Genomic DNA, 220,252 nt, shown 5'->3' on the forward strand with positions numbered 1-220,252 from the left:
CCGGGGCGGGCCGGCCGGCCGCCGTCGACCTGGCGGGACTGGCCGTGGTGGCGGCTGGCCGCGGGCGTGCTGCTCGGCTGCGCCGGCTCGGTGAAGTGGAGTGCCCTCTACTTCGTGCCCGCCTTCGCGCTGCTGGTGATCCTCTGGGAGGTCGGTGTCCGCCGGTCGGCCGGCGTCCGCCGCCCGTGGCGGGACGCGCTGCTCGACGAGTTGCCCTGGCTGCTGCTGGCCGGCGTGCTGATGCTCGGCACCTACCTGGCCACCTGGTCCGGCTGGCTGCTCAGCGACGACGGCTACTACCGGCTGGCCAGCCGCTACCCGAACACCCCCGGGCTCAGCGACACCCCGGTGGTCGGGGCGCTGATCAACCTGTGGGAATACCACAAGGCGGCGTACGGCTTCCACGCCCAGCTCGACGACCCACACAAGTACCAGTCGTGGCCCTGGCAGTGGCTGCTGCTCGGCCGGCCGGTGGCCTTCTACTGGTCCGGTGACGGCAACTGCGGCGCGGCGCAATGCGCCTCGGAGGTGCTGCTGCTGGGCACCCCGCTGCTGTGGTGGTCGTTCCTGCCGGCGCTGGTGGCGACGGCCTGGCTGGGCCTGGCCCGACGGGACTGGCGGGCCGGCGCGATCCTGCTCACCGTGGCCGCCGGCATGCTGCCCTGGTTCTGGTTCGCCCTGGACGGCCGGACGATGTTCTCCTTCTACCTGGCGCCCGCGGTGCCGTTCCTGGTGCTGGCGGTGGTCTACGTGCTCGGCGCGATCGTGTCGCCGGCGCCGGTCGGCGGCCCCGTCGGCGCACCGCCGCCAACCGAGCAGGACGTCTCCGACCGCCGGCTGGTCGGCGGGATCATCGCGGGCGCGTACGTGCTGCTGGTGGCCCTCTGTTTCGCCTACTTCTATCCGATCTTCGTGGGCCGGCTGCTCACCTACGCGGAGTGGTCCGCGCGGATGTGGCTGGACGGCCGCTGGATCTGACGCCCGGTACGCCCGCTCACCCGCGGCCCGGCGGACCTCCGCCGGGCCGCGGCCGTGGTGGCGACCTGCCCGACCAGGATGTCCCGGCGACGCGCCGCGCCGCGGCGCGGGCGGGCTCCCGGGGGCGGCGCGGCGGATCGCACAGGGCGGGCGCGGCGGGAGGGCGGCGCGGCCGGTCCCGGAGGACGGGGCGCGGCGGGTGGGCGGCGCGGCGGGATGCCGGACGGGCGCACAAACCGGACGGGCGCACAAAGAAGCGCGCCCCGATCGCCTGCCACGGGGGAAGCGGGCGATTGGGGCGCGCATGAAGAGCTTAACCACACTCCCGCACTCGCACAACGGGTGACCGCGGGTCAAGTTTCCGACGATGACCACCAGGGCCGATCCGGTCCCCGGCGGGCGACCGGCCGTCCGTCCCGCCAACCGAGGTTGACGGGTTCCGGACGGCGTCCCGGCCCGCGCCGGAACCTCCGTTGTCCGTCCGCAATCGGGGCGCGGCGGGCCCGGCGGCGGGTCACTGGGTACGCGGGATGCGCGGCACCCAGCCGATGAACCGGTCCTGAAGGGACCGGGTGTGCCGGGCGGGCAGGTCCTGGCTGGCGGCGGCCAGACAGGAGCCGAGATAGATGCTCAACGAGGCGCGATCGGCCTGGTACTCACTCAGCAGCCGGCTGCGTTTGGTGTCGCAGGGCCACTCGTCGCCGCAGGAGGCGCAGTTCCAGTCGGGTGTCACCGGGACGTGCTCGTCCGGTCCTGGTCCCGACGCCTTCGCACCAGGCGTCATCGGCCATTCCTCTCGTCAGTGGACTTCTCGCATGTGGACGATCCCCCCGGTCGCCCCAACAGCGCTCCGCCACGCTCCGCCGTTACATCACTCCGGTACGTTCACCTGCCATGGTCACGCCGCAGCACCGTCCCCGCCCGGGACCCGCCGGCCCGCCCCGACGACCCCCGGGTGCGAGCCGTGCGTGACCTCCTGCCCTCGGCGGTCGCGGTGGCCGTGGCCGGTCCCGGCGACTGGTCGGGCGCGCTGCTCCCCGCCGAGCGGGCGTGCCTCGGCGACCGCGCGGTGCCGGGCCGGCGCCGGGACTTCACCGCCGGCCGGGTCTGCGCCCGCCGCGCGCTGGCCGGGCTCGGGTTGCCGGCCGCGCCGGTCGTGGCGGCGCCCGACCGGTCGCCGGTCTGGCCGCCCGGGGTGGTCGGCACCATCACGCACACCACCGGCTACTGCGCGGCGGCCGCCGCGCACGCCACGCAGGTGCGCTCCGTCGGGATGGACGCGGAACGCCGCCAGGACCTCAGCCCGGGGGTACGCCGCCGGGTCTGCCTGCCCGACGAGGAGGACGCCCTGGCCCGGCTGCCCGCCGGTGCGCCCTGGCCGACCGTGCTGTTCAGCGTCAAGGAGACCGTCTACAAGGTCTGGTACCCGGTGGTCGGTACCTGGCTGGACTTCGCCGACGCCCGGGTGACGCTCGACCCGGCGGCCGGCACGTTCACCGCGCTGATCGCGCCCGCCCGGGTCGCCGCGGCACCGGTGACCGATCCGCCGGTGTCGATCGCCGGACGGTTCGTCATCGACGCCGATCTGGTGCGTACCGCCGCCGTTCTGGTACCCCGATGAGGTCCGCGCGGTCGGCTTGCCCCCGGCTTGTACCGTCGTCCCGACTGAATCTTCGAAGGTGCCAAGGAGTACGGTGAGCCACCCTCAGCCTCCGTTCGGATCGCAGGACCCGAACCAGCAGCCCCAGGAACCGCCCACCCAGCCGTTCCCCACCGCACCGATGCCGCCGGTGCCGAACAATCCGTACGCGCCGCCGCCCAGCTCGGGAGCCCCGTACCCGGCACAGCAGCCGAACGACCCGTTCGCCCCGCTGCCCCCCACCTCCGGCGCGCCGTACCCGCCGCCCCAGCCGGGCGCCTACCCGCCGCCGCCCACCTCCGGGGCGCCGTACCCGCCGCCGGGGCAGTACCCGCCCCCCGGTGAGGCGTACCCGCCGCCCGGGCAGTACCCGTCGGCGCCCGGTGAGGCCTACCCGCCGGCCGGCGGTCCGTACCCGCCCGCCCCGGGCCAGCCGTTCGGCGGGCCGGTGCCGGTGAAGAAGTCCAACAAGGGCCTCTGGATCGGCCTCGGCGTCGGCGCGCTGGTCCTGCTGCTGCTCTGCTGCGGTGGCGGCATCTTCGCCCTCTACAGCGGAGCGAAGAAGACCCAGGACGCGATCGAGAACCTGCCCACCCCGGGGATCACCAGCGGCCCGTTCGACGACACCCCGGCGCCGAGCGCCTCGCAGCCCACCCCGGACGCCGGCAAGACCGACGGCGAGACCTTCAACATGAAGCCCGGCGACACGCTGATCATCAACGACGACGACGGCACCGTCCGGATCACCCTGAGCAACTTCCGCACCAAGACCGGCTCCTGCCAGGAGTTCATGCCCGGGCCGAAGAAGGGCATGTACCTGATCGCCGACGTGACCGCCGAGGTCACCAAGGGCACCGGTTCGATCAACCCGTTCTACTTCCGCTGGAAGGGCGCGGACGGCAGCGACGAGAGCGGCATCTCCGGTGCCTTCTCCGGCTGCGGCAAGCTGCTCAGCGCCGGCAACAACCTGCCGAGCGGCACCAAGCGCACCGGCCAGCTCGTGCTGGACGTGAAGGACAAGAACGGCGTGATCGAGTACCAGCACAAGTTCCGGCCCGCCGGGTCCTGGAAGCCCTGACCCGCGCCGAACCGGACGGACACCGACCGTCCCACGTGCCCCGCAGGGGCTGTCCCCACCCGGGGACGGCCCCTGCGCCGTCCGCCAGCCCGCTCAGGACCGGCGGCGGGCCCGCAGGACGGCGTCCCGCAGCACGGTCTCGTGGCCGTCGTGCCGGACCGGCCGGACCCGCACCTCGGCGACGAGCACGTCCCACTCGGTCGCGTCGACGCCGGCCGCGAGCTGCTCCGCCGTGACGTGCGACCGCGGCGCGTGCGGCGAGGACTCCCCCGGCGCGTGCCCGACGATCAGCAGCGTGCCGCCCGGGGCGACGCCCGCCGCCAGCCGGTCGACCAGTTCCTCCGGCGGCCCCGCCGGGTGCACGTACTGGGCGCTGACCAGGTCGAAGTGCCGCTCCGCCGGCGCCCAGGAGGTCAGGTCGGCCCGCACCCAGTCGACCCGGCCGGTGTGCTCCCGCCGGCTCGCCCGGTCCAGCGCGGTCGGGGAGATGTCCACCGCGGTGACCTGCCAGCCCCGCTCGGCGAGCCAGCGCGCGTCGGCGCCCTCGCCGCAGCCGGCGTCCAGGGCCGTACCGGGCGGCAGGTCGGTCACCTCGGCCACCAGCTGCGGGTTCGGCCCGTGCCCGGACCCGTCCGCGTGCCGGTACCGCTCCTCCCAGTACGCCGCGCCGAACTCCTCGGACACGCTCATCTCCTCACAGTCCGTGGCGACGGTCGCCCGTCACCAGCTCGCTCACCCGCGTCTCGGCCGCGGGCGAGAAGGGCTCCCGCCGGGCGGCCACCGCCTGGCGGGTCTCCTCGTTGACCAGGTCCCCGTTGATCTGCGCGGCGGCCCAGGCGCCCGCCGCCGCGGCGGCGCCGACCTGGGCGGTCGGGTCGGTGACGTTGCCCGCCACCCACACCCCCGGCACCTCGGTACGGCCGCCCGCGTCGGCCGGGACGTGCCCGCCCATCCCCGACGGATGCTCCACGGCACGCAGGCCCAGCGGGGCCAGGAAGTCGGCACGTACCACCATCCGGGCCGCGACGGCCAGCGCCTCCCGGTGCACCAGGGTGCCGTCGGAGAGGCGTACCCCGATCAGGCGGTCCTCGACGACCGCCAGCGACGCCACCTCGCCGGGCACCACCCGGACACCCCGGGCGGCGAGCTGCTCGGCCTGCTCCGCGCCGAGCGGCGGCGCGGTGTGGGCGAAGTACGTGACGTCGTCGCTCCACTGCCGGAACAGCAGCGTCTGGTGCACCGACATCGGCCCGGTGGCCAGCACCCCGATCGCCCGGTCCCGGATCTCCCACCCGTGGCAGTACGGGCAGTGCAGCACGTCCCGGCCCCAGCGCTCGCGCAGCCCGGCCACGTCCGGCAGCTCGTCCACCAGCCCGGTGGTCACCAGCAGCCGGCGGGCCCGGGTGCGCCGGCCGTCGGCCAGGGTCACCAGGAACCCGTCGCCGTCCCGGCGCACCTCGGCCACCTGGCCCGACGCCACCTGGCCGCCGTACCCCCGGACCTCCGCCCGGCCGCGCGCCAGCAGCTCGGCCGGCGGCATTCCCTCGCGGGCCAGCAGCCCGTGCACCCCCTCGGCCGGGGCGTTGCGTGGCGCGCCCGCGTCGATCACCACCACCGACCGCCGGGCCCGCGCCAGCATGAGCGCCCCGCTCAGGCCGGCGGCGCCGCCACCGATCACCACCACGTCGTACCCGTCTCTGATCTGCTCGGTCACGGTGACCACCTCCCGGGGCCAACCATCCGACCAGCACCCCGAAACTGGCAAACGTTGTTGCTGAGATGGCAAACTGGCGGCATGGACGACAACCTGGACCAGACGCTCGATGCGGTCGGCCCCCGGCTGCGGGCCCTCCGCCAGCAGCGCGAGACCACCCTCGCCGAGCTCTCCGCCGCCACCGGCATCTCGGTGAGCACGCTGTCCCGGCTGGAGTCCGGCGCCCGCCGACCCACTCTTGAACTGCTGCTCCCGCTGGCCAAGGCGCACGGGGTCACCCTCGACGAACTCGTCGACGCCCCACCCACCGGCGACCCGCGCGTGCACCTGCGGCCGGTCACCCGGCACGGGATGACCCTGCTGCCGCTGACCCGCCGGGCCGGCGGCATCCAGGCGTACAAGATCGTCATCTCGGCCGGTGCGCGGTCCGAGCCCGAACCGCAGACCCACGAGGGGTACGAGTGGGTCTACGTGCTCAACGGACGGCTGCGCCTCGTCCTCGGCGACCACGATCTGGTGCTCGTCCCGGGCGAGGCCGCCGAGTTCGACACCCGGCTGCCGCACTGGTTCGGCTCCGCGGACGCCGCGGCGGTCGAATTCCTCAGCCTCTTCGGCCGGCAGGGGGAACGCGCCCACCTGCGGGCCCGCCCCAAGGGGTAGCGGCGGGCCGCGGCGGCCTGGTTTCGGCGCGGGCCAGACGGGGACGCGGCAGTGAGCCCACGCGGACACCTCCGCGTCCGCACACCGGCAGGGAGGGACGATGAGCACCGAACGCGCGCGGGACAACCTGGAGGACCTGGCCGGCCCGGCTCGTGCCCGGATGGGCGACATGAACCGGCCCGAGCGGGCCGAGGCGGATCAGGTGATCGAGTTGGACGAGATCCGGGGCGAGCAGCCCGGCGAGCACGTGCAGAAGGACGCCCGGGACGCCCGGGACGACTTCACCAGCTGACGCTTCGGGCCGGACGCGGGGCGGGAACACCGACCCGCCCGGTCCAGCACGCCGCGCCCGCCCTCGGATCGAGGACGGGCGCGGCGGGCCGACGAGACTGAGGCGCCGCTGCCGGCTTCTCCTCGGTCGACCCTGGCGGCCACCCTCCGTTCCGGAGAGACTGAGGTCTCGCTGTCGAACGGGGGCGCGCCATGACCGATCCAGCCGTTCCGCACACCCTCGGTGCGTCCACCGTCCACGCCCTGCGCCGCGCCGTCGGTACGCCGGCCCGCCGGGTCCTTCTCGCGGTCACCCTGCTGCTCGGGGCGCTGGCCGCCGCGGCGCTGGCCCTGGCCGGGCCGCCCGACGATCGCACGTTCGCGACCCTGTCCGATGCGGCGCAGAGCCTGATGTCCGTCGTGGTGCCGGCCTTCGGCATCCTGCTCGTCCACGACGTGGAGCGACGGCCCGGGATCGTCCGCCGCACGCCCACCCTGCTGGCCGCGGCGCTGCTCGCCGCCGTCGTTGCGCTGTTCGGCGTCCTGGTGTGCGCCGCGGCCCTCGCCCTGACCACGTCGAGCGCGCAGGATCCGTGGCGGCACTTCGGAACCGTCGCGGTGGGCAGCGTCCTGGTCCAACTGGTGGCCCAGTTCGTCGGCACCGGGCTCGGCCTGCTGATCCGGCGGCCCGCCATCGCGTTCGTCGCCACCATCGTCCTGCCGCTCGGCCTGTGGTTCCTGCTGGGCGCCGTCGACGTCCTCCGGCCGGTCCAGGCCCTGACTCCCTACTCCTCGGTCCGGCACCTGCTCTCCGGCCAGATGACCGCGCTGAACTGGGTCCAGTGGCTCGGGGTCCTGCTCATCTGGGGGGTGGGTCTGAACGCGTTCGGCGTGGCACGGCGCCGGCAGCGGGCAACTCGCGGTCAGCCGGCCCCGGCTGCCGAGGAGCAGCGCGCGTCACTGAAGCCGTAGGCCAGTCGGCGACCGCGGAGCCGGGCGCTGGTGAGCACGCAGAGATGGGCGACCGAGCGTGGCCACCGGCGGTAACCCGCCGCCGCTACCACTCCTGCGCCGTCCCGGACGCCGGCCGGAACTCCGACTCGTCGAGGTACGCCAACGAGGCGGGACCGAGCACGTCCACGACGCCGCGCTCCCCGCTCCACCGCTCAGCCTCGACGGCCGACGCCGTTCGAACCATCGATGCATCCTCCCCGCCTGTCGTCCCGCCGGCCACCGGCTTCACGCCGCTAGGCTGACGATCATGCATGGGTTCACCGACGTCGACCGCGAGTCGGACCCGAACTCGTGGGTCGGCGTACTGGGCCGGCTCGCCGAGGAGCCCTTCTACCAGGCATACCAGCGGCGGGTCCGTGAGCTGCTCCATCCGGCGCCTGGTCGTCGCTACCTCGAGGTCGGCGCCGGAACCGGGGCAAGCGCGGCCCGGCTGGAGGACGAGCACGGTGTCAGCGTGGCAGCCGTCGACCGTGCACTCACCATGGCTGCCGCCATGCGGGCCCGCGGCCTGACCCGGACCGCCGTCGCGGACGCCCGTCACCTGCCGTTCCTCGACAACTCATTCGACGGGGCCTGGGCCGATCGCACCGTGCAGCACCTGGCCGATCCGCACGCCGCGATCACGGAACTCGTCAGGGTGGTCCGGCCGGCTGGCCGCATCGTCCTCGCGGACCCCGACTACGACACCCAGGTGCTCGACATCGCCGACCAGGGCCTGGCCCGGCGCGTGCTGAGATTTCGCGCCGACGTCCTCCTCCGCAACGGCACCCTGGCGCATCACCATGCTGGCCTCCTCGCCGCGCACGGCCTGGTCGACATCACCGTCGAACCCCGGACGCTCGTGGTCCGGGACCCGACCGCCGTCGACAACGTCCTCGGCCTGCGCAGCTGGGCCGCCACCGCCGCGCAACGCGGCGCCCTCGACCCGGCCGAGGCACGCGCGTTCGAGGAGCAGTTCGACGAGGCCGTCGCCGCCCGCCGGTTCACCTACGCGGTCACGTTCTTCCTCACCGCCGCGACGGTCATCTGATCCGGAAGCGTCGGCCGGTGCCATGCTTCGTCGTCGTGCCCGAAGGTGTCCGGGGGACGGCGTCGGCCTGCGCGTGACTCATCTGGCCATCCGGATCGGCGCGGCCACCAGCACGGCGCAGGCGACGATGGCCAGCAGGAGCCGCAGCTTACGGAGGCCGCGCCAGCAGGTACCCGCCGAGATCACGGCGCCGGTCCAACCAACGGGCGTGAGTCGACTCGGGCAGTAGGGCCTCTGAACGAGAGGCTGTGCTGCTGGGTCTCTGCCCGCCCGCATCGCTCTAGCCATGGCGACGATGGTTCCGTATCTTCGCCGCCATGGGGAACGTTGCTGCGGCGGGCTTCGGCGCCCTCGCCAGCCTCGTCGTGGTAGCTCTGGGCGCCTGGCTTCAGGCCCAGCGCGAGCGTCGGCACTGGCTTCGTGATCAAAAGCTCCGAGGGGCAATCGACTACGTCACCAGCACGCGGTACCTGCTCAGCCAGTATCGAAGGGTGGGTGAGTCGGGCATGGATCAGGACGACCGACGAGAGTGGCGAAACCGGATGCAATCCGCGCGCTCCACTCTCAGCCTGCTGTGCAGCGCTCGGACGGTGTCATTGGCGAATGACGTCGCGAAGACTCTCTACGATCTCGGCCCGGACTCCGACGTGGCCCAGAAGCAAGCTGCGGAGAGCGCCTTCCAGAACCTGGTATGGCAACTGCGGAAGGAACTCGGCTCACCACAGCTCGACGGCTGACAGGTGGTGGGTTCCTGCTCTACCTCTCTGCATACAAGATCAAAAAAGGCCGTCTCCCACGACAGGAAACGGCCTTTGAACTGGGTGGAGCTGAGGGGATTTGAACCCCTGACCCCCTCGATGCGAACGAGGTGCGCTACCGGTCTGCGCCACAGCCCCTCCGCTGGCGTACCAGCGTTGGTCCCACCCGGCTTGCACCGGGCGGGCCGGCGACAAGGCTAACAGGTCCGCGCCCTCCGGTGCGAATCGCCCCACCGGACGAGGAGATCTTGGAAGGAGAAGGCCCCCACCGGGGCCCGAACCTTCCAAGATCTCCCCGCCGGCCCCCGGCCGACATCGCCGGCCAAGAAGTTCCGCTCAAGCTCCCCGGCCGCTCTGGTAGGGCCGTCCCCGGAGGCCACCGGCCCGCCGGTAGGAGACCGAGCCGCCGCTCGCCGCAGGCGGCAGATCCGCCGGCCGGTCCAGACCCATGGCCGTACGCCGGACCGCCTCGCGCTGGGCGGCCAGCCGGCGCTGCGCCTCCCGCCGGGCCGCGGCGCGGCGGGCCTGCTCGCGGCGGACCTCGGCCTGCCGGGCGGCCAGCCAGGCCGCCTCCCGGGCCTCCGCGCGCCGCCGCCGGCGCTCGAGCAGGGCCCGCTGCCGCAGGTGTACGACGTACGCCACGAGCAGGGTGCCGGTCACCGAGACGCTGATCCAGAACCCGGGACTGACCAGCACCACGCCGATCAACTCGACGAAGTTGAGCAGCAGCAGGGCGGCGAGCACCCGGCGACGGCGGTAGACCGTCGGGGTGTGGCGGCGCTTGGGCGGGTGCCGCCGGCGGGACCTGGCCGGGGTGGGCGGGACCGCGCGGAGGCGGCTCGACCGGCGCGGCGCGGGCGGGGCGGAGACCGGCTTGGTCAGACTCCCCGTGGCGACATCCTCACTGAGGGTGACGACGAGGTGCCGCGGCGGGTGCAGCGGTCGCCGCCCGGGCACGGTGCGCCGTCGACGGTGGCGCTGGAGCACCCGCGCCGTCGACTGCGCCCGCTCCGCCACCAGCCGCTCGGTGGCGTCGTACCGGCGGACCAGCGCCGGCGCGAGGGCGAGCAGGCCGGCGGCGGCGAGGACGGCGAGGAGCACCGAGGTCGGCACCCTCACCCCTCCCGTCACCGAATTCGGGGCGAGCGCCACATCGCCGCAACTTGTTCCGTCGCCCGTCGTTTACGACGCAGATCATGCGGTTCCGCAGCGCTTGCCACAGCTTGCAGTTACTTGAGGTTACGGGCCGCCGACCTCGTTCACCGGACGCCGCGCCGGACGTGGCGGGTGGGACGGTTCACCCTCGACTGTCACGTACGCGGTGCCACCGCGCCAGCAGCCCGCCCTCGGCGACCACTTCCTCGCTCGTCATCGCGTATCCGATGTGGTCCCGCCAGGCGCCGTCGATGTGCATGTAGCGGACGTGGTACGCCTCCTCGCGGAAGCCCAACTTCTCCACCACCCGCTTGGACGGCGTGTTCTCCGGCCGGATGTTCACCTCGACCCGGTGCAGCCCGCCGGGGCCGAAGGCGTGGTCGACGGCGAGGGCCACCGCGGTCGGCATCACCCCGCGACCGGCCACCCGGGAGTCCACCCAGTAGCCGATGTAGCCGGAGCAGAACGCCCGGCGCACAATGCTGCCCACGTTGAGATGCCCGACCAGCCGCTCCCGGCCGTCCTCGCGCAGGCAGACGGCGAACGGCATGCCCTCACCGGTCCGCGCGGAGCGGCGCTGGTCGGCGTGTACGAAGCGGAACGCGGCCGCCGAGTTCAGCTCGTCCCAACTGCCGGGGACGTGCGACTCCCAGGGCGACAGCCAGTCCCGGTTGGCGCGCCGGATCTCCGACCAGGCCACCGCGTCCGAGCGCCGGTACGGCCGCAGCACCACCGGACCGTCCATCAGCACCGCGGGCCATCCAGGCGGGCGCCGGAACATCACCGGGCTACCCGTCCGTTCGCGACCGCTGGGCTCGCAAGCTCACTCCTCGCGCTCACCGGCGCCGGTCCAGCAGCAGCACGTCCACCGTGGAGCCCGCTGCGGCGGTGGTCACCCGCTCGCCGAGGACCAGCAGGCCGTTCGCCTCGGACAGGCCGGAGAGGGTGAACGGCCCGCCGGCGAGGGGCTGGACGGTGTACCCGCCGCCGCGCCGCTCGGCCACGTGTGCCGGGCGGAACTCGCGCAACCCCACCGGGGACGAGACCGTCTCCAGCAGGTGCGCCCGGACGCTGGGCCGGAACACCGGCTCGGCGCCGGCCAGCAGCTGGATGGCCGGCCGGGCCAGCACCTCGAAGCCGATCAGCGCCGCGCCGGGCTCACCGGGAAGACACACCACCGGCACCTCCTCGGCGCCGACCGTACCGAATCCGAGGGCCGTCCCGGGATAGAGCGCCACCTCTGTGAAGGTGACCGGCCCGGCCCGGCCGCCCTCCCGCCGGGACAGGATGCGGCGGACCATGTCCCCCGGGCCGGTGCCGGTGCCGCCGGTGGTGATGATCAGGTCGGCGCGCAGGGTCTGGTCCTCCAGCAGGCCGCGCAGCGCCTCCGGGTCGTCGTCGCAGATCCCCACCCGGTACGCGAGCGCGCCGGCCTCGGCCGCGGCGGCGGTCAGGGCGTGCGAGTTGGTGTCCACCACCTGGCCGGGCTGGCTGGCCCGGCCGACGTCGACCAGTTCGTCGCCGGTGGCCACGATGACCACCCGCGGGCTGGGCCGCACCACCACGTGCCCGATGCCGGTGGCCGCGAAGACGGCGACCAGGGCCGGCGAGACGTACGTGCCGGCCCTGGCGAGCAGGGTGCCGGCGGGCAGTTCCTCACCGGCGCGCCGCAGGCCGTACCCGCGCTTGGGGGCGCGGAAGATCTCCACGGCGGCCATGCCCTGGTCGGTCCACTCCACCGGGACCACCACGTCGGCGCCGATCGGCAGCGGGGCGCCCGCGGCCACCGAGAAGCAGGAGCCGGGGGTGAGCCGGACCGGTCGCCAGCTCGCCGCGCCGAGGTCGCCGACCACGTTCAGCCGGATGCTGCGCCCACCGGGGATACCGGAGGGGGCCGGGACGTAGCCCGGCCCCCGACTCCCTCCGGAGATGTCCTCCCAGCGCGCGGCGTACCCGTCCACCGCCGCCTGGTCGAAGGCGGGATACGAGTGCGGCGTGACCACGTCCTCGGCGAGGACGTTGCCGTACGCCTGGGTGAGGTCGAGGTCGAGCGGAGGCAGCGCGCGTAACCTGCGCAGCACACTGCCCAGGTAGTCGGCGAGCGGCGTCAACTCGTTCGCGGCCGCCTCGGCGTCGGCCGTCGCGGTCATGTATTGGGACCGCCCGACGCGTTGCGCACCCCGTTCAGGATCGCGGAGGTGACCGTCTCGTCGCCCTGGTTGACGAACTCCGTCAGCCACTTGCGGAACTCGGCGCCCAGGTCGTCCCGCTCGCAGGCGATCTGCACGACGGTCTGCAGGTAGCCCAGCGGCATGCCGGTGTCGTAGCGGGTGCCCCGGTAGACGATGGCGTGCACCGGCACCCCCTCGTTGCGCAGGATCTCCATCGCGTCGGTCAGCTGGATCTCGCCGCCGCTGCCCGGCTCGGTGCGCCGGATCGCGTCGAAGATCCGCCCCGGGAGCACGTACCGGCCGAGCACCGCGAGGTTGCTGGGCGCCTCCTCCGGCTTGGGCTTCTCCACCATGCCGGTCACCTTGACGACCTCGGCGATGTCGTGGAACTCCGGCTCGGCCGGCGCCACCGAGGCGATGCCGTACCGCTTGGTCTCGGCCGGGTCGACCTCGAAGAACGCCAGGACGATGCCGCCGGTGCGGGCCTGCAGGTCCAGCATCGCCGGCAGCAGCGGCTCGTCCAGCTTGACGAACTCGTCGCCGAGCAGCACCGCGAAGGGCTGGTCGCCGACGTGCGACTCGGCGTACCCGACGGCGTGGCCGAGGCCGAGCTGCTCGGGCTGCCGGCAGGTGTAGATCTCGGCCAGCTCCTCGGGGCGGCGTACCGCCTCCAGCACATCCGGCTTGCTCTCCAGCCGCGCCTCCAGGTCGGGCCGGCGGTCGAAGTGGTCCACCATCGACGTCTTGCCACGCCCGGTGATCAGCAGCACGTCGGTCAGGCCGGCCTGGGCGGCCTCCTCGACGATGTACTGCAGCACCGGCCGGTCCACGACCGGCAGCAGCTCCTTCGGAACCGCCTTGGTGGCCGGCAGGAACCGGGTGGCCAGGCCGGCGGCCGGGATGACGGCCTTGACCGCGCGAGCGCGACCGGTCGCGGCGGTCGCTGAGGGGTTCGATGAGTGCTCCGACATGCCGCGAGACTATCGGCCACGGCTCTGCCGCGGCGGGTGAGGACCGGAAGACGCGCCGCCCTGCCCCGCCGCGGCGGGGTCCGGCGCACCGGCCCGGGGCAGCCCGTCGGGCGGGCTGAGCGCCACCGCCACCACCGGAAGCTCCTCGGTGGGGGCCGGATCCGGCGGGCGCGCCAGCCGGTAGCCGTCCCGGCCGGCGGCCTTGGCCGCGTACAGGGCGTCGTCGGCGGCGTCGAGCACCTGCTGACCGGTGGCCGCGTGGTCCGGGTAGACGGCGATGCCGATGGAGACCGTGACGGCCACCCGGACCGGCTCCCCGCCGTGCCCGTCCACCGGCACCGGCTGGTCCCGGACCACCGCGCCGAGCCGCTCGGCCACGATCGTGGCACCCCGGGCGTCGGTCTCCGGCAGCAGCACCACGAACTCCTCGCCGCCGTGCCGGAACGCCAGGTCGACCTCGCGGATCTCCCCGCGTACCCGGCGGGCGAACTCGACCAGGACGGCGTCGCCGGCGGCGTGCCCCCAGGTGTCGTTGACGTGTTTGAACCGGTCCAGGTCGAGGGCCAGCACGCTGAGCATCCGGCCGAACCGGTTGGCCCGTTCCACCTCGCGCCGGATCGACTCGCGCAGGTAGCGGTAGTTCCACAGCCCGGTGAGCGGGTCGGTGAGGGACAGCCGCTGCGCCTCCTCGTGCACCCGGACGTTCTCCACGGCCACCGCCGCATGGCCGGCGAAGGTGCGCAGGGTGACCAGGTCGTCCTCGTCGAACCCGGCGGCGCCCACCCGGTCGTAGAGGACCAGCACGCCGAGCGCGCCGGAGCCGGGCGGGTCGGGGTCGCCGAACGCCGGCGGGTGTCCCGGCCGCTCGGGCCCGCGCCCGCCCAGCTCGGTCACCCCCGGCGCGGCGAACGGCACCGCCACGTACGTCTCGCAGGCCGGCTCGCCGGTCGGGACGTCGTCCGGCGTCCACCGGCCGCAGAGCGGCTCCCCGGTGGCGGCCACCGTGCCGATCACCCCGGTCCCCACCGGCACCCGCAGCGTCGCCGGGTCGGCCGGGCCGCTCGGGTCGGCTGGATCGGCTGGGTCGGCTGGATCGGCTGGGTCGGCTGGGTCGGCTCGATCGGCTGGGTCGGCTGGATCGGCCCCGCCGAGCCCTTCGACGCAGCGGCCGACCAGCACGCCGTCGCCGTCGAGCAGCAGCACCGCCCCGGACCGGGCACCGGTCGCGGCGATCGCGCTGTGCAGGATCACCCGCAGGATGCGTTGCAGGTCGTGGGTGCTGGCCAGGGTGTCGCCGAGCACCGCCAGGTGCCCGCGCAACTGGTCCCGGCTGGTGGTCAGCGCGGCCACATAGCTCCCGGTCTCCCGGGTCATCCGGTTGAACGCGCCGGCCAGCCGTCCGATCTCGTCCCGGCTGCGCACCGGTACCCGGGCGGTCAGGTCCCCGTCGGTCACCCGGTCCACCGCGCCGGCCAGCTCGACCAGCGGGCGGGTGGTCGCCCGGGCCAGCCGCCAGGCGGCCGCCACGGCGAGCAGGGCGGCCAGCACCACCGCGCCGACCAGCGCCGCGTACAGGCCGGGCGGGCGCTCGCCGGGCACCGAGAGGACCAGCGGCAGGGGTTGCCCCGGGGACGGCCCGACCCGGCGCACGTACCGGCCGTCGCTGGTCGCCGTCACCTGATCCCCGTCGAGGCTGCGGGCGGCGGCCAGCACCGCCTCGCGTACCCCCGGGGTCTCGGTGGGGTGGCCGAGCGGCTCGGCGCGGGCCGCGTCGTCGAGGAGGGTGACCCCCACGCCGGTCACCGCGGCGAGCCGGGCGACGAAGGCCGGGTCGACCGGTTGCGCGGCGGCGACCGTGCCCAGGTCCGCGCCGGCCGGGTCGCGGAGCTGGACCCGGACGGCGAGCGCACGGACCGGCCCACCGACCGGCGCGGCCCCGGCACAGTCCTGCCAGGGGGTGCCCGGGCCGCCGGGGGTGGCGTAGCTGATCCGGCCGGCCGTGTCGGTGATCCGCACGGCCCCGGCCAGCCCTCGGACGACCACCTGGTCGGCCGCGCGGGCCCGGGCGGCCGGGTCGGTGACCAGGGCGACCGCGTCGGCCGCCGCACGCAGCTGCTGGCAGAGAGCATCGACGGAGGTACGCACCGCGGCGGCGGCCAGCCCCAGCCGCTCGGTGGCCCGGCTGCGGTCCAGCGTGGTCATCGTGGAGCCGACGAAGAACGCGCCGAGCAGGACGGGGCCGAGCACCACCGCGAGGAAGGCTGCCGTCAACCGCCCGCGTAGCGTCAAGCTTCCCCCCGGAAGTTCCGCGCCCCTCCTGCGATGCTGGCACAGAGTGACCGGGAGGCAAGCGTTGCGTCAGGAGTGTTGCGTGCCGGAATTTTCTGATGGAGCGGATGTGACGCATGAGGCGAAACGGGATTTGCGTATCGCCGTGCTCGCCCGCCGCCGGTCGCTGACCGCACCGGCCCGCGCGGAGGCGGCGGCGCGCGTCCAGGCCACCCTCATTTCTCTGGTACGCCGGCTCGCCCCGGCCCGGATCACCGCGTACGTGCCGGTCTCCTCGGAGCCGGGCGGGGCGGACCTGCCGGCGGTGCTCCGGGCCGCCCTGCCGCCGACGGCCGAGCTGCTGCTCCCGGTGCTCTGCGACGACCTGGACCTGGACTGGGCCGCCTACACCGACGCGGCGTCGCTGCGGGCGGCCGGTCGGGGCCTGCGCGAGCCGACCGGGCCCCGGCTGGGGCCGGCCGCGATCGGCGGCGCCGACCTCGTCGTGCTGCCCGCCCTCGCCGTGGACCGCCACGGCCGCCGGCTGGGCCGGGGCGGCGGCTCGTACGACCGGGCACTGGCCCGGGTGCCGGGGGCCACCCCGACCGTGGCGCTGCTGCACGACGGCGAGCTGGTGGAGGCGGTACCCGCCGAGCCGCACGACCGGCCGGTCGGCGCCGCCGTCACGCCGGTCGACGGGCTGGTGACATTCCCGGATGTGGGGCGGGGCTCTTCCGCTGGACGAACCCGGGTCCAATGACGCACCATTGGCACTCGGATAAGTCGAGTGCCAACCGGCCGTGCCAGATCCGGAGGAGAACGTGCCCACGTACCAGTACGCCTGCACCGCGTGCGGCCACCAGCTCGAGGCGGTGCAGTCGTTCTCTGACGAGCCGCTGACCGAGTGCCCGGCATGTGAGGGGCGGCTGCGCAAGCTGTTCAACTCCGTCGGCATCGTGTTCAAGGGCTCCGGCTTCTACCGCACGGACTCCCGTTCGTCCGGTTCCGACACGGCGGCGAGCACCACCGCCAAGCCGGCCGCCTCCGAGTCCTCGTCCGGCAACGGCTCGTCCGGTTCGTCCGGCTCGTCGTCGACCGGCGGATCGTCCGGCTCGACCTCGACCAGTGGCTCCTCCGCCAAGGCCCCGGCGTCCAGCGGCTCCAGCAGCTCGTCCTGACCCGAGCCCACCCCGCTGACAGAAGTGGCCGTCCCGCCTGGGACGGCCACTTCTGTTCGCCGTGCTCCGAGCCCACAGCCCTGACCGACGGTGGCCGACCCGCCCGGGGCGGACAGCTCTGTGTACCCGGCGGGGATAGCACGGCGGCACCCCGTGGCGGGCGTTGTCCACAGGGCGCCGGGTTGTCCACAGGCCGTGGACGGTCGCGGGCGCGCTGACCCCGGGCACGCCTAGCCTGCCGGCGTCGGACTCTGGCGGCGGAAGGGGCGCGGGTGGCGGGCGAGGAATCACTGCGGCCGGTGCGCTGGCGCGGCCTGCCCCGCGGCGGCACCCTGCTGCGGGTGGCGCTGGTCGCCGCACTGCTCGGCCTGGCCGCCACCGTGCTCACCACCCCGGCCGGCTGCCCGCCGCCCGGCGCCGCCCCGGCCGGCCCGCCCCCGACACGTCGATCTCCGGAGCCCACGGCCCTCGGCGGCGGGTCGGTTGCCCCCGGTCCCGGGCAGCCGGGTGCGGCGCTGCCGCTGCCCAGCGGCTCGGTCGGCGTACCGGTCCGGCTCGCCGAGCCGGCCGCGCTCGCGGTGCTGCACCCGGGGGCCCGGGTGGACCTGCTGGTCGTGCCGGCCGGCGGGGCGCCGGGCGCGGCCACCCTGCTCGCCCCCCGGGCTCTGGTGCTCGACGTGGTCGGGGCCGCCGGGGCGGCCGACGGCTCCTCCGCTCTCTACCTGGCGCTCCGGCCCGAGCAGGCGCAGCGGGCCGTCGGTGTGCCCGAGGGCAGCCGCTTCGCCGTCGTGGTCCGCGGCTGACGCCAGGGCGGGCCAGCCCCGGCGCCGGCCGATCGCGGCCTCAGCCCGTCGCGCCGGTTGCGGCAAACGGGGGCATCACGGGACGGTGAAGGGCCGGATTGCGGCAGCCCGAGTGGATCTCTGGCCGCCCGCCAATCCGGAGCCCGGCCACAGTCCGAGCCCGGCCACCGTCCGGAGACCGGTCAGTCCCAGTGCGGCGGGCGCTCGGCCAGCAGCCAGTCGTCGTTGCCGCCGGGGCGCTCGCCCCAGCCACGGTCGGTGTCGTCGGTGGTCTGCTCGGGCAGCACCACGAAGTCGTCGCTGAGGTCGACCACGCGGTCGTCGTCGTCACGCATGCCGGGATCGCTCACGAGCGGCAAGGATACCGGCGCGACGCGGCCTGCCCGACGAACCGGCTCGGCTGGGCACTAGGGCCAGGGCGGTGGGTGGGCGTGCGCCGGCCGGCCGGTGTGGCCGGCGTGCCAACGACCCCGCCGGGGCCTGGATCTGGCGGGTCGGCACCGAGACCTTCTCGCACGACGGCCACCGGCGGCCCCGCCACGAGCGACTTGCCCGTCGCGTCCGGCGGGTCGGGTGGCGCGGGCGTTGGTAGCGTCGGTCGGCGTGACGACGCCGAGCGGTGGCAGCCCCGAGGACGAGATCTGGCGACGCCCGGCCCCGGACGAGCCGGCCGGTTTCGCCGACGCCGCAAACCCGGCCCCGGGCCGGCCCGACAACGTGCCCGACCCGACCGTTCGCGGCGACGGCCCCGGCCCGGCCACCGGCCCCGTCCCAGCCGCGCACCCCGGGCCGACCGACGAGCCCGACCCGGGCCAGGTCCCCGCTGGCGGTCCCGACAATCGCTGGTCCCGTCCGGCGGAGGGCGCACCACAGAACGCACCCCGTCCCGCCGACCCGGCCGCGGCGGGTGCCGGAGCCACCGGGCAGCCGGCGCACCAGCCCTGGGTCGGCAGGTCCGGACCGGTGGACGAGGCCTGGGCCCGCGGCGCACCACCGCAGCCGCCCGGCTCCGGTGCGGCACCCGGCGACAGCGGATGGGCCCGGCCCACGGCGAGCACCGGCCCGGCCGGTGCCTGGCCGGGCGGCGGGCAGCCGGGCGGAGGCTGGGCGAACGGCGGGCAGCCGGGCGAAGGCTGGGCTGGCAGCGGACAGCCAGCCGGTGGCTGGGCGAACAGCACGCAGCCGAACGCGGGTTGGGCGAGCAGCGGGCAGCCGGGCGAGGGTTGGGCGAGCAGCGGGCAGCCGGGCGGGGGTTGGGCCGGAGGCGGACAGGGCGGTGGTTACGCGGGGCCGCCGCGCAACGTCCCGCCGCCGCCGGGCTGGCGGCCGCCGCTGTACGTGCAGCCCGCACCGCCCCGGCGGCTACCGCCGCAGGACATGGCCGCCATGGACCACGCCGAGCAGCAGGCGCAACGGGTCACCTACGGCCTCGGCGGGTTCGCCGCGGTCGTGCTGGTGGTCCTGGTCTGCCTGCTCTGCTCGCGGGTGCTGTTCTGACGGCCACCCGACCGGCCGCCGCTCAGACGAAAGACCGGCCGCCGGTCAGACGAAACGGCCGCCCGGTCAGACGATGTTGCTCCACACCATCTGGGCCCCGCTGTCACCGGTCAGGTAGACGTACACCAGGGCGAACACGGACAGCACCAGCACCACCGCGGTGACCAGCCAGGTCAGCCAGGAGGGCAGCCGGGTCATCCGGGGGCTCCGGCTGGTCAGGGCCAGCAGCACCAGGGCCGCCACGGCGAGACCCACGGTGAACCAGAGCAGCGTGTCGCCGTACTCGGAATGCTCGTGGATCTTCTGGAGGCCCTCCGGCGGGTAGCCCCGGCCGCGCAGCACCTCCTCCAGTTCCTCGCCCGACTCGGTGGCCACCCAGGCCACGATCGGGGTCACCACGGACAGGGCCAGCACGGCCCAGCCCAGGCGCGGACGCCACCGCGGCACCAGCCCGTAGCCGGAGGCCAACAGCGCCAGCAGCGGGACGAGCACCACGACGGCGTGGATCACCAGGACGTGACCCGGCAGACCGTTGATCTCCTTGAACACCGACACCCTCCGGCAGTTGATGCGGCTTCCTGGGCAGCCAGCGTACGTCGATGTGATCGACGATCCGCTGACGCCCCATGACACGCACCGCCGGCTCGACCGGTTCACCGGGCGGCCGATCTGACCTGTGGTCGGGGCCACCCCGGGCCGCACACCGCTTGTCGGTCGATCCGCCACGTGCTGTCATTGCTGCATGTCCAGGGGTGAGGAACTGCTCCGGTCGAGGGGCCTGCGGGTCACCCGACCGCGCCTCGCCGTGCTGGACGTGCTCGCCGCCGGTGGTCACCTCGAGGTCGACGAGATCACCCGCCGGGTGCGGGAACGCCTCGACTCGGTCTCCACCCAGGCGGTCTACGACGTGCTCGGCGCGCTGTCCCGGGCCGGGTTGTCCCGCCGCATCGAACCGGCCGGCTCGCCGGCCCGCTACGAGGCCCGGGTCGGCGACAACCACCACCACGTGGTGTGCCGGGGCTGCGGCGTGATCGCCGACGTGGACTGCGCCACCGGCAGCGCCCCCTGCCTCGACCCGAACACCTCGCACGGCTTCGAGGTGGACGAGGCGGAAGTGACCTTCTGGGGCCTCTGCCCCACCTGCCAGGCCCGCCGCTCCGCCGACGACTGACTCCGCCCGGCGGGCGTGGCACGCTTGGGCGGTGGAGTCCTCCGATGACCTCGGCCTGTTCGGTCCGGGATCGGTCACGTGGAAGGTGCACGAGGAACCGATCCTGATCGTGGCCGGCCTTCGCTCGCTCTACCTCCAGGCGCTGCACCCGCTGGCGATGGCCGGTGTCGCCCAGAACAGCAACTACCGCACCGACGCGTGGGGGCGGCTGATCCGGACCGCCACCTACGTGGGGACGACGATCTACGGCACCACCGCCGAGGCGGAGGCGGCCGGCCGCCGGCTGCGGACGCGGCACGCCCGGATGCGGGCCCGTGACCCGATCACCGGCGACGAGTTCCGGATCGACGACCCCGACCTGCTGCGCTGGGTGCACGTCGCCGAGGTGGAATCGTTCGTCAGTACCGCGCGCCGGGCCGGGTTGGCCCTGACCGACGCCGAGGTGGACGGCTACTACACCGAGCAACGGCGGGCCGCGGCCCTGGTCGGGCTGGACCCGGCCGACGTGCCGGGCACCGCCGCCGAGGTGGCCGACTACTACCGGGACATCCAGGGCGAGCTGCGGATGACGAAGGAGGCGGCGGAGACCGCGCTGTTCCTCACCGCCCCGCCGATCCCCTGGAAGCTGAGCCTGCCGGTACGGCTGGGCCTGCACCTCGGGCCGCCGCGCTGGGCGTACCTGGGGATCGCCGCCACCGCCCTCGGTCTGCTGCCGCCCTGGGCCCGCCGGCTGTACGGCGGCCTCGGCCTGCCCACCACGGAACTCTCGGCCGACCTGAGCGTGCGGGCGCTGCGGCTCGCGCTGGCGGCGCTGCCGCGCCGCTACCGGGAGGGCCAGGTGCAGCAGGCCGCGAAGGAGCGCGCCGCCCGTCTCACCGCTGCCTGAACCAGCCGGCACCTCGTCCAGGCCGGGCGGGACCGGCGCTGGCCGGGCCGGTCAGCTCCCGTCGACGCGCGGCTCGGCGGGACGCTCGACGGCCGCCCACGGGTCCTTGCCCGGCGTCTGGGCCCCGGCCGGGCAGGTACGCCGGTAGTCGCACCAGCCGCAGCGCGGGCCGGGCTCGGCCGGGAAGGCGGTGTCGGGGTCGCCGCCGTCGGCCACCGCCCGCTCAGCGGCCATGATGTCCCGGGCGGTCTCCTCGGCCCGGGTGAGCTGCCGTTGCAGCGACTCGGGGCTGTGCTCGTGCGCGGCGACCGTGCCGGTGGGCAGGTGGTGCAGTTCGACCCGGCGGCACGGCCGGCGGAACACCCGCTCGGCCGCGTACGCGTAGAGGGCCAGCGCCTGGGAGCCCCGCGCGTCGTCGGCGTCCAGCCCGGTGCGGCCGGTCTTGTAGTCGACGATCACCAGCTCGGGCCGCCCGTCCGGGCCGGGCCGGGCGTCGATCCGGTCGGTGCGCCCGTTGAAGGCGAGCACCGCGGTCTTGACCGCGACCACCCGCTCCACCCCGACCGGCTCGTCGGCCGGGTCGAGGCCGGCCACGTACGTCTCCAGCCAGGACAGCGCCCGGCGGTAGGCCTCCCGCTCCTGCTCGTCGTCGCGGTAGCCCTCGCGCACCCAGGTGCCCTTGAGCAGCGTGGCCAGCACCTCGGCGCGGCGGCGGTCCGGGGCGAGCGCGTACCAGTTCTTCAGGGCGGTGTGCACGCTGGCGCCGAGCGAGTTGTGTGCCCACGGCGGCCCCTTGGCTGGGGCGGGCCGGTCCACGTACGAGTAGCGGTAGCGGCGGGGACAGTCCGCGTACGCGCCGAGCTTGCTGGGTGTGCAGACGAAGAGCCGCTCCGGCATCCCCTCGAAGCCGAGCTGCTCGGCCTGCTCGGCGCGGGGGCGGGGCGGCCGGCCACCGGTGGGTCGTCCGGTCGGGGAGGGTCGTCGCACGCCTGAGATCCTGCCACCCCGGTACGACAGCGCGTGCCCGGCAGGCCGCCGCCCGGCCCACCATCGCCATGCCGGGCCGCCGCCCGGCCCGTCGATCCACCGGGCGCACCGGCGGGCGTCGCTCAGCGCATGGTGACGTACTGGGTCACGAAGGCGGCCACCGCGTCGGCGATGAGCTGCACCGCGATGGCGGCCAGCAGCAGACCGGCGATCCGGGTCAGCACCTCGATGCCGCCCGGGCGGAGCACCTTGACGATGCCGCCGGAGAAGCGCAGCACCACCCAGACGGCGAGCATCACGGCGACGATCGCGGCGGCGATCGCCAGGTAGTCGGTGAGCCCGCCGGCGCGCTGCACGAAGAGCATGGTGGCCACGATGGCGCCCGGCCCGGCGAGCAGCGGGGTGCCCAGCGGCACCAGGGCGATGTTGGAGGTGGCCTGCTGGTTCGGGTCGTCGGACTTGCCGGTGAGCAGTTCCAGCGCGACGAGGATCAGCAGCAGCCCGCCGGCGGCCTGCAACGCGGGCAGGTCGACGTGCAGGTAGGCCAGGAGGGTCTGGCCGGCCACGGCGAAGACCACGATGACCCCGAGCGCCAGCGCGACAGCCTGCCAGGCGGCCCGGTTCCGGTCGCGCGCGGCCAGCGGCCCGGTGAGCGCGAGGAAGATGGGCATCATGCCGGGCGGGTCGACGATCACCAGCAGGGTCACGAAGACCTCGCCGAAGAGCTTGAGATCCACCCGGACACGGTAGCGGCGGGGGTCGGCGGGTTCAGCCTGAAGCGACCGGGGTCACCCCGGCGGCCACGATCGCCTCGTACGCGGCCGGGTCGGTGGTGAACGCGCCGAGGTGAACGGTCTTGTGCGTGCCGTGGAAGTCCGACGAGCCGGTGACCAGCAGGCCCAGCTCGGCGGCGAGCCGCCGGACGTGGGCCCGCTCGACCGGCGAGTGGTCCTCGTGGTCGGCCTCCAGCCCGGCCAGCCCGGCCGCCGCGAGGTCGACGATCAGCTCGTCCGGCACGATCCGGCCGCGCCGGCTGGCCTTCGGGTGGGCGAAGACCGGCACCCCGCCGGCGGCCCGGACCAGCGCCACCGCCCGGAACACGTCGACGTCCTCCTTGGGCAGCCGGTAGCGCTCGCCCAGCCACCGCGGCCCGAACGCCTCGGTGGTGCTGGCCACCAGCCCGGCCCGGATCAGCGCCTGCGCGATGTGCGGCCGGCCCACCACGCCACCGCCCGCGCCGGCCAGGATCTCCGGCCAGCTCACCTCGACGCCGTCGGCCCGGAGCAGCTCGACGATGCGCTCGGCGCGGACCTCCCGGGCCGCGCGGATCCGGGCCAGCTCGGCGGCCAGCGCCGGCTCGTCCGGGTCGAAGAGGTAGCCGAGCAGGTGCAGCGGAATCGCCGGTTCGACGCCGTACCAGCGGCAGGAGATCTCCGCGCCGCGCACCAGGGTGAGGCCGGGCGGCAGGGCCCGGACCGCGGCGTCCCAGCCGGCGGTGGTGTCGTGGTCGGTGATCGCCACGACGTCCAGCCCGGCGTCGGCGGCGGCCCGGACCAGGTCCGCCGGGCTGAGCGTGCCGTCGCTGGCGGTGGAGTGGGCGTGCAGGTCGATCCGGGCCGGGGCGCTCATCCCGCCGACGCTACCGCCCGGCCCGGGTGGCCGCCGGGGTCACGCCCCGGCATCCGCCACCACGACCGGGCGGTCGCCGGGGGCGACCCCGTTGACGGGTGAGGCGGTGGGTCGCTCGCCGTCCAGCACCCGGTCCGGGCGTACCCGGACCAGCCCGCCGGTGGCGTCGACGTGCATGGCCACCCCGGCCGCGGTCCAGGCCACCCCGGCCACCACCGCCGGCCCGGCCGGGTGGGCGGTCACGGTGGCGCCGAGGGTACGCAGGTCGACCAGGAGCGCCGCCCGGCCGGCCCCGTTGAGCAGCAACCAGCGGTGGTCCCAGGAGATCGCCCCCAGACCGTCGACGGCCAGCTCCGGGCCGCAGCCGGTGCGGACCGGGGCGAGGTCGCGGGCCGGGTCGAGCAGGGCCACGCAGGGCCGCCCCGGCCTGCCGGCGGTGACCAGGCCGACCACCCGCCCGTCCGGCAGCTCCCCGTAGACGGCCAGCACGTCGGGGGCGGTCGGGCCGGGCCGGGCACCCGCGGTCCGCGACCAGGTCGCGAACCCGCTGCGGCCGGGTTGCCGGATCAGCACGGCGTCGCCGGCGAAGCCGACCGGCTCGGCGCCGGCCGGCGCCGGGGTCTGGTTGGCGGCGATGAGCTGGCCGCCGACCAGGCCGGCGGCGTGCAGGTCGGGCCCGTCGCGCCAGGCCACCTGGCGGCCGTTCGCGGCGACCGTGACGGCGTCGGCGCCGGCCAGCAGCACCTGCGGCGGGGTGCCGTTCGGCGGCAGCCACCAGAGGGTACGGCCGGCCGGGGTGGCCGAGGTCATCAGCCAGCCGCCGGCGTCGGGGAGGCGCTGGGCCCGCTCGACCGGGCCGACGTTGGTCAGCTCCTGCTGCTCACCGCCGCTGGTCTCGAGCCGGGACCCGAGGATCAGGTCCAGCTCGGCGCGGACCGGGCCGGGGGACGGGGCGGTGGCCGTGGGCAGCGGTGCGGGCGAGAACCCGCGCGGGTCGCCGAGCACCACGGTGGGGGTGCCGCGGTTGCCGCCGGGCTCGCCGAGCTGGGCCATGCCGGCGGTGACCAGGACGGTGGCGACGCCGGCCAGGGCCAGGCCGGTCAGCGCGCGGCGCCGGCCGCTGCGCCGGGCCCGCCGGAGCGCCACCGCGGCCGGGTCGGCGGCGAGCGGTTGCGGTGCGGCGACGCGACCCGCCAGGGTCTCGCGCAACGCCCGCTCCAGCTCGTCCTCGGTCACGCGGAATGGACGCTGCGGGGTGCCGGTTTGGTTGTCGCCGGGATTCGACCTGCGGTTCATCAGGTCTCCACCGGCACGACGCCGACCGGCCGGGCGGCGGGTCGCGCCGCCGCAGGTCGCGCGGGGCGCGGCGGCGGTGCGGACGACGGCGCGGGCGGCGGCACGGCCGGGGTGCGGGAGGCGGCCGCCGCACCCGAGACGACCGGGCCGCGCGGCGCGGCGGCTGGGGCGGCCGGGGCGGCCGCGCGTGGGGTGGCCGGGGTACGCGGCGCGGGCCGGGCCGGCGCCGCCTGCTCCGCGTCGGCGGGCAGCCCGAGAGCGCTCGCCGAGCCCAACCGGCGGCGCAGGGTGTTCAACGCCCGGGAGGTCTGGCTCTTCACGGTGCCCGGCGAGATCTCCAGCAGGGCCGCCGTCTGCGCCTCGGACATGTCCTCGTAGTAGCGGAGCACCAGCACGGCCCGCTGCCGGGCCGGGAGCGCCTGGAGGTGCCGCCACAGGACGTCCCGGTCGAGCTGCTGCTCGATCTCGTCCACGCCGGCCCGCTCGGGCAGCACCTCGGTCGGGCGCTCACCGTGCCAGCGCCGCCGCCACCAACTCGTGGACGTGTTCACCATGACCCGGCGGGCGTACGGCTCGATCGCCTCGATCCCACCCAGCCGTTTCCAGGCCAGGTAGGTCTTGGTCAGCGCGGTCTGGAGCAGGTCCTCGGCCGTGGCCCAGTCCCCGGCGAGCAGGTACGCGGTGCGCAGCAGAGCACTGGAGCGGGCCGCGACGAACTCACGGAACTCCTCCTCCAGCGGGTCCCTGCCGGCCACCGATCACCTCCACGCCGCCCGTTCTGCCTGGCAGGCTCCCATGCCGGAGCGGGCCGAGTCGACGGCAAGAGGTGCGAGACACATCCGATTTTCGGTCGGAAAGTTTCACGCCCCGTCGTCGGCCTTGGCCTCGTCGGCCTCCTTGCCCAGCCGGGCCTCGACGGCCTGCGGCTCGTACATCTCCTCGACCACGCGCAGGTAGAGCTCGTTCGGGTTGGGCAGATTCTTGATCTCGCGGAGCGCCTGCTCCTGGCCGGCGGACTCCAGCACGAAGGTGCCGTAGTTGAGCGCCCGGCCGGTCGGGGTCTGCTCGTACTTCATGTCGGTGACCCGGACCAGCGGCATCATCGCGACCCGGCGGGTGATGATCCCGTTGACCACCATCACCCGCTTGTTGGTGAGGATGAAGCGGTCGTACCACCAGTCGGCGACCCGCCAGGCGACCCAGCCCATCACGGCGAACCAGAGCAGCACCGCGACGGTGGTCAACGCCCCGACGTCCCGGCCGGCCAGGAAGCCGGAGAGGTAGCCGAGGACGAAGGTCGCCGCGACGCCGACGATGATCGGCGTGGAGAGGTGGATCCAGTGCCGCTTCCACTCGCCCCGGTAACGCTCGGTGGGGAAGAGGTAGCGGGCCACCAGCGAGCTGGGCTCGTCCTCCAGCGGCAGCACCCGGCGCGGGCCGGCGCCGGCCGCGTCGGCGCGCAGCCCGGCCAGCTCGTCCTCGGAGATCTGCGGCGGCTGGTAGCCGGCCTCCGGATCCCGGATCCAGGCGCGCCCGGAGCGACCCTCGCCGGCGTAGCCGGGCCCGTCGCCGAAGGCCGCGTCGTCCGATAGGGACGGCCCGGTGCCGTAGGCCGAGCCCGAACCGAAGCCGGGACCGTCATCGGGGTCGATCCGGGGGATCGGCTCGGTGTCGCGCTCCCGGCGCTCCCGGTCGGGGTCGTCCGGGTCGAAGGGTGGACCGGAGGGGCTGCCCATCGGTGGTTAGGCGACCAGGCTCGTAAAGAAGTCGCCGAAGCCCTGGGCGATGTCCATGATGCCGCCGCCGAGGGACTTGAACACATCGGCGGCGGAGTTCGGCCGGTACGCAACAAAGAAGATCAAGAATGCGATGCCGGCCCAGGTGAGGACCTTCTTGACCATAGCGGGCCATCCTCTCGCGCGGCGCCGGGTCCGTTTACCGCAGCGGCACCCAGAGTATCAGCATGGTGTCGTACAGTGAATATCTGCGTTCGTCTCCGCTCCGCCGGTGCCGGCCGGTCAGGCCCGCCCGTGCAGGTACGGAGATGGTGCGCCGTACACGAGTTCGGGCGGTGTCCACTCGGTGAGGTCGTGCAGCACGACTTCTTCCGCGAGGAGGTGACCCGCACTCGCCGGCCAGGCTATCGCATGCAGCCACATTCCCCGAGCCTCGCCGGCGTACGCGCTTCGATCCGTCGGTGAATTCACCAGCCACAGTGGAGTCGGGTGGCCGCCCACCCTGATCTTGGCGTGCGGCACCCGCTCGGGATGACCAGGGCCGGGATCGGTCAGCGCCTCCGCGACCTGGGGTCCCGGGTCGGGTCCGGGCAGCGCGGCGAAGCGGGAGCCCAGTCCCACCCCCGGGTCCTCGGCGACGAAGAGAAGGTCGGCCGGTCCACCGTCGAGCGGGGCCGGCCCGGCGCAGGCCACCGCGGTGGCGCGGATCCCGCTCCGGTCGTCGCCGGCCCAGGCCACCCCGGTCAGGGTCCAGCCGGTGGGCAGCGGCCACGGGCACCACAGCGGTACGCCCGCCCGTCCGCCGGGGCCGACGCCGGCCGCCACCCGCTCCACCACGCTGGCCATGATCTCGGCGTTGATGTGCTCGGGCACGTGCAGCGGCGGCACCGGCCCGCAGCGCAGGCAGCGTGATTCCCCGTGCATCAGGTCCGGCTCCCGGATCGGGCCCGCGCACCTCGGACAGCTCACCGCGACGCTCACGTTCCCACCGTCGTCCCGGACCGTCGGGCCGTCAAGCGAACCGCGCGGACCGGCTCGGGTATTTCCATCCGTAGGCGGAACCGACACCGGGAATCCCGCAAAGCGCGGCAGCGCGGGGCAGCACCGGCTTCAGGCCGGCGGCGGACCGGCGTACGCGCGGATCCAGGCGTGCATGGCGATCCCGCTGGCCACGCCCGCGTTGATGGACCGGGTCGAGCCGTACTGGGCGATCGAGAAGAGCTGGTCACACGCCGTCCGGGCGGTGTCGGACAGCCCCGGCCCCTCCTGGCCGAAGAGCAGCACGCAGCGGCGGGGCAGGGTGCTCGTCTCCAGCGGCTTCGAGCCGGGCAGGTTGTCGATGCCCACCACCGGGAGCCGCTGCCCCGCGGCCCAGTCGACGAACTCCTCGATCGTCGGGTGGTGCCGGACGTGCTGGTAGCGGTCGGTCACCATGGCGCCCCGGCGGTTCCACCGCCGCCGTCCGACGATGTGCACCTCGGCGGCGAGGAAGGCGTTGGCGTTGCGGACCACCGTGCCGATGTTGAAGTCGTGCTGCCAGTTCTCGATCGCCACGTGGAAGTCGTGCCGGCGCCGGTCCAGGTCGGCCACCACGGCCTCCCGCCGCCAGTAGCGGTAGCGGTCCACCACGTTGCGCCGGTCGCCCTCGGCGAGCAGCTCCGGGTCGTACCGGGGGTCGTCCGGCGGGTCGCCGGGCCAGGGCCCCACCCCCACGTCGAACTGGTCGTCGGTCACGGTCTCCAGAGGGTACGGCCGGGGCCGGCGCCGCCCGCCGCCACCCCGCTCAGGGCAGGTCCAGCGCGCCGCCGAGCCGGTCGAGGAAGCGGCGGTCGGCCGGGCTCGACCCGTCGTCCCCGGTCCGGCAGACCCGGGCCGCCACGGACTGCACCCACTGCCGGTACGCCGCCGAGTCGGCCGGGTCGGCGCGGCGCCGCAGCACCCGTACCGTCGCTCGGCAGGCGGCGAGGAGGTCGACCAGGTCGGTGAGGCGCTCGTCCCGGGCGGCGCTGCCGTCGTGCCGGGCGTAGATGGCGGCGACCACGGCCCGGACCAGATCGCTGTCGAAGGCTCGGCCGGCGGCGACCGCGTCCAGGCCGGCGAGGCCGGCGGCGACCCCGCGCGGCGGCCGTCCCGGGGCGGGCGAGGCGGCGGCCACGAGGACCCGGCCCGGCAGGTCGGTCAGCAGGTCCCACTCCGCCGCGGAGTAGACGGAGGTGGTCAACGGTGCGGCGCGGCGCCCGGCGGAGGGCGGCTCGGCGGCGGAGGATCTCATGCCGCCACTCCGGCTCGCTCCGGGGCGCCGGGCGGCACCGACCCGCCGGACCTGGTGATTCGCGCGCTGCACTCGCTCATCGCGGGACCTCCGGCGTCAGCATATGCCCCGTGCCGGCGGCCGGGCCCGCTCCCGGCGCGGAACGCCGCGGCGGGCCCGGCCGGACCGTCGGGTCAGCGCGGTTCCGGGAAGCTGGGCCGCTCCGGGTCCACGCCGGCGGGCAGCGCGGCGGCCGCGTACTCCCGCTTGGGGACCATCACCTTGCGGCGGAAGACACAGACCAGAGTGCCGTCCTGGTTGTAGCCGCGGGTCTCCACGGCGACCACGCCGCGGTCCGGCTTCGAGGCGGACTCCCGCTTGTCCAGCACGGTGGTCTCGCCGTAGATGGTGTCGCCGTGGAAGGTCGGGGCCACGTGCCGCAGCGACTCGATCTCCAGGTTGGCGATGGCCTTGCCGCTGACGTCGGGTACGGACATGCCGAGCAGCAGGGAGTAGATGTAGTTGCCGACCACCACGTTGCGCTTGAACTGGCTCGCCGACTCGGCGTAGTGGGCGTCCATGTGCAGCGGGTGGTGGTTCATGGTGAGCAGGCAGAAGAGGTGGTCGTCGTACTCGGTGACCGTCTTGCCCGGCCAGTGCCGGTAGACCGCGCCGACCTCGAACTCCTCGTAGTAGCGGCCGAACTGCATCCTTGTCCCCTTCGACGGGCGGCGATGGAGTTCGGCACAGCATGCCTTACCGCTTGTTAAGGCGGTGGCGGGGGCGCGCGCGGCGCGGAAATGTCACACCCGGACCGAACCGGGGGGAGACGCAATGAGCGGCGGGGCCCTCCCCGGCACCCGCCGCCCACGCTCTGATGAAGAAGATTCTGCCGTACGCGGGTACTGCACCAACAGAGACCGGCATCACATTTATCTTTTCGTAACAATACGAAGCGTAACTGTGGATCAATCCCTAAGCGATCTCCATGACCGAATCGTCGCTCGTCAAGCGCCAAGTTACCGATACGTAGCAGGCACGGAACGTGATCTCCCTGGAAACGCTCCCATCACGACGGGTCACGCAAGTGCGACATGCACATGCGATCAGCAGGGCCGGGAAAAACTGAGCCCTCTCGATGCATGCGGAGCGCCACCGCTACGCTCCGCAGCGTTTCGTCACCTGGCTCACGGGAATTCCAGGGCATCCACCCTGGTTCCACCGGACGTAGTCAATCCGCGCCGATCGGAGAGTTGCCATGGCAACCGTTGAGCTGACCACCGCCAACTTTGACGAGGTGACCGCGCAGGACGGCATCGTCCTGCTCGACTTCTGGGCCGACTGGTGCGGTCCGTGCAAGCGGTTCGCCCCGGTTTACGAGCGTTCCTCGGAGAAGCACCCGGACATCGTGTTCGGCAAGGTGGACACCGAGGCGCAGCAGGAACTGGCCGTCAAGTTCAACATCAGTTCCATCCCGACCGTGATGGCGATCAAGGACGGCGTCATCGTGTTCGCCCAGCCCGGCTCGCTGCCCGAGTCCGCTCTGGAGAACCTGATCGAGCAGGTCGAGCAGCTCGACATGGAGCAGGTCCGCAAGCAGCTGGCCGAGCACGGCCACCAGCACTGACCGACCGACCAACGGCCGGGCCCCCGCGACGGGGGCCCGGCCGTCGTCGTGCCCGGGCCCGGGAGGGTCCGGCCGTCGTCATACCGGGCCCAGGAAGGGTCCGGACCAGCGACACGGCCAGCGAGGAATGGACGAGGGACCGACACCTTGCGCCCAGGTCGATCCCGTATCGTCCGGAGCCGATGGAGACCTTGACCACCCGCGGGCGCGCGGTCCGGCTCGGCGCCACCGCGCTCGGGCTGGCCCTGCTCCTCGCCGGCACCCTGCTCGGCGCCGACGACGATTTCCCGTTCGGCCCCTTCCGGATGTACTCCACCTCCGACCCGCCGGACGCACCGGCGCCGGACACCCGGGTCGAGGGCGTCGACGGCACCGGCGCGGTGGTCGCGCTCGGCCAGGACGCCACCGGCATCCGCCGGGCCGAGATCGAGGGCCAGCAGTCCCGGTACGCCGCCGACCCCGCCCTGCTGCGCCGGGTCGCCGACGCGTACGCCGAGCGGCACCCCGCCGCCCCCGGGCTGGTCGAGGTCCGCATCGTGATCCGCTGGTACGACATCCAGGGCGGCCGCCCGACCGGCCGCTGGACGGACCGCACCGCCGTACGCTGGCAGGCCGTCCCGTGACCGGCTGGCTGACCGAGGCGGTCCCCCGCGGCCGGGTGGCCGCCTTCCGCACTCTGGTCTACCTCTTCGTCGCCGCCGATCTGGTGATCTTCACGCCCTGGGTGCGCAGCCGGGTCGACGTGCCCGGGGACCTCTACCGGCCGCTGCTGATCGGCCGGCTGCTGCCGCTGCCCACCCCCACGCCGGTCCTGGTCGGCGTGATCTTCTGGGTGTTGCTGGTGCTCGCGCTGCTCGCCGCGACCGGGCGGGCGCCCCGGCTGCTCGGCTGGGCGGTCTTCGCGCTCTATTTCGAGTGGATGATCGTCGCGATGAGCTACGGCAAGGTCGACCACGACCGGTTCGGGCTCCTGGTGGCGCTCGCCGTCCTGCCCACGGCCGGGCGGGCCCGGCACGGCGACCCCACCCGTACGGAGGCCGGCGGCTGGGCACTGCGGGTCACCCAGATCGCGGTCATCTGCACGTACTTCCTGGCCGCCTGGGCGAAGTTCCGCTTCGGCGGCCTCGACTGGGCCACCGGCTCGGTGCTGGCCCGCGCGATCATCCGGCGCGGCACCGACCTGGCCGACCTGATCGCGCAGGTGCCCCACCTGCTGATCGTCGCCCAGTTCGGCATCCTGGCCTTCGAACTGCTCAGCCCGCTGGTGTTCGTGCTGCCGGCCCGCTGGCGGCTGGCCGCGGTGGGCTTCTTCTACTCGTTCCACCTGGTCACCATCGCGACCATCACCATCTCGTTCGCGCCGCACCTGGTGGCGATGACCAGCTTCCTGCCGCTGGAGCGGATCCGGCCGGTGCTCTGGGCGCGGCGCCGGCTCACCCGCCGGCGCGGCCCCGCCCGGGGCCCCGACGGCGAGACCGCGTCGGCCGCACCGCTGGCCGGCGCGGATCCGAGGCCCGAGCCGGCCACCGGCGGCTGAACCGCCGGCCCGCGCGGAACCGCCGGCCGAACCGGCCACCGGCGGCCGAACCGTCGGCCCGCGCGGAACCGCCGGCCGAACCGGCCACCGGCGGCCGAAGCACCGGCCCGCGCGGAACCGCCGGCCGAACCGGGGACCGGCGGCCGAGCCGGGTCAGGCGCCGGCGGACGGGCGGCCGGTCGGGCCGTACAGGCGCTCCCGGGCCTCCTGCGGCAGCGCGCAGGCGGCCGTGCCGCCGGGCAGCCGGTGCCGGTTGCGGGCCACCCACCGGTACGCCGGCCAGGCGACCGCCCGGACCGGCGGGAAGCGCAGGCCGGCGCCGGCGGCCCGCCAGAGCGGCGCGCTCCCGCCGAGCAGTTTCGCGATGGCGTCGGGGCCGGCGGCGCGGGAGCCGTCGGCACCCACCCACTGCACCGCCTCCTCGCACTCGGCCTCCGTCAGGCCCAGCGCGGCCAGGTCGGCGAACTGCCAGGGCAGCACCCGGGCGCCGGTGGGGATTCGGCGCTCGATGAACTCCGCGCAGCGGGTGCAGAACGCGCAGTCGCCGTCGTAGACGAAGGTCGACGTCTCCATGCCCCCATCCTGCACCCGCCCGCCCCCTCCCGGACCGCCGGTGTCCGGCGCGTCACTTGCACAATCTTCGTACGCATGTTCGAATGAGGGTCATGCGCTGGGACAACCTCTCCGCTCCCCCGGACGAGGGGACTCCCGACGGGGCAGCGCCAGCGACTCCACCCCTGCCGCTGGCGCTCCCCGGCGCCATCGCCCGCACCTTCGACACCCCCGGCTTCGCCGGCATGACGTTCTACGAGGTGCGGGCAAAGTCGATCATCAACCGGGTGCCCGGCCAGTCGCGCGTCCCGTTCGAGTGGACGATCAACCCCTACCGGGGTTGTTCCCATGCCTGTGTCTACTGCCTCTCCGGTGACACAGCGATCCTCATGGCCGACGGGCGCACGCGGCCGATCAGCGAGCTGGTGCCCGGTGACCGGATCTACGGCACCGAACGCCGGGGGGCCTACCGGCGCTACGTGATCACCACGGTCCTCGACACGTGGTCGACGGTGAAGCGGGCGCACCGGGTCACCCTGGCCGACGGCACCACGCTGGTGGCGAGCGGCGACCACCGGTTCCTCACCGAGCGCGGCTGGAAGCACGTGACCGGGGCGATGGGCGGGCCCGGCAAGCGGCCGTACCTGACCACCAGCAACCGCCTGATCGGCACCGGCCGCTTCGCGCCCGCGCCCAAGGACTCCGCCGACTACCGGCGGGGTTGGCTCCGCGGCACGGTCCGCGGCGACGGTAGCCCCGACCGCCCGTTCCGGCTGGCCGTTACCGACGACGAGGCGCTCGGCCGGGCGACGCGGTTCCTCGCCGACGCCGGGATCGACGCGCACCGGGCCCGATTCGTCCCGGTGACCACGGCACGCCGGGCCGGCACCGCCATTCGCACCGCCCGGCAGCGGGACGTCGAGGCGATCGCCGAGCTGGTGGGCTGGCCGGAGGCGCCGACGGACGACTGGCGGCTGGGGCTCCTGGCCGGGGTCTTCGACGCGGAGGGCAGCTGCCACCGCGGCGTCTTCCGGATCGGCATGCGGGACGACGCGGCCCTCGACCGGGTCGCCGACGCCCTCGACCGGTTCGGCTTCCGCTGGGTCCTGGAGGATCCCGGCCATCCCAAGCGGGTCCGCCAGGTCCGGCTGACCGGCGGCCTCCCCACCCGGCTGCGGTTCTTCCACCTCACCGACCCGGCGATCACCGGCAAGCGGTCCATCGCGGGCGCGGCCCTGAAGTGCCAGGCGGAGCTGCGCGTTGCCGGCATTGAGGATCTCGGCCTGGAGCTGCCGCTGTGGGACATCACCACCGGCACCGGCGACTTCATCGCCAACGGGGTGGTCAGCCACAACTGCTTCGCCCGCAACACCCACACCTACCTCGACCTCGACGCCGGGGCGGACTTCGACCGCCGGGTGATCGTCAAGGTCAACGCGGGCGAGCTGGTCCGCCGGGAGCTGGCCGCCCCGCGCTGGCGCGGCGCGCACATCGCCATGGGCACCAACGTGGACTGCTACCAGCGGGCCGAGGGGCGCTACCGGCTCATGCCGGCGATCCTCGAGGCGCTGCGGGATTTCGCCAACCCGTTCTCCATCCTGACCAAGGGCACCCTGCTCCTGCGGGATCTGCCGCTGCTGCGCCGGGCCGGCGAGGTCACCCGGGTCGGGCTGTCGTACTCGGTGGGCTTCGTCGACGAGGCGCTGTGGCGGGCGGTCGAGCCGGGCACGCCGAGCCCGCGCCGCCGGCTGGAGGCGGTACGCCAGCTCACCGACGCCGGCTTCCAGGTCGGGGTGCTGATGGCGCCGATCCTGCCCGGCCTCAGCGACGACGACGAGTCGATCGACGCCACGGTGGCGGCGATCGCCGCCGCGGGGGCCACCAGCGTCACCCCGCTGGCCCTGCACCTGCGCCCCGGCGCCCGCGAGTGGTACGCACACTGGCTGGCCCGGGAGTTCCCCCAGCTGGTCCCCCGCTACCGCCAGCTCTACCGCGCCGGCTCGTACGCCCCGCAGGCCTACCAGCGGGAGCTCACCGCGCGGGTGCGGATCGCGGCCCGCCGGCACGGCCTGCACCGGGGCGAGGCCGGCGACAACCGCCGGCCGCCCGAGCCGCCCCCGCCACCGGTGGCCGAACAGCTCTCCCTGTTGTAGCGGTCGCCGCCTACGATCCGGCTGTGCGAGAGATCATCACCGCAGCGCTGCGCCGCCGCCGTCAGCTCGTCCTCGTCGGGTTGGCGCTGGGCGTGGGCCTCGCACTCGCGGCGATCGGGCTACGGTCCGTCGGCGGGCCGGTGGCGGCCCTGACCTTGCTGCCCATCCTGTTCTTCGTCGGGGTGGCCGTCCGCGAGAGCGTGCGCCAGCCCGGCCGGGAAGGGCTGCGGGTCGACGAGACGGCCGGCGCTTTCTTCGCGCCCCCGCAGCGCGGCGTCCTCTACGGCCCGGCCATCGGCGGATACCTCGTCTACTACGGGATCTACACCCTCGCCGGTTCCGCCGTGGAGGGCTGGGACGTGTTCTTCATGGCTTCGTACCTGCTGGTCGCCGCCGGGCTCGCCATCGGGTCGTGGCGGTTGGTGCCGTTCGTGACGCTGACCCCCGAGGGCGTGGCCTCCGGCGCGCCCCGACCGATGACCGTGGTGCCGTGGGAGGCGATCGGCGCGGGCGCGCCCACCGGGCCGGGCGCGGCCGGGAGGTTCCTGCGGCTGCCGATCGCCCGCCCGGAGTTGGTCCGCCGCAGCCTCGGCTGGCCCCGTCGCGGCGCCTTCGTGGCGGTGCGGGACCTGACCGTCGCGCCGGACTTCCTGGCCGCCGCCATCCAGTACTACGTCGCCCACCCCGAACACCGGGCCGCGATCGGCACCACACAGGAGTACGACCGGCTCCGGCGGGAACTCGCCGGGGTGCCGCTCGCCGGCCAGGTCTGACCCGCAGGACTTGGGACGCTGGCGGAGTTAGGCTCGGCGGATGCGTTCCGCTCAGCAGATCCTCGCCGACTCCGCCGTGATCGCCGTCGTGGGCGCGTCCCGCGACCCGGGCAAGGCCGCGCACCGGGTACCGCTGGAGATGCAGCGCCACGGCTGGCGGATCATCCCGGTCAACCCCACCGTGGACGAGCTCTTCGGCGAGAGGGCGTACCCGACGCTGGCCGACATCCCGCACCCGGTCGACCTGGTCGACGTGTTCCGGCCGGCCGCCGACGCGGTCGAGGTGGTCCGCCAGGCGGTGGCGATCGGCGCGCCGGCGGTGTGGCTGCAGCTCGGGATCTTCTCCGCCGAGGCGCGGCGGATCGCCGAGGAGGCGGGCATCGACTACGTCGAGGACCGCTGCCTGATCATCGAGCGGGCCGCCGGCGGCCTGACCCGGCTGGGCTGAGCCACCGCCGTCGGCGGTACGGCCGCTCGACCGCGCCGCGCTGTCCGGACCGGTTCTGGCCGGCTCCGCGTACCCTGCGGGCGTGTTCTCCTCCGAGCCGCTGGCGGCGGCGCGGCCCGGTCGCGACGGTCTCTGGCCCCGGCGGTTGCTGTCCCTCGTGGTCGGCGGCGCGGTCGCCGTGGTGGCCGCCCGGGTCCTGCTCCCGCTGACCGCGTCCCAACTGGATGATGTCCGGGGCCTGGCGTGGGTGGCGGCGGGGGCGCACCTGGGGCAGCAGCGGTGGCGGCCCCGGCGGACCGGCCGGCTCGTCTGGCGCGCCCGGGTGTTCGGCCGGCAGGGCGTGGAACCGGGCCTCGTCGCCCGCCGGTCGACCGCCGGCTGGGTGGAGCTGATCGCGACGGTGGCCATGGTGACGACCCTGGCGGTCGGCGTGGTCTCGCTCCTGCCGGACGGTGGGTCCTGGGCGGCCGCCCGGCCGGTCCTGCTCGGCGTGGTGGCTCTGGGGCTGGGGGTCTGCGTCTACCAGGAGGTGCGGTTCCCGGACCGGGTGGCGCTGACCGCGAGCGGGTTGCGCGACGGCTGGCACCGGTACGCCTGGCCGGACATCGCCGGGGCCGGCCTGCAGGACGGCGGCGGGGTGCGGCTGCGCCTGGCCGTGCGGCAGATACCGCCACCGGTGGTCGGCGGCCGGGGCCTGGCGGCCTCGGACGAGCGGCTGCTCGCCGCGATCGACGAGGTCCGGTCGCGGCCCCAGGCGCTGGCGGTCGGGCTGCCGATCACCCCGGCCGAGCCCGCCGACTGAGCGGCAGGCCGGCCTCGGCCGGCGTCCGCCGGGCCGGAGCGGGACCGTCCCGTACCGGTCGACGTGCTCCGGCCGGCCGGCGGCGCGCTCGCGGTGGCCCGGCGGGGCGGTGGCGCTGGGCGGGCCACCGGCGGTCCTACTGCCGCGACTCACCGGCTCACAGCACCACGGTCACGACCTGCTCCGGCTGCGCCGACGCGGCCACGACCCGACCGTCCGGGGCGGCCGCGATCAGCCAGGGTTCTCCGGGTAGCCGGCCCACCCGGACGGTCGGCTCGTACGGGAGCGGGACCAGCGGGATGCGCCGCGCCGGCCGCCGGCAGAACGCGTCGGGGCAGCTCCACAGATACAGCCGCGGCGGCGTGGGCGCCGGCGCGCCGAACTGGATTCGGATGCCCTCGGCGGCGGGCCAGCCGGCGGCCAGCCCGTAGACGCCGCCGCCGGGCCGGGCCGTGGTGGGCACCGGCTCGCTGCTACCGCAGCCGCCCGGGCGCAGGCAGTGGAAGATGTCACCGAAATGCAGCAGGGCCAGTGCCTCGGCGGTGGGCATCCCGGCGGGTCGTTCCGGGGCCGATAGCCCGTGCGGGACGACGTGTCCGGAGTCGCATTGGACGGTGGCGCACCAGGCGACCCACGTGCCGGCCTGACCTGCGGGGCGGAAGGCGAGCACCGGCTGGCCGTCCCCGCCGACCCGGACCTTCAGCTCGCCGCTGCCCAGGTCGCCCCCGGGATTGGGCACCCGGCCGAGTACGACGGAGGTCGGCCGCTCGCACCGGGCGTCCGCGCAGCGCAGCAAGCCCAGCTCGATCATCGGCTGTTCGGTGGCGGGCGCGTCGACGGCGAGTCCGGGCTGGACCGTGGCTCCGCCGGCCCGTTGGTCGGCGCGCGGCTGCGGTACGGGGGTCGCCGCGGCGACCAGGACGCCGCCGCCGGGCGCCGGGACGAGGCTCTCCCAGCGGCTGTCCCGCAGCGCCTCCACGATGCCGTCCGACCGCTGGCACGCCCGCGCCGGGTCGCACCGCTCCAGCTGGTGCTGGCTGAGCACCCACACGGTGCCGTCCTCGGCGACGGCCGTGCCGGACGGCTCCAGGGCGAGTCGCGCCAGCTCGGTCGGGTGGGACCGGCCGCACCGGTCATCGAGACAGTCGTGAATGGTGGACTGGCTGACCAGCACCGGCGGGCGGCCCGCCGGCCAGCCGAGTGCGACGAGCCGGCCGGAGGCCGACCAGGGCAGCACGTTGACGTCGGCCAGCGCGCCACCCTCGGCCAGCACGCCGGCCGCGGCCCCGGGCAGCAGCAGCGCGGCGACGCCGAGCGGCATGATGATCCGGGCGGCCGCCCGATGCCAGCGCGCCGGCGACGCCGCGGGCACCGGGTCCGGGGGTGCCGCCGGCGACTCCGCGGGCGTCCGGTCCGGGGGTGCCGCCGTCAGGCCGGGCACGTCGACAGCGAACCGACGGTAGGCGGCCAACATGGTCCAGGCCTGGGTGACCGCGACGGCGACCAGCACGACGTCCCGCAGCACCCAGACCACGGCCCCGCCGAGGTGGCCGGTGACCAGCTCCTCCGGTCGGCGGAACAGCCAGCCGAAGAGCTGGGCCGGCAGCGCCACCCCGAGCAGCAGCAACAGGGCGGCGTGCACCACGTGACGGCCCACCGTCGAGGCGGCCGCGCGGATGGCTGCCGTTCCATGGAGTCCGGTCAGCACCGCGATCGCGGGTACGAGCGCCAGCCGGACCAGGAGCAGGACCACCGGTACTGCGACCAGCGCGGCCACCGCGCCCACCAGGAGCAGGTCCCCGGGGAGAGCCAGGGCGACGAGCGACATCCCGGCGGCCACCGCCACGACGGCGGCAGCGAGGGCGAGGCAGACCGTCGGGAGAGCCCGTCGGGCCCGGCGTAGCGGGTGGTCCAGGCCGGCCAGTGCCGCCACTCCCGCGGTCACCGCCCAGCTCCAGAGCACGGCGACGACCAGCGCCTCCGGCCAGCCCGCCGGCGGCCGCACCAGCACGCCGTTGACGAGCCGCGGCGGGTCGGTCTCCGCGACGGGCAGCAGCCGCCACAGGGGCTGGACCAGCAGGAGCGGGGCGAGGAGCAGCAGGACGGGTCGCAGCGCCGCGCGGCGGGGCGGAAGAGGCACGCCGTACGGTACGACGGGGTGGGCGTGATCCGCCGACCCGTCGAGATCGGCCGGCTCAGGCTGCCGGCGTCTCCGGACCGAAGATCAGATCGAGTTGGGCGTCGAGGGCGGCCAGGGCGGTCTCCGCCGGGTAGTGCCCGCCGAGCAGATAGATGCCGAGCCCTTCCAGCACCGCCAGCAAACCGACGGCGGCGTGGTCCGGGTCGACCCGCGGGTGGGTGCTGCCGGCGCGGATCTGGGCGGCGAGGAAAGCCAGCAGGGCGGCCGTCTCGTCGTGCAGCGCGGCGGCGACGGCCGGGCGCACGGCGGTGTAGGCGAGGAACGCCAGCGCGACCCGGCCGTCGGCCCGCCGCTCCTCGTCGAGGGGGAGCAACTCGGCCAGCATGGTGCGCAGCAGCTCCCGGGGGCGTGGCGTGCCGCCGAGCGCGGCGACGGCCCGAGTCACCCGTGCCTCGTTGCGCTCCCGGATCACCGAGAGCGCGAAGGTCATCATCTCGTCGCGGGTCCGGAAGTAGTGCTGCACCATGCCCGGGCTGACCCCCGCCGCGGCGGCCACGTGGCGGAGGCTGACCGCCTCCAGACCCTGGTCGGCGGCGACCCGCATGAGCGCGTCCGCGATCAGCGCCCGGCGCTCCCGATGGTCGACCCGCTTCGGCATGGCTCCCATGCTTTCACAATGCGACTGCATTGACACGTCAGTTCGCAAGCGTTTACATTGCGACTGCATTGCAAAGAGAGAGGGGGGCGGGAACATGCGGAGGGACGGCTGGGCCGGCGCGGCCAGACTGGTTCGACGCGCCGTCGCGTACGAGTGGGGCCTGTGGCGCAGCCTGGCCCGGTGGATCCTGCGGCGCCCCTACCGGGTCGCGCCCGGCGCACAGACCTTCGGGTACGTGGGCGTGGTCCAGCCGATCCTCGGCGTCTTCATCGCCCTGTCGACGATCGAGATCCCGGTCCTCGATCTGATCCTGCGGCACACGCTCGGCTGGCCGGCGCTCCGGCACGTCGCCATCGCGCTCGGCGTCTGGGGCGTGCTGTGGATGGTCGGGCTGCTCGCCAGCCTCCGGATCCACCCGCACGTCCTCGACGACACCGCCCTGCGGATCCGCAACGGCGTCTCGCTCGACGTCCTGATCCCGTGGCGCGCCGTCGCCCGGGTGGACGCTCGCTACCGGTCCCTGCCGTCCAGCCGGGCCGTCCAGTACGACCCGGACGACCCGGCCGTGCTCAACCTCGGCGCCGGCAGCCAGACCGCCGTGGACGTGGTGCTGCGCGAGCCGCTGTCGGTGCGCCTGCCCAGCGGGCCGAGCCGGCCGGTGCGGGAGATCCGGATCTACGCCGACGACCCGAGGGCACTGGTCGCCCGGGCCCGCCGGCACGTACCCGCCGACACGCCCGGGGCGAACCGGCGTTGAGCGGGGCCGCCTGCCGGCAGGGGCCCCGCTCACCCCTCAGAGCTTGTACTCCTTGAGCAGGCCGCGGGAGATGATGGTCTTCTGGATCTCCGAGGTGCCCTCGCCGATGAGCAGGAACGGGGCCTCCCGCATCAGCCGCTCGATCTCGTACTCCTTGGAGTAGCCGTAGCCGCCGTGGATGCGGAACGCCTCCTGGACCACCTCGGCGCAGTATTCCGAGGCGAGCAGCTTGGCCATGCCGGCCTCGACGTCGTTGCGCTGGCCGGCGTCCTTGAGCCGGGCGGCGTTGACCATGAGGGCGTGCGCCGCCTCGATCTTCGTACCCATCTCGGCGAGCTTGAACGCGACGGCCTGGTGCTTGGCAAGCGGCTGGCCGAAGGTGCGGCGCTGCTGGGCGTACGCGACGGCCAGCTCGAAGGCGCGGATGGAGATGCCGCAGGCGCGGGCGGCCACGTTGACCCGGCCGACCTCGATGCCGTCCATCATCTGGTAGAAGCCGCGGCCGACCTTCTCCTCGCCGCCGAGCACGGCGGAGGCGGGGACGGTGACCCCGTCGAGCACCATCTCGGTGGTCTCGACGCCCTTGTAGCCCATCTTGTCGATCTTGCCGGGGATGGTCAGGCCGGGCGCGGTCTCGCCGAAGCCGGGCTCCTTCTCCAGCAGGAAGGTGCTCATGTTGCCGTAGACCGAGTCGGCGCCGGTGTCGGTCTTGACCAGGGTGGCCACCACGGACGAGTAGGCGCCGTTGGTCAGCCACATCTTCTGGCCGTTGAGCACGTAGTTGTCGCCGTTGCGGACGGCCTTCGACTTGATCGCCGACACGTCCGAGCCGCACTCGGGCTCGGACATGGAGAAGGCGCCGCGCACCTCGCCGGTGGCCATCCGGGGCAGCAGCCGGGCCTTCTGGTCCGCCGAGCCGTGCTGGGAGATCAGGTACGCCACGATGAAGTGGGTGTTGACGATGCCGGAGATCGACATCCAACCCCGGGACAGCTCCTCGACCACCAGGGCGTACGTCAGCAGGGACTCGCCCAGGCCGCCGTACTCCTCGTCGATGGTCAGGCCGAACAGCCCCATCTCCCGCATCCCGTCGAGGATGTCGGTGGGGTACTCGTCGGCGTGCTCCAGCCGCTGGGCGTGCGGAATGATCTCCTTGTCGGCGAACTCCCGGACGGTTTCCAGGATCGACCGCTGCACGTCGGTCAGGCCGGGCGTCTGGGCGAGTCGGGCCATCTCAGCCTCCGGGGGATCGGCGCATTACTCGTGGGTAACTGAACGCTCGGTCAGTATCGGCCCCAGGCCGGGCGAGGCCAAGGTGACCAGTCCACACAACCGCTGTGAAAAGGTTCACCGCTGCGGGTAGCGTCCGCAAGAGAGAAGGCCGTTGGCCTGCGACGGAAGGGGCAAGGAGGCGTGAGTCAACCACCCGGTGAGCCGGAGCAGCCGCCGTCGCCGTACGAGCCGCCGACCTACGGACAGCCGCACGAGCCACCGGCCTACGGACAGCCGCACGAGCCACCGGCCTACGGCCAGCCCTACGGGCACCCGGAGCAGCCACCCTGGGGGCAGCAACCCCCGTACGCCCCGCAGCCCCCGTACGGGCAGTACGGGCCGCCCGGCCCGGGACCGCGACCCGGCGGCGGGCCGAACGTGCTCGCCATCCTGTCGCTGGTCTTCGCCTTCGTCTTCGCCCCCGTCGGGATCGTCCTCGGCCACCTGGCCAAGCGGCAGATCCGGCAGACCGGCGAGGAGGGCAACCAGCTCGCCACCTGGGGGCTGGTGCTCAGCTACGTCTTCACCGCCCTCGGCCTGCTCTTCTGCTGCGGCTGGATCGGCCTCTCGATCTGGGCGAACTCCGACAACGGCGGCTACCGCTGACGCTCAGCGGAACTGCGCCTCGCGCACGCTGTTGCCGCCGTCCACCACCAGCATCTGCCCGGTGATGTACGAGGCCGCCGGTGAGCAGAGGAAGGCGATCGCGGCCGCCACCTCGTCCGGCGTGCCCGGCCGGCCGACCGGCGTGCCCAGCCCCTGCTTGATCTCGGCGGCCGTCGACGCCGCGGTGTAGATGGTGCCGGGCGCGACCGCGTTCACCGTGACCCCGTCGGCGATCATCTCCATCGCCAGTGCCCGGGTCAGCCCGACCACGCCCGCCTTCGCCGCCGCGTACGCGGCCTCGGTGGGCAGCGCGTTGACCGGGCCGGCGGTGGCGGAGAGATTCACGATCCGCCCCCAGCCCCGCTCGGCCATCCCGCCGATGAAGGCCCGGCTGCACAGGAACGCCGTGGTGAGGTTCCGGTCGATCTCGCCGCGCCACTCGTCGTAGCTGAGCTGGGCGACCGGGCGCAGCACCTCCGGGCTGGCCCGGCTGGCCAGGCCCGCGTTGTTGACCAGCACCTCGACGTCGCCGAGCTGCTCGGCCACCGCGTCGGCGAGCGCGCCCACTTCGGACTCGTCGGTGAGGTCGGCGACGAAGCCGGTCACCCCCAGCTCGCCGGCGCGGTCGTGGATCCGCCGGGTGGTGGAGACGATCGCCACCCGGGCGCCCAGGTCGGCGAGGCGGCGCGCGGTGGCGTACCCGATGCCGTCGGCGCTGCCGGCCCCGGTGACCAGCGCGACCCGGCCGTCCAGCCGCATGGTGACCGGCTCGGCCAGCGGCGCCGGCTGGTCCTGGTCGGCTGAACCGGCGGCCGGCCCACCGCGAGAGCGTCGTACCAGGCCGGGTCGGCTCACGTCCCGTCGCGACCGACCGCCGCGCGCGTCAAGTGCCATGCCGCGATCCTGCCCGCTGGGGACGTTCCGGGCAACGCGGCACCCGGAAAGCCGGTCCGCTGTCTTGCCTCCCGCTGGCTACCCTGACGGCACCCGAAGACCTAACGGAGATGACCGATGAGCTATCCCCCACCCTCCGGTGGCTGGCAGGACCCCTCGGCGCCGGGCCCGCAGTCGGCCCCACCCGCCGACCCGACGCTGCCGTTGGCCGGCAGCCCGATCCCGAACCAGCCGCACCCGGCGGACCCCTATGCACCGGCCGACCCGTACGCCGCGCCGGGCTACGCCCCGCCCGGTTACCCGCCCCCGGGTTACCCGGCGGCCGGCGACCCGTACGCGGCGGGCGGCTACCCGCCCGCCGGCTACCCGGCGTACCCGCCGCCGGCGACCAAGACCAACGGTCTGGCCATCGCGGCGCTGGCGCTGGCGCTGCTCGGCTTCACCTCGTGCATCACCGCCCCGATCGGCGCGATCCTCGGGCACGTGGCGCTGAAGCAGATCCGGGAGCGGGGCGAGCAGGGCGAGGGGATGGCGAAGGCCGGCGTCATCATCGGCTGGATCCTCACCGGCCTGATGGTGGTGCTGATCGCCGTCTACGTCGTGGCGATCGTGATCGCCATCAACAACGACAACTCCAGCGGCTCCTGACCGGCCGGGGCCGCCCCGGCCAACCGGGGCGGCCCGGCCGCGCTCACTCCGCGGGCGGGGTGAACGACGAGGTACGGCTCATCCCGGCCGCCCGGCCCTTGGCCGCGATCACCAACGCCATCTTGCGGGACGCCTCGTCGATCATCTCGTCGCCGAGCATCACGGCGCCGAGCTTCCCGCCCGCCTCCGAGGTGTAGTAGTCGTAGGCGTCGAGGATCAACTCGGCGTGGTCGTAGTCGGCCTGCGCCGGCGAGTAGACCTCGTTGGCCGCGTCGATCTGGCCCGGGTGCAGCACCCACTTGCCGTCGAAGCCCAACGCCGCCGAACGCCTGGCCACCTCGCGGAACCCGTCGACGTCGCGGATCTGCAGGAACGGGCCGTCGATGGCCTGCTTGTCGTGCATCCGCGCGGCCATCAGGATGCGCATCAGGATGTAGTGGTAGGGGTCGCCCGGGTAGTCCGCGATCAGCCCGCCCACCACCAGCGACTTCATGTTGATCGACGCCATGAAGTCGGCGGGCCCGAAGATGATGGTCTCGACCCGGGGCGAGGCGGCCGCGATGGCGTCCACGTTGACCAGGCCGGCCGCGTTCTCGATCTGCGCCTCGATGCCGATCCGGCCCACCTCGAGCCCGAGGGTCTTCTCGATCTGGGTGAGCAGCAGGTCCAGCCAGTGCACCTGCTCGGCGTTCTGCACCTTCGGCAGCATGATGCAGTCCAGGTTGGCGCCGGCGCCCTCCACCACCTCGATCACGTCCCGGTAGGTCCAGGGCGTGGTCAGGTCGTTCACCCGTACCACCCGGGCCTTGCCGGACCAGTCGCCCTCGTTCAGCGCGGCGACGATGTTCTTGCGGGCGTCCGGCTTCGCCAGCGGGGCGACCGCGTCCTCCAGGTCCAGGAAGACCTGGTCCGCGGGGAGGCCCTGGGCCTTGCCCAGCATCTTGACGCTGGAACCGGGTACCGCGAGGCAGGACCGGCGGGGGCGACCGACAGCGGCCATGGATGCGCTCCTTCCAGCGTCCGGCGGGCAGGCCGACGCCTCCAGGTGAAAGACGAGAACTTAACGATCCCAAAGGGCCGTTGTGACGCCACGGTAACCTCGTCCCGTGACCGGGGTGAATGGACCTGTGGAAGATCTCACTGAGCGTCGGATCGTGGTGGTGACCGGCGCCAGTTCGGGCATCGGGCTGGCCGCCGCGGTCGACCTGGCCCGCCGCGGCGACCACGTGGTGCTGGTCGGGCGGGACCCGGCCCGGCTCCAGATCGCCGGCGACCGGGTACGCGAGGCCAGCGGGGAGCGCCCCGAACTGTTCCGCGCCGACTTCGCCGTGCTCGACGACGTACGCCGGCTCGCCGAGCAGTTGCGCGCCGGGTACGACCGGATCGACGTGCTGGCCAACAACGCCGGCGCGATCGTGCTCCAGCCGATCACCACGGTCGACGGCTTCGAGCTGAGCATGCAGGCCAACCACCTCGCCCCGTTCCTGCTCAGCACGCTGCTGCGGGACCGGATCGGGCGGCTGGTGGTGACCGCCTCCGACGCGCATCGCAGCGGCATCCTCGACCCCGACGACCTGAACGCGGCGCTGCGCCGGTACCGGCCGTTCCAGGCGTACGGCACCAGCAAGCAGGCGAACATCCTGTTCACCGCCGAGGCGGCCCGGCGCTGGCCGGAGGTGCCGGCGTACGCGTTCCACCCCGGCGTGGTGCGGACCCGGTTCGGCAACGAGAGCCGGGTGGTCGCCCTGGGCATGCGGCTGCTGCCGTTCCGCAGCCCGGATAAGGGCGCGGAAACCCTGGTCTGGCTGGCCAACCAGGACCCGTCCCGGCTGGTCACCGGCGGTTACTACGCCGACCGGAAGGCGCACCGGCCGCGCGCCAAGGCGAGCGACCCGGCGCTGGCCGCCCGGCTCTGGACGGCCAGCGCGCGGGCCGTCGGCGTGCCCGCCTGAGCCGTTTTCCGGTTGCCACCGCGCCGCGGTCCGCTGGGATACTGCGCCGATGACCGAGCACGAGGGAACGACCCTGCACGTCGGTGGCGACGATCCGGAGCTGACCGCCCGGATCGAGCGGGAGCTGACCGCGTTCAACAACGCCGCCACCGGCGCCGACGACGAGGCCGGCCTCTCGGTGCGGGTGGTGGACGCCGACGGCACGCTGGTGGCCGGGCTGACCGGCTGGACCTGGGGCGGGCGCGCCGGGATCAACACCGTCTGGGTACGCGACGACCAGCGGCGCGCCGGCTGGGGCGGGCGGCTGCTGCGGGCCGCCGAGGAGGAGGCCCGGCGGCGCGGCTGCACCGAGATCTCGGTGGCGTCGTTCTCGTTCCAAGCCCCGGACTTCTACCGGCGGCACGGCTACTCCGACACCGGGATCCGGGACGGCATCCCCGGCGGCCACGTCGACCACCAGTTCTGGAAGTCGCTGGTCACGGAGCCGGCCGGGGTGCTGCGGGTGGTCGCGCTGGTCGACCTGGGCGCCGAGGCCGACGCCGGCCGGCGCTACGAGGACGCCGTGCTGGCCCTGCTCGGGCGGCACGGCGGGCGGCTGGAGCGGCGGCTGCGGACCGGGGACGGGGGGACCGAGGTGCACGTGATCCGGTTCGCGGCGCGGGCCGGCTACGACGCGTTCCTGGTCGACCCCGAGCGCGCCGCGCTGCGGGCCGCGCTGGGCGACGCCGCCCCCCGCACCGAGGTGCTGGAGGTCCGGGACGTCTGACCCGCCCGCTCCCCCTCACTTCATCACCCGGCGCGGGAAAGAACAAGACTTGATCTTGGACGGTCGGACGTCCAGGGTCGAGGCATGGACTTCGATCCCCTGGCCACCGCCCGACGGGCACTCTGGATCGGCGGGGCCCAGTGGGCCGGCAAGACCACCCTCGCCGTCACCCTGGCCCTGCGGCACGGCCTGACCGCGTACCTCTACGACCGGCACGACGCCCGGGGCCACGACGACCGGCGGATCGCCGACCGGATCCGGCGCGGCGCACCACCCGGCGGCCCCGACCCGGAGACGGTCTGGGTCGACACCGACCCGCGGCGGATGGCGGCCGAGACGCTGGCCGGCTTCCCCCGCCGTTTCGAGTGGGTGCTCGACGACCTGAACGCGCTGGTCAGCGCCCGCCGGGTGGTCGCCGAGGGCTGGGGGCTGCGGCCGGAACTGGTCGCCCCGGTCGTCGAGTCGACCCGGCAGATGGTGGTGCTGGTGCCGAGCGCCGAGTTCCGGGCGTACCAGCTGGCCCGGCTGCCCCGGGCGAGCGCCCGGCACCCCGGGGTGAGCGACCCCGAGCGGGCGCTGCGCAACCGCGTCGCCCGCGACGAGCTGGTCGCCGCCGACGCCGTGGCCCGGGCCCGGGAGCTGGGCGTACGGGTGGTCGAGGTGGACGGCAGCCGGGACGCCGAGGCGATCGCCGCGCTGGTGACCGAGCATTTCGCGGCGTACCTGTGAGGGTCACTCCGCGATGTGCACCGGGACGCTGGTGACCACCACGCCGGGCAGCGCCCGCAGCGCGGCCCGCAGCCGCTGCTCGGCGCGGCTGTGCAGCGGGCGGTGCCAGGGCCGGCGCAGGACCACCTCCGGCACGATCACCGTCAGGGTCAGCTCCGGCCGGCTGGTGTGCAGCGCCTCCAGGTAGTGCGCGAGCGGCCCGATCACCGCCCGGTACGGCGACACGATGGTCTCCAGCCGCAGGTGGTCGCCCCAGGCCCGCCACTGCTCGCGGAACCGGTCCGCCTCGGCGTCCTCCGGCGCGAGGTGCACGGCCAGCGTCGGTTGGCCCAGCGACGCGGCGTACGCCAGGGCGCGCAGCGAGGCCCGGTTCAGCCGGGCCACCGGGACGACCACCAGGTGGCGTACCTCCTGGGGCAGTTCCTCGCCCTCGGCGGACCCGGCGGGTCCGGCGGGTCCGGGCGGCGCGGGCGGATGCAACGCCAGGGCCCGGTGCAGCGTAGCGTAGTGCCGGTGGATCCGCCGGAAGAGCAGCACCAGCAGCGGCACCGCGAGCACCACCACCCAGGCGCCCTCGGTGAACTTCGACCCGGCGGCGGTCAGCAGCACCAGCCCGGACAGGGTCGCGCCGACCGCGTTGAACAGCAGCTTGCGCCGCCAGCCCGGTCCGCGACGACGTCGCCAGTGCACCACCATCCCGGTCTGCGACAGGGTGAAGGCGAGGAAGACCCCGACCGCGTAGAGCGGGATCAGCGCCTGGGTGTGCCCGCCGAACACGGTGAAGACCAGCGCCGCGGTGACCGCCAGCGCCGCCATCCCGTTGCCGAACGCGAGCCGGTCCCCCATGTGCAGGAACCGGCGCGGCGCGTGGCCGGCCCGGGCCATGAAGAAGAGCAACCGGGGAAACCCGTTGAACGCGGTGTTCGCCGCCAGCAGCAGGATCAGCGTGGTCGCCACCTGGAGCAGCGCGTACCAGGGGCCGGTCGGGAAGGTGACCCGACCGAGTTGGGAGAGCAGCGCCTCGCCGGGCACCGGGACCAGGCCGTCCAGCCGGATCAGCAGGGTCAGCCCGGCGAAGAGCAGCACCAGCAGCGCCACCATCCAGCCGAGCGTGGTCCGGGCGTTGCGCCACTCCGTCGGCCGGAACGCCGGCACCGCGTTCGACACCGCCTCGATGCCGGTCATCGACACCGCGCCGGAGGAGAACGCGCGCAGCACGAGCAGCAGACCCAGCCCTTCGGTGGCCGGCACCGCCGGCGGCGGCACCGGCGCGAAACCCCGGCCCGCGGCCCGCGCGTAGCCGACCAGCAGCACCGCGAGGACCGCGACCAGGAAGGCGTACGTGGGCAGCACGAAGAGGTTGCCGGCGCTGCGCACCCCGCGCAGGTTCCCGGCGAACAGCGCGGCGATCACCAGCAGGCCGAGCGGCACCGTGGCCGGGACCAACCCGGGCAGCGCCGAGGTGACCGCGTGCACGCCCGCCGCCACCGACACCGCGACGGTGAGCACGTAGTCGACCATCAGCCCGGCCGCCGCCGCGAGGCCGGCGAGCGCGCCGAGGTTGTCCCCGGCCACCACGTACGAGCCGGCGCCGTGCGGGTACGCCTGGATGGTCTGCCGGTACGACGCGCCGACCGCCACCATGAGCACCACCAGGCCGGCGGCCAGCGGCAGGGCGAGCCCGAGGGCGGCGGTGCCGGCCAGCACCAGCACGGCCAGCATCGCCTCCGGCCCGTACGCCACCGAGCTGAGCAGATCGGAGGAGAGCACGGGCAGGGCGATCAGCTTGCGCATCCGCTCGTAGAGCACGGCGGCGCTGGACAGCGGGGGTCCGAGGACGATCCGGCGCAGCCGGGTCCGCGCCCGCCCCCAGCGGGACGCGGGCACGCTGGCCGGCTCGGTGGCGACCAGTTCGTCCGGCTGCGCCACGGTGAACAGGTCGAAGGGCGCCAGCCGGCCGAACCGGCTCGGCGCGGGCCGCCGCCCGCTGCGACCGAGGGTCGGGTCGACGGGCAGCGCGCCGTCGGCGTGCGGAGGGCGCCACCGCTCCCCGATCCGGCCCAGCGCCGCCCGCTCCGCCGGGTCGAGCGGCGGGAACTCGGCCGAGGGCGTGACGACGGTCCCCTGCTCGACCTCGTCGTCGCGCCGCTCGCCTCGCGCTCCCACCCCCTGCACTCTCAGCCAAAGCCGCCGGCCGGGAAGCCGAATCGGCACACTCGGGCGGAATGGGGGACCCCGCCGGCTCAGTCGGCGATCGGGGCCGCGTCGGCGGGCACCGGGACCGGCTCGGTCCGGCGGCCGGAGCGGGCCCCGCCGACGACGACGACCGCGACGCCGGCCAGCAGCAGGGCCAGCCCGGGCAGGGCGAGCACGCGGGGCAGTTGGCCGAGCCAGACCCAGGCGAGCAGGGCCGCGCCGGGCGCCTCCAGCAGGATCAGCACGCTGACCGTGGTGGCCGACACCCGGTGCAGGGCGTAGTTGAACATCGAATGGCCGAGCAGTTGGGCGCCGGCGACCAGGCCGAGGACCGCCAGCCAGGTGGTCGGCGGGTAGCCGTGCAGGCGCACCCCGCCGAGCAGGCAGATCACCAGCAGGATCGCCGCGCACACCCCGTAGCAGATGGTGGTGTAGGTGGCGGTGCTGATGGTGGCCCGGGCCCGCTCGCCGAGCGCGGTGTAGACGGCCGCGAACATGCCGCCGGCGACCGCGAGCAGGTCGCCGGCGAAGGCCCGGCCGGAGACGTCGACGTCCGCGCCGGTGGCCAGCGCCGCGCCGGCCACGGCGATCCCGATACCGGCCCACACCGCCACCGGCAGCCGCCGGCCCTGCCAGCGGGCGATCAGCCCCTGCCACACCGGCTGGGTGGCGCCCAGCGCGGTGGCCGCGGCCACCGAGGTGAGCTGCGCGCTCGGCATCCAGGTGGCGAAGTGCGCGGCCAACGCCACGCCGGACAGCACGCAGTACCACCCCTCCCGCCGGCCCGCCCCGACGGTCAGCGCGCGGAACTCCACCCGCCGGCGGGCCAGCGAGAACGGGCCGAGCACGGCCAGCGAGAGCAGGTTGCGCCAGAAGGCGATGGCGAGGGCCGGGGCGGCGGCGAAGGCGACCAGCGGCGCGGACGAGGAGACGGCGGCGACGGCCAGCCCGAGCGCACCCAGAGTCAGCGGGTCGAGCGGCGGGCGGGGCGCGGCGGAGGACACGGAGGAATCTTCACACGACGCCGAAGAGCACGGACCGTCAGCGTTCCGTTACGATCATGCGCGTCCCGGCGGTCTCCCCCTCGGCGCCCGGAGGCACCTTCCCATGCCCAGGTATCAGGCGGTGCTGTTCGACTTCTTCGGCACGCTGACCCGATGCGTGCGGCGCGGCGCCGCCCACCAGGACACCGCCGACCTGCTCGGCTGCCCGGCCGACACGCTGGCCGAGGTGCTCGACCGCACCTACTACCAGCGCGCCAGCGGCGGGCTCGGCAACGCCGAGGCGACCCTGCGCTGGGTCTGCGACCAGGCCGGGGTGCGTCCCTCCGACCGGGCGGTCCGGGCCGCCGTCGCCTCCCGCCACCGGGCGGTACGCGCCGACACCCGGCTGCGGGACGAGGCGGTGCCGGTGCTGGCCGCACTGCGCCAGCGGGGCGTCCGCACCGGGCTGATCAGCGACTGCACGCACGAGTTGCCGGCGTTCCTGCCCCAGCTCGCGGTCGCGCCGCTGCTCGACGTACGGGTCTTCTCGGTGCAGGTGGGGCGCTGCAAGCCGGACCCGGCGCTCTACCTGGCCGCGTGCCGCCGGCTCCACCTCACCCCGGCCGACTGCCTGTACGTGGGCGACGGCGGCAGCCAGGAACTGACCGGCGCGGACCGGGCCGGCATGACGGCGGTCCGGCTCGCCGCCCCGGACCTGGCCGAGCACATGGCGTTCAACGTGGACCGGGGCTGGGACGGCCCGGTGCTGACCTCGCTGGCCCAGGTGCTCGACCTGCTCGATCCCCTTCCCGCCGGCCGGGGGTGAGGACGGGACCCGGTGCGGTCACCGGCCCCTCGGGACGCCAGGTTCCCGCCGGCGGCGCGGACGCCTCAGCGACGACGGACCGTGGACGGCTCAGCGACGACGGACCGTGGACGGCTCAGCGGCGACGGACCTTGTGCAGCCGGAACGGCTTCCGGGTGGCCCGCACCACCGGGGTCGGCCGGGGCGGCTCGGCCTGCGCGTCGGCCGGCAGGTCGGCGCCGGCCACCGGCGGGCCCGCCGGGGACAGCCGGTTGAGCGCGCAGCCCCGCTCGGCCCAGCGGGTCACCAGGTCGGCGGCCGGACCGGAGGCGTTGAGCCGCTTCGCCGCGACCAGCGGCGCGGCGGCCTCCCACTCCTCGGTGCCCGGCCGCAACCGGGTCACCCGGGCCGGCCAGGAGACGATCCGGCCGCCGTGGTCGCCGCGCAGGATCACCTCGGCCGCCGCCGCGTCGGCCAGGCCGGGCGCGGACTGCTCCCCGGGGCCGGTGACCACCAGGAGCGCGCCGTCGAGCGGCAGGCACCACAGCCCGTACGCCGGGCCGCCGTCGACGCTCACCCAGGCCACGGCCGCCTTCTTCACCGCCTCGTCCACCAGGGGCGTGGTGATCCGCTCGTCCACCTCGTCGCTCACGCCGCCATTCTCCCGTACCGCGGCCCGGCGGGGACCCCGGCACCAGGTCCGGGGTTGCGCCGACCCCTCAGCCGACGAACGGCGGGACGGCGATCTCGCCGCGGGCCACCGGCATCACCTGACCGGTGACCGTGGCGCCGACGGCCACCCCGGCGGCGGCGGTCACCGTGCAGGCCAGCGCGGAGGGCCGGTGGATCTCGACGCCCTGGCGGATCGCGTACTCGGAGCGGCCCTCGCCGGGCAGCAGCCCGCTGGCGACCAGCCAGACACCCAGGCCGAGCGCGGCCGAGCCGGTCGCCGGGTCCTCCGGCACGCCGAGCCCGGGCACGAAGACCCGGGCGTGCGCGGTTTGCGTGGCGGCGTCCCAGGAGAAGACGCTGACGTGCTCCACCCCGTACCGCTCCGCCGCCGCCGCGTTCACCCGGGCGCGGGCCACCGCGTCCGGACGCACCGGAAGGTACGGGAACTCCAGCCCGCAGCCGGCCACCCGGGGCGCCGGGCCGGCGAGGTCGGCGGCGGTGAGTCCCGCCATCTCCAGCAGCGGCTCCGGGTCCAGTTCGGGACCGAGGGTGGGGGTGCCGCCGGTGAGGGTGGCCCCGGTGGTGGTGACCTCGATCGGCAGCACCCCGGCGCCGCACTCCTGGGCGACCCGGCCCACCTCGAACATGCCCCGGCGGCTCGCGGTCACCGCGGCGCCGACGCTGGGGTGCCCGGCGAAGGGCAGCTCAGCGGCCGGGGTGAAGATCCGCGCCCGGTACGTCGCGCCGACCTGGGTGGGCGGCAGCACGAACACCGTCTCCGACAGGTTGAACTCGACTGCCAGCGCCTGCATCTGCTCGGTGGCCAGCCCTTCCGCGCCGAACACCACGGCCAGCGGGTTACCGGCGAAGGGGCGATCGGTGAAGACGTCCACGATCTCGTAGGCCAAGGTCGACATGTTGATAAACACTAGGCCCTTAGGCTGGTGCCCGTGAGCACGCCGAACCGGGTCTACATCGCTCGACTCGCCGGAGTCGCCGTCTTCGACCCGAACGGCGACCAGGTGGGCCGGGTCCGGGACGCGGTCGCCCGGATGCGGCCGACCCAGCGCCCGCCCGAGGTGGTGGGGTTGGTCGCCGAGATGCCGATGCGGCGGCGCATCTTCCTCTCCCTCAACCGGATCACCTCGATCGAGGCGGACGCGGTGGTGCTGGGCAGCGGCACCCTCAATCTGCGCCGGTTCGAGAAGCGCCCCAACGAGGTGCTGGTGCTCCAGGAGCTGCTGGACCGACGGGTCCAGCTGGAGACCGGCCAGGCCGGCTCGGTGGTCGACGTGGCGATGGAGTGCAGCCGCAGCGGCGAGTGGTCGCTGACCCGGGTCGCGGTCCGCGAGCAGACCGGCCGGCTCACCCGCCGCGGCCACCTGCACCAGGTCGAATGGGACCGGGTACGCGGCCTGGGCGGCCTCGGCGACGCCCGCGGCACGGCCAACCTGCTCGCCGTGCTGGAGGACATGCGCCCGGCCGACCTGGCCAACGCGTTGCAGGACCTGCCCGACGCCCGGCGCAACGAGGTGGCCGCGGCGCTGGACGACGAACGCCTCGCCGACGTGCTCGGCGAGTTGCCCGAGCGCGACCAGGTGGAGATCCTCGCCGCCCTGGACCGGGAACGCGCCGCGGACGTGCTGGAGGAGATGGACCCGGACGACGCGGCCGACCTGCTCAACGAGCTGCCCCCGCCGGAGCAGGACGTGCTGCTCGACCTGATGGAGCCGGACGAGGCCACCCCGGTCCGTCAGCTGCTGCGGTACGCGTCCGGCACCGCCGGCAGCGTGATGACCTCGGAGCCGGTGATCCTGCCGCCCGACGCCACGGTCGCCGAGGCCCTGGCGCGCATCCGCGAGCCGCAGCTCTCCCCGGCGGTGGCCGCGCAGGTGTTCGTGACCCGCGCCCCGCTGACCACCCCGACCGGGCGCTACCTGGGCATGGTGCACTTCCAGCGGCTGCTCCGCGAGCCACCGGCCGACCTGCTCGGCGGGGTGGTGGTCAACGACATCGACCCGCTCCGGCCGACCACCCCGCTGCCCGAGATCACCCGGCGGATGGCCACCTACGACCTGGTCGCCATGCCGGTGGTGGACCGCAGCATGCGGCTGGTCGGCGCGGTGACCGTGGACGACGTGCTGGACCACTCGCTGCCGCCGGACTGGCGGGACCGGGACGCACCGCTGACCGCGGCCGGCGCCGACCAGGAGCCGCTGGAGGGCACCGATGGCTGACCAGCGACGGGCCGAGCGGCTCGACCAGCCGCGCGCGCCCCGGGGCCTCCGGCTGCCCCGGATCGACGCGGAAACCTTCGGCCGCTGGTCGGAGGGGATCGCCCGGGGCATGGGTACGGCGAACTTCATCGTCTACATGACGCTGGTGATCGCCGCCTGGTTCGGCTGGAACACGCTCGCCCCGGCGAACCTGCGCTTCGACCCGTACACGTTCACCTTCCTCACCCTGGTGCTCTCGCTCCAGGCGTCGTACGCGGCCCCGCTGATCCTGCTCGCCCAGAACCGGCAGGCCGACCGGGACCGGATCGCGCTGGAGGAGGACCGGCGGCGGGCCACCATGCAGAAGGCGGACACCGAGTACCTGGCCCGGGAGATCGCCGCGCTGCGCATCGCGCTGGGCGAGGTGGCCACCCGGGACTTCCTCCGCTCCGAGCTGGCCCGGCTGGCCGAGGAGCTGGACGAGGCGGCGGACCGCCGACGGAAGCTGGAGCGGCGCCAGCAGGAGCGGGAGATCCGGCGGGAGGCCCGCCGGCAGGGCGGCGGCGAGCCGCTCGACGAGCCCCGCGACGACCTGGACGGCGACTACGCCCACGAGGGGCGCGGCGAGGGCTGAACGTATTGAACGCCGCGCGCCTCAAGGGGCCAGGCGAGCGGCGTTCGTCTCGATCGTCCCACTTCGCGGCACGACCCGTCCACCCCTCGGGCGGGGCCATCGATTCGCTCACACCGGCCCCCGCCAGCGGCGGTCACCGATGACCAGCGACGTAGCATGGCGGACATGTCAGCACCCGTCAGCACCGTCTCCGACGCGATCCAGGCCGCGCTGGCCACCGTCAACGACCCGGAGATCCGCCGGCCGATCACCGAGCTGGGCATGGTCCGCTCGGCCGTGGCCGGCGAGGACGGCGTGGTCCGGGTGGAGCTGCTGCTCACCGTGGCCGGCTGCCCGCTGAAGGACAAGCTGCGTACCGACATCACCGCCGCCGTGGCCGCGGTGCCGGGGGTGACCGGCGTCGAGGTCTCCTTCGGCGTGATGAGCCCCGAGCAGCGCCAGGAACTCCAGACCAAGCTGCGTGGCGGCGGCACCGCCGAACCGGTCATCCCGTTCGCCCAGCCCGGTTCCCGCACCCGGGTCTACGCGGTCGCCAGCGGCAAGGGCGGCGTGGGCAAGTCCAGCGTCACGGTCAACCTGGCCGCCGCGCTGGCGGCCCGGGGCCTCGCGGTCGGCGTGGTCGACGCTGACATCTACGGCCACTCGGTGCCCCGGATGCTCGGCGCCGACGGCGCCCCCACCCGGGTCGAGGACATGATCATGCCGCCGCAGGCGCACGGCGTGAAGGTCATCTCGATCGGCATGTTCACCCCGGGCAACGCGGCCGTCGTCTGGCGCGGCCCGATGCTGCACCGGGCGTTGCAGCAGTTCCTCGCCGACGTCTACTGGGGTGACCTGGACGTCCTCCTGCTCGACCTGCCCCCGGGCACCGGCGACATCGCCATCTCGGTGGCCCAGTTGCTGCCGAACGCGGAGATCCTGGTCGTCACCACCCCGCAGGCGGCGGCCGCCGAGGTCGCCGAGCGGGCCGGCGCGATCGCGCTGCAGACCCACCAGCGGGTGGTCGGCGTCATCGAGAACATGTCCTGGCTGGAGCTGCCGGACGGCTCCCGGATGGAGGTGTTCGGCACGGGCGGCGGCGCGGCGGTCGCCGAGTCGCTGACCCGCACCATCGGCGCGCAGGTGCCGGTGCTGGGGCAGATCCCGATGGACACCCGGGTACGCGAGGGCGGCGACGCCGGCACCCCGATCGTGCTGGCCCAGCCGGACGCCCCGGCCGCGAAGGCCCTGGTCCAGGTCGCCGACCGGCTGGCGGTGCGCCGCGAGTCCCTGCTCGGCAAGCCCCTGGGCCTCAAGCCGGCCGGACGCTGACCCCGGCTTTCACCCCGGCGTCCCCCACCCTGCCGACCCCGCACCACCCGCCTTCCCGGTCCGCACCGGGCCTCATGGGGTTCGCTCTGCGGCCTGCCCAGCTCCGGCTTGCCCCGCTCCGGCTTGCCCAGCTCCGGACTGCGGCCCGATCCGGGACCCGGTCCAGGTCCCCGATGCGGGTCCCCGGTCCAGGTCCCCGGTCCAGGTCCCCGGTCCAGGTCCCCGGTCCGGGCCGGCCGGCCCGGTCGGCAGCGCGAGAAGGGACTGCTGCGGCCCGGCGCGCCTTCCTGGACGGCGGCGACAACTTTTGTGCGATATGCCGCTCAGGCATAAATATTCCTCTGCGGCATATCGCTCCCGGGCGGTGTGCCGCCCCGTCCGCGTCACGCCCCGCAACGGCCCATGACCTGCGCTCGCCACTCTCCGCCCGCTCACCGCCGCCGAGCGGCCTGCTCACCCCGCCGAGCACCTGCTCACCGCCCGCCTGAGCACCCTGCTCACCGCCGCCGAGCGGCCCGCTCACCGCCGCCGAGCACCCTGCTCACCGCCGCCGAGCGGCCCGCTCACCGCCGCCGAGCACCCTGCTCACCGCCGCAGGGCAGCCTGCTCACCGCCGCAGAGCGGCCCGCTTACCGCCCGCCGAGCGTGCGGCCGACAGGAGCAGGGGCAGGCCAGCCGCGCCACGGAGAGGGTCCAGCCGGGGATCAGGTGGCGTCGTCGTAGCTGGGGCGCGGGGCCGGGGCGGCAGCACCGCCGGTCGCGGTGGCCGGGCGGGCGCCGTTGGTACGCAGGTCGGCCGCCTTCGCGACGTCCTTGAGCTCGTCGTGCACGCCGCTGACGTCGGAGCGGATGTTGTCGTACATGCTCTGCAACGGCTTCCGGATGGCCTGCTCGTCCTCTTCGCTGAGCAGATGCTTCCGGATGAACGCCTTCGGGTGCAGGTCCTCCAGTTGGATGTCGGTGCCCAGCTCGCGGCTGAGGTCGCCGGTGGCGTTCCGGGCCATGTTGCGCAGGTTCCGGATCATGCGGAGGCCGTCATTGATCACTACGGGCAGCCGGTCGCCGAAGATCAGCAGCGCCAGCATCAGCAGCGCGCCGATCTCCCACCAGTTGAGGTTCTCGAACACACCGGCCTCCTCGTCCGTGTCAGGGCAAGACTACGCACGTCGTGGGGGTGTCCGGGAGGGGGTGAGGGCCGCTCACTTCGCGTCTGCGGCGAGCGTCACCGAGGTGCTCTGCCTGGCCGACCCGCGCCGGTACTCGACCGTCACCACCGAGCCCGGTGCGTACTTGCGGACCAGCGCCACCAGGTCGATGGGCTCGGTGAGCGGGTGCCCGTCCAGCCGCAGCACCACGTCACCGGTCTTCAGCCCGGCCGCGGCCGCCGGGCCGGCGGGTTCCACCGCGTTGAGGCGTACGCCGGCGCCCGGTGCCACGGCGGTGCCGCCCACCTGGGCGCCGATCACCGTACGGCGGGCCTTGCCGGTGCCGATGATGTCCTCGGTCACCCGCTTCGCCTGGTTGATCGGAATGGCGAAGGCCAACCCGATGTTGCCCGCCTCCTGCCCGTCGGCGACCAGCGACTTGATCGTCGAGTTCACCCCGACCACCCGCCCGGCGCCGTCGACCAGCGGGCCGCCGGAGTTGCCGTGGTTGACCGCCGCGTCGGTCTGGATCGCCGCGTAGTAGCGGGTGGGTCCGCCCGGCTCGCCGGCCTGCATGGTCCGGTCCAGGGCGCTGACGATGCCCGCGGTGACCGTGTTGGCCAGGGAGAGCGGGGAGCCGACGGCGAGCACCGGGTCGCCGACCGCCAGCGCGTCCGAATCGCCGAACTCCACCGGCTTCAACCCCGACTTCGCCACCTTGATCACCGCGATGTCCGACTCCGGGTCCTGCCCGACCACGGTGCCCGGCGCGGTGCTCCCGTCGTTGAAGATCACCGTGGCCTTCCCGGGGCCGTCGGCGACCACGTGGTCGTTGGTGATGATGTGCCCGTCGGCGCTGACCACGAAGCCGGAGCCCTCACTGGTGCCGCCGAGGCTGGCCACCCGGACGGTGACGACGCTGGGCAGTACCTTCTCCGCGACCCCGGCCAGGGAGTCCGGCTTGCGCTGCGCGAGCGCCGGGGCCTGGCCCGCCTGCGCGCCGAGGGTGGGCACGCTGCCCCCACCGCGCAGCAGCGCGTACGTCAGGGCGCTGCCCAGCGAGCCGGCGAGCAGGGCGGTGATCAGCGAGATCAGCACCACCTGCCGGATCCCCGGCCGGTGCGGCGCGTCCGGGTCGACCACCGGCTCGGGCTCGCTGCCGGGGTCGGTCGGGGCGGGCGCGGGAACCACCACGGCGGCGGGCGCGTACGGGTCCCGCCACGGGTCGGCCAGCGCATCGGACCACCAGGGCGAGTTTTCGCCCCCGGCGCCCTGTGGCGGACCGCCGGGCGCCGGCCGCCCCGGCCCCCGCGCCGGATCGCCGGGCACCGGGGTCCCGCCGGGCCGGCGCCAGTCCCAGCCGTCGGTCACGTCCGTGCCTCCCACTCCGTCCCGCGTGCCCCGCGCCGGCGCCGTCCGGCCGGGCACAGGGACACGTCCAGGATTGCACGGATGCCCCGGAACCGGTCAGGGTTGCCCGGTCGTGATCGTCTCGAGGGTGACTCGCGGCTGCGCGTCTCGGGGCACGCCTCTAGGCTCATAGCGCCAACCGACCCCTCGCACCACTCCCGCCGCCCGGAGGTGTCCCATCGCCACGGTCGCCAGCTCCGGCAACTCGACGGCCCAGGCGCTCCAGTTCGCCGAGTCGTACGTCACGGAGGATCTCGTGCTGCGCACGGCCCGCAGTCTCGCCCGGGAGGTGGGCCTGGAGGCCGTCACGCCCGGCGCGGGCGCGGCGCTGCGGCTGCTCGCCGCCGCCGGCAACGCCCGGGCGGTGGTGGAGATCGGCACCGGCACCGGCGTCAGCGGCGTCTGGCTGCTGCGCGGGATGCGCCCGGACGGGGTGCTCACCACCATCGACGTGGAGGTGGAGCACCAGCGGATCGCCCGGCGCATCTTCCTGGAGGCCGGCTTCCCCGCGGGGCGTACCCGGATCATCACCGGCCGGGCCCTCGACGTGCTGCCGCGGCTCGCGGACGGCGCCTACGACCTGGTCTTCGTCGACGCCGAGTCGGCGGGCTTCACCGCCTGCGTGGACGCCGCGCTGCGGCTGCTGCGGCCGGGCGGGGTGCTCGCGCTCAACGGCGCGCTGGCCGGCGGCCGGATCGGTGACCCGGCCGCCCGCGACGTGGAGACGGTCACCGTCCGGGAGACGATCAAGGCGATCCGCGAGTCCGAGCACTGGATCGCCGCGTTGCTCCCGGTCGGGCACGGCCTGCTCGCCGCCGTGAAGGGCTGACCCGGGCCGGCGGCCGAGGGGCCCGGCGCGGCCCGACGGCCCGGCCGCCAGCCACCCGGCACCCGGCCGCCAGCCAGCCGGCACTCGGCCGCCCGACGCCCGGCACTCGGCCGCCCGACGCCCGGCACGCGCCGCCCGGCGCACCGGGCGGCGGCGCATCGTCAGCGCAGCGTGTCCAGCCAGCGGAGCAGCCCGCGGACGCCCCAGCCGGTGGCGCCCTTGGTCAGCTCGGCGTGCACGTCGTCGGACCAGGAGGGGGCGGACATGTCCACGTGCACCCAGCGGTCCCGCAGGTCGCCGGTGAACTCGCGGAGGAAGAGCGCGGCCACCACCGAGCCGGCGCCCCGGTCCGGGGAGCTGTGCAGGTCGGCGATGTCGCTGCCGAGGAACTCGACGTAGTCGGCGGGGAGCGGCATCCGCCAGGCCCGCTCGCCGGCCGCCTCGATGGCCGCGAGCAGGTCGGCGGCGAGCTGGTCGTTGTCGCTGTAGAGGGCGCCGTGCCGCTTGCCCAGCGCCACCGCGTTCGCGCCGGTCAGGGTGGCGAGGTCGACCAGCAGGTCGGGCTTCAGCTCGCGCACCGCGTACGCCAGCGCGTCGGCGAGCACCAGCCGGCCCTCGGCGTCGGAGTTGGTGGTCTCGCTGGTCGTGCCGCCGTAGTGGCGTACCACGTCGCCGGGGCGGAAGGCGGCGCCACTGACCATGTTCTCGGCGAGCGGCGCGAGCGTGGTGACCCGGACCGGCAGCCGCAGCGCGGCGGCGCCCAGCGTGGCGGCGATCACGGCGGCCGCCCCGGCCATGTCCTTGCGCATCAGCTTCATGGCCGGCACCGGCTTGATCGAGATGCCGCCGGTGTCGAAGGTGATCCCCTTGCCGACCAGGACCACGTGGGTGCGGGCGTCGGCGGGCCGCCAGTCCAGCTCGACCAGGCGGGGCGCGCTGGCCGAGCCGCCGCCGACCGCAAGGATGCCGCCGAAGCCCTCGGCGGCCAGTTCCTCGGATTCGCGTACCCGCAGGTGCAGGTCGGGGTGGTCGGCCGCGGCGGCCGCGACCTGGCCGGCGAACCACGCCGGGTTCTTCACCGACGACGGGGTGTTGGTGAGATCGCGGGCCAGCCGGGTCATCTCGGCGGTGGTCCGCGCGGTGGCCAGCACGGCGGCGAGCCCGTCCGGGTCGTCCACCACGACGTCCACCTCGGCCAGCGCGGGCGCCCCGCCGGCCTCGGTCATCCGGAACCGGTACGCGCCGAGCAGCAGCCCTTCGACCAGGCCGCGCAGCGCGACCGCGCCACCGGCCGGCAGCGCGACTGTGATCCGTGTCTCATCCTTGCCCGCCCGGGCCAGGGCGGCCCCGGCGCGCCGCCAGTCGGGCTCGTCGCCCGCCCCCACGCCGAGCAGCACCAGCCGCGCCGGCGTGCCCCCGGGACGCAGGTGCTCGCGGACCTCGCCGGCCTCGCCGGTGAGCCGGGCGACCGGAAGCAGCGCGGCCGCCTCGGCGCGTACCTCGTCGTCGGGCGGAGGAGCGGTGGGCACCAGGGTGGCCGGGCGGTCCGGCCCTCCGGGATGAACGGGCAGGACGAGGGTGTCGGGCCGCTCGGGCCCGGACACCAGACGGATGGCCAGCACGCTGGACCGCACCTCCGAGAAATCTTCGCAAAGCGGCATGATTCGCCGCCACTGAGCCGATGAAGGCCCTGAGCCACCGGCAGAGCCGGTGGCTCAGGGAATCACGAACCGTACGCGCGGCGCACGCCACGCGGACCGTTCTCGATCAGCCGGCGGCCGCCTTCAGCGCGTCACCCAGCGCGGTGGCCTCGTCGGGAGTCATCTCGACGACGAGCCGGCCACCACCCTCCAGCGGGACCCGCATGACGATGCCCCGGCCCTCCTTGGTGACCTCCAGCGGACCGTCGCCCGTCCGCGGCTTCATCGCCGCCATGTTGTCTCCCCTCAGACCTACACCAGGGTCGGTGGGTTGCCCCACAGCCACTTCTCCTGACCACCCGCAGCCTTCGCGGGGGTCGCCGCCAACGATTTTCCCTGATGAACACCGCCGGACCCAAACCGAAGCAGCATTGATGTAACAGCATCTAGCTTATCTTGGATAGGCCTGTCACAATGTGCGGTCATGCAGGCACGGTCGGCACTCTTCGACCTGTACGGCGACCACCTACGCGCGAGGGGTGGGCGCGCACCGGTCGCCGCCCTGGTCAAGCTGCTGGCGCCGCTCGGGATCGCCCCTCCGGCGGTACGCACCGCGGTCTCCCGGATGGTCCGCCAGGGCTGGCTCGAACCCCTCCGGCTCGTCTCCGGGCCGGGTTATTCGATCACACCGAAGGCGGCCCGCCGACTCGACGAGGCCGCCTCCCGCATCTACCGCACCGGCCGGCACAGCTGGGACGGCCGCTTCGACCTGCTGGTCCTGGAGGCGCCCGCCTCCCGGCGGGACCGGCAGCGGCTCGCCGCCAACCTGACCTTCCTCGGCTACGGCACGCTCGACGACTGCACCTGGGTGGCCACCCGGCCCGGTGAGGACCTCGACGTCCTGCTGGCCGAGGCGGGCGTGCGCTACGAGCGGTTCACCGCGGCGCACGCCGCCGGCACGCCCGGCGCGATGGGAGTGGTCCGCCGCGCCTGGGACCTGGCCGAGATCGGCCGGGCGTACGAACGGTTCGTGGCCGAGCAGAAGCCGCTGCTCTCCGGGATCACCGTGCGCAGCAGCGACGAGGAGGCGTACGCGGCCCGGTTCCGGCTGGTGCACGCGTGGCGTACCTTCCTCTTCCGGGATCCGCAGCTGCCCCCCGCGCTGCTCCCCGAGCGCTGGCCGGGCACCAGCGCGGCCAGTTTCTTCGACCGGCACGCGGCCCGGCTCCGGCCCGCCGCCGACCGGTACGTCGAGCACTGCCTCGACGCCAGCAACCGCCTCGCCCGACAGAAGGGTCGTTAGACACGTGACCGAGCCGCTGCTCGTCGACCGCACCGACGCCGTCGTCACCCTGACGCTGAACCGCCCGACGGCGATGAACTCGCTCGACGTGGCGCTCAAGGAGGCGCTCCGGGACACCCTGGCCGAGCTGGAGACCGACCGCTCGTGCCGGGCGATCGTGCTGGCCGGCGCGGGCGGCGCGTTCAGCGCCGGGCAGGACCTGCGGGAGCACGTGCAGACGCTGGAATCCGCCGACGCCGACCCGCTCGGCACCGTGCGGGCCCACTACAACCCGATCGCCGCCCGGCTGGCCAACCTGCCCAAGCCGGTGGTCGCCGCGGTCCGGGGGATGGCCGCCGGGGCCGGCGCGTCGCTGGCGTTCCTCGCCGACTTCCGGATCGGCGGGCCGAAGACCCGCTTCCTGATGGCCTTCGCCGGCGTCGGGCTCGCCGCGGACACCGGCGCCTCCTGGACCCTGCCCCGGCTGGTCGGCCACGCCAAGGCGGTCGAGCTGCTGATGCTCGCCGAGCCGGTGAGCGCCGAGGAGGCCTGCCGGCTGGGCCTGCTCACCAGGCTGGTCGAGGACGACGAGCAGGTGCTGCCGACCGCTCAGGAGCTGGCCGCCCGGCTGGCCGCCGGCCCGACCGTCGCGTACGGGGCGATCAAGCGGCAGCTCTCCATCGCCGACGCCGGCACCCTGGCCGACGCCCTCGCGGCCGAGGCGCAGGCCCAGGCGATCTGCGGCGCCACCGCCGACCACAAGGCCGCCACCCTGGCCTTCGTCAACAAGCAGAAGCCGGTCTTCGAGGGCCGCTGACCGCCCGGCGGGGCACCGGTCAGTCGTCCTCCTCGGGATCCTGGTTGGCCTCGACGCCGAGCACGAACGCCTGCATGGCCAGTTCGTCCCCGGACGGCGAGACGAAGGCCGGCAGCTCGCGCGGCCCCAGTTCCTGGACGTACGACCAGAAGAGCCGGACCGCCTCGGCCGGCGACGCCGCCTCGATCGGCAGGTCGAGGCTGACCAGCCAGGTCCGGCGGGCCGGCGGCGGGCCGATCCGGTCGGCCAGCGACCGCCAGACGGCCGGGTCGAGCGCGGTCACCGGCCCGGCCAGGGTCAGGCCGGTGACCGGCACCGGCTCGTCGAGCGTGCGCCGGGTGTACGTCACGACGAGCGCTCCCGGCCCGGCCTCGGACTGCGGGTCGTCCGGGTCCTCCCGGGTCTCGCCCGTCGTCGGGGCGACCCGGCCGAGCGCCACCAGCCGCAGCGGCTCGTCGACCAGCACCGCGACCGGCTCACCGGGGCGTGGCCGGGCCCCGCCGTCCAGCCCGGTCAGCTCCAGCGTGTCGTGGTGGACCAGCCGCTCGGCGTCGTACCGCTCGGCGGGCAGCAGCACCGCCCAGGCGCCGGCGGCCTCCGGCTGCTCCGGCTCGGCGCGCCGCGACCAGCCGTCGGGGCCGCCCTCGATCGTCCCGCTCGTGCGCGGCTCGGTGTCGGTCATGTCCCAATCCCATCACGCCGGGCCCGGGCCGGTACCGGCACGTCCACCGCCTGCCAGCACGCCGGCCCGACGTGCTGGGCGGCCCGGGTCACGCCCTGGGCGCGGGCCGGCTCACGTGGCAGCCGGCGAGGTGGTCGTCCACCATGCCGGTGGCCTGCATCAGCGCGTACGCCGTGGTGGGGCCGACGAAGCGGAAGCCGCGCTTCTTGAGCGCCTTGGCCAACGCGGTGGACTCGGGGCTGATCGCCGGCACCTCGGCGAAGGAGCCGGGCCGGGCCGCCCGGGCCGGCGGGGCGTACGACCAGAGCAGGGCGGAGAGTCCGTCGGGCAGTTCCAGGGCGGCGCGGGCGTTGGCGACGGCCGCCTCGATCTTGGCCCGGTTGCGGACGATCCCGACGTCGGCCAGCAGCCGGGCGACGTCGGCCTCGCCGTAGCCGGCGACCTTCTCGATCCGGAACTCGTCGAAGGCGAGCCGGAACGCGGGGCGCTTGCGCAGGATGGTCAGCCAGGACAGCCCGGACTGGAACGCCTCCAGGGTCAGCCGCTCGTAGAGCGCGTCGTCGCCGCGCAACGGCCGGCCCCACTCCTCGTCGTGGTAGACGGCGTAGTCCGGGGTGCTCGCTCCCCAGGCGCAGCGGGCCAGCCCGTCGGCGCCGGTCACCAGGTCAGTCACGCGGTACACGGTAGGCCGGCCCACCGACAGTCGACGACCGCCGGCGGATCAGCGCCGCCGGCGGGTCAGGGCAGCCGGCCCTGCTCCACCAGCCGGGCGAACTTGCGCAGCGCCTGGGTCAGGCTGAGCTTCGAACCGGGCCAGAGCACCGGCCAGGCCACCCGGCCGGCCGGCCCGCCGGGCAGGTGGAACCACTCGTGCCAGACCACCTGGGTCCGCTCCCGGTCCATCGGGGTGCACCGCAGCACGCCCGGCCCGCGCAGCAGCTTGCCGCAGTGCACCACGCCGACCTCGTACGGGGCGTCCACCCGGACCACCCGCATCTCGTCGCGCAGCGCGGCCGGGCCGAGCGCGGTGACCGCCTCGATCAGGCTTCCCTCGCCGCCGTCGCCCTCGACCACCCGGACGGTGGTGAGCGGGATCCAGTCGGACTGCCGCTCCCAGGCGGTGAGCGCGGCGAAGACCCGCTCGGCCGGCGCCTTCACCACCACGGACGCGGTGACCTCGCCGGCGCCGGGCTGGGCCGCCTCGGCGAGCCCGTCCGACCGGTCGGGGCCGCCGGAGCCGGCCGGGCCTGCGGGGCCGGTCACGCGGACTCCGAGCGGACCACCGGCCCGCGGTCCCGGTCCCCCTCGGTGTCGGCGTCCTCCCCGGTCCCGGCGGCGCGGGCGGTCCCGCTGTCGCCGGCATCGGCCGTCCCGGTCCCGGCATCGCCGGCATCGCCCGCATCGGCAGCTTCGGTCCCAGCCTGGCCGGCATCGCTGTCGGCCTGGTGGGCGGGCTCCGGGTCGACGGCGTGGCCCTGCTCCGGCTCGGCGCCGGCGGGATCGACCGGCGGCCGGAGGCTGACCTCGGCGGCGGCCGGGGCGACCGGAGCCGCGACCGGGGCGACCGGGGCCGGTCGGCCGGCGGCCGGCACCGGACCGGTCGGGCTCGGCCGGGCCGCCACGTCCTCGACGGCGGCGGCGGCCGGCGCCTCCGCCACGCCTGCCTCGGCCGGCAGCACCTCGACGGGGCCCACCGCGGGGCCGGGCTCCGCGGCGGTCGGGGCGTCGTCGGCCGGGCCGGTGACGGCGGCCTCCTCGCGGGCCCGGCGCAGCGCGTCGGCCTCCTCGATCCGCCCCTCGCGCAGCGCGTCGACCTCCGCCTCGAGCACCCCGATCAGCTCGGACTTGTAGCCGATGTCGTACGCGGCCCGGCGCATCGCCTGGTCGACCTGGGCCATCCGGTAGCCCCGCAGCGCGGTGTCGAAGCGCACCTCGGCCACGTCTGTCTCGGCCAGTGGACGGCCGCCGGGCAGGGGCACGGCCCGCCCGTCCGGCTCGGCCGGCGCCAGGCCCGGATCACGCCCGGAGACCAGCATCGTCACCCCGAACACCACCACCGCCACGGTCAGCACCACGGCCAAGAGGAGCAGAACCTCACGCATGGGGAGATCGTGGCACGCGGGACGGCGCGGGGCGAGCCCTCCGTCGCCTCCGGTCCGAAGATCCCGGCGTACCGCCGGGGCCGGCCGTGGGGCGCCGGGATAGCGTCGGGGGCGGACCAGCGGAGATCAGGAGGACGGGATGGCCGGCGCGCTGCGGCTCGGTGGACGGACCTTCTCCCCCGATGAGCTGGTGGTGATGGCGATCGTCAATCGCACGCCCGACTCGTTCTTCGACCGGGGAGCCACCTTCGCTCAGGACAGCGCGCTGCGCGCGGTGGAGCGGGCGGTCGCCGAGGGTGCGGAGATCATCGATATCGGTGGGGTGAAGGCCGGGCCGGGCGACGAGGTCGACGTGGCCGAGGAGATCCGCCGGACGGTGGACACCATCGCGGCGGTCCGGGCCGCCTTCCCGGACGTGGTCATCTCGATCGACACCTGGCGGGCCGAGGTGGCGGTGGAGGCGGTGGCCGCCGGCGCCGACCTGCTCAACGACACCTGGTCGGGGGCCGATCCGGCGCTGGCCCGGGTCGCCGCGACGACCGGCGTCGGGCTGGTCTGCTCGCACGCCGGCGGGCTCGCCCCGCGTACCCGGCCGCACCGGGCCGCCTTCGACGACGTGCTGGCCGACGTGCTGACCACGGTGACCGGGCTCGCCGACCGCGCGGTCTCCCTCGGCGTACGGCCGGACGGGATCCTCATCGACCCGGCGCACGACTTCGGCAAGAACACCCGCCACTCGCTGGAGATCACCCGGCGGCTGGGCGAGCTGACCGCGACCGGCTGGCCGTTGCTGGTCGCGCTCTCGAACAAGGACTTCATCGGCGAGACGCTGGACCTGCCGGTGCCGGAACGCCTGGAGGGGACGCTGGCGGCCACCGCCGTCTCCGCCTGGCTGGGCGCCCGCGTGTTCCGAGCCCATCAGGTACGCCAGACCCGCCGGGTGCTCGACATGGTGGCCTCGATCCGGGGCGACCGCCCGCCCGCGCTGACCCGGCGCGGCCTCGCCTGAGCGGGGCTCAGGTCCAGCGGAGGATGTTCCGGCGCCAGGCGTAGAGGATGCCGAGCGCCACCACGGCCACGAAGACCGCCATCTCCACCACGGTCGTCACGCCGAACCCGGGGCGGTCGAAGACCAGCGCCCAGGGGAAGAGGAAGACCGCCTCGACCGCGAAGAGCACGTAGAGGTACGCGTAGACGTAGTAGCGGATCTGCATCTGCGCCCAGTCGCCGCCCACCGGGTCGAGGCCGCACTCATAGCTGGTCCGCTTGTCCCACGGATCGGCCGGACGGCCAGGACGTAACACCCGGTTGGCTGAAAACGCCGTAACGAAGAAGAGCACGGCAGCGAGCAGCAGGAGACCGAGCGTGGCGTACGAGCCGAGGTATCCGGTCACGGTCGGGAGCCTACCGGGCCACCCGGCCGGGCCGCCCCGGACACGTTACGGATTTGTTTCCTCAGCAGACTAGTGCTGGATGGCAACTGTTGCCGAATAATGACAACTCACTGAGCGTCACGGAGGAGAGATGGCCCGCCCCCGCGTACGCCCCGCCCGGCGGGTCGCGCAGCCCCGGATGTCCGTACTGCTCATGCGCGCCCTGGCCGCCGGCTTGGCGGCCGCGGTCGCGGCCGCGCCCGGCTTCGCGGCGGCCTCGCCGACAGTGACCGGCGCCGTCCGGGCCATGACCGAACCGATGCCCGGCGAGCCGAGCGACCCGGTCGGCGGACCGGGCACCGATCCGACCGACAGCACGCCGACGCCCGACCCCACCGACACCGGGCCGGCGCCCACCACCGCCCCGCCGACCGAGAGCGCCCCACCGGAGACCACCCCACCGGCGCCACCGACCACCGAGCCGGCCCCGGCCACCACCGCCCCGGGCGATCCGGTCCCGACCACCACCGCGCCGAGGACCACCGCGCCCGCCCCGCCCCCGCCCCCGCCCGGCCAGCCCGCGCCCGCGGGGAGCCCGCTCGGGGTGCACGTCACCACCGGGGACGTCGCCCTGCCGCCGGCGTACTGGAACGCGGACAGCACGGTCACCACGCTGCGGGTGACCGTGACGAACACCGGCCGGGTGGTGGAGCGCATCGGACTGGGCTACACCCTGCCGGCCGGCCTCGCCGACGCCGGCACCCCCGGCTGCGCCCCGGCCGGCGGCGGCGCCTACCGCTGCGGCGAGTGGACCGCCGCGCCCGGCAGCCGGTTCAGCAGCCGGATCCGGCTCCGGGTCACCGGTACGGCCTGGCGGTCCATGCCGCTGAGCGGGACGGTCCGGGTGACCGCCGGCGCGGCGGGGGTCACCGGCACGGCCGGCGACGACGAGGGCTTCGCGGTCCTCTTCCCGCCCGGCCCGCCGGTTCCCGGCATCGCGCTCCGCGCCGACGAGGTGGCCTTCGACATCACCGGCGCCCCGACCACCCTCTCCGTACACCTCGGCAACACCGGCCGGGTCGACGCCGCCGGCCGGGTCGAGGTGGTCCTCCCCGACGGGGTGGCCGTCACCGACCCGCCGCCCGGCTGCGCCACGGCGGCCCCCGACCGGACCCGCTGCGAGCTGGGCAGGGTGGCCGCCGGCCGCGAGGTCGACCTGCGGCTGCCGCTGAGCGCCACGGCGGAGGCCCAGCGTCGGGCCCCGCTGGCCGGCGCCGTGATCGGGTGGCTGGACCCGCGCAGCGGCCGGGACCGTCAGGTGCAGATGAGCTTCCGGATCGCCGCCGCCGCGGCGCTGAGCACCCCGCCGGTCACCTCGCCGACGGCGACCGGCTCCCAGGGCGTGCTGGCCGCCGCCGAGCAGGACACCGAGCGGGACCGGACCGGCACGGCGCGGCGGAGCGCGGTCGCCCTGATCGTGGTCTCCGGGCTCCTGGTGATCCTCGCCCTCGCCCTGGCGACCACGTCGCTGCGCCGCCGGCTGAGCGATCCGCCCGCCGGGGACGGCACCCCCCGCTCGCCCGGAACTCGGTGATCTGAATTACGGGTCGCGGTACTAAACGGTCCATAGCCGGGCATACACCGGCCCGATCAGTTCCCATACGTCGGACCTCCACCAAGGTTGCCCTAAGCGGTCGACGTACGCTCTGACGTGAGAATCGGAGCGGGCCGCACCGGCGACGGACGGCCGGCGGCAGCGGCGCGTCGAGGAGGGCACGTGGCGGGGCAAGGCGGGGTCACCAACATGTTCAGCCGCCCCTGCGACGGCGCTGAGCGAAGCGAGGTGCGGGCGTGACCAAGCAGATCCGTCAACTGGACCGGGTGGTGATCCGGTTCGCCGGTGACTCGGGTGATGGCATGCAGCTCACCGGTGACCGGTTCACCTCTGAGACGGCCCAGCTGGGCAACGACATCTCCACGTTGCCCAATTTCCCGGCCGAGATCCGGGCGCCCGCCGGCACCCTGCCGGGCGTGTCGAGCTTCCAGGTGCACTTCGCCGACTACGACATCCTGACCCCCGGTGACGCCCCGAACGTGCTGGTGGCGATGAACCCGGCGGCGCTCAAGGCCAACCTGGCCGAGCTGCCGCGCGGCGCGGACATCATCGTCAACACCGACGAGTTCAACCGGCGCAACCTGGCCAAGGTGGGCTACACCACCAGCCCGCTGGAGGACGGCTCGCTGGCCGGCTACGTGGTGCACCCGGTGGCGCTGACCTCGATGACGGTCGGCGCGCTGGCCGAGCACGACGTGTCCAAGAAGGACGCCGAGCGGGCCAAGAACATGTTCGCGCTCGGCCTGCTGAGCTGGATGTACTCCCGCCCCTACGAGTCGACGCTGCGCTTCCTGGAGCGCAAGTTCGCGGCCCGTCCCGAGCTGGTCGCGGCGAACATCGCGGCCTTCCGGGCCGGCTGGAACTTCGGCGAGACCACCGAGGACTTCTCCGTCCGGTACGAGGTCAAGCCGGCCAAGATGCTGCCGGGCACCTACCGGAACATCACCGGCAACGCGGCGCTCTCGCTCGGCCTGGTCGCCGCCGGCGTCCGCTCCGGGCTGCCGGTCTTCCTCGGCGCGTACCCGATCACCCCGGCCTCGGACATCCTGCACGAGCTGAGCAAGCACAAGAAGCTCGGTGTGGTGACCATGCAGGCCGAGGACGAGATCGCGGCGGTCGGCGCGGCGCTGGGCGCGTCCTACGGCGGCTCGCTCGGGGTGACCACGACCAGCGGCCCCGGGGTGGCGCTGAAGAGCGAGACGATCTCCCTGGCGGTGGCGCTGGAGCTGCCCCTGGTCATCGTCGACGTGCAGCGCGCCGGGCCGTCCACCGGCATGCCGACCAAGACCGAGCAGGCCGACCTCAACATGGCGCTGTACGGCCGGCACGGCGAGGCGCCGGTCGCGGTGATCGCGCCGAAGTCGCCGGCGGACTGCTTCTACGCGGCCCTGGAGGCGGCGCGCATCGCGCTGACCTACCGCACGCCGGTCATCCTGCTCTCCGACAACTACGTGGCCAACGGCTCCGAGCCGTGGCTGCTGCCGGACGTGGCGAGCCTGCCCGACCTGCGGGTCGAGTTCGCCAGCCAACCCAACGGCGAGGACGGCACCACCTTCCTGCCGTACCTGCGGGACCCGGAGACCCTGGCGCGGCCGTGGGCGGTGCCCGGCACGCCGGGCCTGGAGCACCGGATCGGCGGCCTCGAGAAGGCCGACAAGACCGGCGACATCTCGTACGACCCGGCCAACCACGACTTCATGGTGCGTACCCGGGCGGCCCGGATCGAGACCATCCCGGTGCCGGACGTCGAGGTGGAGGACCCGGACGGCGACGCGCGGGTGCTGGTGCTCGGCTGGGGCTCCACGTACGGCCCGATCGGCGCCGCGTGCCGGGGGCTGCGGCAGCGCGGGCTCTCCGTCGCCCAGGCGCACCTGCGCCACCTGGCCCCGATGCCGGCCAATCTCGGTGAGGTGCTCCGCTCCTACCAGCGGGTGGTCATCCCGGAGATGAACCTCGGCCAGCTCGCCCACGTGATCCGGGCGAAGTACCTGGTCGACGCGGTCGGCTACAACCAGGTCCGCGGCCTGCCGTTCACCGCCGCCGAGCTGGAGACGATGCTGGAAGAGGTCGTGAAGAATGTCTGAGCCCATCGCCCTCAAGCTCACCGCCAAGGACTTCAAGTCCGACCAGGAGGTGCGCTGGTGCCCCGGCTGCGGTGACTACGCCATCCTGGCCGCCGTCCAGGGCTTCATGCCGGAGCTGAACATCCCCCGGGAGAACATCGTCTTCATCTCGGGCATCGGCTGCTCCTCGCGCTTCCCGTACTACATGAACACGTACGGGATGCACTCGATCCACGGCCGTGCCCCGGCGATCGCCACCGGCCTCTCCACGACCCGGCCCGACCTGTCGGTCTGGGTGGTCACCGGGGACGGCGACGCGCTCTCCATCGGCGGCAACCACCTGATCCACGCGCTGCGCCGCAACGTCAACCTCAAGATCCTGCTCTTCAACAACCGGATCTACGGGCTGACCAAGGGGCAGTACTCGCCGACCTCCGAGGTCGGCAAGATCACGAAGTCGACGCCGGTCGGCTCGGCGGACGCGCCGTTCAACCCGCTCTCGCTGGCCCTCGGTGCGGAGGCCACCTTCGTGGCCCGGACCATCGACTCCGACCGCAAGCACCTCCAGTCGGTGCTGCGGGCCGCCGCCGCCCACCAGGGTTCCGCGTTCGTGGAGATCTACCAGAACTGCAACATCTTCAACGACGGCGCCTTCGACCCGCTCAAGGAGCCGGCGACCCGGGACGACCACCTGATCCGGCTGGAGCACGGGCAGCCGATCACGTTCGGCAAGGACGGGCAGTTCTGCGTCGTCCACCCGCCGGGCGGTTTCGGGCTGGAGGTACGCGAGACCGCGGCCACCCCGGCCGAGGAGATCGTGGTGCACGACGCGACGGTCAACGACCCCGCGTACGCGTTCGCGCTGTCCCGCCTGCCCGGCCTGGACCTGCGCAACACCCCGATCGGCGTGTTCCGCTCGGTGCAGCGGGCGTCGTACGACAGCGTGGTGCAGGAGCAGGTGGCCAGCGCCCGGGCGGCGGTCAGCGAGACCCCGGAGGAGCAGCTCGCCGGCCTGCTCGCCGGTGGCGACACCTGGACGATTCTCTGACCGGCCGGTACTGACCGCGCAGAGGGTGGCGCTCCGGACGGAGCGCCACCCTCTGCGTCTGTCGGACGGCCCCGGTCAGGCCGCGGCCGAGGCGGGCACCCAGAGCTCGTCGATCTCCCGCTCCGCGGTGGCCAGGCTCGCCTCGTGCAGCGGGATCAGCTCGGCCATGGCCGGGTTCACCGGAGCCAGCGTCAGCTCGGCGGTGATGAAGCGCGGCTGGATCCCGGTCAGCGAGAGGCCGTGCGGCAGCCAGGGCTCGGCGTGGTCCCAGCCCGCACGCGGCGTGCCCGGGCCGTAGCCGCCGCCCCGGCTGGCCAGCACGATGAACTCCCGGTCGCCCAGCAGACCGGCGTTGGTGACCGGGTCGTACGCGATGCCCGGCGCGATGAGGTGGTCCACCCACGTCTTCACGCTGCTGGGCGCCCCGTAGTTGTAGAGCGGCAGCCCGAGCAGGACGGTGTCGGCCCGCTTCACCTCGGCCACCAGTTCCTCGGAGAGCGCCCACGACGCGCGCTGTTCCGGACTGTGCTGCTCGGCCGGCACCATCCGGGCGAGGCCGCCGGCCTCGTCCAGGTGGGGCAGCGGGTTCCGGCCCAGGTCCCGGTAGGTCACGGTGCCGCCGGGATGGGCGGCGCGCCAGGCCGCGGCGGCTCGGGCGGTGAGCCGCCGGCTGGTCGAGTGCTCGCCCCGGATGCTCGAGTCGATGTGCAACAGCTGTGCCATTTGGCTAACCCTCCAAGGATCGTTTGTGAAGCACGAACTATTTATAGCAGGCAGATCTTCCACTGGCTCGGTAAACTGGGTCACATGCCTGCCGTGCCGGTCGACGAGTCGGAGCGCCGCTCCGGGGCGCTCCTGGACCACCTGGCCCGGCGGATGCGGCTGCGGTCGGAGTCGGTGCTCGCGCCGCTCGGCCTGCGGCCCCGGCATCTCGTCGCGCTCACCGTGCTGCGCGACGCCGGGGACATCAGCCAGCAGGGCCTGGCCAGCACGTTGCAGATCGACGGCACGAACGTGGTCGGCCTGCTCAACGACCTGGAGGCGGCAGACCTGGTCGAGCGGCGGCGCTCAGCGGCCGACCGGCGCCGGCACGTGGTACACCTCACCGAAACCGGCGGAAAACGCCTCCGGGAGGCGGAATGCGCCCTCGCCGCCGCCGAGGACGAGGTGCTCGGCGCGCTGGAACCGGCCGAGCGCGACACGCTCTACGAGTTGCTCCGGCGCGCCGCCAGCGGCGCCCCGGTCACCTGCACCGACGCCCTGACGGACGGCGGGGAGCCGGACACCGCCTGCTGAGGCGCGCCGGCGCGATGAGGGCCGGCGGAGGCGCTGACGCCAATGAGGGCGGGCAGCGGCCCTGTCGTGATGAGGGCCCCGGCGGGCGCTGTCCGGGCCCGGTCAGCCGACCGTGGCCGAGTGCGGGCGGTCGTCGCGGACGTGCACCAGCATGTCGCCGGTCTCGATCACCGCGGCCGCCCGATCGTTCAGCGTGACCACCTTGCCCCGGCGGACCAGCGCGATGACCAGCGACTCCAACTCCCGGGGCGACTTGCCCACCTCGCTGCGCTCGGCGGACCGCATGGCCAGCGCCATGCCCTGCCCGGGGGTGAGCAGGTCCTCCACCACGTCGATCAGCGGCGGGGCGGAGGTGGAGAGGCCGAGCAGCCGGCCGGCGGTCGCCGAGGAGACGATCACGTGGTGCGCGCCGCTCTGCTTGAGCAGGGGCGCGTTCTCCGCCTCGCGGGCCGCCGCGATGATCCGCACCTGGCCGGCGGTGAGTTGGCGGACGGTCAGCGCCACCAGCACGGAGGCGTCGTCACTGTCGGTCGCGATGATCACCGACTTGGCGGTCCGGACGTGGGCCTGCTCGAGCACCGACGAGCGGGTGGCCGAGCCCTCGATCGCGACCAGGCCGGCCGAGGTGGCCTGCCGCAGCGCGGGACCGCTCCGCTCCACCACCACGATCTTGGACTTGTCCGCCCCGTTCTCCAGCAGGGCGGAGACCGCGCTGCGACCCTTGGTGCCGTAGCCGCAGATGATCACGTGGTCCTTCACGGTCCTCCTCCAGTGCGACAGGCGACGGCCGGTCCGGTACTGCTCGGTCAGAACTTCCAGCGTGGTGCCGACCAGGATGATCAGGAAGAGCACCCGGGCCGGGGTCACGAAGAGGACGTTGACCAGGCGCGCCGACTGAGCGGACGGGGTGATGTCGCCGTACCCGGTGGTGGAGAGCGACACCACCGCGTAGTAGAAGCAGTCGAGCACGGTGAGCCCGTCCTCGTTGACGTCGCGGTAACCGTCCCGGTCGAGCCAGACCACGAACACCACGGCGAACACCAGGCCCAGGGCGGCGAGCAGGCGCAGACTCAGCGCGCTCAGCGGCCCCCGCCGTTGCGCGGGAAAATGGATCACTGTCGGTCCCGCTCCGCCGCCGTCGCCTGCACTGGCACAAGATAGCCGGTACGCCGCCGCGCGGCCTCCCGGGCCAGGTTCCCCGCGCCCTCCGCACCATCGGTAAGGATCTCGTCACATCGGTGGCCGTGCCGGCCGGCGACACTCGGGGGCGTCGATCGTCGTCACGAGGGGAAGCCGGATGCGCAACCGCAGGTTACTGGCCACGGGTGCCGTGGTCCTCGGAATGGTGCTGACCAGCGCGGCGCCGGCGGTGGCCGGCCGCCCGGGTGCCTCGCCGAAGCCCCGGCCGTCGAAGCCCACCAGCTCACCGTCGCCCACCGGCTCACCCGCGCCGTCGCCGACGGCGGCACCAACGCTGTCGCCGACCGCCACGTCGTCGCCGACCCCCACGGCGCCACCGGCCACCCCTCCGCCGCCGATCCCCACGACGCCCGCGCCGATGCCGACCGCCGCCCGCACCCCGGTCCTGCTGCCGTCGCTCGATGGCCTGAGCGCCGGCGCGAAGGACATCAACGGGCAGGGCGTGGTGGTCGGTGCGGCCCGGCGGGCGACCGGATACTGGCACGCGGTGCGCTGGGTGGACGGGCAGATCGAGGATCTCGGCACCCTCGGCGGCCTGAACAGCCAGGCGGAGGCGGTCGACGAGCGCGGCCGGATCGTCGGCATGAGCCAGGACGTGGACGGGCACACCCACGCCGTCGCCTGGGTGGACGGCCGGATCCAGGACCTCGGCCGGCTCGGCGAGTTCGGTGCCATCGCGTACGACACGGCCGGCGACCGGGTGGTCGGCAACTACAACGTCGTCGACGACCCGTCCGGCCGGCGCGCGTTCGTCCGGTCCGGAGACCGCACCGTCACCCTGGACGTCCCGTCCGGAGCGAGCGCGTACGCCGTCAACGAGGTGGGCCAGGTGGCCGGCACCTACGGCTTCCAGTCCTGGGACGACCCGCGGCCCTACCACTACCAGGCGTTCGTCTGGCAGAACGGCGTGACCCGCACCCTCGGCACCCTGGGCGGGCCGACCAGTAACGCCAACGGACTGAACGACCTGGGCCACGTGGTGGGCACGAGCGTGACCGGGACGGGCCAGTTCAGCTCGTTCTTCTGGGACGGTACGGCCCTGCGTCGCCTGGCCACCAGTGCCGCCTCCCCGTCCGCCCAGGCGGTCAACGACTCCGACCTGGTGGTCGGCACCGACGGGGCTACCGGACTGGCGATGATGTGGCCGGACCCGTCCGCCTCGTCCCAGCTGCTGCCGCTGCCCGACGGCGCGGTCGGCAGCACCGCGATCAACGTCAACGACCAGGGGGCGATCGTCGGCGAGGTCCACTACGTCGCGCCGAGCTGGCATTCCCGAGCGGTCGTCTGGCGCTGACCCCGGCCGGCCCGCCCGGTGGCGTGACCAGCAGGCGCGCGACCGGCCGGGCCGGTGCCGGCGGCCCGGACGGGGCATGATGGGGGCGTCCCCGAACGACGACCGCGAGGAGGCCCGCATGTCGTTGCTGCGCCGGGTGATCGGCGGGGTGCTGCGCCGGGTACGGCTGCGGCAGGGCCGCACGCTGCGCGAGGTCGCCCAGGTGGCCGGGGTCTCGCTGCCGTACCTCTCGGAGGTCGAGCGCGGGCGCAAGGAGGCCTCGTCCGAGGTGCTGGCGGCGATCTGCCGCGCCCTCGGCATCCACCTGTCGGACCTGCTCGAGGAGGCCCGTGACGAGTTGCGCCGGGTGGAGCGGCGGGCGCCGGTGACCTCCGGGTCGGGCCTGGTCCGGCTGGAGCGCGCCCCGGCCGGCCGGGACGGCGTACGCCTCCAGGTCGGGTCGCGGCGCTCCCGGCCGTCGGCGCACGTGGTGTGCCGGCCGGTGGCTCCGGCCGGCGGGCTGGGCACCCCGCTGCTCGGTACCCGGGGCATGCTCGGGGCGTCGTTCGGGCCGGCCTCGGGCGGACCCGGCGGGTACGCCACGCCCACGGTGGGCGCGGGCACCCGGTTCTGGCTGCTCCCGCCACCGCCGCCCCGCCGCCGGCCGCGCCGGTCGGTCATCCGGCGGCGGACCGCGGGGGTCTGACCGCACGGCACGGACCGACCCGGACCGGAGCGCCAAACACGCGGCAGCCCGCGGGGCTCGGCCCGCGGCCTTGCGGTGCCGGCCGGCTCGGCCCGTGGCGTCCCGGTGTCGGCCCGGCTCGGCCGTGGCGTCCCGGTGTCGGCCCGGCTCGGCCGTGGCGTCCCGGTATCGGCTCGGCCCGTGGCGTCCCGGTGCCGGCTCGGTCCCTGGCGTCCCGGTGCCGGCTGGGCCCGTGGCGTCCCGGTGCCGGCCGGTCAGGCGGCCGGCACCGGGCTGCGGCCCCCCGAGGGGACCTGCCCCGGGCGCGCTGGGAGGAAGCCAGCGCGCCCACGCTGCCGCCCTGCCACCCGACGGGGTGACGCTCGGCGCGGGTAGTCACCACCGGCAGTGGTGCCCACTGGGGCAGACGATATACAGCCGCCGATGACCGGTAAAGCCCTGACATCCGTCGATGCCTGTGATTGATCTCCCGTGCCGCTGCCCCGGCAGCTACGGTGGGTGCCATGACCGGCCTGACGCCCCTCGTCGACGCCCTCATCGGGCTGGGTCTCACCCAGTACGCGGCGCGCGCGTACCTCGCCCTGGTGACCCGCGAGCGGTACACCGCCGCCGAGCTCGCCCGCGCCTCCGGCGTACCCCGGCAGCGGATCTACGACGTGCTGAACTCGCTCAGCGAGCGCGGCCTGGTCCGGGTCCGCCCCGGACCGGTGGTGCGCTACGCGGCCGTGGACCCGGAGGCCGCGGTCAACCGGATGATGGCCGTGCACCGCAGCGCGTACGAGCGGCGCGAGCGGACCGGTGCGGAGCTGGTCGACCAGCTCACTCCGCTGTGGACGCGCGGGCGCGCCGAGGACGATCCGCTGGACTATGTGGAGGTCATCCGCGACCGGGAGCTGCTCGCCGAGCGCTTCGCCGAGCTCCAGGCCGGCGCCCGGCACCAACTGCTCACCCTCGCGAAGCTGCCGTATCTGGTGGCGGAGAACCCGACCGGCCTGGAGGTGGCGCGCCGGTTGTCCCGCGCCGGCGGTGACGTGCGCTGCGTCTACGAGCACGCCATGCTCGGCGACCCGGCGAAGGTCGCCCACGTCCGGGGGTTCGTCGGCGCCGGCGAGCGCGCCCGGCTGGTGCCCGAGGTGCCGATGCGGCTCTGCATCGCCGACGGCGCCCGGGTCCTCATGTCGATGCGCGACCCGCGGGCGGACGAGGCGTCGAGCACCTCGCTGCTGATCGAGCACCCGGCGCTGGCCCAACTGCTGATCCAGGCGTACGAGACGATCTGGGCCGGGGGCGTCGACTTCGCGACCGCGACGGCCGGGGCGACCGCGCCGGCCGGCTGAGCCGTTCTGCCGACGGCGGATCTGCCGCCGGCAGAAACGCTGGGCCGCCCACCTCCGCCCGCCGCAGGCTGGAGACCGCCGGTGTCCCGGGCGGTCCCGCCCGGCCGGCGCACGGAGGGGGTCAGGTCATGGGGTACGGCATCTGGATGCTGGACGAGGGACAGCCTGCCCTCGGCGACCGGGTCTTCGAGAAGCTGCTCGCCGAACGCATCATCTTCCTCGGCACCGAGGTCACCGACGCCTCGGCCAACCAGATCTGCGCGCAGATCCTGCTGCTGGCGGCCGAGGACCCGGAGCGGGACATCTTCCTCTACATCAACTCGCCGGGCGGCTCGGTCAGCGCCGGGATGGCGGTCTACGACACCATGCGGTACGTGAAGAACGACGTCGCGACCCTGGCGCTCGGGCTGGCCGGCTCGATGGGTCAGTTCCTGCTCTGCGCGGGCGCGGCCGGGAAACGCTTCGCGCTGCCGCACTCGCGGATCATGATGCACCAGCCCTCCGGCGGGATGGGCGGCACGGCCGCCGACATCACCATCCAGGCGGAGAACATGCTGCACGTGAAGCGGACCATGCAGGAGCTGACGGCCCAGCACAGCGGGCGCACCGTGGACGAGATCCAGCGCGACTGGGACCGGGACCGCTGGTTCACCGCCGAGCAGGCCCGCGAGTACGGCCTGATCGATCAGGTGGTCACCCGGGCCGAGCAGCTTCCCGGTTGAGCCCGGGTGTCCCGGGCCACGGGGGCGGCCCGGCCGTCCCGCGATCGCGGGACGGCCGGGCCGGGTGCCCGGGTCAGGGGTAGCTGACCACCGGGCTGGTGCCGTAGGAGCCGACGACCGGGGTGCCGGCCTCGTTGATGGTGCGCTCGATGCCGCCGTCACCGTCGAGGAAGACGGTGATCGCGTCGTGGAAGCGGACGCCGGCCCGGCGGGGCGCCTCGATCGCCCGGTCGCAGCGGATGTCCACCTGCTGGTTGAAGTACGAGTAGACGCCGAGCCCCCAGGACTCGTGCTCGCGTACGTCACCGGCGACCTTGTAGGAGGCCCAGCCGTTGCCGGTGGGGCTGCGCCAGGCGGCCTGGCTCGGCGGGTCGTAGGGCAGCTCGCTCTGGTAGAAGACGGTCCGGCCGCGCTCGCCGGTCCAGATGGTCTGCCAGCGCTGGTAATGCTCGACGAAGAGCCCGTACGCGGTCACGTCGTCGCCGTTGACCACCACGCCGGTGGCGGCGGTGTTGACGGTCCAGCCGATGGTGCCCGGCTTGCCGTGGTCACCGCGCCACGCCCAGATGTTGTCGATGATGGTGTGCCGGCTGTTCACCACCAGGCTGGTCACCGCCCTGCCGACCTGCGGGCCGCCGATCCGGAAGAAGACGTCCTGGAGGGAGATCGGGTTGGTCGCGTGCGACCGGTGGCTGTGCCGCTTGCCGACCTCGACCAGCACCTCGGACTCGACCGGCCCGGCGTCGACCAGCAGCCCGGCGATCCGTACCCCGTCGACGTCCTCGATCCGCAGGGCCGCGTCGCCGGTGGTCGGGGCGAGGCTGGGCATGCCGAGGCCGAGCACGACGGTGTCCGGGTGCTTCACCCGCAGCGCCCGGTCCAGCCGGTAGACGCCCGGGGTGAGCAGCAGGTGCCGGCCCCGGGAGAGTTCCTGGTTGATCCGCTTCGCGGAGTCGGTGGGCCGGGCGATGAAAAAGTCGGTCAGCGGCAGCGACGGCACCGGTGCCGCGCCGGCGCCCCAGGTGGTGCCGGCGGTGTCGCGGCGCAGCCGGGGCACCGCCACCCGCCACCGGCCCTGCCCGTCGACGAAGAGGTACGGCTTCTCCCGGGTCACCGGGCTGGTCGGCAGGGTGGTGTACGGCGGGTCGGGGAAGCCCTGCGCGGGCGCGCCGACCACCCCGGAGAAGACCTGGTTCCAGACCCCGTTGGTCCAGTCCCCGCCCAGCTCGCTGTCCCGGGTCAGCCACTGCTGCTGGGAGCCGTTGATGGTGATGCCGTCCACCTTGGAGTCGGCGATGTAGCCGCCGCTGGAGTAGCCGCCCTCGCCGGGCTCCAGCCAGAGGATGCCCTTGATGTGGACCCGGCGCATCGGGGAGGCCTGGGAGACGGCCCACTGGTTCGACCAGTCGGTCGGGGTGACGGCCAGGTTCTCCGCCGAGCGCCAGAAGTTGGTCAGCGCTGAGATCCCGGCCTCGGAGTTCGGGTCGGGCTGGCCGATCACCCGCACCGCGCCGTGGATCTCCACGTCGTCGGGGTGCGCGCCGAGTCCGGCCACGGTGGTGTAGTAGCCGAGCCGGGCGTTCACCTCGTACCGGCCGGGCTTGAAGAGCACGGCGTACCGGTCGTCGCCCATCTCGTTGTGCTCCTGGGCGGCGAAGAGCCGGTCCAGGGTGGACTGGATCTCCTCGACCGGGCTGGTGGGGTCGTACACGAAGACGTTGGGACCGAGGTCGGGCTCGGCGTCGTGGCCGTGGTCGTGGCCGGCCGGGGACGCGGCGGCGGCCGGCAGCGCCGGCAGGCCGAGGGCGGTGAACGACGCCGCGGAGGCGGCGGTGACGGTGAGGAAACGGCGGCGGGAGGGGTCCATTGAGCTCATCTGCCTGCCTGTTCGGTGAGGGTACGGGAGAGCGCTCTCAGCGCGTTCCTACCGCATCGACACCGATCCCGCCAGCCTCCGCCGGTTCCGGAACCGCCCGCGGCGCGCGGTGCCGGCGCTCGGCCGGCCCGGCCCGGCCGATCGGCCGCGCCCCCACCGCGCACGCCGAGGCGGTACGCGCCGTCCTCGGGCGCCCGCCGCCGGCCGCCGTCCCCCGGTCCGGGGCGGCGGTCAGGCCGGCTCGGTCCGCAGCTTCACCAGGTCGTCGACGAGGGTCTCCACGTAGTCGGCGGTCTCCTCCCAGCGGGTGACGGCGACGCACCGGATGCCCATGGCCTTGACCGGGTAGTCGTTACCGCCCACGTCGAGCCGGTCACCGACGAAGAGCACGTTGTCGATCTTCAGGTCCAGGCACTCCAGCAGCTTGCGCATGCCGTACGCCTTGTCCACGCCCTTGCGGGTGACGTCGATCGAGGTCGAGCCGCCGCCCCGCACCTCCAGGTCGGGCAGCTTCGCGGCGACCGCGTCCCGCAGCCGCTGCTTCTTGCTGCCGTCCGGGTCCCAGCCGTACTTCGCCGCCGGCGGCGCGGACTGACCCAGCGCCGAGAAGGTGATCTGGCTGCCCCGGTCCTCGATGATGTCGCCCCAGGGCTTCGGCTCCCAGAGGTCCAGCGCCTGCGCCGACTCGGTGAGCGCGGCAACGACCCGGGCCTTGTCGGCCTCGCTGAGGTCCTCGGCGTAGACCTGCCGCCAGTCCCCGTCGAGCCAGCGGTAGTAGCGGGTGCCGCAGGTCGGCATCAGGTGCAGCCGGCCGCGCTGCTCCTCGGTGACGTCGAGGTGGGCCAGCAGCTGCATCACGAACTGCTCGAACCGGCCACCGGAGATGACCAGCACATCCACCTCGGTGAGCAGGTGGCCGAGGAGTTCCGCCATCCGACGATCGACCTGGGACTTGGAAACCGCCAGCGTGTCGTCCAGGTCGAACGCCACCACTCGAAGATCGTTCACGAAGTACCACCATGTCGTCGCGGGCAGGCCAGGACTAGCAGGGTACCGACTCACCCACTGCCACCCCGACGGCCCGGGGCTGGCGCCCGGTCGGGGCCGCCGACCACCCGGCGCAGCCCCTCGCACGCAGATTAACAGCGCGGACCGGGAGACATCGGCCGGTTTCCGGAGGCCCGTCCCGCACGGCCGCGGCCTCGCCCGGACCGGGAAACCCGTTGCACCGGGCCGGCATCGACCGCGATCGTGACACCGTGCATCAGGACGAGATCTGGGACGCCGAGGCGGCCCAACGCTACGACACACCGGGCACCGGGATGTTCGCACCGGAGATCCTCGGGCCGACCGTGGACCGCCTCGCCGCGCTCGCCGGCGGCGGGCGCGCCCTCGAGTTCGCCGTCGGCACCGGCCGGGTGGCCGTCCCGCTGGCGCAACGTGGCGTGCCGGTCACCGGGATCGAGCTGTCCCTGCCGATGATCGAGCAGCTCCGGACGAAGGCCGACGAGGCCACCATCCCGGTCGTCGTCGGCGACATGGCCACCGCCACGGCGCCCGGTGAGTACAGCCTCGTCTACCTGGTCTACAACACCGTCTCCAACCTGCTCGACCAGGCGGAGCAGGTCGCCTGCTTCCGCAACGCGGCCCGTCACCTCCGGCCCGGCGGGCGGTTCGTCATCGAGCTGTGGGTGCCCGAGCTGCGCAAGCTGCCCCCGGGCGTGCAGGCGACGGTGTGGCACACCGAGCCCGGTTACCTCGGCCTGGACACCTACGACGTGCTGCGCCAGCGGGTCGTGTCGCACCATTTCCGGTTCGGCGAGGGCAGCGAGGCGCGGTTGTACCGCAGCCCGCACCGCTACATCTGGCCCGCCGAGCTGGACCTGATGGGGCAGCTGGCCGGCTTCGAACTGGAGTCCCGGCACGCGGACTGGTCCGGGGCCGAGTTCACCGAGGAGTCCCGCTCCCACGTCTCCGTCTACCGCCTGCCCGGCTGACCCGTCCTCGGTCGGATCAGGATGCCGGCACCCGCCCGGACGCCGACCCGGGCGCGGTCCGGCGCGCGCTCACGCCGACCACGGCGAGCAGGAAGACCGTGCACATGGTGAGCATCGGCGGCAGCATCTTGATCGAGTCCTCGAGCTGCCGATACGCGCCGTCGACCAGGCCCGGATCCCACCAGCTCATCGTGGACAGGTACCACAGCGGCGCGTTGTGCCGCGGGGCGCGCTCAGCCGGCAGAGCGGTGAACACGTACACGGCGGTGACCGCGTCGAGCAGCAGCAACGCCCCGATCCCGCCGATGAGCCAGGCAGCGGCGCGGCGGCCCCGGCGCAGCAGGGCGCGCACCGCCCAACCGAGCACGAGGGCGCCGAGCGCCCAGCAGGCCACGGCCGCCAGCGACCCGGCCCGCACCTCGCCAAGCACCTCACCGACGGGTCGTACGGCACTGATGGCCGCGACGCCCAGCGCGAGCGCCGCCGGGACCACGACGGCGGCCGCGACGATCTGCTCCGAGCGGGCCATCCACCGGCCGAACCACCACATCGAGGCCGCGGCGAGCGCCACGGCCAGCGCGTACCCGTAGGGCGCGGCTTCGTACGCCCCGGTCGCGTCGGCCAGCAGACCCGCCGTGGTCAGCAGCAGCAGGAGCAGCACGCCGAACGCGAGCGGCGCGATTACCAGCTTGATCACGGTGAACGCGGCGGTGCGCGCCTGCGCCACGCTGATCGTGCCCGGCCGCCGGGTGAGCCGGTCGTGCACCGCGCACCGGGCGGTGTCGGCCAGGTCCCGGACCGGGGTGTCGCTGGCGGCGAGCAGTTCCGCGATCTCGTCGCCGTAGCGTTCGCGGATCGCGGCCGGATACAGCGCCAGCACGGCGCGGATGATCCTGGCGCGCATCAGGCAACCGCCAGCCGGCGCAGCCCGGTCGCGGCGAGGGACCGCATCCGCTGCAGCTCGGCGCCGAGGGCGGCGCGGCCGGCATCGGTCAACCGGTACGGCTTGCGCCGGTCCTGCTCGGGCAGGGCCTCGATGTACGCGTGCTCCTCCAGGCGGCGGATCGCGCCGTAGAGCGTGCCGGGGCCGGGGCGGGCGCCGGTGAGCTCACCGATGTCGTCCTGCATGGCGTACCCGTGCTTGGGCCCCGCGGCGAGGCTGATCAGGATGTGCAGGGCCGGTTCGGAGAACCGGCCGAGGTCGGCGAGTCCGGCCATGGCGGCCTCCTTACTACGTCCGGCGTAGCATCGCAGTACGTAGCAACATCGTCAACCCGCACCACGCCCCAGCTGTCGAATGTTAGGGTCGCAGGATGCCTTCACCCCTTACCAAGCCACTTCTCGCCGGGCGCACCGCGTTGATCGTCGTGGACCTGATGCCGCGCATCGTCGAGCAGGACATGGGCCCCCACAAGGGGGCCGACGTGGTGGCCCGGGCGAGCCGCCTGGTGACGGCGTTCCGCCGGGCCGGCGGAACCGTGGTGCTGGTCCGCGTGGATCGGCCCGGCGTTGCCGAGCAGCCGCCGGGCAGTGGGTTCGTCCCGGAAATGGAGCCGCAGCCCGGCGACGTCGTTGTGGTGAAGCAGACCATTGGCGCGTTCTACGGAACCGGCCTGGCCGACGAGCTGCGGAAGCGCGGTGTGCACTCAGTGGTCATGACCGGCCTCGCCACGACGATGGGCGTGGAGTCGACCGCGCGCGCCGCGTCCGATCACGGGTTCGAGGTCATCTTCGTAGCCGACGCGATGAGCGGTATGACGGCGGCGGAGCATGACCACGCACTAACGGTGGTCCTGCCGCGGTTCGGCGAGGTCGTCACTACTGACGAGGTGCTGAACCGGCTCGGTTGACACCCGCCCCGCTCACTGATCGGATTGCCCGCCGATCAAGTCTGCGAACTGGTCGGCGCGGTGTTCGACCTGATGGGCGGCGGTCCGGCGGTCATGAACCCTCATCCCGCAACCGGGCTCGTGACTGCTCGACCCTCCCGGCGTACTGCGGGGAGAACGGCTCGACCAGCTCCCGTTCCAGTGGGCAAGTGAGATTCCACAGCGCCCGTTGCTCCGCCTGATCCTCGACCAGGTCGGCGAAGTCGTTGGTCGTCTCGTCGGTGCGATACAGCCACTCGAACAGAACCAGCGCCTCGTCACGACTGAGCCGCAAGACCACCTCGTCCTCTGCCACACCGAGCAGCGTACGGACACCTTCAGTCTGGAAGGACGAAGATCGCGGCCGATAGGGGCCCTGGCGGCCGAGGTCAAGGGAGGTAGGGCGCGACCGTTCGCCCCCTGGTGACCGTCCGGGGTACCGGCTACTGGCGCATGGATGGCACGGTCACTGGAGAATTACGAGATCAAACTGCCCGCCCCGCCGACCTCGTCACCGGGCGATCTGCCAGTGGAAACACCTCTCGACCTCTCACATCACTCCCCCGCCATCCGCCGACCTCTTGCGGACTAGATGCGGACTGGAATTGCCCTCGCTGGAGCCGTCACGGTCATCGAGGCCCGCGGCTGGCATCGCGCCCCGGAAGGTCACTGCTTCTTACGTCGCTCGTTGCTGGCCGACGGCATGAGCCGACCACGAGTAAGGAGACCCCGCCATGCAGGTAGACCCACCGGAGAACCGGGGCGTGGCCGCGCTCATGGTCGCTTCCGGCGTTGGCGGACTGCTACTGCTGCTTGCCGGCAACGGCGAACGTTCCCTGATCCTTGCCCTAGTCGCGTTCGCGTGCTTCATCGTCTGCCTCGCCCTGCTTGGCTTGAGTGGTGTTGCAGGAGCACGAGCGATGGCGCGTGGACCTCAAGCGGCAGCGGCTACGGGAGCAGGCTGAGGGCGAGAACGCGAGGCGATAGATCGCAGACCAGGGCCAGTCGCACCGTCAGTTTGGAAGTGCGTGATCCGCCGCCCGTGATGACCGGAACGCCTGCTCGCGACGGTCGTGGTGCGGACCACTCGTGCCCGCCGCTGACCGCTCAGTCTTCCAGCTACTGCCCTTAGACGGCCCAGGCGTGTGCCTTCCTCTGGGCCGCAGCCTCGGTACGCCCACCTGAACCCTCATGACTGTTCAAGGGCCGCAAGCTAGGCTCCCGGGGTGCACACCCTGCGGGTCATCGGCTACTGGCGCAGTGAAGAACACCCAGAGTTCCCCGACCCTCACGACCTGGTCGACACGAGTTGGGACGACGCCGAGAAGAGACAAGTGTCGTGGTACCTGAGCCAAGGCACACTCGCCCGCCTGTACATGGGTTCCAGCCGCTGCCGCATCTGCGGCCAGATGAACGGCGCTATGGAGTACAGCGACGACACGTACACCTGGCCTGAAGGGCTTGCGCACTACATCAGCGATCACAGCGTGCGGCTGCCGGACGAGGTAGTGCGACATGCGATCGAGCGGAACCGCCAATACCAAGACGCAGGTCGGGACGCGGGTTGGTGGCTCTCCGTCACTCGACCCACACATGAGTTGGGAGCGTCATAGCGCTCCGGTTAGCAAGCGACTACTGCCATTTTTGGCTAGCGGATCAGCTCCGCGCTCGGGTGTTGGCATTGCCATCGGTATGACAGGTCGTTTCCACGGCCGGCCATCAGGCTGTCCCTGTGGTTCGCGCCGGTGTACCAGCCCGGGTTGCTGCCGCCCTGCAGCAGGCGGCTGGAACCGCCGCAATCATCCGGCGGGCATCGCCGCGCACCGTCGTCGGATCACACCCCGACTCTCGGTACTTTGGATCTCGCTACTGGCACTTGCGGCGCCTGGACTCATCCTGTCTTGTCGTGCAGCTGCTCCGTGAGCACTTGGTGACGCTGCCCGAAGGGCCGGACGTGTTCGTCTCCCCGGCCGGCAGGCCCATACCAACCAGCGGCAGCAGAGCTACCACGGCTTCCGATGCCGCTTCAACGCCGTGGTGCGGTCGGCCGGACTGGTGAATGTGACGCCCCACGACCTGCGGGCCACGCACGCGAGCTGGGTCGCGGACTCGCACGGCGTCCTGGTGGCCGCTCGTCGGCTTGGGCACGCCGATGCCAGCGTGACGTCGCGCCACTACGCCCGCGCGGTCGACGGTCGGGACGCGGAAGTCGCTCAGCACTCGGACGCGAGCCGGGCGAAGCTGGCGGGGCGATCGGGCACGCAGCGGGCACGAAAGCCCCGGAAGCCGGACCAGTGATCGTTGATCAAGGCGGTGACCTGGTGCCCCCGGCAGGATTCGAACCTGCGACACACGGTTTAGGAAACCGATGCTCTATCCCCTGAGCTACGAGGGCGCGAGGGCTCAGTCTAGCGACCTGGGCGTTCACCCCGGGTGGCAGGGAGTGGCCCGCCTTCACCCACGTTCCCCGGACCGCCGTTCTCCCAGCCCAGGACCACAGCCCGAGCACACGAACCCCGGTCTACGACCGGCGGTCGGCCGGGGTCACCCGCGTTGGCACCGGTTGACCCGGGTTGGCATCCGCTGGAGAGCACACACCGCGCACATCATCGAACATGATGATGCCGTCTGCCCCCGCTCGGGAGCCGGCAAGCCGGCAGGAGCGCCCGACGGCGGTACCCCCCTCAAGTTTCAGGCGCCGGCTCATACACGAGGCCGACGCAGGCCGGCGTTCGGCTGAGCAGTGGCAGGCAGGTCGCTGCCCGGAGATCTGCGGCTGGGTCGTGCTGGTGCCAGATGAGGCCGTTGCGTAGCGCGTAGGCCACGGCGTGGCAGCGGTGGGTCACCACCAGTGCGAGCGCGGGAACCGCCTTCTGACGGCGCAGCGCACGTAGGGTCCGCAGGGTTGGCTCGTTGACGCTGTCGCCGACGACAAGCGCCACCTCGGCCTGGTCGGCTTCGACGTCGTCGAGTAGCAGCACCTCCGGGCAGGGTCGCAGCCGACGCGGGTGATGGCGTCGGTGGAGATCAGATTGAAGTCAGGCCGCGGAGTTGTCCGCATTCACTCCTGCCAACTTCATGATCGTCGCGTTCGGGTGGGCCGGGTGCAGTGGGTGCGGAAATGAGTTGTTGAGTGCATGGGAGCGCTCCCGTAACATCCCTGACGCGGCTGTTAACGTTCACAAAACGATCGCCCACCGTCAATGTCAGAGCCGCTGCCCCCGCAGGAGGTCACTCTATGTCCAGATCCAGGCCGGCCAATGCCCTATTGGCCTCGGCAGGCGCCGCGCTACTGGTGTCGGGGACCGTCGCCGTGGCGCTGCCCGCCGGGGCCGCCGCCGCGGGATGCTCGGTCAACTACGCGATCTCGTCGGAGTGGCAGGGCGGCTTCGGCGCCAACGTCACCATCACCAACCTGGGCGACCCGGTGTCGAGCTGGACGCTGACGTGGTCGTTCGGCGCGGGGCAGACGGTCACCCAGTCGTGGAACACGAGCCTGACCCAGAGCGGGTCCGCGGTCACCGCGCGCAACGTCGACTACAACGGGTCCATCCCGACCAACGGCACCACATCGTTCGGTTTCAACGGCTCCTGGACCAGCAGCAACCCGGTGCCGAGCAGCTTCGCGCTCAACGGGGTGACCTGCACGGGCGGCACCACCACGCCGACCGGCGGCCCGACCGGCGCACCCACCACCGCGCCACCCACCACGGCGCCGCCGACCACTGCGCCGCCCACCACACCGCCGCCGGGCAATACGTGCAGTCTGCCGTCGTCGTACCGGTGGTCGTCGACCGGTGCGTTGGCGCAGCCGCGGTCGGGGTGGGTGTCGTTGAAGGACTTCACCGTGGTGCCGTACAGCGGCCGGCACCTGGTCTACGCCACCACCCACGACACCGGCACGCGGTGGGGGTCGATGAACTTCGGTCTGTTCACCAACTGGTCGGAGATGGCCTCTGCCAGCCAGAACGCGATGTCCTCCGGCACCGTCGCGCCGACCCTGTTCTACTTCGCGCCGCGCAACATCTGGGTGCTGGCCTACCAGTGGGGACCGACCGCGTTCTCCTACCGCACCTCCACCGACCCCACCAACCCCAACGGGTGGGGCGCGGCGCAGACGCTGTTCACCGGCAGCATCTCCGGTTCCGGCACCGGCCCGATCGACCAGACCCTGATCGCCGACGACCAGAACATGTACCTGTTCTTCGCCGGTGACAACGGCAAGATCTACCGCTCCAGCATGCCCCTGGGCAACTTCCCCGGCAGCTTCGGCTCGAACTACACCACCATCATGTCCGACTCGACGAACAACCTGTTCGAAGCCGTCCAGGTCTACAAACTCCAGGGCCAGACCCGCTACCTGATGCTCGTCGAGGCCATCGGCTCCCAGGGCCGCTACTTCCGGTCCTTCACCGCCACCAGCCTGAACGGCTCCTGGACCCCGCAGGCCGCCACGGAGTCCAACCCGTTCGCCGGCAAAGCCAACAGCGGCGCCACCTGGACCAACGACATCAGCCACGGCGAGTTGATCCGCACCACCGCCGACCAGACCTTCACGGTCGACCCCTGCAATCTCCAACTGCTCTACCAGGGCCGTTCCCCCAGCTCCGGCGGCGACTACGGCCTCCTGCCCTACCGACCCGGACTCCTCACCCTCCAACGCTGAGCCGGCCGATCGAGAAGAGAGAGAGATCCGATGAGAAGGCACCAGACGACCCGTACCGCGGTGTTGTCGGCCGGGGCCGTCCTGCTGGCGTCGACCGCGGTGGCCGCGGCGCTGCCGGCCGGTGCGGCGGCCGCCGGCTGCGCGGTCACCTACGACGTGCCGTCGCAGTGGCAGGGCGGCTTCGGCGCGAACGTCACCGTCACCAACCTCGGTGACCCGGTCAACGGCTGGACGCTCACCTGGTCCTACGCCGCCGGCCAGACCGTCACCCAGGCGTGGAACGCCACCGTGACCCAGAGCGGGGCCGCGGTGACCGCCCGCAACGTCGACTACAACGGGTCCCTCCCCACGAACGGCACCACGTCGTTCGGCTTCAACGGGTCCTGGACCAGCAGCAACCCCGCGCCGACGAGCTTCGCGCTCAACGGGGTGACCTGCACCGGCGGCACCACGACGCCGACCACGTCGCCGACCACGTCGCCGTCGACCTCCCCGACGAGTTCGCCGACCACCTCACCCAGCACCCCGCCGCCCACCGGGCCGGCGGACATCACCGTCGACACCGCCAGCCGCTACCAGACGATCGACGGGTTCGGCGCCGCCGTGTCGATCTGGGGCGGCGCCTGGTCGACCGCCGAGACACAGACGCTCGTCGGCCTCGGCCCCAACCAGCTCGGGTTGTCCATCGTGCGCACCGGCATCTCGCCGGTGTCCAGCGAGTGGGGTACCCAGGTCAGCGCGCTGAAGACGGCGAAGTCGTACGGGTCGAACGTGAAGATCATGGCGTCGCCGTGGACCGCCCCGGCGGCCTGGAAGACGAACAACAGCCGGACCAACGGCGGCAAGCTGCGCACCGACTACTACGACGACTACGCCAACCACCTCAACAGCTACGTCCAGTACATGCGCAACCAGGGCGTGACGATCGACGTCACGTCGGTGCAGAACGAGCCGGACTGGCACCCGGACTACGACTCGATGGACTGGAGCGGCACCGAGCTGCAGACCTTCGTCCGGGAGCAGGGCGCCAAGGTGCAGAACACCAAGCTGATGGTCGCCGAGGCGGTGAACCTGAACTACAGCTACACCGACCCGACCCTCAACGACTCGGCCGCCCGCAACAACATCGGCTACATCGGCGGGCACCTGTACGGCACCGAGGCGGCCGGCCGGCTGAAGCCGTACCCGCTGGCGCAGCAGTACAACAAGCCGGTGTGGATGACCGAGTGGAACCTGCACGCGGCCGACGGCAGCGGCTCCAACATCTGGGGCAACCCGGCCAACGCCACGGTCTGGAACGAGACGCTCGACGACATCATGCGCACCGTGCACAAGTCGATGGAGTCGAACTGGAGCGCGTACGTGTGGTGGTACGGCAAGCGCTACTACTCGTTCATCGGTGACGGCGAGTCCGCGTACGGCACGGTGGCGGGCGCGCCGCTCAAGCGCGGCTACGCGTTCTCGCAGTACGCGAAGTACGTGCGGCCCGGCTACCAGCGGGTCGGCCTGACCAAGAGCTCCAAGGCGTCCCCGTTGGAGGTGACCGCCTACCAGGGGGATGGGAAGGTCACGCTGGTGATCCTGAACCGGTCCACCAGCGCGGTGAACAACGCGATCATCCAGGCGCCGCAGAACGTCAGCCGGGCCGAGTACGTGGCCACGTCGCAGAACGCCAGCGCGGCGAGCCAGCCGGTCGGCGTGAACGGCAACCAGGTCTCGGTGAACGTCGGCGCGCGGAGCATCTCCACCGTCGTGCTCACCCTCTGACCGGCGACGGAGACACGTGCGGGGGCGGCCGGATCGGCCGCCCCCGCCTCGTCGCGTCCGCCACCGGATCCTGGTCGTGGTGACGCGCTAGTCGTACAGCGCGGACACCCACAGGTGGGTCAGGGTGTCGACCAGCACCGCCCGGTCGTCGAACGGCGACACTCCGCACGCCGCCAGGTAGTAGAGCCGCTCGCCGGTCCAGGTCAGCGATGCGGCGAGCGCATGGACGTCAACAGCGTCAAGCCGGGCCGCGACGGCGGGGTCGGCCCGGCGATCGGCCTCGATCCGCGCGATCGCGGCGTCGGTGAACGTCGCCATCTGGTCCAGCCACAGCTTGCGCAGCTGCGGGTCGGACGCCCAGCTCTCCACGATTGCCCGCAGCACGGCGGCATTGGCGAGCCACAGCCCGGCACCGGCGTCGATGCCCGCTCGCAGCGTCTCGCGCGGATCGGCCTTCGCCTGCACCCACGGCTGGGCGGCCTCGTGGCCGGCGCCGACCGCGCGACGCACCAGCTCGGCCAGCACCGCCTGCTTACCTGCGAAATAGAAGTAGAAGCTCGCCCGGGAGACTCCTGCGGCGGTAATGATGTCGGCCACGCTGAGCGTGTCGAAGGTGCGCTCTCGTAGCAGCTCTCGAAGCGCGTCCAAGATACGTTCGCGCAGGTCGGCGCGGCTCTGCTGGGGTTCATCGCGTCGGGCCGTCACATGCCGCAGCGTACCCCATAAGCCGTCTGGACGCCGTGACCAGACAAGTCGTATGGTGAAGTCATGACACAGATAGCCGTCCATCTCGTCGTGAATGATCCCGACGCCGTGCCCGATGTCGACGCCGTCTACGCTCCGGCGATTGCCTCCGGGGCCACCGCGTTCGCGCCGCCGCGCGATGCGTTCCGGGGCGACCGTACCGCGCAGTTCCTCGACCCGTCCGGGCACCGCTGGGCGGTCGACCGACACCTGCGCCACGTCCCCGCCGACGAGCTGGCCGAGCACGCGGCGGCGATGTTCGGATGAGGTACACGACGTTCGGGCGGACCGGTCTGCGGGTGTCCGAGTTGGTGCTCGGCGCGATGACGTTCGGTGAACAGGGTGGCGTCGGTGCGCCGATCGAGGAGTGCCGGCGCATCCTCGACGCCTACGCCGAGGCCGGCGGCAACGTCGTGGACACCGCCATCAACTACCGCGGTGGCGCCAGCGAGGAGATGCTGGGCGAGTTGCTCGCCGGGCGGCGCGACCGGTTCGTCGTGGCCACGAAGTACACGGTGACCCGTGACCCGGCCGACCCCAACGGCGGCGGCAACCACCGCAAGAACCTCAGGCTGTCGTTGGAGACCAGCCTGCGCCGGCTGCGCACCGACCACGTCGACGTCTACTGGGTGCACATCTGGGACCGGCGCACGCCCATCGACGAGACCATGCGGGCGCTCGACGACGCGGTCACCGCCGGCAAGGTGCTCTATGTCGGGGTGTCGGATACTCCTGCCTGGGTGGTCTCCCGCGCGAACACGCTGGCCGAGTGGCGCGGCTGGACCCCGTTCGCCGGCCTCCAGGTGCCGTACAGCCTCATCAACCGCGACGCCGAGCGGGAGCTGTTGCCCATGGCCGAGGCGTACGGCATGACCGTGACGGCCTGGAGCCCGCTCGGCGGCGGCGTGCTGTCTGGCAAGTACAACGCCGGCCCACCCGACCAGAGGACGCGGCTGAGCCGGGACGCGATCGGTGACCACGACCTCAGTGTGGCCCGGGTCGTGCAGGAGGTCGCCGGTGAGCTGAGCGTCACCCCGGCGCAGGTGGCCCTCGCGTGGACCCGCCAACGCAGCGGCGTGCTGCCGATCATCGGTGCGCGTACCGTCGACCAGCTGCAGGACAACCTGGGCTGCACCGCGGTCACGCTGCCACCGGAACTGGTCCTGCGGCTGGAGACGGCGACCGGGTTCAGTCTCGGCTTCCCGGCCGACTTCATCGCCGAGACCAGACAGTGGGTGCTCGGCGCCGCCGCGTGACCACGGCGGCGCCGGGCCGGCGACGGAAGCATTCGGGCCTGCCGCGATCGACACGGGCATGCGCCGTCATCACGAGCGCTCAACCAGCCAGCGGCCGGCCATGCCGCTGGTCGGGCGTTGGCGGCTCAGCGGGTCGGGCACATCATCCCGATGAGCGGACGTTCGATACGGTTCCGGGTCTGCCAGCGGCGGCCGCGGGGATCTCATCTCAGTCCAGTTGCCGTTCGGCTGGGTCGACCAGCGTTTACAACGCCCTATCGACCCGGCCGGGGGCGTGACTGAGCCGGCGGGTGACGATGGGGATGACGATCGCCGCGGCGAGGATGTGTGCCAGGGCGAGCATCAGCTTGGTCGAGGCCGCGGTCGCACCGGCGAGGACCGGCCCGGCCATGGACACCGCGGTCAGTGCGATGGTGGTCCACAGGTAGGTGCGCGCCGGGCGGCGGGCGTACCGGGCGAGAAGCACCGCGAGGATCGTGCCCCAGAACACCGCGATTGCCGTGCCCATGGCGAACATGCCGATGGTGATCGGCCCGGAGACGGAGGCACCGATGTTGCCGGCCTCCATCGCCACGCCTACCGTGCGGGCCGCCAGGCCGTAGAGTTCGGTCGCGATGGCTGCGGCCAGTCCGGCCAGCGCGCTGACCAGCCACACCGGCCTGGTGGTGAGGACGTCGGTGGATGGGACTGTCGTGGTGCCCATGATGGTTCTCCCTCGGTCTGGGTTGCCTTCGCCAGATGGACGGAGCGGTGGCGTCGGGCTCGACATCGCCGGCGGAGAAAAATCTCTGGTACGGATGTCGAGGGCGGCGTGCCGGCTCCGTTCGTGAGGTGACAGCGCCGGCATGGTGCGCGGACCGGAAGGACGACTCTGATGAAGTACATGCTGATGATCTACGGCAATCAGGAGAAGTGGAGCTCGATCCCGGCGGAGACCTGGCCTGAGGCGATCGCCAAGCAGGACGCGTTCAACAAGAAGTACCAGGGGACGGGCGAACTGCTGGGCGCGTACGGCCTGGCCGACGCCGCGGCGGCGCGGCTGGTGCGGCGCACGGACGGCGCTCCGGCGGTCACCGACGGGCCGTACCTGGAGACGAAGGAGTACCTCGCCAGCTTCTATCTGCTGGACTGCGAGAACGAGCAGCGGGCGTACGAGATCGCCGCGGACATGCCGTGGGCGGACGTCGAGCCGGTCGAGGTGTGGCCGGTCCTGCACGAGGCGGCCGCCGACCTGTGATTCCTGACAGGGGCGTCGAGGACCTGCTGCGCGAGCTGGCGCCGCAGGTCCTCGGCGCGTTGGTTCGCCGGTACGGGCAGTTCGACACGTGCGAGGACGCGACGCAGGAGGCGCTTGTTCGGGCCGCGATGCGGTGGCCGGCCGAAGGCATTCCGGACAACCCACGCGGCTGGCTGGTCACCGTTGCGTCTCACCGGTTGCTCGACGAGGTGCGCAGCCACCAGGCCCGTCGGCGGCGCGAGGACGCGATCGTCGCCGCGACCCCGCAATCGGAGCTGCTGGGCCGGCCGGCGGACGCCGATCGGGGCGCCGACCGCGACGACTCACTGACCCTGCTGTTCCTGTGCTGCCATCCGGCGCTGTCGCCGCCCAGCCAGATCGCGTTGACCCTGCGCGCGGTCGGCGGCCTCACCACCGCGCAGATCGCTGCCGCGTTCCTGGTCCCGGAGGCGACCATGGCGCAACGCATCAGCAGGGCAAAACAAAGCATCAGAGCCAGCGGTACGACCTTCGCGATGCCCGAAGGACCGGAACGCGCCGAGCGGCTGCGCGCCGTGCTGCACGTTCTGTACCTGCTCTTCAACGAGGGCTACACCGCTACCACCGGCCCGGACCTCACCGCACCTCAGCTGTCCGACGAGGCGATCCGGCTCACCACCTGGCTGCGCCGGCTGCTCCCCGACGACAGTGAGGTGGCCGGGCTGCTGGCCCTGATGCTGCTCACCGAGGCGCGGCGACCCGCCCGCACGACACCGGACGGGGCACTGGTCCCGCTCGCCGAGCAGGACCGCAGCACCTGGGACCCGAAGCTCATCGGCGACGGGGTCGCACTCGTCACCGAGGCGCTGGCCCGGGGCCCGGTGGGCCCCTACCAGGTGCAGGCGGCCATCGCCGCGGTCCACGACGAGGCCGCGCACATGGACGCGACCGACTGGCCGCAGATCCTCGCCCTGTACGACCTGCTGGAGCAGCTCGCGCCGAGTCCGATGGTCACGCTCAACCGTGCCGTCGCCGTCGCCATGGTGCACGGCCCGTCAGCAGGGCTGGTTCTGCTGGCAGCACTGGAATCCGACAACCGGCTGGTGCGCCACCACCGCTTCCTCGCGACCCGCGCCCATCTGCTCGAACTGGCAGGCGAGCACGCCGCTGCCGCAGCCGACTACCGCGAGGCCGCCCGACGCGCCACCAGCCTGCCAGAGCGCCGCCACCTCACCATTCGCGCCACGCGACTCGGATCATAACGGCATCCCACACTCGGAATGATGAACCGAGGCCGGTCAGCCGTTGCGCCGATAACCTGCTGTGAAATTGCCAAGCTCGGTCCGCTCAAGAACATCCGCAGCTGCCGCCGACAGCGTTTGAGGTGTCGTGGCGTGCCCGTGTCGGCTTCCAGCGGGACGGGCGATGATCGGCTGCGCCGAGGGCACGGATCGCGTCCGTGGGCGGTAGCGGCCCGACCGTCACCTGGGGCGGCGGTGGTACGGGTCACCCCGCGGTGCCGACGGGAGACCGCGCGGGACGGTGGCGCAGTGACCGCCAGGTCGGCAGCGCGCTCGCCAGCACCGCCAGGAGCAGGCAGAGCCCCACGACCCCGCCGACCACGGACCACGGCACCACCAGATCGACCGGTACGCCGGCCTGCTCGGCGAGGCCGGCCCGGATGCTCAGCAGACCGACGAACGCGACAGCCCCTCCGAGCAGTGCACCGATCAGCACCACCAGGGCGGACTCGGCCGTGACCAGCCAGATGACCTGCCGTCGGGTCGCGCCGGCCAACCGGATCAGCCGCAGGTCGGCCACCCGCCCGGCGGCGGCCATCAGCAACGTGTTCGCCACGGCGACAGCTCCATAGCCGGCCGAGACACCGATCAGTAGCAGCGTGAAGAGCCAGACGAGGCGATCCTCGGCGCGGTCCGCCTCGGCCGCCCACTCGGACACGTCGACGATCCGTGCTCCGATCGGCGGATCGATCCGGTCCTGGACGTACACCGTGGAGGTGAGCGCCGAGGGGTCGTGTGCCCGCACCACGGATCGGGGCAGTAGCAGGTCGCCGGGGATCGAGTCGTCGGTGACGACGGCGACGACGCGCAGCGACACCGACTCTCCGTCGGCGAAGACCAGCGCGTACGGCTCGGCCGGCCGCCGGTTCGCCGAGGCGGGAAGGACCACCGCGTCGTCACCGCTCAGGTCGTCCAGTGCGCCGGCGACGACCGTGAGCGCCCGGTTCGCGGCGGCGAAGCCCGCCGGATCCACGCCGAGCGCGGTCAGTGGCCGGTTCTCCGGCGGCGAGTTCGGGTCGCTCTCGAAGACCGTCGTCGGGAGGAGGGCGGTGCCCCCGGTCGCCGCTACGGCCTGGTCCGACAGGCCTGGTGCGCGGTCGGGCACGACGATCCAGCCGGCGTTGACGTTGTCGGCCCGGCCCGCCGCGTAGGCAGCCGTGGTGGTCCGCACCATTCCGGCGACCAGCACCGCGAACGCGACAGTGAGCAGCACCGGGGCGGCGATCGAAGCGGTCCGCCGGGTCGCGGTCAACGCCCCGGCCCGAACCAGCATCCCGATCGCGCCACCCTGCCGGCGCACCGGCCACCGCACCATCCGCACCAACGGGCCGACGACCGCCGGAGCCAGCACGGTGGCACCGGCCACCAGCGCCATCACCGCGTACAGGGCGTACTGCGCCGCGACACGGGCCTCGCCGGCGGTCGCCGTCCCGACGCTGAGAGCGACCCCCACCGCGACGAGCAGCGTGCCGGTGGCGATGCGCAGCCGCCCGATCGGCCGCTGCTCCACCGCGGCATCGCGCAACGCCTCCAACGGTCGGACCCGCGCCGCCCGGCGCGAGGCCGACCAGACGGCCAGCAGCGAGATCACCGGCCCGGCGACGAGCGAGAGCGCGACCGGCCAGTGCTCGTACCCGACCCGGAAGGTCGACGGTTCGAAGCCGGCGTCGACAAGAAGCCGACCCAGCAGCGGCGCGAGCCCTCCGCCCACCAGCAGGCCGACGATCCCGCCTGCGGCGCCGACGACCAGCGCCTCGCCGTACACCATGCGGCGGACCTGACGCCCGGTGGCGCCGACGGCGCGCAGCAGGCCCAGCTCACGGCGGCGCTGGGCGACGGTGAACGCGAAGGTGGAGGCGACCACGAACACCGTGACGAAGCCGGCGAGGGCCGCCGTGGCGGTGAGCACCTGCATGCCGATCCAGCGGGTGCGGGCGTCGTTGCGGGGCTCCAGCGCGCCACGCGCGTCGCCGGTCAGAACCGATCCGTCCGCGCCGACGATGCCGCGAGCCGCCGTGGCGACCCGCTCGAGGTCGGCGCCCGCCGCGAGCACCAGCCCGATGGCCCGGACGCCGGGCGCGAGCGTGGCGGCCACCTCGTCAGCGACATGGACGCCGGGCCCGTCGACCAGACCGGTGACGGTGTACGACTCCGGGCCCGCCGCCGTCAGCAGGGTGACCGGCATGCCGAGACGCAGCCCGAGCGCACGGTCCACGACCACCTCGCCGGACCTGCGGGGCGGCTCGCCGGCCGTGAGGCGCAGTCCCCCGAGTCGGGCGCTGGACCAGCCGTGCCCCTGGTGGGTGTCCTCCCGCCGGTCATCGGTGCCCGCGGGTCGACCGTCGACGAGCGGCTGCGCGTAGAAGGTCCGGTCCGGCACGGCCGACGCGACACCGGGCAGGGCGGCCAGCCGGCCGACGAGCCCTGCCGTCGTGGTGGCGGACCAGGGCCGCGTCGGCACGAACGAGTCGGCCGATGCGCCCGCTTCCGGGCTCTGCACCACGACCGCCGCCCGCGCGAGCCGATCCGGCACCTGCGGGCGTCCGGAGGCGAGGAGCAGGGTGGCCGCCGCGACCAGCGTGACCCCGATGGCCACGGCGACGAACGCGCTGACCGACCGCCGGATGCTCAACACGCCGGCCCCGCAGGCGTCGCCGCGTGCTCGGACGGGCGGGCCGCACGCTCGGCGATCCGGGCGGCGACCACCGCCGCGATGATCTCGCCGTCCAGCTCATCGACGATGCGGCCGTCGGCGAGCAGCAGGACCCGATCGGCGTACGCGGCGGCGGCGGGATCGTGGGTCACCATCACGACGGTCTGCCCCTGGTCGTCGACGAGTGCGCGCAGCAGCCGGAGCACCTGTCGGGACGCCGCGCTGTCCAGCGCCCCGGTCGGCTCGTCGGCGAAGACCACCGCCGGGCGGGTGATCAACGCCCGGGCCACGGCGACGCGCTGCTGCTCGCCGCCGGACAGCTCACTCGGCCGGTGCCCGGCCCGGTCAGCCAACCTCACCGCGTCGAGCGCAGCGGCGACGTCCCGGGCCGGCGGGCGGCGGCCGGCCAGGCGCAGCGGCAACTCGACGTTCTGCGCCGCGGTCAGCGTGGACACCAGGTTGAACGCCTGGAACACGAACCCGATCCGATCGCGGCGTAGCCGGGTCAGCTCGTCCTCACTCAGGTCGTCGAGGCGGGCGCCGTCGATCGTGACGGTCCCCTCGGCCGGGCGGTCCAGCCCCGCCGCGCAGTGCAGCAGGGTGGACTTGCCCGAACCCGAGGGGCCCATCACCGCCGTGAACGTGCCGCTCGCGAAGCCGGTCGTCACGCCGTCGAGCGCCGTCACCCGCCGGGTCCCGGTGCCGTACACCGCGCGTAGCCCGGTCAGGGTCACCGTGTGTGTGGTCATGGCCGCCACGGTGCCCGGTGTGCGGGGTGCCGCGCGTCGTGCCGCCGTGGACACTTTCCGGCCCTCCGCCGGGTGGAGGCGAAGGGCCGGAGTCGCCGGTACGTCGTCCTCCGGGATGACCGCCCGCGGGTGGACGCGTCGGACCCGGCCGGCCGATACCGTCGTGCGGGTGACCGCTCCCCTGCTGACCCGGCGGCTGCGGCCGGTGGACCTGTACATCGTGGACGCCGTGCTCGCCGTGGCGGTCGGCGGGCTGCTCTGCCCGTATGCGGCCCTGGAATCGCCGCTGCACGGTGGCGTACGCGAGCCGCTCTGGGTGTCCGTGCTCGTCGGGATGTCTCTCGGGCTGCCGTTGGCCGTCCGGCGACGGTGGCCGGTCCCCGTCGCCGTCGTGATCAGCGGCAGCACCGCAGCGGCCCTGGTCACCGGCGTGGTCCCCAACTTCGCCGCCGCCGCGCCGGCGGTCGCCGTCGGTCTGTCCTTCTACACGGTGGCCGCGTCGACGGCCACCCGCAGGTCGCTGCTCAGTGCCGCCGGTTGTCTCGCTCTGGTGAGCGTCGCGCTGGCGCTGACCGCTGGTGATCTGTGGACGCGGACCGGTGCCGTCGTCTACGCCGCCGTCATGATCGCGCCTGCCTGGGTGATCGGCTGGTTGGTCCGTGAGCGACGCGCCCTCGCCGCCCTGCAGGGCGAGCATGTGGTCCGGCAAGCCGTCGCCGAGGAGCGGTTACGGGTGGCGAGGGAACTGCACGACGTGGTCGCCCACACCTTGAGCCTCATCGTGGTGAAGGCGGCAGTCGCCAACCACGTCGCCGAGATCGAACCCGGCGAGGCGGGAGCCGCACTGCGGGTGATCGAGGAGACCGGCCGCACCGCGCTGACCGATGTACGCCGGGTGCTCGGCGTACTGCGCGAGGACATCCCGTACGCTCCGACGCCCGGGCTGGACGAGTTGCCCGGGCTCGCCCGGCAGGCGGCGATCGGCGGTGTGGATGTTCGGCTCGACGTACGGCGGGAGGAACCGGCCGGCGCGGTGCCGGAGTCGGTGGGACTGACGGTCTACCGGATCGTGCAGGAGGCGGTGACCAACGTGGTGAAACACGCGGCGCCGGCGGCCTGCCGGGCGACGGTGACCGTCACGCCTCGCGAGGTCAGGGTCGAAGTGACCGACGACGGCCGCCGGCCTGTGCTGTCCGGTGGGCAGGGACACGGGCTGATCGGCATGCGGGAACGGGTGACGTTGCACGGCGGTGAGTTCCACGCCGGGCCACGCTCCGGCGGCGGCTACGCGGTGACGGCCAGTGTGCCCTACCGGGTGGCCGCGTGATCCGGGTGCTGATCGCCGACGACCAGGCGCTGCTGCGCGGCAGCTTCCGGCTGTTGGTGGATTCGACGCCGGGCCTCACCACGGTCGGCGAGGCGGGCACCGGTGTGGAGGCCGTGGCGCTGACCGCCGAGCACCAGCCGGACGTGGTGCTGATGGACGTGCGGATGCCAGAGATGGACGGCATCGAGGCGACCCGGCGGATCTGTGGCGACCCCGCCACGGCCAGCACCCGGGTCGTCATCCTGACCACGTTCGACCTGGATGAATACGTCTACGGGGCACTGCGCGCCGGAGCCAGCGGGTTCCTGCTCAAGGACACCTCGCCGGCGAACCTGCTGGCCGGCATCCGGGTGGTGGCCGCCGGCGAGGGGCTGCTCGCACCGACGGTGACCCGCCGGCTGATCGACGAGTTCGCTCGTCGGCCCGAGCCGGCCCGGCCGCTGCCGCGACGGCTGGAGGGGGTGACCGAGCGGGAACGGGAAGTGCTCATGCTGATCGGCCGGGGCCTGTCCAACGCGGAGTTGGCGGAGCACCTCGGTCTCAGCCTGGCCACCGTGAAGACCCACGTCGGGCGGTTGCTGACCAAGCTGACGGTACGTGACCGGGCACAACTGGTCATCGTCGCTTACGAAACGGGCCTGGTCGGACCGGGCGGCCATCGCTGAGCGGATCACCCTCCCCACGCGGCCCGTGCCGCTCAGGTCTGCTGGGGGAAAACCACCGGGCGGAGCCGGATGGTTGCCGGCTTCTGGCCGCGGCCGGTGTTGCCTAACGTCGATCTTGTGATCGAACTACGGGAGTTGACCAAGAGCTATGGGGGCCGGGTCGCCGTGGACGGGCTGAGCGTCCAGATCCAGCCGGGGGTGGTGACCGGCTTTCTCGGCCCGAACGGGTCCGGCAAGTCGACGACGATGCGAATGATCCTCGGCCTGGACGTCCCGGACCGTGGTGAGGCACTGATCGGCGGGGTGCCGTACGCGAGCCTGAGTTGGCCGTTGAGATCGGTCGGCGCGCTCCTCGACGCCGGGGCGTTCCATCCCGGTCGCAGCGGCCACGCGCACCTGGCCGCACTTGCCGCGAGCAATGACATCCCCCGCTCCCGGGTCGAGCAGGTGCTGCGCGTCGTGGGCCTGTCCGACGCGGCGAAGCGGCGCGCCGGCACGTACTCGCTGGGCATGCGCCAGCGGCTCGGCGTCGCGGTGGCGCTGCTCGGTGACCCGGGCGTCCTCCTGCTCGACGAGCCGGTCAACGGGCTGGACCCGGAGGGCATCCGCTGGATCCGGGACCTGCTGCGCGCGCTGGCCGTCGAGGGGCGGACGGTGCTCGTGTCCAGCCATCTGATCACCGAGATGGCACTGACGGCGGACCGGCTCGTGGTGATCGGCCGGGGCCGGCTGCTGGCCGAGACCACCGTTGCCGAACTCGCTGGCCGGCACGACACCCTGGAGGACGCGTTCTTCCGGCTCACCTCGCAGACCACCGACTACCGCGGAACGGAAGTGACATGAACGGCTACGGATTCCGGCTGGTGGCCCGGATGGAATGGATCAAACTGCGTAGCGTCCGGTCGACGTGGTGGCTGGCGACCGCCACGGTGGTCTCGATGGCGGCGGCAGGGGCCGGGGTGGGACTCGGCTACCGGTCCCACCTGCCGGCCGCTACCGCCGCCCAGATCCTGAACAACAGCCTCAGCGGTGCCATCCTGGCCCAACTGCTCCTGGGCGCGCTCGGCGTCCTGATGGTGACCGGCGAGTACGGCACCGGACAGATTCGGTCGACGTTCGCCGCCGTACCGCGGCGGCGGACCGTCCTGGCGGCGAAGGCAGCGGTGTGCGGTGGCGCAGCTCTCGCCGTCGGCGTGGTGGGAAGCCTCGCCGGCTATCTGGGCGGGCAGTTCGCGATCCGCGGCACCGCCATCCCGGCCGCTTCCCTCGGGGACCTGGCGGTCTTGCGGGCGGTCCTGCTGACCGGCGGGTATCTGGCCGCCACCGCGCTGATCGGGGTGGGTATCGGGGCGGTGGTGCGGCACTCGGGCGCCGCGATCGGCACGCTGTTCGGTCTGATGTTCGTTCCCATGGTCGTGGTCGGGTTGTTCGGCGAGAGCGGCATCGTGGTCGGACGCTTCGTGCCGCTGCTGATGCTGCTCAACTCGGTCGCGGTGACCTCGCCCGTACCCGGGCTGTTCGCCGGGTGGCTCAGCGTGCTGCTGATGGGTGGGTACGCGGCGGTGGCGATCCTGTGCGGCGGCATGCTGCTCCGCTTCCGCGACGCGTGACCGACGACAATGGGCCGATGACCGCGCTGCGCGCTCCGTTCACTACATCGGCCCTGCGCCAGGCCGTGTTCTGCGTGGCCGGTGTGCTCAGCGCAGCCGCGGTCCTGGCCGTACCGGCGCTCCTGCCTGCCCTGGGCGCCCTCATCCTCTGGGCGACCGGCGCCACGTCCCGGGAGCCCGCCCCGGCCGTCGCGCCGCTGTTCCTGGTGCTGTTCCCGCTCACCGTGGCGCTCCTGGTGGTGCTGGCCGCTCCGATCGGGCGCGCGATGGGAGCCGTCCATCGCCGGCTCGCGTCCCGGCTGCTCGACGTGCACGTGGCAGCCCCACCACCGCGACCCTCGCGGCGGGTGGGTGCGCTGGTCGCCGATGGGCCGGGCTGGCGGGCCGTCGGCTACGGCCTGCTCAAGGTGCCACTGGCGATCCCGCAGGGCTACGGCGTGTTCTGCTACCTGTTCGGTCCGGTCAACCTCAGTTACCCGCTGTGGTGGCCGCTGTTCCGCAACCACCCGCCCGGCACGCGCCTCGGGCCGGTGTGGGCACTGACCCCGTTCGGCGCGATCGGCGCGCGGACGTTCGCCGGCACGTTCCTCGTCGCCACGGCCGGTCTCGCCATGTTGCTGGTGGCGCCGTGGGTGATGCGGGCCGGCACGACGGCGGACGCGGCGGCGATTCGGTGGCTGCTGGGCCCGCGCCGACTCGCCGAGCGGGTACGCGAACTCCAGGCCAGCCGAGCCCGGGCCATCGACGACGCGGCCACGATGATGCGCCGGCTGGAACGGGACCTGCACGACGGCGCGCAGATCCGGCTGGCCACGCTGGCGATGAACCTCGGCATGGCGACCGAGAAGCTCGGCGCCGACGGCCCGCCACCCGACCTCGCGCAGGCCCGCGAACTGGTCGCGCTCGCCCACCGCGGCGCGAAGGACGCCCTCGCCGACCTGCGCGACCTGGTACGCGGCATCCACCCGCCGGTCCTCGACAACGGCCTCGGCGACGCGCTGGCAACCCTGGCGACCGGCAGCGCGCTCCCGGTCGCGGTGACCGTCGAGTTGACCGACCGTCCGGCACCGGCCATCGAAACCATCACCTACTTCTGCGCCGCCGAACTGCTCGCGAACGCGGCCAAGCACAGCCGCGCGACCAGGGTCGGGCTTGATGTCCTCGGATCCGGTCGACGCCTGAGGCTGCGGGTCACGGACGACGGCGTCGGCGGGGCGAACCCGGACGGCCCCGGCCTGACCGGCCTGGCCCGTCGGATCGCGGTCGTGGAGGGGCGGATGCGCGTGCACAGCCCGGCCGGCGGTCCGACCCGGGTCGAGATCGAGCTGCCCACACAGGTGTGAACGGAGGCGACGGCATGCGGGTGGTGATCGCGGAGGACGCCGCGATGATGCGCGAAGGACTGGTCCGGCTGCTCACCGACCGCGGCTTCGAGGTGTGCGCGGCGGTGGCCGACGCGGACACCCTGCGCTCCGCGGTCGCCGCCGCCGTGCCGGACGTGGCCGTGGTCGACATCCGGATGCCGCCCACGCACACCGACGAGGGGCTACGCGCCGCGATAGACATCCGTCGCGACTGGCCCGGGGTCGGTGTGCTGTTGTTCTCGCAGTACGTGGAGACCCGCTACGCGACCCGCCTGCTCGCCGACCGGCCCAGCGGCGTCGGTTACCTGCTCAAGGACCGCGTCGCCGACGTCGCCGACTTCGTGGAGGCGCTGACCCGGGTGGCGGCCGGCGGCACCGCGCTGGATCCGGAGGTGGTCGGCCACCTGATGCGGGCCGGGCGGGACAGGGTCGGGCTGGCGTCGCTGACCCCACGGGAGCGTGAGGTGCTCTCGTTGATGGCCGAGGGCCGGTCCAACGCGGGGATAGCGGCGGCTCTCGTCATCACTCCCGGGGTGGTGGAGAAGCACGTGGCGAACATCTTCGCGAAGCTCGGGCTGCCGTCCTCGGACGGCGACAACCGCCGGGTGCTGGCCGTTCTCCGCTATCTCGGCGGGTGATCGCACGCGACCCGGCGCCATCGTCGGGCCTGCTCGCCGGCCGGTAGCCGAAGTGGCTGCCGGCCGGCGGGAACAGTTCACGGTCAGCGGACGAAGGTGACGTCGCGCAGTCGTGGTGACGGACCGTCCAGCACGTGGCCGTTCCGGCCGCGTAGCCACCTGTCGAAGAAGGCGGCGATCAGCGTCTCCTCGATCCGGACGGCGTGGGTCGGCTCGATGTCGCCGATGGTCTCGGCGACGAAGCTGTCGGGAAGGCCGAGCTGCCGGGCGATCTGCGGGAGCAGCGGCACGATGTCCTTGTAGGAGTCCTCGCTCTTCGCGCCGTCGAGCCGCAGGTCGACGTGCCAGCCGGTGCTGTTGTTCCACAGCATCCGCCAGGACGGCGTCTGGTGGTGGTCGGTGCCGGGGTCGCCCATGAACATGAACGGCCGGTCCAGGCCGCGCCGCGCCACCGGCCACAGCTGGAGGGGGTCGGGGATGATCGGCGACTCGATGCTGCCGCCCATGTCGACCGCGGCCCTGATCCGGGAGTCGTCGCTCATGGCCTGCAAGGCGGTCAGCCCGCCGGCGGAGACGCCGAACATGCCCGCCCGGTCGAGATCCAGGGCGCCGGCGATGTCCCTGGGAAGCGGCCGACCCGCCGCGTCCGGGTTCGTGCCCCGGTCGAGTGCCCCCAGCTGATCGAGCACGAAGCGGATGTCCGCGATCCGGGTGTCGAACACCGTGGCCGCCAGTCTCTGGAACTCGTCGGGCTGGTCCGCCCGCCCGAACGCCTCCGGCAGCACGGTGCCGACGACGCGGCCGTCCGGGAACTCCACCTCGGAAGCCTCGTAGGTGTGATCGATGGTCGCCACCACGTATCCGCGGCTGGCCAGGTCCTGCACCAGCGTGGTGCCCCAGGTCCGCGGGTCGCCGGCACCGGCTGAGTACAACACCAGCGGGAACGGCCGCTCGCGTCGCGCCACCGGCGCACCTTGGTGGCCGCTGGTCCGGGTGGCGGCGAAGTCCACCGAGCCCGCCGGTATGCCGTACAGGCTGGCGCCGACGCCGGCGGCGCTGCCGAAGTGGGCCGCCGCTCCGGGCCGCATGTGGGGCGCCCGCGGGAAGCGGCCGACGTCCGTGGCCGGATACCAGAGGCTGACCATCAGCTCACGGTGGACCGGGGTCGCCGACCACGGGTCGGTGCGGGAGCGGTCGATCAGATGCAGGTCGACGGTCCCCACTTGGTAGGGCCCGGTCGGTGCCGGCAGTCGCAACCGAGCGGGCTCGTCGGACCGCTGCTGGGCCTGCGGTGCGACATTGCCAGCGGCGGACGAGGGTGCCGCGGAAGCGACCGTCACACAGCCGACCATCAACGAAGCGAACAGGGCGGTGCCCAATCTTCCGGCCATTGAGCGACTCCTCAGGAAACCAGGGCTGCGCCTGCGGCTGCCCTTCATCGACCTCACGCTATGAGCGCGACCTAGCTCGGCAGAAGGCAGCTTCCACCCACTTTCGTGCCGGGGATAACCCCCGCGGCGTACCTCTTCTCGGCACGGGCACGCGACGTGGGGCGTTCCGCCCGGCCAGTCGGCTCTCGTAGGCTCGGACGGTGCAGAGCAGTCAAGGGCGGATCATGGCGCAGATGTTGGATGCGGCAGAGAACGCCTCGCCGGTCGAGGCGGTCGAGGCGGTCACCCGGGAACTCGGCGTGACGCTCCGGGCACGTGCCGTCGCGTTCTTGATCGCGGACCTCAGCGGCCGGGCGCTGGTCCGGTTGGCCCACGTGCCGTTTGACGGCACGGGTGCGGGACGCCGGGGCGGTGATGAGGTCGCCACGGTGATGCCGTTCGACGGCGGCCCCGCCGAGCAGGCGTTACGCACCCAGCGGGTGCAGGTGATCGCGCAGCCTGGCGCGTGGACGGTGTTGGCGCCGGTGACCGACCGGGGTGAGGCGATCGGCCTGCTCGAGATGATCCTGCCGGACGAGCCGGACCCGCAGGCGCTGGAGGAGATCACCCGCACGGGGCACGTGCTGGCGTTCGTGGTGATCGCCAACCGGCGGTACACCGACCTCTTCGAGTGGGGTCAACGCACCACTCCGTTCACCCTGTCCGGGGAGATCCAGCGCCGCCTGCTGCCCGCCTCGTTCACGTGTGAGGCCAGCGCGTTCACCCTGTCCGGCTGGCTGGAGCCCGCCGCGAGTATCGGCGGGGACACCTTCGACTACAGCCTCGCCCGTGACGTCCTGCACTTCAGCGTCACCGACGCGATGGGCCACGGGGTGGCCAGCGCGCTGACCGCCACCCTGGGCGTGGGCAGCCTGCGCAACAGCCGCCGCCGCGGGGTGGGCCTGGTGGAGCAGGCCGAGGCCGCGAACGCCGATGTGGCCGAACACGCCACCGTGGCCGGCAACTACATCACCGCGGTCCTCGGCCGTCTCGACCTGCGCACCGGCGTCTGCGCGCTGCTCAACGCCGGGCACGTGCCGCCGATGCTGGTACGCGACGGAGACACCCGGACGCTGCCGCTACCGGCCAACTTCCCGCTGGGCATGTTCACCGGCGTCGAACACCGCGCCGGCGAGATCACGCTGCGACCGGGCGACCGTCTGGTGGTGGTCACCGACGGCATGCGGGAGCGCAACGCGGCCACGCTGGATCTACCGACCTTGTTGCGGTCGATCACCGATCTGCATCCGCGCGAGGCTGTCCGGGCGTTGGCCGACGCCGTACTCGAGGTCAGCGGACCGACTCTGGCCGATGACGCCACCCTGTTCATCCTCGACTGGCACGGCGGCCACAGCGAGGACCGGCGGACCAGCGCCGGCGCCGACCAGGGGCGTGCCAGCAGCGCGCTGCCCGGCTGACTACCGGCCCGTCGCGTGGTCCGTGGACGGCACATCGGCTTCGGCCGCCGGCACACTGTCGTAGACCTGGATCACGCGGTCCACCGACGTGACCGTCAGGACGCTGCGCACAGCGGGCTGCACCGCGGCGAGGCACAACCGGCCGCCGACGTCCCGCAACGCCTTGAAGGCCACCACCAGCGCGCCCAGCCCGCTGGAGTCCATGAAGCGCACCCCGGCCAGGTCCATCACCACCTGCCGGTCACCGGCGTCGACCAACCGTTGCAGGTGCTCGCGCAACTGCGGGGAGGTCGCCATGTCCAGTTCGCCGCGCACCTCGACCACGGTGCAACCCCGGCCGGGTCGGACCGACAGCAGCAGATCCACAACATCCTCCCCCACGCCGATGGTCCCGCCTACCCTATTCTGCCGGCAGGTGGACCGCCGTCGGACGGCGTACGTCGAGCCGGCACACTGACCGTTCCACCTCCGCAAACCCCGGGTCGGGCTGATCGCCACCGGAGCATCGCGCCTCCGGATGACGCAGTTCTCCGATGGGTCAGGCACGATCCGGGAAGGAACTACGTAATGCGGGTGAGCATGACCCTGTCACTCCCGGGTCAACCGTCCTCGGTGACCCGCGCCCGCCGTGTACTCACCACCCTGCTGAGCCTCACCGACGCCGCCGAGGACTGCCGTGGCCACCTCGCCGTGCTGATCACCGAGGCGTGCGCCAACGCGGTGCTGCACGGCGATCCCGACAGCGCCGTCGACATCACCATCGACATCGACGGCGACGTCTGCCTACTCGAGGTCGGCAACCGCGGCAGTACCCCCGACGGCGCTGGACTCGACGCCGAACTCCCCGCTCCGCTCACCGTCGGCGGCCGCGGCCTGCCCCTGATCGCCGCGCTCGCCGACACCGCCGCCTTCGTCGCCGGGCCACCGGACCACGTGCTGCTACGCATCACCAAACACCTCACCGGCACCCCACCGCCATCGGACCGATGACCGGCTGCTGGTCGCAGGACGCAGCTGCGGCGCCCGGGCACGACGGCCGGCCGATGAGCGGCGCCTCGGGCCGTCCGGTCAGTCGCGCTGCCCCGTGCCGTACTGCTGGTTCTGGTTCTGCCGCAGGGCTTCCTCGAGTTGGTCTTCGAGGATGATGATCCGGCAGGCGGCTTCCAGGGCGGTGCCCTGGTCGACCATCTCCCGGGCCCGGGCCGCCAGGCGCAGCTGGTAGCGGGAGTAGCGGCGGTGCCCACCGGCGGAGCGGTGCGGGTTGATCAGTTTCGCCTCGTCGAGGCGGCGCAGGAAGTCCTGCGTGGTGTCGAGCATCTCCGCGGCCTGGCCGATCGTGTAGGCCGGGTAGTTCTCATCGCCGAACATGTCATCGGGGTTCTGCCCCATGTCACCTCCACGTCGAGGGCCCCGGCGCTTACGCGCCGGGGCCCAGGGTTACGGGTCAGACACCATCTACCGACGGGAACGTCGGCTTGTCGTATCCGCACGAGCCACAACTGACGGCTTCGGGTGCGGGGATCGCATATGCGTGACCGGAGACCACCTCTCGTTCGATGGGAACTGCGGTGTCCGCCCGGCCTGACATGACGGCCGACGGCGGGCGATCCAAACGGTGTACGGCCCTCCCTTTCCTCTACTACCTGTTTCCCTGGCTGACGTACGGTCCGCCGGAGCTGGGGCCCACGCGACTTCACGGCCCGCACACGTACGGCGAACATCAGCTGGAGCCCTGAAAGAACCTTGGCCCCACCTGCACCCCGGCTCGTATCACGCCGGGTGACCTGCTCCTACTGCTTCTCGGGAGGGACGATGAAGACTGCTCCTCCCGCGCCGCCCGTCGTGACCTCACGGCCGGACGGCCCGTCTGCGTCCTGACGGATCTTTCCTCTCGACTTCAAGAAGAGTATGCCAGACCGCAGAAGATATCTAGCCGTTCCAGCCGAGATTTTCTAGCCGTCGACCATCAGGATGGCTGCGCCCGGGGCCGGCGGCGCCAGCCCACGCAGGAGGCGATCCGCGCCGGACGAGGCCGGGCCACCGGGCCGCCGGCGTCCCCGCACCGGCGGTGACCGGTGGCGGTCCGGCTGCCCCCGGCGTCAGAAGTCGTCGTCGAAGGTGACGCTCCCGCTCACGCCGACCTGGTACGCGGAGACCCGCCGCTCGAAGAAGTTCGACAACTCCTGCACGTCCTGCAGTTCCATGAACGCGAAGGGATTCGTCGAGCCGTAGAGCGGTGCGATGCCGAGTTGGGCGAGCCGGCGGTCCGCCACGTGCTCCAGGTACTGGCGCATGTCCGCCAGGGAGAGCCCGGAGACGCCCTGTTCGAGGAGGTCCGCGGCGAACTGGGCCTCGCACTCGACCGCCTCGGCCAGCATGTCGCGTACCTGGCGGGCCATCTCGTCGTCGAACAGGTCCGGTTCCTCGGCGCGGACGGTGTCCACCACGTCGAACGCGAACGTCATGTGCATCGACTCGTCGCGGAACACCCAGTTGGTGCCGGAGGCGAGGCCGTTGAGCAGCCCTCGGGAGCGCAGGTAGTAGACGTAGGCGAAGGCACCGTAGAAGAAGAGGCCCTCGATGCAGGCGGCGAAGCAGATCAGGTTGAGCAGGAACGCTCGCCGGTCCTCGCGGGTCTTCAGCTCGCGCAGCTCGAAGATCGAGTCGATCCAGCGGAAGCAGAACTCGGCCTTGCGGCGGATGGACGGGATGTTCTCGATGGCGGCGAACGCCGCGTACCGCTCCTTCTCGTCGGGAACGTAGGTGTCCAGCAGGTTGAGGTAGAACTGGACGTGCACGGCCTCCTCGAAGAGCTGCCGGGACAGGTAGAGCCGGCCCTCCGGGGAGTTGACGTGCTGGTAGAGGTTGAGGACGAGGTTGTTGGCCACGATGGTGTCGCCGGTGGCGAAGAATGCGACCAGCCGGGACACCAGGTGCTGCTCCGCCGGGGACAGCCGGGCCAGGTCGGCGAGGTCGGCGTGCAGGTCCACCTCCTCGACGGTCCAGGTGTTCCGGATCGCGTCCTTGAACCGGTCGAAGAAGTGCGGGTAGCGCATCGGGCGCAGGGTCAGGTTCATGCCGGGGTCGAGCAGCAGCTGCCCCGTCGCGGCGGTACGGGTTTCGGGAACGGTGGTCACTGGCACGCCTCGCAGCTCTCGGGGTTCTCCAGGGAGCAGGCCACCGCCTCCTCGTCGCGTACGGCGACGACGGGCTGGATGGCGACGGTGGCCTGCTGGATGCGCGTCGCCGGTCGGGAGCGCAGGTAGTAGGTGGTCTTCAGCCCGGACTGCCAGGCATAGCGGTACATCGAGGAGAGCTTGCCGATGGTCGGCGCGCTCATGAACAGGTTCAGCGACTGCGACTGGTCGACGTACGGGGCCCGCGCGGCGGCCAGGTCGATCAGTGCCCGCTGCGGAAGCTCCCACGCGGTGCGGAACAGTTCCCGCACGTCCGGCGGCAACTCGTCGATCGCCTGCACCGACCCCTCGGCGCGCTTGATCCGTTCCCGGATCTCCGGCGTCCACCGTCCCCGCGCCTTCAACTCGCGGACCAGGTACGTGTTGACCTGGAGGAACTCGCCCGACATGGTCTCCCGCTTGAACAGGTTGGACACCTGCGGCTCGATGCACTCGTAGCAGCCGGCGATCGAGGCGATCGTGGCGGTCGGGGCGATCGCGACCAGCAGCGAGTTGCGCAGGCCGTGCGCGGCGACCGTCGCCCGCAGCGCCGCCCACCGGTCCTGCTGGCTGGGCTCGGCACCCCACAGGTCCGGGTGCAGCTCGCCCCGGGCGGCGCGGGTCTCGGCGTACGCCGGGTGCGGGCCGAAGCGTTCCGCCAGGCCGGCGGAGGTCTCCAGGGCGGTCAGGAAGATCTCCTCCTGGATCCGGGTCGACAGCTCCTTCGCCTCGGCCGAGTCGAACGGCAGCCGCAGCGTGAAGAACACGTCCTGCAGCCCCATCAGGCCGAGCCCGACCGGCCGCCAGCGCGGGTTCGACGCGGCGGCCTGCGCCGCCGGGTAGTAGTTGATGTCGATCACGCGGTCGAGGAACACCACCGCGGTGCGGACCGTGCCGCGCAGCCTCGCCCAGTCGACGCCGTCGGCGGTGACGTGCGCGCCGAGGTTGACCGAGCCGAGGTTGCAGACCGCCGTCTCGGTGTCGTTGTTCACCTCGAGGATCTCGGTGCACAGGTTGGACAGGTGGATGGTGTTGCCCGGCATCCCGGTCTGGTTGGAGAGCCGGTTGGACGCGTCCTTGAAGGTCATCCAGCCGTTGCCGGTCTGCGCCAGGGTCCGCATCATCCGCCCGTACAGGTCCCGGGCCTTGACCGTGCGGACCGCCTTCTTCTCGGCGATCCGGTAGGCCGCGTCGAACTCCTCGCCGTACAGGTCGGGCAGCTCCGGCGCGTCGGACGGGTCGATCAGCGACCAGTCGCCGTCGGCCTCGACCCGGCGCATGAACTCGTCCGGGATCCAGTTGGCCAGGTTCAGGTTGTGGGTACGCCGGGACTCCTCGCCGGTGTTGTCCCGCAGCTCCAGGAACTCCTCGATGTCCGGGTGCCACGGCTCCAGGTAGACGCAGGCCGCGCCCTTGCGCCGGCCGCCCTGGTTGACCGCCGCGACACCGGCGTCGAGGGTCTTCAGGAACGGCACGATGCCGTTGGACCGACCGTTGGTGCCCCTGATCAGCGCGCCCCGGCCGCGCACCCGCGACCAGGCGATCCCGATGCCACCGGAGAACTTCGACAGCTTCGCCACCTGGTGGTACCGCTCGTAGATCGAGTCCAACTCGTCCCGCGGGGAGTCGATCAGGAAACACGACGACAGCTGGGTGTGCCGGGTGCCGGAGTTGAACAGCGTCGGCGAACTCGGCAGGTACGCCAGCGACGACATCAGCTGGTAGAACCCGATCGCCTCGCCCGGCGTGCTGGACAAGCCGCAGGCCACCCGCAGCAGCCAGTACTGGGGCGTCTCCACCACCAGCCGCGACCGCGGGTGCCGCAGCAGGTACCGGTCGGCGACCGTGCGCAGTCCGAAGTACTCGAACCGCAGGTCCCCGCCGGGGTCCACGGCGTCGTCCAGCTTGCGGGCGTTGCGGGCCACGAACGCGGCCGTGTCGTCCCCGATCAGGCCCAACCCGTGGGCGTACCGGATCGACTGGCTGAAGCTGGCCACCCCCTGCCCACGGACCTCCTTGTCCACGTACGCGGCCAGCAACCGCGCCGCCAGCCTGGAATACTGCGGTTCCTCGCCGATCAGCTCCGCGGCCGTCTGGATCGACAACTTGTCCAGCTCGGCGGTCGTCGCGCCGTCGTAGAGGCCGCTGATCGTCTTCGTCGCGATCCGCAGCGGGTCCACCTCGTCCAGGTCCGCGACCCAGCGCTCCACCGCCCGGACGATCTTGTTGACGTCCACCGGCTCGGCGTCACCGTTGCGCTTGCGGACCTGCATCACCTGCCGGCGCTGCTCCGGCTGAGCCGGACCGGCGGGACGATCCTCCCGCACCACAGTCATGACCTCTCCCTCGCGCTGTCTCCGATGGCCTCGGACGCGCGGGAGGACGCCACGGCGCTGCCGGGCAGGGGTCAGCTCCGGTTGCCGGCGTCGGTCGTCCCACGCGACCTTCGACCGCCGCCCACGTACGCGGACGGCGCGCTGGCAGGTCTTCGGACTCGTGGGCGTCGTGCTCGTTCCTACTGGCCGTCGCTTCCCGGGCCTGCTCGGCCCAGTGCTTCATGACGGCGGTCGTTCCCACTCACCGCTGCGGGGCAGTCCCGGTCTCGCACCGGGTTCCCTGTTGCCTCGGCGATCCTGGTTGGATGCCGAACCAGCCACGACAGGCACTATATATGGGCACTCTCTTCGAGCAACACCCCATATGGTGTGTCGGCGTGTCGTGGCGAGCCCTGCGGTCGGCGCTGGTACCGAGCGCTCAGAACTGGACGACGTGGCCCACCCGCGGTGGCGTACGGCCGGCGAGGACGTCGCGCCACGAGTCCCGCAGCGCCGCCGGCCCATTGCCTGGCCGCACATCGAGCCATCCGCTCACCACCTGCGCGAACCGCTGCCAGGCGTCGGTGAACCGCTCGTCGAGGCCGTCGCGGTCCCAGTCCTGTCGGCGTTTGCGCATCTGCACCGGAGCGAAGAAGACCTCCTCGGCCGCGTCGGCGTTCGGAATCTGGTTGGTGAGCCCGACGGCGATGTCCCGGACCAGCCGGTCGCCGAGGTGACCACGGAGGGCGGCCCGGGTCGCCGGCGCACCGGACAGGTCAAGGTAGACGGTGGCGACGTCGTCCAGGCTGTCGACATCGTCGTAGGAGAGAACCTCGTCATAGCAGCCGAGCGATCGGGTGAAGCTGAGGTTGCCGGGCGAGGTGAGCCCGACGAGGCGCGGGGCGCGGCCGTGCAGTTCGTACGCCGCGGCGTACGCCGTCTTGCTCGACGCCGACGACAGCACCAGCGACCGCGCGCCGTAGAAGTCGTTGTCCGCGACCTGGTCGGCCAGCATGAACGAGGTGAAGAAGAGCGGGCGGAACAGGACCAGCAGGTCCTCCTGATCGGCCCGGTAGGCGGGATCGCCGACGGTCGACCGGTACGCGTTGTACGGGGAGGGCAGGTCGGCGCGGTGGGCGCTCGCGTCCCGGAACCCGTACCCGTCCACCCGGTCGGGGCGTACCACGAGGTGGCCGGCGGGCGGGAGGTAACCGTAGACCCGTTGACCGGGCTCTACCCCGGCCACCTTGGACGCGGTCACCTCGGCGAAGCCCCACAGCGGCGGGAGGCCCCACTGCCGGTCCAGCCCGTGCCGTTCGGGTGGGAAGAACTCCCAGTAGCGCATCGAGTCGCCGAGCACCGCGTACGTCACGTTGTTGGCGGTGAGGCCGACGCGGTCGACGCGTAGCAGCGCCTCCCCGTCGGAGATTCCGGGCGTCGCGGCGCCGACGAGCGTGGTGCGTGCGAGATCGTTCCGAGCGACGGCGAACGTCCACGAGTCAGCCATGGTGTGACGCTAGAGAGCCGCGGGAACGGGAACAAGTGCACTGGGAGTGCAAAATCCCACTCGACGCGCCGGACTAGACGGGGACGGCCCGGCGCGGAGAGCGTCCTCCGCGCCGGGCCGGGATATCGGGTGGCGTCAGCCGGCCGCGCAGGTGGCCGTCGCGCCCGACCCGGTGCCGGTGCCCTGGAAGCCGAAGTTGGTCGTCTGCCCGGCGCCGACCTGCCCGTTGTAGCTCACGTTGGTGAACCGGACGGTGCCGCTGGTGCCGCTGGCCTGGGCGTTCCAGACGCCGGTGATCGCGGCGCCGCCGGGCAGCGTCATGGTCACGGTCCAGCCGTTGATGCTCGCGGAGCCGGCGGTGACGTTCACGCTCGCGGTGAAGCCGCCGGACCACTGGTTGACCGCCACCGACGCGGAGCAGCCGTTACCGGTCGGCGGCGGCGTGGTGGGGGGAGCCGTGGTCGGCGGCGCGGTGGTCGGCGGGGCCGTGGTCGGCGGCGCGGTCGTCGGCGCCGCGGTGGTCGGCGGCGCGGTGGTGGGCGGGTTGGGCGCGCCGTTGGCCAGGCTGTAGGCCAGGTCCGGCTGGAACGAACCGGCCGTGTAACGGCAGCCGTCCGCCTCCCCCGGCGGCTTCACCCAGAGGTACGCGTCGATGTTGCCGTCACCGGTGTTCGTCGTCGGGTACTGCCCGATGCGCCGGTCGGTGTTGTCGTCGGCGCACCAGTCACCGCTGGCACCCCCGTTGCGGCTGGTGTCGATGACCTGGCGCTTGCCCTGGATGCCCATGCCGTTGAGGGCGGAGATGACCGCCCGGCCGAAGTTCGCCTCGCTGGAGGTGGAGTTGAAGTTCGACACGTTGGTGAAGAAGCCGTCGGCGTACTGCACGCCGGCCGCCCGGAGCCGGTTGGCCGTGTCACTCGCGCTGTTCCAGGTGGAGTGGCCACCGTCGAGGTACACCTTGGCGTTGGGGTTGGCCGACTTGATGGTCTGGGTCGCCGTCGAGAGCGCCTGGTTGCGCGCGTTGAGCTCGTTGCCGCTCAGGCACGTCTGCAGGGCGAGCGAGTCGGTTTCCAGGATGATGATGACCGTCTGGTTGCCCAGTCCCCGGGCGAAGTTGGACACCCAGGTCTGGTACTGGTTGAGGTCCGGCGCCCCACCCGCGCTGGCCCCGCCGCAGTCCCGGTTCGTGATCTCGTAGACCGACAGCACCGGGATCTGCTGCGCCGAGTTGGCGGCGCCGACGAACCCGGAGACCTCGGACTGCACGGTCGACGGGTTGAAGTTGGCGAACCAGCGGGCCTGCGGCTGACTTGCGATCTTGTCGCGGATCGCGGCGGCCCGGTAGTCGCCGGAGTTGGCGGCGACCCAGCGCACGACGGCCGAGTTCGGGTCCCGGTAGAGCGATCCGGACAGCGTGCCGGCGGAGGCGCTGCCGACGGCGAGACAGACGCCGACGACGGTGGCGCCCGCGACGGCCGCCACGCTGGCTGCCACCGGTCTGCGGCGGAGCGGGGAGAGGGTAGCCACGACGTGTTGCCTCCTGATCACATAGAAGTTTCTAAGTTTGTGGGAGCGTTCCCATGAAGGTAGCGGAGGCGCGCGCCGCTGCCAAGATGTCGAGACTCATCGTTGCGACCGCGGACGCGTTGCCGGGTCGAGGTTCGGGCGGCGCGACGGACCGCGCGAACGCCGGCTCAGGTCACCACGCGGACGCCCGGCCAGCGTTCGGCCGGGCGGTGGCGGGCCAGTCGTCGCCGGGAGACCTCCGGGCTGACCCGGGTCGGGTTGCGCCGCCACACCCCGTCGAGCAGGTCGTCCAGGCCGTGCGGCGCGCACACCCCGATCCGGTCGTGTGCGTCGAGACGGACGGCCACGGCAGTGGCGTACTCGGGCCAGGTGGCGACCGCCTCGGCGATGCCGCGCAGTGGGGCCACCGGGTCACCGCCGAACTTCGCGGGATACCAAGCGTGCACGGCCGCCTGGTTCTTCGCCTCCCACGGCGGCTCCGGCCAGGCCGCCACCAGTCGCGCGGTGGCCCGCTCGTCGTGATCGCGGCTCAGGTCCGCCGGATCGAAGAAGACGACATCGACATCCCGCACCGACGACGGGTCGAAGCCGTCGCCGTACCGCTTCCCCCAGACCAGATCGCGGACCACGCCCGCGCCGATCCAGGCGTCCGGCAGGCCGGAGTCCCGAACGACGCCCAGCGCCCGGACCAGCCACGGGCTGCGCTCGATCAGGCCCCGCAGGTCCTCTTCCCGCATCGGTTCCCCTCGTGGCCGCTACCCGGGCCGGTCGGCGGTGCCGAGGACCCCGACGTCGTTCAGGTGGCGCAGTCCCTCGGCCCAGGAGCGGCCCAGCGAGGTTTCGCGATAGTCGATGTCGTGCTCGGCGCAGAACCGCCGGATCAACGGGCGGGCGCGACGCAGATTGGGACACGGCATGCTCGGGAACAGGTGGTGTTCGATCTGGTAGTTCAGGCCGCCGAGCGCGCTGTCGAGCAAGCGCCCACCCCGGACGTTGCGGGAGGTGACGACCTGCCGCCGCAGGTAGTCGAGGTTGTCGTCGGCGCCGAGGATGGGCATGCCCTTGTGGTTCGGGGCGAAGGAGCAGCCGAGGTAGAGGCCGAGCAGTCCCTGGTTGACGAGGACGAACGCCACCGCCTGCGCCGGGCTCAGGACCAGGAACACGGCAGTGACGTAGCCGCCCAGGTGCAGGGCCAGCAGTCCGGCCTCGACCGGCCGCCGGGCGATCCGGCGTGGGCCGAGGACCGCCTTCACGCTGGCGGCGTGCAGGTGCAGGCCCTCGAGCAGGAGCATCGGGAAGAACAGATAAGCCTGGTAGCGGACCAGCAGCGCAGCGGGGCCACGCCGCCGGCGGGCCTGCTCGGCGGTGAAGGACAGCGGCGCCAGGGTGATGTCCGGGTCCTTGCCCTCGGTGTTCGGGTGGGCGTGGTGCCGGTTGTGCTTGTCCACCCACCAGCCGTAGCTGATCCCGGTCAGGAGGTTGCCGTGCGCCATGCCGATCAGGTCGTTCGCCCGACGCGACCGGGCTATCTGCCGGTGCCCGGCGTCGTGGCCGACGAACCCGGCCTGCGCGAGGACCACCGCCAGGACCGCCGCGGTGCCGAGCTGCCACCACGATTCACCCAGCCGGACGAAGAGGACGCACAGCCCGGCGAAGGAACCGACGACGAGGCCGATCCGCACCGCGTAGTAGCCTCGCCGCCGCCCGAGTAGACCCGCCGCCCGGACCAGCCGGGACAGCTCCGCGTAGTCGCTGCCCCGCTGCCCGGCGGCCCCGAGACCGGCATCGCTCAGGTCGGGGCTCCGGTACGGCGGATCGGGCTCGGCGACACCGGGGCTGGGCGCCGTGGTGGGACCTGCGCTGCTGGCGAGCGGTTCGAGCGGATCGCCCATCACGTGGCCGGCGCGTCGACGAGGTCGGCCGGGTCGAGCCGCAGGATGGCGAGCAGGCCGACGTGCTCCGTGGTGTCCACCCGCTCCGGCAGCTCGCGCTCGACCCAGTCGGCCCTGACCTGCTGCCCGCGTTGGCGAAGGATGCTGACGATCCGCTGTCTGGCGATCTCCATCGGGTGCTCCCTTGTGAAACCGTCCGGAAGCATCGGGCTCACGGGCGGCCGTGCCGGTTGGATCGCACCACCATCGGGACGCACGGCGGCTCTGAGCGGGTCGCGGTCGATGGATCCGGCGGTCGCGACGTGGTCGGCGATCCGCCAGCATGACCAGCGGGCTGTTACGGCGGGAGTGACGTCGCGCAGCACCCGGGCAGGCTGGTGGCGGCGGCGCCTGGCGGGCGCCGGGAAACGGGTGACCCGCTCACCGTACGCCTCGCCGCGCGGATCCGCACCGGGCCGGGCCACCGTGCGCGCGGGCTCGGCCGATCGACGCCCCGTCAGGGTGACCGGACGCCGCCGCGCCCGCCGGGTCACCCCCGGCGGCGACGCCCGGCCCCGCGCTGTCAGCTCTGCTGCCCCACCGCCGCGCGGACCGCCTGGGCGGGGCCGTCGAGCCGGCCGTTGAAGGGCGGGAAGCTGTTCTCGCCCAGCCGGCCGCCGTTACCCGCCCAGCCGTCCTCGTCCTGCTGCCGTCGGCGCAGCGTCATCGCGCCCGCCGCTCCGGCCAGTGTCCCCGCCGCGAAGGCGAGCAGTACCGCCTGCCGGATGTTGGGGTGCCTCTTCCGCGCCATGCCTGCTCCCGATGTCCAACGTGTCTTCATGATGCTGATTGTCGGACTCCATGGCTGACCGTGACGGGCGAATCGGCACCCTTGTATGCCCGCCCGGGCGGGCCGGGCCGCCCGGGTGGGCAGGCGGCCCGGGCGTGGCCGCCGGCTACGCCGGGACGACGTCGAGCCGGGGACCGGCGGGTCGCCCCGCCCCGGCCAGGGCGAGCACGGTCTGGCCGGTGGCGTCGTCGACGACGGCGACGCGTACCGCCGCGGGCTCCGGGTCGATCAACGGCACCGCGAACACGGCCGTCGCCGGGCGGCCCTGGTAGCGCGCGGCGTGTCCGACGAAGCGCCACTCGCCGTCGTCCCAGTGCTCCCGCACGTCGGAGCGGAGCAGCGACGCCACCCGCCGGTAGGAGTCGCTGAGCTGGACCTGCTGCACGGTGGCGAGCAGCGGGAGGCCGGACCCGCCGCGCAGCGGGTTGGTCAATCGGGCCCGCAGCCGGCGCAGCGGCAGCAGCCAGGCCGCGTCCAGTTCCGGGGAGAGCGCCACCACGGCGGCGGCCTCGGCCAGCAGCACGGCGCCGCCGGCCCAGGGGCGGCTGGCCAGCGCGTCCGGCCAGGCGCCGGGGAGCAGCGCGGCCAGTCCGGCCGCCGCCACCAGCAGCGCCGCCCGGACCAGGCTGCGGCCGGCGACCGGGGTGGGGCGGCTGCTCAGGCAGCCGCAGGAGGAGGCGGGCGCGGCCCGGCGGGCGTACCCGAGATAGCCGAGGAAGCCGACGGCCAGCGCGGTCGCGGCGACCGCCGCCAGTCGCGGGGCGGGCAGCAGCAGGAGGAGCGCGCCGAGGGTCAGCTCGACGCCGCCGAGCAGGCGGTACGCGGGCAGCGCCCGGTGCTGGCCGATCAGCCGGGCGAGGGCCGTCCGTTGGGCGGCCGCCCGGGCGTGCCGGTTGAGCAGTTTGACGCGCGCGGACGAGATCAACACCGCGCCGACGACCAGCGGTTGCAGCGCCGCGATCAGGTCGATCATCAGTTCTCCCCTCGAGTGGACCGGCGGGTACGCGCGAGCGGCGCGCGCCGCCCGCCGGCGGCTCCGGGCCGGCGCGTCTGCCGCGTCGCGACCCGGAGCCGTCGGGCGTGCCCGGTCAGGCGGCGGCGTAGACGGTGGCGATGTCGATCTCGTTGGTGTCCGGGTGCCAGGCGCCGAGCACCTGGACGTGCCGGCCGACCCGCAGCAGGGACAGGTCGCTGACCGCCGGCGTGCCGTTGTAGACCGCGGCGGAGCGGCCCTGCACCACGTGGGCGACGATCCGCTGCCCCTTGTGGTCGAGGTGCAGCAGGTTGCGGCCGACGGCGGCGATGTGCGCGTGCAGGTTGACGATGTTGACCCAGACGGAGTCGGCGGCGAGCGTCCCGTCGGGCAGGCGGACGCCGCGGGCGTAGAGCCCGTCGCCGATGGCGACCTGGTCGAAGGTGGTCGGGTGCAGCTTCCAGATGCTGGTCCCGTCGGTGATCCGGATGGAATGCAGCACCGTGTCGGATCCGGTGACCAGGAGCAGGTGACCGGAGATCTTGCTGATCCGGCCCTCGACGAAGTTCGGGTCGGGGGCGCCGGGCTCGATGGCCGCCGCCTCGGCGGCGAACGCGGCCTCGGGGGCGAGCGAGCCGAGCCCGGTGGCGCCCACCACGCCGCCGAGCGCGGCGGTGGCGAGCAGGCGCCGGCGGTCCAGGGTCTGAGGCATGGGTAACCCTCCCGTTCAGACGGTGTCGACCGAGCAGGGCCGCAGCCCCACGGAGAGGCTGCCGATCGCGCTGAACGCCGCCGGCGTCAGGTCGATGATCCGGTTGCTGCCGCAGGCCGAGCCGCAGCAGGTGCGCTCGCCGCAGAACAGGTCGGTCTGCGGGCCGCAGTCGGCGATGGTGGTGCCGACCCGGGCGCCGTTGCAGAGGTTGGTGGTGTAGTGCCGGAAGCCGCACCCGCGCCGGCTCATGTTCAGCCCGCAGGTGTCCGGATGGGTGATGGCGTAGCACGCGTCCGAGGTGTTCGGCCAGGCGTGCTGGTAGTTGCCCGACCTGCAGGTGCCGCAGGCGCCGCCTCCCGCGGTGCCGCAGGGACCCCAGGCGGTGCCGCAGCAGAACCACGACACTTCGCCTTGTATGGCCGCCATGGATACCTCCCTCCAGAGGTGATCGACAACGATGGATGTCGATATAGATGGCGATTGTTATGTTGGAAAACACCTCCGTCAACACCTGCGGCGAAGATTTCCTACGGGTGGCACTACCGGCAGCCGGCGGCGGCAGGCGGGAGGCTCAGTCCGCCACCGGGCCGTCGCCGCGGGCCTCCGGCTCCGGGGGCGTGAGCGAGCCGAAGGCCCGCCGCACCCGGCGGTTCGCCTCCTCCTGCGGCAGCGCCGTGGCGACCAGCAGATCACTGGCGGCGGTACGCACCTGGGCCACCACCACGGCGCCGGAGAAACCCACCCCGGCGCGGTACGCGTGCCCGGCCTCGGCGACCGCCCGCTCCGTCTCCTCCCGGGTCCTGGTGGGCTCGGCGGCCCCCCGGGCGAACTCCCGGTGCAGCATCCGCACCGACCCGGCGAGTCGGGACACCGCCGCCGGCAGGGCCGCCGGGATCGGCTCGCCGTCCTCGATCAGGGTGACGGTGCGCCGGATCAGCGTGCCGCTGTTGCGCATGGCCCGGTCGATCGGGTCCACCGCCGCGGCGTACCGGCCGAGTGGCCCCTCCCGGGCGCCCCAGTAGACCGGGGACATCGTGCTGGCCTCCCGGGCGCCCTGCGCCGCCTCGCCGAAGGCGCCCAGCTCCGCCTTGTTGTTCCGGAGCCGGTCCCGGGCCGCCCGCGCCCGGACGGCGTCCCGCTCCCGCAGCGCGGCGGCGGTGGCGTCGAGTTGGTCGGCGAGCAGCTCCAGCGCGGGGCCGGCGGACCGGTTGATCAGCCGGAGCGGGTTGAGCGGCAACAGCACCGCGGTCACCACCAGGGCCGCCCCGCCACCGATCAGGGCGTCGGCGAACCGGGGCAGTTCGAGGTTCGACACCAGCGGCGTCAGGGTGCCGACCAGCACCGCCGTCGCGCCGGCCTGGACCACCAGGGCGGGGCTGCGGCCGATGAACGCCGCCACCAGGATCGCGAGCAGCACCATGACCCCGAGCTGCCACGGCCCGACACCGATCGCGCGGATCAACAGGTCACCGGTGAGGATGCCGAGCGCCACCCCGACGACCAGCTCGACCGTGCGGCGCAACCGCTGGCCGACCGACGCGGCCAGCGTCACCACCGCCGAGATCGGCGCGAACACCGGCTGCGCGATGTGCAGCAGGCTGTCGGCGACCCACCAGGCCAGCCCCGCGGCCAGCCCGGCCTGGGCGGCCAGCCCGAGACCGGCCCGGACCTGGCGCAGCCGATCGGGCAACGCCCCGGCCCAGCGCCGGGACAGGTCGGCGATCCTCCCGCCGGGCCGGGTACGTCTCGCTCCGCTGCCTTCCCTCGACGGACCCGCGCCGGCCACGGCCGGGGCTACCCGCTACGGCTCGATCCAATCCTGCCGTCCGGCGTGGGGTGGCCGCCGACGTCAACGACCAGCGCCCCGCGCCGAGCAGCCGGCCGGTAATCCGGTTGGCGGGCGGCCGGGGGGCGGCTAGCCTCGCCGCCAACGTCACTCCGACTGCCTGAAGAGGGTGTTTTGGTGCCCGTGCCGCGCCGTGCCGAGCAGCGTCGTCTTCTCTCGACGTCCCCACCCTTCTTCCCCTGGAGTGATCACCTTGGATCTGCCACGTAGTTTCAGCATCCGCGAGGGCGACCTGCGGATCCTCAACCCGATCGACGACGTCAAGCTGGCCACCCTGGGCCGGGTGATCGGGCTCCGTCCCGGCGCGTCGATCCTCGACCTGTGCAGCGGCAAGGGCGAACTGCTCTGCACCTGGGCCCGGGACCACGGCGTCACCGGCACCGGGGTGGACATCAGCACCGTCAACACCGCCGCGGCCCGGGCGCGCGCCGCCCAGCTGGGCGTCGCCGACCGGGTCCGGTTCGTCCACGGCGACGCCGCGGCCTACGTACCCGAGCAGCGCTTCGACCTGACCGCCTGCGTCGGCGCCACCTGGATCGGCGGGGGTGTCCCCGGCACCCTGGAGCTGCTGGAACGCGGGCTGCGCCCCGGCGGGATGGTCCTGGTCGGCGAGCCGTACTGGCGGCTCGACCCGCCCGACGAGACGACCGTGTCCGCCTGCCACGCCCGCTCCCGGGACGAGTTCCGGGACCTGCCCGGGCTGGTCGGGCTCTTCGGCGAGTGCGGCTGGGACCTGGTGGAGATGGTCCTCGCCGACCAGGACAGCTGGGACCGGTACGCCGCCGCGCACTGGCTCAACCTGCGCCGCTGGCTGGACGCACACCCCGACGACGAGTTGGCCGGCGAGCTGCGCCGGGAGCTGACCGAGGACCCGCTGCGGTATGTCCGCTACCGCCGCGAGCACCTGGGCTGGGGCGTCTTCGCCCTGCTCCGCCGCTGACCCGCGCGGCCGGCTCCCGCTCGTCCCGAGGGCGGGCGGGAGCCGGCTTAGCGGGCGGCTACGCAGGGTAGAACGCAGCCCATGGGACAGTTGCGCACCTCGCCGCCGCCGCCGGAGGCCGTCGACCTGGAGCGGTGGGTGCTCGACAGCCCGGACGGACTGCGCGACCTGCGGGCGTCGCTGCGCGACGCGCTGGACCGGCACGGGCTGGTGCAGGGCGAGGACCTCGACGAGGTGCCGCACCTGGTCGTGCTGGTCGCCACCGAGCTGGCCAGCAACGCGCTGCGGCACGGCCGGCCGCCGACCATCGTCACCCTGCTCGGCCGCGACGACTGCTTCCTGCTCGACGTGGCCGACCACGACGTACGCACCGTGCCCGAGCTGACCGACATCCATCCGCTGGACTCCGGGGGACGCGGACTGTTCCTGGCCCAGCAGCTCTCGCTGGCCGTCGGCTGGTACGCCACCGCGCACACCAAGAACATCTGGGCGTCGTTCCCCCGCCCGGCCCGGGCGGCCGTGGACGCCTGAGCGGCGAGCCTAGAAGCCCGCGACCGGATGCGGGACGTACGGCGCCTCCAGCTGCGCCACCTCGTCGTCGGTCAGCTCCAGTTCCAGCGCCGCCACCGCGTCGGTCAGGTGGTGCGGCTTGGTCGCGCCCACGATCGGCGCGGTCACCGCCGGGTTGCGGGCCAGCCAGGCCAGCGCCACCTGGGCCCGGGGCACCCCCCCGGGCCTGCGCGATCCGGGCCACCGCGTCGACCACCTCGCGGTCGTTCTCCTCGGTCCGGGCGTACAGCCGGCGGCCGAACTCGTCAGTCTCGGCCCGCGCGGTCCGCTCACCCCAGTCCCGGGTGAGCCGGCCCCGGGCCAGCGGGCTCCACGGGATCACCGCGATGCCCTGGTCGAGGCAGAACGGCAGCATCTCCCGCTCCTCCTCCCGGTAGAGCAGGTTGTAGTGGTTCTGCATGGAGACGAACCGGGTCCAGCCGTGCCGCTCGGCGGCCCAGAGCGCCTTGGCGAACTGCCACGCGTACATCGAGGAGGCGCCGAGGTAGCGGACCTTGCCGGCGCGGACCAGGTCGTGCAGCGCCTCCAGGGTCTCCTCGATCGGAGTGCCCGGGTCGAGCCGGTGGATCTGGTAGAGGTCCACGTAGTCGGTGGCGAGCCGGCGCAGGCTCGCGTCGATCTCGCTCATGATGTGCTTGCGGGACAGGCCGGCCCGGTTCGGTCCGGGCCCCATCCGGCCGTGCACCTTGGTCGCGATGACCACGTCGTCGCGGCGGGCGAAGTCCTTCAGCGCCCGGCCGACGATCTCCTCGCTGGTGCCGTCGGAGTAGACGTTGGCGGTGTCGAAGAAATTCACCCCCAGCTCCAGCGCCTGCTGGATGAAGGGCCGGCTGTCGGCCTCCGGCAGCGACCACGGGTGCCCACCCCGCCCCGGCTCGCCGTAGCTCATGCAGCCCAGGCAGAGCCGGGACACCTCCAGGCCGGTGGACCCGAACTTGACGTACTCCATGCGGTCGTCCTCCTCCTCGCACCCGCCGTCCATCTCACCACCGGCGGGCGCCCGACGCAGGCCGGCCGGCTCAATCCTCGGCCGGCACCGGGTCGTCGTACTGCCCGGGCGGGCCGGTGTGCAGGGCGCCGTCCGGCCGGGGCCACGGGTTCGGGGTGCAGCCGTGCAGGCCCAGGGTCTGCTGCTCCATCACCGGGGCCGGACCGCCGGCCCGCGGACAGCGCTCGTGCCCCCGGCCCAGCCGGTGCCCGACCTCGTGGTTGAGCAGGTACTGCCGGTACCGGCCAAGATCAGGGAACTGCGGCACACCGCGGACCCAGCGGGCCACGTTGATCACCACCTGGTCCCCGTTGCGGCAGGAGGTGTAGTGGTCGGTCGGGTCGGCGCAGAGCCGGCCCCGGGTCACCGGGGTGGTCAGCAGCACGGTGAAGTCGGCCGGGTCGGCCGGCCCGACCCGTTGCAGCCGCCACTCGCCGCCGCCGGTCCAGCCGCGCGGATCGGCCAGGATCGCGCCGACCTCCCGCCCGAACCGCTCCACGTCGAGGCGGGCGATGCCCCCCTCCACCGCCACCCGGTAGCGCAGCAGCCGGCCCCCGCGCCCGGCCACCGCGCCGAGCGCGGTGGCGGTGCGGAAGGCGCCGGTGCCCCGGGCCGGGTAGGTGATCGCCGGGGTGGCCCGGCCGGCCGCCGTCACGACCGGCGGGGTCGGGGTGGCCGCCGGGCGGGCGGGGACCGCGGCGGGCACCGGGCCGCCGGCCGTGGCCAGCAGGTCGGTGGCGCCGCGCCGCGCCAGGTACGCCCCGCCGGCCGCCAGCCCGACCGCGACCACCAGCGCCAGCGCCGGCCCGACGCGCGACCCCCGGCGGCGGTGCAGACCCCGGTCCCGCGCGTTCCGCCCACCCACGTCGCTCTCCGTCCGTCGTGCCGCCCCGGTCCACCCGGGAGTGGTACGGACGCGCGGGCCGCGCGGTTGAACGCCCTCGGTGCGGCCGGCACCGACCGGTCGTCGGGTCGGACCGGAGAATGATCCACTCCGACTGCCGCAATCCGGCCTCTCCGCAGCGCCGGAGACCCCCGGTTGCGGCATCCCGGGTGGATCAGGCGGGGCCGGAGACCCCCGTTTGCGGCATCTCGCGTGGATCCGCCACGACGAGCGCCGGGGCGGCCGCTGGCCGACCGGCTGGACGGCCGAGGTGAGGGCGCTCACCAGCGGCGGCGCCCCGGCCGCCGGTACCGTTCCTTCCGGGGACCGCGGGTCGCGTTCCCAGCGGATCCGCAGGCGTCGCCGGACGACCCTGACCAGAGGAGGGGCCACCCGTGTCCGACGCCGACCGGCTGCTCGCCGACGCCCTCGCGGGGGCGCGCGGCACCGACGTACGCGAGGCCGAGCGGGCGCTGGACCGGCTGGTGGTCGGCGACGGCCCGGCGGTGGACGCGGCGCTGCTGGCCCGCCTGGTCCGCGCGGTGGGCCGGCTCTGGCCCCGCGGCTGGCAGCCGGTCGACCTGGACCGGATCGCGCTGCGGCGGCTGCCGCCCCGGGGCGCGCGGCTGCTCCGCGACGTGCTGGCCGCCCAGCGCCGCGAGCAGCCCGGCCCGGTCCCCGGCTGGTTCGACGGTCAGCTCGCCGAGCTGGGCGCGGAGTGGGACGGCGGCCCGGGCTGGCTGGACCGCCGGGCCCAGGGCGACCGGATCAGCACGCTGCGGGACGCGGTGGAGGCGCTGGCGCTGGTGGAAGGGCTGCCGCCGATCGCCGCGCTGCGCCCGCCACCCGGCGGTCCGGGTACCGCCCGGGGCGCCGGCGTGCCCGGTTCCGCTCGGGGCGCCGGGGCGCCGGGCAGCGGCTCGCGGCTGCTGGACCGGGTCCGTGCCCTGCTGGCCAAGGCCGAGTCGACCACCTTCCCGGCCGAGGCGGAGGCGCTGACCGGCAAGGCGCAGGAGCTGATGGCCCGGCACAGCATCGACGCCGCCCTGCTCGACGCCACGGCCGAGCGGCCCGACCGGCCGGGCGGCATCCGGCTCGGCACCGACGCCCCGTACGCGGCCGCGAAGGCGCTGCTCATCCAGGAGGTGGCCGGGGCGAACCGGTGCGAGTCGGTGTGGTCCGACGACCTGGGCTTCGCCACCGTGCTCGGCTTCCCCACCGACCTGGCCGCGGTCGAGCTGCTGCACACCTCGCTGCTGGTGCAGGCCACCGCCGCGATGCTGCGTGGCCGGGGCGAGCGCCGGCCGGGCAGCGGCCGGCGGACCAAGGGCTACGACGAGTCCTTCCTGAACGCGTTCGCCCTGCGCATCGGCGAGCGGCTGCGGGCGGCCACGGTGGCCGAGGAGCGGGCGGCCGCCGGGGAGCAGGCCGGCGAGCGGCTGCTCCCGGTGCTCGCCGCCCGTACCGACGCCGTGCGGGAGCGCCTCGACCAGCTCTTTCCCGGGGTCACCCGGCACCGGCTCCAGGTCCGGGACCGGGACGGCTGGGCCTCCGGCACCTCGGCCGCCGACCGGGCCTCGCTGGCTGCCGGCGCGCCGGACCGCCGGCCGGTACGCAGTCGCTGATTTTTTTCTCGGGCAGGATGTCGGATCGGAGGTCCCGGCTCCGACCCGTCTGCGAGAGGCGCCACCGGCCGGTGGCCCGTACCTGAGGAGTGGACCGTGAAGTACATGCTGCTGATCTGGAACCGTCCCGGCTTCGTCGAGGAGCTCTCCGAGGAGGACCGCAACGCGATCTTCGGCGACGTCGACCGGATCATGGCGGAGCTGACCGCCTCCGGTGAGCTGGTGGGCGGCGACGCGCTGGCCCATCCGTCGCAGACCCGTACGGTCCGGGCCGGCGCCCGCGCCGGTGCCGTCGAGGTCACCGACGGGCCGTTCGTGGAGAGCAAGGAGCAGTTCGCCGGTTACCTGATGGTGGACTGCGAGACCCCGGAGCGGGCCGCCGAGATCGCGGCGAGCTGGCCGGACGTGACGCACGGGGTGGGCGTGCTGGAGGTGCGCCCGGTGATGGACCAGGCCGGGACGGAGATGTGACCGAGCGGGCCGTCGAGGACCTGCTGCGTACCCTCGCGCCGCAGGTCCTCGGTGTGCTCGTCCGCCGGCACGGCCAGTTCTACGCCTGCGAGGACGCGGTGCAGGAGGCCCTGCTCGCCGCCGCCACCCAGTGGCCGGCGCAGGGGGTGCCGGAGCATCCGCGGTCCTGGCTGGTCACCGTGGCGACCCGCCGGCTCACCGACGAGTGGCGCAGCGAGCGGGCCCGCCGGGACCGCGAGGTCGCGGTGGCGGTCCGGGAGCCGGCGTACGCGACGGCCGCCGACGAGGAGCCGCCCGCCGAGGACGACACGTTGAAGCTGCTCTTCCTCTGCTGCCATCCGGCGCTGACCGGCTCCGCCCAGGTGGCGCTCACCCTGCGCGCGGTGGGCGGCCTGAGCACCGCGGAGATCGCCCGGGCGTACCTGGTGCCGGAGGCGACGATGAGCCAGCGGATCCGGCGGGCGAAGCAGCGGGTCGAGGCGGCCGGGGCGCGCTTCGTGCTGCCCTCGCCGGCGGACCGGGACGACCGGCTCCGGGCCGTGCTGCGGGTGCTCTACCTGATCTTCAACGAGGGGTACACCGCCTCCAGCGGCGACGAGCTGCACCGGGCGGAGCTGACCCGGGAGGCGATCCGGCTGGCCCGGGAGCTGCGCCGGCTGCTGCCGGACGACGGCGAGGTGGCCGGGCTGCTGGCGTTGATGCTGCTCACCGACTCGCACCGGGCGGCCCGGACCGGCCCGGGCGGGGAGCTGATCCCGCTGGCCGAGCAGGACCGCAGCCGGTGGGACCGGGCGGAGATCGCCGCGGGCGTCGCCCTGGTGACCGAGGCGCTGACCTGGTCGGCGCCGGGCCCCTACCAGGTGCAGGCGGCCATCGCGGCGGTGCACGCCGAGGCGCCGTCGGCGGCGGAGACGGACTGGCCGCAGATCGTCGCGCTGTACCGGGTGCTGGCCCGGATCGCGCCGAACCCGATGGTCACGTTGAACCAGGCCGCCGCCGTGGCCATGGTGGACGGCCCCCGGGCCGGGCTGGCGCTGCTGACGTCGCTGGACGCCGACGACCGCACCGCCGGGCACCACCGGCTCGCCGCGGTCCGCGCCCACCTGCTGGAGCTGGCCGGCGAGCGGGCGGCCGCACGGGCGGCGTACCTGGCCGCCGCGCGGGCCACCACGAGCCGCCCCGAGCAGCGTTACCTGGAGGTACGCGCCGCCCGGCTGGCCGCCGACCGATGAGTTTCACCGGCCGCCGACGTCCACCGGACATGACTCAGGTGACCGGTCAGATCTCGATGTCGCTGGACGGGTACGTCGCGGCGCCGGGGCAGAGCAGGCAGGATCCGCTGGGCCGGGGCGGCCTGCGGCTGCACGAGTGGCTCTTCGCCACGGACGGCTGGCGGGCCCGACACGGGCAGGCCGGCGGGGAGCGCAACCTCGACGCCGAGGTGGTGGCCGAGATGACCGCGAACATCGGCGCGTACGTGATGGGCCGGCGGATGTTCGGCGGCGGTGAGGGCGCGTGGGACCCGGGGTGGACCGGTTGGTGGGGGGATGATCCGCCGTTCCGGGTGCCGGTCTTCGTGCTGACCCATCATCCGCGCGAGTCGCTGGTGATGCGGGGTGGGACGGAGTTCCACTTCGTCACCGGTGGCGTCGAGGCGGCCCTCGCGGCGGCCCGGGCGGCGGCCGGTGACCGCGACGTCGGGGTGGCCGGCGGGGGAAGCACGCTCCGGCAGTACCTCGCCGCCGGGCTGCTCGACTCGGTCTGGCTGCACCTGGTGCCGATCGTCCTCGGCGGTGGCACTCCGCTCTTCGCGGGGCCGCTCGACGGCGTCACGCTGGAGCCGGTGCGGGTGGTCCCCGCACCGGCCGTCACCCACGTGTTGTACCGGGTCAGGCCCGGCAGTCCCGGGCCAGCCGGGGCGGGATCGCCACGAACGTCGAGCTGAGCCACTTCACCGGGCTGGCCGACCTGGCCCCGGCGTCGAGTTGCTGCGCGGTCCGGCCGACCAGCGTCCTGATCTCCGGGTCGGCGGCCCTGGCGGCCTGCTCGCGTACGTCGTCGGCCAGGTCGGCGAGGTCGGTCTTGACCTGGGCGTTGATCTGCTCTGGGGTGAGCTGCTTGCGGGTCGCCGCCGCGGCGTCGGCGGCGATCTCCCGGCTCTTGGCGATGATGAGCTTGTCCACCTCGGCGCAGACCCCGACGGTGTTCGCCGCGGTCGGCGGGGACGGCGTGGCGGTGGTCGGGGCGGGCTCGACGGTGGTCGGCGCGGCGGTCGGGCCGCCCGCCGGGGCCGCGGCATCCGGGCTTCCGTCGGTCTGGCAGGCCCCGGCGAGGGCGGTCAGGGTCACCAGGGCGGCGGCGCGCAGGGCGGTGGTGGCGGACATCCTTCTCCCCGTACGGTCGTCGGTCACGGTCGGTGGTCGGACCGGGGCATCCTCGCGGTGCCGCCACCCGGGCCCCGGACGGATCGGGCGGCGTGGCACCGAGTGTGCCAAGCGGGCGGCGCGGGCGCCGGACAGGCGGTCCGCGCGCAGCGCGCCGGGCCGGCGAGGTGCCGGCCCGGCGTCGCGGTAGTGGCGTTGGTCAGCTCTTGAAGGCGTCCTTGATCTTCTCACCGGCCTGCTTGAGGTCGGCCTTGGACTGGTCGTTGCGGCCCTCGGCCTCGAGGCGCTCGTTGTCGGTCGCCCGGCCGACGCCCTCCTTCACCTTGCCGGCGGTGTTCTCGGTCGCGTTGCCGATCTTGTCGTCGTAACCCATCGGAACCTCCACTCAGCATTACGTCCTGACGAGATGGAGGTACCCCGTCGCCGGTCGGCTCAACCACGGCCGCTCACCGAGGGTGAACGGACCCCGGCTCAGCCGACCGGTCGGAAGCCGCGCAGCCGGAGGCTGTTGGCCACCACGAAGACCGACGAGAAGGCCATCGCGGCGCCGGCGATCATCGGGTTGAGCAGGCCGGCGGCGGCCAGCGGCAGGGCGGCCAGGTTGTAGGCGAAGGCCCAGAACAGGTTGCCCTTGATGATGGCCAGCGTGCGCCGGGAGAGCCGGATGGCGTCCACCGCCGCCATCAGGTCGCCCCGGACCAGGGTCAGATCGGACGCCTCGATCGCCACATCGGTGCCGGTGCCCATGGCCAGTCCGAGGTCGGCCTGGGCGAGCGCGGCCGCGTCGTTGACGCCGTCACCGACCATGGCCACCGTCCGACCCTGCGCCTGGAGCCGGCGCACCGCGTCGACCTTGTCGGCGGGCAGCACCTCGGCGATCACCTGGTCGATGCCGACCTCGGCGGCCACCGCCTGCGCCACGGTGGCGTTGTCGCCGGTGAGCAGCACCGGGGTCAGCCCGAGCTCGCGCAGCCGGCCGACCGCCGCGCGGCTGGTCGGCTTGACCGCGTCGGCCACCGCGAGCACGCCGCGGGCCCGGCCGTCCCAGCCGGCCAGGACCGCCGTCCGCCCGGCGGCCGCCGCATCGGTCGCCGCCCGCGCGATCTCCTCGGGTACGTCGAGTCCGCGCTCGCGCAGCAGCCGCAGCCGCCCGACCACCACCTCCCGGCCCTCGACGGTCCCGGTGACGCCGAGCCCTTCCGCGTTGGCGAAGCCGCCGACCGCCGGCAGGGCGCCCCGCTCGGCGGCGCCGTCGGCGACGGCCCGGGCGATGGGGTGCTCGGAGGCGGCCTCCAGCGCCCCGGCCAGCCGGAGCAGTTCGTCGGCGTCCTGGCCGGTCGCCGGCAGCACGTCGACCAGGGTCATCCGGCCGGTGGTGACGGTGCCGGTCTTGTCCAGCACGACGGTGTCCACCCGGCGGGTCGACTCCAGCACCTCCGGCCCCTTGATCAGGATGCCGAGCTGGGCGCCGCGTCCGGTGCCGACCAGCAGCGCGGTCGGGGTGGCCAGGCCGAGGGCACACGGGCAGGCGATGATCAGCACGGCCACCGCGGCGGTGAACGCGGCGGTCGCCCCTCCGCCGGTGCCGAGCCACCAGCCGAGGGTGCCCACCGCCAGGGCGATCACGATCGGCACGAACACCCCGGAGATCCGGTCGGCGAGCCGCTGCACGGCCGCCTTGCCGGTCTGCGCCTGCTCGACGAGCCGGGCCATCTGGGCAAGCTGGGTGTCCGCGCCGACCCGGGTGGCCCGGACCACCAGCCGGCCCCCGGCGTTGACGGTGGCGCCCACGACGGCGGCGCCCGGCCCGACCTCCACCGGCACCGACTCGCCGGTGAGCATGCTGGCGTCGACGGCGGAGGTGCCGTCCTCGACCACGCCGTCGGTGGCGACCTTCTCGCCGGGGCGGACCACGAACCGGTCCCCGACGGCGAGCTGGTCCACCGGGATCCGGGTCTCCCGGTCGCCGCGCAGCACCGCGACGTCCTTGACGCCCAGTTCCAGCAGGGCGCGCAGGGCCGCGCCGGCGGTCCGCTTCGAGCGGGCCTCGAAGTAGCGGCCGGCGAGGAGGAAGACGGTCACGCCGGCCGCCGCCTCCAGGTAGATGTTGCCGGCCCCGCCGCCGCGGCTGATGTCGAATTCGAACGGGTGCACCATCCCGGGCATCCCGGCGTCGCCGAGGAAGAGCGCCCAGAGCGACCAGCCGAACGCGGCCAGCGTGCCGAGCGAGACCAGGGTGTCCATGGTCGCGGCGCCGTGCCGGAGGTTGATCGCGGCGGCCCGGTGGAACGGCAGCCCGCCGTAGACCACGACCGGGGCGGCCAGGGTCAGCGACAGCCACTGCCAGTAGTCGAACTGCCAGGCCGGGACCATGGCGAGCACGATCACCGGCACGGTCAGCACGGCCGACACCCACAGCCGGGTACGCAGCCCGCGCAGCTCGTCCACCGGCGCGGCCGCCTCGGCGGCGGCCTGCGCGGGCGGCGGCGGTACGACGGCCGTGTAGCCGGTCTTCTCCACGGTGGCGATCAGGTCCGCCGGGGTGATCTGGTCGGCGTACCGAACGGTGGCCTTCTCGGTGGCGTAGTTGACGGTCGCCTCGACGCCGTCCATCCGGTTGAGCTTCTTCTCGATCCGGGCGGCGCAGGAGGCGCAGGTCATCCCGCCGATCGCCAGCTCGATCCGGTTCGGCGCGACCGGCAGCGACTTCGCGGTCGAGGTCATCGCGGCACCTCCTGTCAGCTGTGTCCGTGCCCGGGGGCGCCGTGTCCGGCGTCCGGGGTGGGTGTGGTCGGGGTGGCCGGCGCAGCCGGCGGCGGGACGTCACCGGCCACCACCGTGAACTCGGCGGTGTGCACCGCGTCGTCGTGCCGGAAGTCCAGGTAGAGACGGTACGTGCCGATCGAGGGCAGCTCGGTGGTGAAGCTCACCGCCGGTCCGGCCGGGGTCTGCCCGTCGCCGGGCGCGCCCTCCGGGTGCACGTGCAGGTACGCCAGGTCGCCCTGGCGCAGCGCGACCAGGTGCCCGTACGCCCCGAGGTAGGGCTGGAGGTCGGTGACCGGGCGGCCGTCCCGGGTCACGGTCAGGGTGAGCCGGCCGGCCTGGCCGGGCTGTGGCGTGCCGGCCAGCGTGACGGTGTAGCCGTCGACGGTGCTGCTGGTCGCGGGGGCGGGCAGCGGGTGCTCCACCAGCGGGCCGGGGACGGTCACGTCGACGCCGAGCGTCAGCGGCTCGCCGCCGGTCGGGGTGAAGTCCGCGAACGCCCGCCAGACGCCGGGCCCGGCGAGCGGCGAGGCGACCCGCCAGGTGCCGTCGCCGGTCAGTTCGGGGTGCACGTGCCGGAAGCCGGAGAGGTCGCGGCGGGCGACGATCAGGTGCATCCGCTTGTCGTGCGCGACGTCGTAGCGGGTGACCGGCCGGCCGTCCGGGCCGGTGATCCGGAAGGCGAACTCGCCGGTGGGGGCGTTCACCGGTTGCAGCGTGTAGCCGCGGTCGGCGACGAGCAGCCCGCCGGGCAGGTGGTCGGTGGACGGGTCGGCGTGGCCGTCACCGTGGTCGGCCGCGGTGGGGTCGTGCGCGGGGTCGGTGGCGTCGTGGCGGGTCTCGGCGGCGGGCGCGACGGGGCCGGTCAGGTGACCGACCCCGTACGCCGCGCCGAACACCGCCGCGAGGCCGAGGGCGAAGCCGCTCAGCTTCGTCGCCGTGTTCATCGGGGTACCTCGGTTTCTCGGGGTCCGCCGGCCGTCACGCCGGGACGAGGTCGTAACCGGCCTCGTCCACGGCGGCGCGGACGGCGTCCGGGTCCAGTGGGCTCTCGCTGCTGACGGTGACCCGGCCGGTGGCCAGGTCGACCTGGACGTCGGTGACGCCCGGGATCGCGCTCACCTCGGTGCTGACCGAGTTGACGCAGTGCCCGCAGGTCATGCCCTGCACCTGGTACGTGGTGGTGACCATGTCGAAACTCCTTCCCGCACCCCCATCCTATACCCCCCAGGGGTAGGAGAGGGATGGACCGGCGCGTCCGGGCCGTTACCGATACCCGGTGTGGGTATGCCCACGACCGGACCGTACCATACCCCCGAGGGGTACGCTATCCTCGACGTCATGACCGCACCGACGACCCCGACCCGGGGCTACACCGCCAGCAAGGATCAGCTGCTCGCGCGGCTCCGCCGCATCGAGGGCCAGGTCCGCGGCATCGAGAAGATGGTCGAGGACGACCGCTACTGCATCGACGTGCTGACCCAGATCTCGGCGATCCAGGCCGCCCTGGACAAGGTCGGCCTCGGCCTGCTCGACGGCCACGCCCGGCACTGCATGCACGAGGGCGCCGCCGAGGGGCGCGCCGACGAGATGGCGACCGAGATGATGGCCGCCGTCGGCCGGCTGATGAAGCGGGGCTGAGTCGGGACTTCCGGCCCCGATCCCGGGCCTCCTGGCCCGCCCGCCGGGGCCCCGGCCCGCCGTACCGTCGAGGTGGCGACCGGAGCCGGCGTCACCTCGCCGGACCGGCCGACCCTCGGTACAGACGGGAGGGCGGCCAGATGATGTGGAACGGCCCGATGATGGGCTTGATGTGGATCTGGTCCCTGCTGGGGCTGGTGGTGCTCGGCGCGCTGGTGTGGCTGGGGTTCCGGCTCACCGATCCGGCGGGTGCCGCGCGCGCCTCCGCGGCGGCCCGGCGCATCCTCGACGAGCGGTACGCCCGGGGCGAGATCGACGAGGAGGAGTACCGCCGCCGCCGTGCCGGCCTCGCCTGACGCCCGTCCCCGCTGCGGTGCCATGCGCGCCCCGGACGGCGCGGTGGAACACCTTCCGGCATGACGACACTCCGTAGCGTGACGACGGATGTCAAACGCGACGCTGGTCACGCAGGGCCACGACGAAATAGGGCTTCTGGTCGGCTTCCGGACGTAGATCCCCGCCCGGACTCTCAGGTAACCTCGCTGCCGGTCACCGCTGAAGGCGCGAACCGGCGCCTGCGGTACCGCCGCCCAATCGCCCGCGGGCGAGCCGGGGAACCAGGTACATGGGGTGAGTCCGCGTCAGCGGTAGGGGCCGCTTCCGTCCCGAACCCGTCAGCTAACCCGGTCGGCGGCCGACGGAAGGGAAGACTGTGACGGCACCCCTGCGCCGCTGGATCACACCGCTGGTGACCGTGCTCGCCGCGCTCGCCATCGTCGCCGGCCCCACCCCGGCCCTGGCCGCGCCCGCCACCCCCACCCCCTCGGGGCACGAGGAGGACGACGACCCGCCGCTCATCACCGAGGCGATCGAGTCGGCGAACCGGCAGTACGTCCAGGCGAAGACCAAGCTGGCGAAGTCGCAGCAACGCCAGCGCCAGCTGGCCGGCGAGGTGAAGGCGGCGCAGGACGAGCTGGAGGCGCTGCGGCCCCAGGTCAGCGCCATCGCCGCGCAGTCCTACCGGACCGGCCGGATCGGTGCCATGGCGATGCTGCTGGAGAGCCGGTCGCCGGACTCGTTCGTGCAGCGCGCCGCCGGCCTGGACGAGCTGAACCTGGTCAACGCGCAGAAGCTCGCCGCGATCAACACCGCCAAGACCCGGGCCGAGCAGGCCAAGCTCGCGCTCGACGCCGAGGTGCGCGAGCAGCAGAAGCTGACCAACGCGATGGCCCGGGAGAAGGCCGCGGCGGAGAAGGCGCTGAAGCTGGTCGGCGGGCTCGGCTTCACCGGCGGCCTGGTCTCGGCCACCTCCCGGGTGGCCGCGATCGGCCCGGGCCGGACCGCCGACGGCGACTGGAAGTCCGAGTCGTGCAGCGAGAACGACCCGACCACCTCCGGCTGCATCACCCCGCGCACCCTGCACGCCTACAAGGAGGTCAAGAAGGCCGGCTTCAACCGCTTCGTGGGCTGCTACCGCCCCGGCGGGCCGTGGGAGCACCCCAAGGGCCGGGCCTGCGACTGGTCGCTGCAGAAGAGCGGCTTCTCCCCCTGGCACAACAACGACATGCGGATGTACGGCAACAACGTGGCCGCGTTCCTGATCCGCAACGCCGACCGGCTCGGCATCTACTACGTCATCTGGAACCGGCAGATCTGGTTCCCGGCGACGGGCTGGAAGTCGTACAGCGGGCCGTCCAACCACACCGACCACGTGCACATGTCGCTGCTCTGAGTCCGTACGCGCCGAACGGGCCGTCCCCGCGACCACGCGGGACGGCCCGTTCGTCTGTTCGGGGGCGTCAGCCGGCGACGGCGGTGGGCGCCGGACCGGCGGCGCCGACCGGCGCGGGCACGGCCCGGCCGGGAGCACCCGCCGGCACCTCCGCCACGGTGCGCACCTCGCCCGCGCCGAGCCGGTACGACATGCCGACCACCGCGCAGCGCCCGGCGGCCACCCGCTCGGCGAGCACCGCCGAGTTGGCGACCAGGGCCTCCACGGTCTGCGCGATGTGGATGTCGACGATCCCGTCGATGTCCGTCACGCCCTCCCGCAGCGCCCGGCGCAGGCTCGGCACCACCGCGTCCACCACGGCGCCGAGGTGACCGGGCGGGGTGGCGCCGGTGGCCGTGGCCTCCCGGGCCGCCTGCACCGCGCCGCAGGAGTCGTGGCCGAGCACCACCACCAGCGGCGTGCCCAGCACGGTGACCGCGTACTCGACGCTGCCGAGGACCTCGGGGCCGGTGGTGTGGCCGGCGGTCCGGACCACGAAGAGGTCGCCGAGCCCGCGATCGAAGATGATCTCGGCGGCGAGCCGGGAGTCGGAGCAGCCGACGATCACCGCGAACGGGTGCTGCCCGTCGGCGACGAGCGCCCGGTGGTCGGCGTCCTGATTCGGGTGCCGGGGGGCGCCGGTGACGAACCGGTTGTTCCCGGCCTGCAGCTCGGCGAGCGCTCGCTCAGGAGTGGTCGGCGTCAATACACTCACCTCATCCTCGGCGCAAAAGACCTGGTCAGCCCGGCCGGCGGCAGAGGCGGCCTCGCCGACCACAGTCACACGCAGCCGAACGCCCGTCAAGGTATACGTGATACAGACTTCATACGTCCGGAGGTACTTGACCGGCCGCCGCGACGCGTCCACGCCGCCCGTCCCGGTCGCCCGACGGCCCGGATCGGCGCCGCCGGGCCCTACCATGACCACCATGTCGACCACACCTGGCGCGCCCGGGAGCGCCCGGAACTGGACCTTCCTCACCAACCACGGGCACGTCCTGCTGGCCATCGCGCGCAACCCCACCGCCCGGCTCCGCGACGTCGCCGACGAGGTGGGGGTGACCGAACGGGCCGCCCAGGCGATCGTCACCGACCTGGAGGCCGGCGGCTACCTGCGCCGCACCCGGGTGGGCCGGCGCAACGAGTACACGATCGACCCGAGCGGCCACTTCCGGCACCCGGCCGAGGCCGACCAGCAGGTCGGCGCCCTGCTCGCCCTCTTCAGCGCCGGACCCGACGACGAGTCCACCGGGAAGTGACCCGCGGCGGCGGCCGGCGCCCCACCCCGCTCCCGTCACCGCACGACCGGGCCGGCGGCGGTAGTCTCACCGCGTGCGCGACAGCCTGCGGCCGGACGAAACGACGGTGAGCGCCCGGATCGGGCACCGGATCCGACCTGTCCTCTGTGGAGCGGTCGCGGCGCTGCTCGGCACGGTCCTGGTGGCCCCCGCCCCCGCCGCCGCGGCCCCCCGCTGCGGCCCGGCCGGCAACCCCGCGCCGACCGAGCAGACCTGGGCACTGGACCGGCTCGCCCCCGCCTCGGCCTGGCGGGTGACCAAGGGCGGCGGGGTGACCGTCGCCGTGATCGACTCCGGCGTCTCGGCCAGCCACCCGCTGCTGCGCGGCCGGGTCCTGCCCGGCGAGGACTTCAACGGCCTGGTGAAGCTGCGCGGGCAGTGCGACCTGGTCGGCCACGGCACCCTGATCGCCGGCATCATCGCCGGCCGGGAGGGCACCGGCGTGCCGTACAGCGGGATCGCGCCGGAGGCGCGGATCCTGCCGATCCGGGTGCTCGCCGAGAACCGGGAGAACTTCGACCCGGCGGTGCCGGGCGAGATCGGCCGCGCCATCCGCTGGGCCGCCAACCACGACGCCGACGTCATCAACCTGTCGCTCGTGACGCTGGACGACCCGGCCCTCAAGTCGGCCGTCGACTACGCCCTCGGCAAGGGGGTGGTCCTGGTGGCCGCCGCCGGCAACCGGCAGGAGAACCAGGAGGACCGGCCCGCCTACCCGGCCGCGTACCCCGGGGTGATCGCCGTGGCCGGCGTCGACGAGCAGGGCCAGCACGTCGGCAGCTCGGTCAGCGGCGACTACGTCGACATCGCCGCACCCGGCCTGAACATCGTCGGCCCGGCGCCGCAGGGCTCCGGATACCTCGCCGAGCCGCAGGGCGGCACCAGCTTCGCCGCCGCGTACGTCTCCGGGGTGGCCGCGCTGATCCGCGCCGCGCACCGCAACCTCACGCCCGACGAGGTGGCCTACCGGCTGACCCGCACCGCCGACAACCCGCCCGACGGGCACAACGCCTCGGTCGGCTACGGCACGGTCGACCCGTACCGGGCGGTGACCAGCCTGCTCGGCACCCGGCAGGACCCGCCGCTCGGCGCGATGCCGCCCCCCGCGCCGCAGGCCGACCCGCTGGCCTGGCAGCGCACCGTGGCGATCTGGGTGGCCGTGGTGGGCGCGCTGCTGGCCGGCGCGCTGCTGACGCTGCGCCCGGTGCTGGCCCTCGGCCGCCGGCGCGGCTGGCGGCCGGGACGCCGACCGGCGCAACTGGACAGCTGACCCCTCGCCGGGTCCAGGCCCGCCGCCCGGACCCGGCCCAGAGCGCGGTACGCGGCCCGGCAGGGCGCGGTGCGGCCCCGAAGACCCGGTGCGCCGTCCGAGCCGCGCCACGGACCCGTCAGGACGCGCGGTGGAGCGTCAGGGCGCGCTGTGGCGGTCGGCGGGAGCGGCACGGTCATCCGGCGGGGCGGAACGCACCGCGGCCCCGCCCCGGCAGAGCCGGGTGCGGGGCCGCGGTGGACCGGTCCGGGTCAGCCCCAGGCCTTCGAGTTGCTCATCTCGGTGGTCATGTAGTTCTCGCGGGCGATGCCGACCGCGCCACCGATCTCGTTCAGGACCTTGTTGATGTCCCGCACGGCGGCGTCCCACTGGGCCTGGTGCTGCTCGTAGGCAACCCGGTCCTGGCCCTCCCACTCGAGCTTGGTCAGCATCGAGCGCAGCGTGTCCAGCTTCTCGTCGATGGTCCGCGAGATGGCCTGCATCTGCTGGTTGCTGCTCTCGAGGACGGCGTAGTCAACCTTGATGCTCATGAGTTCCTCCTCTGCCTGTCTTCGCGGATCACGGGTTGAGAGCAGAGTGGAACTTGTCCAGCATCTGCTGCTGCTCTTCGTCGTTGACCTGGTGCGTCGTGCCCGACTTGTCGAGCAGGTCCGCGATGTTGTCCATGGCCTGGAGCAGCTTGGCCGTGTCCTCGTTCCAGCGCTGCATCAGGTTCTGGAAACCCGTGGAGGCCTGGCCCTTCCAGGCCATCGCCAGGTCGTCGACCACGTTCCACAGCTTCTTCAGCTCACCGTCGACGTCGCTGCGCGTGGACCGCACGTCACTCGCGGCGGTGTGCAGAGTCGCTGCACTGACCTCGAACGCCATGCTTCACACCCTTCCGTCATCTCTGTGGCGGCGGATCCGCCGCGCCCTCCCCCGCGGCAAGGCGTACACACCCCACCGACGGACACTTCAACCGAACCGTAGCGGACGACGTCCAACCCGCGCAGCCCTGCCTTCCCATCGTCGTCTTCCGACACGGCAGGATCCACAACGCAATCCGCCCCGGACCGTACGAGTTGGACGGTCGTTGGCCAGGTCAGGGCTTCGGCCGCCGACGATCCGCTCAGGCCGGCTCCGTCCACGCCGTCTGGATCAGCTGCTGGCCGTCCCGGCGGCGCACCAGGGTGCCCCGGCCCGGCGGCTGCGGGCTCGGCCGCAGGTTGCCGAAGACGGCTCCCTCCTCCCGGCTGCCGGACATCAGCAGACCCGGCGAGTCCAGCTCGCGCAGGCGTTGCAGCACCGGCTCGTAGAGGGCGCGCGCCACGCCGCCCACCCGGCGCGTGATGATCAGGTGCAGGCCGATGTCGCGGGCCTGCGGCAGCAGCTCGTGCAGCGCGCTGAGCGGGTTGTTGCCGCCGGAGGCGACCAGGTCGTAGTCGTCGACCAGGATGTAGAGGTCGGGTCCCTTCCACCAGCTCCGGTCACGCAGCTGCGCGGTGGTCACGTCCGGGCCGGGCAGTCGGTTCTGCAGAGCGTTGCGGATCGAGCCGAGGCCCTGGCTGAACACCTGGTTCGACGGCGCGTAGTCCAGCAGGTGATCGCCCTCCACCGCGCCGAGCAGGCCGCGCCGGTAGTCGGCGATCACCAACCGGGCCTGGGCCGGGGTGTACCGCTCGGCGATGCCCCGGGCGATCAGCCGCAGCAGGTTGGTCTTGCCGCACTCGGCGTCGCCGAACACGGTCAGGTGCGGCTCACCGGCCAGGTCCAGGTAGACCGGGGCGAGCGCCGACTCGTTGACGCCGATCGGGATGCCCGGCGCCGACCGGTCGATCACCTTCGCCAGCTCGGCGACCGCCAGCTTGCGGGGCAGCAGCCGCACCTTCGGCGCGGGGCGGCCCGGCCAGTTCGCCGCCACGTGCCCGGCCAGCGCCACCGACGCCTCGGTCAGGTCCTCGATCTCGCGCTTGCCGTCGATCCGCGAGATCGCGGTGAGGAAGTGCAGCTTGTCCCGGGTCAGACCGCGGCCGGGCGTCCCGCCCGGCACGTTCTGCGCCGCCCGCCGGTCGATCTCCGACTCGGCCGGGTCGCCGAGCCGCAGCTCCAGCTTGGTGCCGAGCAGGTCGCGCATGTTGATCCGGATCTCCGCCCACCGCACGGCGGTGACCACCACGTGTACGCCGAAACCGAGGCCCCGGTTGGCCAGGTTGGTGATGGTCTGTTCCAGCTCCTCGTACTCCTGGCGCAGCGTGTTCCAGCCGTCGACGACCAGGAAGATGTCGCCGAACGGGTCATCGGCGAACTCACCGGCGGCACGGCGCCGCCGGTAGCTGGCCACCGAGTCGATGCCGTGCTGGGTGAAGCGCAGCTCCCGCTCGTCGATGATCGCGACCACCTCGGCCACGGTCCGGCGGACCGCCTCGGTGTCCCGCCGCCCGGCCACCCCGGCGGTGTGCGGCAGCCCGTCCAGGCTGCGCAGCGCGCCACCGCCGAAGTCGAGGCAGAAGAACTGCACCTCGCGCGGGGTGTGGGTGAGCGCCAGCGAGGCCAGCATCGAGCGCAGCATGGTGCTCTTGCCGCTCAGCGAGGCACCGACGATGACCACGTTGCCGCCCGCGCCGGCCAGGTCCACCATCATCGGGTCGCGCCGCTGCTCGTACGGCCGGTCCACGATGCCCACCGGCACGCTGAGCCGGCCGCGGCCCGGCCAGTCGGCGGTGGTCAGCCCGAACGTCGGGTGCACGCTCAGCGGCGGCAGCAGCTCGGCCAGGCCCGGCGGCTCGGCCAGCGGCGGCAGCCAGACCTGGTGCGCCGGGCGGCCCCGCCCCTTGAGCCGGTCGATCAGCACGTCGAGCATCGCCACGGCCTTGCCGTCGCCGCTCTGCTCCGGCTCCGGCACGACCTCCGTCGGGGTGGGCAGGGCCGGCGCCGGCACGTAGTCGATGCCGTACGGGACGATCCGGCGCTGCACCTGGGCCCGGACCGACCGCTGCACCTGCCCCGGCGCCCGGTACGGGCCGGAGACGTACGCGGCCCGGAACCGCAGCATCGTGCTGGTGTCGGTCTTCAGGTAACCGTGACCCGGCGCGTTCGGCAGCTCGTACGCGTCCGGCACACCGAGCACGATCCGGCTCTCCACCGCCGAGAAGGTCCGCAGACCGATCCGGTACGACAGGTGGGTGTCCAGCCCGCGCAGCTTCCCCTCCTCCAGCCGCTGGCTGGCCAGCAGCAGGTGCACGCCGAGCGACCGGCCGAGCCGGCCGATCATCACGAAGAGGTCGATGAAGTCCGGCTTGGCGGCCAGCAGCTCGCTGAACTCGTCACAGATGATCAGCAGGCTGGGCATCGGCTCCAGCGGCTCACCGGCCGCCCGGGCCTTCTCGTAGTCGTACCGGGAGACGTAGTTGCCGGCCGCCCGCAGCACCTCCTGGCGGCGGTTCATCTCGCCGGCCAGGGCGTCCCGCATCCGGTCGACCAGCGGCAGCTCGTCGGAGAGGTTGGTGATCACCGCGCTGGTGTGCGGCAACGCGTCCAGCGAGGCGAAGGTGGCGCCGCCCTTGAAGTCGACCAGGACGAAGTTGAGCTCCTCCGAGGAGTGCGTCACGGCGAGCGCGCCCACCACCGTACGCAGCAGCTCGCTCTTGCCGGAACCGGTCGCGCCGATGACCAGGCCGTGCGGACCCATGCCCTCGTGCGCGGACTCCTTGAAGTCCAGCTCCACCACGTTGCCGTCCGGCCCGACCCCGAGCGGGATCCGCAGCCGGTCCCGGTGCCCGCGCGGCCGCCAGGTCTGCTGGGTGTCCACGGTGGCCGCGTCGCCGATCCCGAGCAGGTCCGGCAGCTCCATGCTGCGGGACAGCGGCTCCTCCGCGGTGGCGCCCTGCTGCTGGGAGAGGCGGAAGGGGGCGATCTGCCGGGCCAGCCCCTCGGCGGCGGCCGCGCTCAGCCGGTCCGGCCGGCCCAGCCGGGAGGTCGTGGTGCCGCGCACCAGGTCCAGCCCGGTGCCGTCGCCGGCGTCCAGGCAGAGCAGCCACCGGCCGGCGTCCCGCGGGACCGTGCCGGAGAGGTCGATGACCGTGGCGCCGAGCAGACCGGCGCCCATCAGCGCGCAGGTCGCCGAGACCTCGCCGCCGTCGAGCAGCACCACCACGTGCGGCGCGGTGGTGAGCGGCTTGGCCTCCGGCGCGAACCGGGGCCGGCCGCCGAGTTCGTTGCTGAGCGCCACCTCCGCCTCGGCGAGGCTGGCGAAGACCATCCGACGTGCCCCCGCCGCGTCGGTCCGCCCCGGATGCTGGGCGTGCGGCAGCCACTTCACCCAGTCCCAGGCCGGCTGCCGGTCCGGCGCGGCCACCACCGCCACGATCAGGTCGTCCGGGGCGTGGAAGGTGACCAGCTGGCCCACGGCCGCCCGGGCCAGGTCGAGCACCGCGGCCCGGTCGCCGCGCAGGGCCACCCGGCTGAACGCCCGCAGGGACAGCGCGGTGGGCAGCTCCGGCACGCTGGTGTGGGCCCGGACGAAGCGGCGCAGCGCGATGGCGCTCATCGGCTCCAGGTCCTCGACCGGCTTGGTCTCCGGCGGCACGATCTCCACGGCCAGCCGCTGCGGGCCGAGCGCGATCCGGACCTCGCCGAAGTCGTCCTCGGTGATCCGCCGCTCCCAGAGCCGGCGGGAGGCGGCGATCGACCAGAGCGCGTCCGGCTCCGGGTGCCGCCAGGTCATCGCGGCCCGCTGCTGCTCGGCGGCCCGCCGGGTGCGCTTGCGCATCTGCGCCAGGTAGCGCATGTAGTCGCGCCGCTGGGCGTTCAGCTCAGCCTTGTCGTTGCCGCCGTTGCCGAGGGTGCCGATCGCCATGCCGAGCATCGACACGCCGAACAGGCCGCCGGCCACGTACGTCATCATGCCGCCGCCGCGACCGGCGTAGAGGAAGGCCATCGCGCCGACGCCGCAGAGCATCGGCAGGATCATCAGCACCTGACCCATGCCCTTGGACTGCGGCTCGGGCAGCTCGGGCGGGGACTCCAGCAACACCTCGCCCCGCGGCAACGCGGGCCCCGGTTGACGCGGAAGCCGGCGGAACACCACCGTACTCACGGCTCTCCCTCCCAGAAGCTGCCCTGATCGTGGTCTGCCGACGGCCCGAGACGTCGGGTGGGCAACCTGTGCGACCGCCATCGTAGGTAATCTCCCGGAGGCGTCGTGGACCCGTGGGGGGCGACGTCACCGGCCGAGGTGGATCGTAGGCGAGCACGAGGAGGCCAACAGTGGCGACGAAGACGGCGACCGGCGGGCTCAGCCGGATCACCATCGTGGCGCCGCGGACCAGGATGGATCTGGCACTGCCGTCCGACGTTCCGCTGGCCGACCTGCTGCCCACCCTGCTCCGGTACGCGGGCGAGGACCTGGCCGACGAGGGCGTACGGCACGGCGGGTGGAGCCTGTCCCGGCTCGGCGGTCCGCCGCTGGACGGTGGCCGCACCGCCGCGCAGCTGGGGGTCCGCGACGGCGAGGTGCTCTACTTCAACCCGCGGGCCACGGCCGCCCCCGAGATCGTCTTCGACGACGTGGTGGACGCGGTGGCCACCGCGACCAACCAGCGGCCCGGCACGTGGCAGGTCGGCACCACCCGGTCGTTCGCCGTGTTCTTCGCCGGCGCGGCGCTCGCCGCCGGGGCGGTGGCGGCGCTCCTCACCGGCCCGCCGCAGCTGCCCGGCGCGCTGGCCGCGCTGGTCGTCGCGGTGACCCTGCTGGTGACCGCCGCGGTGCTGTCCCGGGCGGCCGGCGACAGCCGCACCGGCGCCGTGCTGGCCATGGTGGGGCTGGGGTACGCGGCGATCGGCGGCCTGCTGGTGCTCGCCGGCGACCGGAAGCTCACCGAGCTGGCCAGCCCGCACGTGCTGATGGCCGCGACCGCGGCGGTGCTCTTCGGCGCGGTCGCCGCGCTGGCCGTCGGCGACCGGCTGCCGCTGTTCCTCGGCGCGGTCGCGGTCGGCGTGGCCGTCGCGGTCGGCGCGGCGCTCTGCCTGGCCTTCGGCATCGGCGCGGCGGCCGCCGCGGCGGTGGTCGCGACCGTCGCGTTCGCCGCCCTGCCCGCGCTGCCGATGATCGCCTACCGGCTGGCCCGGCTGCCGGTCCCGTCGATCCCGACCGGCCCGGACGACCTGAAGACCGACACCGAGGCGGTGGACGGCCCGCAGGTGCTGCGCAACAGCGAGCGCGCCGACGCCTTCCTCACCGGTCTGCTGTGGACGGTGTCGCTGCTGGTCCTCGGCGGCGAACTGGTGCTGGCCGACAACGGCCGGCTGCCGTCCGTGCTGCTCTGCCTGGTCCTGGCCCTGCTGTCGCTGCTGCGGGCCCGCCCGTTCCTCGGCCGCGCCCAGCGCACGCCGGTGCTGCTCGCCGGCACCGGCGGTCTGGGGCTGGCCGCCGCGGCCACCTTCGGCGCCGGCTCGCTGCCGGTCCGGCTCGGGCTGATCCTGGGCGGGCTGCTGCTCGCCGCGGTGATCAGCCTGATCTACGGGCTGACCGTGGCCGGCAAGCGGATCTCGCCGGTCTGGGGTCGCACCCTGGACATCGTCGAGATCCTGCTGATCATCGCGGTGGTGCCGCTGGCGGTCTGGGTCTGCGGCCTCTACGGCTGGATCGTCAACCTTCGACCGTGACGGTGCCCATCGCGGTGGCCACCGGCGCGGTGGCGTAGACGCCCGGGCCGTGCTGCCCGTCCAGCGGGCGGGCCGGCACGCCGCACCGCTTCGCCACGTCCCGGACGACCTTCACCAGCGCCTCCGCGTGCCCGTCCATGGCGGCGACCCGCAGCAGCGGGGGCACCCGCCGGCCGCCCGGCAGCACCAGCGCCGCGACCGTGTGCGACGGCGCGGAGGTGGCGGTCACCGCGTCCACCAGCGGGCCGAGTGCGCCGTTGGGGCGTACCCGCAGGGCCAGGCAGTGCTGGGTCCAGCCGCCGCCGCGCAGGCTGGTCCAGCTCTCCACCGGCGACTCCGGCGCCAGGTCCAGCCCGGCTCCGGAGACCACCGCGGCGTGCAGTTCGTCCCGGCTGAGCACCCGGTGGCCGAGGCCGGCCGCGGTGAGCGCCTTGCCCAGCCGGCCCATGCCGGCGGACACGGTGCGGTGCACGCCGCGCAGGCCACCGCCCCGGCTCACCGCCTCGGCGCGGGCGTCGGCGACGGAGAGGCGCAGCGCCACCCAGACCGTCCGGTGCGCGGCCGGCGGCGCGCCGGGCGCCGGGTACCAGACCAGGGTGTGCGAGACGACCTGGGTCTGGGTGACCGGGCCGGCGAAGTCGGCGAGCACGGCGAGGGCCCGGTCCACCACCGCGGCCTCGACCGAGCCGGCCGGCGCGCCGGGCCGCCCGGTCAGCGCGACCGCGGCGAACCAGCCCCGCTCGTCCTGCCCGATGCCGAGCCGGGTGCCGCGCTCGGTCAGCTCGACCACGTTCAGCTCCGGGGCGAGCGCGGCCAGCCGCGGATCGCCGGCCGGCACCGCGCCCCGGGCCCGCTCCCGGCGGCGGCGCAGCCGGCGGCGCAGCGCCAGGTCCTCGTACCACCAGCGGCCGCCGCGCCGGGCGAAGGCGGCGACGACCGCCAGCAGGGCCGGTACGCCCACCGCCGGCAGCACCCAGGTGGGGCCGGCGGTGGCGAACCAGACCGCGAGCGCGGCGCACTCCAGCACCACCAGCTGGCCCACGACGACCGGGCCGAGGCGGCCCCGCCGGCGCTGGTCGCTGGGCGCGACCGGACGGTCGTCCGGGGCGGCGGGGGCGGTGGCCGTACGACCGGGTGGCGCCTGGACCTGCGTCATCGGTAGCGTCCCTTCTGGACATCCTGGGCATCCGCCGGATCATTGCGGGCCGGGAGGGCGGGCGGGGTCCCGGTGAACCCCCGGCGGCCCCTTATCGTAGGGAAGCCCGCGGCGGAGTTCGGACCTGATCGCCGTGGACCCACCCCCGCCGGAGGTTAGTCATGCGGACCCGCCGCGATCAGGTGCAGGCGTACCGCTTCGTCACCCGCCGCATCGTCTCCGCGCTGCTCTCCGGCGACCCGGAGACCAGCGACCTGCCGATGCGGCGGCTCGGCATGGCGGTCTTCGGCAGCGTGCTCGCCGCCGCCGTGGTGCTCGGCGGCGCCGGGGCGTACGGGCAGCTCACCGGCAACGCGGCCCCGCTGGCGGCGGACACGCTGGTGATCGAGCGGGAGACCGGCGCCACGTACGTGTTCACCGAGGGGAAGCTGCACCCGACGCTCAACTACGTCTCGGCCCGGCTCATCCTCGACAAGGCCGACCCGCCGGTGCGGACCATGTCGCGGGCCTCGATCAAGGACCGGCCGCGCGGTCGCACGGTCGGCATCGTGGGCGCCCCGGACGACCTGCCGGACCGGAAGTCCCTGGTCGGGCTCCCCTGGTCGGTGTGTGACGTGCCGGACCCGGTCGATCCCCGGCGGTCCACCACCCGGCTGGTCATCGACCGGCCGCTGGCCGGCGGCGCCCCGCTCACCGACGAGGCGGTGCTGGTCCGCACCGACGAGGCGCGGTACCTGCTCACCGGCGGCGCGCGGCTGCGGGTGGTCGGCGAGGAGCAGGCGCTGGTCGCGTTGAAGATGGCCGGGGCGCCGGCCCTCGGCGTGGGCCAGCAGTTGCTCAACGCGGTGCCGGTCGGGCCCGCGCTGCGCAAGCCGAACATCGAGGGGTACGGCAGCGCGAGCGGCCTGGCGGTGGCCGACCGCCCGGCCAAGGTGGGCCAGGTCTTCCGGGCCGCCGACCAGTACTACGTGCTGACCCGGCAGGGGCTGGCGGCGATCCGGGAGGTGACGGCGCTGCTGCTGCTCGGCGACGGCGGTCAGGTCACCGACATCACCCCGGACCAGGCCGGCCGGCTCCTCACCGACCAGCGGCTGGAGCCGGACGGCCTGCCGCAGCGGCTGCCCGCCCTGCACGAGGTGCGGGCCGGGCACAGTGTGCTCTGTGTCACATACCGGGCGAGCGGGGCGGGCCAGCCGCCGACCACCACGCTGGAGGTCTTCGACCAGCCCCCGCCCGAGTTGACCGCGGCCACCGGGGTCGCCGCCCGGCAGGGCTCGCGGGACGCGGTACGGACCGCCGAGAGCGTGCTGCTGCCCGGCGGCAAGGGCGTGCTGGCCCAGGCCGCGGCCGGGGAGACCGGGAAGGCCGCGGCCGGTGCCACCGTCTACCTGATCACCGCCCAGGGCGTGCGTTACCCGCTCGGCGCCGACGCGGGCGATGCCCGGGTCGCGCTCGGCTACGGCGACGTCGCACCGCTGGCGGTGCCGGCCTCGCTGCTGGCCCTGGTGCCCACCGGGCCCGCCCTGCAACGGCGGGACGCGATGGCCTACTTCGACCCGGGCGCGGCGTCGGCCGGCCCGGACGGGCCGGCCGATTCGGCGGCGGGCACCGACCCGCCGGCCCAGGGGGGCTGACCACCGTTCGGTCCGATGTGGAGCGGCGGCCGGACACGGGTCGCCCTGGCTGGCCCGGGTCGACTAACCTGAGCGTGGCCAACGATTCTCGACGATGACTACGGGGATGCAGCCATGAGCGGGCGCACCACAGTTGACGTACTGTCCTTGGAGGATTTCCACCAGCGGCTTGAGCGGCGGCTGAGCGAGGCTGAGGCGGTGTTGCGGAAGCTCAACACCGCTATGCAGTGCCGCCCCCCGGCGTTGGGCACGTTCACCGACGCGACCGACAACGCTCGCCGCTACTCCGAGACGTACCAGAGTTTCGTCAACCACGCCGAGCGGCTGCACCGGGCGATCGTGGCGGCCAAGCAGGCGACCAAGACGATCATGACCAACTACCGGACCGCCGAGGCGCGCAACGCCGCCGCCGCGGCCGACATCGTCGCCGCCCTCACCGGGTTGTCCAAGGCGATGAAGCCGGCGAAGGGAGAGGATCCGCGTGTCTGAGTACACCCAGCGCTACGAGCACGTCAGCCACAAGGAGCTCTACCAGGCCGTCAACGCCGGCGACCCGACGCAGATCGACGCGCTCAGCGCCCAGTGGAGTTCCCTGAAGGACACCCTGGAGGGGCTCGGCCGCGACCTGCGCCACGACCTCGAGGCGCTCGGCAAGACCTGGACCGGTGCCGCGTCGCACGAGTTCCAGCAGCGGCTGAGCCTGGTCGCCACCTACTCGGGCAACCTGGCCGAGGGCATGGCCGGCGTCCGGCAGGGCCTCGACATGATGGCCACCGAGCTGCGCGCCGCCCAGACCAAGGCGGAGAGCCCGGAGGAGACCGACGACGACGACAAGATGCTCTCCGGGGCCACCAAGGGTTTCCTGGTGGGCGGCCTGACCGGCGCGGTGATCGGCGGCGTCGTCGGCCACGAGCAGGACCAGGCCGAGCAGGAGAAGGCGCACCAGCGGATGGTCAAGGTCGTCGCCGACCTGGCCGAGGGGTACGACTTCTCCGCGTACGGCCGGATCGTCGTGCCCGATGAGCCCGACAAGCGGCTGCCGGGGCACTCCGACCCGCCCGGCTCGTCGCTGAAGGACGGCCCGTCGGTCGGCACGCCGCACAGCGGGCCGACCTCCGGCACGTTCGGCCCGGGAGCCAGCGCCACCGCGACCACCTCCGGGGTGCACCACACCGCCCCGAGCAGCGGCACGCCGGGCAGTGGCGGGCCGGGGAACGGCACCGGGACCGGCGGCGTGGGCGGCCCGGGCACCGTCGGCTCGGTCGGCACCGTCGACCCGACCGGCACCTCGCTGGCCGGCGCCGCCCCGCTGACCACCACCGGCCCGACGACCGGCCTCCCCGGCAGCACCATCGCCGGCGCGTCCACGACCGTCCCCACCGGCGGCGGGAACTCGCCCTTCGGGCTCTCCGGCGGCGTCGTGGGCACCGGGGCGCTGGCCGGCTCGACCGGCACGCCGACCGCGGGCCGCCCCGGCGGCCTGGAGAACCGGGCGGCCACCGGCTCCGGGCGGCTCGCCGGCGGCCGGAGCGTGGTGGTCGACGCCGACGGCCGCGGCAACGGCACGAAGGGCACCGGCGGGCGTCCCGCGCCGGCCGGCCGCAACGGCGTGCTGGGCCGGCAGGGCCAGCACGACGACGAGTCGGACGAGCGGTTCACCTGGCTGACCGAGGACGAGATGGTCTGGGGCGACGGCCGGTCGGCCGCCCCGCCCGTGCTCGGCACCGACTGATCGCAGACTGATCCGCGGCGCGGCGTCCCTCCACGGGAGGGGCGCCGCGCCGTCGTCGTACCGGGTCGCTCCGTCCACAGCGCAGCGTGGGGCGGGTCACGTCGGTGGCGAAGATCGTCGGGATGCAGGAGGCGGAACCGACCGATAGGTTGAGTATGTGCTGGCCGTAGCGTTCACTCCGCCCCTCTGGGCGACGACGCTGCGCAGCCTCCGCCGGCTCACCCGGATGGCGGCCACCGCGCTGGTGCTCGCCGTCGGGCTCAACGGTCTGGCCGCCGCGCCGGCCGGCGCCGATCCGGTCCGTCCGGCCGCGACGAGCCGTCCGGTCGCCGACCTCCGGCTCGCCCCGGCCGGGCCCGACCTCCGCACCGTCCGGTACGCCGCCGCCGTGGATTCCGCCGGTCCCGGCACCGCGACGCCGGCCACCGGTGCCCTCGTCCCCGGAGCGAACGCCGCCGCCCGGGACCTGCGCGCGACCTCGGCGGGGCCGGCGGTCCGCGTTCCGGCCCACCGCTCCACCCCGGAGGTCGCCTCGCCGCCGGCGCAGGCCGGCCCGGCCGTGCCGCCCACCGACCCGGGCCGGAGCACCGTCGCCCGCCGCGGCCCGCCGCGCGCCTGACCCCGCCGGCCGCCGTGCCCGCCCGCGCCGCCTGATCCACCGCGGCCCGGCCGGAACCCGACCGGCCGCCGTGGCTCCCGGATCCCCGCCGGCCACGTGGCCACCGGAACCCCACCGGTCGCCGTAGCCCTCGGATCCCGACCGCCCGGCACGGCCCGCCGGAACCCGACCGGCCGGCACGGCCCGCAGGATCCCGAGCGGCCCTACGGCCAGCCGGAACCCGATCGGCCATGGCGCGGCCGGGCCGATCCCCGGGGCACCGCCGCACGGCGATCCGTGGCACGAACCCCGCCCGTCAACCGGGCCCCCGACCGTGACTCCCGAATGTCCCACCTTGAGGTGCTGGTGATGCAGACCGTCTTCTCCACCGTCCTGCCCGACGTCCCCCGGGCCGCCCTGATCTGGCTGGCCCTGATCGCCGTGCCGGCGATCGCGATCGCCGCCCTGATCATCTGGCCCGGCCGGCTCCGTCCGGTGTTCGCCGGACGGATCAGCGAGGCGGCCAGGCCGAGCAGCCTGGAACTGGCCGAGGAGGCCCGCGAGCAGGCCCGGTACGCCCAGGAGGTGGAGGTCGCGGCGGCCCGGGCGGCGGCCACCGCCGAGCGGCGGCGCACCGAGTGGCTGGCCGCCCAGGAGGAGGTGGACGAGGCCTGGCGCGCGTACGAGGCGGCGGAGGAGGACGTCCACCGGCTGGCCGCCGCCGCCGCGCTGCCGCTGCCGCGGACGGCACAGACCCCGGCCGAGTACGCCGACCGGGAGCGCTGGCTGCACCGGGCGGCGCTGGACGCGCAGTGGCGCAAGGAGATCACCGTCGAGCAGCTGAGCGACATCCTCGGCCACCGTGGCTGGGACCCGCGCCGGCACCCGGTGGAGCAGGAGCTGCTGCTGCGCCGGCTGGTCCGGGACAACCTGCGCGCCCGTCAGCGGACCGCCCGGGAGCGGGAGCAGGCCGCCTGGCGGGACGCCGAGCTGGCCGCGGCCGCCGCGCGCAGCCTGCGCGAGGAGGCGTACGCGGCGACCCGCCCGGCCGTCGAGCCGCGGTCCGCGCTCTCCCTCGCCGACCTGACCGGCCCGGAGGCCACCCGGGAGCTGCCCGTACGCGACCCGGCGCCGGCCGCCCGGGGTCGGGCGGCGGTGGCCGCGTACTGATCGTCGAGCGCCACTGGCCGGGCTCGGCTAGCGTGACCCCGTGTCCCGCGAGACGTGGCTCCTGGTGGTGCTCGCCGGCCTGGTCGCCCTGGCGACGCTGGTCGGCGCGGTGCTGCTCGCCGTCCGGGTGGTCCGCACCCGCCGGTTGCTCGGCGCCCTGGGCGTCGGCGGCAAGGTCGCCTTCTACGGCGCGCTGATCTACACGATCCTGCCGGTCGACCTGCTCCCCGACCCGATCTACCTGGACGACATGGGCGTGCTGGCCGGCGCCCTGGTCTATCTGGGGCGGCTGGCCGCCCGGCACCGGGCCGCGCAACAAGCGCTGCCGGGCCAGACCGCGCAACGCGGCCTGCCGGACTCCGCCGCGCAACGCGGACTGCCAGGCCGGACCGCGCAACGCGGCGTGCGGGATTAGGCGGCGCAACACGGCGTGCGGGACCAGGCGGCGCAACACGGCGCGCGGGATTAGGCGGCGCAGCGCGGCGGGCCGGACCGGCCGGGGTTCCCCACACCACCCGATCCACCACGCCGCCCCGTGTCATGATCTGCCCCGGGCCGCCGACCGGACCGGCTCGACGGACATCGACGCGGCCCGCTCGGCCGCCGGCGACGGGGGACGGGACATGGCGGGCGACCACCGGCTGGAGCCGCACGACGCGCGGGTCGCGGCATTCTTCCGGGACCGGCACCTCGCCACGCTGACCACGCTGCGCCGCGACGGTACCCCGCACGTGGTTCCGGTGGGCGTCACCCTCGATCCGGACGCCGCGCTGGCCCGGGTCATCACCTCCGGCACCTCGGCGAAGGCACGGCACGTCGCCGCGGCCGGGCCGGCGGGCACCCCGGTCGCGGTCTGCCAGGTGGACGGCCGCTGGTGGCTGACCGTTGAGGGTCGGGCCGTGCTGCGCCGCGACCCGGAGTCGGTGGCCGAGGCCGAGCGCCGGTACGCCGAGCGCTACCGCCAGCCGCGTCCCAACCCGCAGCGGGTGGTCATCGAGATCGCCGTGACCCGCCTGATCGGCAGTCTCCCCGCCGACCGACCGGTCTGACCCGCCTGACCCGCCTGACCCGCCAGCGGGTGTCGCCCGCGTCGCGCGCCCGCTGACGAACCACCCGGACCGACCCGGCCGCGCCTACCCGGAATCGGGTCGGTCGGTGCCGTCTGTCCGGTTCGGCGGTGAGCGCCGCCACCTGCGGAATCAGGGGCAGCCGGGGGCCGTTGCACTTCCCGAACGACCGCCGAGCGCCAGTCCCGGTGCTCCGTCCGGCGGAGATCCCGTGCGGACGGCAACCCCCGAATGGAGCCTCGACCGTGATCGCAATTGTCCGGAAGTGCCTGCTCTCCGTCGCCTGCCTCGCCGCCTCCGGTGGTGTGGTCGCGGGCCCGGCCGTGGCCGCGCACGCCGCTCCCGCCAGCGTGGTGAAGGGCAAGGGCGAGCGCAGCGCCGGCTACGAGTACCAGGCCCAGCCGAACTTCTACTACTGCGGCCCGGCCTCGACCCGGATCGCCCTGTCGGCCGAGGGCAAGGAGATCAGCCAGGACGAACTGGCCGCCAAGCTCGGCACCACCGAGAACGGCACCGACTCGGCCATCGACGTCACCCGGGTGCTCAACGAGTACACCGGTGGCAAGTACAGGACCACCGAGATCCGGGACGACGTGGCCACCCGCGAGCAGGTGGAGCGGCTGCGCGCGGACATCAAGGCCGCCGTGGACGCCGACCGGCCGGTGGTCGCCAACATCCTGGGCGGTGCGCTGGACATCGACGGTGTCGAGCACAGCTACCCCGGCCACTACCTGACCGTGGTGGAGTACAAGGACGACGGCAACACGGTGCTGATCGCCGACCCGGCCAGCCCGAACGCGCCGACGTACTGGATGGACGTGACGCAGCTGGCCAACTGGATCGCCGGCCGCGGCTACAGCTCCTGACCCAGCGACGGCAAGGGCCGGCCTCCCCCACGGGAGGCCGGCCCTTCGGCGTACGCCGGGTCGGGCTCAGCGGGTCAGGATCTGCGCGAGCACGTCGTGCACGTGGGTGTTGGGGTGCTTGCCGGTGAACTGCTCGGCCAGCGGGCCGTACGCGGTGACCGGCACGTCGGCGCCGGTGTGCCCGCTGGTGGTCCAGTCCAGGTTGAAGCTGAAGCTGCTGCCCTTGATCGGGAACGGCCCGTCCTCGGCGGAGATGTCGTCGCCGGACTCGTCGGAGCTGCCGGTGTCCTCGACGGTCAGGCCGCCGCACTCGTGGTCACCGGTCACCACGACCAGGGTGTCCCGGTGGCTGGCCGCGTAGTTGCGGGCCACGGCCACGGCCTTCTCCAACTCGCCGAGGGCCTGGAGCATCCGGGTGCCGTTGTTGTCGTGGGCGAACTCGTCGATACCCTCCTCCTCGACGAAGAGGAAGAAGCCCTTCTTGTTCGTCGACAGGGTGGACAGCGCCTTCTCGGTCATGGTGGCCAGGCTGGCCGGCGGGTGGTAGCTGTCGCCCTCGCCCTCGGCGCGCTGCTGGAACAGCTCCTCGTTGCCGAAGAGCCCGAGCAGCTTGCCGCCCTTGGCGGCGCGGAGCTGGGCGGCCGTGGCGACGTACTGGTATCCCTTGGCCTTCGCCTCCGTGATCAGGTTGCCCTTGGTGCCCTTGCTGGCCTCGGCTTGGTCCTCGGCCGGATGGTCCGGGTACGCGCCCGGGACGTCGGCGGGCAGCCACCAGTCCTCGCCGCCGCCGAGGATCACGTCCGGCCGGGTCACCTCCAGGTACTGCCGGGCGATCTCGTCCTGCGCGGAGCGGTTGGCGGTGTTGGCGAAGAAGGCCGCCGGGCTGGCGTCGGTGACCTGGGCGGTGGTGACCAGGCCGGTCGCCTTGCCGGCCGCCTTGGCCTGGGCACCCAGGGTGGGCAGCGGGTTGCGGTCCACGTCGACGCTGATCGCGCCGTTGTAGGTCTTCTCGCCGGTGGCCCAGGCGGTCGCCGCGGCGGCCGAGTCGGTGATCGGCGTCGACGGGTCGTGCGGGCTGGTGGTGAGCTGGCCGGAGTAGGGCAGCTTGTCCATGGTGAGCTGGCCGTCGAGGCCGGCCAGGTAGAGGCGGGCCGCCTCGCGGTGGGCGGCGGACATGCCGTCGCCGTTGATGAAGATGACGTTGCGCGCCTTGCCCTTGGCCGGGCCGGCATCGGCCGCGGTGATCGGGTTGGCGAGGCTCAGCCCGGCGGCGGCGATGGCGCCGGCGACGACCGGGGCGAGCAGCCTGCGGCGGGAACGGACGGTCACGGGGGTCCTCCTGGCGGATGGAACGCTCATTGCGACCACCACGCAACCGCACTCCCCAGCCGAGGGCCTGACCAGCGGGTTAACGGAGGACGGCGGCTACCCGGACTCTTGTCGCCGGGGGCAACCGTCCGTCTCCTGGTTTCCCGGGGCAACCGGCCGCCTCCTGGCCGCCGGAACCGTGGCCTCTGGTCAGCGGCGGCGGGCGGTCACTCCTCGGGCGCGATCCGTCGCAGGCTCGTCACATCGGACACGATGATCGCCTCCATGGGGCAGGAGTCGGCCGCGTCGAGCACCGCCTCGGCGGCGAGGATCCGCTCCACCAGCGGCCGGGACAGCCCGTCGACCAGCACGAAGTGGTCGGGGGCGATGCCCGCGCAGATCCCGGACCCGATGCACCGGGTCGGGTCGACGTGCAGCCGCCATTCGGTCCCCTCGCTCACCGGCTCCCCCTCCGTTCGCGCGGACACCCGACGGCCAACTCCGCGCGCCTCGACAATGAGTCATGCTCCGACTGCGGATAGTAGCGAGATTGGTCGATGAGGACCAGAGGGGCGGTCGTACCCCGGACACCGCGCTCCCGGGCCGTCCGCCAGGGACGACCCGGGAGCGCAGGCGGGATCAGCGGTCGGTGTCGCCCTGTCCGGTCCGCTGCTGCGCCATGTCGACGCCCTTGTCGATCTGCTGGTCGTACTTGCCGCCGGTGCGCTTGTCGGCCATCTCGCCGCCCTTGTCGATGCCCTTGTCGACCTGCTTGTCGTGCTGGTCGGCGAAGTCCTTGGCCTTGTCCATGAAGTCGCTCATGTCGGATCTCCTCTCGGTGCCTTCCTGCCTTCCCCGGCCGGGTGGGCACAAACGCGTCCCGCCCGGTTGGCGGCCGGGTGTCGGATTCCCGCCCGTCGGGTACGGAACGGCACGGTCGAGGAGGGTCGGCACGCCCGTCGGGCCACCGGACGGCCAGGTTCGAGGAGGGGGCCGACGTGGAGGATGAGCGCGGGCGCGGGTCCGAGGCCACGGACAGCGCCAGGGCGACCGACAGCGCCGAGGTGGCGGACGGCGAGGTGGCGGACGGCGCCGGGGTGGCGGACAGTGCCGGGCCGGCGGCCCGGCGGCAGGCCACCGTGCGCCGCGAGGCCGGTCCGGCCGCGGGGCCGCGCCAGGCATGGGCCGGCCTGCCCTGGCCGGTACGGACGGCCGTGACGTGGAGCGCGTGCCTGGTCGTGGTGGTCACCGGGCTCTGGCTGCTGGGCCGGATCGCGGTGCTGCTGGCGCCGCTGGCGGTGGCGCTGGCCGGCACCCTCTTCCTCGCCGCGCTGCTCGACCCGGTGCTGCTGCGGCTGCGCCGGCTGCGGGTGCCGGCGGCGCTGGCCGCCCTGCTCACCATCCTGCTGCTGCTCGGCGTGCTGGTCGGGGTCGGCGCGCTGGTCTGGAACCTGACCGCGAGCCAGTTCGGCGAGCTGAGCCAGCAGCTCGACCAGGGGCTGGCCCGCGGGCGGGACTTCGTCACCTCCAGCCTGCCGGTCACCGACGCGCAACTCGACCGGCTGGTCCGGCAGGTCCGGGACGGGTTGAGCGGCAGCGCCCCCGACCCGGTCGCCGGTGCGCGTACCGCCGCCGAGGTGGCCGGGTCGGTCCTGCTCGGCCTGGTGCTGCTCTTCTTCCTGCTCAAGGACGGCCGGACGATGTGGGGCTGGGTGCTGCGCCGGGCGACCGGGCCGCACCGGGACCTGACCACCGAGGCGGGCCGCGCCGGGTGGCGGACGCTCGGGGCGTACAGCCGGGGCACGATGATCATCGCGGCGATCGACGCGCTCGGTATCGGGCTGGGACTGGTGGTGCTGCGCGTGCCGCTGGCCCTGCCGCTCGCGCTGATCACCTTCGTCGGCGGGTTCGTCCCGATCATCGGTGCCACCGTGGCCGGGGCGGTCGCCGTGCTGGTCGCCCTCGCCGCGAACGGTCCCACCACCGCGCTGCTCACCCTCGCCGTCGTGATCGCCGTCCAGCAGATCGAGGGCAACCTGCTGGAACCGCTGGTGATGAAGCGGCAGGTACAGCTCCACCCGGCGGTCATCCTGGTCGTGGTCACCGCGGGCACGCTGATCGCCGGCATCGCCGGTGCGTTCGTCTCGGTGCCGATCGCCGCGGTCACCTGGCGCGTCCTGGACACGGTGCAACGCCACCGGGTTTCCCAGCCGGCCGGCTGACCCCCCTGGCCGCCCCGGTCAGGCGGGGTGCGGCTGCCGGAGGTGGCTGCCGAACCAGGCCCCGGCCTGCTCGGCCACCTGGTCGAGGGTGCCGGGCTCCTCGAAGAGGTGCGTGGCGCCGGGCACGATCCGCAGCTCCGCCACCTCCCCGAGCTGGTCGCGGGCCTGCTCGTTGAGCACGATCACCTGCTCGTCGAGGCCGCCGACCAGCAGCAGCGTCGGGGCACGCACCGCGGCCAGCGAGCTGCCGGCCAGGTCGGGACGCCCGCCCCGGGACACCACGGCACCGACCCGGTCCGGCCGCGCCGCCGCGGCGACCAGGGCGGCGGCCGCGCCGGTGCTGGCCCCGAAGAGCCCGACCGGCAGCCGGCCCAGGGCCGGGTCGGCGGCCAACCAGTCGACGATCGCCGCCAGCCGCTCGGCCAGCAGTCCGATGTCGAAGCGCAGCTCGGCGGTGACCTCGTCCCGGGCATCCTCCTCCGGGGTCAGCAGGTCCACCAGCACGGTGGCCAGCGACCGGTCGTTGAGCTGGTGCGCCACCGCCACGTTGCGCGGACTGTGCCGCGAGCTGCCGCTGCCGTGCGCGAACAGCACCACGCCCACCGCCCCCGGCGGCACGATCACGTCCCCGACCAGCCCGCCGTCCACGACCGGCACCGTCACCTCGTACCCCGCCATGCTCCCCACCTCCACCCGGCGGATACCCCCGCCCACCGCGCCCTCACCCGGGTCCTGTGGAGCTGACGTCGGAAACGACTCGGACCGGCGGTGAGCACCCGCCCAGATCGGCAGATTCGGCCGCGCGCCCCGACGTTCCGGACGGATCGCGAGATCAGAAACGACTCAGCTCCCCAGCGTGCCGCATCCTGTTCGTCGGTCCAGCCGCCGACCCGGTACGCGGAGCACGGCCGGGGCGACGGGCGTCACCGCGGGGTTGCGTTGACGTCGGTGGCAAGGTTTAGCGTCGGCTGGGCGAGGTGAGCTGGGAGGCGGCATGCGGATCGGGGAGCTGGCGCAACGAGCCGGGACCAGCACCCGGACCCTGCGCTACTACGAGTCCCAGGGGCTGGTGCGGCCGGGGCGCTCGGCCAACGGCTACCGGGTCTACGACGAGGCGGAGCTGCGCGTCGTGCACGAGATCCGGGCGCTGCTGGCGGTGGGCTTCGGGCTGGACGACATCCGCCCGTTCGTGGCCTGCCTGCGTGCCGGCAACAGCTCCGGTGACGTGTGCCCCGACTCGGTGGCGGTGCTGCGGCGCAAGCTGGCCGAGGTGGACGACTACCTCGACCGGCTCGGCACGGTCCGCCGGCAGCTGCACGATCAGCTCGCCCGCGCCATCGCCCATCGGGAGGAAACATGCCTCAGGACACGCAGGCGCGACTGACCTCGGTCACCGACGCCACCTTCGCCGCCACCGTGCTGGCCGCCGACCGGCCCGTGGTGGTCGACTTCTGGGCGGAGTGGTGCCCGCCCTGCCGCGCCGTCTCCACCCACCTCGCCGAGCTGGCCGAGGAGTTCGGCGACGCACTGCGCATCGTCGCCCTCAATTCGGACGAGAACCCCGAGACGACCCGGGCGTACCAGGTGATGTCGATGCCGACACTGCTGACGTTCCGGGACGGGCAGGTGGTCGGCTCGATCGTCGGGTCCCGGCCCAAGAACCACCTGCGGCTGAGCTTCGCCCGGCACCTGGACGGTTGAGCGGCCGGGGATCGGGAAGGCGCGGGGTGACCACGGACCCCGACGGATCGCGAGGATCGTCATGGCGAAACAGGACAGGTCCCGGGAGCAGGAGCTCGCCGAGCAGAAGCGCCGCGAAGAGGAGTTGAAGGGCTCGTCGGAGTGGGCGGACCGCGCCTCGCTGGCCCGCACCGCCGACGACCCGAAGGCGGCGGCGCCGCGGGACGCCGGGGGCCGGCCGTCCAACGGCCGCCAGTTCTGACGTACGCCTGCGCCGCCCCGGACCGCGATGACGCGGTCCGGGGCGGCTCAGGTGCGGTGACCACGCGGCCCGGGCGGCTCAGGTGCGGTGACCACGCGGTCCGGGGCGGCTCAGGTGCGGTGACCACGCGGCCCGGGCGGCTCAGGTGCGGTGACCACGCGGTCCGGGGCGGCTCAGCTCAGGTTCTCCGGCAGGTGCATCAGGGGTGACCGGCCCGGGGGCTGCTCCGGTGGCGGCCCGGTCGGTGGCGCCGGCGGCACCGGCACGGTGACCGGCTGGGCGGCGGTGACCCGGACCGGTTCGCCGTGGTGGCGCAGGGTCAGCACGGTGTCCGCTCCCCCGTTGCGCAGCGAGTACGTGGCCTGGTGCGGTCGGACGTCCACCCGCAGTCGCATCCCCCGCCACTGCAGCGCGAACTCCAGCCGGCTGAGGCGGCTGGAGAGCCGGGGCGAGAAGGAGAGCGTCCCGTCGTGGTCGCGCAGGCCGCCGAAGCCCGCCACCAGCGCCAGCCAGGTGCCGGCGAGCGAGGCCATGTGCACCCCGTCGCGGGTGTTCTCGCTCAGGTCGTGCAGGTCCATGAGGGCGGCCTCGCGCAGGTAGCGGTGGGCCAGTTCGGGGTGGCCGACCTCGACCGCCATCACCGCCTGGGTGCAGGCGCTCAACGAGGAGTCCCGCACGGTACGCCGCTCGTAGTAGTTAAAGTTGCGGACCTTCTCGTCGTCGCTGAACGCGTCCCCCCGCCAGTGCATGGCCAGCACCAGGTCCGCCTGCTTGACCACCTGTTTCCGGTAGAGGTCGAAGTACGGGTAGTGCAGCAGCAGCGGGTACTTCTCCGGCGGGGTGTGCTCGAAGTCCCACTCCTGCAACCGGGTGAAGCCCTCCACCTGCCCGTGCACCTGGGCCTCCGGGTCGTACGGGAGGTGCATGGAGTGCGCGGCGTCCCGCCAGGCGGCCGCCTCCTCCTCGCTGACGCCCAGGTCGAGGGCCTGGTCCCGGTGGCGCATCGCGCAGTCGGCGGCGGTGAGCAGGTTCCGCTGCGCCATCAGGTTGGTGTAGACGTTGTCGTTCTTGACCGCGGTGTACTCGTCGGGGCCGGTCACCCCGTCGATGTGGAACCGGCCGCTGCGGTCGTGGTGGCCGAGCGAGCGCCAGAGCCGGGCCGTCTCGACCAGCAACTCCAGCCCGATCTCCTCCTCCAGCGCCTGGTCGCCGGTGGCGAGCACGTAGCGGCGCAGCGCGTCGGCCACGTCGGCGGCGATGTGGAAGGCGGCCGTCCCGGCGGGCCAGTACGCCGATGACTCCGGCCCCTCGATGGTCCGCCACGGGAAGGCGGCCCCGTGCAGGTTCAACGTCCGGGCCCGCTCCTGCGCCTGGGCGAGCGTCGAGTAGCGCCAGTGCAGCGCGTCCCGGACCGCGCCCGGCTGGGTGTAGGTGAGCACCGGGAGCACGAACATCTCGGTGTCCCAGAACGCGTGCCCGTCGTACCCGGGACCGGTGAGGCCCTTGGCGGCGATCGGCCGGCGTTCCGCCCGGGCGCCGGCCTGGAGCACGTGGAAGAGACCGAACCGGACCGCCTGCTGCACCTCCGGGTCCCCCTCGACCCGCACGTCGGCGGCGTCCCAGAACCCGTCCAGGTATTCCCGCTGTTCCCGGCGCAGCCCGTCCCAGCCGTCCAGCCGGGCCGCGGCCAGCGCCGCCCCGACCTGGTCGCGCAGCGCGGGCAGCGACCGCCGGCTGGACCAGCCGTACGTCAGGTACTTCACCACCCGCAGCTTCTGCCCGGGCTTGAGCACGCAGCCGATGGTGGTGCGCACCCAGTCCTCGTAGCCCTCGGACTCGATGCTGGTGCGCTCCGGGGCGTCCACGTCGTGCGCCATCTGGGCGGCGACCCGCAGCCCGCTGACCTTAGTGCGGTGGATGAGCAGGCCGCCGTCGTCGGTGGTCAGCTGCTCCTCGGCCTGCAACGGTGACTCGAGCACGGCGGCCACCCGGGGGTCGCGGCTCTGTGGCGGCAGCGCCTCGTTAGCCACCAGCTCGGACTGGAGGATCAGTCGGAGCGGCCCCTCCAGCGCCTCCACCTCGTAGTGGATCGCGGCGACCGCCCGCTGGGTGAACGACACCAGCCGGGTGGTGCGGACCTTGACGTCCCGGCCGGCCGGTGAGCGCCAGTGCAGTTCGCGGTGCAGGGTGCCGGCGCGCAGGTCGAGGACCCGCTCGTGGGAGAGCAGCTCGCCGTACCGGACGTCGAGCGGCTCGTCGTCGACCAGCAGCCGGATCAGCTTGCCGTTGGTGACGTTGACGACGGTCTGCCCGGACTCGGGGAAGCCGAAGCCGGCCTCGGCGTACGGCAGCGGCCGCAGCTCGTAGAAGGAGTTGAGGTAGGTGCCGGGCAGGCCGTGCGGCTCGCCCTCGTCGAGGTTGCCGCGCAGCCCGAAGTGCCCGTTGGAGAGGGCGAAGACCGACTCGGACTGGGCCAGCACGTCCATGTCGAGCCGGATCTCCCGGACGTGCCACGGTTCGACGGGATAGGCCCGTTCCCGGATCACCGGGCCGGCTCCGTCATCAGCTCGGCGAGGTCGGTGACCACCACGTCGGCGCCGTGCGCGCGCAGCTCGTCGGCCTGGCCGACCCGGTCGACGCCGACCACGTAGCCGAAGCCGCCGGCCCGGCCGGCGGCCACCCCGGCGAGGGCGTCCTCGAAGACCGCGGCCTGCCGGGGCGCCACGCCGAGCAGTTGCGCGCCGGCCAGGAAGGTGTCGGGGTGCGGCTTGCCGCGCAGCCCCCGCTCGCGGGCCACCACGCCGTCCACCCGGGCCTCCAGCAGCCGGTCCAGCCCGGCGGCGGCGACCACCGCGGCGCAGTTGGCGCTGGCCGAGACGACCGCGCGGCGCAGCCCGCTGGCGGCGGCCGCCTCCAGGTAGCGCACCGACCCCGGGTAGACCTCGACGCCGCCGTCGGCGATGCGCTGCAGCAGGATGGCGTTCTTCCGGTTGCCCACCCCGTTGACCGTGTCCGCCTCGGGCGGGTCGTCGGGGCCGCCCTCGGGCAGGGTGATCCCCCGCGAGGCGAGGAAGGAGCGTACGCCGTCGGCTCTCGGTTTTCCGTCCACGTACCGGTTGTAGTCCGGGCCGGGGTCGAACGGGCGGAACGGCTCGCCGGTGGCGGCCGACCGTTGCTTCAAAAAGGCGTCGAAGGTCTGGGTCCAGGCGGCGTTGTGCACCTTGGCGGTCTGTGTGAGGACGCCGTCCAGGTCGAAGAGACAGGCGGTCACGTGAGCGGGTAGGCCCAGCATTGCCTGAATCTATCCACCGGCCCCGCTGGGCAAACCCGATTCGGCCGTCAGCGGTTCGGGCGGAGCGTCCAGACGACGGTGAGCGCCGAGGTGACGGTGCCGTCCTCGGTGCCGATCTCCACCTCGACCGGGAACTCGGGCCGCTGCCCGGCGTCCAGCTCGGCGAGCACCTCGGCGGGGGCACGGCCCAGCCGGGCGGTGGCCCGCACCGGCCCGACGGCGACCTTCTGGTAGCGGATGGTGGCGGTCACCGCGAGCGGCACCGCCCGGTCGAGCACGGTGCCGAAGGCGGCGAGCACCACCGCGCCGGAGGCGGTCTCCCCGAGCGTGAACATGGCGCCGGCGTGCGGGCCGCCGACGTGGTTGTGGTGGGCCGGGTCGTCGGGCAGGCGGACGACGGCGCGTACCCCGCCCTCGGCCTCGGGCGCGACCTCGACGAATTCGATTCCGAGCGTGCGGGCGAACGGCACGGCCTCCAGGAGACCGGCCGCGACCTGGCGAGAGTCGACGGTCATGACCGAACGCTACTCGCCAGTAACCAGCCCCGGCAAGGCCGGCCTCGCCGCCCGGGGAGGCCGGAATCAGCGCCAGCCGACATCGATCCGGTCACCCCGCTCGTCGAAGAAGTGCAGCGCGTCCATCCGGATCTGCACGGAGAGCGGATGGCCCGCCGACACCGCCGGGTACGGGGCCAGCCGGACGGCCAGCTCGGCCGGGCGGCGGTGGTGCCGGCCGGGGTCCGGCAGCACGCTGGTCCGGTTCCCGCCGCCGATCGGGGCGGCGGCCTCCGGCGCCTCGGCGGCCCGGCCGGTGAGGCGCTGCATGACCTGACCGAACCGGCGCAGGCCGCGCTGACCGGGCAGGGCGTTCTCCACCGGGGTGCCCATCTCGTCCACCACGATGGCCGTGGCGCCGATGTCGAGGAAGGCCAGCGACTCGTGGCCGTGGTGCTCCAGGTACCGGATCCGGCCCTGGAGCACGTCACCCGGCGTGTCCGGGGCGACCGGGGTGAGCGCCTCGGCCCGCATGCCCACCACGATCCGCTCGCCGTGGTAGTGCGCGACCGCCCGGCTGCGGATGTCGTCCCAGGGCAGATAGAGCGACTGCTCGCCGAGGTTCAGCGCGACGTACCGGTCGAGGTGGACGTAGACCGAGGCCTCCAGCAGGTTCATCCGGGGGCTGCCGAGGAACGCGGCCACGTACAGGGTCGCCGGCCGGCCGTACACCTGGGTGGGGGTGCCGACGTCCTGGAGCACGCCCTTGCGCATGATGGCGACCCGGTCGGCCATGGTCAGCGCCTCGGCCTGGTCGTGGGTGACGTAGATGGTGGTGACGCCCAGCTCGCGGGTGAGGCCGGAGATCTCGGCGCGCAACTCGGCACGGAGGCCGCTGTCCAGGTTGGAGAGCGGCTCGTCCATCAGGAACAGTCCGGGCCGGCGCACTATCGCCCGGCCCATGGCCACCCGCTGCCGCTGGCCGCCGGAGAGCTGGCTCGGCTTGCGGCCGAGCACGTCGCCGATGCCGAGCGCGCTCGCCACGTCGTGGATCCGCTCCCCGCGCGGGGACGGTTCGACGCCGGCGAGCCGCAGCGGGAAGCCGATGTTGTCGCCGACCGTCATGTGCGGGTACAGCGCGAAGTCCTGGAAGACCATGGCGATCCTCCGGTCCCGCGGTGGCAGGTCGTTGGCGACCTCACCGTCGAGCATCACCGCCCCGGTGGTCGGGTCCTCCAATCCGGCCACCATCCGCAACACGGTGGACTTGCCGCAACCCGAAGGGCCCAGCAGCACCATGAACTCGCCGTCATTGACGTCCAGATTTATGGTGTCGACCGCGACCGTTCCGTCCTGGAAGACCTTGGTGACATCCTTGAGCGCGACGGTGGTCACCGTCTCCTCCCCCAGCTGCTCGGCTGAACCCGGACATGACTGTGACCAGGATCATCGGATCAGCACATCGGGTAAACGTTCCATGTTCCTTCCGTGACAGACCGATTACAGCGGATCGGCGGGTACCGATCAGTAAGGTGACCCGTCGGTAACCCCGCTCAGGCCAGCTCGCCGAGAAAGACCCGCCGGACCACCCGCTCCGCCGCGTGGCCGTCGTCCAGCGCGCAGAACCGGGCCCGGAACCGGTCCCGAGCCCGCTCGGCCGCCGGCCCGCGTACCGTGCCGGAGCGGAAGACGTCGAGCAGGGCCGGGAAGTCGAGGGCCACCGCCCCGGGCGGCTCGGCGAGCAGGTCGAAGTAGACCCCCCGGGCCACCCGGTAGGCGTCCCAGTCCGGGGCGTACACCACGATCGGCCGGTCCAGCACGGCGTAGTCGAACATCGCCGACGAATAGTCCGTGACCAGCACGTCGGCCGCCAGGTAGAGGTCCTCCACCGAGTCGTGACCGCTCACGTCGAGCACCCCGCCGGCCGCCGCCGCACCGCGGGGCCGCCGGTCCCGGTCGTGGAAGTAGTGGCTGCGCATCAACAGCCGGCCGGACGGGCCGAGCGCGTCGAGCATCCGGTCCGGATCGAACGGCGGCCGCCAGCCGGGCAGGTGCTCCCGGTGCGTCGGGGCATAGAGCACCACGTACTCGTCGGGGCCGAGGCCCAGCTCCGCGCGGACCTGGCGGCATTCCTGCGGGGTGGCCAGGGCGAGCCGGTCGTTGCGGGGGTAGCCGACCTCGAGGGAGGTGTACCCGGCCGGGTACGCCCGCTCCCACATCTGGGTGGAGAAGCTGTTCGCGCTGACGCTGTAGTCCCAGCGGTCCACCCGGTGCAGCAGCTTCGTGAAGTTCATCCCCATCGCGCCGACCGGATACCGCTGCTGGTCCAGCCCCATCACCTTGACCGGGGTGCCGTGGTGGGTCTGCAGGTGCACCGAGCCGGGCCGCTTGCGGACGAAGTCCGGGAAGTTGACGTTGTTGACCAGCCAGCGGGCCCGGGCCAGCACCCGGTAGTAGCCCGGGCTGCCCGCGACCACGTACTCCACGCCCGGCGGCAGGCTGGCCACCCGGTCCCGCCGCACGATCCACACCCCGCGCACCTGCGGCGCGAGCCGGCGGGCCGCCGCGTAGATCGCGGCCGGATTGCAGGAGTACCCCCGGTACCAGTACGCGGCGTAGACGGCCAGGCTCGGGTCCAGCGGCCGGTGCAGTTCGGCCCGGTAGTACTCGCGCAGCGCCGCGTCCCGGGCCCGCCGGGCGGCCCGCCGCGCCTTCGGCAGCACCCGGCGCCGGGCCCGACGGGCGACCCGCGCGGCCGTCTCGGCCACCTGGTTGGCGTCGCGCAGCGCGCTGAAGGTCCGCCACCGCCCGGCCGCCACCAGCCGGTGCTTCAGCCCTTCCACGCCGGCCGGCACCGGATATCCCTCGGGCGGCCGGAAGCGGACGTGGTCGGCGTGGATCTGGGCGAAGAACGCCGGCCGCAGCTCGGCGGCGATCCGCTCGCCGTTGCCCAGCACCGTCAGGTAGTGCCAGATCATCCGCTCGAAGACGGCCGGGCGCAGCGGGGCGACCGCCGGCCCCCACCGGTCCATCAGCCGGAACACCCGGTGCCACTGGGCGAAGACCTCGAAGTGCCGGTCGCCCCGGGTCCGGGTGATCGCCCCGGTACGGCGCTGCCGGTAGTTGAGGCAGACCCGGTCGAGCACGCCGATCCGGTCGGCGGCCATCAGCGCCGGATAGCTGAACGAGACGTCCTCGTACCAGCCCGGTTCGAAACGCAGCCCGCGGTCGAGCAGGAACTCCCGCCGCAGGACCCGGTTCCAGGCGGTGTGCAGCAGCCGTACCGCCTCCGGCCGGTCCCGCAGCCGGAACGTCTCCGCGCCCACCGGTTCGGGAAAGACGTCGCGCATCGCGCTGCGGGTGCCGGTGTTGTTCCAGTGGGCCCGGACGTGGTCGACGATCAGCACGTCCGGGCGGGTCGCCAGCAGCCGGTCGGCGACGTGCGGCAGGCAGCCGGGGACCAGCCAGTCGTCCCCGTCGACGAACCAGACGTACTCGCCGACGGCCCGGTCCAGCCCGATGTTGCGGGCCGGACCGAGGCCGGCGTTCTCGGTGAGGCGGACCGGGCGGACCCGGGGGTCGCGGTCCGCGTACTCGAGCAGGATCTCGCCGCTGCCGTCCGGGGAGGCGTCGTCGATGCCGATCACCTCGAGGTCGCCGTAGGGCTGCTCCAGGATCGAGTCGAGGCACTCCCGCAGGTAGCCCTGCACCAGGTAGGCCGGTACGACGAAGCTGAGCAGAGTCATCCCGGCCGGCCCTCCGTCAGCCCGGCAAGCGCTCACCCCCGCTCACCGGGACCGGGGTCCGGCGGGCGCGGGCCGGCAGGACCACCCAGGCGAGGGCCACGCTCGCGACAAAAACCACGAGAAGGTACGCACCGAGTGTAGCCAGAGCAATGCTCACGATTCCGGCGTTTGCCGCTGCGGCCAGCAGGATGGAGCGCCCCTCCCAGCCCAGCGAGGCGGCGTGCAGCGGCGGCGCGGCCTGCCGCTTCTCCAGCCGGGCGGTCAGGTCGTAGTGGTGCAGGGTCAGCACGAAGACGTACCCGAAGATCAGCCAGGCGGGCGCGTCGCCGACCACCCCGACGGCGATCGCGAACAGGTACTCCCCGGCCCGCAGCGCGGCGGGGACCAGCCAGTCCAGCGGCCCGTCCGGCGTGGCCCGGACACCCACCGCGGCCAGCAGCCAGACCAGCACGGCCACCCCCACCAGCCAGCCCGGCGTGTCCGCACCCCAGCGCCAGGCGAGCAGGAGCAGCGCCAGCGGCGCCAGCGCCGGCAGCACGGTCAGCCACAGCACGCCCACCCCGGGGCGGGCGGCGCGCAGCAGGACGCGGGTCAGGCCCGCCGGCAGGGCCGCCGCGAACCGCCGGACCAGCGGCCCGTCGTCCCGGTGCAGGGTCACGTCGACCGTGGTCAGCACCGGCACCTTCATCCACCGGGCGCGCAGGGTCCGCAACGCCCCGGTGTACGCGAACGCCAGCGTGCCCCAGACCAGCACCGCGCAGAGCGCCACCAGCGGGCCGAAGAGCGCGGCGGCCAGCGCGATCAGCGCCCACCGCTCGCCGATCGGGAAGACGACCGTCCGCTTCAGCCAGTACGACACCGAGCCGGTGTCCGCCTGCACCTTCGTCGAGGCGGCGTTCAGCTTCCCGCCGATGCCGCCGGCCGCCCCGGCCGCCGGGCGCGGTCGCCGGGCCGCCTCGTCGTGCAGCACGCCGTACCAGGCGTCGGTCATGTGCCGCACGGTCTGCAGGGTCATCGCGGCGATCGCCAGCGCCCAGCCGTGGCGGAAGCCGGCGTGCGTGGCGCCGTAGCCGAGGCCGGCGTAGACGACGTACTCCTTGGCCCGGTCCGCCATGGTGTCCAGCCAGCCGCCCCAGGCGCTGAAGTGCCGGGTGTAGCGGGCCAGTTGCCCGTCCACGCAGTCCAGCACGAAGCCCAGGTAGAGCAGGACCCCGCCGGCCACCAGGGCGGGCCGCCCACCGGCCGCGAAGAGCAGCGCGGCGGCCACCGCGAAGGCCACCGAGATCATGGTCACCCCGGTCGGGGTCAACCGCAGCCGGGCGGCGGCCTTCGTCACGTACGGGGACCAGGTGCTGACGAAGAAGGTGGTGAAGAAGTCGTCCCGCTCCTTCACCGACAGGCGCAGCTCCGCCCGGTCCTCGTCGACCCCGGCCACCGCCGCTTCGGCCGCCCGCAGCTCCGCCTCCGTGCCGACCCGGTGCGCCACGAGCAGGCGTACCCGGTGGGCGAAGGTCAGCGTGCCGGCGGCCGCGAGCGCGGCGAAGAGCCGGTCCACGGTGCCCCCCTGGCCCGCCGCCGTGCGGGCGGCGGCCGCGAGGGCCGGCAGGTCCCCCGGCCCGACCCGCAGCGCGCCGCCGAACACCCCGGTCGCCCCCGCGGGCTCGTCGACGCCGACGACCTGGCCGCGTTCCTCCCGGACCGTGGCCTGCCCGATCGCCGGCGGGTCGGTCAGCACCAGGGCCACCGTCGGGCCGACCGGACTGGTGGCCAGGTGCCGGAGCACGGCGGTGTGCGCCACCAGGTCGGCCCCGCTGACCAGCACCGGGCCGGTGGCGCCGGTGACCAGCGCGGCCAGCTCGGACAGGTCGGCGGCCACCCGCACGTCGGCCGCCCCGGCGTCCCGCCACTGCCCGGCGAGCCGGTCGGCCAGGCGCTCCCCGGCGTCGGTGGTCAGGCCCGCCGCGGCACCCGCGGCGAGCACGATCGCGAGCGTCACCGCTTGGCCCCGCCGGCGTACGCCCGCAGCGCCTCGTCGATGGTCCCGTCGACGGTCAACCGTCCGGCGTCGAGGTAGAGCCCCCGACGACAGAACCGGGTGAGGTCCTTTTCGTTGTGTGACACCAGCACCAGCGTGCGCCCTTCCGCGAGGAGTCGCTCGATGGTCGCATAGCACTTCGCGCGGAACTCCGCGTCCCCGACCGCGGTCACCTCGTCCATCAGCAGGATCGGGTGGGGCAGTTGGGCGATCACCGCGAAACCCAGCCGCACCTTCATGCCCGAGGAGTAGTGCCGGACCGAGGTGTCGATGGAGCGTTCGATCTGCTCCCCGGCGAACGCGACGATCTCGTCGAAGTGTTGCCGCAGGTAGCCGGCGGAGAGGCCGTGCAGGCCGCCGACCAGGTAGAGGTTCTCCCGGCCGGTGAGGTCGTTGGAGAAGCCGGCGGAGAGTTCCAGCAGCGGGGCCACGTCGCCACGGACCCGGATCCGGCCCTCGTCGGGGATCAGCACCCCGGCGATCAGCCGCAGCAGCGTGCTCTTGCCGGTGCCGTTGCGCCCGATCACCCCCACGGTCTCACCCGGCTCGATCCGGAACGACACGTCCCGCAGCGGCCAGAAGTCGCCCGCCCCGGCGTCCCGCGCGCCTCGGTGGATCAGCAGCTCGCGCAGCCGCAGCTGGCGGCGCCGGTTGCGGACGAACCGGATGCCGAGCCCGTCCGCCTCGATGATCGCCGCCATTCAGAGTTCCTTGAGCACGGCCGGTTCCAGCCGGCGGAACGACCACCAGCCGAGCGCCAGCACGAGCAGGCTGCCCAGCACGGTCACCGTGAGCAGCCGGGCGTCCGGGAACTCGTCCGGGTACCAGATCGCGTGGTGCAGCTGGAAGATGCCGACCAGCGGGTTCAGCTCGTACCCGAACTTCACCCAGGCCGGCATGCCGGAGTCCCGGACCAGGGTGAGCGGGTAGATGATCGGGGTGGCGTAGAAGAGCAGCCGGATGATCAGCCGCATGAACCGCTCGATGTCCCGCATCAGCACGTTGGCCGCGGAGAGCAGCAGCGCCACTCCCACCAGCAGGACGAACTGCACCCCGACGGCCAGCGGCAGGGCGAGCAGCGACCAGCCGGGGTGGATCTCGCCGTGCGCCGCGTAGACCGCCGCGATGGCGATCAGGATGGGCAGGCCGGCGAGGTACTCGGCGAACCGGCCGGTGACCCGGCCGATCGGGAAGACCTGGCGGGGCACGTTCATCGTGGTGATCAGCCGGGCCTGCCCGGTCAGCGCGTTGGTCGCCTCGGTCAGCGCCGAGCTGGCCCACATCCAGGCGAAGATGCCGGTGATCAGAAACAGCGGGTACGACCCAGCCGCGTCACCCAGGTGCCGGCGGGTGGCGCCGGAATAGAGCACGCCGAAGACGAACCAGTAGATCAGGCCCATGCCGAGCGGCTCGATGAGCGACCAGAGGTAACCCAGCACGGACTGCTGGTACTTCACCGCGAGGTCCCGCCGGACCAGGATGCGCAGCGAGTGGCGGGCCGACCAGAGCGCGGCGACTCCTGTCGTCACCGTCCCATCCTCGCCGCCGGCACCCGGCGCCGGCGCTCGTACCGGCCGCGTCACCCCTTCGGGTTCAGCACTCGATCACGTTGACCGCGAGCCCGCCCCGCGCCGTCTCCTTGTACTTGACCTTCATGTCCGCGCCGGTCTCCCGCATGGTCTTGATGACCTTGTCCAGCGACACGTGGTGCACCCCGTCGCCGCGCAGCGCCAGCCGGGCCGCGGTGATCGCCTTGATGCTGGCCACCGCGTTCCGCTCGATGCACGGGATCTGCACCAGGCCGCCGACCGGGTCGCAGGTGAGCCCCAGGTTGTGTTCCATGCCGATCTCGGCGGCGTTCTCCACCTGCTCGGGGGTGCCGCCCAGCGCCTCGGCCAGCCCGGCCGCAGCCATCGAGCAGGCCGAGCCGACCTCGCCCTGGCAGCCGACCTCGGCCCCGGAGATCGAGGCGTTCTCCTTGAACAGCACGCCGATCGCGCCGGCGGCGAGCAGGAACCGGACCACCCCCTCCTCGGAGGCGTCCGGCACGAAGCGGGTGTAGTAGTGCAGCACGGCCGGGATGATCCCGGCGGCGCCGTTGGTCGGGGCGGTGACCACCCGCCCGCCGGCCGCGTTCTCCTCGTTGACCGCCAGGGCGAAGAGGGTGACCCAGTCCATCGCGCGCAGCGGGTCACTGGCGTTCGCCTCGGCCGCCAGGCTCCGGCGCAGCTCGGCGGCCCGGCGGCGGACCTTGAGCCCGCCGGGCAGCACGCCGTCGCGCTCGCAGCCGCGCGCCACGCACTCCCGCATCACCCGCCAGATCTCCAGCAGCCCGGCCCGGACGTCGGCCTCACTGCGCCAGGAGAGCTCGTTGGCGAGCATCACCTCGCTGATCGACAGCCCGGTCCCGGCGGTCACCGCGAGCAGTTCCGCGCCGGTGAGGAAGGGGTACCGGACCCGGGTGGCGTCCGGCTTGATCCGGTCGGCCCCGGCGGCCTCCTCGTCGACCACGAACCCGCCGCCCACCGAGTAGTAGGTCCGGGCCCGGACCTGGTTCCCGGCCGCGTCCAGGGCCACGAAGGTCATCCCGTTCGGGTGGTACGGCAGCGAGCGGCGCCGGTGCAGCACCAGATCCCGGTCCGGGTCGAAGTCGACCTCCTGGACGCTGAGCAGGCCGAGTCGCCGCTCGGTGCGGATCCGCTGCACCCGGGGCCCGACGGTGTCCGTGTCGACGGTCTCCGGGGCCTCCCCCTCCAGCCCGAGCAGCACCGCCCGGTCGCTGCCGTGGCCGTGCCCGGTGGCGCCGAGCGAACCGAAGAGTTCGGCCCGTACGCCGGCCACGTCGGCGAGCACCCCGTCGGCCTTGAGCCCGGTCACGAAGGTCCGGGCGGCCCGCATCGGCCCTACCGTGTGCGAGCTGGACGGCCCGATGCCGACGCTGAAGAGGTCGAAAACACTGATCATGGCTGCACTTCCTCGCCGCCGCGCCCGTCGTGCGGGCGCGGACCGAGTGGTGCCGCCCCGGGGCCGGGACGGCGGGCGGGTCCCGGGTTGCGGGTGCCCGACCGGCGAGCCTACCCGCCCAGCTCACCCGGCGACCCGAACCCGCCCGCTCGCCTCCCCTCACCCCACGCCTCGGCACCCCGGCGACGACCGGCCCCGCGCCTCGGGTGCCCTTTCGGCATCGGGACGTCCCGACATCGAGATCTTGGTAAGAAACGGCCCTTATAGGGGCCGTTTCTTACCAAGATCTACAGCCGTCCCAGGATGCGAATCGCGGATCCCCGGATGCGGGAGAACCTCGCCGGGTCGGGTGGCGATCGGGCAGCAGCCGGCAGCGGGAGAGCGGGGGCGCGTGAAGTGGGGATGGCGGCGAGAGAGCGGGGGCGGGTGGGGCAGGGATGGTGGCGGGAGAGCGGGGCGCGTCGGTGGGGGGCCGGCGGGGTAAGCACCTACGGGTGCCGGGGCCCCTGATCCTCCTCGGGACCGAGGGCGCGGCAGGTAACCGTTTCTAGCCTGGAATCCAGCGCGGCGGATCGCCGCGGAGTTGGGAGTACGACTGATGAGTCGCAAACTGGTCCGGCCCCGCCAGGGGCGCATGTTCGCCGGCGTCTGCGCCGGCCTGGCCCAGCGGTTCGGCCTCTCGGCCGGGATGGTCCGGCTGCTGTTCCTGCTGTCCCTGCTGCTGCCCGGCACCCAGGTGATCGTCTACCTGGTGCTCTGGATCCTGATGCCGAACGAGGACCGGGTGCGGTACTGACCCACCGCGCGGCCCGCCCGGCGGGCCGCGAGCACGGCAACGCGCCGGCGAGGACGTCCGCTCCCGGGGTGATGCGCCTCGGGCTGCGGCCGTCCGGCAGGCCGGGAACACGGCAACGCCCGCCCCACCCGACCAGGCCGGGAACACTGCAACCCCCATCCCACCCGACCAGGCCGGAAACACGGCCACCCCACCCGACCGGGCCGGGAACACGGCAACGCCCGCCCCGCCCGACCAGGCCGGGAGCACGGCAACGCCCGCCCCGCCCGACCAGGCCGGGAACACGGCAACGCCCGCCCCGCCCGACCAGGCCATGAGCACGGCAACGCCCGCCCGGGCGGGCCGGGCGGGCGTCGGGGTCCGCCGTTCAGGGTGCGGTGTAGCTGACCGTGATCTTGGTGTAGCCGAGCGAGCGGAGCAGCCCTTCCAGCATCTTGCGGGTGTTCTCCTGGGCCCGGGCGGTGAGCCCGCTGTCCCGGGCGGCCGCGCCGATCCGGTCCTCGGCGAGCTGGTAGACCTGCTGCTGCCGGTTGGGGTCGCCGCCCACCAGGTCGTTCAGCCGGTTGATCAGGCCGCGCTCCTCGGCGAAGACGTAGCTCTTGTCCATGTCGAGGTCGGTCTCGCCGAGCTGCGGTGCCGGCAGCTTGATCTCGACCGACTTGCCGTCGTCGGAGACCACCACCGCCCCGTCCGCGATCTTGGAGAAGTCGACGTACGCCTCGACCCGGCCGGCTCCGACGAAGAGCGTCCGCTCGTTGAGCAGGAAGTCGGGCACGTTGCGCCGGTCCTTCTGCACGTCCACGACGACCTGGAAGTTGCCCTCGGCGGCCACGTAGCGGCTCAGGTCGCGGATCGACTTGAGCAGCGGCGGCTGGCTGCGGTCGGTCTGCTCCTTGGCGAACGGGTTGCGGAAGTCCGGCAGGAGGCCGGTGGCCTGGATGCCGAGCAGCACCACCACGGCCAGCGCGACCGCGCCGAGCACCCCGAGCAGACCGCGCACCGGACGCGCGGACGAAGCCGGGGCACCGGCCCCGGGCTCGGGTGGAACGTCCGACCGGGCGCGGAGCGACTCCCCGGTCGGGTATTCCGGAAACTCCCTGGTGGGCTCGCTGATGTCACCGTCGCGGGCCATCGCCCCTCACCATCCTCGTCAGAAACATCGACTGAGAATGACGGTACGGCCACCATGCGACAGTCGCTCGTCGAGCGACCCGAACGGGTGAATCCGGGTTTCGACGGAGTCGCTGGACTGATCCACCGGGAAGCCCGCCGGGCCGAAGATCGGCGGGTCGAGGGCCCCGGCAGGCAGGGTGGCGGCGAGCCGCGGTGGTCGATTCAGGCGAAGGCGGAGAGCCCGGTCAGCTGCTGGCCGATGACCAGCTGGTGGATCTCGGAGGTGCCCTCGTAGGTCAGCACGCTCTCCAGGTTGTTGGCGTGCCGCATCACCGGATATTCCCCGGAGACCCCGTTGGCGCCGAGGATGGTCCGGCACTGCCGGGCGATCTCGAGGGCCTCCCGGACGTTGTTCAGCTTGCCGACGCTGACCTGCGCGGGCCGCAGCCTTCCGCTGTCGGCGAGCCGGCCCAGGTGCAGCGCGAGCAGCAGGCCCTTGTTCCACTCGACGGCCATGTCGGCGAGCTTGGCCTGGGTGAGCTGGAAGCCCGCGAGGGGCTTGCCGAACTGGGTCCGGGTGGTCGCGTAGGACAGGGCGGTCTCCAGGCAGTCGCGGGCCGCGCCGAGTGCGCCCCAGACGATGCCGTGCCGGGCCTCGGTCAGGCAGCTCAGCGGCGCCTTCAACCCGACCGCCTCGGGCAGCCGGGCGTCCGCCGGCAGCCGCACGCCGTCGAGGGCGATCTCCCCGGTGAGGGAGGCGCGCAGCGACATCTTGTGCCGGATCTCGCGCGCCGTCACGCCAGGCGTGTCCATCGGTACGGCGAAGCCGCGCACCCCCTCGTCGGTGCGCGCCCAGATCACCCCGACGTCGGCGATCGGCGCGTTGGTGATCCACATCTTGCTGCCGGTGAGGATCCAGTCGTCGCCGTCGCGCCGGGCCCGGGTGGCCATCGAGGCCGGGTCGGAGCCGTGGTCGGGCTCGGTCAGCCCGAAGCAGCCGATCGCCTCGCCGGCGGCCATCGCGGGCAGCCAGCGCTGCTTCTGCTCCTCGCTGCCGTAGCGCCAGATCGCGTACATGGCCAGCGAACCCTGCACGGAGACCAGCGAACGCACCCCGGAGTCGCCGGCCTCCAACTCCAGGCAGGCCAGCCCGTACGCGACGGCCGTCGCGCCGGCGCAGCCGTACCCGGTCAGGTGCATGCCGAGCAGGCCGAGCTTGCCGAACTCGCGGGCCAGCTCGCGGGCCGGGACCTGGCCGTCCTCGTACCAGCCGGCGACGTGCGGGCGGACCCGGTCGTCGATGAGCCGGCGCACGACGGCGCGGATCTGCCGCTCCTCCTCGCTGAGCGACGCGTCGATGTCCAGCAGGTCCAGCGCAGTCATGCGGCCACCTTAACGAAGACTCAGGAAGACGTCACTCGCCCTGACCGCTGAGCACCAGCACCCGGGCGTGGATCTGGTTGCGCTGCTGGAGCGCCGCGCGCAGCGCCCGGTGCAGGCCGTCCTCCAGGTAGAGGCCGCCGTTCCACTGCACCACGTGCGGGAAGAGGTCGCCGTAGAAGGTCGAGTCCTCGGCGAGGAGCTTGTCCAGCGCAAGCTCGCGCTTGGTGGTGATGAGCTGGTCCAGCCGCAGCGGGCGCGGCGGGATCTCCGCCCACTGCTTCAGCGTGAGGTTGTGCTCCGGGTAGGGCCGCCCGTCCCGGACCGCTCTGAAGATCACGGCGCGCTTCCCTCCCCCTACCCGGCCGGTGATGTCGGTGCCAGCCTAACCGCACGCGGCACACCGCGTTTTACTCCCTCATGTCGGTTTCGCCACGCCGGTACCCCCGCGTGGGACGGGCGAATCACCTCAGCTCCACCGGCCCCGCCGGACGACCTCGGCCATCGGCCGACGTCCCCGACGCAGCGACGGCGACCGGTGGTCCGGCGCCGGGTAGCCCACCGTCACCGCACCGATCGGCTGGTACTCCGGCGGCACCCCGAAGGCCGCCCGGTACGCGTCGAGCCGCTGCGGCGGGATGCCGAAGAAGCACGCGCCCAGCCCCTCGTCCACCGCGGTGAGCAGCATCAGCAGCGCGGCGAAACCGGCGTCCACGTGCCAGTACGGCACCGGCCAGCGGTCGGTCGACCGGTCCGCCCAGCCCTTGTCCGGCTCGGCGTAGCGGTCCAGGTAGGCCGAGGCGTTGGCGTGCGGCACCACGATCAGCGGGGCGCGGCGCATCCCGGCCAGCCAGCGTTCCCGGCCCCCGCCGCCCGGCGTGGCCGCGGCCCAGAACCGGTCCCGGTCCGCCGGCTCCTCCAGCACCAGGAAACCCCAGCCCTGGGCGAACCCGGCCGAGGGTGCCCGGACCGCGTGCGCCAGCAGCCGCTCCACCACCTCGGGCGGGACCGGCCGGTCCGGGTCGTAGTTGCGGACCATCCGGCGGCGGCGGACGACGTCGGCGAACTCCACGCTCAGCCGCCCGGCCGGATGCCCCAGGCGCCCCGCCAGGTCTGCTCCGGCTCGAGGATGATCAGATCCCGGCCGGAGCGGAACGCGTCCGCCGGGCAGGTCATCGGCTCGACCGCCACCGACCGGCGGTACCGCTCCCCGGTGAGGGTGTCCCCGGTGAAGACCTGCCACCAGCCGAACGCCTGGTCGGCCCAGATGTGCACCGCCGACCCGTCCGGCGCGGCCAGGGTGACCGACGAGCCGCCGTCGGCGTCCCGCACCAGGTCGCCGAAGGCCAGGTCCAGCACCGCGGCGCCGATCACGCGGGGCTCGGTGAAGTCGTACTCGGTGCCGGCCACCTCGGTCGCGGCCACCGGCAGCAGGCGGCTGTCCAACAGCACCCGGTTCCGCCCCGGCACCCGCATCGACACCTCGTCCACGGCCGCCTTCGGCAACCGCAGGTAGGGGTGGACGGAGAAGCCGAACGGCGCCGGCTCGCCGGACAGGTTGGTCACCTCGTGCTCGGCGCGCAGCCCGTCCGCCCCCACGCTCCACCGGGTGCGCAGCCGCAACGCCCACGGGTAGCCCGGGGTCGGCGGCAGGTCGTAGCCGAGGGTCACCGCGTCCGGGGCCGCCTCGACGAGCTGCCAGGCGGCCCAGTTGACCAGGCCGTGGATGGCGTTGTGCCGGGCCGGCTCGGTCAGGTCGAGCTGGTACGACCGGTCGCCGAAGCGGTACACGCCGTCCCGGATCCGGTTCGGCCAGGGGGCCAGGATCTGCCCGGCCGAGCCGGCACAGATCTCGTCCTCCGCGTACCCGTCGACGTGGTCGACCCCGTCCTGGCGGTAGGTCCGCAGGCCGCCCCCGACCTCGACGACGACCGCCTCGTGCCCGTCGGCGGCGATGGTCCACTGCGTCCCCGACGGGGACCGGTACCCGGCGTTCTCCATGCCGGGGACCTTAGTCCGTCCGGGGCCCGGGATGCCGGGCCGGCGCTGCCCGTCCCAGCCGTCGGTCAGTCCGGCCGGGCCGCCGCCCGGTAGCGCAGCAGGGCCGGGAAGACCGCCACCAGCAGGACCGCCAGCACCGCGGAGGCCAGCCCGCCGGCGACCATCGCCGCGCCGGTGCCGAACGCGGCGGCCATCGCGCCGGCCCGCAGGTCACCCAGGCGCGGGCCGCCGGCGACCACCACCGTGTTGACCCCCTGGAGCCGGCCGCGCATCCGGTCGGGCGCGTAGATCAGCAGCATCGACTGCCGCAGCGTCGCGCTGACCAGGTCCGCCGCGCCGGCCAGCCCGAGCAGCGCCACCACCAGCCAGAGCTGGTGGGCCAGCCCAGCCAGGGCGATGGCCACGCCCCAGCCGACCACGGCCACGGTCAGCGCCAGGCCCTGCCGGCGTACCCGGCCGATCCAGCCGGAGGTGAGGCCGCCCAGCATCGCCCCGATCGCGATCGCGCTGTAGAGCCAGCCGACCGCCGCCCCGCCGCCGAAGCGGTGCTGCGCCAGCTCCGGGAAGAGCGCCCGGGGCATGGCCAGGATCATGGCGATCAGGTCGATGGCGAACGACAGCAGCAGCACCGGCGTGGTGGCCAGGTACCGGAAGCCGTCGACGATGCTGGCCAGCCCGGCCCGGCGTGGGGTGGCCGCGTCCCCCGGGTCCGGTTCGGGCGGCATGGCGGGCAGCCGCAGGGTGGCCCAGAGCGAGACGGTGAAGAGCAGCGCGTCCACCGCGTACGCGATCGGCAGCCCGACCTCGGTGGGCCAGGCGGCGAAGATCAGACCCGCGGTGAGCGGCCCGAACACCGAGGTCGCGGTGAAGGTGGTGTAGTTGAGCGTGCTGGCCGCCGGGATCAGCTCGGCCGGGACCAGCCGGGGCAGGATCGCGCTGCGGGTGGGCGAGGTGACCGCGAAGGCGATCGCCTGCACCGCCACCAGGACCAGCAGCAGCGTCGGGCTGCCGACCCGGAACAGCGCCTGGAGCAACAGCGACAGGGTCGACGCCCAGAGCAGCGCGCCGCCGGCCAGCAGCACCCGGCGGCGGTCCCGGGCGTCGGCGACCGCGCCGCCCCAGAGCCCGAACACCAGCAGCGGCACGAAGCCGGCCACGCCGAGCAGGCCGACCCAGAACGAGACCCGGGTCAGCGCGAACATCTCCACCGGTACGGCCACGGCGGTGAACTGGAAACCGAACATCGCCACCGCGTTGCCGAGCCAGACCCGCCGGTACGCGGGCACCCGCAGCGGGCGCAGGTCGATCGCCCAGCGGCGCGCTCCGCGCGGCCGGGCCTCCTTCAGTCCCGTCACGGCGCCAGCCGCTCGGTGGTCCAGGCGCCGTCCCCGGTGCGCCGGTAGCGCAGCCGGTCGTGCAGCCGGCTGGCCCGGCCCTGCCAGAACTCCACCGTCTCGGGGTGGACCCGCAGCCCGCCCCAGTGCGGCGGCGTGGGGATCTCGGCGACCGCCGCGAAGCGCTCGGCCGCCGCCCGGTACGCCGCGTCCAGCGCGGCCCGGTCCGGCACCACCCGGGACTGGGTGCTCGCCCAGGCGCCGAGCTGCGAGCCGCGCGGCCGGCTGGCGAAGTACGCCTCGGTCTCGGCCCGGTCGACCCGGGCCACCCGCCCGGTGACCACCACCTGCCGCTGCATCGGGAACCAGGGGAAGACCAGGCTGGCCCACGGGTTGGCGGTCGCCTCGCCGCCCTTGCGGGAGTCGTAGTTGGTGTAGAAGACGAAGCCGTCCGGGTCGTACCCCTTCAGCAGGACGGTCCGCCCACTCGGCCGGCCCTGCGCGTCGGCGGTGCCGACCACCATGGCGTTCGGCTCGGGCAGCGGGTACGCCACCGCGTCGGCGAACCAGCGGACGAACTGGCTGTGCCAGTCGGGTGCCAGATCGGATTCGGAAAGGCCCAGGTCGGCGGCGTACTCGTTACGCATGCCGGCCGGGGCTGGTGTGTCGCCGGTCACAGTCTCCGTCCTTTTCGTCGGGGCGACCGCGTCCCCCGACGCTGGCCAGACCCCGCCACCCAGTCTTGTCCAGGTAGCGCGCCTGTCCACCGGCGGGGGTGTCATGTGGCGCACACCCACCGTGGGTCGCGGACTCGGTTACCGAGCAGGCAAGATGTCACGAACACATCCCTGAGGGTCGCCTAAGCCGCGGGCCGGTCGAGCCCGCGCGGCCACCACCGCCGGAAGCCAGGAGACGACATGGCCGACTTCAAACCGGGCCTCGAGGGCGTCGTAGCCTTCGAGACCAAGATCGCCGAACCGGACCGCGAGGGCGGCGCGCTGCGCTACCGCGGCGTGGACATCGAGGATCTGATCGGTCAGGTCTCCTTCGGCAACGTCTGGGCGCTGCTGGTCGACGGCCGGTTCGGTCCCGGCCTGCCGCCGGCCGAGCCGTTCCCGGTGCCGGTGCACTCCGGCGACATCCGCGTCGACGTGCAGTCCGCGGTCGCCATGCTGGCCCCGTACTGGGGGCTCAGCCAGCTGCTCGACATCTCCGACGAGCAGGCCCGCGAGGACCTCGCCCGGGTGTCGGTCACCGCGCTCTCCTTCGTCGCCCAGTCCGCCCGCGGCCTCGGCCTGCCGGCCGTGCCGCAGAAGGAGATCGACAAGGCCGAGACCATCGTCGAGCGGTTCATGAAGCGCTGGCGGGGTGAGCCCGACCCGCGGCACGTCAAGGCCGTCGACGCCTACTTCATCTCGGCCGCCGAGCACGGCCTGAACGCCTCCACCTTCACCGCCCGGATCGTCGCCTCCACCGGCGCCGACGCCGCGGCCTGCATCTCGTCCGGCATCGGCGCGCTCTCCGGCCCGCTGCACGGCGGCGCCCCGTCCCGGGTGCTCAGCATGCTGGAGGCGGTCGAGCGCAGCGGCGACGCCGAGGGGTACGTCAAGGGCGTGCTCGACCGGGGCGAGCGGCTGATGGGCTTCGGTCACCGGGTCTACCGGGCCGAGGACCCGCGCGCCCGGGTGCTCCGGCGCACCGCCAAGGAGCTGGGCGCGCCGCGCTTCGAGGTCGCCGAGGCCCTGGAGAAGGCCGCCCTGGCCGAGCTGCAGGCCCGCCGCCCGGACCGGGTGCTCGCCACCAACGTCGAGTTCTGGTCGGCCGTGGTGCTCGACTTCGCCGAGGTCCCGGCGCACATGTTCACCTCGATGTTCACCTGCGCCCGGATGGGCGGCTGGTCCGCGCACATCCTGGAGCAGAAGAAGCTCCAGCGGCTGGTCCGCCCGTCGGCCCGGTACGTCGGCCACACCCCGCGCAAGCCGCAGCAGGTCGAGGGCTGGGACGCCATCCCGCACGGCGTCTGAGCTGTCCGGCCCGGGCCCCGCTCGACGCCCTCGGTGGCGGCGGGGGCCCGACGCAACGTGCCCAGGGGGCCCGGTCCGCGACGGACCGGGCCCCCTCGCGCTGTGGCGCATCCCTCAGCTCCGGGGGTGGGACCAGCCGCCGGGCCGGCCGGCCCGGGTGCGAGGATGAAGGCCGGCAGCGCCGCCGGACCGGGCTCGGACCCGGCCCCGCCGCGCGTGCGCGCGTGGCCGCCCACGGTCCGCGCCCACTGAAGGGCCGCCCTCCCCCCTGCGGAAGGATCGAGACAACAGTGGCTGACGCACCGACCATCCGGATTCCCGACGACATCAGGCCCGCCGACGGACGTTTCGGCTGCGGGCCGTCCAAGGTCCGTCCGGCGGCGGTCTCCGCGCTCGCCGAGGTCGCCACCAGCTACCTGGGCACCTCGCACCGGCAGAAGACGGTCCGCGACCAGGTGGCCCGGCTGCGCCGGGGCATCGCCGAGTTCTTCTCCCTGCCCGAGGGCTACGAGGTGGTGCTCGGCAACGGCGGCACCACCGCCTTCTGGGAGGTCGCCACCTTCGGCCTGGTCCGCGACCGGGCCCAGTTCGCCAGCTTCGGCGAGTTCGGCGCCAAGTTCGCCAAGTCGGTCGCCGACGCCCCGTTCCTGGGCGAGCCGACCGTGCGCAAGTCCCCGGCCGGCAGCGCGCCGACCCTGGTCGCCGAGGCGGGCGTGGACGTCTACGCCACCCCGCACAACGAGACCTCGACCGGTGTGGCCGTGCCGATCAGCCGGGTGCCGGGCGCCGACGAGGGCTCGCTGCTGCTGGTCGACGCCACCTCCGGCGCCGGCGGCCTGGAGGTCAACGTCGGCGAGACCGACGTCTACTACTTCGCCCCGCAGAAGTGCTTCGGCTCCGACGGCGGGCTCTGGCTGGCCCTGATGTCGCCGGCCGCGCTGGCCCGGGCCACCGAGATCAAGGAGTCGGGCCGCTACATCCCGGCCTTCCTCGACCTGGTCACCGCGATCGACAACTCGCGGCTCGAGCAGACGTACAACACCCCCGCGCTGGCCACCATCTTCCTGGCCGCGGAGCAGACCGACTGGATGAACGCCCAGGGCGGCCTGACCTGGGCGGCCAAGCGCACCGCGGAGAGCGCCGGCATCGTGTACGGCTGGGCCGAGCGCGCCGAGTTCGCCACCCCGTTCGTGGCCGACCCGGCGCTGCGCTCCAACGTGGTCGCCACCGTCGACTTCGCCGACGGGGCGGACGCCACGGCGATCGCCAAGGCGCTGCGCGCCAACGGCATCGTGGACACCGAGCCCTACCGGAAGCTGGGCCGCAACCAGCTCCGGGTCGCGCTCTTCCCGGCGGTCGAGCCGGCCGACGTCGAGGCGCTCACCGCGTCCATCGACTACGTGGTCGAGCGACTCTGACCACCTCGTGACGGTGGGTGGTCGTCGCGCCTCCGACGACCACCCACCGTGATCATCGCCGCAGCTCAGTCGCGACATGCCGGGGTGTCGCATCCCCCACCTTCGGGTAGATGGGCGTACGGTGGTCCGAGACGCCCGGGTGGCCGGCTCGCGGCGTGACACGGCCAGCGAAGCGGGACGGAGGCAAGCCCATGCGCCCAGTACGCTTCGTCGCCCTCTCCGAGGACGGCCAGGCCCTGGTGCTCGCCGACGAGGTCGGGCGCCTGCTCGCCCTCCCCATCGACGAACGCGTCGCCTCGGTGCTGCACGCCGAGCCCGGCGCGACGCCCCTCACGGTGGTGCCGACCGCCGCCGACCCGATCCCGTCGCTCTCCCCGCGGGACATCCAGGCCCGGATCCGCTCCGGCGAGTCCGCCGAGGACGTCGCCCGCATCGCCGGCGTCCCGGTCGACCGGGTGCTGCGCTACGCGGGCCCGGTGCTCCAGGAGCGGGCCATGCTCGCCCAGCACGCCCGGCGTACCCGGCTCAAGGGCGCGGAGAAGCCGACCCCGCTGGCCGAGGTGGTCAACGGCCGGCTGGCCCAGCACGGGATCGACACCGAGAAGATCTCCTGGGACGCCTACCGGCGCGACGACGGCACCTGGCGGATCATCGCCACCTGGCCGTCCGGCAAGGCCACCGCACAGGCGGTCTGGGATCTCGACAAGACCCGCCAGCAGGTCGCCCCGCACGACGACATGGCGCAATACCTCTGCGCCGAGCGGCCCACCCCGATCCTCGGTCAGGAGCCGGCACCGGAGCGGGGCGGCCACGCGCTGCCCGGCCCGTCGCGCGGCGAGCCGAGCCGGGGCGGGCACGGCCTGCCGCAGCCGTCCGAGCACGCCCGTCCGGGGCGGGATCCGATCCGCGCCGGCCGGGACGCCCTGCTCGCCTCGCTGGACCGTCCGCTCGGCGGCACCTCCGGCCGGGGTCTGGACACCCGCTCCCCGGCCGCCCTGGCCGGGTCGGAAGCGTCCCGCCAGCGGGCCGTCACCGGCGGGGCCGCGGCGCTGCTCGGCGGCGGTCAGGGTTCCGCGTTCGACGACGACTCGGACGCGCCGAAGGAGGTCCCGGCCGTACCGTCGCTGGCCGTGCTCCGGCCGCGCCGCACCGGCACCCCGGCCGCGGCCGCCGGTGGCGCCGAGTCGACGGACGCCGCCGGCAAGCCGCGCAAGCGGCTGCCGAGCTGGGACGACGTCCTCTTCGGCAGCGGCCCGGCGGCCCGCGAATCATCCTGATCCACCCTGGCATCGCAAGGCACTCTAAGTGCCGGCGTGCCAGGGTGGACCCATGGAGTACACGAACCTCGGACGCACCGGTCTGTCGGTGAGCCGGCTCTGCCTCGGCACCATGAACTTCGGGCCGCAGACCGACGAGCCGGACAGCTTCGCCATCATGGACCGGGCACTCGAACACGGGATCAACTTCTTCGACACCGCCAACGTGTACGGCTGGAAGCTCGGCGAGGGCGTCACCGAGCAGATCATCGGCCGCTGGTTCGCCCAGGGCGGCGGACGCCGCGACCGGGTCGTGCTGGCCACCAAGGTCTACGGCAAGATGGGCGAGTGGCCCAACGAGCAGGGCCTCAGCGCCCGGCACATCATCCGGGCCTGCGAGGATTCGCTGCGCCGGCTGCAGACCGACACCATCGACCTCTACCAGATGCACCACATCTCCCGGACCACGCCCTGGGAGGAGATCTGGCAGGCGATGGAGACCCTGGTCGCCCAGGGCAAGGTCCTCTACGTCGGATCGTCCAACTTCGCCGGTTGGCACATCGCCCAGGCGCAGGCGGCGGCGGGCCGGCGCAACTTCCTCGGCCTCGTCTCCGAGCAGTGCATCTACAACCTGATGACCCGGTACGTCGAGTTGGAGGTCGTCCCGGCCGCGCAGCACTACGGGCTGGGCATCATCCCCTGGTCGCCCCTGCACGGCGGGCTGCTGGGCGGGGTCATCCGCAAGATGGCCGAGGGCGGGGCCGCGCGGGGGGCCAGCGGCCGGTCGGCCGACGCGCTCGCCGAGCACCGCACCACCATCGAGGCGTACGAGAAGCTCTGCGCGGACCTCGGCCACGACCCGGCCGACGTGGCGCTGGCCTGGCTGCTCTCCCGCCCCGGGGTGACCGCGCCGATCGTCGGCCCGCGCACCATGGACCAGCTCGACCGCAACCTCGGCGCCCTCGACGTGGACCTCGACGAGGACACCCTGACCCGCCTCGACGAGCTCTTCCCGCCCGTCGGCAGCGGCGGCCCCGGCCCGGAGGCCTGGGCCTGGTAACACCCCCGCCCGACCCGCCCTCGGGGGGCAGGCAGCGGATTGCGGCATGTTGGGGTCTCCCCTCGTAGGGATGGCGCGACATGCCGCAACCCGCTCCCGGGGCCAGCGGAGGCGGCCGCCCCGGGGTGAGGCGGGGTCGCGGGGTGGGTCAGATGGGCCAGGCGGCGAGGCGGTCGTAGGTGGGTTCGGGGCCGGGGTGGCTGCGGACCAGGACGAGTTCGTCGGCCGTCCACTCCGGACCGGCGTAGTCGTGCAGCGCCTCCCGGTCGGCCAGGATCTCGGCGCGGTCGATCCGGTCCCCGGGGCGGGCGATGGTCAGGTGCGCCCGGAACGGTTTCTCGTCGTACGGCAGCCGGGCCCGGCGCAGCCCGATCCGGATCAGCCGGGCCAGGGTGGCCAGCCCGTCGGTGTCGCCCCGGACGTCCACCCAGAGCACGGTGAACCGACCCCGCCCGAAGCTGCCGCCGCCGGAGAGCCGGAGCCGGAGTGCGCCACCCCGGCCGTTCCGGTACGTCTCGGCGGCTAGGCCGAGGGCGCTCTCCACGTCGACCAGCCGGCTCTCCTCGACGTCGCCGAGGAAGGCGAGGGTGAGGTGGGCGTGCGCCGGGTCGGCGAGCCGGACGTTGGTGCCGGCGGCCGAGGCGGCGCCGATCCGGAGCCGGGCGACCTGCGCGGCCAGGTCGTCCACGGCCGGCCGGGGCGGGTAGACCGCGACGAAGAGCCGCACCGGTCAGCGGTGCCGCTGGTGGTGTGCGGCGCGGGCCGCGGGCAGGCTGAGCCCGGCGGCGTGCAGCAGCCCTTCCACCCGGACCCGTTCGATCTCCCGGTCGACGCCGTCGAGTTCGGTCAGGTGCTCGGTGATCCCCAGCGCCCGGCAGGCGGCGCGCAGCCGCTCGTCGTACGCGTCGATGACGGCGCCGTGCCAGACCACGGACCGGTCGGCGGCGGCGAGCCGGTGACCGCCGAGCCGGCGCAGGTCGGTGGCGAGCTGTTCGAGCGGTCGGCGGCCGGCCCGGTCGAACTCGGTGAGGTCGATGTCGCGGGTCAGGGCGTCCGCTTCGATGGCCCGGTCCAGCCGGGCGATGGTGCGCCGTTCGCGGCGTTCGTCGCGCCATTCGGACCAGCCGCAGACCACCCGGTCGATGATCTCGTCGGCGCAGAACATCAACGCGATGAGGGCGGGCAGGCAGCAGACGGCGAGGATCGTCAACGCCAACAGAAGTCCCCGCCCTACTTCCACATATCGACGCTAAGCCGAGTCGGGGCCCCCCGCCACCTGATTGCCGACATCCGCGCGCGAATGAACGATGAAGGACCGGTCCCCGGGGCGGGAACCGGTCCTTCGGACGGTCGACGGGTCACTCCGCCCCGGGCGACACCACGTAGAACCGGGGCATGGGCAGCATCCGCAGGCGCAGCCGGGCGCCGGAGCGGCGGAGCTGCCAGCTGAGCGCGACGAGCGCGGCGGCCAGCGAGATCAGCCCGCCGGTCCAGATGCTCGCCCCGGCGCCGTAGGTCTCCGCGACCCAGCCGATGATCGGCGCGCCGACCGGGTTGGTGCCGAGGAAGACCAGCACCCACAGCGCCATCACCCGGCCCCGGAAGGAGGCGTCGACGCCGAGCTGGACCCGCTGGTTGGCGGCCTGGGCGAAGAAGACCATGAAGAACCCGGTGGGCAGCAGCAGCGTCACCACCAGCCAGTACGCCGGGGCGAGCCCGACCAGGGTGCCGAAGGTGGCGGTACCGACCGCCGCGCCGAGGACCAACCAGACCGAGGGGCGGCTGCGCCGCCCGGTGCCGGCCAGGGCGCCGACCAGCGCGCCGACCGCGAGGGCGGTGGTGAAGAGGCCGAAGGAGGCGGCACCGGTCTGGAACACGGTCTTGGCGAGCGCCGCGAGGGTGAGCTGGAAGTTGAACAGGCTCATCCCGATCACGGACATGAGCGCCATCGGCAGCAGGATGTCGGGGCGGCGTGCGACGTACCGGAGGCCGTCCACGACCCGGGCCTGGTCCCGTTCGCCGGTCGGCGGCAGGTCCTTGCGGTGCAGTTCGCTGGTCCGCATCCGGACCACGTTGATCAGCGGCGCGATCGAGCTGAACGCGGTGATCAGGAAGACCGGGCCGACGTCGAAGGCGGCGATGGCCAGGCCGGCGACGGCGGGGCCGAGGATCCGGGCCGAGTTGAAGGTGGCCGCGTTGAGCGACAGCGCGTTCGGCAGCAGCGGTACGCCGACGAGTTCGGAGACGAACGCCTGCCGGACCGGGGTCTCGACCGCGTTGAAGACGCCGAGCAGGGCGGCGAACACGTAGACGTGCCAGAGCTGCACCAGCCCGGTGACCACGAGGAGGCTCATCGCCAGCGCCAGCACGGTCCAGAACAGGTTGGCGACGAAGAGCAGCATCCGCTTGTCGTACCGGTCGGCGAGCCGGCCGGAGAGCAGCGTGAGCAGCAGGACGGGGGTGAACTGGAGCGCGGTGACCACGCCGAGCGCGGTGGCCGAGTTGCCGGTCAGGTCGAGGACGAGCCAGTCCTGGGCGATGTACATCATCCAGACGCCGATCAACTTGATCAGCTGTCCGGTGGCGAAGAGTCGGTAGTTGCGGACTCGTAGGGACTGGAACATCGTGCTCAACTTGGACTGCACTCTTGGTGCGCCTCCTCGCGATCAGGTACGCCTCATCCACAACGGACGAAGCGGACCGCGAGACGCGGGTACCCGCTCAGGCGCGAGCGATGCCCTGCAGGATCTCGGCGGCACGCTGCAGCGTGTCGCGTTCCTCCTCGGTCAGCGCGGCGAGCCGCTCGGCCAGCCACGAGTTGCGGGCCCGCTCGAACTGTTCGAGCACGGCCTGTCCGCCCTCGGTCGCCGCCAGGATGACCTGCCGCCCGTCGGTCGGGTGGGGGGTCCGCTGCACGAGGCCGCGGTCCTCCAACTTCGCAACGATCTTGGTCATCGTGGGCGGCTGCACCCGCTCGATGTCGGCCAGCTCCCGGGGGGTCAGTGCGCCCGCCAGCTTGAGGCTGGTGAGCGCGGAGAGCTGGGTGACCGTCAGGTCGCCGACCGGGCGGGCCTGCCGGACCCGCCGGTTGAGTCGGGTGATCGCATCTCGCAGCTGAGGGGCCAGCTGCGCCGGTGGCACGCGTTTCGCCGTCACCGTCCGCTCCGTCACAGTAGTTAGCTTAACTAATGAGCCTGGCTAACGACATGCGATATGACCAGGCTCACGAGGAGGTCTGCCCTGGTCACGACCGGAGCCCGAATCGGACCCGGGCCGCGACCGGTGGGTGTCACAGCACCGCGGACTCGATCGGACCGCGCAGGAAGTACAGGACGAACAGCACCGCCACCCCGTACAGCAGGGGGTGGATCTCCCGGCCCTTCCCCTTCGCCAGCTTCACCAGCACATAGCTGATCACGCCGGCGCCGATCCCGTTGGAGATCGAGTAGGTGAACGGCATCAGCACGATGGTCAGGAACGCCGGGATGGCGATCTCGTAGTCCGTCCAGTCGATCGTCCGGACCGCCGTCATCATCAGGAAGCCGACCACCACCAGCGCCGTCGAGGCGGCCTCGAAGGGCACCACCACCGACAGCGGCGCCAGGAACATGGCCAGCAGGAACAGGCCGCCGGTGACCAGGTTGGCCACCCCGGTCCGGGCACCCTCCGCGACCCCGGCCGCGCTCTCGATGTACGACGTGTTGCTGGACACGCTCGCCGCGCCACCCGCCGCCGCGGCGATCGAGTCGACCAGCAGGATCTCCCGGGCCCGGGGCGGGGTGCCCCGCTCGTCGAGCATGTCCCCTTCCTGGCCGATCGCGACCATGGTGCCCATGGTGTCGAAGAAGTCCGTGATCATCAGGGTGAAGACGAACATCAGCGGGACCAGCCAGCCCACCCGGCTCCACGAGCCCAGCACGTTGAACTGGCCGAGCAGCGAGAGGTCCGGCAGGTCGACGATCTTGTCCGGCAGCTTCGGCACGTTCAACGCCCAGCCCTTCGGGTTGGGCTGACCGTCGACGAACGACGGACCGATGTGGCCGACCGCCTCCACCACGATCGCCAGCACCGTGGAGGCGAGGATGCCGACCAGGATCGCGCCGCGGACCCGGCGTACCACCAGCACCACGGTGAGCAGCAGCCCCACCACGAAGACCAGCATCGGCCAGCTGACGATCTTGCCGTTGATGCCGAGACCGACCGGCACGGTGGTGTTCGCGGCGTCCGGCACCCGGCGGACGAAGCCGGCGTCGACCAGGCCGATGATGGTGAGGAAGAGGCCGATACCCACCCCGATCGCCGTCTTGAGCTGGGTCGGCACCGACCGGAACACCGCCGTCCGCAGCCCGGTGAGCACCAGCACGGCGATCAGCACACCCTCGATCACCACCAGGCCCATCGCGTCGGCCCAGGTCATCTCGGGCGCGATCTCGAAGGCGACCAGCGCGTTCACGCCGAGCCCGGCGGCCAGCGCCATCGGGAACCGGGCCACCACGCCCATCAGGATGGTCATCAGGCCGGCCACCAGCGCGGTCGCCGCGGCCAGCGCCGGAATGGCCAGTTTCCGCCCGTCGCCGTCGACGGCGCTACCGAGGATCAGCGGGTTCAACACCACGATGTACGCCATCGTGAAGAAGGTGGCCAGGCCGCCGCGTACCTCCCGGCCGGGCGACGAGCCACGGGCGGAGATCTCGAACCAGCGGTCGAAGGCGTTGCGCGGGTGGGTGGGGTCAGGTGGCGTGCCGTGGTCCGGCGGCGGCGCTATGGCCATCGGTGTCCTCGCAATTGATCGACGGCAGTCGCGCGCATCGTCCCAGATCACCGGCGGGCAGGGAAGAACGATCGCGTACGCTGTCCCGGTGCCCCAGAACGAACCGCCGCGGCCCGAGCCGCTCGACCCGCCGATGGTGCCGTTCGCCGTCGCCGGATTGATCATCTGGGCGGTGGCCGGGCTGGTGCTGCTGATCTTCTTCCGAGGCTGGCTCACCGAGCACGGGCACGAGAACTGGCTCTGGACCTGCCTGGCTGGTTTTCTGTGGGGCTTCCCGGGGCTGGCCGTGATGATGCGCCACGACGCCAACCGGCGTCGCCGCCGGGCGGCCGCCGCCGGTCAGGGCTGACGGTCAGGGCTGACCGTCAGGGGTGGCCGTACGGCTCCGCCGGCTCGGTCGCCTCCACCGAGCCCGGGGCCCGGCTCACCGAGACCGCCTCGAGCGCGCTGTCGTCGTAGATCGTGGGGAGTTCGTCGACCGGGGTGTCGGCCGCCTCGACCAGCGTCTCCGAGTGCGCGCCGCAGCCGTGGTCGGCGCTGACGACCCGGCCGTCGTCGGGGGCGTAGAAGTTGCCGCAGGCGCCGAAGGACTGCCGCAGGGAACCGGCCAGCGGCAGGTAGAAGCCGCAGGTCCCGCAGCGCGCCGCGGCCGGCGCGGCCACCGAGATCGGGGCGTTCGGGCCGTGCTCGCCGTCGTACCAGCGCTGCGCGGCCTCGGTGCGGCCCTCCCGGGACAGCACCCGGGGCCGGCCCAGGCCGAGCTCCCAGGCGGTCTCCTCGACCGCCGGGTCGTCGGAGAGCAGGTAGCCGGGGGCGAGGCGCTCGTCGTCCGTCGAGGTGGGCAGCAGGTCGCCGGGGCCCAGGTCGCCCGGCTTGAGCCGCTCCTGCCAGGGCACCCAGCCGGGGGCGAGCAGCGCGTCGGCGCCGGGCAGCAGCACGGTCTCGCAGATGGTGACGGTGCGGCTGCGCGGCGCCCGGGTCACCGTGACGGCCCACCGCCAGCCGCGGTAGCCGGCGAGGAGACACTCGAAGTAGTGCGTGACGAGACGGTCGCCCTCGGCGACAACCTGGAGGTGCTCGCCGACGTCTGCCGGGTCGACCTCGGTGACGGCCGCGCGGGCCACCTCGACGGCGGCGGCGCAGACCTGGTCGAGCCGGGGGGCACGGGCGGAGGCGGGCCTGGTCACCCGACCATTGTTCCCCATGCCCGGTACCGGCCGACAGGGACTCCCCGGAGTCGTTATCCCCGGCTGGTGGGGCACGCGTGGAGCGAATGGGCAAGGATGGGTGGCATGCCGCTGTCCTCCCGCTCCGGCCGGTCCGTCCTCGGGCGAACCGTCGGCACGGGCATCCGCGCCACCCGCCTGCTGCTCCGTGGTTCGCTGCGCAGCGGCCGGTGGATGACCCGGCGGGCCGGGTCGGCCCGGGCCCGCAGCGCCGGCAACGAGGTCGGCATGGTCCGCCTGTTCGACCTGCACGCCCTCTCCTGCGCCGGGGACACCCTGATCGCCATCGGCCTGGCCGGCACGATCTTCTTCGACGTGCCGCTGGGCGAGGCCCGCAACAAGGTCGCGCTCTACCTGCTGGTGACCATGGTGCCGTTCGCCATGCTCGCCCCGGTGGTAGGCCCGCTGCTGGACCACTTCCGGCACGGCCGCCGGTACGCACTGGCCGCCACCATGCTGGGCCGGGCGTTCCTGGCCTGGCTGATCTCCGACTACATCGGCGGCTTCGGGCTCTATCCGGCGGCGTTCGGGGTGCTCGCCCTGTCCCGCGCGTACGGGGTGGCCCGGTCGGCGGCGGTGCCCCGGCTGCTGCCGGAGGGGTTGGGGCTGTCGCAGGTGGGCGCTCGGGCGAGCGTCTACGGCACGGTGGCCGGCGGCCTGGTCGCCCCGATCGGGTTGGCGGCGTTCTGGTTCGGGCCGCAGTGGCCGCTCCGGGTGGCGTCGCTGATCTTCCTGATCGGCATGGTCATCTCGTTGCGGCTGCCGCCGAGGGCCGACTCGGAGCCGCCGGAGCGGGTGCCGCACCCGCTGCGGGCGCTGCGCCGGCGGGACCGGGAGCGGCCGCTGGGCCGGGGCCGGCCGGCCGGCCGCCTGGTGATCGCCACGCTGGTCGGGGCCGCGGCGCTGCGCCTGCTCTACGGCTTCCTGCTGCTCTTCCTCGCCTTCGCGATCAAGTCCGGTGATCTGACCACCATCTTCTTCGGCCGGGACCTGGGCGCCCAGGCCGCGCTGGGGCTGGTCGGCGCGGCCCTGGCGGTGGGCAGCTTCCTGGCCACCGCGATCGGTACCCGGCTGCGCATCCACCGGCCGACCGCGATCCAGTCCAGCGGCACGATCATCGCGGCCGGGGTCGCGGTGCTCGCCGCGGTGAAGTTCTCGCTGCCCCTGGTGGCCGTGCTCTGCCTGGTGACCGCGCTGATCAGCGGCATCGCCAAGCTGGCCGTCGACGCCTCGATCCAGGAGCGGATCCCGGAACGGCTGCGGGCCAGTTCGTTCGCCCACTCGGAGACCGTCCTGATGCTGGCCTTCGTGGCCGGTGGCGGGCTCGGCCTGGTCCCCTTCACCGGCCGGATCGGGGTCGCCGTGGCCGCCGGGGTGGCCGCGCTGGTGGCCGCCCGAGGGGTGCTGGTGGCGAGCCGGTTGCGCGGCGAGCACCTGGTCGGGCGGGCGCTCGGCGACGACGAGTTGGCGGCGCACGAGGAGGAGTTCGCCGACCCGGCACCCACCTCGCCGGCCCCGCCGCCGGGCCCCGCTGCCGCCCCGCCGGCCGGCGGCGTCCCGGCAGGCGATCCGGACGACGACGGGCTGACTCCGCCCGGATTCCACATCTACCGCCCGTCCTCGGCGGTCGGCGGCCCGGGTGGCGCCGACGAGGAGAACCGGCGCGAGCCCCGGGGTCCGCTGGCGTGAGCGGACTGCTGGTGGTGACCGCCGTACCGGTCGAGGCGGAGGCCGTGCGGGCGGGCCTGGCCGACCCCGCGGTGACGGTCGCCCCGGTCGGGGTGGGCCCCGCCGTCGCCGGTGCCGCCACCGCCCGCCTGCTGGCGCTGGCCGAGGCCGCCGGCCGACCGTACCTTGCGGTGGTCAGCGCCGGGATCGCCGGTGGCTTCGTGGGGCGGGTGCCGGTCGGCGGCACCGTGCTGGGCAGCCACAGCGTGGCCGCCGACCTGGGCGCCGAGTCGCCGGAGGGCTTCCTCCCGATCGAGGAGCTGGGCATGCCGCCCGAGCTGATCGGTGCCGGCAGCGTGGTGCCCGCCGACCCGGACCTGCTCGCCACCCTGCGCACCGCCCTGCCGGCGGCCGTGGTCGGCCCGATCCTCACGGTCGGCACGGTGACCGGCACCGCCGCGAGCACCGCGGCCCTCGCCGCCCGGCACCCCAGCGCGGTGGCCGAGGCCATGGAGGGGTACGGCGTAGCCGTCGCCGCCGCGCAGGCCGGCCTCCCCTTCGCCGAGCTGCGTACCGTCTCGAACCCGATCGGGCCCCGCGACCGCAGCGCCTGGCGGATGCGCGAGGCGTTCGCCGCCCTCACCGCGGCGGCAGCCGCTCTCCGCTGACCGCCGGCCCCGACCCGGCCGGCCGGTCCAGCCGCAGCGCCGCCGGCCGGCTGGCCTCCAGCCGGAACCCGCAGGCGAGCAGGAATTGGACGTCGCCCAACTCGGCGATCGAGTGGGCCGAGCGGATGCCGGACCGGTCCATCTCGCTCGACAGCGCCTCGACCAGCCGGCGGCCGATGCCGCAGAACCGGTACGCCGGCACGACGAGCACCCCGTCGAGCACGATCTCCCGCTCGCCCGGATCGGGCCTGCCGACCAGCACGCCGTCGTTGCGCTCGTGGGCGCGCAGCTCCCCGATCCACCTGTGGATAACGCTGTGGAAAACCCGCGAAGCTGGGGACGGCACGGATGCGGCACGGGTGCAGCACGGGTGGTAAGCCGCTACTGACTTGATGACGTCGACGACTCAGCTATGAGTCCATCCGCCCCTCCGCAACTACGCAACTCGGCCAATCCGCACCCGATCCGTTCACGTCATCACGTCGGTAGTCGCCGGGGAGGGGTGCCTCGCGCGCAGCTACCGGGCGGGTGGCGGGGGCTGGCGAGGGCGGGGTTACGGTGGGGGTGTGGCGCTCTCCCTGGCGATCTCCCCCTGTCCCAACGACACCTTCGTCTTCGACGCGCTGGTGCACGGCCGGGTGCCGGGCGCGCCGGCGGTCGACGTCACCTACGCGGACGTCGACGTCACCAACACGGCGGCCGAGCGCGGGGCGTTCGACCTGGTGAAGGTGAGCTACGCGGCGCTGCCCTGGCTGCTCGAGGACTACCACCTGCTGCCCTGCGGTGGCGCGCTGGGCCGGGGGTGCGGGCCGCTGGTGCTCACCCGCGGCGACCGGGCCGACCTGTCCGGGGCCACGGTGGCGGTGCCGGGCGAGCGGACCACGGCGTACCTGCTGTTCCGGCTCTGGGCGGCGGACCAGGCACCGGCGCGGATCGAGGTGGTGCCGTTCCACGAGATCATGCCGGGCGTCGCGGCCGGCCGGTACGACGCGGGGCTGGTGATCCACGAGGCGCGCTTCACCTACCCGCGGCACGGGCTGACCGCGCTGGTCGACCTCGGCGAGTGGTGGGAGGGCGACACCGGCCTGCCGATCCCGCTCGGCGCGATCCTGGCCCGCAAGGGCGCCGTCGACCCGGTCGAGGCCGCCGCCTGGGTCCGTGAGTCGGTCCGGCAGGCCTGGGCCGACCCGGAGGCCAGCCGGGAGTACGTCCTCGCCCACGCCCAGGAGATGGAGCCCGACGTGGTGGACCGGCACATCGCCCTCTACGTCAACGAGTTCACCGCCGACCTGGGCGAAGCCGGCTTCGCCGCCGTCGAGGCGCTGCTGGGCCGGGCCGCCGACGCCGGGCTCGTCCCTCAGACCTCCAGCTCGCGCGCCACCGCGTGGACCAGCTGAGCGATCTTCTGCGCGGCCTTGCGGTCCGGGAACCGGCCCCGGCGCAGATCCGGCTGGACCTTCGCCTCCAGCACCTTGATCATGTCTTCGACCAGGCCGTGCAGCTCCTCGGCCGGCCGGCGGCGCAGCTCCGCCACGGACGGCGGCGCCTCCAGCAGCTTCACACCCATCGCCTGCGCGCCCCGGCGGCTGTCGACCACGCTGAAATCGACCCGCTGGCCGCCCTTCAGGTCGGTGACACCCGCCGGTAGCGCGCCCTTCGGCAGGAACACGTCGCCACCCTCGTCGCTGGTGACGAACCCGTATCCCTTGGCCGCGTCATACCACTTCACTCGACCCGTCGGCACTTGAAACCCCTGCTTTGCTCTCGTGACCGCTACCCCTCCCAGGCTAGCCGGATGATCCGGTCCAGCGCCCCTGGGAATCCGTTGAGATCATTCAGCACCTGCTCAGCTCCGGCCGCCGCCAGCTCGTCGGCCGAGCACGGCCCGGTCGCGACGCCCACGCCTGGGATTCCCGCCGATCTGGCGGCGATCATGTCGGCCACGTGGTCGCCCACGTAGAGGGTCGCCCCGTGCTCGCGCAGCGCGGTCGCCTTCTGCTCGGCGAAGAGGTCCCCGGCCAGCTCGTCGACGGCCAGCCCGAGGTGGTCCAGGTGCAGCTTGGCCAGCCGGCCCAGCTTGGCGGTGACCACCATGACGCGGCCGCCGCGCGCGTGCACCGCCGCGAGCGCGGCCTCCGCGCCGGGCATCGGCACGGCCGGCGTGATCGCGTACGCCGGGTAGAGGTCCCGGTAGAGCGTCACCGCCTCGTCCACCTGCTCGGGCGGGAACCAGTGCGCGATCTCGGTGCGCAGCGGCGGCCCAAGGCGGGAGACGGCCAGCTCGGCGTCGACCGGCACCCCGGTCCGTGCGGTCAACGCCCGGAAGCAGGCGGCGATCCCGGGACGCGAGTCGACCAGGGTCATGTCGAAGTCGAAACCGACCATGAGCGGGGGCATGCCGGAAAGGTACCCGCCGGACCCGAAGCCAGCCGCACGTCCGAGGGGCGCGACCGGCCCCTGCCGGGCTAGCGTGGAACGACGATGACCACCTCACTCGCCGATCACCTCCGGACCCTCCCGGACGAGTCCCTCGCCGCCCTGCTCCAGCTGCGGCCGGACCTCGTCGTACCGGTGCCGGCCGACGTCTCCGCCCTGGCCATCCGCGCCCAGTCGCGGGTCTCCGTCGCCCGGGCGCTCGACGGGCTGGACCAGTTCACCCTCCAGATCCTCGACGCCGCCCGGCTCACCCGGGACCCGGAGGGCGGCGGCACCAGCGTCGAGGCCATCCTGGCGATGGCCACCGCCGGCGCGCAGCCGCCCGCGCCCACCACCATCCGGGGCGCGGTGAACCGGCTCCGGGCGCTCTTCCTGCTGTACGGGCCCGAGCACGACCTGCAGGTGGTGGGCGGCGTCGACGAGGTGTCGCCGTACCCGGCGGGGCTGGGCCGGCCGGCGGCGGAGCTGGACCCGCGGGCGGCGGCCGTCTGCGCGGACCCGGCGAAGCTGCGCCGCACGCTGCTGTCGGCGCCGCCGTCGGCGCGGGCGATCCTGGACCGGCTGGCCGCCGGCCCGCCGGTCGGCACGGTGCCACCGGGCGCGCTGGACGCCCCGGCCAGCGGCGCCGAGGACGTCCTCCCGCCGGACCTGGTCAACGGGGGCGCGCCGACCGGCTCGCCGATCCGCTGGCTGGTCGAGCACCGCCTGCTGGTCCGGATGTCGGGCGGCAAGGGCGGCGGCACCGTCGAACTCCCCCGCGAGGTGGCGCTGCTGCTGCGCCGGGACAGCGGCCCGCTGGGCCCGTTGCGGAGCAGCCCGCCCGTGGTGGCGAGCCCGCCCCGCGAGCAGAAGTCGGTGGACTCGGCCGGTGCCGGGCAGACCATGGAGGTGGTCCGGCACACCGAGGCGCTGCTGGACAGCCTCGCCGCCGAGCCGGCCCCGGTGCTGCGCTCCGGCGGCGTCGGCGTGCGCGACCTGCGCCGGATGGGCCGCAACCTCGGGTTGGACGACGGCACGACCGCGCTGCTGTTCGAGGTGGCGTACGCGGCCGGGCTGGCCGGCGAGCTGGACCTGACCGGCTCCAGCTCGGCCCGGTACGGCGGCGACCAGCAGATCCTGCCCACCGCCGGGTACGAGGTGTGGCGGGCGGCCTCGCTCGCGCAGCGCTGGGAGCAGCTGGCCCGGGCCTGGCTGACCATGACCCGCCAGGCGGGCCTGGTCGGCCAGCGCGACGACCGGGACCGGCCGATCACGGTGCTCTCCGCCGAGGCGGAGCGGGCCAGTGCTCCGGCCGTCCGGCGCTCGGTGCTCGACGTGCTGGCCGACCTGGCGCCGGCGGCCGCGCCGACCCCCGAGGAGGTGCTGGAGCTGCTCGACTGGCGGACGCCCCGGCGGGCCCGGGGGCGGGAGGCCGCGCACCGGGAGGTGCTGGCCGAGGCGGCCCAGCTCGGCGTGACCGGGCTCGGCGCGCTCACCTCGTACGGGCGGCTGCTGCTGACCGAGGTGGCCGAGGCCGACGAGCGGGCCGACGACCCGCTGGGGCTGCGCTCGGACGCCGAGTCCGGAGAGCCGTCCACCGCCGTACGGGCGCTGGACGCGCTGCTGCCCGCCCCGGTCGACCACTTCCTGCTGCAGGCCGACCTGACCGTGGTGGTGCCCGGCCCGCCCGACCCGGCGCTCGCCGGCGAACTGGACGTGGTGGCCGAGCATGAGTCGGCCGGTGGGGCGAGCGTGCACCGGGTCACCACGGCCAGCGTCCGCCGCGCCCTGGACGCCGGCTACTCCGCCGACGACCTGCACACCCTGTTCCGCCGCCGGTCCCGCACCCCGGTGCCGCAGGGCCTCACGTACCTGATCGACGACGTGGCCCGCAAGCACGGCGGCCTTCGGGTCGGCTCGGCCGGCGGATACGTGCGCAGCGACGACGAGGCGCTGCTCACCGAGGTACTGGCCGACAAGCGGCTGGAGCCGCTGGCGTTCCGCCGGCTCGCCCCGACGGTGCTGGTCACCCCGTACCTGGTGCAGCGGATGCTGGCCGCGCTGCGCGACGCCGGGTACGCGCCGGTGCCGGAGGACGCCACCGGTTCGGCGGTGCTGGCCCGGCCGAGAACCCGGCGGGCGCCGGCCCGGATGCCGGCCACCCGTACGGTGGATCCGCTGGCCGCGCCGCGGCTGCCGCTGCCGCGCCTGCTCGGCGTGGTGGAGCAGATCCGGCGCGGTGACGCGGCGGCGCGGGCGGCCCGGCGGGCCCCGGCGGTGGTCCGCGGCGGCGGGGCGCGCACCGGTCCGGCGCCGGCGCACACCCACAGCGAGGCCCTCGCGGTGCTCCAGCAGGCGGTCCGGGACAAGGCGCTGGTCTGGGTCGGCTACGTCGACGCGCACGGGGCGACCGCGTCGCGGCTGGTCCGGCCGGTGTCGATCGGGGCGGGCTACCTGCGCGCCGAGGACGAGCGCACCGAGATGCTGCACACCTTCGCGCTGCACCGGATCACCGCGGCGGTGCGGGAGGACTGAGCCGCACGGGTCCGGCGTGGCACGCCTGACGCCGCGCCGCGTCGCCGGGTCAGCGCCCGTTGCGGCGGAACGCGCCGATCACGGAGACGGCGAGGAGCAGCCCGAAGCCGGTGCCGGCGGCCTCACCGAACGAGGCGACGAAGCCCTGCCGCTGCACGAGCAGCCCGAAGAGGAACCAGCCGAGCAGGCCGGCGGCACCGGCCGCGTACCCGATCCGGACCGCGGTGGACACCTCATGCTGCTCGTCCTGCTCGACGGCCATCCCAGCCCTCCGCCCCGTCCGGAATCCCGCTCCCAGGGTGGCACCGTGACGACCGTACCGACCAGGGGTTAAAACCCTGATCCGGGCGCAAGGTCACGCGGGCCGGGCTCGCGCGGCCCGGGCGCCGCGTCCGAGGTCGCGCGGCCGGGGTGACGCGGCCGGGGTCAGGTGCCGGGGCGGCGGCCGAAGACGACCACCCTGGTACCGACCGAGCCCAGTTCCCAGAGCCGGACGGCGTCGCGGTGCAGCAGGTTGACGCAGCCGTGCGAGCCGATCGAGCCGTTGTGCAGGTAGGTGGTGGTCTCGTGGAAGCCGATGCCGCCGTTGAAGCGCTGCCAGTAGGGCAGCCACACCTCGTACGGGTTGGACCACTCCTTCAGGTTCCGGTTGGCGACCCGGTAGGTGCCGCTCGGCGTGGCGTAGCCGGCCATGCCGGTGCGGGTGACGGTCGGGCCCAGCACCACGTCGCCGCCGCGCATCGCCCACACGGTCTGGTGGGTCAGGTCCACGCAGAAGGTGAGCCCGGAGCCGGCGTTGCAGCGCTTCACGTCGGTGCTGGCCAGCCGCTTCGCCACCGAGTACGTGGTGGTGCCGGCGCGCCCGGCGGCGGGGCTGATCGAGTACCGGCGCTGGAACTTCTTGATCGCGGCGCAGTCGGCGGCTGACTGCTTGCCGTCCACGGTCACCGGCCCGAACCCGCCCAGCCGGGCCAGGTACGACTCGACGGCCCGCTGGTGCTCGCCCTGCGGGCAGCCGGTGTACCCGGTGCTGCTGGGCTTGGGCGAGGCGGGCGGCTTGGGCGAGGTCGCCGTCCGGCTGGGTTTCGGTGTGGCCGCCCGGCTGGGCGTCGCCGACGGGGACCCGGTCGTGGGGTCCGGCCCGGGCGTCACGCTCGCCCCCGATGCTCGTTCCGTCACGCTGACGGGGGCCGGGGCGGCTGCCCCGGATCCGTCGCCTTCCGGATCGAGCGTGCACGCACCGGCACCGACCAACACGACCGCTGCCAGGGCGACGACCCGGCTGATCAACCGGACAGGCTTCATCTGGTCCTCCCCCTGACAGTTGTCCCGCTTGCTAGACGTACGGGAAGAGTGTGACGTTGCCTGTCCAGCATGACTTTTTCCGGACAGCTCCGGGCGTGCAACACTGGATGGTCCGCCTTCGGCAGGTCAGCCGGGGTGCGGGCGACCCGGGCCGGGCGAGGGAGAGGGCACTGGCGTGAGCGGTGGACCACTGATCGTGCAGTCGGACAAGACCCTGCTGCTGGAGATCGACCACCCGGACGCGCAGGCGTGCCGGATGGCCATCGCCCCCTTCGCCGAGCTGGAACGCTCCCCCGAGCACGTGCACACCTACCGGCTGACGCCGCTGGGTCTGTGGAACGCCCGGGCCGCCGGCCACGACGCCGAGGGCGTGGTGGACACCCTGATCAAGTACTCCCGCTATCCGGTGCCGCACGCGCTGCTGGTCGACGTGGCCGAGACCATGGACCGGTACGGCCGGCTCCAGCTCGCCAACGACCCGGCGCACGGGCTGGTGCTGCGGGCGCTGGACCGGATGGTGCTGATCGAGGTCGCGAAGAGCAAGAAGCTCGCCGGGATGCTCGGCCCGAAGCTCGACGACGACACCATCCAGGTGCACCCGTCCGAGCGGGGCCGGCTCAAGCAGGCGCTGCTCAAGCTCGGCTGGCCGGCCGAGGACCTGGCCGGTTACGTGGACGGCGAGGCGCACCAGATCGACCTGGCCGAGGCCGGCAAGGACGGCGGCAAGCCGTGGACGCTGCGGTCGTACCAGCGGGAGGCCGTGGAGGCGTTCTGGGCCGGCGGCTCCGGGGTGGTGGTGCTGCCCTGCGGTGCCGGCAAGACGCTGGTGGGCGCGGCGGCGATGGCCGAGGCGAAGGCGACCACGCTGATCCTGGTGACGAACACGGTGGCGGGCCGGCAGTGGAAGCGGGAGCTGATCGCCCGCACCTCGCTGACCGAGGCGGAGATCGGCGAATATTCGGGCGAGCGCAAGGAGATCCGCCCGGTCACCATCGCCACGTACCAGGTGCTCACCTCCCGCAAGGGCGGCGCGTTCACGCACCTGGACCTGTTCGGGGCGCGCGACTGGGGTCTGGTCATCTACGACGAGGTGCACCTGCTGCCCGCGCCGATCTTCCGGTTCACCGCGGACCTCCAGGCCCGCCGCCGGCTCGGCCTCACCGCGACGCTGGTACGCGAGGACGGCCGGGAGGGCGACGTGTTCAGCCTGATCGGCCCGAAGCGGTACGACGCGCCGTGGAAGGACATCGAGTCGCAGGGCTGGATCGCCCCGGCCGAGTGCATCGAGGTACGGGTCACCCTCACCGACGCCGAGCGGCTGTCGTACGCCACGGCCGAGGCCGAGGAGCGCTACCGGATGGCGGCGACCGCCCGGACGAAGCTGCCGGTGGTGCGGGCACTGGTGGACCGGCACCCGGACGAGCAGGTGCTCGTCATCGGCGGGTACATCGACCAGCTGCACCAGCTCGGCGAGTACCTGGACGCGCCCATCGTGCAGGGCTCGACGACCAACAAGGAGCGCGAGCGGTTGTTCGACGCGTTCCGGTCCGGTGAGGTCAAGACGCTGGTCATCTCCAAGGTCGGGAACTTCTCCATCGACCTGCCGGAGGCGGCGGTCGCGATCCAGGTGTCGGGGACGTTCGGGTCGCGGCAGGAAGAGGCGCAGCGGCTGGGACGGGTGCTCCGGCCGAAGGCCGACGGACGGCAGGCGCACTTCTACACGGTGGTGTCCCGGGACACCATCGACACCGAGTACGCCGCCCACCGGCAGCGGTTCCTCGCCGAGCAGGGGTACGCGTACACGATCGTGGACGCCGACGACGTACTCGGCCCGAAGCTGCCAAGCGTCGACTGACGCGCCCGCCGCACCGGAGGCGGATGTCCCTCGTAGTCGCTACCGACCTGACGGCGTGAATGACTCACCCCCGTGACCTGTGGCCCAAGACGGGGCCGATTCCGAGCGGAACCGGCCCCGTCGACACCACGCTTCGATCTACCGGACCGTGACGACGTGGCTGGTCCGCGCGTACGTGAAGGTCTGATCACCGTCCCACTGCACGGTGTACGTGTACTGCCCGGCCGCGCCGGGCGTGTCGGTGAACTGGAAGGTGCCGTCCGCGGCGGGGGTCACCGCCGGGAGGTAGACGGTGCTGATGTCCTCACCGTTGAGGACCCGCCACACCGTCAGCGTCGTACCCGGGGCAATTGGCCGCCCGGGGGTCTGCAGCACGCCGCTGAACCGGAGGTGCCGGCTGCTGGTGGCCGTGCTCGGTCCGGTCAGGGTCAGCGTGGAGGGCTGCCGGGCCACCTCGACGGTGACTGTCGCCTGACTCCAGCGGAAGGCCGAGTTGCCGTCCCAGAGCACCTCGTACTGCAGGGTCCCGCCGACCGGCGGCGTGTCGGTGATGCTGAAGGTGCCGTCCGTGGCGGTCGTCAGCGGGGCGAGCGCCGCACTGGTTCCGTCCGGGTGTCGGCGGGTCACCAGCAGCGGCTGCGCGCCGGGCGCTGACCCGTCGGACAGGGTGAGCCGGCCGGTGACGGTGAGCGGTACGAGCGCGGTGCCGGTGGCCGGGGCGGTCGCGGTCACCGAGGACGGCGCCAGGGTGGCACCCCGCAGCCGCCACAGCGTGTAGCGCCCGGTGCTCATGTCGAACAGCACGGTGAACGCGTCGGTGCCGGAGAAGGTGAGCGCGCCCTCCACCACCTGCCCGGCCGGGTTGTCGGCGGTGTGCAGCCTGGTGGTGGTTGCCGCGTCGTACACCGCGATGCGCGGGCCGGCCAGCTCGATCTGGTCACGGGAGGCGCGCGCGCCGATGACGTGGGCGCCGTCCGCGCTGAGGGCGACAGCGTGCGGGAAGCCGACGAAGGTCGGCTCCTCGCCGTACGCTCCGACGCGGGTCAGGCTGGTGGTGTCCCAGATGTCGTACCGGAAGGGCTCGTCGAACGCGGTGATCGCCTTCGAGCCGTCCGCCGTGATGGTGATGTCCCGCAGGCGGCCGAGGCGGAAGGTGTGACCGTCGATCACCCCGCGGAGGGTGGCGGGCGTGGTGCTGACGTCGTACACGTTGAGGTCCGCCGGGCTGATGCCGTTCTCACCGGCCACCACAGTGGATCCGCCGGCGGCGATCATCGGTGGGCCGTACAGGCCGCTGGCGATGCGGACCGGCTCGGGGGTCGTCGTGGACAGGTCGAGCCCCACGACACCGCCGCTCCAGCTGTTGGTGGGGCCATGCCCGACCCAGAGACGGTCGCCGGCCAGCGACAGGTACGTCGGGTAGGGATACGCGGCCAGGTCGAACCGTCGGGTGACGGTGAGGGCCGCGGTGTCGATCTCGGCGATCTCGTTCGAGCCGTTGAGTGCCGCGTAGAGGCGGCTGCCGTCCGGCGTGACGGCCAGGCCGTACGGCTCGGCCAGCCCGGTGATGGCGCCGACCGTGCTGCCACTCTCGTCGGTGACGGCGATCCGGTCGTTACCCGAGATGAAGAGCCGGCCGTTCGCAGCGGCGATGTCCTTGACGAACTTCACCCCCTGCAGAACCGTGCTGGTGTCCGCCGCTCGGGCGGGTGCGACGACGGCGACGAGCCCGGCGGTCGCGACCAGTGCCGATGCCACGGCCGCGCGGGCCACTGTGCGGAACCGCATAAGCGGTCTCCCTTCGGTTGATACCCCGTGATGCCCGACGGGCCAGCGCCTCTGATCGGAGGCGGGCGCCGGGCCGGCGACAAGATCGTCGCTCCATTGTTAGTGGGCGATGTCTTCGCCGGAGGCGTTACACGGATCCGCAGGGATCGATCGCTGCTTCACGATGCCGGGAGCGCCGATCTTCCGGTTCACCGCGGACCTCCAGGCCCGCCGCCGGCTCGGCCTCACCGCGACGTCGGTACGGGTCACGCTGACGGATGCCGAGCGGCTGTCGTACGCCACGGCCGAGGCCGAGGAGCGTTACCGGATGGCGGCGACCGCCCGGACGAAGCTGCCGGTGGTGCGGGCGCTGGTGGACCGGCACCCGGACGAGCAGGTGCTCGTCATCGGGGGGTACATCGACCAGTTGCACCAGCTCGCCGAGCAGGGGAACGGCGTACACGATTGTGGACGCCGACGACGTACTGGGACCGTCGCTGCCCTCGTTCGACTGACAGCGGATTCCGTCGCAGACCGGGCAACTCTCAGAGGGTGACGACCGCGTCCTCAGCGAAGGTGAACAGGCCAGCGTCGAAGGTGATGGTCTTCAACTTCGTGCCCTTCGGCACATCAAAGAAGACGTTGGCCTTCACCGAGTTCCCCGGGTTGATCTCGTCGAGGAAGCCCTGCCCGTCTTCGTTGCCGTAGATCCCAGCTTCACCATCGGCATCGAAGTCCCGGCCGGACGCATCCTGAGCGGTTATGGTGCCGTCGGCGTGAAACGTGTGTGCGCTCTTGGTGACGTTCTTGACGGTCACGCGAATCCTGCAGTAGGTGCCCTGCGCCTTGGCGTTCAGAAAGCTGTCGCCAACCTGGGAGATCCCGCACTTCAAACTGTTGACGGTGAACTCGAAGTCTCCGCCGCGAACCGTATCGCCGATACTGAACGTCTTCGGCTTGGCCGGCGCCGGAGCGGCAGTCGTCTTCACGGGCGCGGGTGCGGCAGCGGCGGTCGTCTTGACCGGTGCTGACGGCGCGGAGTTGCTGGCCTTCGCAGCAGGGACGTCCCTACTGGCCGAGAGGCCCTCCGGGGTCTTCTCATCGCTGAGCAGACCGATCACCGTCGAGCCGCCGCAGCAGAGCAACACGAACACGCCGGCACCGATCAAGGTCGGAAGGAGCCAGGCGGGGCGCTTCTTAACGGGCGGAAACTGGCCGGACGCCGGTGGCGGGTACTGACCGGGCATGGGCGGTGGAAACTGGTTGGCGGGCACGTGCGCGAACTGAGCCGTCGGCGGCATCGGCGGCTGGCCACCCGACGGCTGATTCCGGGCCGGGTCGTAAGGCATGTTCATCTGATGGGGTCTCCCAGGTCTTGGCTCGCACTGCCACGCCTCGCACACGATCAGTTGCAGGCTGCCACAGCTTGCCCGGGGCAACAGTCATCTACCCGGTGCCACTTGCCAGGCTGATTCGACCAGGTAGGCGACTGATACGGCGACCGTCACATCCCACGTAGAGCCGCTAACCGCTCACCATGCGGTGACCCAGCCACGCCGGACGCACCCTTGGGACAGGAATCCATCATTGCCAGGTAGCGGAAAGGCAACGACCCCTCGCCGAACAGGCAACGCCTGAGCGATCTTCCAGCCCTGACCGCGCCCGGGCCATGCTGACGTCGTCCCACTGTTCAGGCGGCGCTGAGTTTCCGCAGCACGTACTGGTTGAGGCTCATGCCGTCCTCGGCCGCCTGGATCGCCAACTCGCGGTGCAAGCTTGCCCCGACGCGCAGGTTGAACTTGCCCGAGTAGTGCCGGTCCGCATAAGGCTGTGGCACCGGCTCTCCCTCCTCCGCCAGGTCGTCGATCACCTGGCGCAGCAGGTCCTCAAGGCCTCCCAAGGCGTCGACCTGGGAGGACGCCAGCCAGGAGAGCGACGGGAACTCAGCGCAGGTGGCAACGAACTCCTGGTCCTCGGCGGACCAGGTGACGCGGTACGTGTAGTGCGTGATCTCAGGACGCCCATCGGGCTGCATCACATGGCCTCCTTCTTGTCGATCGCCTTAAGCACCTGCCGGACCTGGTACGCCTTCGCCTTGCCCTTGTCGTCCTGGATGTTGACGCGGGGGTCGCCCGCCCAGGGCATCTTGAACACCGCATGGGAGGTGCCCGTCTGACGCGGCTTCCCGAAGTAGTGCTCGCACACCCGATAGAGATCGTTGTAAGCGATGTTGCGTGGGTTCTTCCGCATCGCTTCAACGACTCTGACGACCGACGGCACCCGCCTATGGTACTACAGGCGGTACCACTGCTACATAGCCAATCGAGAACGTGGCGGAACGGAGTCGCCCCGGCCTAGTGCATCGAGATACGGGTCACGCTGACGGATGCCGAGCGGCTGTCGTACGCGACGGCCGAGGCCGAGGAGCGTTACCGGATGGCCGCGACGGCCCCACGAAGCTGCCCGTGGTGCGGGCGCTGGTGGACCGGCACCCGGACGAGCAGGTGCTCGCCAGGTGCTCGTCATCGGCGGGTACATCGACCAGCTGCACCAACTCGGCAAGTACCTGGACGCACCCATCGTGCAGGGCTCGACCACCAACAAGGAACGCGAGCGATTGTTCGACGCCTTCCGGTCCGGTGAGGTTCGCACCCTAGTCATCTCCAAGGTCGGGAACTTCTCCATCGACCTGCCGGAGGCGGCGGTCGCAATCCAGGTGTCGGGGACCTTCGGGTCGCGGCAGGAAGAGGCGCAGCGGCTGGGACGGGTGCGCCGACCGAAGGCCGACGGACGGCAGGCGCACTTCTACACGGTGGTCTCCCGCGACACCATCGACACCGAGTACGCCGCCCACCGGCAGCGCTTCCTGGCCGAACAGGGGTACGCGTACACGATCGTGGACGCCGACGACGTCCTCGGCCCGTCGCTGCCCTCGTTCGACTGACCCCTGCGTTAGCGTCGCCGCTTCCTGATCGCGCCGCGATCTCGAGTACAACCTGGGGCTGAGGCGCCGGACGCGGGCGTCCTACTTAGCCCAGCGATAGCTAGCGGAGCTTGTCGTCCGCGAAGTAGGAAACGATCCTTCGCAGGAAGTCTACGAGCTGAGCAGGAGGTGTCGCGTAATGGGACTTTTCAAGCACCTCGACAACCCAGCTTTGCTTTTTGACGTCCAGAGGGATCCATCTCTCTAGCTCGCCAACGGGAACGAGGAAGATGCCGATAGTTTCAAGTTCCCGCAGCAACCGATCGGCCGCAGAACGCGCATAAGGCAAGACGGACAGGCCACCCAGCTTAATCTGTTGCCAGGGCGATCTGAACGCTACGGCCGCTTTAATCGCCTCTGCGACTCCAGTCGACACCGGAGCCTTTCCCGGCAACTTCGATAGCAGGGTTGAGATCTGAGCCCGAGCCGCGTCTACGGTGAGGATTGAGGGACCCATCGCCTGAACCGCTGCCGAAACGAGCTGGAAGTCCTCGTTGAAATTTTCCCAACGCCCACCAGCCCCCTCGATTGTAGACCTCAGGACGCTTGCATCGTTTAGTAGATCAAGGTCCGCAATTATCGCTGATCTGACGTGGAAATCATGTAGTTGCCGTGCGGCCTTGCCAAGTCGCGACTTGCCACCCACATGGGTGAACATCAGATCGAGACCCCCAGGATCGTCCTTCACGCAAGCATCCATCACGGCTTGGTAGAACCGACAGTCGCCGTCTCCCTCGCACAAAATTACCCCGTCGTGGAACAGGCCATCGAGAAGGTCCGAGTACCGCAAGAGTGGGTCAGCCCACGTTTGCTTGATCCGAACTGGCAGGACCGTGGCAGGAACGAAGGTTTCCGCTTCTTTCTTAAGGCGTACAATTTGTACAGGGCGGCCTGTGTACTCAAGTACGCCCTGTAGGAAGTGTCGGCTGTGCGTCGCAACAATAAGTTGGCCATCCACCGGTGCCGACTCACCCAGCAGTCGGCCTAGCCTGCGAGCCTGCGGCGGATGCAGAAATGCCTCAGGTTCGTCAATAATCGTGACCTTTTTAGACGTATGCATGACCTGAAGAAGTAAGCCAATGAAGGCTTTGACACCATCGCCTTCCGTCGAAATCGAGCGCATTTCTGCATACTCTCGCAGAATATCCCTCGGGGGCGGCGGTGGGGGCAGATCCCGGCTCAGTTTTCCGATCCTGAGCCCAATGCTAGCACCATAACGATTCAACGTTATGTCTATCCCGAACGCGGCACGAACCCATCTAGCCAATTTAGCTTCTACTCGGGTATTGCTATAGAGGTACTGCATGGGATCGGTGGGCTGCTCATAGATAAGATCATGAAGACTGGCTTCCTGGAGGAGTCGAAGCCTTTCCTCAGCCCAATGACTTGCGACAAAGAATTGAGCGACGTAACCGATCCGATCCGAGTCTCCCCAAGCCGCACGTAGCCCTGAAACGCTAATCTCGCCGGAAGAGCCCTTGAAGCCCAACTCATGCTGGCTACTAATGAAGGTTTCAGGAGAAACATTCTCCTGAAACCAGCGGATTACATCCTCGACCGTTCCTGACTTTTTCGCCACAATATCATCGAGAACCATGTGCGGCTTAATCGGTGGCGGATTGAAGCACCGGGCATAGATTTCTCGAAGCAGTGAGGATTTACCACTACTGTTGGGCCCGACGACGACTAGGGTTCCACTCTTCGGAGCCAAAATAGATGCACCATTTGCGAACCGTAAGCTTTCAATGCGCACTTCTACGGGCACTCAAGCCTCCTCCATGAAGCATAGGGCCCAGAGAATGCGTCGCGTTTCGGAGCCAGGGCAATTTTCCTTCCTACTGACATCCACAGAAGCGATCTTGTACCTGCTCAATGAGCACCGGGCTCCGCAACGAAGACACCGCGACCAGGGCGTCCGACCAGGACGCCCTGGTGCCGCAACCTCGCTACTGCTCGGCTAATCGTGGACTGTGAGACGTCATAGGAGTCGGCCAGCGCCCGTCCAGACGGCAGCTGGGAGCCGGGCGGATAGGTCCCGTTCTCGATCTTCTTCAGCAGATCGTCGAGCAGCTCGTCCATCGTGGGCGGAATAGGCACGTCAGGCCCCTTGCAGTCGGTTGGCCCGCTCAGTATCGATCAACAGCTTCGGCAGAGGCAACGCACGTAGCACCGGTGACATAGGTGGGTAGCTGACTCGGAGACATGCTTGACATAGGTGACTCGGTGGCAATACCGTCGCTCTCGGTGATGCGGTGCTGTTGCGGTCGGTTGGCGCCTCTCGTACCGGTCTCGCATCGCCGTCGAGACCTCACACCCTCCGCGCTCCCCCGGCGCGGCCCTGCCGCCATACCCGTCAACCGGCTGCAGGGCAGGGCGGTCTCCGCCGGCGGCGACCCGGCGGAGGCCGCCCCACCACACGTCGACCAACCCGACGAAGGGCGGTCCCCCGTGCGCAACCTGATCCGTCGGCTGGTCGGCCGACGCAACGAGAGACGGCCGATCGCAGAGGCCAGGAGAAGCCAGCCGCTTCGCCCGTGGCAGATCCGCGAGCGCTGCTTCAACGTTCGGCGGCGCGGCCTCGACCCCGTTGAGATCCGCGCCTTCCTGCACCAGGTCGCCGACGAACTCACCGTCGCACAGACCGGCCTGCGCGTCGTGCAGGAGGAGAACCTGCGTATCAAGAACGCCCTGCGCGCCTGGCAGAGCGCCCAGTCGGCCGCCCGCCACTACCGATGACCGGCCGCTGGGTGATCCACCTGCCGGTCACCGCCCCCGACCTGCATCGGGCCCGGATCTTCGCGCGTACTGCCGCTCGGGTGCTGGCCCACTTCAGTGCCCGGGTCGAGCCGGGCGGAGTGACCGTGTCGGCCGAGGACGAGCAGTGCGTACGCCATTGGGTTTTCTGTGACCGGCCGCTGCCGGACGGCGCCGGGCGGTGCGGGCTGCCGGTGGATCACAGCTCGGGGTGCGCGCGGCGCGCGCCGTGGCTGCACCGCCGCTGACAACGCTGGCAGCGGCGGGACGGGGTGGCGGGCCGCGACCTCTGCAGCAGGGGTGCGTTGCCGCCGACCTCGTCAGTCGTCGCGTCGGGTGGACGAAACCCCTTCCTCTGACTGGGCTGCGTCGGATGCGAAGCTGCTGCACTCGAGGCACGTGGACACGATCGGGTGCGCGCAGGCGAGTACGTGGTCAAGGAAGTCCTGCGCGGCGTGTAGCCGGCGGATCTGCTCGGCGATCCGGTCCCGCCGGTCCCGCACCAGCGCGGCGCGGCGCTGACCGTCGCCGCGATACAGGTCTCCGATCTCGCTCAGCGACATGCCGGCCCGTTGGCAGAGCCGGATCAGCCGCGCCCGCGTGATCGTCTCGTCGTCGTAGCTCCGGTGCCCGTTGGCGAGCCGGGCCGGTGCGAGCGCGCCGACCTCCTCCCAGTGCCGCAGCACGTGCGTCGGGACGTTGACCAGCGCCGCCGCGTCTCCGATTCGCCACGTCGTCACGCCGGCTCCTTCCGGATTGACTTCAGGTCGACCTGAACTTCTACGGTGCAGCCCACACCGCATGACGCGACAGGGCAAGAGGGGGACGTTCATGATTCAGACGGTCCGGGAGGCCGCGGTGGCGGCCGGCGCGCTGGCGGCGGTGCCGTACCGGATGCTCCGGCCGCGTCCGGTCGATCGGCGCTTCCTCGCCGGGCTCTCCGACGCCGGCATCCCGCGCGGGAATGTCGAGGTCGAGCTGATCGCCTTGGACCAGACGGTGCGGTCGGTGCCGACGCCACTGATCGCCGAGGCCGTCCGGCGACCGCGCCGGGTCGGCAACGCGCTGACCACGTACGTGATCCGGCATCCCGAGGTCACCGTGCTGCTCGACCCGTCGGTCTGCGCCGACGTCGGCGAGCGGGTGATCGGCGAGCTGCCCTGGACGTTGCGGCCGGCGGTGCGGCCGCGCTACCAGGTGCTGCCGACCACGACGGCGCTGGACCGCGCCGGCATTCCCGCCGACACGATCGACTTCGCCCTCCCCACCCACCTGCACTGGGACCACGTCTGCGGGCTGCTCGACCTGCCCGGGCTGCCGGTCATGGTGCGTCAGCGGGAGCGGGACTGGATGATGTCCGGCGACACCGCGCCGGCGGGCGGCGTACGGGCCGCGCTGCGGGGCCGCCGGCTGGACAGCTACGAGTTGGCGGGGCCGCCGGTACTCACCTTCGAGCGCAGTCACGACCTGCTCGGCGACGGGTCGGTGATCATGGTGGAGCTGGCCGGGCACACCCCGGGCAGCGCCGGTGTCCTGCTGCGAACCCCCGACGGGCCGGTGCTGGTCGCCGGGGACGCCGCGTGGCACGGGCTGCAGATCGAACACGTCCGGCAGAAGGCGCCGTACCCGGGGTGGCTCGCCGACGACGATCGCGACGAGGCCTTCCGTACCCTGCACCGGCTGCACGCCGTCCGGAACCAGGTCCGCATCATCCCGACCCACGACCCGAGCGCCTGAGCCGACCACGGCGGGTGCGCGCGGCGCGCGCCGTGGTGGTGAGCGCCGCGCGCCGTCAGCGGCGGGTGCGCAGGTAGCGGGCGCGGCGGCCGGCGTCCTGGAAGCCGAGCCGGCGGTACAGGTCGGCGGCCGGGTTGTTGTCGTTGACGCAGAGCCACGCCTCGCGGGCGCCGTCGGCGGCCAGGCCCCGCAGCGCCCGCGCCACCAGGTACGCCCCGACCCGCCGCCCCCGCCAGCCGGGGACCACGCCCACCTGGTCGATCCAGGTGTCGATGACGTTGAGGAAACCCACGGCGGCACCGTCGGGGCCGCGCGCGACGAGCGACAGGTCCGGCCGGTACCCGTCGTCGTCGCCCAGGTCGCCCAGCCACTCGTCGGCGTCGGGCTCGGTGAAGCCGGGGCGGTCGGCGAAGCTCGCCCGGTAGGTCTCGAACAGCTCCGCGTCGAGCGTCGCGGGCTCGGTCGTGACACCCTCGGGGCCGGCGACCTCGGGGAGCGCGGTGAGGTCGTGCCGGAGCACCCACTCGGTGAAGGTCCGCTCGAAGCCGCGCGCGGTGAACAGGGCGTCCGCGCCCGGGCTCCACGACTCGGTGGTGAGCAACAGGTCGGCGTCGCCGGCCTGCTCGCCGGCCCAGCTCAGCAGCCGGCCACCGAGACCCTGCCCGCGCCAGGCCGGGTGCACCAGGCCGGTGCTGGTGGCCGGCGTCCGCCCGGTGCCGACCCCGACCGCCGCGACCAGGCCACCGTCGTGCCAGGCGGCGAGGGTACGGGTCTGGAGCAGTCGCGCCCGCAGCAGCGGCGGGTCGGTGAACAGCGGCAGCCCACCGTCTTCGGCCAGGCACGCCTCGGCCAGTGCGGTCAGCGCCGGGAGGTGTTCCTCGCCGAGTTCCTGCCAGGTCAGCACGTCCGCCCGTTCCTTCCGCCCGCCTGGAGAACCGGCCGAGGGCCGGCCGGCGCGTCGGCGCGCCCGGGCAGTAGGCCCTGCGGGGCCGGCGATTGTCAACCGGATTCGGCCCGCCGACCCGCGCCGGCGGGTCAGGGTCGCAGCACGGCGGCAGCGGGCGGGTCAGGGTCGCGGGGCGCCTGGGGACGGCGAGCCAGGATCGCAGCGCGCCGGCAGCAGGCGGGTCAGGGTCGGGGGGCGCCGGCGGCGGCGAGCGCGTCGAGCAGGGCCCGCAGCCGCCGCTCCCGGCCGAACCGTCCCTCGTAGAGCCCGACCTGCCAGGCAGCCGGGCTGCCCACCCGGTCCCGCCAGTGCCCGGCCAGCTTGCGGGTGCCGTCGCCGGTGGTCAGCGCCTCCGCCACGGTGGGCGGCACGTCGAGGACGAGGAGCGGGCCGCCGGGCCGGTCCCGGTCCACGCGTACCCCGGTGAGCGCGCCGGCCGGCAGCCGCAGGTCCCACCAGTCCGGGGCGGCGGGGTCGGCGTCGGCGAGTTCGTCGGCCCACACGCCGCGCAGCCGGCCGCGCACCTCCCCGTCGGCGACCTGGAGCATGGGATGCCCGGCGCCGTAGCCGTACCAGGTGCTGGCCGCGACGGTGAGCAGCAGGTACGCCACCGGGCCGAGCACCACCACCACGGGTACGGCGACGAACGGCAGCCACGGCACCTGCCCGGCCAGCGGCGCGGTCACCAGCAGGGTGAGGACGCCGGCAACGATCAGCCCGACCAGCCCCAGCGCGGTCACCGGGCGGGCCTGGTAGCCGGCCCGGATCGGCCGCAGCGTGCCGAGCACCCGCAGCAAGGGCCGCCGCAGGCGCAGCTCCGGCGCGACGGCGCTCATGACCGGCCGAGGTTGCCGCGCAGCTGTTCCAGCTTCTCCCGCTGCGCGTCGACGAGCCGCTGGTACTGGGCGACCTGCTCCCGGGCCTGGCGCACCGCGTCGGTGCCGAACCCGTCGGCGGCGCCCCGGGTCATCTCGGCGACCACCTCGGCCAGCCGGGTGCCGGCCGCGTCGGCCGCCCGGCCGGTGGCCGCGAGGATCGCCTCGCGCAGCTCGTACGTCTGCATCCGCCGGGTCTCGGCGGCCAGCTCGATGTCGACGAGGCGGCCGCTCGCACCGCACGTCGCCCGCACCAGCCCGGTGTCGTCGGTGCCCTCGCCGGTGAGGTCCTGGATCTGGCCGGCGAACCGGTTCGCCTGCTCGGCCATGCCCTCGATGCGGCGACGGGCGTCCGGGTCGATCACGATGTCTCCTCTTTCCCGGTCAGGCGAAGTTCTCGCCGACGCGGAACTCGGTCAGGTCGGGCGTGCCGGCCGCGCCGTCGTCCGGCAGCGCCATCAGCTTCAGGAAGTCCTTGGCCAGGCCGTTGATGACCGCCAGGACCAGGCCACCCAGCGCGGTCACCGCCGCGACCATGGTGGTGACCGAGCCGGCCACGGCCGCCCCGGCGGCCTCGATGATCGGCTCCAGCACGACCGCGGCGCCGGGCACCAGCTCGGCGGCGCGCATCGCGATCAGCCAGGTCAGGAACGGCACGGTCATCGCGCCCAGCGCGATCCACAGCCCGCCGAGGGCGATCTCCAGGGAGTGCAGCGCCTCGCCGAGGGTACGGATGTACGCGCCCAGCTCGTCCAGGTGGCCCTTGAGCTTGGTGGCCATGATGACGAAGTTGTCCTTGCCCTCGCCCTTCCAGGTGCCGGTGGCCGCCGCGCACATCTTGTCGAAGTTCGCGTTGAGCGCCTTCTGCAGGTTGTCGCCGTGCCGCATCAGGTCCGCGCCGGACTGGGCGATGCCGACCGGGTTGGCCACGAACAGCGCGGCGGCGGCCACCCCGATGATGAACGTCGGGCAGAGCGCGGCGCAGGCCGACATGCCACCCATGACCGCGCCGATCTCGGCCAGCGTGATGGTGGCCGCCACCGTGGCGGTGCCGAGCACCGCCGGGTCCGTGACCAGCTGCGCGGTGCCGGTCCGGCCGTACGCGTCGCCGAAGCCGCTCATCGTCGCGGGCGTGCCGCCGAACCCGCCGACGTGCAGGTCCTCGGCGCGCTCGTACTGGTCGGCGACGACGCCCAGCTTCGTGCCGATCTGCCGGCACACGTCCGCGGCCCCGCGTACGTCCTTGACCAGGAAGTCGACGCGCTGGATGTACAGCGCCTCCACCGGCGACAGGGCGAGACCGAACCCGGGTGCGTCGACGGCCCCGTCGCGGGCCAGTTCGTCGGCCGCGTTCGCGTAGTCGTCCGCGATGGTGGTGCCGATGGTCCGGCCGTGCGCCCGGACGTCCTCCGGGTCCACTGTGAAGTCGGCCATGCTGCCTCCCCGTCTGCACTGCGCTTCCCGGGCATCGTAGGGGATCACTGGGTGCCGGGACGCCCCCGCGCGGTGGCCGGAACGCACTGGGACCGGGTGCCCGGTCTCGCGCCGGGGGCCGCCCGCCGCCGTTTGCCTCCGCTCACCAGGCGGACGGCTGGGCGGCATGATGCTCGCGGCAGATATGCCGCTGAGGCATGAATATGCCGCGGCGACGTGGTCACAGCACCTGGGTGACCCGTTCGGCGGCGATGCGGGCGTCCAGCCGTGCCCGGTCGAGGTTGGCGCAGAGCAGGACGGACGCGCCGGCCGCGAGGGGGGCCAGCAGCCACTTGAGCGGCTGCTCGTGCTCGGCCACGTCGACCAGCAGCCGGTCCCCGGCGCGCAGGTCGAGCTGTTCGGCGACCGCCTTGGCCAGCGCGCCCCACTCGCCGTAGCTGGTGCCGTCCGGGCTGGCAGGGTCGCTCGGCTGCAGGGCGGCGAGGTCGGGGGCGGCGGCCGGGTGCCGCAGCACCTCGGCGGACCAGTCCAGCCAGCCCGGCGGCACCTCGGCGAGCGGCTCGGCGCCGGTGCCGACCAGGTAGCGGTGCGTCCCGTCGGGCACGTCCTCCAGCCAGTCGTCGAGGCGTTCCGGGGTCACGAACACCGCGTCGTACGGCCGGTCGGCGCCCGGTTCGAGCACCGGCAGCCCGGCGAGGGCGCGGGGCCGGAACGAGACGGACAACCCCACCGACCAGGCCCCGATCAACACCGCCGCGGTACGCCAGTGCGGCGGCAGCAGCACCGCGACCCGGTCGCCGGGGCGCAGTCCGCAGCCGTCGCGCAGGAGCGCGGCGCAGCGGCCCGCCCAGTCGCCGAGCTGGTGCGCGGTCAGCGCGGTCCGCTCCCCCGTCGCGTCGTCGCAGTATGTGAGCAGCGCGGCCTCGGTGGGTGCGGCGCCCACGACGGCGCTCGGCTGTCCGGCCATCGGTTGCTCTCCCCCCTGGCGGTCAGCTCACCCTAGCCGGGTGAACCGGTCGACCAGCAGGGCCAACCGCCGCTCGTGTTCCGCCTGCCGCAGCCGGCCGTTGCGCATCAGGGTGACCAGGCCGTGCAGCCCGCTCCAGAACGTCTCGGTGAACAACTCCAGGTCGTCGTGGCCGGCGAACGGGCGCAGCGTCTCGGCCAGCTCGGCGAAGGCCCGGGCCAGCTCGACCGGCGTCTCCTGGCTGCCGAAGGAGAGGTCGACGGGGAGGGTGAAGATCGCGTCGTAGAGCGCCGGCCGGCGTTCGGCGAACGCCGCGTACGCGGTGGCGATGCCGGCCACCGCCTGCCGCGGGTCGGTCGCGGCGGCCCGGGCCGCCGCCAGCTCGACGGCCAGCTCGCCGCAGCCTTCCACGGCGACCGCCGCCATGATGGCGTCCTTGCCCTTGAAGTGGCTGTAGAGGACGGGCTGGCTGTACTCGATCTCGGCGGCGAGCCGGCGGGTGGTGACCGCGTCCCAGCCCTCCGACTCGGCCAGCTCCCGCGCCGCGGCGATGATCGCCCGCTCCCGTTCGGCCCGCTCCCGCTCCCGGCGGGCTTGAATCGACATGCCGGAACTCTAGCACCGCTAGCCAATCTGCCGACGCTCTGCTAGCTTCGCTCTCAGACCTAGCGCCGCTAGAATTTGGAGCCGGACATGCTCACCCCCATCGCCTACGGGCTCGCCGTCGTCCTCAGCCTTCTCTGCGTCTTCATCGGTGCCCGGTTCCTCCTGGCACCCCAGGCCTCGGCCGCCGGCTACGGCGTACCGGCCAAACCGGACGGCGACCCGGCCTACCTCACCATCAAGGGCCTGCGGGACCTCAGCTACGGCCTGCTCGGCCTCGCCCTCATCGCCTTCACCAGCGCCGAGGCCGTCGCCTGGTACATGCTGATCGTCGCGCTCAACCCGCTCGGAGACACCGTCGTCGTGCTGCGCAACGGCGGGACGAAGGCGGTCGCCTTCGGCATCCACTTCGCCACCGCCGTCGTCGTCCTCCTGGACGCCGCCCTGCTGTTCGCCCGGTAGCGGGCGAAGCCCAGCCGACCCGGGCCGGGCCATATTGAGCAAAAGGTTGCGGCACCGATCAACCCGACCGGTGCCGCAACCTCATGATTGCTTCGCGCCCTTGCGGGGCGTGGGTGCCGGCCCGGTCAGCCGGCGCCGCCCGCGCGGAACGCCAACCAGGCATCGCTCATCCGGTCCGCCTGGCCCGGGGTGAACATGTTCATGCAGGAGTCCTGCGTGTAGTCCATGAAGTTGTGGATCGGGTCCAGCCCCGGCGCCGTGCAGGTGTCGGCGCCCACCGGGCAGTTGAACTGCGGCGCCGCCTCGCGCGGGGTGTCGGCCACGAAGTCGCCGGAGGCGGAGCAGCCGTGCGCGAAGGTGTGCTCCAGCATCAGCCAGTGCCCGACCTCGTGCGTCAGCGTGTCACCGAGGGCGTACTTGCCCGCCGTGCCGCCCGGCATCGACTCGTCGAGCATCACCACGCCGTCGATGTAGTCGCGGCCGTTGTTGTAGTCCTTGGGGAAGTACGCCCAGCCGAGCAGCCCGCCGCCGATGTTGGCCGCGTAGACGTTCAAGGTCTCCGAGTCGCCGGTGTACAGCGCCTTCTTCATGTCCCGCTCGTTCTTGCCCGGCACCACCGTGTACCAGGCGCTGTTCACCGTCCACGTGGTGTCGACGAGGCTGAACCGGAACGGGGTGTCGGCGGCGTCCGCCGCCGTGCGGCCCGCGTACGAGTCGTTCAGCACCGTCATCTGCGCCGCGATGAGGGTGTTCCACCTGGTCCGCTCGGCCGCACTCAGCGGGTGGTCGGAGATCATGTGGAAGACCGTCGGCACGGTGACGCTGCCGTTGGCCAGGCGCGGGGAGTCCTTGATCACCCCGTAGGCGTTCGCCTCGTTCTTCGAGTACAGCTCCGGCTCCTGGGCGGTGGCGCCCTCGGCGACCCGGGCCACGCTGGGCGCGCCGGCGGCCGGGTCGCACGCCGCGCCGCCCGGGGCGGTGGTGGCGGGCGCGGCCATGCCCGCCGCGCCGTACGCGCTGCCGGACGCCAGGAGCGTGGCAGCTGTGGCGGTGAGGACCGCCAGTCGGAAAGTAGATCTCCTGTGCATCGGTGCACCTTTCTCAACGGGGCGGTGCGGATCGACGCGTCGTTGCCCTGACCACGGTCGATGACGTCGTCGTTGGGGGTATGAGAACACGTCGACGGCACCGACAGAAGACCCGGCGAACAGGGTGGATGCCGATGTAACGGAAGCGGATCGCGGGGCGCTGTTTGACCCCGCCCGCCGAGCGCGGAGTCAGCGACGACCGTCCACCGGTCAGCGGCCGGCGGGAAGTTCGGGGCCGCCGTCCAGCAGCGGGGCGAGCAGGTCGCCGTACTCCTCGACCCGGTCCAGGACCTCGGCGGAGGTGAACTGGCGGACGGCCGGCCTCCCCCCGCGCGCGCCTGCCTCGACCTCGTCCCAGGTCAACGGGGTGGACACCGACGGCGCCGCCTGCGCCCGCAGCGAGTACGGCGCCACGGTGGTCTTCGCCGCGTTGTTCTGGCTCCAGTCGATGAAGACCTTGCCGGGGCGCAGGTTCTTCGCCATCTTCGACACGATCAGCTTGGGGTGCGCCCGCTCCAACTCCTGGGCGATCCGCCGGGCGTACCCGGACACCTCGTCGGCGGACTGGCTGCCGGCGATCGGGCAGGAGAGCTGCATGCCCTTCTTCCCGGAGGTCTTCGGGTACGCCTCGATGCCGTCCTCGGTGAGCCGGTCCCGCATCAGCAGCGCCACCTGGCAGCACTGCTTCAACGCCGCCGGGGCCCCCGGATCCAGGTCGACCACCATCAGGTCCGGCTGCTCGCCGATCTTCCACTGTGGCGTGTGCAGCTCCAGGGCGGCGAGGTTGGCCAGCCAGACCAGGGTGGGCAGGTCGTCGGCGACCACGTAGTCGATGGTCTCCCGCCCCTTGCTCGACCCGGGGGCGGGCAGGTTCTCGGTGCGTACCCAGTCGGGGGTGGCCGCCGGGGCGTTCTTCTCGAAGAACGAGCCGCCGTCGACGCCGTTCGGGAAGCGGATCCGGGTCAACGCCCGGTCCCGCAGGTGCGGCAGCAGCACCGGGGCGATCCGGGTGTAGTAGTCGATCACCTCGCCCTTGGTGAAGCCGGCCTTCGGGTAGAGGACCTTGTCCAGGTTGGACAGCTCCAGGGCACGCCCCTCGACGTCCACCTTCAGTCGGTCACCCGGCATCGTCGACCTCCTCGGCGGGCTTGTCCGGACGCAGGCGCAGGATCCGCGGGAAGCGCAACCGCCCGTCGGGGGTGCGCTGGCCGTACTTCACCTCCACCACCACCCGTGGTGCTACCCAGATCGCGCCCCGGGCATCCTCGCGCGGCACGTCCCCGGCGAACGGCGACGCCGCGTCGCGCAGCGGTTCCAACTCGCGCAGCAGTTCCCGTTCCAGCGCCGCGCCGATCCCGCCGCCGACCCGGCCCCGGTAGATGAGCCGCCCGTCCGGCCCGGGCACCCCCACCAGCAGGCCGCCGATCCTGCGGGCGCCGGGCCGCCAGCCGCCGACCACGAAGTCGCCGGTCACCTCCAGCTTGACCTTCACCCAGTCCGGCGAGCGCACCCCCGGCCGGTAGACCGAGTCGGCCCGCTTGGCCATCACCCCTTCCAGACCGTGCTCGCCGGCCGCCGCGTAGGTGGCCGCGCCGTCGCCGAAGCTGGGCGGCACCGCCCACCGGGCCGCGCCGAGCCCGAGCGACTCCAGCGCCGCCCGCCGCTCCCGGTAGGGGCGGCCGGTCAGGTCCTCGCCGCGCAACCGGAGCAGGTCGAAGATCATGTACGTGACGGGCACGGTCGCCGCCAGCCGGGCCGCCTTGACCGCGTTGCGCACGTGCATCCGCTCGGCCAGCGCGGTGAACGACGGCTGGCCGTCGGTGAAGAGCACCACCTCGCCGTCGAGCAGGGCGTCGTCGACCTGCTCGGCCAGGGGGATCAGCTCCGGGTACGCGACCGTGATGTCGACGCCCGAGCGGGCGTACAGGTGCTGGCGGCCGCCCACGATGTCGGCGAGCGCCCGGATCCCGTCCCACTTGAACTCGTACGCCCAGCCGGCACCGGCCGGGAGCTGCCCGGTCATCGCGAGCATCGGCTTCATCGGCGCGCCGGGCACCATTCGACTCTAGTTGCACCCGGAAGCGCGTGCGGGACGTTCGATCGTTTGCGATCCTGGTCAGAACCGGGGAGAGGAGCGCGTGATGCGGGCGATCTGGAAAGGAGCGGTGTCGTTCGGCCTGGTGTCGATCGGGGTGAAGGTCTACTCGGCCACCGAGGAGAAGGACATCCGCTTCCACCAGGTGCACCGCGAGGACGGCGGCCGCATCCGGTACAAGCGCACCTGCTCGGTCTGCGGCGAGGAGGTGACCTACGACGACATCGCCAAGGGGTACGACATCGGCGGCGGCGAGATGGTCATCCTCACCGACGAGGACTTCGCCGACCTGCCGCTGACCACCTCGCACGCGATCGACGTGCTGGAGTTCGTCCCCGCCGAGCAGGTCGACCCGATCCTCTACAACAAGGCGTACTTCCTGGAGCCGGAGGGCTCGGCCACCAAGCCGTACGTGCTGCTGCGCGACGCGCTCGCCGACTCGGAGCGGGTGGCGATCGTCAAGGTGGCACTGCGCCAGCGGGAACAGCTCGCCACCCTGCGGGTACGCGAGGGCGTGCTGCTGCTCAACACGATGCTCTGGCCGGACGAGATCCGCCAGCCCGACTTCGGCTTCCTGGACGAGGACCTGAAGGTCCGCCCGCCCGAGCTGGCGATGGCCAGCTCGCTGATCGACTCGATGGCCGGCGAGTTCGAGCCGGACGCCTTCACCGACGACTACCGGGCCGCGTTGCAGGAGGTCATCGACGCCAAGATCGAGGGCCGCGAGGTGGTCCAGCCGGAGGAGGAAGAGGCCGCGCCGGCCGCCGCGGTGGACCTGATGGCCGCGCTGAAGGCGTCCGTGGAGCGGGCCCGGGCGGCCCGGGGCGAGGCGCCCTCGGGTGGCGGGGCCGAGCCCACCCCGATCTCGTCGGCCCGCTCGGCGCAGAAGGCGGCGAAGGCCCCGGCCAAGAAGGCCGCCGAGAAGAAGGCCGCCGCCAAGAAGGCCCCGGCCAGGAAGGCCCCGGCCAAGAAGGCCGCCGAGAAGAAGGCCGAGCCGGCCAAGAAGACGGCCGCCAAGAAGGCCCCGGCCAAGAAGGCGGCGGAGAAGAAGGCCGCGCCGCGCAAGTCGGCCTGACCGCCCGGCGTCGACCCGGGCGGGCCCGGCGGGGGCCCCTGACGTCGAGCCGGGCCTGGCGGGGCCCGGCGTCGAGCCGGGCCGCGTCCAGCTGGTGGCGGCGTAACCGCTCCCGGAAACCGCCCTCGACCGGCCGGTTGTCCGATCCGGCCCCGGCGGCGAGAGCACAGGGGGCGTCGGGACGGGTACCGTGTGCGCTGGCCTCGGCGGCGGCCCGCCGGGGGCGCACCCACCCCACCCAGCAGGGAGTCGACGTGAGCGAGCGCGTGGAGAACCGGTCGGCGGGCCAGGGCCAGGGCCCGGGCACCAAGGCGGAGCGGCGGCTGGCCGCCCAGCTGGCGGCGAAGCAGGCCGCCGAGAAGCGGCGCCGCCGGCAGTCGATGCTCGGCGCCTTCGCCGGTGTCCTCGCGGTGGCCGCGCTGATCGGCGGCATCGTCTGGCTGAACAGCGGCGACGACGACAAGAAGGCCGACGCGGGCGCCAGCACGTCGCCGAGCGCGGTGGTCGAGCCGACCGCGGCCGCCCCGGCGCTGCCCGAGGGCGCCGACCCGGCGCTGGGCACCCGGCCGAAGGTCGAGGCCGGCACGGGCGAGGTGAAGAAGCTCGCCGTGACCACGCTGATCAAGGGCAAGGGCCCGGCCGTCAAGTCCGGCCAGACGATCACCACCAACTACGTGGGCGTCACCTACAAGGACGGCAAGGAGTTCGACGCCTCCTGGAACAACGGCCAGCCGGCCACCTTCCCGATCGGCGTCGGGCAGGTCATCAAGGGCTGGGACCAGGGCCTGGTCGGGGTGCCGGTCGGCAGCCGGGTGCAGCTGGACCTCCCGGCCGACCTGGCGTACGGCACCAAGCCGCCGGCCGGCTACCCGGCCGGGGCGCTGCGCTTCGTCGTTGACGTGCTCGCCGCGCATTAGGTCACAGCAGGCTTCCGTCCGGTCACCCAGCGGCAGTAGGTTCAAGGTCACCGCGGGCGGTCCACCGCCCGCGGCGACCTGCCCACCGACGCGGAGGTGCACGTGGCGGCGCTGGACGA

228 protein-coding genes, 2 tRNA genes, 5 pseudogenes and 2 riboswitches (1 of these 237 running past the window's edge) are annotated in these 220,252 nt (G+C 73.4%); of the genes and pseudogenes, 105 read left to right on the forward strand and 130 right to left on the reverse strand.

All coding sequences use genetic code 11. The features are described from left to right. Positions 1–978, forward strand: the 3' portion of a protein-coding gene (locus tag ACIBPB_RS02315; RefSeq protein WP_396837810.1) for a dolichyl-phosphate-mannose--protein mannosyltransferase. The gene continues 726 nt to the left of window position 1, outside the view; 978 of the gene's 1,704 nt are visible here — the last part of the coding sequence; its start codon lies off the left edge, out of view; the stop codon is at positions 976–978. A 514-nt stretch (positions 979–1,492) separates the two neighbouring features. On the opposite strand, the gene ACIBPB_RS02320 is transcribed toward ACIBPB_RS02315, so the two are convergent. Next, positions 1,493–1,762, reverse strand: a complete 270-nt coding sequence (locus ACIBPB_RS02320) for a hypothetical protein (RefSeq protein WP_396837811.1) — start codon at positions 1,760–1,762, stop codon at positions 1,493–1,495. A 180-nt stretch (positions 1,763–1,942) separates the two neighbouring features. Here ACIBPB_RS02320 and ACIBPB_RS02325 point away from each other — a divergent pair, with 180 nt between their 5' ends. Further along, positions 1,943–2,599, forward strand: coding sequence for a 4'-phosphopantetheinyl transferase (locus ACIBPB_RS02325; RefSeq protein ID WP_396837812.1), 657 nt, complete (start codon positions 1,943–1,945; stop codon positions 2,597–2,599). A 73-nt stretch (positions 2,600–2,672) separates the two neighbouring features. Next, a complete protein-coding gene (locus tag ACIBPB_RS02330; protein ID WP_396837813.1) occupies positions 2,673–3,695 on the forward strand; it encodes a hypothetical protein in 1,023 nt (340 codons plus the stop codon). A gap of 93 nt (positions 3,696–3,788) precedes the next feature. On the opposite strand, the gene ACIBPB_RS02335 is transcribed toward ACIBPB_RS02330, so the two are convergent. Both ACIBPB_RS02335 and ACIBPB_RS02340 read right to left on the reverse strand, forming a co-directional pair. After that, the gene (locus ACIBPB_RS02335) at positions 3,789–4,379 is read right to left on the reverse strand and encodes a class I SAM-dependent methyltransferase (protein WP_396837814.1); all 591 of its coding nucleotides are present in this window, start codon (positions 4,377–4,379) and stop codon (positions 3,789–3,791) included. Positions 4,380–4,389: 10 nt separating this feature from the next. After that, positions 4,390–5,409, reverse strand: coding sequence for an NAD(P)/FAD-dependent oxidoreductase (locus tag ACIBPB_RS02340; RefSeq protein WP_396837815.1), 1,020 nt, complete (start codon positions 5,407–5,409; stop codon positions 4,390–4,392). 81 nt (positions 5,410–5,490) lie between these two features. Here ACIBPB_RS02340 and ACIBPB_RS02345 point away from each other — a divergent pair, with 81 nt between their 5' ends. From ACIBPB_RS02345 to ACIBPB_RS02355, 3 genes are all read left to right on the forward strand, one after another. After that, positions 5,491–6,069 (forward strand): helix-turn-helix domain-containing protein, encoded by a 579-nt coding sequence (locus ACIBPB_RS02345; RefSeq protein ID WP_396837816.1) that lies wholly within the window; start codon positions 5,491–5,493, stop codon positions 6,067–6,069. 100 nt (positions 6,070–6,169) lie between these two features. Then, on the forward strand, positions 6,170–6,361 hold the full coding sequence (locus ACIBPB_RS02350; RefSeq protein WP_046563353.1) for a hypothetical protein: 192 nt from the start codon (positions 6,170–6,172) through the stop codon (positions 6,359–6,361). A 191-nt stretch (positions 6,362–6,552) separates the two neighbouring features. Then, positions 6,553–7,311 (forward strand): hypothetical protein, encoded by a 759-nt coding sequence (locus ACIBPB_RS02355; RefSeq protein WP_396837817.1) that lies wholly within the window; start codon positions 6,553–6,555, stop codon positions 7,309–7,311. A gap of 85 nt (positions 7,312–7,396) precedes the next feature. Here the strand turns inward: ACIBPB_RS02355 and ACIBPB_RS02360 are convergent, their stop codons facing one another. Then, positions 7,397–7,537: a hypothetical protein gene (locus ACIBPB_RS02360; protein WP_396837818.1), complete on the reverse strand. Its 141-nt coding sequence runs from the start codon at positions 7,535–7,537 to the stop codon at positions 7,397–7,399. A gap of 63 nt (positions 7,538–7,600) precedes the next feature. Here ACIBPB_RS02360 and ACIBPB_RS02365 point away from each other — a divergent pair, with 63 nt between their 5' ends. Both ACIBPB_RS02365 and ACIBPB_RS02370 read left to right on the forward strand, forming a co-directional pair. Beyond that, a complete protein-coding gene (locus ACIBPB_RS02365; protein WP_396837819.1) occupies positions 7,601–8,383 on the forward strand; it encodes a methyltransferase domain-containing protein in 783 nt (260 codons plus the stop codon). 317 nt (positions 8,384–8,700) lie between these two features. Continuing rightward, complete coding sequence (locus ACIBPB_RS02370) at positions 8,701–9,120, forward strand: hypothetical protein (RefSeq protein WP_396837820.1); 420 nt, start codon at positions 8,701–8,703, stop codon at positions 9,118–9,120. An 85-nt stretch (positions 9,121–9,205) separates the two neighbouring features. On the opposite strand, the gene ACIBPB_RS02375 is transcribed toward ACIBPB_RS02370, so the two are convergent. From ACIBPB_RS02375 to ACIBPB_RS02400, 6 genes are all read right to left on the reverse strand, one after another. Further along, positions 9,206–9,279, reverse strand: a tRNA-Ala gene (locus tag ACIBPB_RS02375). Between the two features lie 198 nt (positions 9,280–9,477). Then, positions 9,478–10,260 carry a hypothetical protein gene (locus tag ACIBPB_RS02380; protein ID WP_396837821.1) on the reverse strand — a complete coding sequence of 261 codons (783 nt, stop codon included), beginning with the start codon at positions 10,258–10,260 and terminating at the stop codon, positions 9,478–9,480. A 178-nt stretch (positions 10,261–10,438) separates the two neighbouring features. Continuing rightward, positions 10,439–11,077 carry a GNAT family N-acetyltransferase gene (locus ACIBPB_RS02385; RefSeq protein WP_396838166.1) on the reverse strand — a complete coding sequence of 213 codons (639 nt, stop codon included), beginning with the start codon at positions 11,075–11,077 and terminating at the stop codon, positions 10,439–10,441. Positions 11,078–11,132: 55 nt separating this feature from the next. Beyond that, complete coding sequence (gene glp, locus ACIBPB_RS02390) at positions 11,133–12,446, reverse strand: gephyrin-like molybdotransferase Glp (protein ID WP_396837822.1); 1,314 nt, start codon at positions 12,444–12,446, stop codon at positions 11,133–11,135. Next, a complete protein-coding gene (locus ACIBPB_RS02395) occupies positions 12,443–13,438 on the reverse strand; it encodes a UTP--glucose-1-phosphate uridylyltransferase (protein ID WP_396837823.1) in 996 nt (331 codons plus the stop codon). Before ACIBPB_RS02395 ends, glp begins: the two co-directional genes overlap by 4 nt. A gap of 9 nt (positions 13,439–13,447) precedes the next feature. Continuing rightward, complete coding sequence (locus ACIBPB_RS02400) at positions 13,448–15,727, reverse strand: diguanylate cyclase (protein WP_396837824.1); 2,280 nt, start codon at positions 15,725–15,727, stop codon at positions 13,448–13,450. Between the two features lie 82 nt (positions 15,728–15,809). Between ACIBPB_RS02400 and ACIBPB_RS02405 the strand changes: the two genes are divergently transcribed. From ACIBPB_RS02405 to ACIBPB_RS02415, 3 genes are all read left to right on the forward strand, one after another. Next, positions 15,810–16,466 (forward strand): 5-formyltetrahydrofolate cyclo-ligase, encoded by a 657-nt coding sequence (locus tag ACIBPB_RS02405; protein ID WP_396837825.1) that lies wholly within the window; start codon positions 15,810–15,812, stop codon positions 16,464–16,466. Positions 16,467–16,506: 40 nt separating this feature from the next. Further along, positions 16,507–16,884 carry an FmdB family zinc ribbon protein gene (locus tag ACIBPB_RS02410; RefSeq protein ID WP_396837826.1) on the forward strand — a complete coding sequence of 126 codons (378 nt, stop codon included), beginning with the start codon at positions 16,507–16,509 and terminating at the stop codon, positions 16,882–16,884. 272 nt (positions 16,885–17,156) lie between these two features. Then, positions 17,157–17,687 (forward strand): flagellar biosynthesis protein FlgA, encoded by a 531-nt coding sequence (locus ACIBPB_RS02415; protein ID WP_396837827.1) that lies wholly within the window; start codon positions 17,157–17,159, stop codon positions 17,685–17,687. 182 nt (positions 17,688–17,869) lie between these two features. Here ACIBPB_RS02415 and ACIBPB_RS02420 read toward each other — a convergent pair whose 3' ends face one another. Beyond that, on the reverse strand, positions 17,870–18,037 hold the full coding sequence (locus ACIBPB_RS02420; RefSeq protein WP_156313036.1) for a hypothetical protein: 168 nt from the start codon (positions 18,035–18,037) through the stop codon (positions 17,870–17,872). A gap of 253 nt (positions 18,038–18,290) precedes the next feature. On the opposite strand from ACIBPB_RS02420, the gene ACIBPB_RS02425 reads away from it, so the two are divergent. Continuing rightward, positions 18,291–19,184 carry a hypothetical protein gene (locus tag ACIBPB_RS02425; RefSeq protein ID WP_396837828.1) on the forward strand — a complete coding sequence of 298 codons (894 nt, stop codon included), beginning with the start codon at positions 18,291–18,293 and terminating at the stop codon, positions 19,182–19,184. A gap of 66 nt (positions 19,185–19,250) precedes the next feature. Here ACIBPB_RS02425 and ACIBPB_RS02430 read toward each other — a convergent pair whose 3' ends face one another. Next, positions 19,251–19,733 carry a DUF2231 domain-containing protein gene (locus ACIBPB_RS02430; RefSeq protein ID WP_396837829.1) on the reverse strand — a complete coding sequence of 161 codons (483 nt, stop codon included), beginning with the start codon at positions 19,731–19,733 and terminating at the stop codon, positions 19,251–19,253. Between ACIBPB_RS02430 and ACIBPB_RS02435 the strand changes: the two genes are divergently transcribed. From ACIBPB_RS02435 to ACIBPB_RS02445, 3 genes are all read left to right on the forward strand, one after another. Then, positions 19,726–19,857 (forward strand): hypothetical protein, encoded by a 132-nt coding sequence (locus ACIBPB_RS02435; RefSeq protein ID WP_396837830.1) that lies wholly within the window; start codon positions 19,726–19,728, stop codon positions 19,855–19,857. The genes ACIBPB_RS02430 and ACIBPB_RS02435 overlap by 8 nt on opposite strands. A gap of 69 nt (positions 19,858–19,926) precedes the next feature. After that, on the forward strand, positions 19,927–20,355 hold the full coding sequence (locus ACIBPB_RS02440) for a Fur family transcriptional regulator (RefSeq protein WP_396837831.1): 429 nt from the start codon (positions 19,927–19,929) through the stop codon (positions 20,353–20,355). Positions 20,356–20,386: 31 nt separating this feature from the next. Next, a complete protein-coding gene (locus ACIBPB_RS02445; protein ID WP_396837832.1) occupies positions 20,387–21,241 on the forward strand; it encodes an oxygenase MpaB family protein in 855 nt (284 codons plus the stop codon). A 51-nt stretch (positions 21,242–21,292) separates the two neighbouring features. Here the strand turns inward: ACIBPB_RS02445 and ACIBPB_RS02450 are convergent, their stop codons facing one another. From ACIBPB_RS02450 to ACIBPB_RS02500, 11 genes are all read right to left on the reverse strand, one after another. Then, a complete protein-coding gene (locus ACIBPB_RS02450; protein ID WP_396838167.1) occupies positions 21,293–22,138 on the reverse strand; it encodes a RecB family exonuclease in 846 nt (281 codons plus the stop codon). Positions 22,139–22,350: 212 nt separating this feature from the next. Further along, on the reverse strand, positions 22,351–22,965 hold the full coding sequence (locus ACIBPB_RS02455) for a MarC family protein (protein WP_357319890.1): 615 nt from the start codon (positions 22,963–22,965) through the stop codon (positions 22,351–22,353). A 31-nt stretch (positions 22,966–22,996) separates the two neighbouring features. Beyond that, the gene (locus tag ACIBPB_RS02460; protein WP_396837833.1) at positions 22,997–23,857 is read right to left on the reverse strand and encodes a PHP domain-containing protein; all 861 of its coding nucleotides are present in this window, start codon (positions 23,855–23,857) and stop codon (positions 22,997–22,999) included. 39 nt (positions 23,858–23,896) lie between these two features. Continuing rightward, entirely contained in the window at positions 23,897–25,093 is a 1,197-nt protein-coding gene (locus ACIBPB_RS02465; RefSeq protein ID WP_396837834.1) for a hypothetical protein, read from the reverse strand. 59 nt (positions 25,094–25,152) lie between these two features. Continuing rightward, positions 25,153–25,908 carry a SigE family RNA polymerase sigma factor gene (locus tag ACIBPB_RS02470; protein ID WP_396837835.1) on the reverse strand — a complete coding sequence of 252 codons (756 nt, stop codon included), beginning with the start codon at positions 25,906–25,908 and terminating at the stop codon, positions 25,153–25,155. A 105-nt stretch (positions 25,909–26,013) separates the two neighbouring features. Beyond that, complete coding sequence (locus ACIBPB_RS02475; RefSeq protein ID WP_357319878.1) at positions 26,014–26,889, reverse strand: PH domain-containing protein; 876 nt, start codon at positions 26,887–26,889, stop codon at positions 26,014–26,016. Between the two features lie 6 nt (positions 26,890–26,895). Then, complete coding sequence (locus ACIBPB_RS02480) at positions 26,896–27,054, reverse strand: hypothetical protein (protein WP_007455302.1); 159 nt, start codon at positions 27,052–27,054, stop codon at positions 26,896–26,898. A gap of 117 nt (positions 27,055–27,171) precedes the next feature. Further along, positions 27,172–27,870: a DUF6758 family protein gene (locus ACIBPB_RS02485; protein WP_396837836.1), complete on the reverse strand. Its 699-nt coding sequence runs from the start codon at positions 27,868–27,870 to the stop codon at positions 27,172–27,174. A gap of 129 nt (positions 27,871–27,999) precedes the next feature. Next, positions 28,000–28,623, reverse strand: a complete 624-nt coding sequence (locus ACIBPB_RS02490) for a TrmH family RNA methyltransferase (RefSeq protein WP_396837837.1) — start codon at positions 28,621–28,623, stop codon at positions 28,000–28,002. A gap of 49 nt (positions 28,624–28,672) precedes the next feature. Then, on the reverse strand, positions 28,673–29,161 hold the full coding sequence (locus ACIBPB_RS02495; protein WP_357319873.1) for a hypothetical protein: 489 nt from the start codon (positions 29,159–29,161) through the stop codon (positions 28,673–28,675). Between the two features lie 173 nt (positions 29,162–29,334). Then, complete coding sequence (locus ACIBPB_RS02500) at positions 29,335–29,850, reverse strand: MaoC family dehydratase (RefSeq protein ID WP_396837838.1); 516 nt, start codon at positions 29,848–29,850, stop codon at positions 29,335–29,337. A gap of 548 nt (positions 29,851–30,398) precedes the next feature. On the opposite strand from ACIBPB_RS02500, the gene trxA (ACIBPB_RS02505) reads away from it, so the two are divergent. The 3 genes from trxA (ACIBPB_RS02505) (at position 30,399) to ACIBPB_RS02515 (ending at position 32,304) form a co-directional block, all read left to right on the forward strand. After that, positions 30,399–30,767 (forward strand): thioredoxin, encoded by a 369-nt coding sequence (gene trxA / locus ACIBPB_RS02505; RefSeq protein WP_046563145.1) that lies wholly within the window; start codon positions 30,399–30,401, stop codon positions 30,765–30,767. Positions 30,768–30,949: 182 nt separating this feature from the next. Beyond that, a complete protein-coding gene (locus ACIBPB_RS02510; protein WP_396837839.1) occupies positions 30,950–31,390 on the forward strand; it encodes a hypothetical protein in 441 nt (146 codons plus the stop codon). Next, the gene (locus tag ACIBPB_RS02515) at positions 31,387–32,304 is read left to right on the forward strand and encodes an MFS transporter permease (protein WP_396837840.1); all 918 of its coding nucleotides are present in this window, start codon (positions 31,387–31,389) and stop codon (positions 32,302–32,304) included. Before ACIBPB_RS02510 ends, ACIBPB_RS02515 begins: the two co-directional genes overlap by 4 nt. 153 nt (positions 32,305–32,457) lie before the next feature. Here ACIBPB_RS02515 and ACIBPB_RS02520 read toward each other — a convergent pair whose 3' ends face one another. Next, positions 32,458–32,877, reverse strand: coding sequence for a DUF393 domain-containing protein (locus ACIBPB_RS02520; RefSeq protein ID WP_357319860.1), 420 nt, complete (start codon positions 32,875–32,877; stop codon positions 32,458–32,460). Positions 32,878–32,969: 92 nt separating this feature from the next. Between ACIBPB_RS02520 and ACIBPB_RS02525 the strand changes: the two genes are divergently transcribed. The 4 genes from ACIBPB_RS02525 to ACIBPB_RS02540 all read left to right on the forward strand — a co-directional run bounded on the left by ACIBPB_RS02525 (position 32,970) and on the right by ACIBPB_RS02540 (position 37,032). Next, the gene (locus ACIBPB_RS02525; RefSeq protein ID WP_396838168.1) at positions 32,970–35,009 is read left to right on the forward strand and encodes an intein-containing Rv2578c family radical SAM protein; all 2,040 of its coding nucleotides are present in this window, start codon (positions 32,970–32,972) and stop codon (positions 35,007–35,009) included. Positions 35,010–35,032: 23 nt separating this feature from the next. Then, positions 35,033–35,782 carry a hypothetical protein gene (locus ACIBPB_RS02530; RefSeq protein ID WP_396837841.1) on the forward strand — a complete coding sequence of 250 codons (750 nt, stop codon included), beginning with the start codon at positions 35,033–35,035 and terminating at the stop codon, positions 35,780–35,782. Between the two features lie 40 nt (positions 35,783–35,822). After that, complete coding sequence (locus ACIBPB_RS02535; protein ID WP_396837842.1) at positions 35,823–36,230, forward strand: CoA-binding protein; 408 nt, start codon at positions 35,823–35,825, stop codon at positions 36,228–36,230. Between the two features lie 82 nt (positions 36,231–36,312). Beyond that, positions 36,313–37,032 carry a hypothetical protein gene (locus tag ACIBPB_RS02540; protein ID WP_396837843.1) on the forward strand — a complete coding sequence of 240 codons (720 nt, stop codon included), beginning with the start codon at positions 36,313–36,315 and terminating at the stop codon, positions 37,030–37,032. Between the two features lie 157 nt (positions 37,033–37,189). Here ACIBPB_RS02540 and ACIBPB_RS02545 read toward each other — a convergent pair whose 3' ends face one another. Together ACIBPB_RS02545 and ACIBPB_RS02550 are read right to left on the reverse strand one after the other, a co-directional pair. Further along, positions 37,190–39,172 carry a hypothetical protein gene (locus ACIBPB_RS02545; protein ID WP_396837844.1) on the reverse strand — a complete coding sequence of 661 codons (1,983 nt, stop codon included), beginning with the start codon at positions 39,170–39,172 and terminating at the stop codon, positions 37,190–37,192. Positions 39,173–39,227: 55 nt separating this feature from the next. Beyond that, the gene (locus tag ACIBPB_RS02550) at positions 39,228–39,830 is read right to left on the reverse strand and encodes a TetR/AcrR family transcriptional regulator (RefSeq protein WP_396838169.1); all 603 of its coding nucleotides are present in this window, start codon (positions 39,828–39,830) and stop codon (positions 39,228–39,230) included. A gap of 94 nt (positions 39,831–39,924) precedes the next feature. On the opposite strand from ACIBPB_RS02550, the gene ACIBPB_RS02555 reads away from it, so the two are divergent. Continuing rightward, positions 39,925–40,587 (forward strand): hypothetical protein, encoded by a 663-nt coding sequence (locus ACIBPB_RS02555; RefSeq protein ID WP_396837845.1) that lies wholly within the window; start codon positions 39,925–39,927, stop codon positions 40,585–40,587. A 36-nt stretch (positions 40,588–40,623) separates the two neighbouring features. Here the strand turns inward: ACIBPB_RS02555 and ACIBPB_RS02560 are convergent, their stop codons facing one another. Beyond that, complete coding sequence (locus ACIBPB_RS02560; RefSeq protein WP_396837846.1) at positions 40,624–41,820, reverse strand: acyl-CoA dehydrogenase family protein; 1,197 nt, start codon at positions 41,818–41,820, stop codon at positions 40,624–40,626. Between the two features lie 180 nt (positions 41,821–42,000). On the opposite strand from ACIBPB_RS02560, the gene ACIBPB_RS02565 reads away from it, so the two are divergent. Further along, on the forward strand, positions 42,001–42,465 hold the full coding sequence (locus tag ACIBPB_RS02565; RefSeq protein WP_396837847.1) for a DUF4190 domain-containing protein: 465 nt from the start codon (positions 42,001–42,003) through the stop codon (positions 42,463–42,465). A gap of 3 nt (positions 42,466–42,468) precedes the next feature. Here the strand turns inward: ACIBPB_RS02565 and ACIBPB_RS02570 are convergent, their stop codons facing one another. Beyond that, complete coding sequence (locus tag ACIBPB_RS02570) at positions 42,469–43,359, reverse strand: SDR family NAD(P)-dependent oxidoreductase (protein ID WP_357319837.1); 891 nt, start codon at positions 43,357–43,359, stop codon at positions 42,469–42,471. Between the two features lie 117 nt (positions 43,360–43,476). Between ACIBPB_RS02570 and ACIBPB_RS02575 the strand changes: the two genes are divergently transcribed. Continuing rightward, entirely contained in the window at positions 43,477–44,007 is a 531-nt protein-coding gene (locus ACIBPB_RS02575; protein WP_396837848.1) for a DUF4190 domain-containing protein, read from the forward strand. A gap of 43 nt (positions 44,008–44,050) precedes the next feature. Here the strand turns inward: ACIBPB_RS02575 and ACIBPB_RS02580 are convergent, their stop codons facing one another. Beyond that, a complete protein-coding gene (locus tag ACIBPB_RS02580; protein WP_357319830.1) occupies positions 44,051–45,007 on the reverse strand; it encodes a CoA ester lyase in 957 nt (318 codons plus the stop codon). Positions 45,008–45,134: 127 nt separating this feature from the next. On the opposite strand from ACIBPB_RS02580, the gene ACIBPB_RS02585 reads away from it, so the two are divergent. The 3 genes from ACIBPB_RS02585 to ACIBPB_RS02595 all read left to right on the forward strand — a co-directional run bounded on the left by ACIBPB_RS02585 (position 45,135) and on the right by ACIBPB_RS02595 (position 47,454). Further along, positions 45,135–45,959 (forward strand): SDR family NAD(P)-dependent oxidoreductase, encoded by an 825-nt coding sequence (locus tag ACIBPB_RS02585; RefSeq protein ID WP_396837849.1) that lies wholly within the window; start codon positions 45,135–45,137, stop codon positions 45,957–45,959. A 49-nt stretch (positions 45,960–46,008) separates the two neighbouring features. Continuing rightward, entirely contained in the window at positions 46,009–46,725 is a 717-nt protein-coding gene (locus ACIBPB_RS02590) for a GNAT family N-acetyltransferase (protein WP_396837850.1), read from the forward strand. Positions 46,726–46,809: 84 nt separating this feature from the next. Further along, positions 46,810–47,454: a hypothetical protein gene (locus ACIBPB_RS02595; protein WP_396837851.1), complete on the forward strand. Its 645-nt coding sequence runs from the start codon at positions 46,810–46,812 to the stop codon at positions 47,452–47,454. 3 nt (positions 47,455–47,457) lie between these two features. Here the strand turns inward: ACIBPB_RS02595 and ACIBPB_RS02600 are convergent, their stop codons facing one another. Next, complete coding sequence (locus tag ACIBPB_RS02600; protein WP_396837852.1) at positions 47,458–49,620, reverse strand: APC family permease; 2,163 nt, start codon at positions 49,618–49,620, stop codon at positions 47,458–47,460. 77 nt (positions 49,621–49,697) lie between these two features. After that, on the reverse strand, positions 49,698–50,654 hold the full coding sequence (locus ACIBPB_RS02605; RefSeq protein ID WP_396837853.1) for a DMT family transporter: 957 nt from the start codon (positions 50,652–50,654) through the stop codon (positions 49,698–49,700). A 103-nt stretch (positions 50,655–50,757) separates the two neighbouring features. Here ACIBPB_RS02605 and ACIBPB_RS02610 point away from each other — a divergent pair, with 103 nt between their 5' ends. Continuing rightward, positions 50,758–51,459, forward strand: a complete 702-nt coding sequence (locus ACIBPB_RS02610) for an HAD family hydrolase (RefSeq protein WP_396837854.1) — start codon at positions 50,758–50,760, stop codon at positions 51,457–51,459. 115 nt (positions 51,460–51,574) lie between these two features. Here the strand turns inward: ACIBPB_RS02610 and ACIBPB_RS02615 are convergent, their stop codons facing one another. Both ACIBPB_RS02615 and ACIBPB_RS02620 read right to left on the reverse strand, forming a co-directional pair. Then, positions 51,575–52,090 (reverse strand): hypothetical protein, encoded by a 516-nt coding sequence (locus ACIBPB_RS02615; RefSeq protein WP_396837855.1) that lies wholly within the window; start codon positions 52,088–52,090, stop codon positions 51,575–51,577. Positions 52,091–52,157: 67 nt separating this feature from the next. Then, positions 52,158–53,027 carry a PhzF family phenazine biosynthesis protein gene (locus ACIBPB_RS02620; protein ID WP_396837856.1) on the reverse strand — a complete coding sequence of 290 codons (870 nt, stop codon included), beginning with the start codon at positions 53,025–53,027 and terminating at the stop codon, positions 52,158–52,160. 33 nt (positions 53,028–53,060) lie between these two features. On the opposite strand from ACIBPB_RS02620, the gene ACIBPB_RS02625 reads away from it, so the two are divergent. The 3 genes from ACIBPB_RS02625 to ACIBPB_RS02635 all read left to right on the forward strand — a co-directional run bounded on the left by ACIBPB_RS02625 (position 53,061) and on the right by ACIBPB_RS02635 (position 56,271). Further along, positions 53,061–54,347: a magnesium transporter MgtE N-terminal domain-containing protein gene (locus ACIBPB_RS02625; RefSeq protein WP_396837857.1), complete on the forward strand. Its 1,287-nt coding sequence runs from the start codon at positions 53,061–53,063 to the stop codon at positions 54,345–54,347. Continuing rightward, positions 54,340–54,960 carry a DUF1003 domain-containing protein gene (locus ACIBPB_RS02630; protein ID WP_396837858.1) on the forward strand — a complete coding sequence of 207 codons (621 nt, stop codon included), beginning with the start codon at positions 54,340–54,342 and terminating at the stop codon, positions 54,958–54,960. Before ACIBPB_RS02625 ends, ACIBPB_RS02630 begins: the two co-directional genes overlap by 8 nt. A 165-nt stretch (positions 54,961–55,125) precedes the next feature. Continuing rightward, a complete protein-coding gene (locus tag ACIBPB_RS02635) occupies positions 55,126–56,271 on the forward strand; it encodes an Mrp/NBP35 family ATP-binding protein (protein WP_396837859.1) in 1,146 nt (381 codons plus the stop codon). 704 nt (positions 56,272–56,975) lie between these two features. Here the strand turns inward: ACIBPB_RS02635 and ACIBPB_RS02640 are convergent. After that, positions 56,976–57,398, reverse strand: a complete 423-nt coding sequence (locus tag ACIBPB_RS02640; RefSeq protein WP_357319793.1) for a preprotein translocase subunit TatB — start codon at positions 57,396–57,398, stop codon at positions 56,976–56,978. Between the two features lie 72 nt (positions 57,399–57,470). Next, positions 57,471–58,802, reverse strand: coding sequence for a S1C family serine protease (locus ACIBPB_RS02645; protein ID WP_396837860.1), 1,332 nt, complete (start codon positions 58,800–58,802; stop codon positions 57,471–57,473). Positions 58,803–59,082: 280 nt separating this feature from the next. Here ACIBPB_RS02645 and ACIBPB_RS02650 point away from each other — a divergent pair, with 280 nt between their 5' ends. Beyond that, positions 59,083–59,655 (forward strand): O-methyltransferase, encoded by a 573-nt coding sequence (locus tag ACIBPB_RS02650; protein ID WP_046569614.1) that lies wholly within the window; start codon positions 59,083–59,085, stop codon positions 59,653–59,655. A gap of 161 nt (positions 59,656–59,816) precedes the next feature. Here the strand turns inward: ACIBPB_RS02650 and ACIBPB_RS02655 are convergent, their stop codons facing one another. Both ACIBPB_RS02655 and ACIBPB_RS02660 read right to left on the reverse strand, forming a co-directional pair. After that, positions 59,817–61,277: a leucyl aminopeptidase gene (locus ACIBPB_RS02655; RefSeq protein ID WP_396837861.1), complete on the reverse strand. Its 1,461-nt coding sequence runs from the start codon at positions 61,275–61,277 to the stop codon at positions 59,817–59,819. A gap of 145 nt (positions 61,278–61,422) precedes the next feature. Beyond that, positions 61,423–61,590 (reverse strand): DUF3117 domain-containing protein, encoded by a 168-nt coding sequence (locus ACIBPB_RS02660; protein WP_013283866.1) that lies wholly within the window; start codon positions 61,588–61,590, stop codon positions 61,423–61,425. Between the two features lie 189 nt (positions 61,591–61,779). On the opposite strand from ACIBPB_RS02660, the gene ACIBPB_RS02665 reads away from it, so the two are divergent. Further along, positions 61,780–62,598 (forward strand): PaaX family transcriptional regulator C-terminal domain-containing protein, encoded by an 819-nt coding sequence (locus ACIBPB_RS02665; RefSeq protein WP_357319784.1) that lies wholly within the window; start codon positions 61,780–61,782, stop codon positions 62,596–62,598. Between the two features lie 4 nt (positions 62,599–62,602). Beyond that, on the forward strand, positions 62,603–63,394 hold the full coding sequence (locus ACIBPB_RS02670; protein WP_396837862.1) for an enoyl-CoA hydratase-related protein: 792 nt from the start codon (positions 62,603–62,605) through the stop codon (positions 63,392–63,394). A 19-nt stretch (positions 63,395–63,413) separates the two neighbouring features. Here the strand turns inward: ACIBPB_RS02670 and ACIBPB_RS02675 are convergent, their stop codons facing one another. The 4 genes and pseudogenes from ACIBPB_RS02675 to ACIBPB_RS02690 form a co-directional block, all read right to left on the reverse strand. Continuing rightward, positions 63,414–64,076: a hypothetical protein gene (locus ACIBPB_RS02675; RefSeq protein WP_396837863.1), complete on the reverse strand. Its 663-nt coding sequence runs from the start codon at positions 64,074–64,076 to the stop codon at positions 63,414–63,416. An 88-nt stretch (positions 64,077–64,164) separates the two neighbouring features. After that, entirely contained in the window at positions 64,165–64,749 is a 585-nt protein-coding gene (locus tag ACIBPB_RS02680) for a DNA-3-methyladenine glycosylase I (protein WP_396837864.1), read from the reverse strand. Between the two features lie 65 nt (positions 64,750–64,814). After that, positions 64,815–65,339: an SRPBCC family protein gene (locus ACIBPB_RS02685; RefSeq protein ID WP_396837865.1), complete on the reverse strand. Its 525-nt coding sequence runs from the start codon at positions 65,337–65,339 to the stop codon at positions 64,815–64,817. Between the two features lie 475 nt (positions 65,340–65,814). Then, a pseudogene (locus ACIBPB_RS02690) lies at positions 65,815–66,178 on the reverse strand (DivIVA domain-containing protein); the annotation flags it as partial. A 139-nt stretch (positions 66,179–66,317) separates the two neighbouring features. Here ACIBPB_RS02690 and folP point away from each other — a divergent pair. After that, a complete protein-coding gene (gene folP / locus ACIBPB_RS02695) occupies positions 66,318–67,187 on the forward strand; it encodes a dihydropteroate synthase (protein WP_396837866.1) in 870 nt (289 codons plus the stop codon). A gap of 7 nt (positions 67,188–67,194) precedes the next feature. On the opposite strand, the gene ndhC is transcribed toward folP, so the two are convergent. Continuing rightward, the gene (gene ndhC / locus ACIBPB_RS02700; RefSeq protein WP_396837867.1) at positions 67,195–67,572 is read right to left on the reverse strand and encodes an NADH-quinone oxidoreductase subunit A; all 378 of its coding nucleotides are present in this window, start codon (positions 67,570–67,572) and stop codon (positions 67,195–67,197) included. Positions 67,573–67,702: 130 nt separating this feature from the next. On the opposite strand from ndhC, the gene ACIBPB_RS02705 reads away from it, so the two are divergent. From ACIBPB_RS02705 to ACIBPB_RS02715, 3 genes are all read left to right on the forward strand, one after another. After that, entirely contained in the window at positions 67,703–69,145 is a 1,443-nt protein-coding gene (locus ACIBPB_RS02705) for a hypothetical protein (protein WP_396837868.1), read from the forward strand. A 257-nt stretch (positions 69,146–69,402) separates the two neighbouring features. After that, positions 69,403–71,250, forward strand: a complete 1,848-nt coding sequence (locus tag ACIBPB_RS02710) for a 2-oxoacid:acceptor oxidoreductase subunit alpha (protein ID WP_357319762.1) — start codon at positions 69,403–69,405, stop codon at positions 71,248–71,250. Then, on the forward strand, positions 71,243–72,277 hold the full coding sequence (locus tag ACIBPB_RS02715) for a 2-oxoacid:ferredoxin oxidoreductase subunit beta (RefSeq protein WP_396837869.1): 1,035 nt from the start codon (positions 71,243–71,245) through the stop codon (positions 72,275–72,277). The genes ACIBPB_RS02710 and ACIBPB_RS02715 overlap by 8 nt, the downstream gene beginning before the upstream one ends. A 75-nt stretch (positions 72,278–72,352) precedes the next feature. Here ACIBPB_RS02715 and ACIBPB_RS02720 read toward each other — a convergent pair whose 3' ends face one another. Further along, positions 72,353–73,000 (reverse strand): FMN-dependent NADH-azoreductase, encoded by a 648-nt coding sequence (locus ACIBPB_RS02720; protein WP_396837870.1) that lies wholly within the window; start codon positions 72,998–73,000, stop codon positions 72,353–72,355. Positions 73,001–73,084: 84 nt separating this feature from the next. Between ACIBPB_RS02720 and ACIBPB_RS02725 the strand changes: the two genes are divergently transcribed. Next, the gene (locus ACIBPB_RS02725) at positions 73,085–73,573 is read left to right on the forward strand and encodes a MarR family winged helix-turn-helix transcriptional regulator (RefSeq protein WP_396837871.1); all 489 of its coding nucleotides are present in this window, start codon (positions 73,085–73,087) and stop codon (positions 73,571–73,573) included. Between the two features lie 102 nt (positions 73,574–73,675). Here the strand turns inward: ACIBPB_RS02725 and ACIBPB_RS02730 are convergent, their stop codons facing one another. Next, on the reverse strand, positions 73,676–74,689 hold the full coding sequence (locus tag ACIBPB_RS02730) for a potassium channel family protein (protein ID WP_396837872.1): 1,014 nt from the start codon (positions 74,687–74,689) through the stop codon (positions 73,676–73,678). Positions 74,690–74,803: 114 nt separating this feature from the next. After that, on the reverse strand, positions 74,804–75,151 hold the full coding sequence (locus ACIBPB_RS02735) for a hypothetical protein (RefSeq protein WP_396837873.1): 348 nt from the start codon (positions 75,149–75,151) through the stop codon (positions 74,804–74,806). On the opposite strand from ACIBPB_RS02735, the gene ACIBPB_RS02740 reads away from it, so the two are divergent. The 4 genes from ACIBPB_RS02740 to ACIBPB_RS02755 all read left to right on the forward strand — a co-directional run bounded on the left by ACIBPB_RS02740 (position 75,132) and on the right by ACIBPB_RS02755 (position 78,811). Next, positions 75,132–76,067 carry a hypothetical protein gene (locus tag ACIBPB_RS02740; RefSeq protein ID WP_396837874.1) on the forward strand — a complete coding sequence of 312 codons (936 nt, stop codon included), beginning with the start codon at positions 75,132–75,134 and terminating at the stop codon, positions 76,065–76,067. The two genes, ACIBPB_RS02735 and ACIBPB_RS02740, sit on opposite strands and share 20 nt — an antisense overlap. 118 nt (positions 76,068–76,185) lie before the next feature. Further along, on the forward strand, positions 76,186–76,752 hold the full coding sequence (locus ACIBPB_RS02745) for a helix-turn-helix domain-containing protein (protein WP_396837875.1): 567 nt from the start codon (positions 76,186–76,188) through the stop codon (positions 76,750–76,752). 503 nt (positions 76,753–77,255) lie between these two features. Beyond that, on the forward strand, positions 77,256–78,089 hold the full coding sequence (locus tag ACIBPB_RS02750; protein ID WP_396837876.1) for a TrmB family transcriptional regulator: 834 nt from the start codon (positions 77,256–77,258) through the stop codon (positions 78,087–78,089). A gap of 128 nt (positions 78,090–78,217) precedes the next feature. Next, entirely contained in the window at positions 78,218–78,811 is a 594-nt protein-coding gene (locus ACIBPB_RS02755) for an ATP-dependent Clp protease proteolytic subunit (protein WP_396837877.1), read from the forward strand. Positions 78,812–78,884: 73 nt separating this feature from the next. Here ACIBPB_RS02755 and ACIBPB_RS02760 read toward each other — a convergent pair whose 3' ends face one another. Then, positions 78,885–80,678, reverse strand: coding sequence for an adenylyl cyclase (locus tag ACIBPB_RS02760; RefSeq protein ID WP_396838170.1), 1,794 nt, complete (start codon positions 80,676–80,678; stop codon positions 78,885–78,887). A gap of 240 nt (positions 80,679–80,918) precedes the next feature. After that, entirely contained in the window at positions 80,919–81,695 is a 777-nt protein-coding gene (locus tag ACIBPB_RS02765; RefSeq protein WP_396837878.1) for an HAD-IIB family hydrolase, read from the reverse strand. Positions 81,696–81,946: 251 nt separating this feature from the next. Here ACIBPB_RS02765 and ACIBPB_RS02770 point away from each other — a divergent pair, with 251 nt between their 5' ends. After that, positions 81,947–82,684 carry a class I SAM-dependent methyltransferase gene (locus ACIBPB_RS02770; protein ID WP_396837879.1) on the forward strand — a complete coding sequence of 246 codons (738 nt, stop codon included), beginning with the start codon at positions 81,947–81,949 and terminating at the stop codon, positions 82,682–82,684. A gap of 16 nt (positions 82,685–82,700) precedes the next feature. Here the strand turns inward: ACIBPB_RS02770 and ACIBPB_RS02775 are convergent, their stop codons facing one another. Together ACIBPB_RS02775 and ACIBPB_RS02780 are read right to left on the reverse strand one after the other, a co-directional pair. After that, positions 82,701–83,588 carry a hypothetical protein gene (locus ACIBPB_RS02775; protein ID WP_396837880.1) on the reverse strand — a complete coding sequence of 296 codons (888 nt, stop codon included), beginning with the start codon at positions 83,586–83,588 and terminating at the stop codon, positions 82,701–82,703. Continuing rightward, a complete protein-coding gene (locus ACIBPB_RS02780) occupies positions 83,588–83,902 on the reverse strand; it encodes a PadR family transcriptional regulator (RefSeq protein WP_313720739.1) in 315 nt (104 codons plus the stop codon). The genes ACIBPB_RS02775 and ACIBPB_RS02780 overlap by 1 nt, the downstream gene beginning before the upstream one ends. A gap of 95 nt (positions 83,903–83,997) precedes the next feature. Here ACIBPB_RS02780 and ACIBPB_RS02785 point away from each other — a divergent pair, with 95 nt between their 5' ends. Continuing rightward, positions 83,998–84,534 (forward strand): isochorismatase family protein, encoded by a 537-nt coding sequence (locus ACIBPB_RS02785; RefSeq protein ID WP_396837881.1) that lies wholly within the window; start codon positions 83,998–84,000, stop codon positions 84,532–84,534. Positions 84,535–84,625: 91 nt separating this feature from the next. On the opposite strand, the gene ACIBPB_RS02790 is transcribed toward ACIBPB_RS02785, so the two are convergent. Then, complete coding sequence (locus ACIBPB_RS02790; protein WP_396837882.1) at positions 84,626–84,868, reverse strand: hypothetical protein; 243 nt, start codon at positions 84,866–84,868, stop codon at positions 84,626–84,628. 910 nt (positions 84,869–85,778) lie between these two features. On the opposite strand from ACIBPB_RS02790, the gene ACIBPB_RS02795 reads away from it, so the two are divergent. Then, positions 85,779–86,165: a hypothetical protein gene (locus ACIBPB_RS02795; protein ID WP_396837883.1), complete on the forward strand. Its 387-nt coding sequence runs from the start codon at positions 85,779–85,781 to the stop codon at positions 86,163–86,165. Between the two features lie 382 nt (positions 86,166–86,547). Next, a pseudogene (locus ACIBPB_RS02800) lies at positions 86,548–86,850 on the forward strand (tyrosine-type recombinase/integrase); the annotation flags it as partial. 21 nt (positions 86,851–86,871) lie between these two features. On the opposite strand, the gene ACIBPB_RS02805 reads toward ACIBPB_RS02800, so the two are convergent. Continuing rightward, positions 86,872–86,947: transfer RNA gene (locus ACIBPB_RS02805), tRNA-Arg, on the reverse strand. A gap of 289 nt (positions 86,948–87,236) precedes the next feature. After that, positions 87,237–87,533, reverse strand: coding sequence for a hypothetical protein (locus tag ACIBPB_RS02810; RefSeq protein ID WP_396837884.1), 297 nt, complete (start codon positions 87,531–87,533; stop codon positions 87,237–87,239). A gap of 257 nt (positions 87,534–87,790) precedes the next feature. Here ACIBPB_RS02810 and ACIBPB_RS02815 point away from each other — a divergent pair, with 257 nt between their 5' ends. Then, the gene (locus ACIBPB_RS02815) at positions 87,791–89,218 is read left to right on the forward strand and encodes a non-reducing end alpha-L-arabinofuranosidase family hydrolase (protein WP_396837885.1); all 1,428 of its coding nucleotides are present in this window, start codon (positions 87,791–87,793) and stop codon (positions 89,216–89,218) included. 30 nt (positions 89,219–89,248) lie between these two features. Further along, a complete protein-coding gene (locus ACIBPB_RS02820; protein WP_396837886.1) occupies positions 89,249–90,985 on the forward strand; it encodes a cellulose binding domain-containing protein in 1,737 nt (578 codons plus the stop codon). Between the two features lie 87 nt (positions 90,986–91,072). On the opposite strand, the gene ACIBPB_RS02825 is transcribed toward ACIBPB_RS02820, so the two are convergent. After that, positions 91,073–91,690, reverse strand: a complete 618-nt coding sequence (locus ACIBPB_RS02825; RefSeq protein WP_396837887.1) for a TetR/AcrR family transcriptional regulator — start codon at positions 91,688–91,690, stop codon at positions 91,073–91,075. Between the two features lie 63 nt (positions 91,691–91,753). Between ACIBPB_RS02825 and ACIBPB_RS02830 the strand changes: the two genes are divergently transcribed. Together ACIBPB_RS02830 and ACIBPB_RS02835 are read left to right on the forward strand one after the other, a co-directional pair. Then, positions 91,754–91,996 (forward strand): VOC family protein, encoded by a 243-nt coding sequence (locus ACIBPB_RS02830; RefSeq protein ID WP_396837888.1) that lies wholly within the window; start codon positions 91,754–91,756, stop codon positions 91,994–91,996. After that, positions 91,993–92,985, forward strand: coding sequence for an aldo/keto reductase (locus ACIBPB_RS02835; RefSeq protein ID WP_396837889.1), 993 nt, complete (start codon positions 91,993–91,995; stop codon positions 92,983–92,985). The genes ACIBPB_RS02830 and ACIBPB_RS02835 overlap by 4 nt, the downstream gene beginning before the upstream one ends. Before the next feature lie 244 nt (positions 92,986–93,229). On the opposite strand, the gene ACIBPB_RS02840 is transcribed toward ACIBPB_RS02835, so the two are convergent. Further along, positions 93,230–93,688, reverse strand: a complete 459-nt coding sequence (locus tag ACIBPB_RS02840) for a DUF6069 family protein (RefSeq protein ID WP_396837890.1) — start codon at positions 93,686–93,688, stop codon at positions 93,230–93,232. A gap of 171 nt (positions 93,689–93,859) precedes the next feature. Between ACIBPB_RS02840 and ACIBPB_RS02845 the strand changes: the two genes are divergently transcribed. Together ACIBPB_RS02845 and ACIBPB_RS02850 are read left to right on the forward strand one after the other, a co-directional pair. Next, on the forward strand, positions 93,860–94,222 hold the full coding sequence (locus ACIBPB_RS02845) for a YciI family protein (RefSeq protein ID WP_396837891.1): 363 nt from the start codon (positions 93,860–93,862) through the stop codon (positions 94,220–94,222). Then, positions 94,219–95,463, forward strand: a complete 1,245-nt coding sequence (locus ACIBPB_RS02850) for an RNA polymerase sigma factor (protein WP_396837892.1) — start codon at positions 94,219–94,221, stop codon at positions 95,461–95,463. Before ACIBPB_RS02845 ends, ACIBPB_RS02850 begins: the two co-directional genes overlap by 4 nt. A 244-nt stretch (positions 95,464–95,707) precedes the next feature. On the opposite strand, the gene ACIBPB_RS02855 is transcribed toward ACIBPB_RS02850, so the two are convergent. After that, positions 95,708–98,137 (reverse strand): FtsX-like permease family protein, encoded by a 2,430-nt coding sequence (locus ACIBPB_RS02855; protein ID WP_396837893.1) that lies wholly within the window; start codon positions 98,135–98,137, stop codon positions 95,708–95,710. After that, positions 98,131–98,904: an ABC transporter ATP-binding protein gene (locus ACIBPB_RS02860; RefSeq protein WP_396837894.1), complete on the reverse strand. Its 774-nt coding sequence runs from the start codon at positions 98,902–98,904 to the stop codon at positions 98,131–98,133. Before ACIBPB_RS02860 ends, ACIBPB_RS02855 begins: the two co-directional genes overlap by 7 nt. Before the next feature lie 169 nt (positions 98,905–99,073). On the opposite strand from ACIBPB_RS02860, the gene ACIBPB_RS02865 reads away from it, so the two are divergent. The 6 genes from ACIBPB_RS02865 to ACIBPB_RS02890 all read left to right on the forward strand — a co-directional run bounded on the left by ACIBPB_RS02865 (position 99,074) and on the right by ACIBPB_RS02890 (position 104,508). Further along, a complete protein-coding gene (locus ACIBPB_RS02865; RefSeq protein WP_396837895.1) occupies positions 99,074–100,231 on the forward strand; it encodes a sensor histidine kinase in 1,158 nt (385 codons plus the stop codon). After that, entirely contained in the window at positions 100,228–100,896 is a 669-nt protein-coding gene (locus tag ACIBPB_RS02870; RefSeq protein WP_396837896.1) for a response regulator, read from the forward strand. Before ACIBPB_RS02865 ends, ACIBPB_RS02870 begins: the two co-directional genes overlap by 4 nt. Before the next feature lie 117 nt (positions 100,897–101,013). After that, the gene (locus ACIBPB_RS02875; RefSeq protein ID WP_396837897.1) at positions 101,014–101,739 is read left to right on the forward strand and encodes an ABC transporter ATP-binding protein; all 726 of its coding nucleotides are present in this window, start codon (positions 101,014–101,016) and stop codon (positions 101,737–101,739) included. Beyond that, on the forward strand, positions 101,736–102,506 hold the full coding sequence (locus ACIBPB_RS02880; RefSeq protein WP_396837898.1) for an ABC transporter permease: 771 nt from the start codon (positions 101,736–101,738) through the stop codon (positions 102,504–102,506). Before ACIBPB_RS02875 ends, ACIBPB_RS02880 begins: the two co-directional genes overlap by 4 nt. A gap of 17 nt (positions 102,507–102,523) precedes the next feature. Continuing rightward, positions 102,524–103,849, forward strand: coding sequence for a sensor histidine kinase (locus ACIBPB_RS02885; protein ID WP_396837899.1), 1,326 nt, complete (start codon positions 102,524–102,526; stop codon positions 103,847–103,849). Positions 103,850–103,863: 14 nt separating this feature from the next. Continuing rightward, positions 103,864–104,508 (forward strand): LuxR C-terminal-related transcriptional regulator, encoded by a 645-nt coding sequence (locus ACIBPB_RS02890; protein ID WP_396837900.1) that lies wholly within the window; start codon positions 103,864–103,866, stop codon positions 104,506–104,508. Between the two features lie 83 nt (positions 104,509–104,591). Here the strand turns inward: ACIBPB_RS02890 and ACIBPB_RS02895 are convergent, their stop codons facing one another. Continuing rightward, positions 104,592–105,947, reverse strand: coding sequence for an alpha/beta hydrolase family protein (locus ACIBPB_RS02895; RefSeq protein WP_396837901.1), 1,356 nt, complete (start codon positions 105,945–105,947; stop codon positions 104,592–104,594). Positions 105,948–106,099: 152 nt separating this feature from the next. On the opposite strand from ACIBPB_RS02895, the gene ACIBPB_RS02900 reads away from it, so the two are divergent. Next, on the forward strand, positions 106,100–107,356 hold the full coding sequence (locus ACIBPB_RS02900; protein WP_396837902.1) for a PP2C family protein-serine/threonine phosphatase: 1,257 nt from the start codon (positions 106,100–106,102) through the stop codon (positions 107,354–107,356). Here the strand turns inward: ACIBPB_RS02900 and ACIBPB_RS02905 are convergent, their stop codons facing one another. Further along, positions 107,357–107,722, reverse strand: a complete 366-nt coding sequence (locus tag ACIBPB_RS02905) for an STAS domain-containing protein (protein ID WP_396837903.1) — start codon at positions 107,720–107,722, stop codon at positions 107,357–107,359. A 201-nt stretch (positions 107,723–107,923) separates the two neighbouring features. Here ACIBPB_RS02905 and ACIBPB_RS02910 point away from each other — a divergent pair, with 201 nt between their 5' ends. Next, positions 107,924–108,346 (forward strand): ATP-binding protein, encoded by a 423-nt coding sequence (locus ACIBPB_RS02910; RefSeq protein ID WP_396837904.1) that lies wholly within the window; start codon positions 107,924–107,926, stop codon positions 108,344–108,346. Positions 108,347–108,424: 78 nt separating this feature from the next. On the opposite strand, the gene ACIBPB_RS02915 is transcribed toward ACIBPB_RS02910, so the two are convergent. The 13 genes from ACIBPB_RS02915 to ACIBPB_RS02975 form a co-directional block, all read right to left on the reverse strand. Then, complete coding sequence (locus ACIBPB_RS02915; protein ID WP_396837905.1) at positions 108,425–108,745, reverse strand: MerR family transcriptional regulator; 321 nt, start codon at positions 108,743–108,745, stop codon at positions 108,425–108,427. Between the two features lie 710 nt (positions 108,746–109,455). After that, the gene (locus tag ACIBPB_RS02920) at positions 109,456–110,493 is read right to left on the reverse strand and encodes a ribonucleotide-diphosphate reductase subunit beta (protein ID WP_396837906.1); all 1,038 of its coding nucleotides are present in this window, start codon (positions 110,491–110,493) and stop codon (positions 109,456–109,458) included. Then, positions 110,490–112,868, reverse strand: coding sequence for a ribonucleoside-diphosphate reductase subunit alpha (locus ACIBPB_RS02925; RefSeq protein WP_396837907.1), 2,379 nt, complete (start codon positions 112,866–112,868; stop codon positions 110,490–110,492). Before ACIBPB_RS02925 ends, ACIBPB_RS02920 begins: the two co-directional genes overlap by 4 nt. A 125-nt stretch (positions 112,869–112,993) precedes the next feature. Further along, positions 112,994–113,201, reverse strand: a riboswitch (cobalamin riboswitch). Positions 113,202–113,286: 85 nt separating this feature from the next. Beyond that, the gene (locus ACIBPB_RS02930; RefSeq protein ID WP_396837908.1) at positions 113,287–114,354 is read right to left on the reverse strand and encodes a DUF2855 family protein; all 1,068 of its coding nucleotides are present in this window, start codon (positions 114,352–114,354) and stop codon (positions 113,287–113,289) included. 135 nt (positions 114,355–114,489) lie between these two features. Then, the gene (locus tag ACIBPB_RS02935) at positions 114,490–115,881 is read right to left on the reverse strand and encodes a glycoside hydrolase family 6 protein (protein ID WP_396837909.1); all 1,392 of its coding nucleotides are present in this window, start codon (positions 115,879–115,881) and stop codon (positions 114,490–114,492) included. 167 nt (positions 115,882–116,048) lie between these two features. After that, positions 116,049–116,618: a nucleotidyltransferase family protein gene (locus ACIBPB_RS02940; protein WP_396837910.1), complete on the reverse strand. Its 570-nt coding sequence runs from the start codon at positions 116,616–116,618 to the stop codon at positions 116,049–116,051. Positions 116,619–116,636: 18 nt separating this feature from the next. Then, positions 116,637–117,773, reverse strand: a complete 1,137-nt coding sequence (locus tag ACIBPB_RS02945) for a fatty acid desaturase family protein (RefSeq protein WP_396837911.1) — start codon at positions 117,771–117,773, stop codon at positions 116,637–116,639. After that, entirely contained in the window at positions 117,773–117,946 is a 174-nt protein-coding gene (locus ACIBPB_RS02950; RefSeq protein ID WP_357309703.1) for a hypothetical protein, read from the reverse strand. Before ACIBPB_RS02950 ends, ACIBPB_RS02945 begins: the two co-directional genes overlap by 1 nt. A gap of 389 nt (positions 117,947–118,335) precedes the next feature. Further along, positions 118,336–118,563: a hypothetical protein gene (locus tag ACIBPB_RS02955; RefSeq protein WP_396837912.1), complete on the reverse strand. Its 228-nt coding sequence runs from the start codon at positions 118,561–118,563 to the stop codon at positions 118,336–118,338. Positions 118,564–118,708: 145 nt separating this feature from the next. Then, positions 118,709–119,575, reverse strand: a complete 867-nt coding sequence (locus ACIBPB_RS02960; protein WP_396837913.1) for a MauE/DoxX family redox-associated membrane protein — start codon at positions 119,573–119,575, stop codon at positions 118,709–118,711. A 115-nt stretch (positions 119,576–119,690) separates the two neighbouring features. Then, entirely contained in the window at positions 119,691–120,287 is a 597-nt protein-coding gene (locus tag ACIBPB_RS02965) for a cell wall protein (protein ID WP_396837914.1), read from the reverse strand. A 15-nt stretch (positions 120,288–120,302) separates the two neighbouring features. Then, complete coding sequence (locus tag ACIBPB_RS02970; protein WP_396837915.1) at positions 120,303–120,713, reverse strand: hypothetical protein; 411 nt, start codon at positions 120,711–120,713, stop codon at positions 120,303–120,305. A gap of 145 nt (positions 120,714–120,858) precedes the next feature. Further along, entirely contained in the window at positions 120,859–121,977 is a 1,119-nt protein-coding gene (locus ACIBPB_RS02975; protein ID WP_396837916.1) for an aromatic acid exporter family protein, read from the reverse strand. A gap of 349 nt (positions 121,978–122,326) precedes the next feature. Between ACIBPB_RS02975 and ACIBPB_RS02980 the strand changes: the two genes are divergently transcribed. Both ACIBPB_RS02980 and ACIBPB_RS02985 read left to right on the forward strand, forming a co-directional pair. Next, positions 122,327–123,073 carry an SAM-dependent methyltransferase gene (locus ACIBPB_RS02980; RefSeq protein WP_396837917.1) on the forward strand — a complete coding sequence of 249 codons (747 nt, stop codon included), beginning with the start codon at positions 122,327–122,329 and terminating at the stop codon, positions 123,071–123,073. A gap of 81 nt (positions 123,074–123,154) precedes the next feature. Then, positions 123,155–123,604: an ATP-binding protein gene (locus ACIBPB_RS02985; RefSeq protein WP_396837918.1), complete on the forward strand. Its 450-nt coding sequence runs from the start codon at positions 123,155–123,157 to the stop codon at positions 123,602–123,604. Between the two features lie 9 nt (positions 123,605–123,613). Here the strand turns inward: ACIBPB_RS02985 and ACIBPB_RS02990 are convergent. Together ACIBPB_RS02990 and ACIBPB_RS02995 are read right to left on the reverse strand one after the other, a co-directional pair. Next, positions 123,614–124,592: pseudogene (locus ACIBPB_RS02990) on the reverse strand (aldo/keto reductase). Between the two features lie 70 nt (positions 124,593–124,662). Beyond that, a complete protein-coding gene (locus tag ACIBPB_RS02995) occupies positions 124,663–125,496 on the reverse strand; it encodes a DUF3152 domain-containing protein (protein WP_396837919.1) in 834 nt (277 codons plus the stop codon). 413 nt (positions 125,497–125,909) lie between these two features. On the opposite strand from ACIBPB_RS02995, the gene ACIBPB_RS03000 reads away from it, so the two are divergent. The 4 genes from ACIBPB_RS03000 to ACIBPB_RS03015 all read left to right on the forward strand — a co-directional run bounded on the left by ACIBPB_RS03000 (position 125,910) and on the right by ACIBPB_RS03015 (position 129,555). Further along, positions 125,910–127,139, forward strand: coding sequence for a DUF2786 domain-containing protein (locus ACIBPB_RS03000; RefSeq protein ID WP_396837920.1), 1,230 nt, complete (start codon positions 125,910–125,912; stop codon positions 127,137–127,139). Between the two features lie 105 nt (positions 127,140–127,244). Beyond that, positions 127,245–127,610, forward strand: coding sequence for a YciI family protein (locus ACIBPB_RS03005; RefSeq protein WP_357310339.1), 366 nt, complete (start codon positions 127,245–127,247; stop codon positions 127,608–127,610). Next, positions 127,607–128,842: an RNA polymerase sigma factor gene (locus ACIBPB_RS03010; RefSeq protein ID WP_396837921.1), complete on the forward strand. Its 1,236-nt coding sequence runs from the start codon at positions 127,607–127,609 to the stop codon at positions 128,840–128,842. The genes ACIBPB_RS03005 and ACIBPB_RS03010 overlap by 4 nt, the downstream gene beginning before the upstream one ends. Before the next feature lie 29 nt (positions 128,843–128,871). Next, positions 128,872–129,555 carry a dihydrofolate reductase family protein gene (locus tag ACIBPB_RS03015; protein ID WP_396837922.1) on the forward strand — a complete coding sequence of 228 codons (684 nt, stop codon included), beginning with the start codon at positions 128,872–128,874 and terminating at the stop codon, positions 129,553–129,555. On the opposite strand, the gene ACIBPB_RS03020 is transcribed toward ACIBPB_RS03015, so the two are convergent. The 5 genes from ACIBPB_RS03020 to ACIBPB_RS03040 form a co-directional block, all read right to left on the reverse strand. Next, positions 129,500–129,994 (reverse strand): hypothetical protein, encoded by a 495-nt coding sequence (locus tag ACIBPB_RS03020; protein ID WP_396837923.1) that lies wholly within the window; start codon positions 129,992–129,994, stop codon positions 129,500–129,502. The genes ACIBPB_RS03015 and ACIBPB_RS03020 overlap by 56 nt on opposite strands. 199 nt (positions 129,995–130,193) lie before the next feature. Further along, positions 130,194–130,367 carry a CsbD family protein gene (locus tag ACIBPB_RS03025; protein ID WP_357309663.1) on the reverse strand — a complete coding sequence of 58 codons (174 nt, stop codon included), beginning with the start codon at positions 130,365–130,367 and terminating at the stop codon, positions 130,194–130,196. A 98-nt stretch (positions 130,368–130,465) separates the two neighbouring features. After that, on the reverse strand, positions 130,466–132,718 hold the full coding sequence (locus ACIBPB_RS03030; RefSeq protein ID WP_396837924.1) for a heavy metal translocating P-type ATPase: 2,253 nt from the start codon (positions 132,716–132,718) through the stop codon (positions 130,466–130,468). A 14-nt stretch (positions 132,719–132,732) separates the two neighbouring features. After that, positions 132,733–133,704 carry a hypothetical protein gene (locus tag ACIBPB_RS03035; RefSeq protein ID WP_396837925.1) on the reverse strand — a complete coding sequence of 324 codons (972 nt, stop codon included), beginning with the start codon at positions 133,702–133,704 and terminating at the stop codon, positions 132,733–132,735. A 34-nt stretch (positions 133,705–133,738) separates the two neighbouring features. After that, entirely contained in the window at positions 133,739–133,948 is a 210-nt protein-coding gene (locus tag ACIBPB_RS03040; RefSeq protein ID WP_396837926.1) for a heavy-metal-associated domain-containing protein, read from the reverse strand. Positions 133,949–134,098: 150 nt separating this feature from the next. On the opposite strand from ACIBPB_RS03040, the gene ACIBPB_RS03045 reads away from it, so the two are divergent. The 3 genes from ACIBPB_RS03045 to ACIBPB_RS03055 all read left to right on the forward strand — a co-directional run bounded on the left by ACIBPB_RS03045 (position 134,099) and on the right by ACIBPB_RS03055 (position 136,130). Next, positions 134,099–134,398, forward strand: a complete 300-nt coding sequence (locus ACIBPB_RS03045; protein WP_046568942.1) for a metal-sensitive transcriptional regulator — start codon at positions 134,099–134,101, stop codon at positions 134,396–134,398. Between the two features lie 170 nt (positions 134,399–134,568). Beyond that, entirely contained in the window at positions 134,569–134,754 is a 186-nt protein-coding gene (locus tag ACIBPB_RS03050) for an SHOCT domain-containing protein (RefSeq protein ID WP_396837927.1), read from the forward strand. A gap of 221 nt (positions 134,755–134,975) precedes the next feature. Then, a riboswitch (cyclic di-AMP (ydaO/yuaA leader) is annotated at positions 134,976–135,107 on the forward strand. Positions 135,108–135,110: 3 nt separating this feature from the next. Beyond that, on the forward strand, positions 135,111–136,130 hold the full coding sequence (locus ACIBPB_RS03055) for a hypothetical protein (RefSeq protein WP_357309645.1): 1,020 nt from the start codon (positions 135,111–135,113) through the stop codon (positions 136,128–136,130). A gap of 67 nt (positions 136,131–136,197) precedes the next feature. Here ACIBPB_RS03055 and ACIBPB_RS03060 read toward each other — a convergent pair whose 3' ends face one another. Continuing rightward, positions 136,198–136,875 carry a carbonic anhydrase gene (locus ACIBPB_RS03060; RefSeq protein WP_396838171.1) on the reverse strand — a complete coding sequence of 226 codons (678 nt, stop codon included), beginning with the start codon at positions 136,873–136,875 and terminating at the stop codon, positions 136,198–136,200. Between the two features lie 214 nt (positions 136,876–137,089). Between ACIBPB_RS03060 and ACIBPB_RS03065 the strand changes: the two genes are divergently transcribed. Beyond that, a complete protein-coding gene (locus ACIBPB_RS03065) occupies positions 137,090–137,428 on the forward strand; it encodes a helix-turn-helix transcriptional regulator (RefSeq protein ID WP_396837928.1) in 339 nt (112 codons plus the stop codon). Between the two features lie 73 nt (positions 137,429–137,501). Further along, a complete protein-coding gene (gene mycP, locus ACIBPB_RS03070; protein ID WP_396837929.1) occupies positions 137,502–138,737 on the forward strand; it encodes a type VII secretion-associated serine protease mycosin in 1,236 nt (411 codons plus the stop codon). 251 nt (positions 138,738–138,988) lie between these two features. Here mycP and ACIBPB_RS03075 read toward each other — a convergent pair whose 3' ends face one another. The 3 genes from ACIBPB_RS03075 to eccCa form a co-directional block, all read right to left on the reverse strand. Further along, positions 138,989–139,267: a WXG100 family type VII secretion target gene (locus ACIBPB_RS03075; protein WP_396837930.1), complete on the reverse strand. Its 279-nt coding sequence runs from the start codon at positions 139,265–139,267 to the stop codon at positions 138,989–138,991. 28 nt (positions 139,268–139,295) lie between these two features. Then, positions 139,296–139,604 (reverse strand): WXG100 family type VII secretion target, encoded by a 309-nt coding sequence (locus ACIBPB_RS03080; RefSeq protein WP_046568948.1) that lies wholly within the window; start codon positions 139,602–139,604, stop codon positions 139,296–139,298. Between the two features lie 241 nt (positions 139,605–139,845). After that, complete coding sequence (eccCa, locus tag ACIBPB_RS03085) at positions 139,846–143,811, reverse strand: type VII secretion protein EccCa (RefSeq protein WP_396837931.1); 3,966 nt, start codon at positions 143,809–143,811, stop codon at positions 139,846–139,848. A 170-nt stretch (positions 143,812–143,981) separates the two neighbouring features. Here eccCa and eccD point away from each other — a divergent pair, with 170 nt between their 5' ends. Then, on the forward strand, positions 143,982–145,379 hold the full coding sequence (eccD, locus tag ACIBPB_RS03090; protein WP_396837932.1) for a type VII secretion integral membrane protein EccD: 1,398 nt from the start codon (positions 143,982–143,984) through the stop codon (positions 145,377–145,379). On the opposite strand, the gene ACIBPB_RS03095 is transcribed toward eccD, so the two are convergent. Further along, a complete protein-coding gene (locus ACIBPB_RS03095) occupies positions 145,363–146,535 on the reverse strand; it encodes a type VII secretion protein EccE (protein ID WP_357309621.1) in 1,173 nt (390 codons plus the stop codon). The two genes, eccD and ACIBPB_RS03095, sit on opposite strands and share 17 nt — an antisense overlap. A 161-nt stretch (positions 146,536–146,696) precedes the next feature. Between ACIBPB_RS03095 and eccB the strand changes: the two genes are divergently transcribed. The 8 genes from eccB (at position 146,697) to ACIBPB_RS03135 (ending at position 153,602) form a co-directional block, all read left to right on the forward strand. Further along, positions 146,697–148,169: a type VII secretion protein EccB gene (gene eccB / locus ACIBPB_RS03100; RefSeq protein WP_396837933.1), complete on the forward strand. Its 1,473-nt coding sequence runs from the start codon at positions 146,697–146,699 to the stop codon at positions 148,167–148,169. Positions 148,170–148,283: 114 nt separating this feature from the next. After that, positions 148,284–148,658, forward strand: a complete 375-nt coding sequence (locus ACIBPB_RS03105; RefSeq protein ID WP_396837934.1) for a hypothetical protein — start codon at positions 148,284–148,286, stop codon at positions 148,656–148,658. Further along, entirely contained in the window at positions 148,651–149,901 is a 1,251-nt protein-coding gene (locus ACIBPB_RS03110; protein WP_396837935.1) for a WXG100 family type VII secretion target, read from the forward strand. The genes ACIBPB_RS03105 and ACIBPB_RS03110 overlap by 8 nt, the downstream gene beginning before the upstream one ends. A gap of 157 nt (positions 149,902–150,058) precedes the next feature. Beyond that, entirely contained in the window at positions 150,059–150,520 is a 462-nt protein-coding gene (locus tag ACIBPB_RS03115; protein WP_396837936.1) for a hypothetical protein, read from the forward strand. Between the two features lie 324 nt (positions 150,521–150,844). After that, the gene (locus ACIBPB_RS03120) at positions 150,845–151,669 is read left to right on the forward strand and encodes a hypothetical protein (protein ID WP_396837937.1); all 825 of its coding nucleotides are present in this window, start codon (positions 150,845–150,847) and stop codon (positions 151,667–151,669) included. A gap of 40 nt (positions 151,670–151,709) precedes the next feature. Next, positions 151,710–152,084 carry a hypothetical protein gene (locus ACIBPB_RS03125; protein ID WP_396837938.1) on the forward strand — a complete coding sequence of 125 codons (375 nt, stop codon included), beginning with the start codon at positions 151,710–151,712 and terminating at the stop codon, positions 152,082–152,084. A gap of 208 nt (positions 152,085–152,292) precedes the next feature. Then, entirely contained in the window at positions 152,293–152,718 is a 426-nt protein-coding gene (locus ACIBPB_RS03130) for a pyridoxamine 5'-phosphate oxidase family protein (RefSeq protein WP_396837939.1), read from the forward strand. Between the two features lie 263 nt (positions 152,719–152,981). After that, positions 152,982–153,602, forward strand: coding sequence for a C39 family peptidase (locus ACIBPB_RS03135; protein ID WP_396837940.1), 621 nt, complete (start codon positions 152,982–152,984; stop codon positions 153,600–153,602). Positions 153,603–153,668: 66 nt separating this feature from the next. On the opposite strand, the gene ACIBPB_RS03140 is transcribed toward ACIBPB_RS03135, so the two are convergent. The 3 genes from ACIBPB_RS03140 to ACIBPB_RS03150 form a co-directional block, all read right to left on the reverse strand. Then, positions 153,669–154,931 carry an alkaline phosphatase gene (locus ACIBPB_RS03140; RefSeq protein WP_396837941.1) on the reverse strand — a complete coding sequence of 421 codons (1,263 nt, stop codon included), beginning with the start codon at positions 154,929–154,931 and terminating at the stop codon, positions 153,669–153,671. A gap of 206 nt (positions 154,932–155,137) precedes the next feature. Then, positions 155,138–155,371, reverse strand: coding sequence for a ferredoxin (locus ACIBPB_RS03145; protein WP_357309585.1), 234 nt, complete (start codon positions 155,369–155,371; stop codon positions 155,138–155,140). Between the two features lie 178 nt (positions 155,372–155,549). Further along, positions 155,550–155,732, reverse strand: a complete 183-nt coding sequence (locus ACIBPB_RS03150; protein ID WP_396837942.1) for an antitoxin — start codon at positions 155,730–155,732, stop codon at positions 155,550–155,552. A gap of 176 nt (positions 155,733–155,908) precedes the next feature. Here ACIBPB_RS03150 and ACIBPB_RS03155 point away from each other — a divergent pair, with 176 nt between their 5' ends. Further along, the gene (locus tag ACIBPB_RS03155) at positions 155,909–157,132 is read left to right on the forward strand and encodes an AI-2E family transporter (RefSeq protein WP_396837943.1); all 1,224 of its coding nucleotides are present in this window, start codon (positions 155,909–155,911) and stop codon (positions 157,130–157,132) included. An 18-nt stretch (positions 157,133–157,150) separates the two neighbouring features. Here the strand turns inward: ACIBPB_RS03155 and ACIBPB_RS03160 are convergent, their stop codons facing one another. Next, complete coding sequence (locus ACIBPB_RS03160; protein WP_396837944.1) at positions 157,151–157,810, reverse strand: dienelactone hydrolase family protein; 660 nt, start codon at positions 157,808–157,810, stop codon at positions 157,151–157,153. A 316-nt stretch (positions 157,811–158,126) separates the two neighbouring features. Here ACIBPB_RS03160 and ACIBPB_RS03165 point away from each other — a divergent pair, with 316 nt between their 5' ends. The 3 genes from ACIBPB_RS03165 (at position 158,127) to ACIBPB_RS03175 (ending at position 159,074) form a co-directional block, all read left to right on the forward strand. After that, positions 158,127–158,516: a MerR family transcriptional regulator gene (locus tag ACIBPB_RS03165; protein ID WP_357309572.1), complete on the forward strand. Its 390-nt coding sequence runs from the start codon at positions 158,127–158,129 to the stop codon at positions 158,514–158,516. After that, a complete protein-coding gene (gene trxA, locus ACIBPB_RS03170) occupies positions 158,489–158,833 on the forward strand; it encodes a thioredoxin (RefSeq protein WP_396837945.1) in 345 nt (114 codons plus the stop codon). The genes ACIBPB_RS03165 and trxA (ACIBPB_RS03170) overlap by 28 nt, the downstream gene beginning before the upstream one ends. Before the next feature lie 61 nt (positions 158,834–158,894). Then, entirely contained in the window at positions 158,895–159,074 is a 180-nt protein-coding gene (locus ACIBPB_RS03175) for a hypothetical protein (protein WP_046568975.1), read from the forward strand. A gap of 173 nt (positions 159,075–159,247) precedes the next feature. Here ACIBPB_RS03175 and ACIBPB_RS03180 read toward each other — a convergent pair whose 3' ends face one another. The 9 genes from ACIBPB_RS03180 to ACIBPB_RS03220 form a co-directional block, all read right to left on the reverse strand. Continuing rightward, the gene (locus ACIBPB_RS03180) at positions 159,248–161,620 is read right to left on the reverse strand and encodes a glycoside hydrolase family 65 protein (RefSeq protein WP_396837946.1); all 2,373 of its coding nucleotides are present in this window, start codon (positions 161,618–161,620) and stop codon (positions 159,248–159,250) included. Next, positions 161,617–162,366, reverse strand: coding sequence for a beta-phosphoglucomutase family hydrolase (locus ACIBPB_RS03185; RefSeq protein ID WP_396837947.1), 750 nt, complete (start codon positions 162,364–162,366; stop codon positions 161,617–161,619). The genes ACIBPB_RS03180 and ACIBPB_RS03185 overlap by 4 nt, the downstream gene beginning before the upstream one ends. Before the next feature lie 47 nt (positions 162,367–162,413). Beyond that, positions 162,414–162,881, reverse strand: coding sequence for a DUF4442 domain-containing protein (locus tag ACIBPB_RS03190; RefSeq protein ID WP_357309556.1), 468 nt, complete (start codon positions 162,879–162,881; stop codon positions 162,414–162,416). Positions 162,882–162,947: 66 nt separating this feature from the next. Then, positions 162,948–164,255 carry an ABC transporter ATP-binding protein gene (locus ACIBPB_RS03195; protein WP_396837948.1) on the reverse strand — a complete coding sequence of 436 codons (1,308 nt, stop codon included), beginning with the start codon at positions 164,253–164,255 and terminating at the stop codon, positions 162,948–162,950. A gap of 158 nt (positions 164,256–164,413) precedes the next feature. Further along, positions 164,414–166,606 (reverse strand): CDP-glycerol glycerophosphotransferase family protein, encoded by a 2,193-nt coding sequence (locus tag ACIBPB_RS03200; RefSeq protein WP_396837949.1) that lies wholly within the window; start codon positions 166,604–166,606, stop codon positions 164,414–164,416. Positions 166,607–166,622: 16 nt separating this feature from the next. Then, a complete protein-coding gene (locus tag ACIBPB_RS03205) occupies positions 166,623–168,602 on the reverse strand; it encodes a DUF5941 domain-containing protein (protein ID WP_396837950.1) in 1,980 nt (659 codons plus the stop codon). Further along, entirely contained in the window at positions 168,599–169,342 is a 744-nt protein-coding gene (locus ACIBPB_RS03210; protein WP_396837951.1) for an ABC transporter ATP-binding protein, read from the reverse strand. Before ACIBPB_RS03210 ends, ACIBPB_RS03205 begins: the two co-directional genes overlap by 4 nt. Then, entirely contained in the window at positions 169,343–170,170 is an 828-nt protein-coding gene (locus tag ACIBPB_RS03215) for an ABC transporter permease (protein WP_396837952.1), read from the reverse strand. Positions 170,171–170,234: 64 nt separating this feature from the next. Then, positions 170,235–171,605, reverse strand: a complete 1,371-nt coding sequence (locus ACIBPB_RS03220) for an L-serine ammonia-lyase (protein ID WP_396837953.1) — start codon at positions 171,603–171,605, stop codon at positions 170,235–170,237. A 598-nt stretch (positions 171,606–172,203) separates the two neighbouring features. Here ACIBPB_RS03220 and ACIBPB_RS03225 point away from each other — a divergent pair. Continuing rightward, positions 172,204–172,401, forward strand: a complete 198-nt coding sequence (locus ACIBPB_RS03225) for a PspC domain-containing protein (protein WP_357309534.1) — start codon at positions 172,204–172,206, stop codon at positions 172,399–172,401. A gap of 367 nt (positions 172,402–172,768) precedes the next feature. Here the strand turns inward: ACIBPB_RS03225 and ACIBPB_RS03230 are convergent, their stop codons facing one another. The 7 genes from ACIBPB_RS03230 to pdxH form a co-directional block, all read right to left on the reverse strand. Next, a complete protein-coding gene (locus ACIBPB_RS03230; protein ID WP_357309530.1) occupies positions 172,769–173,533 on the reverse strand; it encodes a DUF4230 domain-containing protein in 765 nt (254 codons plus the stop codon). Between the two features lie 203 nt (positions 173,534–173,736). Beyond that, positions 173,737–174,897, reverse strand: a complete 1,161-nt coding sequence (locus ACIBPB_RS03235; protein ID WP_357309527.1) for an acyl-CoA dehydrogenase family protein — start codon at positions 174,895–174,897, stop codon at positions 173,737–173,739. A gap of 31 nt (positions 174,898–174,928) precedes the next feature. Then, positions 174,929–175,234 (reverse strand): type II toxin-antitoxin system VapB family antitoxin, encoded by a 306-nt coding sequence (locus tag ACIBPB_RS03240; protein WP_046566293.1) that lies wholly within the window; start codon positions 175,232–175,234, stop codon positions 174,929–174,931. A gap of 129 nt (positions 175,235–175,363) precedes the next feature. Continuing rightward, on the reverse strand, positions 175,364–175,966 hold the full coding sequence (locus ACIBPB_RS03245; protein ID WP_396837954.1) for a nitroreductase family protein: 603 nt from the start codon (positions 175,964–175,966) through the stop codon (positions 175,364–175,366). 2 nt (positions 175,967–175,968) lie between these two features. Further along, positions 175,969–176,895, reverse strand: coding sequence for an aldose 1-epimerase family protein (locus tag ACIBPB_RS03250; RefSeq protein WP_396837955.1), 927 nt, complete (start codon positions 176,893–176,895; stop codon positions 175,969–175,971). Between the two features lie 65 nt (positions 176,896–176,960). Then, a complete protein-coding gene (locus ACIBPB_RS03255) occupies positions 176,961–178,250 on the reverse strand; it encodes an MFS transporter (protein WP_396837956.1) in 1,290 nt (429 codons plus the stop codon). Next, entirely contained in the window at positions 178,247–178,876 is a 630-nt protein-coding gene (pdxH, locus tag ACIBPB_RS03260) for a pyridoxamine 5'-phosphate oxidase (RefSeq protein ID WP_396838172.1), read from the reverse strand. The genes ACIBPB_RS03255 and pdxH overlap by 4 nt, the downstream gene beginning before the upstream one ends. A 270-nt stretch (positions 178,877–179,146) precedes the next feature. Between pdxH and ACIBPB_RS03265 the strand changes: the two genes are divergently transcribed. The 4 genes from ACIBPB_RS03265 (at position 179,147) to ACIBPB_RS03280 (ending at position 183,987) form a co-directional block, all read left to right on the forward strand. Then, the gene (locus ACIBPB_RS03265) at positions 179,147–180,253 is read left to right on the forward strand and encodes a citrate synthase 2 (RefSeq protein WP_396837957.1); all 1,107 of its coding nucleotides are present in this window, start codon (positions 179,147–179,149) and stop codon (positions 180,251–180,253) included. Positions 180,254–180,543: 290 nt separating this feature from the next. Continuing rightward, the gene (serC, locus tag ACIBPB_RS03270) at positions 180,544–181,671 is read left to right on the forward strand and encodes a phosphoserine transaminase (RefSeq protein ID WP_396837958.1); all 1,128 of its coding nucleotides are present in this window, start codon (positions 180,544–180,546) and stop codon (positions 181,669–181,671) included. A gap of 191 nt (positions 181,672–181,862) precedes the next feature. Beyond that, positions 181,863–182,948, forward strand: coding sequence for a septation protein SepH (gene sepH / locus ACIBPB_RS03275; RefSeq protein ID WP_396837959.1), 1,086 nt, complete (start codon positions 181,863–181,865; stop codon positions 182,946–182,948). Positions 182,949–183,000: 52 nt separating this feature from the next. Then, entirely contained in the window at positions 183,001–183,987 is a 987-nt protein-coding gene (locus ACIBPB_RS03280) for an aldo/keto reductase (protein ID WP_396837960.1), read from the forward strand. A gap of 148 nt (positions 183,988–184,135) precedes the next feature. On the opposite strand, the gene thpR is transcribed toward ACIBPB_RS03280, so the two are convergent. The 5 genes from thpR to ACIBPB_RS03305 all read right to left on the reverse strand — a co-directional run bounded on the left by thpR (position 184,136) and on the right by ACIBPB_RS03305 (position 188,758). Beyond that, positions 184,136–184,714, reverse strand: coding sequence for an RNA 2',3'-cyclic phosphodiesterase (gene thpR / locus ACIBPB_RS03285; protein WP_396837961.1), 579 nt, complete (start codon positions 184,712–184,714; stop codon positions 184,136–184,138). A 3-nt stretch (positions 184,715–184,717) separates the two neighbouring features. Then, positions 184,718–185,227 (reverse strand): hypothetical protein, encoded by a 510-nt coding sequence (locus tag ACIBPB_RS03290; RefSeq protein ID WP_396837962.1) that lies wholly within the window; start codon positions 185,225–185,227, stop codon positions 184,718–184,720. A gap of 118 nt (positions 185,228–185,345) precedes the next feature. Continuing rightward, positions 185,346–186,632, reverse strand: coding sequence for an MFS transporter (locus ACIBPB_RS03295; protein ID WP_396837963.1), 1,287 nt, complete (start codon positions 186,630–186,632; stop codon positions 185,346–185,348). Between the two features lie 76 nt (positions 186,633–186,708). Continuing rightward, entirely contained in the window at positions 186,709–187,158 is a 450-nt protein-coding gene (locus tag ACIBPB_RS03300; protein ID WP_357309417.1) for a MarR family transcriptional regulator, read from the reverse strand. 118 nt (positions 187,159–187,276) lie between these two features. Next, entirely contained in the window at positions 187,277–188,758 is a 1,482-nt protein-coding gene (locus ACIBPB_RS03305; RefSeq protein ID WP_396837964.1) for an NCS2 family permease, read from the reverse strand. An 88-nt stretch (positions 188,759–188,846) separates the two neighbouring features. On the opposite strand from ACIBPB_RS03305, the gene ACIBPB_RS03310 reads away from it, so the two are divergent. Beyond that, positions 188,847–189,107 carry a DUF2530 domain-containing protein gene (locus ACIBPB_RS03310; protein ID WP_357309410.1) on the forward strand — a complete coding sequence of 87 codons (261 nt, stop codon included), beginning with the start codon at positions 188,847–188,849 and terminating at the stop codon, positions 189,105–189,107. 16 nt (positions 189,108–189,123) lie between these two features. On the opposite strand, the gene ACIBPB_RS03315 is transcribed toward ACIBPB_RS03310, so the two are convergent. Continuing rightward, on the reverse strand, positions 189,124–189,963 hold the full coding sequence (locus tag ACIBPB_RS03315) for a DUF3027 domain-containing protein (RefSeq protein ID WP_396837965.1): 840 nt from the start codon (positions 189,961–189,963) through the stop codon (positions 189,124–189,126). Between the two features lie 87 nt (positions 189,964–190,050). Between ACIBPB_RS03315 and ACIBPB_RS03320 the strand changes: the two genes are divergently transcribed. Together ACIBPB_RS03320 and ACIBPB_RS03325 are read left to right on the forward strand one after the other, a co-directional pair. Next, positions 190,051–191,673 carry an MFS transporter gene (locus ACIBPB_RS03320; protein ID WP_396837966.1) on the forward strand — a complete coding sequence of 541 codons (1,623 nt, stop codon included), beginning with the start codon at positions 190,051–190,053 and terminating at the stop codon, positions 191,671–191,673. Further along, positions 191,670–192,320 (forward strand): futalosine hydrolase, encoded by a 651-nt coding sequence (locus tag ACIBPB_RS03325; protein WP_396837967.1) that lies wholly within the window; start codon positions 191,670–191,672, stop codon positions 192,318–192,320. Before ACIBPB_RS03320 ends, ACIBPB_RS03325 begins: the two co-directional genes overlap by 4 nt. On the opposite strand, the gene ACIBPB_RS03330 is transcribed toward ACIBPB_RS03325, so the two are convergent. Further along, positions 192,292–192,582 (reverse strand): GNAT family N-acetyltransferase, encoded by a 291-nt coding sequence (locus ACIBPB_RS03330; protein WP_396837968.1) that lies wholly within the window; start codon positions 192,580–192,582, stop codon positions 192,292–192,294. The genes ACIBPB_RS03325 and ACIBPB_RS03330 overlap by 29 nt on opposite strands. A 304-nt stretch (positions 192,583–192,886) precedes the next feature. Here ACIBPB_RS03330 and ACIBPB_RS03335 point away from each other — a divergent pair, with 304 nt between their 5' ends. Further along, positions 192,887–193,717 carry a 1,4-dihydroxy-6-naphthoate synthase gene (locus ACIBPB_RS03335; protein ID WP_396837969.1) on the forward strand — a complete coding sequence of 277 codons (831 nt, stop codon included), beginning with the start codon at positions 192,887–192,889 and terminating at the stop codon, positions 193,715–193,717. Here the strand turns inward: ACIBPB_RS03335 and ACIBPB_RS03340 are convergent. Further along, on the reverse strand, positions 193,678–194,064 hold the full coding sequence (locus tag ACIBPB_RS03340; RefSeq protein WP_132184626.1) for a cold-shock protein: 387 nt from the start codon (positions 194,062–194,064) through the stop codon (positions 193,678–193,680). The two genes, ACIBPB_RS03335 and ACIBPB_RS03340, sit on opposite strands and share 40 nt — an antisense overlap. A gap of 29 nt (positions 194,065–194,093) precedes the next feature. Then, a complete protein-coding gene (locus ACIBPB_RS03345) occupies positions 194,094–194,717 on the reverse strand; it encodes an HAD family hydrolase (RefSeq protein WP_396837970.1) in 624 nt (207 codons plus the stop codon). An 84-nt stretch (positions 194,718–194,801) separates the two neighbouring features. Here ACIBPB_RS03345 and ACIBPB_RS03350 point away from each other — a divergent pair, with 84 nt between their 5' ends. Next, a complete protein-coding gene (locus ACIBPB_RS03350; protein WP_396837971.1) occupies positions 194,802–197,270 on the forward strand; it encodes a helicase-associated domain-containing protein in 2,469 nt (822 codons plus the stop codon). A gap of 49 nt (positions 197,271–197,319) precedes the next feature. Here ACIBPB_RS03350 and ACIBPB_RS03355 read toward each other — a convergent pair whose 3' ends face one another. Next, positions 197,320–197,532, reverse strand: a complete 213-nt coding sequence (locus ACIBPB_RS03355; protein ID WP_396837972.1) for a hypothetical protein — start codon at positions 197,530–197,532, stop codon at positions 197,320–197,322. A gap of 164 nt (positions 197,533–197,696) precedes the next feature. Continuing rightward, on the reverse strand, positions 197,697–198,575 hold the full coding sequence (locus ACIBPB_RS03360; RefSeq protein WP_396837973.1) for a L,D-transpeptidase family protein: 879 nt from the start codon (positions 198,573–198,575) through the stop codon (positions 197,697–197,699). A gap of 175 nt (positions 198,576–198,750) precedes the next feature. Here ACIBPB_RS03360 and ACIBPB_RS03365 point away from each other — a divergent pair, with 175 nt between their 5' ends. Next, on the forward strand, positions 198,751–200,430 hold the full coding sequence (locus ACIBPB_RS03365; RefSeq protein WP_396837974.1) for a DNA repair helicase XPB: 1,680 nt from the start codon (positions 198,751–198,753) through the stop codon (positions 200,428–200,430). Positions 200,431–200,568: 138 nt separating this feature from the next. Here ACIBPB_RS03365 and ACIBPB_RS03370 read toward each other — a convergent pair whose 3' ends face one another. Beyond that, positions 200,569–202,218 (reverse strand): hypothetical protein, encoded by a 1,650-nt coding sequence (locus ACIBPB_RS03370; RefSeq protein WP_396837975.1) that lies wholly within the window; start codon positions 202,216–202,218, stop codon positions 200,569–200,571. A 172-nt stretch (positions 202,219–202,390) separates the two neighbouring features. On the opposite strand from ACIBPB_RS03370, the pseudogene ACIBPB_RS03375 reads away from it, so the two are divergent. Continuing rightward, positions 202,391–202,642 (forward strand): annotated as a pseudogene (locus ACIBPB_RS03375) (helicase); the annotation flags it as partial. A 100-nt stretch (positions 202,643–202,742) separates the two neighbouring features. On the opposite strand, the gene ACIBPB_RS03380 reads toward ACIBPB_RS03375, so the two are convergent. The 3 genes from ACIBPB_RS03380 to ACIBPB_RS03390 form a co-directional block, all read right to left on the reverse strand. Next, on the reverse strand, positions 202,743–203,552 hold the full coding sequence (locus ACIBPB_RS03380; RefSeq protein ID WP_396837976.1) for a DUF4352 domain-containing protein: 810 nt from the start codon (positions 203,550–203,552) through the stop codon (positions 202,743–202,745). Between the two features lie 335 nt (positions 203,553–203,887). Further along, entirely contained in the window at positions 203,888–204,232 is a 345-nt protein-coding gene (locus ACIBPB_RS03385; RefSeq protein ID WP_396838173.1) for a type II toxin-antitoxin system HicB family antitoxin, read from the reverse strand. Continuing rightward, positions 204,232–204,477 (reverse strand): toxin HicA, encoded by a 246-nt coding sequence (locus ACIBPB_RS03390; RefSeq protein WP_396837977.1) that lies wholly within the window; start codon positions 204,475–204,477, stop codon positions 204,232–204,234. Before ACIBPB_RS03390 ends, ACIBPB_RS03385 begins: the two co-directional genes overlap by 1 nt. A 78-nt stretch (positions 204,478–204,555) precedes the next feature. Here ACIBPB_RS03390 and ACIBPB_RS03395 point away from each other — a divergent pair. Beyond that, a pseudogene (locus ACIBPB_RS03395) lies at positions 204,556–205,141 on the forward strand (helicase-related protein); the annotation flags it as partial. Between the two features lie 100 nt (positions 205,142–205,241). Here ACIBPB_RS03395 and ACIBPB_RS03400 read toward each other — a convergent pair. Then, positions 205,242–206,945, reverse strand: coding sequence for an ATP-dependent nuclease (locus tag ACIBPB_RS03400; protein ID WP_396837978.1), 1,704 nt, complete (start codon positions 206,943–206,945; stop codon positions 205,242–205,244). Positions 206,946–207,049: 104 nt separating this feature from the next. Then, positions 207,050–207,259 (reverse strand): winged helix-turn-helix domain-containing protein, encoded by a 210-nt coding sequence (locus ACIBPB_RS03405; RefSeq protein WP_396837979.1) that lies wholly within the window; start codon positions 207,257–207,259, stop codon positions 207,050–207,052. Positions 207,260–207,640: 381 nt separating this feature from the next. On the opposite strand from ACIBPB_RS03405, the gene ACIBPB_RS03410 reads away from it, so the two are divergent. Together ACIBPB_RS03410 and ACIBPB_RS03415 are read left to right on the forward strand one after the other, a co-directional pair. Next, positions 207,641–207,916: a DivIVA domain-containing protein gene (locus tag ACIBPB_RS03410; protein ID WP_396838174.1), complete on the forward strand. Its 276-nt coding sequence runs from the start codon at positions 207,641–207,643 to the stop codon at positions 207,914–207,916. Beyond that, positions 207,913–208,182: a hypothetical protein gene (locus ACIBPB_RS03415; RefSeq protein ID WP_396837980.1), complete on the forward strand. Its 270-nt coding sequence runs from the start codon at positions 207,913–207,915 to the stop codon at positions 208,180–208,182. The genes ACIBPB_RS03410 and ACIBPB_RS03415 overlap by 4 nt, the downstream gene beginning before the upstream one ends. A gap of 72 nt (positions 208,183–208,254) precedes the next feature. On the opposite strand, the gene ACIBPB_RS03420 is transcribed toward ACIBPB_RS03415, so the two are convergent. Next, positions 208,255–208,674, reverse strand: a complete 420-nt coding sequence (locus ACIBPB_RS03420; protein ID WP_396837981.1) for a MerR family transcriptional regulator — start codon at positions 208,672–208,674, stop codon at positions 208,255–208,257. A gap of 91 nt (positions 208,675–208,765) precedes the next feature. On the opposite strand from ACIBPB_RS03420, the gene ACIBPB_RS03425 reads away from it, so the two are divergent. After that, positions 208,766–209,671, forward strand: coding sequence for an MBL fold metallo-hydrolase (locus tag ACIBPB_RS03425; protein ID WP_396837982.1), 906 nt, complete (start codon positions 208,766–208,768; stop codon positions 209,669–209,671). Between the two features lie 55 nt (positions 209,672–209,726). On the opposite strand, the gene ACIBPB_RS03430 is transcribed toward ACIBPB_RS03425, so the two are convergent. From ACIBPB_RS03430 to ACIBPB_RS03455, 6 genes are all read right to left on the reverse strand, one after another. Next, positions 209,727–210,575 (reverse strand): GNAT family N-acetyltransferase, encoded by an 849-nt coding sequence (locus tag ACIBPB_RS03430; RefSeq protein ID WP_396837983.1) that lies wholly within the window; start codon positions 210,573–210,575, stop codon positions 209,727–209,729. A gap of 224 nt (positions 210,576–210,799) precedes the next feature. Continuing rightward, positions 210,800–211,453: a hypothetical protein gene (locus ACIBPB_RS03435; protein WP_396837984.1), complete on the reverse strand. Its 654-nt coding sequence runs from the start codon at positions 211,451–211,453 to the stop codon at positions 210,800–210,802. Further along, complete coding sequence (locus tag ACIBPB_RS03440; protein ID WP_396837985.1) at positions 211,450–211,857, reverse strand: YbaB/EbfC family nucleoid-associated protein; 408 nt, start codon at positions 211,855–211,857, stop codon at positions 211,450–211,452. The genes ACIBPB_RS03435 and ACIBPB_RS03440 overlap by 4 nt, the downstream gene beginning before the upstream one ends. Positions 211,858–211,876: 19 nt before the next feature. Next, positions 211,877–212,926, reverse strand: a complete 1,050-nt coding sequence (locus ACIBPB_RS03445) for a hypothetical protein (protein ID WP_396837986.1) — start codon at positions 212,924–212,926, stop codon at positions 211,877–211,879. Between the two features lie 220 nt (positions 212,927–213,146). Beyond that, positions 213,147–213,893: a TIGR03089 family protein gene (locus ACIBPB_RS03450; RefSeq protein WP_396837987.1), complete on the reverse strand. Its 747-nt coding sequence runs from the start codon at positions 213,891–213,893 to the stop codon at positions 213,147–213,149. A 27-nt stretch (positions 213,894–213,920) separates the two neighbouring features. Beyond that, positions 213,921–214,499: a TetR/AcrR family transcriptional regulator gene (locus ACIBPB_RS03455; RefSeq protein WP_396837988.1), complete on the reverse strand. Its 579-nt coding sequence runs from the start codon at positions 214,497–214,499 to the stop codon at positions 213,921–213,923. Between the two features lie 87 nt (positions 214,500–214,586). Here ACIBPB_RS03455 and ACIBPB_RS03460 point away from each other — a divergent pair, with 87 nt between their 5' ends. Further along, a complete protein-coding gene (locus tag ACIBPB_RS03460; RefSeq protein ID WP_357309316.1) occupies positions 214,587–214,958 on the forward strand; it encodes a DUF4267 domain-containing protein in 372 nt (123 codons plus the stop codon). A 125-nt stretch (positions 214,959–215,083) separates the two neighbouring features. On the opposite strand, the gene ACIBPB_RS03465 is transcribed toward ACIBPB_RS03460, so the two are convergent. The 3 genes from ACIBPB_RS03465 to ligD (ACIBPB_RS03475) all read right to left on the reverse strand — a co-directional run bounded on the left by ACIBPB_RS03465 (position 215,084) and on the right by ligD (ACIBPB_RS03475) (position 218,102). Further along, positions 215,084–216,046 carry a zinc metalloprotease gene (locus ACIBPB_RS03465; RefSeq protein WP_396837989.1) on the reverse strand — a complete coding sequence of 321 codons (963 nt, stop codon included), beginning with the start codon at positions 216,044–216,046 and terminating at the stop codon, positions 215,084–215,086. A gap of 210 nt (positions 216,047–216,256) precedes the next feature. Beyond that, on the reverse strand, positions 216,257–217,174 hold the full coding sequence (gene ligD, locus ACIBPB_RS03470) for a non-homologous end-joining DNA ligase (RefSeq protein ID WP_396837990.1): 918 nt from the start codon (positions 217,172–217,174) through the stop codon (positions 216,257–216,259). Then, positions 217,164–218,102 carry a non-homologous end-joining DNA ligase gene (gene ligD / locus ACIBPB_RS03475; protein WP_396837991.1) on the reverse strand — a complete coding sequence of 313 codons (939 nt, stop codon included), beginning with the start codon at positions 218,100–218,102 and terminating at the stop codon, positions 217,164–217,166. Before ligD (ACIBPB_RS03475) ends, ligD (ACIBPB_RS03470) begins: the two co-directional genes overlap by 11 nt. 85 nt (positions 218,103–218,187) lie before the next feature. Here ligD (ACIBPB_RS03475) and ACIBPB_RS03480 point away from each other — a divergent pair, with 85 nt between their 5' ends. Then, a complete protein-coding gene (locus ACIBPB_RS03480) occupies positions 218,188–219,216 on the forward strand; it encodes a Ku protein (protein WP_396837992.1) in 1,029 nt (342 codons plus the stop codon). Positions 219,217–219,470: 254 nt separating this feature from the next. After that, positions 219,471–220,133, forward strand: a complete 663-nt coding sequence (locus ACIBPB_RS03485) for an FKBP-type peptidyl-prolyl cis-trans isomerase (protein WP_396837993.1) — start codon at positions 219,471–219,473, stop codon at positions 220,131–220,133. The last annotated feature ends 119 nt before the right edge of the window (positions 220,134–220,252 follow it).

This window comes from Micromonospora sp. NPDC049836, assembly GCF_044465125.1.
GTDB lineage: Bacteria > Actinomycetota > Actinomycetes > Mycobacteriales > Micromonosporaceae > Micromonospora.

Excerpts from the sequence above, each read along its gene's own strand:
- ACIBPB_RS02320 (WP_396837811.1), bottom strand. The coding sequence starts at position 1,762 with ATGACGCCTGGTGCGAAGGCGTCGGGACCAGGACCGGACGAGCACGTC.
- ACIBPB_RS02345 (WP_396837816.1), top strand. The coding sequence starts at position 5,491 with ATGGACGACAACCTGGACCAGACGCTCGATGCGGTCGGCCCCCGGCTG.
- ACIBPB_RS02350 (WP_046563353.1), top strand. The coding sequence starts at position 6,170 with ATGAGCACCGAACGCGCGCGGGACAACCTGGAGGACCTGGCCGGCCCG.
- ACIBPB_RS02355 (WP_396837817.1), top strand. The coding sequence starts at position 6,553 with ATGACCGATCCAGCCGTTCCGCACACCCTCGGTGCGTCCACCGTCCAC.
- ACIBPB_RS02360 (WP_396837818.1), bottom strand. The coding sequence starts at position 7,537 with ATGGTTCGAACGGCGTCGGCCGTCGAGGCTGAGCGGTGGAGCGGGGAG.
- ACIBPB_RS02365 (WP_396837819.1), top strand. The coding sequence starts at position 7,601 with ATGCATGGGTTCACCGACGTCGACCGCGAGTCGGACCCGAACTCGTGG.
- ACIBPB_RS02370 (WP_396837820.1), top strand. The coding sequence starts at position 8,701 with ATGGGGAACGTTGCTGCGGCGGGCTTCGGCGCCCTCGCCAGCCTCGTC.
- ACIBPB_RS02385 (WP_396838166.1), bottom strand. The coding sequence starts at position 11,077 with ATGTTCCGGCGCCCGCCTGGATGGCCCGCGGTGCTGATGGACGGTCCG.
- glp (WP_396837822.1), bottom strand. The coding sequence starts at position 12,446 with ATGACCGCGACGGCCGACGCCGAGGCGGCCGCGAACGAGTTGACGCCG.
- ACIBPB_RS02395 (WP_396837823.1), bottom strand. The coding sequence starts at position 13,438 with ATGTCGGAGCACTCATCGAACCCCTCAGCGACCGCCGCGACCGGTCGC.
- ACIBPB_RS02440 (WP_396837831.1), top strand. The coding sequence starts at position 19,927 with ATGTCCAGGGGTGAGGAACTGCTCCGGTCGAGGGGCCTGCGGGTCACC.
- ACIBPB_RS02450 (WP_396838167.1), bottom strand. The coding sequence starts at position 22,138 with ATGCCGGAGCGGCTCTTCGTCTGCACACCCAGCAAGCTCGGCGCGTAC.
- ACIBPB_RS02460 (WP_396837833.1), bottom strand. The coding sequence starts at position 23,857 with ATGAGCGCCCCGGCCCGGATCGACCTGCACGCCCACTCCACCGCCAGC.
- ACIBPB_RS02475 (WP_357319878.1), bottom strand. The coding sequence starts at position 26,889 with ATGGGCAGCCCCTCCGGTCCACCCTTCGACCCGGACGACCCCGACCGG.
- ACIBPB_RS02480 (WP_007455302.1), bottom strand. The coding sequence starts at position 27,054 with ATGGTCAAGAAGGTCCTCACCTGGGCCGGCATCGCATTCTTGATCTTC.
- ACIBPB_RS02495 (WP_357319873.1), bottom strand. The coding sequence starts at position 29,161 with ATGAGATCCTCCGCCGCCGAGCCGCCCTCCGCCGGGCGCCGCGCCGCA.
- ACIBPB_RS02500 (WP_396837838.1), bottom strand. The coding sequence starts at position 29,850 with ATGCAGTTCGGCCGCTACTACGAGGAGTTCGAGGTCGGCGCGGTCTAC.
- trxA (WP_046563145.1), top strand. The coding sequence starts at position 30,399 with ATGGCAACCGTTGAGCTGACCACCGCCAACTTTGACGAGGTGACCGCG.
- ACIBPB_RS02510 (WP_396837839.1), top strand. The coding sequence starts at position 30,950 with ATGGAGACCTTGACCACCCGCGGGCGCGCGGTCCGGCTCGGCGCCACC.
- ACIBPB_RS02520 (WP_357319860.1), bottom strand. The coding sequence starts at position 32,877 with ATGGAGACGTCGACCTTCGTCTACGACGGCGACTGCGCGTTCTGCACC.
- ACIBPB_RS02525 (WP_396838168.1), top strand. The coding sequence starts at position 32,970 with ATGCGCTGGGACAACCTCTCCGCTCCCCCGGACGAGGGGACTCCCGAC.
- ACIBPB_RS02535 (WP_396837842.1), top strand. The coding sequence starts at position 35,823 with ATGCGTTCCGCTCAGCAGATCCTCGCCGACTCCGCCGTGATCGCCGTC.
- ACIBPB_RS02550 (WP_396838169.1), bottom strand. The coding sequence starts at position 39,830 with ATGCCGAAGCGGGTCGACCATCGGGAGCGCCGGGCGCTGATCGCGGAC.
- ACIBPB_RS02555 (WP_396837845.1), top strand. The coding sequence starts at position 39,925 with ATGCGGAGGGACGGCTGGGCCGGCGCGGCCAGACTGGTTCGACGCGCC.
- ACIBPB_RS02560 (WP_396837846.1), bottom strand. The coding sequence starts at position 41,820 with ATGGCCCGACTCGCCCAGACGCCCGGCCTGACCGACGTGCAGCGGTCG.
- ACIBPB_RS02570 (WP_357319837.1), bottom strand. The coding sequence starts at position 43,359 with ATGGCACTTGACGCGCGCGGCGGTCGGTCGCGACGGGACGTGAGCCGA.
- ACIBPB_RS02575 (WP_396837848.1), top strand. The coding sequence starts at position 43,477 with ATGAGCTATCCCCCACCCTCCGGTGGCTGGCAGGACCCCTCGGCGCCG.
- ACIBPB_RS02580 (WP_357319830.1), bottom strand. The coding sequence starts at position 45,007 with ATGGCCGCTGTCGGTCGCCCCCGCCGGTCCTGCCTCGCGGTACCCGGT.
- ACIBPB_RS02590 (WP_396837850.1), top strand. The coding sequence starts at position 46,009 with ATGACCGAGCACGAGGGAACGACCCTGCACGTCGGTGGCGACGATCCG.
- ACIBPB_RS02595 (WP_396837851.1), top strand. The coding sequence starts at position 46,810 with ATGGACTTCGATCCCCTGGCCACCGCCCGACGGGCACTCTGGATCGGC.
- ACIBPB_RS02610 (WP_396837854.1), top strand. The coding sequence starts at position 50,758 with ATGCCCAGGTATCAGGCGGTGCTGTTCGACTTCTTCGGCACGCTGACC.
- ACIBPB_RS02620 (WP_396837856.1), bottom strand. The coding sequence starts at position 53,027 with ATGTCGACCTTGGCCTACGAGATCGTGGACGTCTTCACCGATCGCCCC.
- ACIBPB_RS02630 (WP_396837858.1), top strand. The coding sequence starts at position 54,340 with ATGGCTGACCAGCGACGGGCCGAGCGGCTCGACCAGCCGCGCGCGCCC.
- ACIBPB_RS02635 (WP_396837859.1), top strand. The coding sequence starts at position 55,126 with ATGTCAGCACCCGTCAGCACCGTCTCCGACGCGATCCAGGCCGCGCTG.
- ACIBPB_RS02660 (WP_013283866.1), bottom strand. The coding sequence starts at position 61,590 with ATGGCGGCGATGAAGCCGCGGACGGGCGACGGTCCGCTGGAGGTCACC.
- ACIBPB_RS02665 (WP_357319784.1), top strand. The coding sequence starts at position 61,780 with ATGCAGGCACGGTCGGCACTCTTCGACCTGTACGGCGACCACCTACGC.
- ACIBPB_RS02675 (WP_396837863.1), bottom strand. The coding sequence starts at position 64,076 with ATGACCGACACCGAGCCGCGCACGAGCGGGACGATCGAGGGCGGCCCC.
- folP (WP_396837866.1), top strand. The coding sequence starts at position 66,318 with ATGGCCGGCGCGCTGCGGCTCGGTGGACGGACCTTCTCCCCCGATGAG.
- ACIBPB_RS02705 (WP_396837868.1), top strand. The coding sequence starts at position 67,703 with ATGGCCCGCCCCCGCGTACGCCCCGCCCGGCGGGTCGCGCAGCCCCGG.
- ACIBPB_RS02715 (WP_396837869.1), top strand. The coding sequence starts at position 71,243 with ATGTCTGAGCCCATCGCCCTCAAGCTCACCGCCAAGGACTTCAAGTCC.
- ACIBPB_RS02720 (WP_396837870.1), bottom strand. The coding sequence starts at position 73,000 with ATGGCACAGCTGTTGCACATCGACTCGAGCATCCGGGGCGAGCACTCG.
- ACIBPB_RS02725 (WP_396837871.1), top strand. The coding sequence starts at position 73,085 with ATGCCTGCCGTGCCGGTCGACGAGTCGGAGCGCCGCTCCGGGGCGCTC.
- ACIBPB_RS02740 (WP_396837874.1), top strand. The coding sequence starts at position 75,132 with ATGCCGACCGCCGCCCGCACCCCGGTCCTGCTGCCGTCGCTCGATGGC.
- ACIBPB_RS02745 (WP_396837875.1), top strand. The coding sequence starts at position 76,186 with ATGTCGTTGCTGCGCCGGGTGATCGGCGGGGTGCTGCGCCGGGTACGG.
- ACIBPB_RS02750 (WP_396837876.1), top strand. The coding sequence starts at position 77,256 with ATGACCGGCCTGACGCCCCTCGTCGACGCCCTCATCGGGCTGGGTCTC.
- ACIBPB_RS02755 (WP_396837877.1), top strand. The coding sequence starts at position 78,218 with ATGGGGTACGGCATCTGGATGCTGGACGAGGGACAGCCTGCCCTCGGC.
- ACIBPB_RS02760 (WP_396838170.1), bottom strand. The coding sequence starts at position 80,678 with ATGGACCCCTCCCGCCGCCGTTTCCTCACCGTCACCGCCGCCTCCGCG.
- ACIBPB_RS02775 (WP_396837880.1), bottom strand. The coding sequence starts at position 83,588 with ATGCGCGCCAGGATCATCCGCGCCGTGCTGGCGCTGTATCCGGCCGCG.
- ACIBPB_RS02780 (WP_313720739.1), bottom strand. The coding sequence starts at position 83,902 with ATGGCCGGACTCGCCGACCTCGGCCGGTTCTCCGAACCGGCCCTGCAC.
- ACIBPB_RS02785 (WP_396837881.1), top strand. The coding sequence starts at position 83,998 with ATGCCTTCACCCCTTACCAAGCCACTTCTCGCCGGGCGCACCGCGTTG.
- ACIBPB_RS02815 (WP_396837885.1), top strand. The coding sequence starts at position 87,791 with ATGTCCAGATCCAGGCCGGCCAATGCCCTATTGGCCTCGGCAGGCGCC.
- ACIBPB_RS02820 (WP_396837886.1), top strand. The coding sequence starts at position 89,249 with ATGAGAAGGCACCAGACGACCCGTACCGCGGTGTTGTCGGCCGGGGCC.
- ACIBPB_RS02830 (WP_396837888.1), top strand. The coding sequence starts at position 91,754 with ATGACACAGATAGCCGTCCATCTCGTCGTGAATGATCCCGACGCCGTG.
- ACIBPB_RS02835 (WP_396837889.1), top strand. The coding sequence starts at position 91,993 with ATGAGGTACACGACGTTCGGGCGGACCGGTCTGCGGGTGTCCGAGTTG.
- ACIBPB_RS02840 (WP_396837890.1), bottom strand. The coding sequence starts at position 93,688 with ATGGGCACCACGACAGTCCCATCCACCGACGTCCTCACCACCAGGCCG.
- ACIBPB_RS02845 (WP_396837891.1), top strand. The coding sequence starts at position 93,860 with ATGAAGTACATGCTGATGATCTACGGCAATCAGGAGAAGTGGAGCTCG.
- ACIBPB_RS02860 (WP_396837894.1), bottom strand. The coding sequence starts at position 98,904 with ATGACCACACACACGGTGACCCTGACCGGGCTACGCGCGGTGTACGGC.
- ACIBPB_RS02880 (WP_396837898.1), top strand. The coding sequence starts at position 101,736 with ATGAACGGCTACGGATTCCGGCTGGTGGCCCGGATGGAATGGATCAAA.
- ACIBPB_RS02885 (WP_396837899.1), top strand. The coding sequence starts at position 102,524 with ATGACCGCGCTGCGCGCTCCGTTCACTACATCGGCCCTGCGCCAGGCC.
- ACIBPB_RS02890 (WP_396837900.1), top strand. The coding sequence starts at position 103,864 with ATGCGGGTGGTGATCGCGGAGGACGCCGCGATGATGCGCGAAGGACTG.
- ACIBPB_RS02895 (WP_396837901.1), bottom strand. The coding sequence starts at position 105,947 with ATGAAGGGCAGCCGCAGGCGCAGCCCTGGTTTCCTGAGGAGTCGCTCA.
- ACIBPB_RS02910 (WP_396837904.1), top strand. The coding sequence starts at position 107,924 with ATGCGGGTGAGCATGACCCTGTCACTCCCGGGTCAACCGTCCTCGGTG.
- ACIBPB_RS02915 (WP_396837905.1), bottom strand. The coding sequence starts at position 108,745 with ATGGGGCAGAACCCCGATGACATGTTCGGCGATGAGAACTACCCGGCC.
- ACIBPB_RS02925 (WP_396837907.1), bottom strand. The coding sequence starts at position 112,868 with ATGACTGTGGTGCGGGAGGATCGTCCCGCCGGTCCGGCTCAGCCGGAG.
- ACIBPB_RS02930 (WP_396837908.1), bottom strand. The coding sequence starts at position 114,354 with ATGGCTGACTCGTGGACGTTCGCCGTCGCTCGGAACGATCTCGCACGC.
- ACIBPB_RS02940 (WP_396837910.1), bottom strand. The coding sequence starts at position 116,618 with ATGCGGGAAGAGGACCTGCGGGGCCTGATCGAGCGCAGCCCGTGGCTG.
- ACIBPB_RS02945 (WP_396837911.1), bottom strand. The coding sequence starts at position 117,773 with ATGGGCGATCCGCTCGAACCGCTCGCCAGCAGCGCAGGTCCCACCACG.
- ACIBPB_RS02950 (WP_357309703.1), bottom strand. The coding sequence starts at position 117,946 with ATGGAGATCGCCAGACAGCGGATCGTCAGCATCCTTCGCCAACGCGGG.
- ACIBPB_RS02955 (WP_396837912.1), bottom strand. The coding sequence starts at position 118,563 with ATGGCGCGGAAGAGGCACCCCAACATCCGGCAGGCGGTACTGCTCGCC.
- ACIBPB_RS02960 (WP_396837913.1), bottom strand. The coding sequence starts at position 119,575 with ATGATCGACCTGATCGCGGCGCTGCAACCGCTGGTCGTCGGCGCGGTG.
- ACIBPB_RS02965 (WP_396837914.1), bottom strand. The coding sequence starts at position 120,287 with ATGCCTCAGACCCTGGACCGCCGGCGCCTGCTCGCCACCGCCGCGCTC.
- ACIBPB_RS02970 (WP_396837915.1), bottom strand. The coding sequence starts at position 120,713 with ATGGCGGCCATACAAGGCGAAGTGTCGTGGTTCTGCTGCGGCACCGCC.
- ACIBPB_RS02985 (WP_396837918.1), top strand. The coding sequence starts at position 123,155 with ATGGGACAGTTGCGCACCTCGCCGCCGCCGCCGGAGGCCGTCGACCTG.
- ACIBPB_RS03005 (WP_357310339.1), top strand. The coding sequence starts at position 127,245 with ATGCTGCTGATCTGGAACCGTCCCGGCTTCGTCGAGGAGCTCTCCGAG.
- ACIBPB_RS03015 (WP_396837922.1), top strand. The coding sequence starts at position 128,872 with ATGACTCAGGTGACCGGTCAGATCTCGATGTCGCTGGACGGGTACGTC.
- ACIBPB_RS03020 (WP_396837923.1), bottom strand. The coding sequence starts at position 129,994 with ATGTCCGCCACCACCGCCCTGCGCGCCGCCGCCCTGGTGACCCTGACC.
- ACIBPB_RS03025 (WP_357309663.1), bottom strand. The coding sequence starts at position 130,367 with ATGGGTTACGACGACAAGATCGGCAACGCGACCGAGAACACCGCCGGC.
- ACIBPB_RS03030 (WP_396837924.1), bottom strand. The coding sequence starts at position 132,718 with ATGACCTCGACCGCGAAGTCGCTGCCGGTCGCGCCGAACCGGATCGAG.
- ACIBPB_RS03035 (WP_396837925.1), bottom strand. The coding sequence starts at position 133,704 with ATGAACACGGCGACGAAGCTGAGCGGCTTCGCCCTCGGCCTCGCGGCG.
- ACIBPB_RS03040 (WP_396837926.1), bottom strand. The coding sequence starts at position 133,948 with ATGGTCACCACCACGTACCAGGTGCAGGGCATGACCTGCGGGCACTGC.
- ACIBPB_RS03045 (WP_046568942.1), top strand. The coding sequence starts at position 134,099 with ATGACCGCACCGACGACCCCGACCCGGGGCTACACCGCCAGCAAGGAT.
- ACIBPB_RS03050 (WP_396837927.1), top strand. The coding sequence starts at position 134,569 with ATGTGGATCTGGTCCCTGCTGGGGCTGGTGGTGCTCGGCGCGCTGGTG.
- ACIBPB_RS03065 (WP_396837928.1), top strand. The coding sequence starts at position 137,090 with ATGACCACCATGTCGACCACACCTGGCGCGCCCGGGAGCGCCCGGAAC.
- ACIBPB_RS03075 (WP_396837930.1), bottom strand. The coding sequence starts at position 139,267 with ATGAGCATCAAGGTTGACTACGCCGTCCTCGAGAGCAGCAACCAGCAG.
- ACIBPB_RS03080 (WP_046568948.1), bottom strand. The coding sequence starts at position 139,604 with ATGGCGTTCGAGGTCAGTGCAGCGACTCTGCACACCGCCGCGAGTGAC.
- ACIBPB_RS03095 (WP_357309621.1), bottom strand. The coding sequence starts at position 146,535 with ATGACGCAGGTCCAGGCGCCACCCGGTCGTACGGCCACCGCCCCCGCC.
- eccB (WP_396837933.1), top strand. The coding sequence starts at position 146,697 with ATGCGGACCCGCCGCGATCAGGTGCAGGCGTACCGCTTCGTCACCCGC.
- ACIBPB_RS03105 (WP_396837934.1), top strand. The coding sequence starts at position 148,284 with ATGAGCGGGCGCACCACAGTTGACGTACTGTCCTTGGAGGATTTCCAC.
- ACIBPB_RS03120 (WP_396837937.1), top strand. The coding sequence starts at position 150,845 with ATGTCCCACCTTGAGGTGCTGGTGATGCAGACCGTCTTCTCCACCGTC.
- ACIBPB_RS03130 (WP_396837939.1), top strand. The coding sequence starts at position 152,293 with ATGGCGGGCGACCACCGGCTGGAGCCGCACGACGCGCGGGTCGCGGCA.
- ACIBPB_RS03150 (WP_396837942.1), bottom strand. The coding sequence starts at position 155,732 with ATGAGCGACTTCATGGACAAGGCCAAGGACTTCGCCGACCAGCACGAC.
- ACIBPB_RS03160 (WP_396837944.1), bottom strand. The coding sequence starts at position 157,810 with ATGGCGGGGTACGAGGTGACGGTGCCGGTCGTGGACGGCGGGCTGGTC.
- ACIBPB_RS03165 (WP_357309572.1), top strand. The coding sequence starts at position 158,127 with ATGCGGATCGGGGAGCTGGCGCAACGAGCCGGGACCAGCACCCGGACC.
- trxA (WP_396837945.1), top strand. The coding sequence starts at position 158,489 with ATGCCTCAGGACACGCAGGCGCGACTGACCTCGGTCACCGACGCCACC.
- ACIBPB_RS03175 (WP_046568975.1), top strand. The coding sequence starts at position 158,895 with ATGGCGAAACAGGACAGGTCCCGGGAGCAGGAGCTCGCCGAGCAGAAG.
- ACIBPB_RS03185 (WP_396837947.1), bottom strand. The coding sequence starts at position 162,366 with ATGCTGGGCCTACCCGCTCACGTGACCGCCTGTCTCTTCGACCTGGAC.
- ACIBPB_RS03190 (WP_357309556.1), bottom strand. The coding sequence starts at position 162,881 with ATGACCGTCGACTCTCGCCAGGTCGCGGCCGGTCTCCTGGAGGCCGTG.
- ACIBPB_RS03200 (WP_396837949.1), bottom strand. The coding sequence starts at position 166,606 with ATGACTCTGCTCAGCTTCGTCGTACCGGCCTACCTGGTGCAGGGCTAC.
- ACIBPB_RS03210 (WP_396837951.1), bottom strand. The coding sequence starts at position 169,342 with ATGGCGGCGATCATCGAGGCGGACGGGCTCGGCATCCGGTTCGTCCGC.
- ACIBPB_RS03220 (WP_396837953.1), bottom strand. The coding sequence starts at position 171,605 with ATGATCAGTGTTTTCGACCTCTTCAGCGTCGGCATCGGGCCGTCCAGC.
- ACIBPB_RS03225 (WP_357309534.1), top strand. The coding sequence starts at position 172,204 with ATGAGTCGCAAACTGGTCCGGCCCCGCCAGGGGCGCATGTTCGCCGGC.
- ACIBPB_RS03230 (WP_357309530.1), bottom strand. The coding sequence starts at position 173,533 with ATGGCCCGCGACGGTGACATCAGCGAGCCCACCAGGGAGTTTCCGGAA.
- ACIBPB_RS03235 (WP_357309527.1), bottom strand. The coding sequence starts at position 174,897 with ATGACTGCGCTGGACCTGCTGGACATCGACGCGTCGCTCAGCGAGGAG.
- ACIBPB_RS03250 (WP_396837955.1), bottom strand. The coding sequence starts at position 176,895 with ATGGAGAACGCCGGGTACCGGTCCCCGTCGGGGACGCAGTGGACCATC.
- pdxH (WP_396838172.1), bottom strand. The coding sequence starts at position 178,876 with ATGCGTAACGAGTACGCCGCCGACCTGGGCCTTTCCGAATCCGATCTG.
- ACIBPB_RS03265 (WP_396837957.1), top strand. The coding sequence starts at position 179,147 with ATGGCCGACTTCAAACCGGGCCTCGAGGGCGTCGTAGCCTTCGAGACC.
- sepH (WP_396837959.1), top strand. The coding sequence starts at position 181,863 with ATGCGCCCAGTACGCTTCGTCGCCCTCTCCGAGGACGGCCAGGCCCTG.
- ACIBPB_RS03280 (WP_396837960.1), top strand. The coding sequence starts at position 183,001 with ATGGAGTACACGAACCTCGGACGCACCGGTCTGTCGGTGAGCCGGCTC.
- ACIBPB_RS03305 (WP_396837964.1), bottom strand. The coding sequence starts at position 188,758 with ATGGCCATAGCGCCGCCGCCGGACCACGGCACGCCACCTGACCCCACC.
- ACIBPB_RS03315 (WP_396837965.1), bottom strand. The coding sequence starts at position 189,963 with ATGGGGAACAATGGTCGGGTGACCAGGCCCGCCTCCGCCCGTGCCCCC.
- ACIBPB_RS03320 (WP_396837966.1), top strand. The coding sequence starts at position 190,051 with ATGCCGCTGTCCTCCCGCTCCGGCCGGTCCGTCCTCGGGCGAACCGTC.
- ACIBPB_RS03345 (WP_396837970.1), bottom strand. The coding sequence starts at position 194,717 with ATGCCCCCGCTCATGGTCGGTTTCGACTTCGACATGACCCTGGTCGAC.
- ACIBPB_RS03350 (WP_396837971.1), top strand. The coding sequence starts at position 194,802 with ATGACCACCTCACTCGCCGATCACCTCCGGACCCTCCCGGACGAGTCC.
- ACIBPB_RS03355 (WP_396837972.1), bottom strand. The coding sequence starts at position 197,532 with ATGGCCGTCGAGCAGGACGAGCAGCATGAGGTGTCCACCGCGGTCCGG.
- ACIBPB_RS03360 (WP_396837973.1), bottom strand. The coding sequence starts at position 198,575 with ATGAAGCCTGTCCGGTTGATCAGCCGGGTCGTCGCCCTGGCAGCGGTC.
- ACIBPB_RS03370 (WP_396837975.1), bottom strand. The coding sequence starts at position 202,218 with ATGCGGTTCCGCACAGTGGCCCGCGCGGCCGTGGCATCGGCACTGGTC.
- ACIBPB_RS03380 (WP_396837976.1), bottom strand. The coding sequence starts at position 203,552 with ATGAACATGCCTTACGACCCGGCCCGGAATCAGCCGTCGGGTGGCCAG.
- ACIBPB_RS03385 (WP_396838173.1), bottom strand. The coding sequence starts at position 204,232 with ATGCAGCCCGATGGGCGTCCTGAGATCACGCACTACACGTACCGCGTC.
- ACIBPB_RS03405 (WP_396837979.1), bottom strand. The coding sequence starts at position 207,259 with ATGGACGAGCTGCTCGACGATCTGCTGAAGAAGATCGAGAACGGGACC.
- ACIBPB_RS03415 (WP_396837980.1), top strand. The coding sequence starts at position 207,913 with ATGACCGGCCGCTGGGTGATCCACCTGCCGGTCACCGCCCCCGACCTG.
- ACIBPB_RS03425 (WP_396837982.1), top strand. The coding sequence starts at position 208,766 with ATGATTCAGACGGTCCGGGAGGCCGCGGTGGCGGCCGGCGCGCTGGCG.
- ACIBPB_RS03435 (WP_396837984.1), bottom strand. The coding sequence starts at position 211,453 with ATGAGCGCCGTCGCGCCGGAGCTGCGCCTGCGGCGGCCCTTGCTGCGG.
- ACIBPB_RS03445 (WP_396837986.1), bottom strand. The coding sequence starts at position 212,926 with ATGGCCGACTTCACAGTGGACCCGGAGGACGTCCGGGCGCACGGCCGG.
- ACIBPB_RS03450 (WP_396837987.1), bottom strand. The coding sequence starts at position 213,893 with ATGGCCGGACAGCCGAGCGCCGTCGTGGGCGCCGCACCCACCGAGGCC.
- ACIBPB_RS03455 (WP_396837988.1), bottom strand. The coding sequence starts at position 214,499 with ATGTCGATTCAAGCCCGCCGGGAGCGGGAGCGGGCCGAACGGGAGCGG.
- ACIBPB_RS03460 (WP_357309316.1), top strand. The coding sequence starts at position 214,587 with ATGCTCACCCCCATCGCCTACGGGCTCGCCGTCGTCCTCAGCCTTCTC.
- ACIBPB_RS03465 (WP_396837989.1), bottom strand. The coding sequence starts at position 216,046 with ATGCACAGGAGATCTACTTTCCGACTGGCGGTCCTCACCGCCACAGCT.
- ligD (WP_396837990.1), bottom strand. The coding sequence starts at position 217,174 with ATGCCGGGTGACCGACTGAAGGTGGACGTCGAGGGGCGTGCCCTGGAG.
- ACIBPB_RS03480 (WP_396837992.1), top strand. The coding sequence starts at position 218,188 with ATGCGGGCGATCTGGAAAGGAGCGGTGTCGTTCGGCCTGGTGTCGATC.